The organism is Streptomyces sp. NPDC021562, assembly GCF_040640875.1.
Classification (GTDB): Bacteria; Actinomycetota; Actinomycetes; order Streptomycetales; family Streptomycetaceae; genus Streptomyces.
Map to the genome: position 1 here is coordinate 1 of NZ_JBFACN010000017.1, position 196,351 is coordinate 196,351.

The following is a 196,351-nucleotide window of genomic DNA, read 5'->3' on the forward strand; positions in this document are numbered from 1 at the left end:
GGCGTGTTGCGAAAGTCCCGTCGTCCGCCCGGAGGGCGGGCCGCGCGGCGTCAGGTGCGTGCTCTGGGGGTCCCCCCGGCCGAAGGCTGGGGGAGTGCCGGGCCCTGATCCACGTACTGGATGTACTTGGGTCAGGGCCCGGTGCGGCGAGTGGGGGTCCCCCCGGCCGAAGGCTGGGGGAGCGTGCATGGCGTCGCGCGGCAGGCGGGACTTTCGCAACACGCCCTAGCCGGTCGGCTCCTTGACCGTGATGGCGTTGACCGGGCAGGCGCGGGCCGCGTCCTTGACCAGTGGATCGCCGCCGCCGTCGGCCATGCCGGGCAGCAGGGCGCTGAAGCCGTCGTCGTCCTGGGTGAACACGTTGGGTGCCGTCAGGGCGCACTGCCCGGCGCCGATACAGACGTCCCTGTCGATCTCGATGTGCATGGCAGGAGCCTCCTACCAGGTCACGGGGAGTTCCAGCATCCCCTGGATCGTGTCGCCGGGTTTGAAGGGGATCGTCTCCGGGGGTGCGGCGAGCCGCAGGTCCGGCAGCCGCTCCCACAGGGAGGTGAGCGCGATCTCCAGCTCGGCGCGGGCGAGGTTCTGGCCCAGGCACTGGTGGATGCCGAAGCCGAAGCCCACGTGGTGCCGGGCCGGGCGGTGCCAGTCGAGGGTGTCGGGGTCGTCGTAGACGGACTCGTCGCGGTTGATGACCGAGGTCGCGAAGAGCACGCCGTCGCCCTCGCGGATGGTGGCGCCGGCCACCTGGATGTCCTCCAGGGCGACCCGGAGCAGGCCGTCGGTGATGGACAGCACCCGCATCAGTTCCTCGACGGCGGCGGGCATCAGCGTGGGGTCGGCGCGCAGTTCGGCCAGCCGCTCGGGGTTCCGGAGCAGGGTGAAGGTACCGAGCGAGATCATGTTGGCGGTGGTCTCGTGCCCGGCGACCAGCAGGATCATGGCCAGCGACAGGAGCTCGGCCCGCTCCAGCTCGCCACTGGCGAGCCGCTCGTGGACGAGTTCGTCGAGGACGCCGTCGCCGGGGACGGTGTCCTTTTCCCTGCTGTCGACCAGGGTGCCCAGGTAGTCCTCCAGCTCGGTGCGGGCCGCCATCGAGTCCTCGGCCGTCGGGCCGCGCAGCAGCCTCCGGGACTGCGCCTCGAAGAACTCGTGGTCGGCGTACGGCACGCCGAGCAGGTCGCAGATGACCATGGACGGCACGGGCAGGGCGAAGGAGCTCACCAGGTCGGCGGGCGGCCCCGCGGCGATCATCGCGTCGAGCAGTCCGTCGACGATCCGCTGGATGGACGGGCGCATCCGGGTGGCGCGCTTGACGGTGAAGGCCGGGATCATCATCCGGCGCTTGGTCTGGTGTTCGGGGTCGTCCGTGCCCAGCAGGGCGATCCTGCGGTCACGGATCCCGGCAGCCCGTTCCGTGGGCATGGGGAACTCGGGCCGTCGGCGGTCGCTGGAGAGCCGGGCGTCAGAGAGCAGCGCGCGGGCTGTGGCGTGTCCGGTGACCACCCAGACGGGGCGGCCGTCGAACAGGGTCGCGCGGGACAGCGGCCGCTCCTCGCGCAGGGGGTCGTAGGCGGACGGCGGGTGGTAGGGGCACGTGCGGTCCTGCGGCCAGGCCACGGCTGCGGCCGGCGCGGGGGGCGTGGCCGCCCTCAGATCCGTCAGTTCGTTCATGGAAGACCTCGCAGACGAGAGTCGTACGTCGTGCCGATCTTCATTAGATGCTTCAGGCACCTATGGGACGACCGCAAGTTCGGCCAGATCGGCGAATCGGCCGATCTGGCCGAACCACGTACGGTCGGCGGTCGGTTCCGCGCCGAAATTCGCTTGCCGGTACGACGGCGAGGACCACAGGATCTGCGCATGACCACTCCTGACGCCCGTGTGCCGCTGACCGCCACCGTCCGTACGGTGCCGGGCCGGCAGCAGCAGGAGCGCCCCTGGAGGCCCGAGCCCGCACGCCCGTGACGGCCGCGCTCGTCGCCGGCCTGCTCGCCGGGTACGGGATCGCCGTCCCGGTCGGCGCGGTCGGCACATACCTAGTGTCCCTCACGGCCCGCACGTCCCTGCGGACCGGCGTCTGCGCCGCGCTCGGCGTCGCCGGCGCGGACGGCCTGTACGCGCTGCTCGCCACGGTCGGCGGTGCGGCGCTCGCGGCCGCGCTGCTGCCGGTGCTGACGCCGCTGCGCCTGCTCTCGGCGCTGGTCCTGGTGGTCCTCGCGGCGCGCGGGGCGGCCCTCGCGGTGAGCCAGTACCGAAGGCGGCACCTGGCGACCCGGACCGAGCGGCCGGTACCCGGCCCCGGACGGGCGTTTCTCGGCCTCCTCGGGATCACTCTGCTCAACCCCACCACGGTGATCTACTTCGCGGCCCTGGTGGTCGGCACCCGTTCGGCCGCCGCCGTACCGGCGCCGGACCAGGCCGTGTTCGTGCTCGCGGCCTTCGCCGCGTCCGCGAGCTGGCAACTGCTGCTGGCGGGCGGCGGCGCGCTGCTCGGCCGGGCGCTGACCGGGCACCGGGGGCGGCTGGTCACGGCGCTCCTGTCGAGCTGCGTGATGCTGGGCCTCGCCGCGCGGGTGGCACTCGCGTCCGGCTGAGGCCGGCCACGCCCGGGGCCGGTGTCGTGCGGATGAAACCGGGGCACTCCCGGTGTTGAATCATGCTGTCAGTGACGGAAGAGACGAGGGGACGGACGTCATGCCTCTGGAGGGCGAGTACGAGCCCAGCCCGGCCGCGTGGGTGCGGGAGCAGGTCGAGTTGTACGAGAGCTCGGGCGGGACGCAGGGCAACACCCTGATGGACACCGGGCTGCCCGTCATCCTGCTGACCACCCTGGGTGCGAAGAGCGGCAAGATCCGCAAGACCCCGCTGATGCGGGTGGAGCACGACGGGAAGTACGCGGTGGTCGCCTCGCAGGGCGGCGCTCCCAAGCACCCTGTCTGGTATTTCAACGTGAAGTCCCAGCCGCATGTCGAGCTCCAGGACGGGACGGTCAAGCAGGACATGACCGCCCGTGAGGTCACCGGCGCGGAGAAGGCCGAGTGGTGGGAGCGCGCCGTCGCCGCGTACCCGCCGTACGCGGACTACCAGAAGAAGACGGACCGGGAGATCCCGGTCTTCGTCCTGGAGCCTCGGTAGCGGCCGGCGGGGCCGGGAGGGGGAGCCGACGGTTCCGGGAATCCTTTCAGGCCGGGGACCGTCGGAATTTAGAAAAATCTGTTTCCGGGAGGCATGAACCGTTTCGGGCCCGGGCAGCCGAATGTCAGGCCCCGCCGCGTTCCCCCGTCGCGGCGGGGCTTTCCCGTGCCTCCTGCGCGGAGCGGTCGGTGACGTCCAGGAAGATGTGGTCGGTCTCGGCGAAGGTCCCCGCGAGGGACCCCTTGATGCGCACCAGGACCTCCTCCACCCGTTCGCTGTCCAGCCCCGGCACCAGGTCGACCCGGGCCGCGACGAGTGTCGAGTCCAGCCCCAGTTTCATGGTGAACAGGGCTTCCACGGTGTCGATCTCCGGCTCCTCGGCCAGTCGTTCCCGGATCCTCTCGCTCAGCTCCGGGTCCGCGGCCTCCCCGATCAGCTGGGTGCGGGCCTCGGCGCCGAGCCGGTAGGCCACGTACACCAGCAGGACGCCGATGGCCAGCGAGGCCGACGCCTCCCAGACGACCTGTCCGGTGACCATGTGCAGGGCCATGCCGGCGATCGCGAGGAGGACGCCGACCACCGCGGTGCCGTCCTCGGCGACCACCGTGCGCAGCGCCGGGTCGCGCAGTCCGCGGTCCTCCCGGCGGGCCTGGAGCACCGCCCTCGCCAGGGACGCGCCCTCCGCGAGCAGGGCCACGCCGAGCACGATGAGGCCCGCCACATAGCCGCTCAGTGTCTCGTCCGCGCCGTCGCGCAGCGCCTCGACGCCCTGGAAGACGGAGAAGCAGCCGCCCATCACGAAGATGCCGACGGCCGCGAGCAGGGACCAGAAGAACCGCTCCTTGCCGTAGCCGAAGGGGTGCCGGGCGTCCGGGGGGCGGCGGCTGCGGCGCAGGGCGGCCAGCAGGAACACCTCGTTGAAGCTGTCGGCGACCGAGTGCGCGGCCTCGGAGAGCAGTGCGGGCGACCCGGCGACGACTCCGCCGACGGCCTTGGCGGCGGCGATCAGCAGGTTGGCCGCGAGTGCCACGAACACCGTCAGACGGGTCCTGCTGTCGGAGGTCGACTGGTTCGGATCTGGTTTCGATTCTTCTTTCGATGAAGTCCCACTCACGACCGCCGACTGCCCCGGCATGCGCTGATCACACCGTGCGGGCGGGGTGAATCGGGCAGCATCGGGGGCAAGGAGGAGACATGAGCGACGACGGCAACAGCGCACTCGGGCACAAGGCGTTCTCCCGGTCCCGCAGCCACTTCTCGGACCGGATCACCGCGGACGGGCGGGACGGCTGGCCGGTGGCGGCCGGACGCTACCGGCTGGTGGTGAGCCGTGCCTGCCCGTGGGCGAGCCGGGCACTGGTCGCGCGGCGGCTGCTCGGCCTGGAGGACGCCCTGTCGCTCGCGGTCGCCGACCCGATCCAGGACGACCGCAGCTGGCGCTTCACCCTCGACCCGGACGGCCGTGACCCGGTGCTCGGCATCCGCTACCTCAGCGAGGCCTACGACCGCCGTGAGACCGGATACCCGGGCGGGGTGAGCGTGCCGGCCGTGGTCGACGTGCCGAGCGGACGGCTGGTCACCAACGACTACCAGCAGCTGACCCTGGACCTGGCCACCGAGTGGACGGCGCTGCACCGGCCCGGGGCGCCCGACCTCTACCCGCAGCGGCACCGGGACGAGATCGACACGGTGATGGCGGAGGTGTACGAGGACCTCAACAACGGCGTCTACCGTGCCGGGTTCGCGCACACCCAGGAGGAGTACGAGCAGGCCTGCACCGGGGTGTTCCGGCGGCTCGAAGCGCTCGCCGGGCGGCTGGCCGGGCAGCGCTACCTGGTCGGGGACACCATCACGGAGGCCGACATCCGGCTGTTCACCACACTGGTGCGGTTCGACGCCGTCTACCACGGCCACTTCAAGTGCAACCGCTGGAAGCTGGCGGAGCAGCCGGTGCTGTGGGGGTACGTCAGGGACCTCTACCAGACACCGGGATTCGGTGACACCGTCGACTTCGACCACATCAAACGGCACTACTACCAGGTCCACACCGGGATCAACCCGACCGGGATCGTGCCCCTCGGCCCGGACACCGCGGGGTGGCTGACGCCCCATCACCGTGAGGAGCTCGGCGGCCGGCCGTTCGGGGACGGGACACCGCCCGGCCCGGTACCGGCGGGCGAGGAGATCCCGGCGTCCGGGCGCCCCTGAGAACGCCGCGGACGCCGGCGCCCGGCAGAGGTGGCCGTGACGAGCGGGTTCAGCCCTGCTTGGGGGCCGCGGTGGGTACCAGGCGCAAGGTGAAGGAGTGTCCGGCCGGGTCGGCGTAGCCCCGTTCCTCGTACGGCCCGGCCGGGTCCTTCGTCTCGATCGGCCGTCCGCCGAGGCCGACCACCCGGCGCTCCGCCTCGTCGAGGTCCTCGACCAGGAGCACGAGATGGGCCTGGAGGGAGTTCTCGGGGCGGGGCCAGCTGGGCGGGGTGGCGTTGACGTCACGCCGGAAGGCGATCCGGACACCGTCGGCGGCGCGGATCTCGACGAGGTTGGCGTTCGCGTCGCTCTCTTCGCCCTCCAGCAACTGCCGGTAGAAATGGGCGAGTTTCTCGGGTTCGGCGCAGTCGAGCACCACGACGGCCGCGGTCACCAGTGCCATGCTTCCTCCCTGGAAGGTCTCCCCGTGCGTCTGTCCCCGATGACCGCTTTCAGTCGGCCCCGGCCACGATGTGGCGTACGGCCGACCCGAGTTGAGACAGGACGCGGCCGCAGGAACCGGCCGGTGCATCTGCCACTCCCCCGCGCCGGGCGACCCGCGGTACGCGACACGCGGCGCCACCTGGCACATCTCCAGGACGGCTCCTGGACCGCGATCCGCGCGCACGCGGGAGGGCATCGCGGACGCGTCGCGCGCGTCGCGCGCACATACGCCGGGGGCGCGCGAGTGTACTCGGCTCAGGAGACGTGAGCAGTAACACACATCACGGCCGGGCCGCGCGTAGATCATTTACGCTCTGGGCAGCCTCGTAGCGCTTCACGGCTCAACTTTCGAGCCACGAAGGCCAGTTCGAGTGCACGGGTGGCCGACAGGCCACCCGTCCGCAGGGACGGGGGGACTCTGCGGCTCTGTCGCCCGGAAGGAAACACATGCCCCAGGACGTCACCTTCGACCTGCCCTTCGACACCCCCGTCAGCGAGCGGCCGGAGAACACGCGCAGCACGTCGGAGGAGCTGCCGCGGGCGGCCGTCCTGACGCGTCCGCACGCCTGGTCTGAGACGGCGACGCGGGTGCCCGTCCGGTAGCGCCAGCGCCGCGACGAGAACCGGCCGTTCGTGGACGGCCGGCGGTGTCGAGCCCGCGTCCGCCGCGTACGGGCGGTTCACCGCGTCCGGCGACCGGCCGGCACGAGGCGGTGCGGCCACGAACGGCCGGGCGGCCCGCTCCACTTCCCCGGCCTGCCACGCCGCGGCCCGTGCATCCGGCGCGCCCCGCGCGCCCGTTCGCTTCCCGGAATCGACCGGCCGACGACCACGGTCGGCCGATCCCGTTGCCATGACCACAGTTCGAAGGAGACAGGTGTGCATTCCCAGGGTGCAGGTGCAGTTCCCGAGACGTCCGCCGACAACTCGGTACCGGCGCGGCCGAGCACCGGGATCCAGCCCGCTCAGGCAGGGGAGATCCTGGCCGGCCTCTTGGCGCGACGCGTCAACGGGAGCACGGAGCAGTACCGGAGGTGCCAGAACGCCGCCCGGCGGCGGCTGGAAGCACTCGGCTCCCCGCACCCCGGCACCACCCTGCGGGTGGACGGGGCCCTCCACCTGGCGCAGCGCGCCTTCCTCCCGCCCGACGAGGAGGGCCACGCCAGGCTGCGGCACCTCGACGCCGGCCTGCGCCTGATCGAAGCGGCCTTCCCCCAGGTCGGCACCGACGCCGAACTCTGCCGGCTGACCTGCCTGATGCTGGAAGGGGCCTGGCGGACCCGCGCGCTCACCCCGCCGCCCGAGGAGGAGCAGACCACCGCCTGCGCCTGCCTCCTGTGCCGCCGGCTGCCCACACCCCCGGCCCGCACGCCGGCCGACTACCACTGGCGGCAGAGCGCCGGTCGCCCCCTCGCCGTCAAGAACTGGCCCTACCGCCGGGAACTCGACAGTGTCCTGACCGGTGGCTGGTCCTGGACGCGGCAGATGAACGACCTGGAACAGGACCTGGGCCACCGCCACCGCTTCGAGGACGACATCCTCGTCTTCCACGAGTACAAACGCGTCATCGACACCATCGACACCACCCGCCTCACCCAGCACGTCGAGGACCGCCTGGCCGAGAACTTCAGCACCAACAGCGCCCGGGCCCTGGTCTCCGGACTCTTCGCGGCCCACAAACGGTCCGTCGACGAGTACTGGCTGCGACAGCACCGCGCGGGCAGCGTGGTGCTCCCCCAGACCAACCCGCTCGACCAGAACACCTATTCGGTCCTGCAGATGCTGGACTGCCTGTTCTGGCACGTCGCGCCCGACACCGAACTCTGGCAGGAGGAGAACCTCGCCTCCCTGTTGCTGTGCCGCGTCATCGACGACATGGCCGACGTCCGGGCCGACGCCCTCACCGGCGAGATCAGCAACTTCTGGCTCGCCGGGATGCCCACCCACACCAAGGCCCTCTACGCCGCCTGCGCGATAGCCATCGTCAAGTACGGCTGCATGCCCGAGGCGCACCGCCCGATGTGGAACACCTGGCTGATGACCACCACCATCGTCTGGATGGGGCTCACGGGCCGCCACGCCCTGTGGTTCGACGGCATCACCCAGGGCCTCCCGCCGGCCGACGGATGCCCGCTGTGCGACCTGCAGCCCGACTCGTGCAGCGGTCTGCTGACCCACGGCACCACGCTCACCGTCTCCCCGCGGCCCACCGTGCCGGCCCTGAGCCCCCGGACCGCCGAGCTGTCCGCGCGCTGCCGCGCCCAGTACCCCGGGACCTGGGCCCTCTTCGATGCCGAACTGCACGCCTTCGAGGCGCTGCACGGCCCCTGGTACGGCGACACCGACAGCACCTGGGAGATCCTGCGCCGCACCTACGTCGCCGCCGTGGAGGCGTCGAGCGCCGCGGCGACCCCGGACCGCGCCCGGGAGATCCAGCAGGACGCCGGCGTGGTCGGGTCCGAGAGGTTCCACGCCCTGCACGACCCCGGGACCGGGCGGGAGGACACCGCGCTGCTGGCCTACATGTTCGCCTGCGCCCACCCGCACTTCCTCTGGAACGCCACGGGATACCGTCCCTCGGGCGTCCAGGGCGACTGGCTCGACGGCTGACACCTCGTCCCGGGTCGGGAAGACGCCGCTGCCCGGCCGGGTGACCGACCGGGCAGCGTGGCGACCGGGCCCGTACCCGCGGGCCCGGCGGGCCTATACCGGGAACTCGACCGGCAGGCTGTCGAGCAGGGACATCCAGGTGGACGCGGTCTCGGTGAGCTCCTCCGGCGGCACGGCGAGCCGCAGCCCCGGCAGCCGGTGCAGCAGCACGTCCACCGCGATCTCGATGATGGAGAGCCCGATGCTCTGCCCCGGGCACTCGTGCGGACCCGCGCTGAACGCCAGGTGCGACCCGTTGCCCTGGACCGAGACGTCCGGGTCGGGCCGGACCTCGGGGTCGAGGTTGCCCGGTGCGAGGCCGAGGAGGAGCAGGTCGCCCTCGGTGATGCGGTGGCCGCCCAGTTCGACGTCGCTGACGGCGAAGCGGCCGGGCAGCACGGACAGCGGCGGGGAGTTCCACATGACCTCCTCCACCAGCGCGGAGACGGTCAGCTGGCCGCTGGTCAGGCCGGAGAGCCGGGAGGCGTCCGTGAGGATCAGCTGCAGCACCCGGGACAGCAGGTTGCTGGTCGTGCTGTGCCCGGCCACCAGCACCAGGCGCAGATGGCTGACGACCTCGTCGTGGTCGAGGGCCGCGGGGTGCTCCAGCAGGCCGGTGGTGAAGTCGGAGCCGGGCTCGGCCCGCTTGCGCTCGACGAGGTCGCCGAGGATCTCCCTGATGATGCCGTCGTGCAGGATCGCCTCCTCGCCGCCCTGGAACACCATGGCGCTGGACTCGACCAGCCGGCGCCCCTCGCCCTCGGAGAGGCCGAGGATGCGGGTGAGGATCAGCATCGGCAGGTAGCCGGCGTAGTCCGCCACCAGATCGGCGTGGCCGTCCTGCGCGAAGGCGTCGATCTGCTTGTTGGCGAAGTGTGTGGCGTGCCGCCTGATCCCGCGGCCCACGGCGGCCTGCAGTCCGTCGTTGACGGCACCGCGCAGGCGGCGGTGGGCCTCCCCGTCCTGGGACACGCAGTCGGGGCGCCAGGCGACCATCGGGACCAGCGGATGGTTCTCCGCGATCCGGCCCTCCCGCCAGTCCCGCCAGATCCGCGCGTCGCGGGCGAACTGGCGGGGGTTGTCGAGGACCCGCCGGCTGTCCCGGTAGCCCAGCACCAGCCAGGCACCGATGTCGCCCTCCAGCAGCACCGGGGCGACGGAGCCGTGCTCCTTGCGCAGCCGCTCGTAGATGCCCAGCGGGTCGGTCGCCGCCTCCGCCCCGTACAGCCGGGTCAGTTCGGCCGAACCGTGCGCGACCGGGCAGCCGCGGGGGACGTCGGGACTGTCGTGGTTCTGGTCGTTCATCGGGGCTCCAGTGCGACGGCGGAGCGTTCCTTCAGATGACGTATCAGGGTGATCAGTACGTCACGGCTGGAGGCCCGGTCCCGGGCGTCGCAGGCCACGATCGGGGTGTGCGGGGAGATGTCCAGGGCGTCCCGGATCTCCTCGATGGGGTGCTCCTTGCAGTCCGGGAAGACGTTCAGGGCGATGACGAACGGCACGTTCTGCCGCTCCATCTCCTCGATCGCCCGGAAGCTGGAGGCCAGCCGCCGGGTGTCCACCAGGACCACGGCCCCGAGCGCGCCCTTGAACAGGCCGTTCCACAGGAACCAGAACCGTTCCTGCCCGGGCGTGCCGAACAGGTACAGCATCAGGCTCTCGTTGAGGCTGATCTTGCCGAAGTCGAGGCTGACCGTGGTCTCCGCCTTGTCCGCGACGCCGATGAGGTTGTCGACGCCGACGGTCGCCTGGGTGAGGGTCTCCTCGGTGGTGAGCGGCTTGATGTCGCTGACGGAGCGGACCATGGTGGTCTTCCCGGTGCCGAACCCCCCGGCGATCATCACCTTGACCGAGCGGGTCCCCCCGGCACCGGGGTCGCCGGGATGGTCAAAGCCTTTCAAGTCCACTGAGTACCTCCTGAAGGAGCGCGAGGTCAGGCCCGCGTCCGGCGTGGTGCGCCGGAATGGGATCACGGGCTTCAATACGGCCTGCGTCCAGCAGATCCGCCAACAGCACCGCGAGAATGTTGAAGGGCAATCCGAGATGGGCGGTGAGTTCGGCCACCGACAGCGGATCACGGCAGCGCCGGACTATCTCCTCGTACTCGTGCTGCATCCCCGGGACGGGGGCGGTGCGAGAGACGACGAGGGTGGCCACGTCGAGACTCGACGCCGCCCCGCCCGGTCCGCTGCGTCCCCCGGTGAGGACGTAATAACGCTCTAGACCGGACGGGTCCGTGGGCCGGCGGGGAGCACTCATCCAGAGTGCTCCTCCAGGCGCGGAGAGGTGCCGAGCAGCTCGCCCATCCGCCGGGAGAGGTCCCTCATCTGATGCCCGAGCAGCCCCTGGTCGAGTCCTTCGCGGGCGAGGACCCCGAGATACGTCTCCACACCGGCCCGTACGACGAAGAGGTGACCGCCGTCGACCTCGATCATCGCCAGCCGCAGTTGCCCCGCGTACTTGGGGAACTGCTCGGCGACCGGCTGGGCGAGCGCCTGCAGCCCGGCCACCACGGCCGCGAAGCGGTCCACGTCGTCGGGGTCCTCGGCGCCGAAGGAGGTGATCGCCTTGCCGTCGCTGGAGGCCACGAGGGCGAAGCGGATCTCCGGGATGCTCTCCACCAGATCACGGAGCGCCCAGCTCACGTCGGTTCCCTGTTGCGTCATGTGGACTAGTCGCTCTCTTCAGTGCGGTGCTCGGCGGACCCGCGTCCGTCGGCGGCGCCGTCGGCGCCGTCCGGGGTCACGAGTGCCACGTCGTCTTCGTCTCCGGTCAACTCGGCCTCGTTGTGGACCGCTTCGTCGGCCGCGGGCGCGCGGCCCGCGGTGGCGAAGGCGGCCAGGCCCGCGAAGGACTCCTCGGGCGGGACCGCGGGGAACGCGGCGCCCTGGGTGCGGGCGGTGCGCTCCTGCGGCTGCTCCTCCTCGCGGCGCCGGCTGCGCCGCCGGGGCAGTCCGCCCGGGGTGGTGTCCTGGATCTCGCCGGACTCCGGCTGGGTGACGGTTTCGACGGCGACCGGGCCGTGCGCCTGCACCGGGGACGCGGCGGCGGGGGCGGCCGTCGCGGGGGCCGGGGCGGCGGAGGCCGCGGGCAGCGGGCTGAAGTACTTGTGCGGGACCACGACGACCACCGAGGTGCCGAGCCAGGGCGAGTCCGCGAAGGTGACCCGGATGCCGTAGCGGCGGGCGAGGATGCCGACGACCCGCAGGCCGATATTGGCGTCCTCGGAGATGCCGCCGAGACCGGGTCCGGCCGCGGTGCCGGCCAGGGAGTGCTCGGCCTCGCGCTTCTTCTCCTCGCTCAGGCCCTTGCCGGAGTCCTGGATCTCGATGCCGACGCCGTTGGGCACCTCCTTGCCGGACACGACGACCGGCTCGGTGGGAGGCGAGTAGCGTGCCGCGTTGTCCAGGAGGTGGGAGAAGATCAGCGTCAGGTGGTCCACCAGACCGCCGTCGACGCCGAGTTCGGGCAGGTGCCGGACCTCCACGCGGTGGAAGTCCTTGATCCGGCCGATGCCGCCGCGCACCACGCTGAGCAGTCGCTGGGGCTCCTGCCACTGCCGGCCCGGGCGGTCCGAGCCGCCGAGCACACCGATGCTCGCGGCGAGCGAGTCGGCGGGGCCGAGTTCCTGGTCGAGCTCCATGAGTCCACGGGCCACGGCGGGCAGCCGGCCGTGTTCGCCCTGCATCTCGTGCAGGCGGCCGCGCAGCTTGCTGGTGAGGACGTGGATGCGGTTGCCGATGCTGATCACGGCCTGTTCGGCGGAGGTCGAGCGGTTGAACTCCTCCTCCACGCTGATCAGGGAGGTGCGCAGGATCCGGCGCAGGTCGGCCTGGAGGTCCTTGTCGACCTTGGCGCACTGGTCGGTCGCCGGCAGCAGGTCGTCGATGGCGTCGCCGTCGCGCAGCCGCTTCAGCGCGTCGGGCAGCTGCTGGTCGGCGAGCCGGGAGATCGCGCTGCGCTGGTGGGTGACCTGCTCCTGCCAGGCTTCGGCCTGTTCGGCGAGCTGTGCCTCGGCGGCCTTCACCTGTTCGGTGAGCCGTTCCTCGAAGGCCCGGGCCTGCTCGGCCAGTTGGGCGTCGTACTGGGCGGTCTGCTCGCCGAGCCGGGACTCGTAGGCGGACGCCTGCTCGCCGAGCTGGGCCTCGAAGGCGGACGCCTGCTCGTTCAGCCGGCTCTCCAGCGTGGCGCGCTCGGCCGCGAACTTCCGCTCCAGACCCGCGACATGCTGCTGCCACTGCTGGGAGTGCTCGGCCTGCGAGCTGCGGAACGAGCCCTCGGCGCTGCGCAGCCGGCGCTGCGAGCGGATCAGCAGTCGTACACACACGAAGCTGGCCGCGGTGGCCGCGGCGCCCGCGACGGCCGCGGTTATTCGCTCGGAGCTCATGAACGTGGCGGCGACCGTCCCTCCCCCTAAGGCCAGTGGCATCAACCACCAGCTGTACCAGGCGACAGGGGCCCGCGCCGCCGGCGGCGGAGTGGCGAGTTCCATCTGCATCCTTCGAAGCAACACAATCGAACAACAGCGAACAGGGGCAGTGTGCGAAGGCCGCACTCACGAGCACGCACGGCGGGACGGAACCCCGCGGGGTGCGTCAACTCGCTGTGACGGAGTGGAGCTTATCGGGTTTGAACCCCAAAGGATCAACTGCGGCAAGTAGAGGAAGTGAGGGTTCCGTCACGCTCCGCCAGTTGACGCGAAATCAACAAATGCCCATCCCGGCAAGGGACTTGTCGACATGTACATCACCGGCTGCCCGGCGGTGACCCCGAACACCACTGGACAGCTGTCCAGCTATAGTGGACACCTGTCCAAGAGTGGAGGAGGATCCGCCGATCATGGAAGTCCTGGCGAACGTGCTGGTCGGGCTGGTGGCCGCGCTGCACGCGTACATCCTGGTGATGGAGATGTTCCTGTGGCGGAGAACCCCGGGGATGCGCTTTCACGGCTTCGACGCCGAACTGGCCCGGCGGACCGCGCCGATGGCGGCCAACCAGGGGCTCTACAACGGCTTCCTCGCGGCCGGCCTGGTGTGGGGACTGGTCGCGGCCGACCCGACGGGCTTCGCGGCACAGGTGTTCTTCCTGTCCTGCGTGGTGGTCGCGGGGGTGTACGGCGCCGCCACGGCCAGTCGGCGGATCCTGTTCGCCCAGGCACTGCCCGGGGCGCTCGCCCTGGCCGCGGTGCTCGCCGCCCGGTGACCGGGCCGGCACCCCGTCCGGCGCCCGGGGACCCGCGCGCCGCCCGTACCAGGGCGCGGCTGCGGGCGGCCCTCCTGGCGGAGTGCGCCGAACGGCCGCTGGCGGAGGTGGGGGTGGCCGCGCTGGTCCGCCGCGCCGGGGTGGGCCGGGCCACGTTCTACGTGCACTACGACGGCCTGGAGGCGCTGGCCGTCGACGCCTGCGCGGACGTCGTACGGGAGGCCGTGGACGCCCTGCACGCGTGGCGCGGGCGGCCCGACCCGGTGCACGCGCCGCCGGCCCTGCGGGACTTCTTCGACGGTCTGGTTCCGCACGCGGCCCTGTACCGGGAACTGCTCGCGCCGGGCGGCGGCGGCCCGCTGGGCCGGGTGCTGCACCGGGATCTGCGGGCGCGCAGCCTGGCCGAGCGGGAGCTGGCGGGAGCGGCGGACGCCCCCCTGGTGGCCTCGGCGGTGGCCGCCACCTTCGCCGGGGTGCTGGCCGACTGGCTGCACGGCTTGCTGGACGCCGCCCCGGCCGAGGTGGCCGACCAGGTGTGGCAGTTGCTGGTCGCGCTGCACATGAGCCGCTGAGGCCCGGCGCGGGCGGCAGGCGAGCTTGGCACGATCCCATCGAAGGTTGGCCTTCGTGCCATTTCCCGAGCGGGCGCCTCCCGGCAGGCTGAGTGACCATGAACGATGTGAACACGATGCGTGCGGTCAGTCAGGACGTCCTCGGCGGTCCCGAGGTACTGAAGGTGGTCGAGGTGCCCCGGCCGAAGCCGCGCCCCAACGAGGTGCTGGTCCGGGTACGGGCAGCCGGGCTCAACCCCACCGACTGGAAGCACCGGGAGTTCGGCGCCTTCCTGGGCGAGCCGCCCTTCGTCCTCGGCTGGGACGTCTCCGGCACGGTCGAGGAGACCGGGGTCGGCGTCGCCGCCTTCGAGCCGGGTGACGAGGTCTTCGGCATGGTGCCCTACCCCTTCGGGCACGGCACGCACGCCGAGTACGCGATCGTGCCCGCCCGGGCCCTGGTGCCGAAGCCGGAGGCGATCGACCACGTGCAGGCGGGCGCGCTGCCCCTGGTGTCGCTGACGGCCTGGCAGGCGCTGGTGGAGTACGCCGACGTGCGGCCCGGACAGCGGGTGCTGGTCCACGCGGCGGCCGGCGGCGTCGGGCACGTGGCGGTGCAGATCGCCAAGGCGCGCGGCGCGTACGTGATCGGCACGGCCAGCGCGGGCAAGCACGACTTCCTGCGGGAGATCGGGGTGGACGAACCGGTCGACTACCGGTCCGTGGACGTCACGGAGGCGGTCCGGGACGTGGACGTGGTACTGGACACGCTCGGCGGCGACACCACGACGGACTCGCTGCGGGTCCTGCGCCGCGGCGGCACGCTGGTGTCGATCATCCCGGTCGGCTCGCCGGAGTTGTTCGAGGAGGCGGGGCGGCTGGGTGTGCGCGCGGTGCGAATGCTGGTGGACGCCGACCGCGCCGGTATGCGCGCGGTCGCGGAGCTGGTGGAGTCGGGGAAGCTGCGGGCCACCGTCGCGGGCACCTTCCCGCTGGCCGATGCCGCCAAGGCGCACGAGCTGGGCGGCACCGGCCGCACCACGGGCAAGCTGGTCCTCGTGGCCGACTGAACCGGACGGGTCAGAACGTGAGCACGGGCTTGATCGCCTTGCCCGTGCTCATGTCCCGTACGGCCCGGTCGATGTCGGCGAACGGGTAGGTGGTGATCAGCCGGTGCAGCGGCAGCCGCCCGTCGGCCACCAGCCGGACCAGGGCCGGGACGAACGCCTGCGTCTCGCTGTCGCCGAGGGTGAGGCCGACGATCCGCTTGCCGGCCAGCAGCCCGTTGACGTCCAGGGGGACCTCGGTGCCGAACGGCGGGGCGCCGACGACCGCCAGGGTGCCGCGGGCGGCGAGCGCGTCCACGCCCTGGCGCAGTACGCCGACGTTGCCGGTGGTCTCCACGACGCCGTCGGCGCCCGCTCCCCGCGAGATCCGCCGGACGGCCTCCACGATGTCCTGCCGGGTCGCGTCGACGGTGTGGGTGGCGCCCAGCTCCGCGGCGAGTGCGAGGCGTTCGGGGATCCGGTCGACGGCGACGACCGCGGTGGCGGGGGTGAGCGCGGCCGCCATGACCGCCGAGAGGCCCACCGCCCCGGCCCCCAGGACGACGACCGTGCTGCCGGTGGCCGGTTCCAGGACGTTCCACACGGCGCCGACCCCGGTCTGCACCCCGCAGCCGAGCGGGGCGATCGTCTCCAGCGGCAGGTCCGCGGCCACCTTGACCAGGCTGCGCTCGTCCACCAGAGCCCGCTCGGCGAAGGAGGACTGGCCGAAGAAGTGGCCGCCGAGCGGCTCGCCCGCCCGGCTGACGGTGTGGCTGCCGTCGGCGCGCCGGCCGCCGATCAGGTTGAGCGGCAGCCAGGTGGCGCAGTAGGCGGGATGGCCGCCGTGACAGTTGCGGCAGGCGCCGCAGGAGGTGAAGGACAGCACGACGTGGTCGCCCGGGGCGACCCCGGCGACGGCGGAACCCACGGCCTCGACGACCCCGGCGCCCTCGTGGCCGAGGACGCCCGGGAGCGGGAAGGGCAGCCCGCCGCTCGCCACCGAGAGGTCGGTGTGGCACAGACCGGTGGCCACCATGCGGACCAGCGCCTCGCGGGGGCCCGGCGCGTCGAGTTCGACGTCGGTGAGGGTGAAGGGCGCGCCGCCGGACTCGACCACGGCTGCTCGGGTGGTGGTGGACATCGCGTGATCTCCTGGTGTGCCGGGCTCAGTCGAGCGAGACGACGACGGACTTGACCTTGGTGTAGGCGTCGAGGGCCTCGGGGCCGTACTCGCGGCCGAAGCCGGACGCCTTGACGCCGCCGAAGGGCACGGCGGGGTCGAGCAGCGCCCAGTCGTTGACCCAGACGATCCCGGCCTGGAGGCGGGCCGCGACGCGGTGGGCGCGGGCGAGGTTGCCGGTCTGGATGCCGGCGGCCAGGCCGTACGGAGTGGAGTTGGCGAGGGCGACGGCCTCGTCCTCGGTGTCGAAGGGCTGCACGGTGAGCACGGGGCCGAAGATCTCGTCCTGGATCACCCGGGAGTCGTTCGGCAGGTCGGCGATGACGGTCGGCCGGTAGAAGAAGCCGCCGTTCAGGTCGAGGCGTTCGCCGCCGCAGAGGATCCGGCCGCCCTCCTTGCGGGCGATGCCGACGTACTCCTCGACCTTGCGCAGGTGCTTCTCCGCCGCCATCGGGCCGACCACGGTGGCCGCCTCGCGCGGGTCGCCGACCGGGACGCCGGGGACGGCCTCGGCGAGGATCCCGAGCAGCGTGGCGTAGACGGAGCGGGCGACCAGGAGCCGAGGGCCGCCCATGCAGAACTGGCCGGTGTTGAAGACGAAGGCCTTGATCACCGCGGCGACGGCCTTCTCCAGATCGGCGTCCTCGAAGACCAGGTGGGCGGCGTTGCCGCCGAGTTCCACGGTGACCGGCTTGAGGGCGTGGCCCGCCGTGGCCGCCACGTGCCGGCCGATGGCGGTGGAGCCGGTGAAGGCCACCTTGTCGACGCCCGGGTGGGTCAGCAGGGCCTCGCCCGCGACCGGTCCGGCCCCGGTGACGACGTTGACCACTCCGTCGGGGACGCCCGCCTCCTTGAACAGGCGGGCCATGTACAGGGCGCTGAGCGGGGTCTCGTCGGCGGGCTTGTGGACGAGCGTGTTGCCGGCGGCGAGGGCCGGGCCGATCTTGGAACCGGCGAGGATCAGCGGGAAGTTGAAGGGGGTGATGGCGGCCACCACGCCGACCGGTTCGCGCCGGGTGTAGGCGAGGGCGTTGAGCGGGACGTCGCGGACGGCGCCGTCCAGGGTGTGGGCGAGGGCGGCGAAGTGCTCGTAGTCGTCGGCCGCGTTGGTGACGTCGACGGCGGTGGCCAGGGTGATCGGCTTGCCGACGTCCAGGCTCTCCAGGGCCGCGATCTCCGCGGCGTTCTCCCGGATCAGCTCGGCGATCCGGTGCAGCACCCGGCCGCGCTCCCGGCCGCTGAGCCCCGGCCACTCCCCCGCGTCGAAGGCATCCCGCGCGGCCCGGACTGCGGCGTCCACGTCGGCGGCGCCCGCCTCCGCGACGGTGGTGACCACCTGGCCGGTGGCCGGGTCGGTGACGTCCGTCCGGGCCCCGTCGGCGGCCTCCCGCCACTGTCCGCCGATGAACAGCCGGCCGGGTCCGGCCTCGAAGGTGGTCGCCATTGCCCACTCCCAGCGTAGATAGCCAAGACTTCAACAAACAGGTTTCCTGTTGGTCCGCAGTCTGAATACAGACAGGATTCCTGTCAACGCTCTAGGGTGCACGCATGGTCGATACAAAGACTCGCCCCTCGCTGCTGTACATGGTCAAGCAGGTGGAGCTGGTGGTGCGCTCGCACCTCGACGAGCTGGTGAGGCCCGCGGGCGTCACGGCGCTGCAGTACACGGCCCTGACCGTGCTGGAGCGCCATGACGGCCTCTCGGCCGCCCAGCTGGCGCGCGACTCGTTCGTGACCGCCCAGTCCATGGCCGACCTCGTACGGTCCCTGGAGAGCCGGGGGCTCGTCCGCCGGGAGCGCAACCCGCGCAACCGGCGGGAGCTGCTGATCCTGCTCACCGACGCCGGGCGCGAGCTGCTCGCCGGGGTCGCCGGACAGGTGCGGGAGCTGGAGGAGCGGATGGTCCGGGAGCTCACCGCGCATCAGGAGGAGCAGTTCCGGCAGGCGCTGAGCAAGGCGTGGCAGGCGCTGTCCTGAGCAGTGCGAGCGCCGCGGCCCCGGGGGCGGTACCGCTCCCACGTGCCCGTTCCCGTACTGTCGCACACGCCACAGAAAATGGCGTGGCGAAGCAGCAGACATATGTCAATCGAACATGCTGGAATTCCCTCCATCGAGGGTAACTTGCAGGGCGGGGAACCGAATTGACCGGCCGGGGTGGGAGGTGATGCCGTCATGCGCGAGGAACCCCCAGGGGCTCCCGTACCGCTCACCCGGCACCTGCGCGTGCACCAGGACCGCGGCCACACGGTGCTGGAGTTACACGGCGAGATCGACATAGCCGCGGCGACGGAGATCGCCCCGCACCTGGACCGGGTGACCGCCCAGGACGGCTCCCGGGTGGTGATCGACCTGCGGTACGTCGAGTTCTTCGACTGCTCCGGGCTGCGGCTGCTGTACCGGGCACGCAGCCGGGTGCTCGAACACGGCGGCCGGCTGCGGCTGGTGTGCACCCACCCGCTGACCCTGCGGGTCCTGAAGGTGACGGGCCTGTCCCAGCTGCTGCCTCCGCTGGCGACGCTGGACGCGGCCGTGGGTCGGCCCGGCGCCACGTCCGGCACCCTGTGACGGGGGTCCGGAGGGTCTAGAGGTCGCGCGGCTCCTCGAACAGGGCGCTCACGGACTCACCGTTGTGGATCCGGCGGACGGCCTCCGCCAGCGCCGGGGCGATGGAGAGGATCCGCAGCTTGCCGGTGTGCTCCTCGACGGGCACCGGCACCGTGTTGGTGCAGACGATCTCCAGCACGTCGGGCTGCTCGCTCAGCCGCTTCAGGGCACCCGCCGCGAACAACCCGTGCGTGCAGGCGATCCGGATCGACCGCGGGGGACCCAGCTCCCTGAGCCGCTCCAGGAGTTCGACGACCGTGCTGCCCTTGGCGATCTCGTCGTCGAGGACGATGACGTCCCGGTCCGCGACCTCGCCGATGACCGAGCTGATGACGACCCGGTCGTCGGCGTAGCGCTGCTTGGCGCCGGCCGCCACCTGGGCGCCGATCAGCCGGGCGAAGGCCGCGGCCTCCTTGGCGTTGCCGAGGTCGGGCGAGACGACGGTGGTGCGGCTGAGGTCGTACCGCCTGAAGTGCGCCGCCAGCTCCCGCAACGCGTGCAGATGGTCGACCGGCACCGGGAAGAAGCCGTGGACCTGCGGGGCGTGCAGGGTCATGGCGAGCACCCGGCTCGCGCCCGCGGCCACCAGCAGGTCGGCGACCAGCCGGCCGCCGAGGGAGATGCGCGGGGCGTCCTTCTTGTCGGAGCGGGCGTAGGAGTAGTGCGGCATGACGACGGTGATCCGGCCGGCCGAGGCGCCCCGGGCGGCGTCGCACATCAGCAGCAGCTCCACCAGGTGCTCCTGCACCGGCCGGACCAGGGGCTGGATCAGGAAGACGTCCCGCTCCCGGCAGTTGGCCTGAAGCTGCACCTCCAGACAGTCGTTGGCGAACCTGCTCACCCTCGTCGGACTGAGCGGCACCCCGAGGTGCGCGCAGACCTCCTCCGCCAGCTCGGGGTGGGCGCTGCCGCTGAAGACCGCTATGTCGCGCACGATCCGCTCCTCGCATGACCGGTACGGGCTACGTCCTCATGCTACGGACCGAGCCGCTCTCACCACGGCACGGGTGAGCCGTCCCAGGAGAAGAACCCGCCGGTGGGACCGTCGTCGGGCAGCATCGCCAGGCGTACGGCCCCACGGGCGCCCTCCGCCGCGTCGCCGGCGCGGGCCGCGAGACCGGGGACCAGGTCGGTGGCCCGCGCTCCCGGGGCCAGGGCGTTGACCAGGATCCCGTCCGCGGCCAGTTCCTGCGCGTACAGCACGGTCAGCGCGTTCAGGGCGGCCTTGGACGAGCGGTAGGCGGCGGACCTGGGGCTGCCGTGGGCGAACTGCGGATTGGGGTGGGTACTCCAGGCGAGGGACGCCGTCCCGCTGGAGACGTTCACGACGCGCGGATGGGCGGAGCGGCGCAGGGCCGGCAGAAAGGCGTTGGTGGCCGCGACGACGCCGAAGACGTTGGTCTCGTAGGTCCGCCGGAAGTCCGCGACGCCGGTCTCGCCGGGCGGCCCGACCACCGGCTGGACGCCCGCGTTGTTGACCAGGACGTCGAGGCGCCCGACATCGGCGGCGGCGCGTTCGACGCTGCCGGGATCGGTGACGTCGAGGACGAGCAGCCGGGCCCCGGCGCCGATCTCGGCGACGGCCCGCTCACCGCGCCCGGCGTCCCGGGCACCGACGAGGACGTCGAAGCCCTCGGCGACGAGGAGCCGGGCCACATGGAAGCCGATGCCCTTGTTGGCACCGGTGACGAGTGCTGTGCGATCGTTCATGGCAGCCACGGTTCCCCGGCCGTGTCCGCCGTGCCAGGGACCACCTGTACCAGGCAGACCCGGGAGGCTGCGTCATGGCGAGGCAGGAACTGGCCCGCTTCCTGCGGGAGCGCCGGGCGGGGCTGCGCCCGCAGACGGTGGGGCTGCCGACGGGGACCGTCCTGCGCCGTACCCCCGGGCTGCGGCGCGAGGAGGTGGCCGGTCTGGCCCACATGTCGGTCGACTACTACACCCGCCTCGAACAGGCCCGCGGGCCGCGCCCCTCCCCGCGCGTCCTGGACGCCCTGGCCGGGGCCCTGCGGCTGACCCCCGCCGAGCGCAGCCACCTCTTCCGGCTGGCCGGGGCGACCGCGCCGCCACCGGGCACCATGGCGCCACGGCGGGTGCGCCCGCACGTCGGCCGGCTGCTGGAGCGGCTGCCCGGCACGGCGGCGATCGTCACCGACGCGGCCTACGGGGTGGTGGCCTGGAACCCCCTCGCCCAGCTGTTGCTCGGCGGGGACCTCGGACACGGCACCACCAACCTCGCCCGGCGCCGCTTCCTCGGCCAGGGGCGGATGCCCGTGACCAGCACCGCGCAGGAGTTCGGCCACGTGGTGGTGGCCCGGCTGCGGCGGGCCGCCGAGCGGTACCCCGACGACCCGCAACTCACCCTTCTGCTGCATGAGTTGCGCGCGGGCAGCGAGGAGTTCCGGGAGATCTGGGCGACCCATCCGGTGCACGCGCCTGGCCACCGCACGAAGACCCTGGACCATCCGGAGCTGGGGCTGCTGCGCCTGAACTGCGACGTCCTGCTGGTACCCGAGGACGACCAGGAGGTCGTCCTCGTCACGGCGGACCCGGGTTCCGCATCCGCCCGCCGGATCGCCGAACTGGCGGCGCGCGCCGGGGTGCGGTGAGGCCCGCCGGTCACTTCACGATCACGCGTGTACCAGTACGGCCTCAGCTGTCTCAAACGGCCGACAACACGGTCTGGCACGGCATTTGGCGGGCAAGCGTGTCCTTGGAAAGGAGGACCGTCACATGGCGAGTTCCACCAAGGAGAGCAAGGCGAGCTCCACGAAGGAGACTCCCGTCGGCGCCGGGCCCCGGCGCATGCCCGGCTGGGCGAAAGTGCTCACCGCGTTCGTGCTGGTGCTCGTGGTGCTGTTCGCCGGGATCAAACTGGCGGTACTGCCGGGCATCAAGGACCTGTTCGGCACGGAGACCCGCGACAACACGGGCCCGGCGCTCCTCAAGTCCATCCAGGACATGAGCCGTTACGACGCAGCCTCCGGGAACTTCCAGGTCGTCGTGGACCTGGAGAAGGACGCGAAGTACCTGCCCAGCGCGATCCGCGGCACCCGCACCCTGTACGTCGGCGCGGGCACCGTCGACGCCTACGTCGACCTCGGGAGGATCGGCCAGAAGGACGTGACGGTCAACGGCGACCGCACCGAGGCCACCATCCGGCTGCCGCACGCGCAGCTCGGCAAGGCCGCCCTGGACGCCGACCACTCCTACGCCGTCTCCAAGCAGCGCGGACTGCTGGACCGGCTCGGCGACCTGTTCTCGGACAACCCCAACAGCGAACAGGCGGTGCAGAAGCTCGCGGTGAAGCACATCTCGGCGGCGGCCGAGGACAGCGGGCTGACCAAGCGGGCCGAGACCAACACCACCGGCATGCTGGAGGGTCTGCTGCACTCGCTCGGGTTCACGGAGGTGCACGTGTCCTACGGGACGGTGTGACCGTGCCTCCGGTGCCGTCGGTTCAGCCGCCCAGCACCCCCGGCAGGGCCAGCGCGCCGAGGGCGGCCGCGCCGACGAGGAGCCAGGCCACGTAGTCCCCGATGTGCCCGGACTGCAGCCGGCGCAGCGGCAGCAGCCGGTCCGGGGCCGTGAGCAGGCCGGGGCGGGCGATCGCGACGGCGGCGAGGCCCACGGCGAGGAGGGCGGAGAGACAGCCCAGCAGGACCCCGGCCGTCGTCCAGTGGACGGCGGCCGGGGTCCCGCCCGTTCCGGCCGCGGCGACGGCACGGGAGACCACCCCGGGGAAGCCGGGGGCGACACCGACGGCGAGGCCACCGGCCAGGAGGACGGCGGGGACGAGGACCATGGTGGCCGGGATCCGGTCCAGTCTCCCGTCCGTCTCGGGTTCCTCCCCGGCCCCGCTGGTCTCGTACGCCGCGCTCTTGGGCGGCCGGGAACCGAGACCGAGGAAGACCCGGGCGGCGACCCGCAGCACCGCGCCCGCCGTCACCGCCGACGCGCACACGAACAGCACCGTGAGCGGTCCGCCGACCGCCTCCTCGGAGACCGCCTTGCCGATGCCGGTGCCGAACGGCGGCAGGCCCGCGAGCGCCAGCCCGCCGACCGTGAACAGGACACCCACCAGGCGCAGGTCACGGCCCCGCCCGTGCAGCGCGCGTTCGTCCACGTTGCCGTAGCGGTCCAGGAGGATGCCCGTACAGGCGAACAGGGCGGCCTTCACCCCCGCGTGGCCGAGAATGTAGAGCGCCGCCCCGTCGTCGCCCTCGGGGGTGAGGACGCCCAGGGCGACGAGGAACAGCCCGGTGTGGGCGATGGTGGAGTTGGCCAGCAGCCGTTTGATGTGCCGCTGGTGCCAGCACATGACCGCGCCGACCAGGGCCGTGAGCACCCCGAGGACGACCAGGGCGCGCTCCAGGTCGGCCGCCGGGATGCCGCCGGGTCCGGCGAAGACCGTGCCGTAGACCCGCCACACGCCGTAGGCGCCGAGTTCCACCATGACCCCGGAGAGCAGCATGCACACCGGGGTGGGGGCGACGGCGTGGGCGTCGGGGAGCCAGAGGTGGAAGGGGGCGGCGGCGGCCTTCGTCAGCAGCGCGGTCAGCACCAGGACGAACGCGGCGAGGACCAGCGCGTCGGGACGGCCGTGCGCGTCCAGGCCGCGGCCGATCCGCGCCAAGCCGAGTTCGCCGGTGCGGGCGTACAGCAGTCCGATGCCCGTCAGCATGGCGTACGCGCCGAGGGAGTTGACCACGCCGAAGGTCAGCGCGCCCTGCACCGCCTTCGCCTCGTCGATGCGGTAGCCGGTCAGCGCGTAGGCGACCACGCTCATCAGCTCGAAGAACACGAACATGTTGAACAGGTCGCCGGCGATGGCGAACCCGCACATGCCCGCCTGGAAGGCCAGCATCAGCGCCGGGTAGGAGCCCGCGTGGCCGCGTGGCGGTTCCTCGAAGTAGTGCCAGGAGTACACCAGCGCGGCGAGCGTCAGCAGGGAGACGAGCGCGGCCATGCCGAGGGACGGCCCGTCGCCGATCACCAGGATGCCGACGCTCTCCCCGTGCACCGGCCGCCAGCCGCCGACCCACTCGGTCAGCGGGGGCGAGGAGTTCAGGAGCAGGACCAGGGCGAGGGCGCAGGTGGCCGCGCAGACGGCGCAGGCGAAGCTCTCGGCGACGACCCTGGGCAGCCGTCGGCCGGCGGCCACCAGCAGGGTGGCGCCGAGCAGCGGGCCGGCCGCGAGCAGTGGGAGCAGGTGGTGCATCAGCCGCGCAGCTCCGTCAGTTCGTCGGGGTCGACCGTGCCGTGCCGCTTGGCGATCTGGAGGACGAGCGCGAGCAGCAGCGCGGTGACGGTCGCGCCCACGACCACGTCGGTGAGGGCGAGGGCCTGCACGACCGGGTCGACCAGTGGCCGGCTGCCCGGCTTCAGGTCGGAGAAGACGGGTGCGGTGCCGCCGTCGCGGTAGCCGACGGCGAGCAGCAGGACGTACGTCGAGGACTGGACGACGGCCAGGCAGCCGACGGCGTGGATCAGGTTCCGGCTGGTGGCCAGGCCGTAACAACCCGTCAGGAAGATCCAGACGGCGACCAGGTAGGGGAAGACGTGCATCGCGGAGTGGGTCACTGCGGGCTCACCTCCCGTTCTCCTCCTCGATCTCGACGGCCTGGTCGAGGAAGCGGGCGAGCAGCACCACGACCGCGCTCGCCACCTCCATGCCGATGGCCGCGTTCAGCAGGGGGACCGTGCCGCCGGAGGACAGCGTGTTGAAGGTGCCGTAGGGCAGCAGGGTGTTGGCGAGGAACGCCGTGCCGGCCAGCACCCCGGCGAGGCCGAGGACCAGGTAGGAACAGGCCGCCAGGGAGTCGGTGACCTCGAAGAGGCCGATGGGGCGGACGCGTTCCAGGGCGCCGTAGTCGGCGCCGAGGTACAGCAGGTGCAGCGCGGTCGCGGCGACCACCCCGCCCTGGAAGCCGCCGCCGGGGCTGAGCTGGCCGTGCGCGATGACGTACAGGCCGGTGACCAGGGCGACGGGCAGCACCAGCAGGGCGTACCGGCGCACCGGCGGGGCGACGTCGGTGGGCTCGGGGCGGGCTTGGTGCTCGTCCCGGTTCTGGCGCAGCAGGACCACGCAGCCGAGGACGGCGGCGAACAGGATGCTCATCTCGCCGAGGGTGTCGTAGGCGCGCTGGTCGAAGTTGACGGAGGAGACGACGTTGGCGGTGTGCCGGGCGAGGGCGGCACGCACGGCGCGGTCGCCGTAGGGGTGACGGGTGCCGCCGAAGCCGGGCAGGTCGAAGCAGGCGGCGACCAGCAGCGCCGCCAGGGCCGCCCCGCCGGTCGCCAGCACCCACAGCCGGAAGGAGCGGCTCACTTCCCGTCCTCCTTCCCGCGCCGTCGCACCTTGCGCACCGACAGCATGATCAGCAGCGGGGTCAGCGCCGAGCCGACGGCGAGCTGGGAGAGGCCGACGTCGGGGGCCTGGAGCACGGTGAAGACGACGCCGAGGAACAGTCCGAGCACGGACAGCACCAGGGCCTGACGGGCCGGGTCCCGGGTCGCCACGGCAGCGGTCGCCGCTCCCGCGGTGAGCAGCAGGGCCACGACGATGACCGCGTCAGCCACCGCGCACCCCCCGGAAGCCGCCGGACAGGGCCCGGGAGGCGACCACGTTCCCGCCGATCAGCAGCGCCCCGATCACCAGGAGTTTCACCATCGCCCGGCTCGGCCCGGTCGCCACGCACAGGGCGACCACGACGGCCGTGTCCACCGCGACCGTCGTCCAGGTCAGGCCCCAGGCGGCGGCCCGGTCGTCCGTCAGGTCGTCGGCGAGCAGCCGGGCGAAGACCAGGGTGCCGACCGGGCCCAGCAGGGCCAGCAGCAGGCCGAGATCGACGTAGGACGTACGCCCGTAGCCCTGGGCGAGCAGCAGCAGGCTCGCGCAGACGGCCGAGGTGGAGAGGTTCTGGGCGACCACGCGCCGGCTCAGCGGGCCGGTGGCCACGCCCCACAGGGCGGTGCCCGCGCCCCCGGCCAGCAGGACGGTCGCCGCCAGGATCCAGCCGTTCACCGCGGGCCCACCGCCCGTCGGCCGGCCCGTGCGACCAGCGCGCCGACCGCCGCCGCACTCGCGCCGACGATCCGCTCCAGGGTGTCGACGGTGCTGATGAGCACCAGCCAGAGCAGGGCGAGCACGACCCACCACGCCAGCACTTCGGCCGCGGCGACGAGAGCCGTACGCCTGGTCATACGCCGCCTCCTCGGTCGCCGCGCGGCTCGATGTCCGATTCGTCGCTTCTTCGCCGCTTGTGCATCCAAGCACCGCGGTCGTCGCCGGGAGCGGCGGCACGCGGGAACGCACTCGGAGTGCCCGGGAGGCGCATCCGGAAACCAGCGGTCTGCTCCGGCTGCCGCCCGGGGCCCGGCATCGCTCGGCGTTTCGGGGGTAACTGGGCTACCACGCCGAAAGGTTGGGGAGAGTGGAGGACTGAATGGCCAGCGCCGCCTCGCGCCTGCGCATCACCAAGGGCGACACCACCGAGGAGACGAAGAGGGACGGGGACACCGGTACGAGGACGAGGCTGTTCAGCAGGGCCGCACGCGTCGTCGGCGGCCGCGGCGACCGGCCGGCCGCCACCCCGAAGGGGGCCAGGTCCGCCGGGCCCGCCGATGCCGGGAGGAAGGGCCTCAGGGACAGGCTGCGCTTCTCCGGCGCGGCAGGCGGCACCACCGCGCCGGGCCGCCCGGCCGAGCCGGCGGAAACCGGCAGGAAGGGCCTCATCGGCAGGCTGCGCGGCTCCGGTGCGGCGGACGAGAAGGGTCCCGCCGGCAAGGCCGGCACCGAACGTCGTCCGCTCCCGCTCCCGCTGCGACTGCTGGCGATGGCCGTCGCCTTCGCCGCGATGGTGGCCTTCGCCGTCGTCCTCGCCGACCTGACCCTGGATCCGTCCCCGGCGTCCGTGTCGATCGCCCACACCAACCTGCATCCCGGGGCGACCCTCAAGCTCTACCTGGACCAGCCCGCGTTCCGTGACGCCGTCAAGCAGATCGGCGGGAACGTCCTGCTGGGTGTCCCGTTCGGGATCCTGGTACCGGTGCTCGCCCCCGGCGCCCGGGGCGTGCTGCGGGTGCTGCTGCTCACGGCGATCGTGATGCTGCTGGTGGAGCTGGCGCAGGGCGCGCTGGTCACCGGGCGGGCGTTCGACGTGGACGACGTCATCCTCAACACCACCGGCGCGCTGATCGGCTGGCTGCTGCTCGGCCGGCTGCTCGGCCGCGCGGTGCACGCCCGCAAGCGCAAGGCGTGACCGCGGCCCCTCCCTACCGGTACCGGCGGCCACGGCCGCCGGTACCGGTCTGTACCAAGGTATTGACGCCCACTTATCTCACTTCTTAAATCAAGAGGCGATGCCTTCACCCCCCACCTCGGAAGGACGATTTGTGGCCTCTCCCCGCCTGCTCCGCAGATGTCTGTTCGCCGCGCTGTCCGCGGCGCTGGTCGCGACGGCCGCCGTCGGGCCCGCACGGGCCGCGTCCGCCTCCGCCGGCGCCGGCGCGGCCGCTGTGACCTTCTCCGACACCTTCGACGGGCCCGCCGGTTCGGCGGTCGACTCCTCGAAGTGGACGACGGAGACCGGCGACAACGTCAACAACCACGAACGGGAGTACTACACCTCGGGCACCCACAACGCCGCTCTCGACGGCCAGGGGCACCTGGTCATCACGGCCAGGAAGGAGAATCCCGCCAACTACCAGTGCTGGTACGGCACCTGCCAGTACACCTCCGCCCGGCTGAACACCTCCGGGAAGTTCTCCGCCCGGTACGGGCACGTCGAGGCCCGGATGAAGATCCCGCGCGGGCAGGGCATGTGGCCCGCGTTCTGGATGCTCGGCGACGACATCGGCTCGGTCGGCTGGCCGAACTCCGGTGAGATCGACGTGATGGAGAACGTCGGCTTCGAGCCCTCGACCGTGCACGGCACCATCCACGGCCCGGGCTACTCGGGCTCGAACGGCATAGGCGCGGCCTACTCCCTCCCGAACGGGCAGGCCTTCGCGGACGGCTTCCACACCTTCGCGGTCGACTGGGCACCCGACTCGATCAAGTGGTCGGTCGACGGCACCGTCTACGAGACGCGCACACCGGCCGACGTGGGCGGCAACACCTGGGTCTTCGACAAGCCGTTCTTCCTGATCCTGAACCTCGCCGTGGGCGGCTACTGGCCGGGCGACCCGGACGGCTCCACGTCCTTCCCGGCCCAGCTGGTGGTGGACTCGGTGTCGGTGACCACCAGTGACACGGCGGCCGGCGTGGCGATCAGGGGCCTGGCCGGCAAGTGCGTGGACGTCGCCGGGGCGAACTCCGCCAACGGAACCCCCGTCCAGCTCTACGACTGCAACGGCACCGCCGCCCAGCAGTGGACCGTGGGCTCGGACGGCACGATCCGCGCGCTCGGCAAGTGCCTGGACGTGACCAGCGGCGGCACCACGGACGGCACCCCGGTCCAGCTCTACGACTGCAACGGCACCGCCGCCCAGACATGGGCCGTCAGCTCGGCGCACGACATCGTCAACCCGCAGGCGAACAAGTGCCTCGACGTCACCGGCAACACCTCGGCCAACGCCACCCGGCTGCAGATCTGGACCTGCACGGGCGCCGCCAACCAGAAGTGGACGCTCGGCTGATCCCGTACCTCAGCGGCGCGCCGGGCGGGGCGTCCAGGTGAACTTGTCCCCGCCCACCCAGCAGACCACGGCCGGGTCGTCCAGGTCGTGGACCGTGATGCCGTAGGCCGCGGCGACCGACAGCACCTCGGTGATGTCCCTCGCCTCGGCGACCACCTCGCCGTCGATCTCCACGATGCGGAAGGGCAAGGTCCCCGGCCTGCCGGTCATGACCCCGAGGACCAGGATCCGCGGCTGGGAGATGTAGGGGCTCGCTATCTCCGTCATGCATTCGAGGGTAGATCTCCCCGGGCGGAAGTGACCTGCCTGCGTCACGCTGGCGGTGGAGGTGGCCATGGACCCCGTCGAGGCGCTGGAACGGATCGCCTTCCTGCTGGAACGGGCGCTGGCCCCGACGTACCGGGTCCGCGCCTTCCGCACCGCCGCCCGGGTGCTGGCGGCGCTGCCCGCCGGGGAGGTCGCCGAGCGGGCGCGGGCCGGGACCCTGGAGACGCTCAAGGGCGTGGGCCCGAAGACGGCCCAGGTGGCGCGTGAGGCCCTGGCGGGGGATTTGCCCGGATATTTGCGCAAGCTTGAGGAAGGGACGGGAGAGCCGCCGACGGGTCCCGGTTCCGGGTTGCGGGCGCTGCTGCGCGGCGACTGCCATCTGCACTCGGACTGGTCCGACGGGGGCAGCCCGATCGAGGAGATGGGGCGCACCGCGGCCGCGCTCGGCCACGAGTGGGCGGTGCTCACCGACCACTCCCCCCGGCTCACGGTGGCGCGCGGGCTGTCCCCCGAGCGGCTGCGCGAGCAGCTGGCGGTGGTCGCGCGGCTGAACGCGGGCTGGGCGCCGTTCCGGCTGCTCACCGGCATCGAGTGCGACATCCTGGAGGACGGCTCGCTGGACCAGGAGCCGGAGCTGCTGGAGCGGCTGGACCTGGTCGTCGTCTCGGTCCACTCCAAGCTGCGGATGGACGCCCGCTCGATGACCCGGCGCATGGTGCGGGCCGTGCGGGATCCGCACGCCGACGTCCTCGGGCACTGCACGGGCCGGCTGGTCACCGGGCGGGGGCGGCCCGAATCGGAGTTCGACGCGGACGAGGTGTTCGCCGCGTGCGCCGAGTCCGGTACGGCCGTGGAGATCAACAGCCGCCCCGAACGCCTCGACCCGCCCCGGCGGTTGCTGCGCCGGGCGGTCGAGGCGGGGGTGCTGTTCTCCGTCGACACCGACGCCCACGCCCCGGGCCAGCTCGACTGGCAGATCCTCGGTTGTGCCCGGGCCGAGGAGTGCGGGGTGCCCGCCGACCGGGTGGTGACCACCTGGCCGGTGGGCGACCTGCTGGCCTGGACCCGGGAGGGACGCCTGCCGGCACGCGTGACCGGCGCCTGACGCGGTACCCGCGTCCGTGGGGCAGTACAGGAACCCGTGGGGCAGTACGACAGGAAGGAGCACCGCGCGATGGACCGGGCGGCTGTGTTCGACGTCGACGGGACCCTCGTCGACACCAACCACCTTCATGTGACGACCTGGTGGGAAGCTTTCAGACAGGCCGGCCACGACGTGACCATGCATGCCGTGCACCACAGTGTCGGGCTCGGCTCGGGGGATCTCGTCGCCCGGCTGCTGGGCGACGACCGCGACACGGGGCAGGACGACGACCTCGACGCCGCCCACAAGGCGCTGTACGGGCAGTTCTTCGACCGGCTGGCGCCGCTGCCGGGCGCCGGTGAGCTGCTGCGCCGGCTGCACCGGGACGGCTGGAAGGTCGTGCTGGCCACCTCGGCGAGCGGGCCCGAGCTGGCCGCGCTGCGCCGCGCGATCGACGCCGACGACGCGATCGACGCGACCGCGAGCGCCGAGGACGTGGCGCGCGGCAAGCCCGCGCCGGAGCCCGTGGAGCGCGCCCTGGAGCTGGCCGGGGTCCCGGCGGACCGGGCGGTGTTCGTCGGGGACACCGTCTGGGACATGCAGGCGGGCACCAAGGCGGGGGTGCGGTGCGTGGGACTGCTGTGCGGCGGGATCCCCCGTTCGGACCTGGTGGCGGCCGGGGCGGAGGAGATCTACGCCGACCCCGCCGACCTGCTCGCCTCCCTGGCGGACAGCCCGTTCTCCGATGGGTGAGGCGGATCACACGGGGCTCCGGAACAGCCAGAGGTGGTTGCCCGTTGAACAAGCCGTGGGTGCGGATGGGACAGTGTCCCCGGGCCTCATCTTCCGCCCACAGGGACGATCGTTCGGCTGAAGCCCTGTGGAGCGTCTCGCCGAGAGGCGACCGCCATCCGTGCCCACCCCCTGGCCGCCCCGGCCGCGAATCCCCCGTCGCGGCCGGGGCTTCTCCTTGTCCCACGCGGGCTCACCGGACGTTCGGAGCGGCCCCCGGCCCGGTCGCTTGACTTCGAGCGCACTCCAATTCGTAGCGTCGGGGTCATGAGCACTACGACTCCGCAGCACAAGATCGGTTCCGGCTTCGACGCGCAGAGCACCGCCGACGACGTCCTCGCGGGCCTGGACCTCCACGGCCGGCTCGCGATCGTCACCGGCGGCTACTCCGGGCTCGGCCTGGAGACCACCAAGGCCCTCACCAAGGCGGGCGCCCACGTCGTCGTGCCCGCGAGGCGCGCCGCGGCCGCCCGCGAGGCGCTGGCCGGCCTGGAGCGGGTCGAGGTGGACGAGCTGGACCTCGGCGACCTGGACAGCGTGCGCGGCTTCGCCGAGCGCTTCCTGACCTCCGGCCGGCCCGTCGACTTCATGATCGACAACGCCGGGATCATGGCCTGCCCCGAGACCCGGGTCGGGCCCGGCTGGGAGGCCCAGTTCGCCACCAACCACCTCGGGCACTTCGCGCTCGTCAACCGGCTCTGGCCGGCCCTCACACCCGGCGGCGCCCGGGTCGTGTCGGTGTCCTCACGCGCCCATCACTTCTCCGGGATCCGCTGGGACGACGTCCACTGGCAGCACGGCTACGACAAGTGGGAGGCGTACGGACAGGCCAAGACGGCGAACGTGCTGTTCGCCGTGCACCTCGACCGGCTCGGCCAGGACGTCGGCGTACGGGCCTTCGCCCTGCACCCCGGCGGCATCATGACCCCGCTCCAGCGGCACATCCCCCGCGAGGAGATGATCGAGCGCGGCTGGATCGACGAGCAGGGCACGGTGCTGAACCCGCAGGGGTTCAAGACGCCCGAGCAGGGTGCGGCCACCCAGACCTGGGCGGCCACCTCCCCGCAGCTGGAGGGCATGGGCGGGGTGTACCTGGAGGACTGCGACATCGCCGAACCCGCCGTCGCGGGCGGGTCGACCGGGGTGCAGCCCTGGGCCGTCGACCCGGACCAGGCCGCCCGGCTGTGGGACCTCTCGGCGGAGCTGACCGGCGTGAACGCGTTCGCCTGAGGCGGCGGACGGCCCGGCGGGCGTGGTGTGCCCGCCGGGCGCCCGGGTACCCGGCCAGTCACCGTCGGCGAGAGGAGCCGAAAGTGACCAGCACAGCGGGGCGTCAGATCGTCGTCACGGGGGCCACCGGAAACGTCGGCACGAGCGTCGTGAAGGCACTGGCCGAGGATCCCGGCATCGGATCGATCACCGGGCTGGCCCGGCGGACGCCGGACTGGACACCGCCGAAGACGCGGTGGGCGGCGGCCGACATCGGCGCCGGGCGGACCCAACTGGCCGACCTGTTCGCGGGCGCGGACGCGGTCGTCCATCTCGCCTGGGCGTTCCAGCCGACGCGCGATCCGGCCCGTACCTGGCGTACCAACGTCCTCGGCGGCATCCGGGTGTTCGAGGCGGTCGCGGCGGCCGGGGTGCCGGTGCTGGTGCACGCCTCCTCGGTCGGCGCGTACGCACCCGGCCCCAAGGACCGGCAGGTGGACGAGTCCTGGCCGACGCACGGCTGGCCGGACGCCGCCTACTGCCGGGAGAAGGCCTACCTGGAACGGACCCTGGACATCTTCGAACGCGACCACCCGGAAATCCGGGTGGTGCGGATGCGGCCGGCCTTCCTGTTCAAGCGGGAGTCGGCGAGCGAACAGCGCCGGATCTTCGGCGGCCGGCTGCTGCCCGGTCCGCTGGCCCGGCCCGAGCTGCTGCACTTCCTGCCGGACGTGCCCGGCCTGCGGGTGCAGGCGCTGCACACCGACGACGCGGCCGAGGCGTACCGGCTGGCCGTGACGACCGAGGTCCGGGGCGCCTTCAACCTGGCCGCGGATCCGCCGCTGGACGCGGGCGTGCTGGCCGAGCGGTTCGGTGCGCGTCCGGTCCGGATGCCGCGCACCGCGGCCCGGTCGGCGATCGCCGCGGCCTGGGGGCTGCACCTGCTGCCCGCCTCCCCGCACCTCTTCGACGCGGTGCTGCGGCTGCCCCTGATGGACTGCACCCGCGCCCATGAGGAACTGGGCTGGCGGCCGAGCCGTACGTCGACCGAGGTCCTAGACGAGTTCCTGGAGGGCATGCGCGAAGGCGCGGGGGCGGCGACGGAGCCGATGCGCGGGCGCAAGGTCGGCTGACCGGGGGTCGCGCGGGCCGCCCGGCGAACCGTGGGCCCGTGGCGCACCGTCGGGACGGCGGGCGTACTCGGCGCGACGGCACTCCCGGTCTGCGCCCCAGGCCTGGGGCCGACAGCCGTGGCGTGCGCACGACAGCCGTTGGTCCGTGCCGGACGGCTGGGTCGGCTAACCGAAGGGCTGGGTCGGCTTGCGTGCCCGGCTCGCTCGGATGCGGATGACTCCCCCTCGCCGGTTGCCCGCGCACCGGGTCCCCTCACGCCGGATCCCCTCGCGGCCGACCCCGCCACCGGCCCGGGCGCGGGCTTCCCGGTCGGGCCGGTCACGGGGTCGGTTGCCGGCGCACTCGGCGCTTGCGCGGGCGCGGGCGGGTGACGCTCAGGGGCTGGTCAGGCCGGGGGCTCGTCGGGGATCGGGGCCTCGGGGTGCACCGTTCCCGAGCGTGGTGCGCCCTGCGGGCCCGCGCCGGCCTCGTCGGGTTCGGGGACGTCCGTGTCCTCGCTGCGTTCGTCCGTTCGGCGCCCCTCGGCCGCGTCCCACGGGTCCTGGCCGGTGCCGGCCTGCTGGTCCTGCATGTCCCGGGGGACGGGCCTGCCCTGCTTCTCCCCCATGGCGTACCTCCCTCACGACGTGGTTCCGGGGTCCGGCGGGTACCTCGCAGGGCACCGGCGAAACGAGGGGAGTCCGTTCAACGGGGGGTGCGCTCCGCCAGGGCCGCGCGCCAGGCCGGGAGCCGGTCCTCGGCCGCACGTTGCGCGCGCCGGCCGCCGCGGCCGAAGAAGTCGGCCAGGGGCAGGATCGCCGCGCCGACGGTGACCGCGTCCGGGCCGAGCCGCCCCAGGTCGATGGTGACCTGCTCGGCCGGGTGGCGCAGCGCGTACCTGGTCGCGTAACGGCGTACGGCGGGCAGGAAGCGGGCGCCGAGCTGGAGGCCCGCCCAGCCGCCGATCAGGATCCGCTCGGGCTGGAAGAGGTTGATCAGGTCGGAGAGGCCGGCGCCCAGGTACTCGGCGGTCTCCTCCAGGACGGCCAGCGCGACCGGGTCGGGCTCGGTGCCCTCGGGCGGGTAGGCGGCGGCGAGCATGGCGGTGAGCGCGCTCTCCTCGTCGAGGGCCTCGGCGGGCCGGCCGCCCTCCTCGCGCCAGCGGGCCAGCAGCGACTCCGCGCCGGCGTAGGCCTCCAGGCAGCCGAGCGCGCCGCAACGGCAGCGGCGGCCCCGCACCCGTACCGTGAGGTGCCCCCACTCCACGGCCCGCCCGTGCTCCACCTCCGCGGTGACCAGGCACGCGCCGACACCGGAGCCGAACAGCACCACCACCGCGTTGTCCGCGCCCCGCCCGGCTCCGAACCACATCTCCGCCTGGCCCAGGGTCTTGGCGCCGTTGTCGATGAAGTACCGCACCGATTCCGGGAGTTGACTGCCGGAGCGGAGCAGCTCCTCCAGCGGCACGGCGTCCCAGCCGATGGTCTGGCCGTGCACGACGGCGCCCCGGTCACCGGTGTGCTCCACGATGCCCGGGACGCCCACGCCGACGCCGAGCAGCAGTTCGGGATGGGCCCCTTCGGTGGCGAGGACCTCGGCGATGCCGTCCCGGATGTGGCCGACGATCACCTCGACGTCGTAGCCCTGCTGCTCCAACGGGCGCTCGGCGCGGGCGAGTTCGGTGAGGGTGAGGTCGAACAGCTCGACGCGGACGCGGGTCTCGCCGACGTCCACGCCGATCATGTGGCCGCTGTGCGGGGCGACGCGCAGCAGGGTGCGCGGCCGGCCGCCGTCGGAGTCGACGCTGCCGGCCTCCTCCACCAGGCCGTCCCCGACCAGGTCGGCGACCACGTTGCTCACCGAGCCGGAGCTCAGGCCGGTGGCCGGACCGAGCTCGAAGCGGCTCAGAGGGCCGTCGAAGTAGAGCCGCTGCAGTACGGCCGTGCGGTTGGCCCGCCTGAGGTCGCGCACCGTGCGCCCGTTCCGCCCCGCCATGTGGCTACGCTCCCTTCACGAACCCTGCCCGACCTGCAACATACTCCTTCAGGGGGTCAGAAAGCGATATTTCCCCAACCCTTAGTTCACGATGTGAGCTAAGGGACACGGCAACCGTGGGCACAGGGGGGCGCGGTGAGCCGCCGGCCGGTCGGGGGCCGATCAGTTCGCCGCGTACACATCCTCCACGTAGCGACCCTCCGCCACCAGGGAGTTCAGCCACTGCTCGGCGTCCCCTCCCGGCGTACGGTCGCGGTACATCGTACGGAACGCCTCCCGGACGCCCGGCGCCATCCTGCCGCCGTCGCCGCAGACGTAAACCTTCGCGCCCGCTGCCAGCAGGGCCCACACCTCGTCGGCCTCGGCGGCGACGCGGTGCTGGACGAAGGTGCCCGCCGTGCTGAAGGCCGGACGCAGCGAGACGGCACCGGCGGCCTGCGCCGTGCGCAGCTCCTCGGCGTGCAGGAAGTCCGCGTCGGCCGCGTCACAGCCGAAGTAGCAGAGTGCGGGCGGGAGTTCGGCGCCCGCGGCGCGGGCTGCCGCGCGGTCGGCGACGGCGCCGCGGAACGGGGCCAGGCCGGTGCCCGCCGCGATCATGACCACCGGGGCGGTGTGGTCGACGCGAAAGGCCTCCCGGCAGGGCTGCACGCGGGCGAGCAGGGTGTCACCGGGGCGCAGCGACGCCAGGTGGCCGGAGCCGGTGCCCCGGTAGCGGCCCTTGCCGGACCTGGCGGGTGCCTCCAGGAGGGAGATCATCAGGTCGGCGTGGCGGGGGTCGGCGGCCGGGGACGACGAGATCGAGTAGTGGCGCGGCTTGAGCGGGGTCAGCAGCTCCAGCAGGCGGGGCCAGTCGAGGGCGCCGCGCAGTGCCGGGTGGTCCTCGACCAGCTCGACCAGGGTGCGCGGGTCGGCGGCCGGGGTGCGCGGGTCGTCGGCCAGCGCGGCGAGCGCGGCCCTCTCCGGCGGGCAGGGGTCGGCCTCGGCCAGCAGGGACAGTTGCCGGGCGTTCGGGCGCTCCTGCAACTCGACGTGGTGGGTGAGGAGTTCGCGCACCGTCAGCGGGCGGTCGACCGCGAGGCCGTCGCGCCGGGGCCGGGTGGCGCGGATGTCGAGCACGGCGTCGAGGTCCACGCCGAGGGCGGCGGCCGCGCGGGTGACGAGCGCCGGGGCGTTGACGGGGAGCACGGTCAGGTGGTCGGCGGTGCGGTAGGTGACGCCGTCCGGCAGCGCCACCCGCAGGAAGCGTTTGGTGCGGGGGTGGCCGGCGGCGGTCAGGTCGTACGCCTCGGTGACCGTCATCGGGACCAGACCGTGGCGTGCGGCGACGGCGTCGAGGGGCCCGCCGGTCAGGGCCCTGACCTGGTACGCCGCGGTGGGCTCCGGGTCCGTCGAGGGGGCCGCGCCGGGGTCGCCGTACCGCTCCAGCAGGGCGGTGCGCAGCCGCGCGGTGAAGTCGCGGACCGTGCCGGGCAGGTCGCCGGAGGCGTCGGCGGCGACGCGGTCGGTGAGGCGGCGGGCGCCCAGTTCGGCCAGGCGGTCGTCGATCCGGGTCGGGAAGTGCTGGTAGGTGGCGGCCCAGTTGCGGTCGCCGACGCCGAGCACCGCGTAGGTGACGCCGGTCAGGTCCGGGGCGCTGTCGAGCCAGGCCGCGAAGGCGGTGGCGTCGTCGGTGGGGCGGCCGTTGTAGGAGGCGGCGGTGATGACGACCGGGCGGTCCGTCGGAAGACCGGTGGCGTACGCGTCCAGCGCCGCCACCTCGGTGTCGCAGCCGAGGTCGGCGGCCTCGTCGGCGAGCCGGGCGGCGAGGTCCCGGCAGGTGCCGTAGTTGCTGCCGTGCAGCAGGAGGGCGCCGGTGCCGGTGCGGACGCGGGCCGGGAGAGCGGCCGTCTGCCGCGGGTTCCGGTCGGCCGTCGGCGCGGCGCCGGGCAGCGGCGGGTGGACGCGGTCGGCGGAGGTGCGCGGGACGAGGGTCAGGGTGAAGCCCTCCGGCTTGAGGGTGAGAGTCTCCTTGACGGTGAGGGCGTACCGCGCGTGGTCCTGGAGCCGGTAGCGGTGCACCAGCAGGGCCAGCAGCATGGTCGCCTCGTGCAGGGCGAACTGCCTGCCGATGCAGGCCCGTTCACCTGTGCCGAACGGCTTGAAGGCGTGCACCGGGCGGGCTGCCTCGGCCTCCGGGGTGAACCGGGAGGGGTCGAAGAGCTCGGGGTTGTCGCCCCAGACCGGCTGACGGTGCAGCATCGGGGCGAGCACGGTGACGGACTGCCCCGCCGTCAGCGGCACCCGTCCGCCGAGCAGGGTGTCGTCGAGGGCGTGCCGGCTGAACGCGGCGGCGGTCGGCCACAGTCGCAGTGCCTCGTTGAGCACCTGACGGGTGTAGGCGAGGCGGCCGACCTCGTCGTAGGTGGGCTCGGGGTCGGGCGTGTCACCCCACAGGGCGTCCGCCTCGCGCTGCACCAGCCGGAGCGCGGTGGGGTGCTTGGCCAGGTAGTACAGGGCGAAGGACATCGCGCCGGAGGTGGTCTCGTGCCCGGCGATGAGGAAGGTGATGACCTGGTTGCGGATGTTGGCCCGGTCCAGGGTGGCGCCGTCGGCGGGGTGCCGGGCGGAGAGCATGAGGCCGAGCAGGTCCTCGGCCGTGCCCTGGTCGGTGCCGGTGCGGGAGGCGATGACGTCGTCCACGACCTGGGCGAGGTAGCCGGCGTCGTCCCGGAAGGCGGCGTCGGCGGCCGAGTGGTCGGCGCCGGGCGTGCGGGCCAGGCGGGTCATGCTCCACTCCAGGCAGCGGACCATGGACTCGACGAAGGGGTGCGGTTCGGTGCGTTCGAAGGAGCCGAAGTCGTAGCCGAACCCGGCGAGGCCGATGGTGTCGAGGGTCATCCTGGTCATGTCGTCCGGCACGTCGACCGGCCGTCCTGCGTGGGCGGCCCGGTCCCAGGACTCGATCAGGCGGCGGGCGACCCCGAGCATCACCGGGTGGTAGGTGCGCATCGAGCCGAGCGCGAAGGCGGGCATGAGGATGTCGTGCGCCCTGGCCCAGTTGGGCTCGTCGTTGTAGGCGGTGAACAGCCCGTCGGCGGCGAAGGCGCGGACGTTCTCCAGGGCGGGCCCGATGTGCTTGGCGAACCGCTGCTCGTCGGCGAGGTCCTCGACCAGGTCGGTGTCGGCGACGAACAGGGTGTCCCGTCCGTGCAGCCGTCGTACCAGGATCGGGCCGTGCTCCCGCATCAGGTTCATGACCTGCTGGACGGGGGTGCGGCCGGGTCCGGTGGCGGTGATGTCCACGACGGGGACGCCGGGCAGGGTGTCGGTGGTGTCGGGGTGCGGCGCGGTGGGGGGCATGGCGCGACAACTGCCTTTCGCGGTACGGAAGTCCTGCGTTCCAGCGTGGTCCTCGGGGAGCGGGCCACGAGGCCGTGGCACTACACGAACGTGCAGTCGAAAACCGCCTTCGGTCCTTGCGTCGTGCCGATGGAGTTGCCTCTGACCTGGGTGGCCGCCTTGGATGAGGGTGAGAGGAGCGGTGGTGGCATGGCGACGGGCGGGCTCGACGGCGTGGTGTGGCGCAATCGCGCGCTGACGCTGTTCGACCGGGTGGCGGTGCCGGTGGCGGTGTGCGACGTGTACGGGCTGGTGGTGCTCGCCAACCCGGCTATGGCCGCCGAGTGCGGTACCACCCCGGGGCGGCTGCGCGGCCGGGACGTGCTGGAGCTGTTCCGGCCGCAGGAGGAGGCCCAGGTGGAGCGGATCGCCGAGGCGCTGCGGCTGCGGCACCGCTCGCGCTACCAGGTGTCGGTGCGCTGGCAGGCTCCCCACGGGGCCGAGCGGTACGGGGAGCTGACGGCGGACCCGGTGAGCGAGTCCGTGGGCGGGACACCGTCGCTGCTGGTGATGCTGCGGGTGGCCGGCGAGCAGGAGGCGCCCGGGACGGGGCCCGCGCGGGTCAGCCCGGTCGAGGGCCGGGTGCTGGCCCTGCTGGCCCGGGGTGCCACCACCGCCCAGGCCGCCCGTGAACTGGGTCTGACCAGGGACGGCGTCGCCTACCACCTGCGCCGCCTGTCGGCCCGCTGGGACGCGGCCAACCGCACCGAACTGGTCGCGCGCGCCTATGCCTTGGGCGTGCTCAGACCGGGCGTGTGGCCGCCGGACCCGGCCGGGTCGCGGGCCTCGGCCGGACCGCGGACCTCGGCCGAGTAGGCCGTGCCCGCGCCTTCCGGGGCGCCGAAGCGGGCCAGGGTGTGCCACACCATTTTCAGGTCCTGCACCTCGTACCTGCCGGTGCGGGCCGCGTCTCCGATGATCCGGGGGTCGACGACGCCCTTCTGTGCGATCCGGGCGCCCAGTTCGGCGTACTCGGCGCCCCGGTAGTCGGCATGGCGGCGCAGCTCCGGCACGCTGAGCCGGTAGCCGGGGTGCCACTCGACCGGGAACGGCAGCGACCGGGCGGCCCGCTCCACGGGGGTGCCCCGGTAGCAGGCGTCCAGGACGAGGGCCTCCACGTCCCGGTCGAGCCGTACCCCGCCGTGCACCTGGGTCTCGATGTAGTCGTTGAGGGCGTCCTGCTCGTCGGCCTCGGCCAGGGCGATGAGGTGGGTTCCGGCGGCCACTCCGAAATCCGTCGGCTCGGCCGCGCTGTCGGGGTAGCAGAAGGTGGCCCGGTGCAGTGCCGGACCGGTCAGCCGCAGGTGCGAGGAGCCGAACCGCGGGGCCGCGCCCACGACCTGGCGGCGGAAGTTCAGCGCCCCGTACACCGGACGCTCGGCGGGGTCGGCGTCGTCGTAGCTCCCGCCGAAGATCCGGCTCTCCCAGCGCCGGCGGTCGCCGCCGGGGTGCGCGGTGAGCCCGCCGTTGCTGGTGCCGGTGACGAACTGCGAGTGGTAGGCGCCGTCTCGGGCCAGCGAGCGCAGGATCGGCCGTCCGGCGGACAGCCGGTCGGGGTGGAAGTTGAGGGTGATCCGCAGACCGGGGTCGAGGGCCGGTCCGGAGGACAGCGCGGCCACATGACGCAGCGCCGCGACGGCCCGCACCGACCCGAGGTCCGCGAAGTCCGCGCGTCCCATCCGTCACCCCCTGCGCTCCGCCCGGCGCGCGCTGCCCGCGGCCCGCTCCCGGTGTCCGCCGACCGTATCCGATCACGCTCGTGCGGGGCGCGGCGATTTTCCACGCGCGCCTCACGGGGATCCGGCCGCCGGGCACCCTCCGTAATCGGCTGTGGTCACCCAGGCACTAGCGCGCGTGAGTGATCTGTGGACAATACGTTCGACGTGCCGCGCGAGTGGGAACAGGCCAAGGGATGCAAGACGTACGGAAGTGGGCCGAGAGCCTGCCGCGGCTGTTGCGGCGGCATCGGGACCCGGTGGTCGTCCAGACGCTGCGATCGGCCACAGCGGCCACGATCGCCTACGTCGTCGCGCTCCGCCTGAGCCCGGAACCGGCGCCCCTCACCGCCCCGCTGACCGCGCTGCTGGTCGTGCAGGTGACCCTGTACGCCACTTTGACCAACGGTTTCCGCCGGGTCAACGCGGTGGTGGCCGGTGTGCTGGTCGCCATCGCCTTCAGCCAGCTGGTGGGGCTGACCTGGTGGAGCCTGGCGCTGTTGATCGTGGCCTCGCTGGGGGTGGGGCACCTGGTGCGCGTCGACGAGTACATCCCCGAGGTGGCGATCAGCGCCATGCTGGTGCTCGGGGTCACCACGATCAGCAGTACGGCCTGGGCGCGGATCGTGGAGACCCTGATCGGCGCGGTGGTCGGCATGGCCTGCAATCTGCTGCTGCCGCCCCCGGTGTGGGTCGACGAGGCCGGGGAGTCCATCGAGGGGCTGGCCCGCCGGCTGCGCCAGCTGATGCTGCGCATGGGCGACGAGGCGGCGGAGCTCACCCCGTGGCAGCGGGCCGCCGAGCGGCTGCACGAGGCCCGACGGCTCGATCACGCGATCATCGAGGTGGACGCGGCGCTGCGGCAGGCCGAGGACAGCCTGCGGCTCAATCCCCGGGTCAGGGAGGGGCTGCTGCACCGCGTGGTGCTGCGCACCGGCCTGGACACGCTGGAGATCTGCACGGTCGTGCTGCGCGTGCTGGCCCGGACCTTCACTGACCTCGCCAAGGCCCGCGAACCCGAACCGATGTTCGCGTCCGACTCCGGGGCGGCCGTGGAGCAGCTGCTCTCCCAGATCGCCGACGCCGTGGTCAGCTTCGCGGTGCTGGTCACCACGAGCATCAGCGAGAACGCGGAGTCGGCCGAGGCCCGGCTGGCCGCCGAGCTGCACACCGCGACCGGCACCCGTGACAAGCTCGCCGAACTGCTCCAGGACGAGATCCGCCGCGACGACCGGAACTGGCAGCTGCTCGGTGCCGTGCTGACCGAGGTCAACCGGATGATCGACGAGCTGGACACCGAGCACCGCACCCGCCGGCTGCTGGAGGAGCTGGACCGGGTCTCCGGCGAACAGCGCGCCAAGCGGCCGCCGTGGCTGACCTGGCTGCGTGAGCGCGTCGGGGTGCCGGAGCAGCTGCGGCGGAACCGGACGGGTGGTCCGGGGCGTTCTCTGTGAGGGACGCGGACGGACCGTACGGCACGGTGCCGGACGGCGCTGCGGGACGGGGAAGGGGGCACGCCGGTGACGGACGCGGCGGTGCGGATCGACGGGAACACTCTGCGGCTGCCCGGCGGGGCGGCGGTGCGGTTCGTCCGCACGCTGCGGCTGCCGGAGACGGGCACGCACCCGCTGCCGCCGGGACTGGGCGAGTTCCCGGTCCGGCGGGTTGCCGACCATCCGGACACGGTCCCGCCCGAGTGGCGGGCCCGGGGCGGTGTGATGCTGCCGGTGTACCTGCGCGAGGCGATGTGGCTGAGCTTCGCGGGTTCGGCGCGGCCTGTGGCTCTCCAGGTCGGCGTGGGCAAGGTGTGCGCGGTGTCCGGCAAGCCGTGGAGCGACCGGCTCTCGCAGCGGCCGCAGAACTACCTGGTCCTGCCCCGGCAGCCGTGGCTGGACGGCATCAACTCCGGCAAGGGCACGGTCCGCCAGTTCGTGTCGGTGCCGCTCGGCCTGGGTGCGACGGTGGAGGGGCAGGTCACCGGCGAGGAGGTGTGGGGCGGGGTGCAGCTCCAGTCCTTCCCGCTGTCCGAGGAGGCGCTCGCCGCGTACCACCGTCAGGAGCGGCTGCGGCGGGAGCGGCTGGTCCGCAAGCGGACCCGCAACTCACGCTCGGCCGGGAGCTTCGGCGCGGCGATGCCCCTGGCGGCGGCCGCGCCCGGAGCGGCTCCGGCGGCGATGGGTCTGGGCGTCGGCGGGTCGATGCGCCAGGAGGTGTACACGGACGACCGGCCGCTGCGGGACTGGGCCGAAACCCCGGCGGGGCGCGTGTTCGTGCACCTGGTCACTCCCCCGCAGTGGCGCCGGATCACGGGAGAGGCGCCCCCGCCGTCCCCGGTGGACCGGTCCGCGTACACCCGTGCGGGCCTGCCCTGGTACGACTACTACGACGAGGACGCCCGGGATCTCGCCCCCACGGACACCCTGCGCGCGGTGAAACCGGTCGGTGACTGGCTCGGCGACGACCTGGAGCCGTGGCAGCAGCCGTCCCCGGAGCAGGTGGTCCCGCTCAAGGACGCGGCGGACAAGCCGGTGGAGGACGGCGACTGGTAATACCAGCGTTGCACCATGCGCAACGCGCGTTGCCTTTCTTGCGCTCGGCCGTGGCCGCACGCCAAGGTTGCCGTGACGACGGGGGTGACCGACGACCTGAGGTGCGGGCATGGGCAGTGGTACGGAGGCGGCGCGCGGCGGCTGGAGCAGGCGCCGGTTCGTCGGCGCGGTGGCGGGCGCCGCGGCGGTGGTGGCGGTCCCGGCCCCGGCGGCGTCGCCGGCCCAGGAGCCCCGCGCCGCGCCCCGCCCGGCGGCGAAGTCCTCGGAGCAGCCGGCCTCCGGCCCCCGCCCGCTCCATGTCGGCACCTACACCTCCGTGACCGGCGGGGGCGCCGGCATCGGCCTCGCCGAGTACGACCCGGCGACCGGCGAGATCACCGGAACCGGCACGCTCACCGGCGTCGCCGACCCGTCCTACCTGGCCGTGCACCCGGACGGCCGCACGCTGTACGCGGTGGACGAGCAGCCGGACGGGGGCGTGACCGCCGTACGCCTCGCGGACCGCAAGGTGCTCGGCCGCCGAAGCACGGGCGGGGCGGGACCGTGTCACCTCTCGGTGCACCCCACCGGCCGCTGGCTGCTGAGCGCCAACTACACCTCGGGCAGCGTGGCCGTGCACCCGATCGACGCCACGGGCGCCCTCGGCGAGCGCACGGCCCTGGTCACGCACACCAGTCCGGCGCCCGGACCCGGTCAGCAGGGCCCGCACGCCCACCAGGTCCTCACCAGCCCGGACGGCGGGCACGTCCTCGCCGTCGACCTGGGCACGGACACCGTCTACGGCTACCGTCTCGACCCCGCGACGGGCACGCTCACCGAGGTCTCACAGGCGCACACGAAGCCGGGGGCTGGCCCGCGGCATCTGACCTTCCACCCCGGCGGACGGTACGCGTACCTGGCCGACGAGGTGGCCGACACGGTCACGGTGTGCGGTTACGACCCGGCCGAGGGGCGGCTCACGGTCGGCGAGCCGCAGTCCTCCGGCAGCAGGGCGGGCGCCACCAACTACCCGGCCCAGATCCTGGTCACCGCGGACGGCGCCCACGCCTATCTCGCCAACCGGGGCGACAACACGCTGGCGCGGTACGCGGTCGAGGCCGACGGCGCCCGGTTGCGGCTGATCGGCACGGTGCCGGTGCACGGGGACTTCCCCCGCCAGATCGCCTTCTCGCCCGACGGCCGGCTGCTGTTCGCGGCCAACCAGCGGTCCGGCACGGTGAGCGTCTTCACCGTGGACGCGGGCAGCGGTGCGCTCCGGCTCGCGGGCGCGCCGTTCGCGTCACCGGTCGCCGTCTGCGCGCTGCCGCTGTAGCGTCCGCGGGCAGGACGCGGCGGCTGCCCGGGCCAGCAGGACGTGGACGCGTTCGGTGAGCTGCGCGACGTCGTCGGCGGACGCGTGGAAGGGGAGCCGTACGTCGCCGTGGGTCCGGGTGCGTTCGATGCGCAGGATCAGCCCGTGCCGGTCCACGGCGAGGGGCCGTACGCGGGTCGCGGCGTGCAGGCTCTCCGGCGCGACGAGCCGGGTGAGCCGTTCGACGGCGTCCGGGTGGGCGTCGGCGAGGTGGGTCAGCAGTCCCGCCTCGGCGGCGGCCAGCGGGTCGGGGCGCGCGGCGGCGAACTCGTCGAGGTCGACGACCACCGCGCCGGAGGGCCGGCGCAGCACCACGCGGGTGGGGCGGAGGACGAGGTGTCCGTCAGCGGGCACGAACCAGCCGGCCATCCAGAGCCGGGCACGGATCCGGTCCCGTACCGGGACGGGTGCCACGTCGGCGAACTCCAGCACCGCGGACGGCTCCCCGCGCGGCGCGCAGAGCGCCGCCGCGCGCAGGACGCCGTCCTCGGGCGCGCGCAGCAGCACCCGGCCGTCGTCGGCGACGGTGTGCGCGCCGCACAACTCCTCGCGTCCGCCGTCCGCGGTGACCCTGCACGACCACGCGACGGCCAGCAGGGAGCGGGCCTGCTCCGCCGCGCCGGGCCCGGCCGACCGGACCGCCTGTTCGCCACCCATCCAGAACCTCCATTAGGTAAGCCTCACCTAACCTAGCGGAGTCCGAGGGGTACGCCAACAGCGCCCCCGGGAGGCAGGGAGTGTCCGGCACGTCAGGAGATGACACCCAGCAGGGCCCGCGCACACAGGTCCCGCACCTGTTCGCGCGTCAGCTCCTCGGTGCGCAGCCACTCCAGGCAGACGTGCGTGGTGAAGGCGAGCCAGCCGCGCACCGCGAGGCGGGCGTCGGGGCGCCGCGCCAGAGCGGGACCGAACTCCGGGTCGGCGGCGAGGGCGGCGAGGATCTGACGCTCCTGGGCGGTCTGGGCCTGCCGGTACACCCGGCGCACCGCCTGGTCGCCGGAGGCCTCGGCGCGGTGGAAGGCACGGAAGCCGTGGGCGTGGGCACGGACGTAGTCGAGGTAGACGTCGAGGCCCGCGGCGAGCTGCTCCCGGGCGGGGACGCCGGGCTCGGCCGCCGTCATCCGCAGCATCCGCTCACTCTCCCGCTGCACCACCGCCGCGAAGAAATCCCGCTTGGTCGGAAAATAGTGGTACAGCAGACCGCGGGAGACCCCCGCGATCTCGGCGACCTGCTCGATCCACACGTCGTCGTACGGGCTCTCGGAGAAGAGCCGGGCCCCGACCGAGAGGAGTTGCTCACGGCGCTCCGCGGTGCTGAGTCTGCGGCGGCTGCGCTCACCCTGGTTCGCGACCATGTCGGCACTTTACTTGACGCGGGTTCAACAACGGGACGAGACTGGGCCGCCTATTGAACCCACGTACAACTGACTCAACGTGCCGCAGCATCAAGGGAGATCGCGTCATGGCGGAGACGGTCACGCAGCCGGGGACGGGCACCGGCGGCCCGCTGCCCAAGGGGTTCCGGGGCGCCGAGCAGGGCTGGCCCGAGCTGCACCGGATACCGCACCCGCCGCGCCGGCTGCCGTTCCTCGGTGACGTCCTCGGTGTCGACCGGCGCACCCCGGTCCAGGACTCGATGCGTCTCGCCGGGCAGCTGGGCCCGATCTTCCGCCGTAAGGCGTTCGGCAACGAGTTCGTGTTCGTGTGGGGCGCCCGGCTCGCCGCCGACATGGCCGACGAGTCACGGTTCGCCAAGCACGTCGGCCTGGGCGTCGCCAACCTTCGCCCGGTCGCCGGGGACGGCCTGTTCACGGCGTACAACCACGAGCCGAACTGGCAGCTCGCGCACGACGTCCTCGCTCCCGGTTTCAGCCGGGAGGCCATGGCGGGCTACCACGCCATGATGGTGTCGGTGGCGGGCCGGCTGACCGACCACTGGGACCGGGAGCAGGCCGCCGGGCACTGGGTCGACGTGCCCGGGGACATGACCAAGCTGACCCTGGAGACGATCGCGCGCACCGGGTTCGGACACGACTTCGGCTCGTTCGAACGGGACCGCCCGCACCCCTTCGTGACCGCGATGATCGGCACGCTCAGCTACGCGCAGCGCCTCAACAGCGTGCCCTCACCGCTGGCCCCGCTGCTGCTGCGGGAGGCGTCGCGGCGCAACGCGGCCGACATCGCCTTCCTCGACCGCACGGTCGACGACCTGGTCGCCGAGCGGCGGCGGACCGGCGGCGGGCAGGGCGACCTCCTGGACCGGATGCTGGAGACGGCCCACCCGGAGACGGGTGAGCGGCTGTCCGCCGAGAACGTGCGCCGCCAGGTGATCACCTTCCTGGTGGCCGGCCACGAGACCACCTCCGGCGCGCTCTCCTTCGCCCTGCACTACCTCGCCCTGCACCCCGAGATCGCCGCCCGGGCCGCCGCCGAGGTGGACCGGGTCTGGGGCGACACCCCCGCGCCGGGCTACGACCAGGTCGCCAAGCTGCGCTATCTGCGCCGGGTCCTCGACGAGTCGCTGCGGCTGTGGCCCACCGCCCCCGCCTTCGCCCGCGAGGCCCGCCGGGACACCGTGCTCGCCGGGGAACACCCGATGCGCCGGGGCGGCTGGGCGCTGGTCCTGACGCCGATGCTGCACCGGGACCCGGAGGTGTGGGGTCCGGACACCGAGCGCTTCGACCCGGACCGTTTCGAGCCGAAGGCCGCGCGGGGCCGCGCCCCGCACACCTTCAAGCCGTTCGGTACGGGCGCCCGCGCCTGCATCGGCCGCCAGTTCGCACTGCACGAGGCCACCCTGGTCCTCGGTCTGCTGCTGCGCCGCTACGAGCTGACGCCCGACCCCGGCTACCGGCTGAAGGTGACCGAGCGGCTGACGGTCATGCCGGAGCGGCTGCGACTGCGGCTCGAACGGCGCCGCCCCGCCCCGGCGCCGGCGCCCGTGCCGGACACGTCCGCCTCAGCGGGCGGCGGCTGCCCAGTGCACGGGGCGGGTGACTGACTCCGGCAGCCGGGTCCCGGCACTCCCCCGCGCCGCGTCGGCCTGCGGCTGGGTCAGGAAGAACGCACCCGTGAGGTCCGCGTCGGTGAGATCGGCGTCGCGCAGGTCGGCTCCGATCAGGTCCGTGTCGCGCAGATCCGCCCCGGTGAGGTCGGCCGCGATGAGGTAGGCCCCGCGCAGGCTCACGCCCCGCAGGTCGGCTCCCCTGAGCCGGGCGCCCATCAGATCCGCGCCCCGCCGGTCCTTCCGGCGCCCCCGGACCGCCGCGCGGGCCAGCTCACTGGCGCGCAGCAGCAGCACGTCGGCCTCCCGCCGGTGCGCGGCCACGTCCAGGGCGGCGAGTTCGCCGGGCGTCCCGAGGGCCAGTGCCTCGACGGTCCCCAGCAGCGTCCGCAGTTCGCCGTGGACGGGACGCGCGGCGGGCAGGTCGAGCGCGGCCGTGAGATACCAGAGCAGCTCGTGCAGCTGTCGTACGACCGGGAAGGCGTCGAACATCCAGCGGGCCTGCTGCGCGGAGCCGGTGCGCCAGTCCTGGCCGCCGAAGGTCACCTGGGACACCCGCTGACCCGCGCCGAAGCAGTCGTAGACGGTGCAGCCGGGGAAGCCCTGCTGCCGCAGCTCGGCATGGATGCCGCAGCGGTGGTCGCCGCCGAGGTTCCGGCAGGGCGTCCCGGCGGGCTTGGACACCGCGAAGTCGGCGGAGGCGGTGAACGGCAGGGCGACGCAGCACAGCCCGAAGCAGCGGGAGCAGTCCCCGCGCAGCCGCGACCGGTCGGACATCTGTTCTGGCATCGAACCAGTTTACTGACCTGCGCACACGCGGGGCGTCAGTCCTCCCTGGCGGTGAACTCCAGGCGGTCCAGCCGCTCGGGGTCGGCGAGGATGTACATCCCGGTGATCCGGCCGTCCTCGACGGTGACCGCCATGACCGACCGCGGGCCGCCCTCCGGCGCGTTGACCAGGCCCACCGCGCCGTTGACCAGAGCGAGCCGGGCGGTGCCGGCGAACTGCCGGAAGGTGAAGGCCCCTTCGGCCACCGGCCGGGCCCCGCGCACCGCCTTGGAGGCGGCCGCGCCGCGCACCAGGGCACCCGAGTCGACGCGCAGCACCACGTCCGGGTGGAGCAGGGCGAGCAGTGCCTCGAAGTCACCGCCACGGGAGGCGGCCAGGAAGGCCTCCAGGACCTGACGCTGCCGGCCCAGGTCGGGGTCGGCCGACGGGGCGGCGCCCTGCACCCGGCGGCGGGCCCGGCTGGCCAGCTGCCGGGTCGCCGCCGGGGTGCGTTCCACGATCGGCGCGATGTCGTCGAAGGGCACCGCGAACATGTCGTGCAGGACGAACGTCAGCCGCTCGGCGGGCTCCAGCGTCTCCAGGACGATCAGCAGGGCGAGCCCCACCGAGTCGGCCTGGAGCACCTCCTGTTCGGGGTCGATGCTCGTGAGCGGCCTGATCACCGGATCCGGGACGAAGGTGTCGTCCATCGGCTGCTCGCGGCGCGCCGTGCGGGAGCGCAGCAGGTCGAGGCAGACCCGGCCGACCACGGTGGTCAGCCAGCCGCCCAGGTTCCTGATCTCGTCCGTGTCGGTGCGTCCGAGCCTGAACCACGCCTCCTGGACCGCGTCCTCGGCCTCGGCGACCGAGCCCAGCATCCGGTAGGCCACCGCACGCAGGTGGTCGCGGTGCTCCTCGAAGCGCGCGGCGAGTCGTTCCGTGTCCGTGGTCATGTCCCCCGTGCCTCCCCTGTCGGCCGATCAGTCCATCCTGGCCCGTCGCGCCGTCATCCGCGTTCCTTCGGGGGCGTGTTTCACGCCTCGTCCCTTGCCAGGGCCAGCAGCCGGTCCAGTACCCGCGGCGCCCCGGTGCGCAGTCCGTCGTGCTCGAACTCGTCGGTGACCCAGGTGCGCAGACCCCGGACGGCCCGGGCGGTCCGCAGCGAGTGCCCGGCGTCGACGTACAGGTCGTCGTGGTAGACCGCGGCGGCGACCGGGACCTCGTTCACGGCGAGGCGGGCCGGGTCGTACAGCGGCTGCCAGTCGGTGCGGGCGGCGAGCAGTTCCGCGGCCTCCTTCAGCGGACGCAGTGCCGGGTCGGTGTCGAACACCCAGGGGTGCACGGTCTCGCCGGTGAAGAGCACCGGGGTGTCGCCCGCGAGCGACTTGGCCGCGTCGAACTGCGGGAACTCGGCGCGGACCCGCTCGGCCGCCCAGGCGGTGGGGCGCGTGTCCTGGCCGTAGAGGGGCTCGTGCAGGAGGGCGTAGAGCGGGTTGCCCGCGTACGACAGGAGGCCCTGGACCTGTTCCTGGAAGGCGTCGGAGAGTTCGGCGCCGGCCGGGGTGCGGACGAACGCGTCCTCCAGGAGGAAGTGCAGGCGGTGGCTGCCGTCGCTCATGCCGAGCATCAGGCCGAGGGACTGGAAGGCCTCGACGGTGAGCCGGTAGCCGTTCGGCAGCACCGTCTCGTGGTCGAGGAGGTGCTCGGCGATCCGGCGGGCCCGCTCGACGTCCATCGGATAGCGCGCGTAGTGCGCGGCGACCTTGCGCTCCATGCGCGGGTAGGCGGCCCGGTAGACGTCGTCGGCGTGCGCGTCGAGGGCGGGCAGACCGCCGGTGATCACGGAGGTGCTGAGCCCCTCGGGGAAGAACGACAGGTAGGTCAGGGTGCAGAAGCCGCCGAAGCTCTGGCCCAGGGTGGTCCAGGGTGCACCGCCGGTGATCCCCGGGCGGATCGCCTCGCAGTCCCGGACGATCGAGTCGGCACGGAACCGGGCCAGGTGGTCGGCCTGGGCGGCCGGGCCGCCGCGCAGCGGGAGGGTCTGCCGGTTGACCGGGGTGGAGCGGCCGGTGCCGCGCTGGTCGAGCAGGAGGACGCGGTACTCCTTCAGGGCCCGGTCAAGCCAGGCCTGCCGTCCGACGAAACGATTCGCTCCGAAACCGGGTCCCCCCTGGAGGTAGAGCAGCCAGGGCAGTTCCCGGTCCGCCTTGTCGCTCGCGACCGCCTCCCGCGCGTAGAGCTCGATGGTCTCGCCGCCGGGGTCGGCGTGGTCCAGCGGCACGGTGAAGTGGCGGTCGGTGAGGACGACGCCGGGCTGGCGGTAGCTGAGGCTCAACGGTTCTCCCGGGACGGTCGGACGGACGCGTCCCAGTTCAGCACATGTCAGACGGTGGTCTGCCCCCGGGATCACGCAATCGTTACTGAATCTCCGATCAGCGGGCGGCGAGGCTGGAGCGGCGGACCACGAGTTCCGGCTGGAGCACCACCCGGCGGTGCTCGTGGGGGCGCTGTCCGTCGTGTTCCTCGGTCTCCTCCAGGAGGAGGTCCGCGGCCATGGCGCCCATGGTGACGGCTGGCTGGCGCACGGAGGTGAGCGGGACGGCGGCGGCCGCGGCGAACTCGATGTCGTCGTAGCCCACGATGGCCAGGTCGTCGGGGACGACCACGCCGGCCGCGTACATCGCCTGGAGGACGCCGAGGGCGAGCAGGTCGTTGGCGCAGAAGACCGCGGTGGGCCGGTCGGAGAGGCCGAGCAGCCGGGCCCCCGCGTCCCGGCCCGCGGCCACGTCGAGCCGCTCGGTGGGCAGCTCGCGCAGCGCGTCGGGACTGAGCCCTGCCTCGGCCAGGGCGTTCAGCGCGCCGGTGCGGCGGTCGCGCACCTGGTTGAACCCCGGCGGTCCGCTGACGTACGCGAGGGAGCGGTGGCCGGCGTCCACGAGGTGCCGGACGGCCAGCGCGCCGCCCGCGACGTCGTCGACGCTGACCGAGCACTCGGTGGTGCCCTCCGCGACCCGGTCGACCAGCACGAAGGGGATGCCGTGCCGGCGGAACGCCTCGATGTTGCGGCCGGTGGCGTCCGCCGGGGTGAGCAGGACGCCGCGCACCCGCTGCTCGGCGAAGAGCGCGAGGTACTCGGCCTCCTCACCGGCGCTCTGCGCGCTGTTGCAGACCATCACGCCGAGTCCGGCGTCGCGTGCCGCCCGCTCGGCGCCCCGGGCGACGTCCACGAAGAACGGGTTGCCCATGTCGAGGACGAGCAGCCCCATGATCCGGCTGCGGCCCGCGCGCAGCTGCCGCGCGGACTCGCTGCGGACGTAGCCGAGCCGCTCTATCGCCGACTGCACCCGCGCCCGCGTCTCACTGGCGACCGTGTCCGGGCGGTTGATGACGTTGGAGACCGTACCCACCGACACTCCGGCGGCGCGGGCGACGTCCTTGATACCCACCGACTGGGCCATCGGGCGGAGACCTCCAGGAAAACGCGGGCGGCGGGAAGACCCTCACACCGGGCGGCGAATCCGTCCCGGGAAGGGCTTCACATTACGACATGACTCGCATACGGAGCCGGTCAGGCGGGCAGGGCGAAGTCGACGACATGGAGCGCCGAGGGGGTCGTACCGCTCGACGTCTCCTGGTACATGAACGACAGCACGCCGTCCGCCTCGACCCGCAGCTCGTCGATCACCACCTCGCCGAAGGCGTTCAGGTCGCTCCCGTCGTACAGCAGCGCCCAGTCGGTGTACCCGGAGGACCTGGAGGCGCCGGCGATCCGGCCGTGGGGAAAGACCGCGTAGGCGTTGTCGTACCGGTCCAGGACCAGCTTGGTGCGCTGGCTGGAGTTCAGGGCGACGGGAATCTCGGTCTTCTGCCAGGTGCCGGCGGAGTTCTTGCGGACGTGGAAGGCGCGTCCATGGGCGGTGCGGTCGGCGACGTAGTCCGTCGTGCACTGTCCGAAGCGGCCGGGGACGTAGCTGATGATCGCGTGCGGGAGGCCGGCGGAGTCCGTCCACTGGCTCTCCTGGTTCATCAGGGAGTGGTCGGGGTCGAGGGGGTCGACGACCAGACCGGAGTCGGTGACGGCGACGGTGTCCGAGGTGCCGGTGGTGGCGACCAGGGCGCCGGCGTCGTTGCGCCAGGTGCGGCCGCGGTCGGCGGAGTAGACGTAGCCGGTGTCGTGGTTGGTGATGCCACCGCTGTCGCACAGCACGGACGCCGACTGCTCACGCCAAGTGAAGAAGGCGTGCAGCCGCCCGTGGACGTCGTAGTCGATGCCGTGCAGGTACATGTTCCGGGCGGTGCTGGAGCCGTGCGCGCTGGTGTAGGTCCCGGTGGAGCCGCTCCACTCCCCCAGCGTGGTCCAGCGCGCACCGTCGTACTCCGCGAGGGCGTTGCGGCCGTTCCCGGAGATCCCCACCCGGTAGCTGAGCTGCAGCTTCCCCTCGGGTGTCGCGATGAACTGCGGATAGGTGAACTGCGAGGTCAGCGACACTCCGTCGAGGGAGGTCTGGACGGCGCCGAAGACGGCCGAGGTCCACGCCGTGGCGGCGGGGTCGTCGAGCAGCCCGGCGACCGACTTCACGTAGAAGAAGCCGTCGCTGTGGGAGTCCATGGTGATGTGGAGGCGGCCGTCGGCCTTCGAGACGCCCATCGAGATGACGTTGTGCGAGTCGCTGGACTTCAGCCGGTGGGCGAGGGTGACGGTCGCCCAGGAGGAGCCGTCGAGCACCCGGCGGCCGATCACCGCGGAGCCGGTCGAGGTGTACCAGGCGGCGTACTGGTGGCCCTTGTAGGTGAACAGGCCGTTCTTCTGGAAGGAGTTGTTGTTGACCAGCCCGTCGTAGGAGACGAAGAAGATCGCCTGGGCGTCGAGCAGCGTGCTCTGCTTCTTGTGCACCGACGGTCCGGGGTCGGCCGCGCGGGCCGGGCCGGCGGCGAGGGCGGGGGCGGCCGCGGTGCCGAGGAGGGCGGCACCGAGGACGGTACGTCTTTTCACGAGCGGCTCCTGGGGGGCGGACGTGCGTCAGGCGAGGTGGAACACTTCGGTGAGCGGTTTCATCGCCTCGTCGGGGCGGGCGCCGTCGAGGGACTCGAAGAAGGGGCCCATCTCGGCCTGCCAGCGGGCGTTGACCTCGGTGGCCTCCATGCCGGCGCGGGCGGCCTCGAAGTCCTCGGTCTCCAGGTAGCCCACGAGCAGGCCGTCGTCGCGCAGGAAGAGCGAGTAGTTGTGCCAGCCGGTGGCGGAGAGCGCCTCGCGCATCTCCGGCCACACGGCGGCGTGGCGTTCGCGGTACTCGGCGATGCGGTCCTGCCGGACCTTGAGGAGGAAACAGACACGCTGCATGAAGTACCGCTCCCGCCTCAGAAGTTGAACTGGTCGATGTTCTTCGCGTCGAACACGGTCGGCTTGCCGAGGTTGATCACGCCGTCCTTGCCGATGGTGTACGTGGTGTCGCCGGCCTTGAAGGTCTCGCCCTCCTTGCCGGTGATCTGCCCGGAGGCGAGCGCGACGGCGGTACGGGCGGCGAGGTCGCCGAGCTTGGCGGGGTCCCACAGCTCGAAGGCGTCGACGGTGCCGTTCTTGACGTACTGGCGCATGTCGTTGGGCGTGCCCAGACCGGTCAGCTTGACCTTGCCCTTGTACTTGGAGCCGGACAGGTACTGGGCGGCGGCCTTGATGCCGACGGTGGTCGGGGAGATGATCCCCTTCAGGTTCGGGTACTGCTGGAGCAGGCCCTGGGTCTGCTGGAAGGAGGCCTGGGCGTCGTCGTTGCCGTAGGCGATCTTGACGAGCTTGACGTCCTTGTACTTGGGGTCCTTCAGCTCGTCCTTCATGAACCCGATCCAGGTGTTCTGGTTCGTGGCGGTCTGCGCGGCGGACAGGATCGCGATCTCGCCCTTGTACCCGATCTGCTGGGCGAGCAGCTGCACCTCGGTACGGCCCAGGTCCTCGGCGCTGGCCTGCGAGACGAAGGCGTTGCGGCAGCCGGCGTTGGTGTCGGAGTCGTAGGTGACGACCTTGATGCCGTTGCTCATGGCCTGCTTGAGCGCCGTGCACAGGGCGCCGGGGTCCTGCGCCGACACCGCCATCGCGTTGACCTGCTGCTGGGTGAGGGTGTTGACGTACGACACCTGCCCGGAGGTGTCGGTGGCGCTGGACGGACCGACCTCCTTGTACTTGTTGCCCAGTTCGGTGAGCGCCTTCTCGCCGCCCTTGTCGGCGGAGGTGAAGTAGGGGTTGTTGACCTGCTTGGGCAGGAACCCGACGGTGAGCCCCTTCTTGAGCGCGGCGTTCGGGTCGGCCTTGGCGGTGGAGCCGGCCGCGGCCGACTCGTCACCGCCCGAGTTGTTCTTGGTGGTGCCGCCGCAGGCGGTGGCGGCGAGGGCGAGGGAGGACACGGCGGCGAGAGCCACGGCGGCACGCCGGAGGGAGGACTTACGCATGACGGGTTCCTTTGCAAGAAGGGTTCAGGAGAGCGCCCCGTCAGGGGCGCTGGGGGTACCCCGGCCGAAGGCTGGGGGAGGAACTGCGCGACCAGCCACAATCAGCCCGCAGCATTCAGACGGCCTTCGCAGCCCTCTGCCGAGCCGACGAGATCTGCCGGCCGACGCGAGGCCCCAGCACCGAGACGACGAGCAACACACCGGTCACGACGATCTGGGACTGCGCGGACACATTCAGCAGACTCATCACGTTCTGCAGCGCCCCGAGCAGGAACACCCCGGCGATCGCCCCACCGAGCGTCCCCTTGCCCCCGTCGAAGTCGATGCCTCCGAGCAGCACCGCGGCTATCACGCTCAGTTCGAGCCCGGTCGCGTTGTCGTACCGCGCGCTGGCGTAGTGCAGGGCCCAGAAGATCCCGGTGAGCGAGGCCATGAAGCCCGTGGCGACGAACAGGATCAGCTTGTTGCGCTTCACCCGGATCCCGGCGAACCGGGCCGCCTCCTCGCTCGCCCCGACGGCGAACAGCGACCGTCCGAACGGCGTGGCGTGCAGCACCACCACGGCGATCACCAGCAGCACCAGGAACGGGAGGAAGGCCTGCGGCAGGAAGGTGTCACCGAGGCGGCCCGCCGCGAAGTCCTGGTACTGCGCCGGGAAGTCGGTCACCGCGTCGGAGCCGAGCACGATCTGGGCGATGCCCCGGTAGGCCGCGAGCGTGCCGATGGTGACGGCCAGCGACGGCAGTCCGAGCCGGGTCACCAGCAGTCCGTTGACCAGCCCGCAGACCACCCCCAGCAGCAGGCACAGCGGGATGATCGTCTCGATCGCCATGCCCTCGTTCCAGAGCCTGCCCATGACCGCCCCCGACAGGCCGGCGGTCGAGGCGACCGAGAGGTCGATCTCCCCCGCGACCACCAGCAGGGTCATCGGCAGGGCGACCAGCGCGATCGGCAGCGTGTTGCCGATCAGGAAGGACAGGTTGAGGGAGTTCCCGAAGCCGTCCACGAAGCCGAAGGAGAACAGCAGCAGGAGGATCAGCAGCGCGCCGACCACGGTGTCCCAGCGGACCGCGCGCGTCAGGGACTCAGGCATGGCTGGGGTTCTCCTTGCTGGCCGCGGTCCTCTTCAGGGCCGACTTCTTCTTCAGCGCCGCCGCCACCCGCAGCGCGACGATCCGGTCCACGGCGATGGCGAGCAGCAGGAGCAGGCCGTTGATGGCGAGGACCCACACGGAGCTGACGCCGAGGGCGGGCAGGACGCTGTTGATGGAGGTGAGCAGGAGCGCGCCGAGGGCGGCGCCGTAGACGCTTCCGGAGCCGCCGGTGAAGACGACGCCACCGACGACGACGGCGCTGACGACGGTGAGTTCGTAGCCGCTGCCGGTGCTGGAGTCGACGTTTCCGAACCGGGCCAGGTACATCGCCCCGGCGAGACCGGTGAGGGCGCCGCAGACGGTGTAGGCGGCGATGATCCGCCTGCGCACCGGGATGCCGGCGAGGCGGGCCGCTTCGGGGTTCGAGCCGAGGGCGTACAGCTCCCGGCCGCTGCCGAAGTGCTTGAGGTAGTAGGCGGTGGCGACCAGGACCGCGAGGGCGATCAGGGCCAGCCAGGGGATGGCGGACAGCCCGCCGGAGCCGAAGTCGTTGAAGCCGCCGGGCAGGTCGGCCGCGGTGATCTGCCGGGAGCCGACCCAGATGGAGTCGACGCCCCGGATGATGTAGAGGGTGCCGAGGGTGACGACGAGGGCGGGGACCTGGCCGAAGCTGACCAGCGCGCCGTTGAGCAGCCCGCAGCCGATGCCGAGCAGTACGGCCAGCGCGATCGCGACGACCGCGTTGCCGCCGCCGTGCAGGTAGTCGCCGGCGGCGAAGGCGGTGATGCCGAGGGTGGAGCCGACGGACAGGTCGACGTTCCTGGTGATCACCACCAGGGACTGCCCGGTGGCGACCAGCACCAGGATGGTCGCGTTGAGCAGCAGGTCCTTGATGCCCTGCGTGGAGAGGAACTCGCTGTTGCCGGCCTGGGTGACGGCGATCATCACCAGGAAGACGACCAGGATGGCGAGTTCGCGCATCTTGAGGACGCGGTCGACGAGCCGGGTCCCGCCGGACCCGGGGGCCTCGGCGACGGGGGTGTGTTCGGAGGTGGTGGCGGTCATGCGGCCGCCCTCCCGGTGGCTGCGGCCATCACGGTTTCCTCGGTGGCGTCGGAGCGCGGGATCTCGGCGGTGATCCGGCCTTCGTGCATCACCAGCACGCGGTCGGCCATGCCGAGGATCTCGGGCAGGTCGGAGGAGATCATCAGCACGGCGACCCCGTCGGCGGCCAGCTCGCTGAGCAGCCGGTGCACCTCCGCCTTCGTGCCGACGTCGATGCCTCGGGTGGGCTCGTCCACGATCAGCACCTTGGGGCCGGTCGCCAGCCATTTGGCGAGGACGACCTTCTGCTGGTTGCCGCCGGACAGGGTGGAGACGGCGTCGGCGATCCGGGCGTACTTCACCTGGAGCTTCACCGCCCAGTCGAGGGAGCGGCTGCGTTCGGCGCCGCGGTCGACGAGGCCCGCCTTCACGGTCGTACGCAGTCCGGTGAGGCCGATGTTCCGCTCGATGGACATGTCCATCACCAGGCCCTGGGCGCGCCGGTCCTCGGGGACGAGGGCGAGACCCGCGGACATCGCGACGGACGGCGCGCCGCTGGTCAGTTTCCGTCCCCTGACCTCGACCTCGCCGGCGTCCCACCGGTCGACGCCGAACACGGCCCGGGCGACCTCGGTCCGTCCGGCGCCGACCAGCCCGGCCAGTCCGACGATCTCACCGGAGCGCACCTCGAAGGAGACGTCGGTGAAGACGCCCTCACGGGTCAGCCGCCGTACGCTGAGCGCGACCTCGCCGACGGGCACGTCCTGCTTGGGGTACAGCTCGTCCAGGTCGCGGCCGACCATCCGGCGTACGAGGTCGTCCTCGGTCATGCCGTCGACCGGCTCGCTGGCGATCCAGGCACCGTCCCTCAGGGTGGTGACCCGCCGGCAGATCTGGAAGATCTCCTCCAGACGGTGCGAGATGAACAGCACGGCGGCGCCCTGCTCGCGCAGCGCCCGGACGACCCCGAACAGACGGGCCACCTCGCTGCCGGTCAGGGCCGCGGTCGGCTCGTCCATGATCAGGACCCGGGCGTCGAAGGAGAGCGCCTTGGCGATCTCCACGATCTGCTGGTCCGCGATGGACAGGCCGCGGGCGGGTCGGTCGGGGTCGAGGGCGACGCCGAGCCGCTTCATCAGGGCGGCGGTGGCCGCGCGGGTGGCCTTGTGGTCGATCCTGCCGAGCGCGCGCCGGGGCTGCCGGCCCATGAAGATGTTCTCGGCGATCGACAGGTCGGGAAAGAGCGTGGGCTCCTGGTAGATCACGGCGATTCCGGCGTCGCGGGCGTCGCCGGGGCCGTGGAAGACGACGGGCCCGCCGTCGAGCAGCACCTGGCCGGCGTCCGGCCGGTGCACTCCGGCGAGGGTCTTGATCAGCGTCGACTTGCCCGCGCCGTTCTCCCCGGCGAGGGCGTGCACCTCGCCGGGGAACAGCTCCAGGGAGACGTCCCGCAGGGCGCGGACGGCGCCGAAGGACTTGGAGACGTCCTTCAGCGCCAGCACCGGGGCCGGTCCCGTGTCGGACGGGTGGGTCATGGAGGCTCCTCGACGACACCGGGCGGAAGGTGCTCCGACCGACCCCACGGCGTCGTGAAAGGTTTCAACTGGATTGCCGGGACCGTAGGCACCACAGGCATGTCACGTCAATGGGTCCGTGTCGAAAAAATTTCGATAGCCGAAGGTCACGGCGGAGTCACGGAGAACAGGGTCGGTCGGATCGCTTGACACCCCTGCTCAGGCCTCATACTTTGCCGTTCTGAATCGTTTCATCATTTCCATCCCACAGGAGCTCCGAAGTGACCGACTCCGCCGCGGTGAAGGCCGCGCTGAAGACCCAGGCCGTCGAGACGCCGTCGTGGGCGTACGGAAACTCGGGGACCCGCTTCAAGGTGTTCGCCCAGCAGGGCGTGCCGCGCTCGCCGAAGGAGAAGCTGGACGACGCGGCGCAGGTCCACGCGGTGACGGGGGTGGCGCCGACGGTGGCACTGCACATCCCGTGGGACAGGGTGGACGACTATGCCGACCTGGCCGAGCACGCCGAGGAGCGGGGGGTGAAGCTGGGCGCGATCAACTCCAACACCTTCCAGGACGACGACTACCGGCTGGGCAGCATCTGCCATCCGGACGCGGCGGTGCGCCGCAAGGCCGTGGACCATCTGCTGGAGTGCGTCGACATCATGGACGCGACGGGGTCCGGCGACCTGAAGCTCTGGTTCGCGGACGGGACGAACTACCCCGGCCAGGACGACATCCGGGGACGGCAGGACCGGCTCGCGGAAGGGCTGGCCGAGGTGTACGAGCGCCTCGGCGAGGGGCAGCGGATGCTGCTGGAGTACAAACTCTTCGAGCCGTCGTTCTACACCACCGACGTGCCGGACTGGGGGACGGCCTACGCCCACTGTCTGAAGCTGGGACCGAAGGCGCAGGTCGTGGTCGACACGGGCCACCATGCGCCGGGCACCAACATCGAGTTCATCGTCGCCACGCTGCTGCGCGAGGGGAAGCTCGGCGGGTTCGACTTCAACTCCCGGTTCTACGCGGACGACGACCTCATGGTCGGGGCCGCGGATCCGTTCCAGCTGTTCCGGATCATGTACGAGGTGATCCGGGGCGGCGGCTTCACCCCCGACGTGGCCTTCATGCTCGACCAGTGCCACAACATCGAGGCGAAGATCCCGGCGATCATCCGGTCCGTGATGAACGTGCAGGAGGCCACCGCCAAGGCGCTGCTCGTCGACCGTGACGCGCTGGCCGCGGCCCAGCGGGCCGGGGACGTGCTGGAGGCGAACGCGGTGCTGATGGACGCCTACAACACGGACGTGCGGCCGTTGCTGGCCGAGGTGCGGGAGGAGATGGGGTTGGACGCCGATCCCGTCGCGGCGTACCGGCGGTCTGGGTGGGCCGAGAAGATCGTCGCGGAGCGGGTGGGCGGGGAGCAGGCGGGGTGGGGTGCGTGAGCGTCTGCCTTGATCTGTTTCGTCGCGGGCTGCGGGCCGGGTGTGGCTGGTCGCGCCCGCGCGGCGGTAGCCGCATATCGAGTAAAGCCTCGCGCCCCTAAAAGGGCTCATTGCAGTCCCGCTCCTTCAATGAATTGGGAAGTCCGATGACCACGCATCCCGAAGCCGCCGACCTCCTCTCCCGGTCCCATCGACTCGGAGCCGATCCTCGTAACACCAACTACGCCGGCGGGAACACGTCCGCCAAGGGCACCGCGTCCGATCCCGTCACCGGTGGGGACGTCGAACTGCTGTGGGTGAAGGGGTCCGGCGGGGACCTCGGCACCCTCACCGAGGGCGGGCTGGCGGTGCTGCGGCTGGACCGGCTGCGGGCGCTCGCCGGGGTCTACCCGGGCGTCGAGCGCGAGGACGAGATGGTCGCCGCCTTCGACTACTGCCTGCACGGCAAGGGCGGCGCCGCGCCCTCCATCGACACCGCCATGCACGGGCTGGTGGACGCCGCGCACGTCGATCACCTGCACCCCGACTCCGGGATCGCGCTCGCCTGTGCCGCCGACGGGGAGAAGCTGACCGCGGAGTGCTTCGGGGACCGTGTGGTGTGGGTGCCCTGGCGGCGGCCGGGATTCCAGCTCGGCCTGGACATCGCCGCCGTCAAGGCCGCCCACCCGCAGGCGATCGGCTGCGTCCTCGGCGGCCACGGGATCACCGCCTGGGGCGACAGCTCCGAGGAATGCGAGGCCAACTCGCTGTACATCATCCGCACCGCCGAGGCCTTCCTCGCCGAGCACGGCAAGGCGGAGCCGTTCGGCCCGGCGATCGAGGGGTACGGCGCGCTCCCCGAGGCCGAGCGGCGCGAGCGGGCCGCGGCCCTGGCACCGCACATCCGCGGGCTCGCCTCGCGGGACCGGGCCCAGGTCGGGCACTTCACCGACGCGGAGGTGGTGCTCGACTTCCTGGCCCGCGCGGAGCATCCGCGGCTCGCGGCGCTGGGCACCTCCTGCCCCGACCACTTCCTGCGCACGAAGGTACGGCCGCTCCTGCTCGACCTCCCGCCGGACGTCCCGGTGGACGAGGCGGTCGCCCGGCTGACGGAACTGCACGCCGCCTACCGCGAGGAGTACGCCGCCTACTACGAGCGGCACGCCCTGCCCGACTCCCCCGCCATGCGCGGCGCCGACCCGGCGATCGTGCTGGTGCCCGGCGTCGGCATGTTCTCCTTCGGCAAGGACAAGCAGACCGCCCGGGTCGCGGGCGAGTTCTACGTCAACGCGATCAACGTGATGCGCGGGGCCGAAGCCGTCTCCAGGTACGCGCCGATCGAGGAGTCGGAGAAGTTCCGGATCGAGTACTGGGCCCTTGAGGAGGCCAAGCTCCAGCGGATGCCCAGGCCGAAGGCGCTGGCGACCCGGGTGGCGCTGGTGACCGGGGCCGGCAGCGGGATCGGCCGGGCCGTCGCCGAGCGGCTGGTGGCGGAGGGGGCCTGCGTGGTCGTCGCCGATCTGAACGCGGACGCCGCCGGTGCGGTCGCCGCGGAACTCGGCGGGCCGGACAGGGCGGTCGCCGTGACCGTCGACGTGACCTCCGAGGAGCAGATCACCGCCGCGTTCCGGGCAGCGGTGCTCGCCTTCGGCGGCGTCGACCTGGTCGTCAACAACGCCGGCATCTCCATCTCCAAGCCGCTCCTGGAGACCTCGGCGAAGGACTGGGACCTCCAGCACGACATCATGGCCCGTGGGTCCTTCCTGGTGTCGCGGGAGGCGGCCCGGGTGATGACCGCGCAGGGCATGGGCGGCGACATCGTCTACATCGCCTCGAAGAACGCCGTGTTCGCCGGGCCCAACAACATCGCCTATTCGGCGACCAAGGCGGATCAGGCCCACCAGGTGCGGTTGCTGGCCGCCGAGCTGGGTGAGCACGGCATCCGCGTCAACGGGGTCAACCCGGACGGTGTGGTGCGCGGGTCCGGGATCTTCGCCGGCGGATGGGGCGCCCAGCGGGCCGCGGTGTACGGGGTGGAGGAGTCGAAGCTGGGCGAGTTCTACGCGCAGCGGACCATCCTCAAGCGTGAGGTGCTGCCCGAGCACGTGGCCAACGCCGTGTTCGCGCTGACGGGCGGGGAGCTCACCCACACGACCGGACTGCACGTCCCCGTCGACGCGGGTGTGGCGGCCGCGTTCCTGCGATGAGCGGCCCGAGGTCCTACGCCGCGGTCGACCTGGGCGCGTCCAGCGGACGGGTCATGGTCGGCCGGGTGGGCCCGGACTCGCTGGAGCTGGTCGAGGCGCACCGGTTCGCCAACCGGCCGGTGCGGGTGCCCGAAGGGCTGCGGTGGGACGTGCTCGCCCTGTACGCGGGGGTGCTCGAGGGGCTCCGGGCGGCCGGTCAGGTCGATTCCGTCGGCCTGGACAGCTGGGCCGTGGACTACGGCCTGCTGGACGCCGACGGGGCACTGCTCGGGAACCCGGTGCACTACCGGGACGCCCGCACCGAGGGGGTCGCCGAGAAGGTGTGGGCGACCCTGCCGGCGGCGGAGCTGTACGGCCGCACCGGGCTCCAGTACGCGCCCTTCAACACCCTCTACCAGCTGGTGGCGGCGCGTTCGACCGCCCAGTTCCGGCACGCCGAGCGGCTGCTGCTGATCCCCGATCTGCTGTCGTACTGGCTGACCGGTGAGCAGGGCACCGAGCTGACCAACGCCTCCACCACCCAGCTGATCGACCCCCGCACCCGCGACTGGTCGTACGAGGTCGCGGACCGGCTGGGGATCGACCTCGGGCTGTTCGCACCGCTGCGGCGGCCCGGGGACCCGGCCGGGCTGCTGCGGCCCGAGGTGCTGGAGGAGGCCGGACTGACGGGACCGGTGCCGGTGACCACGGTCGGCTCGCACGACACCGCCTCCGCGGTGGCCGCCGTACCGGCGACCGGTGAACGGTTCGCCTACATCTGCACCGGTACCTGGTCGCTGGCCGGGCTCGAACTCGGCGCCCCGGTACGGACCGAGGAGAGCCGGGCCGCCAACTTCACCAACGAGCTGGGGCTCGACGGCACGGTCCGCTACCTGCGCAACATCATGGGCCTGTGGCTGCTCCAGGAGTGCGTACGGGCCTGGGGCGACCCGGACCTGGGCGGCCTGCTGCGGGCGGCGGCCACCGCGGAGGCCCTGCGGTCGGTGGTGGACGCGCAGGACGCCGCGTTCCTGGCGCCGGGCCGGATGCCGGAGCGGATCGCCGAGGCGTGCCGGGCGTCGGGGCAGCCGGTGCCCGGGACGCCGGGCGAGATCACCCGGTGCATCCTCGACTCCCTCGCGCTCGCCCACCGGCGGGCCGTCGCGGACGCCCAGCGGCTCGCCGACCACCCGGTGGACACGGTGTACGTCGTCGGCGGTGGCACCCGCAACGCACTGCTGTGCCAGCTGACCGCCGACGCCTGCGGGATGCCGGTGGTGGCGGGCCCGACGGAGGCGGCGGCCCTGGGGAACGTGCTGGTACAGGCCCGTGCCCACGGCCTCGTGGGCGATCTCGCCGATCTGCGGGGGCTGCTCACCCGCACCCAGCCTCTGACCCGGTACACGCCCCGCGGCGACACCGCGCGGTGGGCGGCGGCCGAGGCCCGACTCGCCACGGGGTGACCGGGGTCTCCCGCCGCACGGACCGGCCTACTACTCTGCACTCATCCGATGATCGACCTCTAGGAGCCGCGATGCGTGTCGCCCTGTTCCTGACCTGTGTCAACGACACGCTGTATCCGGACACCGGTCGCGCCGTGGTGAAACTCCTGACCAGGCTGGGCGTCGAGGTCGACTTCCCGATGGCGCAGACGTGCTGCGGGCAGGCCCACTACAACACCGGCTACCGCCATGAGGCGGAGCCACTGGCCCGGCATTTCTCCGATGTCTTCGGGGAGTACGAGGCGATCGTGACCCCGTCCGGGTCCTGCGGGGCGATGGTGCGGGAGCTGTATCCACGGATGGGCGAGCGGGCGCGGGCGGAGGGACGCGGCGGCGGCCTCGCGGCGGCGCTGGCGCCGGTGGTGCCGAAGACGTACGAGCTGACGGAGTTCCTGGTGGACGTGCTGGGGGTGACGGACGTGGGGGCCTCCTACCCGCACCGGGTCACGTACCACCCGACCTGCCACGGGCTGCGCGGGCTGGGGCTCGGCGACCGGCCGCGCCGGCTGCTGCACGCCGTGCGGGGCCTGGAGTTGGTGGAGCTGCCCGGCGCGGAGGAGTGCTGCGGTTTCGGCGGCACGTTCGCGCTGAAGAACTCCGGCGTGTCGGCGGCGATGGGCACCGACAAGGTGCGCAACGCCGAGTCCACCGGTGCCGAGGTGCTGTGCGCGGCCGACAACTCCTGCCTGATGCACATCGGCGGCACCATGACCCGACTCGGCACCGGGATGCGGCCCGTGCACATCGCGGAGATCCTGGCGAGCACCGAGGAGGAACCGGCCGCATGAGCGGAACATTCGTCGGCATGCCCGCCTTTCCGAAGGCCGCGCACGAGGCCGTCGGCAACCCGACCCTGCGCGGCAATCTGCGCCATGCCACACACACCATCCGCGCCAAGCGGGCCAGGGCCGTCGCCGAGGTGTCCGACTGGGCGGAGCTGCGCGAGGCGGGCAAACGGATCAAGGACCACACGCTCCGCCATCTCGACCGCTACCTGGTCCAGTTGGAGGAGTCGGTGACGGCCGCGGGCGGCACGGTCCACTGGGCCGCGGACGCCGACGAGGCCAACCGGATCGTCGCCGACCTGGTCAGGGCCACCGGCGAGACGGAGGTCGTGAAGGTCAAGTCGATGGCCACCCAGGAGATCGGGCTCAACGAGGCGCTGGAGGCCGAGGGCATCCGGGCCTACGAGACCGATCTGGCCGAGCTGATCGTCCAGTTGGGCAAGGACCGCCCCTCGCACATCCTGGTCCCGGCGATCCATCGCAACCGCGGCGAGATCCGCGACATCTTCCGCCGCGAGATGGGCGCCTGGGGACGCCCGGCGCCGGAAGGCCTGAGCGACACCCCCGCAGAGCTCGCCGAGGCGGCCCGACTGCACCTGCGGGAGAAGTTCCTGCGCGCCAAGGTCGGCGTCTCGGGCGCCAACTTCATGGTCGCCGAGACCGGCACCATGGTCGTGGTCGAGTCCGAGGGCAACGGGCGGATGTGCCTGACCCTCCCCGAGACCCTGATCTCCGTCGTCGGCATCGAGAAGATCGTGCCGACCTGGCAGGACCTGGAGGTCTTCCTCCAGACCCTGCCCCGCTCCTCGACCGCCGAACGCATGAACCCGTACACCTCGACCTGGACCGGCACCACCGACGGCGACGGCCCGGGGACCTTCCACCTGGTCCTCCTCGACAACGGCCGCACCGACACCCTCGCCGACGAGGTCGGCCGCCAGGCCCTGCGCTGCATCCGCTGCTCGGCCTGCCTGAACGTCTGCCCGGTGTACGAACGGGCCGGCGGCCACGCCTACGGCTCCGTCTACCCGGGCCCGATCGGCGCCATCCTCAGCCCCCAACTGCGGGGCACCGCCAGCGAGATCGACGCCTCGCTCCCCTACGCCTCCTCCCTGTGCGGGGCCTGCTACGAGGTATGCCCGGTCGCCATCGACATCCCCGAGGTGCTGGTGCACCTGCGGGAGCGGGTCGTCGAGGGCGGCGAGGCGGTCCGGAACGGCAACAAGGTGGTGCTCAAGCCGGCCAAGGGGCACGCGGCCGAACGGGCGGCGATGCGGGCGGCCCGCTGGGCGTTCTCGCACCCGGCCGCGCTGCGCACCGGGCAGCGGCTCGCCTCCCGCAGCCGCCGCCTGCATCCCCGGGCGCTGCCGGGTCCCGGCCGGGCCTGGAGCGAGACCCGGGACCTGCCCGCCGTACCGGCGGAGCCGTTCCGGGACTGGTGGCAGCGGACCGGCGGCGGAAAGGGTGACGCCAAGTGAGCAGCAGGGAACGGATCCTGGGCCGGGTACGGCGGGCGCTCGCCGACGTGCACGGCGAGGACACGCCCGTCGAGCGGTCGTACCTGCGCGAGCACGGTCAGCGGAGCGTCGAGGAGACGGTGGAGCTGCTCGCCGAGAACCTGGCGGACTACCGGGCCGTGGTGCACCGCTGCGCCCGGGGCGAACTGGCCGCCGTGCTCGGGCGGCTGGTGGCCGCGCGGGGTTCGACGCAGGTGGTGGTGCCGCCGGGGCTGGACCGGGGGTGGCTCGCGGCGACCGACGCCGAGCAGGTCACGGACCGCGCCGACAGCACCCCGTACGAGCTCGACCGGATCGGGAGCGTGGTCACCGGGTGCGCCGTGGCCGTCGCCGAGACCGGCACCCTCGTGCTGGACGGCGCCCCGGACCAGGGCCGCCGCCGGATCACGCTCGTCCCCGACCACCACATCTGCGTCGTGCGCGTCCCGGAGCAGGTCGTCTCCTCGGTGCCGCAGGCACTCGGGCGCCTCGACCCCACCCGCCCGCTGACCTGGATCTCCGGCCCGTCGGCGACCAGCGACATCGAGCTGGACCGGGTCGAGGGTGTGCACGGCCCCCGCACTCTGGAGGTGGTGCTGGTCACCGACGGCCGGCCGAGTGCCGAGCCCGGTCAGGGGACGGGCGCGCGCGGCCCGGACGGGTCGCGGCTAACGTGAGGGAATGATCCGGTTCGAGCAGGTCACCAAGCGGTATCCGGACGGCACGACCGCCGTGGACGGCCTCTCCTTCGAGGTGGCCGAGGGCGAGCTGGTGACGCTGGTCGGCCCGTCCGGCTGCGGCAAGACCACGACCATGATGATGGTCAACCGGCTCATCGAACCGACGTCGGGCCGGATCCTCGTCGACGGCCGGGACGTCGCCGAGGCCGATCCGGTGCGACTGCGGCGCCGGATCGGCTACGTCATCCAGCAGGTGGGCCTGTTCCCGCACCGCACGGTCCTCGACAACACCGCGACCGTCCCGGCTCTGCTCGGCTGGAAGCGGGCGAAGGCCCGGGCGCGCGCCGCGGAGTTGCTGGAGCTGGTGGGTCTGGACCCCGGCACCTACGGGCCGCGCTATCCGGACCAGCTCTCCGGCGGTCAGCGGCAGCGGGTCGGCGTGGCGCGGGCGCTGGCCGCCGACCCGCCGGTGCTGCTGATGGACGAGCCGTTCGGCGCCGTCGACCCGGTGGTGCGGGAGCAGTTGCAGGACGAGTTCCTGAGGATGCAGGCCGCCGTGCGCAAGACCGTGCTGCTGGTCACGCACGACATCGAGGAGGCGGTCCGGCTCGGCGACCGGATCGCGGTGTACGGGCAGGGGCGCATCGAGCAGTTCGACACGCCCGGCGCGGTGCTGGGTACGCCCGCCACCGCGTACGTCGCCGGGTTCGTGGGCGCCGACCGGGGGCTGAAACGGCTCTCCGTCACCGACGTCGAGGCGGACGACCTGGAGCAGCCGCCGGTCGTGCGGCTGGACGAGCCGGCCGAGGGTGCCGTCGCACGCATGCGGGCCGAGGGTGCCCGGTGGGCCGTGGTCCTCGACGCGCGGGGCGACCTGCACGGCTGGGTGGGTCTGGACGAGTTGGCGGCGGACGGGCGGGTCGGCGAGCGCGTCCACCGGATGACCGCCTGGGTACCGGTGGGCGCCCCGCTGAAGCAGGCGTTCGGGGTGATGCTCCAGTACGACGCCGGATGGGTCGCGGTGCTGGACGGCTCGCGCTTCCTCGGGGTGCTGACCCCGGCCGGGCTGCACGAGGCGCTGCGCCGCTCGGTGGACGCGGACGCGCGCGGGATCCCGCGGGGCCAGGTGCCGTTCGACTCGGTGTCCGACGCCTGACCGGCGGCGGACAGGAGTCAGCAGTACGTCATCGGGCAGCCGCGGCGCACGGAGTGCTGGGCGGCCCGCAGGTACAGCGCGACGTAGAAGGCGGTGTCCAGGTCCTCGGCCCACGGCCCGGGACGGGTGGTGGCCGCCTTCCGGGCCGCGCCGTCCAGGAACCACATGGTCAGGTCGAGGTTGTCGCAGGCCTCGGGTATCACGTCGACGGGAAGGCGGATCGCCGCGGCCAGCCGCTCGGCGAGCGCGAGCACCTGGGGTGCGCCGGCGACCGTCGTCTCGTCGGCGTAGGCGTTCTCCACGGGCAGCTGGATCTCCTCGTCGAGGGCGAACGGCACCAGCACCGACCAGCTCAGCAGCAGCCCCGCCGCCGGCTCCGACAGGTGCACACGGCACAGCTCCGCGAACCCGTCCATGGGCGGCACCAGCTTCTCCTCGAACGACTGCCCGGAGCCCCGGACGAAGGCGACCTGCTCGGGCACCGACGTGTACGGCGCGATACCGCGGCGCCGCAACTCCGCGTCGAGGGCCGCGGCGAGGGCACCGTGGCCGCCCTCGTCGTCCTCGTCGCCGTCGGCGCCGCCGAACCAGTCCTCCGCACCGATGCTCACCAGATAGATCCCCATGCCCGCAACGTACCGCCCGCCACTGACAACGGCCCCGGCCCTCACTTCACCAGGCCCTTGTCCCTGAGCCAGGTCCGGGCGACGTCCGAGGCGAGCCGCCGCCAGCTGTCGACCTGCTGGTTCATGGCGGCCAGATCGGCGGTCGTCAGGACGCCGTTGAGTCGGCCGAGCGCCCTGACCACCCGTTCGCCGCCCGCCCGCGACCGGTTGACGACCGGGACGACGTAGTCGGCGTTCTGCAGGTGCCGGTCGTCGGCGAGGAGGACCAGGCCGAACTGGCCGAGGGTGGCGTCGGTGGTCGTGGTCAGCACCATCTGGTCCTGACCGTTCTGCACGGCCCGTTTGGCCTGTGTGGTTCCGACGCCCTTGGGGTCGACGGCGGTGATGTCGATGCCGTAGACCTTCTTCAGGCCGGGCTCGCAGTACGGCCGTTGCACGCATTCGTCACCCGCGGCGAGCCGCACCGGCAGTCCCGAGGCACCGAGGTCGCTCAGGGTTCTGAGCCGGTGCCGGCGGGCGTAGGCGGCGGTCACCGCGAAGGCGTTCTGGTCGACGGCCCGGCCCGGGTCCAGGACGGTGAGGCCGCGGGGGGTCGCAAGGCGGCGCAGTGCCGTCATCGTGGTGGCGAGGTCCGGGGAGCCGGCGGGCGGGGCGCCGGGGCCGTTGGTCCTGGCGTCGAGCCAGTCGGCGAAGGTGGCCGCGTACTCGGGGACGACGTCGATCTGCCCGGACTCCAGGGCCGGTTCGTAGATCTCCCGGTTGGCGACGGTGAGGAGCGAGGTGCGGTAGCCGGCCTGCTCCAGCAACTGGGCGTACAGCTGGGCGAGCAGGTCGCTCTCGGTGAACCCGGCGGAGCCGATGGTCAGGTGCCGGCTGTCGCCCGGGGGTGCGGTGACCTCGCCGCGGTGCTCCAGGGACGGTCCGGTGGTGCAGGCGGCCAGGGCGAGCAGCAGCGCGGCCGCGCCCGCCGGGCGCCACCTCACCGCGAGCCCCGTGTCCACCCCGGGACGAGCCGTTCGGCGGCCTCGAAGACGCCCTCGACGACCAGCGCGAACGCGGCGACCAGGATCGCCCCAGCGACCACCATGGGCGTGCTGGCCAGGTTGAAGCCGGCCGTGATGATCCGGCCGAGCCCGCCGCCGCCCGCGAGCGCGGCGATGGTGGCGGTGGCGACGAGCTGGACGGCGGCGATCCGCACGCCGGTGAGGACCATGGGGAGCGCGAGGGGCAGTTCCACCCGGAAGAGCATCTGTCGCCCGGTCATGCCCATCCCCCGTGCGGCCCGCACGACGCTCCGGTCCACCTCGCGCATGCCGACGTAGGCGTTGGTGAGCAGGGGCGGCACGGCGAACAGCACGAGCGCCACCACCGTGGGGCCCTCGCCCCAGCGGCCGACCGGGGTGAGCAGCAGCAGGACCAGGACGGCGAAGGTGGGGACGGCCCGGCCGACGTTGGAGATGTTGACGGCGAGCGCGCCGCCCCTGCCGAGGTGGCCGAGGACCAGCGCGACCGGGAGGGCGACCAGGCAGCTGACGACCAGGCAGACGACGGTCAGGACGAGGTGCTGGAGCAGCCGGTTGCCGATGCCGTCGGCGCCCGCCCAGTGCGCGGTGTCGGTGAGCCAGGCCCAGGCGTCGGCGAGCGTCCTCATCCGCGGGCCGCCCGGATCCACGGGGTGATCAGCCACTGGACGCCGAGCAGCAGCAGGTCGGCCAGGACGGCGATGACCACGCACAGCACGGACGCGGTGAGCACCTGGGCCTTGAAGTAGGTGTTCATACCGGCGTAGATCAGGTTGCCGAGTCCGCCGAAGCCGACGATCGCCCCGATGGTGACCAGGGAGACCGCGGAGACGGTGGCGATGCGCAGCCCGGCCATCGCGGCGGGCAGGGCGAGGGGCAGTTCCACGGTGAGCAGGAGGCGGACGGGGCCGTAGCCGAGACCGCGGGCGGCCTGCCGGGTCTCCTCGGGGACGGCGCGCAGGCCCGCGAGGATGTTCCGGACCAGCAGCGTGAGCGAGTAGAGCACCAGACCGGCGACGACGAGGGTGGCCGAGAGTCCGTACAGGGGCAGGAGCAGGGAGAACATCGCCAGGGAGGGGATGGTGTAGAGGACCGTGGTCACCCCGAGGACGGGTGCGGACGCCCAGCGCCAGCGGCGGGCGAGCACGGCCAGCGGCACGGCGATGACGAGCCCGATGGCCACCGAGACGGCGGTGAGCCGGAGGTGCTGGCCGACCGCGTCGAGCAGGATCTGCCGGCGGCTGGAGAGGTAGGCGCCGCAGATCCACTCGTTGCGCGCGAGGCAGTCGTTCGGGGGCGCGGTCACGCGTCCATTGCACCGGAGGGGCGAGGTGCCCGGCGCGTTGGGGTGATCCGTCCGGGGTCACGGAGGGTGGCACGTGAGCTGAACAAGCGCTTAGATAGCTGGGTCAGAGATTACGCCCCCAGGTCGGAGGCCCCGTTGTTCACTTCCGTCGACGACGTCTCCGCGCGCCTCGCGGACACCGGCTACCTCGCCTCCCCCGCGGTCGCCACCACCGTCTTCCTGGCCGACCGGCTGGGCAAACCGCTGCTCGTCGAGGGGCCCGCCGGGGTCGGCAAGACCGAGCTGGCGAAGGCCGTCGCCGAGGTCGCCGGGGCCCGCCTGGTCCGGTTGCAGTGCTACGAGGGCGTGGACGAGTCCCGGGCGCTGTACGAGTGGAACCACGCCAAGCAGCTGCTGCGGATCAGCGCGGGCCGGGACGAGAGCTGGGACGAGGCCCGCACCGACATCTTCAGCGAGGAGTTCCTGCTCCCCCGTCCGCTGCTCACCGCGATCCGCGGCGACGACCCCAAGGTCCTGTTGATCGACGAGACCGACAAGGCCGACGTCGAGGTGGAGGGCCTGCTCCTGGAGGTGCTCAGCGACTTCCAGGTGACGGTCCCCGAGCTGGGCACGGTCACCGCGACCCGCCGCCCCTTCGTGGTGCTCACCTCCAACGCCAGCCGTGAGCTGTCCGAGGCGCTGCGCCGCCGCTGCCTGTTCCTGCACATCGGGTTCCCGGACGAGGAACTGGAGCGGCGGATCGTGCGGCTGAAGGTGCCGGGCCTGTCCGCGGCGCTGACCGAGTCCGTCGTCCGGGTGGTCGGGGCACTGCGCGCGATGGACCTGCGCAAGGTGCCGTCGGTAGCGGAGACGATCGACTGGGCGCGCACCCTGCTGGCGCTGGGCGCCGACACGCTGGACGAGCAGGTCGTACGGGACTCCCTCGGCGTGATCCTCAAGCACCAGGACGACATCCAGAAGGCCGCCGCCAAACTGGACCTGGACGCGTTGTGAGCGCGGGGGCGGACGCCCGGGCCGGCTCCGCCGACGCCGCCGACCTCGCCGACCGGCTCACGGGGCTGGTCGGGGCGCTGCGGGCGCACGGGGTACGGGTCGGGACCGGGGAGACCGTGGACGCGGGGCGGGCGGTCGAGGCGCTGGGCCTGGCCGAACGGGAGCTGCTGCGCGAGGGGCTGGCCGCGACGCTGCTGCACGGCACCGGGCAACGGGCCGTGTTCGACCAGGTCTTCGACCTCTATTTCCCGCGCGGGGTGGGCGGTCCCGGCGCCGAGGCCGCCGACCGGGACGAGCTGCGGGAGCGGCTCGCCGCCGCCCTCGCCGACGACGACACCGCCCGGCTCAGGCAGTTGGCGGCACGGGCCGTGGACGGCTTCGGCGGGTACGGGAGTTCACCGGGCTCGGACGGCTGGTCGTCGTACCAGACGCTGGACCGGGTGCGGCCCCAGACGCTGCTGGCGCGGGTGCGGGCGGACGTGCGGGCCCGGGACGGGAACGCCGCGGGGTTCGCGGACCGGCTGCTCGACGACGAGATCAGGCGGCGGATCGAGGCGTTCCGGGGCATGGTCGCGGCCGAGGCCAGGCGCCGGGTGGCGGAGCGGCGCGGCCGGGACGAGATCGCCCGGCGGGCGGTGCCGCCGAGCGCCGACCGGGTGGACTTCCTGTTCGCCGGACGGGACCAGCTGACCGAGTTGCGCAGGGCGGTCCAGCCGCTGGCGCGGAAGCTGGCGACCCGGCTGGCCGCGCGCCGCCGCCGGGCCGCACGGGGCACGATCGACCTGCGGCGCACCCTGCGCGGCTCACTGTCCACCGGCGGGGTGCCGATGCGGCCGGTGCTGCGCCGCCGCCGGCCGGTCCGCCCCGAGCTGGTCCTGCTGTGTGACGTCTCCGGCTCGGTGTCCGGCTTCTCCGACTTCACGATGCTGCTGGTGCAGGCGCTGCACGACCAGTTCAGCAAGGTGCGGGTGTTCGCCTTCGTCAACCGGATCGACGAGGTGACCGGGCTGCTGGAACACGGCCGGGCCGACCCGGAGGGGCTCGGCGCCCGGATCCGCGCCGAGGCGACGCTCACCGGCTGGCACGGCAGCAGCGACTACGGCATGGCGCTGGGCGAGTTCGCGGAGCGGTACGGCGCCGCGGTGGGGCCGCGCACCACCGTGTTCGTGCTGGGGGACGCGCGCACCAACAACCTCGACCCCAACCTGGGCGCCGTCCGCGAGATCGCCCGGCAGGCACGGCGCGTCTACTGGCTGAACCCGGAGCAGCGCTCGCTGTGGGGCACCGGTGACTCGGCGGCGCCCGAGTACGCGGCGCTGGTGGAGATGCACGAGTGCCGCACGGCCCGCCAGCTCAGCGGGCTGATCGGGCGGCTGCTGCCGGTGTAGCGGACAGGACAAGGGTGCGGACAGGACAAGGGTGCCGTCGCCCCAGGGGGTGACGGCACCCGTTCGCCGGCTCTCAGCCCTCCTTCGCCTTCGCGTAGTCGGTCGCCATACCGCCGGCGAAGTCGTAGAGGATGACCTGTTCGTCGCCCACGACCCAGGCCTCGTGCCCCGGCGGGCAGACGAAGACGTCGCCGGGGCCGATCTCGCCCTCGCCGCCGTCGTCCATGACCAGGTGCATCCGGCCCTGCACCACGTATCCGTTGTGGTGGACCATGCAGGTCCCGGTTCCCGCGAGCGGTCCCACCGACTCCGTCCAGCGCCAGCCCGGCTCGAAGGTGGCGACGGCGAAGTCCAGGCCGGTCATGTGCACGGCTTCGAGGTGGCCGCGGGGGAAGTCACGCCGCTCGTCCGGCTTGTCGACCGTCTTGATCTCCAGCATGCCGGTGTCCTCCCTTCCGGCCGCTCACCACGGCCGGGGCCGGTCTCCGCCGCCCGGAGGCCATGGCCCCACCACTCCATCGTCGTCCTGTCAAGCGGAGAGCGCCATTCGGGGGAGCGTCCTTCGGGGGAGCGCCATTCAGGGGCCCAGCCGTGCGGTGACCCGGGGTCGGGGTGTTCCCCCAGACAGTGCCATGTGACATATTACTGTCGTGAGCATGCGACTGACCTGCGATGTCGTGGTCGTCGGGGCCGGCATGGTGGGCGCGGCGTGCGCGCTGTACGCGTCCCGGGCGGGGCTCGACGTGGTCGTGGTGGACCGCGGCCCGGTGGCCGGCGGCACGACGGGTGCCGGTGAGGGCAATCTGCTCGTCTCCGACAAGGAACCGGGGCCCGAGCTCGAACTCGCCCTGCTGTCCGGTCGGTTGTGGGCCGACCTGGCCGCCGGGCCGGGCGACCGGATCGAGTACGAGGCCAAGGGCGGGGTGGTCGTCGCCGCGTCGCCCGCGGAACTGACCGCGCTGGAGCGGCTCGCGGCCGGGCAACGGGCCGCCGGGGTACGGGCCGAGACCGTCGGCGCGGACCGGCTGCACGACCTGGAACCGTACCTGGCACCCGGCCTGGCGGGCGCGGTCCACTACCCGCAGGACGCCCAGGTGATGCCGGCGCTGGCCGCCGCCCACCTGCTGCGGGCCTCGGGCGCCCGGCTGGCGGCCGGCCGGACCGTGACCGGGGTGCTGCGCGGCGCCGACGGCACCGTGCGCGGCGTCCGCACCGACCGCGGCGACCTGCACGCCCCGGCCGTGGTGAACGCGGCCGGGACCTGGGGCGGCGAACTGGCCGCGCTCGCCGGTGTCCACCTGCCCGTCCTGCCCCGACGCGGTTTCGTGCTGGTCACCGAGCCGCTGCCGCGCCGGGTGCGGCACAAGGTGTACGCCGCCGCCTACGTGGCCGACGTGGCCAGCGGCTCGGCGGGCCTGCACACCTCGCCGGTCGTCGAGGGCACCGCGGCCGGGCCGGTCCTGATCGGCGCGAGCCGCGAACGCGTCGGCTTCGACCGGTCGTTCGCCCTTCCCGTGCTCCGGGCGCTGGCGGCGGGCGCCACCCGGCTGTTCCCCTTCCTGTCGGACGTCCGGGCCGTGCGCGGCTACCTGGGATTCCGCCCGTACCTGCCGGACCATCTCCCCGCCATCGGCCCGGACCCCCGTGCCCCCGGCCTCTTCCACGCCTGCGGACACGAGGGCGCCGGCATCGGACTCGCCACCGGCACCGGGCAGGTGCTCGCCCAGGTCCTGAGCGGCACGTCTCCCGCGCTGGACCTGACCCCGTTCCGTCCCGAGCGTTTCGCCGAGGAGGCCGCGTGAACCCCCTGAAGCTGGTACGGGCCCGGCCGGGTCCCGCCTTCACCGTCACCTTCGACGGCCGGGAGATCGAGGCGCTGCCCGGCCAGACGGTCGCGGCGGCACTCTGGGCGTCGGGGGTCAGGTCCTGGCGGTCCACCCGCGGCGCGGGCCGGCCACGGGGCGTCTTCTGCGGGATCGGGGTCTGCTTCGACTGCCTGGTCGTCGTCAACGACCGCCCCAACCGGCGCGCTTGTCTGGTGCCGTTGCGTCCGGGCGATGTGATCCGCACCCAGCAGGGCACCGGGCACGATGACTGAGCGCCGGCACCTCGCCGTGATCGGGGCGGGCCCGGCCGGGCTCGCCGCCACCCTGGCCGCCGCGCGGCACGGTCTGCGCGTCACCCTGGTCGACGCGGCAGACGAGCCGGGCGGCCAGTTCCATCGGCAGCCCGCCGCCGGGCTCGGGGCGCGCCGTCCGCAGGCGCTGCACCACCGGTGGCGCGCATGGCGGCGCCTTCGCGAGGGGCTCGACCGGTACCTCGCGGCCGGACACGTGACCCATCTCCGGGAGCACCACGTGTGGTTCGTGGAGCGGCGGCAGCGGGGCTTCACGGTTCACGCGCTCCTCGGCCCGGCCCAGGAGCGGGCCGTCGAGGTGGGCGCCGACGCGGTACTGCTCGCCACCGGCGGCCACGAGCAGGTGCTGCCCTTCCCCGGCTGGACGCTCCCCGGGGTCGTCACGGCCGGCGGCGCGCAGGCCATGCTCAAGGGCGGCCTGGTGCTGCCCGGCCGTACCGTCGTCGTCGCCGGCACCGGGCCGCTGCTGCTGCCCGTCGCGACCGGACTCGCGGCGGCCGGCGCCCGGGTGGCGGCGCTGGTGGAGTCCGCGGACCCGCGGGCCGTGCTGCGACGGCCCGCGGTCCTGACCGCCCAGCCGGCGAAACTCGTCGAAGCCGCCGGGTACGCGGCCGGGTTGCTGCGGCACCGGGTCCGTGTCCTGGTCCGCGCCACCGTGGTCGAGGCGCACGGGGACGAGCGGCTGACCGCCGTGACCGTCGCGGCGCTGGACGCCGGGGGCCGGGTACGGCCGGGCACCCGGCGGCGCGTCGACTGCGACACCCTGGCCGTCGGGCACGGCATGCTGCCGGGCACCGACCTGGCCCAGGGCCTCGGCTGCCGCGTCGACGGCGTCGCCGTGCACGTGGACGACGAACAGCGCACCGACGTGCCGGGGGTGTGGGCGGCGGGTGAGGCGACCGGCATCGGCGGCGCGGCCCTCGCCCTCGCCGAGGGCCACATCGCGGGGCGGTCGGCCGCCGCACGGCTGTCGGGTGCGGTGCCCGACCCCCGCGGCTGGTCCGGGGCCGCCCGGAGCAGGGCGGGACTGCGCAGGTTCACGGCGGCGCTGGACGAGGTCTGCGCACCGCCCGCGCACTGGGCCGAACTGGTCACGGACGACACGGTGGTGTGCCGTTGCGAGGAGGTCACCGGCGGCGCGGTCCGGCGGGCCGTGACGGAGCTGGGCGCGGGGGACGTACGGACCGTCAAGCTGCTCACGCGGGCCGGGATGGGCTGGTGCCAGGGCCGCATGTGCGGGACGGCGGTCGCCGGGCTCGCCCGCTGCCCGCAGACGGCGTCCCGCGGACCGTTCGCCCGGCCGGTGCCGCTCGGCGTGCTCGCGCGAGCCGGTCAGGACGACGAACAGCACGACGAACGAGCCTACGAGCGACACGGCGAACAGATCACCGACCAGCACGACATGAAGTGACGTCACCAGTCCCCTGCCACCCGAGGAGCCCGATGACCCCCGCCCCGCGGACCCGCCCCTGGCGCGGCGTCCTCGTCGCCACCGCCCTCCCCTTCCGCGACGACCTCTCCGTCGACCACGACCGGTACGCCGAGCACTGCGCCTGGCTGGTCGGCAACGGCTGCGACGGTGTCGTGCCGAACGGCTCGCTCGGCGAGTACCAGGTGCTGACCCCCGAGGAGCGCGCGCAGGTCGTGGCGACCGCCGTGGCCGCGGTCGGCGGGGCGCGGGTCGTGCCCGGGGTCGCCGCCTACGGCTCCGCCGAGGCCCGGCGCTGGGCGGAGCAGGCCCGGGACGCCGGCTGCCACGCCGTGATGCTGCTGCCGCCCAACGCCTACCGGGCCGACGAGCGTTCGGTCCTCGCGCACTACGCGGAGGTCGCGCAGGCCGGCCTGCCGGTCGTGGCGTACAACAACCCCGTCGACACCAAGGTCGACCTCGTCCCGGAGCTCCTCGCCACGTTGCACGGCGAGGGGTACATCCACGCCGTCAAGGAGTTCTCCGGTGACGTCAGGCGCGCCTGGCGGCTCGCCGAACTCGCCCCGGAACTGGACCTGCTGGTCGGCGCCGACGACGTCCTGCTGGAGCTGGCGGTCGCGGGGGCCAAGGGCTGGGTGGCCGGCTACCCCAACGCGCTGCCGGCGGCGACGGTCGAGCTGTACCGGGCGGCCGTGGGCGGGGACCTGGACACGGCCAAGCGGCTGTACGGGCAGCTGCATCCGCTGTTGCGCTGGGATTCCCGGGTCGAGTTCGTGCAGGCCATCAAGGTGTCGATGGACATCGTCGGCCGCCACGGCGGTGCCTGCCGCCCGCCGCGCGTGCCGCTGCTGCCCGAGCAGGAGGCCGCCGTGCGCGCGGCCACCGAGAAGGCCGTGGCGGCCGGCCTGTCCTGACCCCCTCGAAACGGCCCGTAGCGTCCGCAGCGACCACCAGGAGCGTCATGCGCAGCACACTCGTCCTGCACGCCGTCGACTCGCACACCGAGGGCATGCCCACCCGCGTGATCACCGGCGGGATCGGGACCGTTCCCGGCGCGACCATGAACGAGCGGCGGCTGTACTTCCGGGAACACCGCGACGACGTCAAGCAGTTGCTGATGAACGAGCCGCGCGGGCACTCTGCGATGAGCGGGGCGATCCTGCAGCCGCCCACCCGGCCGGACTGCGACTGGGGCGTGCTCTACATCGAGGTCTCCGGCTACCTGCCGATGTGCGGGCACGGCACGATCGGGGTGGCGACCGTGCTCGTGGAGACCGGGATGGTGGAGGTGGTCGAGCCGGTCACCACCATCCGGCTCGACACCCCGGCCGGTCTCGTCGTCGCGGAGGTGGCGGTGACGGACGGCGCCGCGACGCACGTCACCCTCAGCAACGTGCCGTCCTTCGCCGTCGGACTCGACCGCAGGATCACCCTCCCGGACGGGCGGACGGTGACCTACGACCTCGCCTACGGCGGGAACTTCTACGCCATCCTCCCGCTGGACGAGTTCGGCCTGCCCTTCGACCGGTCCCGCAAGGACGACATCCTGGCCGCCGGGCTGTCGCTGATGGCGGCGATCAACGCCGAGGCGGAGCCGGTGCACCCCGAGGACCCGACGATCCGCGGCTGCCACCACGTCCATCTGACCGCCCCCGGGGCCACGGCCCGCCGCTCCCGGCACGCGATGGCCATCCACCCGGGCTGGTTCGACCGTTCCCCCTGCGGCACCGGCACCAGCGCGCGCATGGCCCAGCTGCACGCGCGCGGCGAACTCCCCCTGGACACCGAGTTCGTGAACGAGTCCTTCATCGGCACCAGGTTCACCGGCCGGCTCATCGGCACCACCCAGGTGGCCGGGATCCCCGCCGTCCTGCCCACCTTCACCGGCCGGGCCTGGATCACCGGCACCGCGCAGTACCTGCTGGACCCGACCGACCCGTTCCCGGCCGGCTTCGTACTCTGAAGTCCCCCGCACCGCCACCAGGAGTTCCACCATGACCGACCGGCCCGCCGACTCCGCCGCCCCCGCCCTGCCCTCCCTGGGCGGCCGGCGGCCCAACTACCGCGAACGGGTCGTGGACGTCCTGCGCGCCGCGCTGATCGCCGGTGAACTGCGGCCCGGCGAGGTGTACTCGGCGCCGGGCCTGGCCCCGCGGCTGGGCGTCTCGGCGACGCCGGTACGGGAGGCCATGCTGGAGCTGGTGAAGGAGGGCATGGTCGAGATCGTCCCCAACAAGGGGTTCCGGGTCACCGCCGTCTCCGAGAAGCAGCTGGACGAGTACACCCACGTCCGGTCCCTGATCGAGATCCCGACCACCGTGGGCCTGGCCGCCACCGCGGACCCCGCCGACCTGGAGGCGCTGCGCCCGGTCGCCCAGGAGATCGTCGGCTCGGCGCTGAAGGGCGACCTGATCGCGTACGTCGAGGCCGACCTGACGTTCCACCTGGGGCTGCTGGCCCTGGCGGGCAACGACCACCTGGTGGAGGTCGTACGGGACCTGCGGCGCCGCTCGCGGCTGTTCGGCCTGACGGCCCTGGTGCGGGCCGGCCGGCTGACCGCGTCCGCCGAGGAGCACCTGGAACTCCTCGACGCCCTGCTGGCCCGCGACGAGCAGGCCGTGCGCGAGGTGATGACCCGTCACCTCGGCCACGTCCGCGGGCTGTGGGCGGCCCGGCGGCCCACGGACGACTGACCGACGTCAGCTGGACTCCCGGACCACCAGCCGGCACGGCACCGTGTGCACGCCCGGCTCCGGTACGGCGTCGATGGCCTGGAGCAGCCGCAGCGCGGCGATCCGGCCGATCTCGGCCAGGTTCATGTCGACGGTGGTCAGCGGCGGACGGCAGGCGAGCGCCATGGTGTCCCAGTTGTCGTACCCCACGACGGCGATGTCCCCCGGCACGTCCCTGCCGCGCTCGCGCAGCGCGTCCGCGACCCCCCGGGCGATCTGGTCGTTCCCGCAGAAGACGGCGTCCACGTCGGGCGCCGTGCGCAGCACCGCGTCGGCGGCCCGCCGCCCCCAGGCCTCGCTCCACTCCCCGAAGTGCACCCGTCCGCCGGCGAGCGCGAGACCGGACCCGGCCAGGTGCGCCACGGCGTGCCGGGCGCGGTCGCGGGCGGCCTGGTGGTGCTCGGGGCCGGTGACATGGGCGATCCGGGTACGGCCGGTGGCGAGCAGGTGCCCCACGGCGAGATGGGCGCCGCCGCGGTCGTCGGTGACGACGGAGGTGTCCTCGGGGTCCGTCGACGGGGAGAGCGCGTAGACGACGGGGATCGCCGGGTCGATGCCGGTCAGCGGCGGCCGTGGGTCGGTACGGCGGCCGGTGACGATGACTCCGTCCACCCGCCGGTCGGTGAGGTTGCGCAGGTGGTGCTGCTCGCGGATGGCGTCGCCGCGGGTGTCGCACAGCAGCACCGAGATCTTCCCGGCGCCGAGCGCGTCCTCGGCGCCCAGCAGCACCGGGGTGCTGAAGCGGCCGATGCCGTCCGTCGTCATCAGGCCGACGGTCCAGCTGCGGCCGCTGTGCAGGCTCCGCGCGTGCTGGTTGGGCCGGAACCCGAGCGCCTCCACCGCGTCCAGCACCCGCTGCCGGGTCTCCGGGCGCATCCGGCCCGCGCCGTTCAGCGCCTTGGAGGCCGTGCCCACACTCACACCGGCGAGGGCGGCGACATCGGCGAGCCTGGCCCGGCCGGCGGCCGGGGAGTCGGGAGCAGAGGTCACGAGCAAACCTTTTCCTAGACGGTCTCTCGCTCATGCCGTCGAGCCGACGACGACAGAGTCGCCCACATGGTCGCAGCCGCCCATGACAAGCACCAGCCCTCCAGGGAAATGCGAAAAACCTCTGCCGGGCGTCTTGACCCCTCTCTTCGACTGCCCTGTACTTCTCGGCGAGAAAACGGTTGCGCACGATGGTTCAGCGCCGCGCCACGCCCCACGCACCGGACGACGTTCGACATATCGAAAAGAAGCACCTGCGTCCGGCCCCAGTCCCTCCCGACCTCGGAGAGCCATGCCCCGCACCGACACCGCCCCGTCCTCCCCCACCGGCCCGATCCGTCTGACGCCGGACGCCCGCACCGCGCTGCGCCCGGCGGCCGTCGTCATCGACGGCGGCTTCTGGCACGACCGGCGCGCGGTCAACGCCCGGGTCTCCCTTCCCCAGGGCCCGGACCTGCTGGAGGCCGCGGGAAACCTGCACAACCTGCGGCTGGCGGCGGGCCTGGCCGAGGGCGAGTTCCAGGGCGCGTACCCGTTCGTCGACACCGACATCTACAAGTGGCTGGAGGCGGCCGCCTGGCAGCTCGCCCAGGGCGCCGACGAAGCGCTGGCGGCCGACGTCGAGCGGGTCATCGCCCTGGTGGCCGCGGCGCAGCAGCCCGACGGGTACCTCAACACCTGGTTCCAGCTGGTCAAGGGCGGGGCGCGGTACGAGGACCTGCGCTGGGGCCACGAGCTGTACTGCGCGGGTCACCTGATCCAGGCGGCCGTGGCGCACCACCGTGCCACCGGCCGCCCGGAACTCCTCGACGTGGCACGGCGGTTCGCCGACCACATCGACTCGGTGTTCGGACCCCCCGGCAGCGGCAGGCCCGTCGACGGCATCGACGGCCACCCGGAGGTGGAGACCGCCCTGGTGGAGCTGTACCGGGAGACCGGCGAGCGCCGCTACCTGGACCTGGCCGGCTACTTCGTGGACCGGCACGGCCACGGCCTGCTCGGCGGCGCGGCCTACTGCCAGGACCGCGTCCCGCTGCGCCGGGCGACGAACGTCGAGGGGCACGCCGTACGGCAGTTGTACCTGCTGGCGGCCGCCGCGGACCTGGCGGCGGAGACCGGCGACGACGAACTCAGGTCGGCCGGCGAACGGTTGTGGCAGGCCATGACGGCCACCAAGACGCACCTCACCGGCGGTCTGGGCGCCCACCACGACCAGGAGGACTTCGGCGACCCGTACGAACTCCCCAACGAGCGCGCCTACTGCGAGACCTGTGCGGCGATCGCCTCGGTGCAGTGGAGCTGGCGGCTGGCCCTGCTCACCGGCGAGGCCCGCTACTCGGACCTGATCGAGCGCACCCTCTTCAACGGCTTCCTCGCCGGGGTCTCCCTGGACGGCGAGCAGTGGCTGTACGTCAACCCGCTCCAGGTCCGTGACGGCCACACCGACACCGGAGGCGACCAGTCGGCCCGCCGCACCCGCTGGTTCCGCTGCGCCTGCTGCCCGCCCAACGTGATGCGGCTGCTGGCGAGCCTGGAGCACTACCTGGCGTCCGGCGACGAACAGGGCCTGCAGATCCACCAGTTCGTCACCGGGACGTACGCGACCGGACAGGTCCGGGTACGCGCCGAGACCGACTACCCCTGGCACGGGACGGTCGCGTTCACCGTCGAGGAGACCCCCTCCGACGGCCCCTGGACGCTGTCGCTGCGCATCCCGCAGTGGTGCCGCGAGTTCCGGGTGCGCTGCGGTCCCGACTCCTGCGACCAGTCCGACGCCCCCGTCGAGCACGGCTGGTTGCGGCTCACCCGCGACTGGTCACCGGGCGACCGGGTCGTCCTCGAACTCGGTCTCGAACCCCGGCTCACCGCCGCAGACCCGCGCGTGGACGCGGTACGCGGCTGTGTGGCGATCGAGCGCGGGCCGCTGGTGCACTGCCTGGAGCAGGCCGACCACCCCGGCGGCGGCCTGGACGACATCGTCCTCGATCCCTCCCGTCCGCTCGCCGTCAAGCACCGCCCGGACCTGCTCGGCGGTGTCACCACCGTCGTCGCCGCGGGCCGCCGGCGCCGTGTCCCGGACCGCGGCTGGTGGCCGTACGCCGCCGTGACCGGCGCGGAGCCCGAAGGCGACGGCGAGCCGGTCGAGCTGACCGCGGTCCCGTACCACGTGTGGGCCAACCGCGAGGACGGCAGCATGCGCGTCTGGCTCCCCACCTCCTGAGACACCCCGTCCTACGACAACGAGGTCACCCCGTGATACCCACCCGCCGTACCCTCCTGGCCGTCACCGTGGCCGCCCTGCTCCCCCTCACCGCCTGCGGTGGCGGTTCCGGCTCCTCGGGATCGTCCGCCTCGGCCGGCGGCACGTACACCTTCTGGGACCCGTACCCGCAGTTCGACGCCTCCTCGGACTGGGGCAAGCGGGTCACCGCGTGCGGCACCGCGGCCGGGGTGAAGCTCAAGCGGACCGCGTACGACACCACCGACCTGGGCAACAAGGCACTCCTGGCGGCGCAGCAGGGCAACGCCCCGGACGTGATGCTGGTCGACAATCCGGTCGTCTCCACCCTGGTGGAGGCCGGGATCCTCACCAAGACCAGTGATCTCGGACTCGACACCGCGTCGATCCAGAAGAACATCATCGGTGCCGGCACCCTCGACGGCGCCTCCTACGGCGTCCCGATCGGCGCCAACACCCTCGCCCTCTACTACAACAAGAAGGTGCTCTCCGCCGCCGGCGTCGACCCGGCCTCGGTCAAGGACTGGGCGTCGCTGACGGCCGCGCTGACGAAGGTCAAGGCGGCCGGGAAGAAGGGGATCACCTTCTCCGCCATCAACACGGAGGAGGGCAGCTTCCAGTTCCTGCCCTGGTTCTGGGGCGCGGGCGGTGACCTGACGAAGCTCGACTCCGCCCAGGGGGTCGCGGCGCTGACGCTGTGGAAGCAGTGGGTGGACGCGGGGTACGCCCCCAAGGACGTGCTGCAGAACACCCAGACCACCAGCTGGCAGGAGTTCGCCACCGGGGACTACGCGTTCAGCGAGAACGGCACCTGGCAGCTCGGCAACGCCGACAAGGCCGGATTCCCGTACGGCGTCGTCAACATCCCCGGCCGGAACGGCGGTTCGGCGCCGGTGCCGACGGGCGGCGAGTTCGTCACCGTGCCCGTGCAGAAGGACACCTCGCGCTACGACGTCAGCAAGAAGATCGTCACCTGCCTCACCAGCCCCACCAACCTGCTGGCCACCGACACCGCGCTCATGTACGTGGCGCCCACCGCCGCCGTGCAGGCCGAACAGTCGCAGACGAACCCGGAGTTGAAGCCGTGGGTGACGGCGGTCGGGGCGGCCAGGGGCCGGACCAGCGGCGGGCTGGGCACCAAGTACCCGACGATCTCGCAGCCGATGTGGACCGCCGTGCAGGCGGCGCTGTCCGGCAGCAAGAGCCCGCAGGACGCCCTGGCCACGGCCCAGTCGAGCGCGCAGAAGGGCTAGGACCGGCATGACCATCGCCCGGGTCGACCGTCCGCGGCGGGCACCGGCCGCCGCGGCGGGGGCCGGTGACACCGGTGCCCGCTCCGTGCGGCGCAGGCGGCGGCTGACCGCACTCGCCTTCGTGACGCCCCTGCTCGCCTACCTCGCCGCCTTCTACGTCTATCCGCTCTACCGCAACCTCGACCTGAGCCTGCGCGACTACACCGTCCGCTCCTTCGTGGCCGGCGACGCACCCTTCTCCGGCTGGGACAACTTCCGTACCGTGCTGGACGACCCGACGTTCGGACCGGCGATGCGGCACACGCTGGTCTTCACCTTCGTGTCGATCGTCTTCCAGTACGTCATCGGCCTCGCGCTCGCGGTCTTCTTCAACCGGCACTTCAGGCTGTCGACCGTGCTGCGGGCACTGTTCCTGATCCCCTGGCTGCTGCCGCTGATCGTGTCGGCGTCGACCTGGTCGTGGATGTTCAACAGCGAGTCAGGAGTGGTCAACTACTTCCTGCACTTCGTCGGGGTCGACCCGGTCGGCTGGCTGACCTCGCCGGACTGGGCGCTGACGGCGGTGATCGTCGCCAACATCTGGATCGGCATCCCCTTCAACCTGGTCATCCTCTACAGCGGGCTGCAGAACGTCCCCGGTGAGCTGTACGAGGCGGCGGCCCTGGACGGGGCGGGCGCCTGGCAGCAGTTCCGCCGGATCACCTTCCCGCTGCTGCGCCCGGTGTCGGCGATCACCCTGCTGCTCGGGCTGGTCTACACCCTCAAGGTGTTCGACCTGATCTGGATCATGACCAAGGGCGGTCCGGGAGACGCCTCCTCGACCCTGGCCACCTGGTCGTACCAGCTGGGCTTCGGCACGCTGCTGCCGAAGTTCGGACCCGGCGCCGCCGTCGGCGACATCCTGATCCTCATCGCGCTCGTCTTCGGACTCCTGTACATCCGCGTCCAGAGGAGGCAGGAAGCGTGAAGTCACGCGGTCACACCCTGATCGGCCTCCTCCTCACCGCGCTGATGCTGTTCCCGGTGTACTGGATGGTCAACGTCTCCCTGACCCCGCAGCAGGACATGCGCAAGGACCCGCCGGACCTGTTCCCGCTGCACCCCACCTTCGAGGGCTACCGGGCCGTGCTCGACGACCAACTCCCCTACCTGGGCACCAGCTTGCTGATCGGCCTCGGCACGGTCGCCCTGACCCTGGTCATCGCCGCCCCGGCCGGCTACTCGCTGGCGAAGCTGCGCCCGCGCGGCGGCGGCGCGCTCGGCCTGGCCCTGCTCATCGCGCAGATGATCCCCGGGATCGTGATGGCGATGGGTTTCTACGGCGTCTTCCTCGACCTCGGCCTGCTCAACTCCTGGTGGGGGCTGATCGTCGCGGACTCCACCATCGCCGTGCCGTTCGGCGTCATGATCTTCACCGCGTTCATGTCGGGCATCCCCGGCGAACTGATCTCGGCCGCCCGGATCGACGGCGCCGGCACCTGGCGCACCTTCCGCTCGGTCGTCCTCCCGCTGAGCCGCAACGCGATCGTCACCGTCTCGCTGTTCGGCTTCCTGTGGGCCTGGTCCGACTTCGTCTTCGCCAACACCTTGGACGGCGGCGGCGGTTGGAAGCCGATCACGCTCGGCATCTACAAGTACATCGGCAACAACAACCAGGAGTGGAACGCGATCATGGCCACCGCCGTGGTCGCGTCCGTCCCCGCGGCCGTCCTCCTGGTCCTCGCCCAGCGCTACGTGGCCGCGGGCGTCACCGCGGGCGCGGTGAAGGACTGATCACCGACCCCCTCGTACTCCGTAAGGGAGACCCCTGTCATGAGCCGCACCTCCCGCAGAGCCGCACTCGGCGCGGTGGCCCTCGCCGCGGCCGCCCTCGGCACCACGGCCCCCGCCCAGGCGGCGCCGACGTCCTCGACCACCCTGGTGGTGAACGCCGACCAGACCCTGCGGCCCGTCACCCATGTGGCGTCGGGCGGCCTGTACGGCCTGGACACCGCGAGCGTCCCGGCCGACAGCCTGGTCGAACCGCTCAGGCCGAACACCTTCGTGCAGATGGCGCCCGGCGGCAGCCAGCTGCCCAACGGCGAGCCGGCCCCCGGCGGCGACGCCCTGACCGTCGCCCCCGAAGCCGCCAGGGCGGGTGCGAAGGTCGTCGTACGCATGCCGGACTGGTATCCGAACTTTCCCTACAGGTGGGTGAGTTGGAGCGACTGGCTGGCCGCCGTGGACAAGCAGGTGGCCTCGGTGAAGTCCTCCGGCGCCACGAACATCGCCGCCTACGAGCTGTGGAACGAGCCGGACTGGACCTGGGACACCTCGGCGGCCGGCAGCTTCGACTCCGGGTGGGCGAGGACCTACCGGGAGGTCCGGGCCAAGGACTCCACCGCCCCGATCCAGGGCCCGAGCTACTCGGCCTGGAACCAGAGCTCGATGACCACCTTCCTCACCGACGCGAAGGCCGCCGGCACGCTCCCCGACATCGTCTCCTGGCACGAGTTGCAGGGCTCGCAGAACATCGCCGCCCATGTCGCCGCCTACCGCGCGCTGGAGACCAGCCTCGGCATCAGCCCCCGCCCGATCGCCGTCGAGGAGTACGGCACCACGAGCGAGGTCGGCGTCCCCGGACCGCTCGCGGGCTACGTGGCCAAGTTCGAGCGGGCGGGAGTCCACGACGCCGAACTGGCCTTCTGGAACCACTACGGCACCCTCGGTGACACCCTCACCGACACCGGCGGCTCGCCGAACGGGTCGTACTGGCTCTACAAGTGGTACGGCGACATGTCCGGGAACATGCTGGTCACCACGCCCCCGGCACAGACGGGCATCGACGGCTTCGCGGCCCGCAACGCCGCGGGCGACCAGATCAGTGTCGTCACCGGTGGCTGCACCGGTGCGTGCGCCGTGACCGTCAACGGGCTGTCGTCCCTGTCGGCCTTCGGCAGCACGGTGCACGTGAAGCTGGAGTACACGCCGTCCAAGGGCCGTACCACCGCGGTCTCCGGGCCGATCACTGTCTCCGACACGGACTACCCGGTCAGCGGCGGCTCGATCACCGTCCCCGTGGCCATGAACGCCTCCGACGGCTACCACCTGACCATCACCCCGACCGGCACCGCCACCACGCTGGCCGGGCGCTACCAGATCACCAACAGGAACAGCGGTCTCGCCCTGGACACCAGCGGCGCGGGCACCGCCCAGGGCACCGCCGTCGTCCAGGCCACGCGCACGAGCGGCACCGACCAGAGCTGGACCCTGGTGGCCGCCGGCAACGGCCTCTACAAGATCCAGCAGCAGGCGAGCGGGCTGCTCCTCGGCATCACGAGCATGAGCACCTCCGCCGGGGGCACGGCCCTGATCTGGGGTGACAACGGCACCGCCGACCACCTCTGGCAGCTGGTCCCCTCCGGGGACGGCTACTACAAGATCGCGAACTACAACAGTGGGCTGCTGCTCGGCGTGAACGGCATGAGCACCTCGACCGGTGCGCAGGTCCTCCAGTGGGACGACAACGGCACCGCGGACCACCTGTGGAAACTCACGACGCGCTGACGCGCACCGCGGCGCACCGCACCGCATCGGTGACGGCGCCGACCGAAGGTGGACAGAGCCGGCGGAGGGCCGGGCAGTGACCGAGGGCCGACCGCCGGACGGGTTCCGTACGACCCGCTGGCGGCTCGGCAACACGGACCCGCGCCCGCTAAGTTTGGCGGCATGAGCAACCTTGACCGCGCTCCCGTGCCGAGCGTGTGCGGCGGCCGCGGATTCGTCGTCGCCGAACCCGTCCGCGAACTGCTGAGCCCCCGCCGCGTGCGGCTCGGGGAGTCCACCGAGGTGCGCCGGCTGCTGCCGAACCTCGGCCGCCGCATGATCGGCGCCTGGGCGTTCGTCGACCACTACGGGCCCGACGACATCGCCGACGAGCCCGGGATGCAGGTGCCGCCGCATCCGCACATCGGGCTGCAGACGGTCAGCTGGCTGCACCAGGGCGAGGTGCTGCACCGCGACTCCACCGGCAGCCTCCAGACGATCCGCCCACGCGAGCTGGGGCTGATGACCTCGGGACGGGCGATCAGCCACTCCGAGGAGAGCCCCCGGTCGCACGCGCGGTACCTGCACGGCGCTCAGCTGTGGGTGGCGCTCCCGGACGCCCACCGGCACACGGACCCGAGGTTCGAGCACCACCCCGACCTGCCCACGGTCACCGCGCCCGGCCTGACCGCCACGGTCATCCTCGGCGCGCTGGACGGGGCGGCGTCCCCCGGCACGACGTTCACCCCGATCGTCGGCGCGGACCTGTCCCTCACCCGGGGCGCGGACCTGCGCCTGCCCCTGGAACCGGACTTCGAGTACGGCGTCCTGGCGATGTCCGGCGAGGTACACGTCGACGGCGTACCGGTGCTCCCCGGTTCCATGCTCTACCTGGGCTGCGGCCGCACCGAACTCCCGCTCCGCGCCGAGTCGGACGCGGCGATCATGCTCCTGGGCGGCGAGCCGTTCGAGGAGGAGCTGATCATGTGGTGGAACTTCGTCGGACGCACCCAGGAGGAGATCGTGCAGGCCCGCGGGGACTGGATGAACGGGACGAGATTCGGCGAGGTGAAGGGTTACGACGGGGCACCCCTGCCCGCCCCCGAACTGCCGCCGGTGCCCCTGAAACCACGGGGTCGAGCACGCTGAGCAGGAACTTCACAGCCTGACGTGAGGCGTGTCGGGCGAGGCGCAACGCACTTCGCCCGGCACGCCCGGAAAGCTGGAGCAAACCTCCGTCACACCACTCGTTCCACTGCCCTCGAAGTGCAGGCTTCGCCAGCCGTAGTCAGCTTTGATCGGACTGATGCTGACCCAACGCTGACTTTACTGACAGAAAGTCAGATTTCATCAGACCTTCAGAGAGGGCTCCACTCTCGCTTCGCCCGCCACACTCACCTCGGCGTTCTCGGACTCGCACCGCGAGTCGCCTCCGGACGGCCCTTCCCGCGGGCAGTGAAAATCACCTCGCCCTGAAGGAACGATGCTGACCGCAGTCCCAGTTATGGGGTCTCCACAAACACAGCGCTTGGCACGCCCGGGCGCCGTAACACTGGGCAGCGCCTCCGAAGCGGTTCAAGCGACTGCGCTCCGAAGCTCGCCTCCAGCGCACAGCTCACGCGCTGGGGACCGTCCCTGCAGGTGCAAGAAGCAGGGTGCATACCCATCCAGGGTGATCGCGAAGTAGGAAGCGTTCCCGCGGGCGCGGGAAACAGCCAGCCACCAGCGCGTTCTGGCGCGCTGACGAGGAACCATCCCTGGAGGCGCTGGGAACAGTCCCTCTCGATGCCCAGGGCGCGTCCCGGGCCCATACACGCGGGGCGGGAAGCAGGTGGCCGGCGTGCGCGCTGCGCAGACGTTCGGTGCCCTGTCGGGCGATGGGACTATCGCCGCGGGCGTACGAAGCAGCACTGAACGGGGATGCCTAGTCGAGCCTTGAGCACCGTCGCCGGTTGCGCGCTACTGCTCGGTGCAGCCAACGGCATCGTCGCGTACTCCTCGGCGATGGGGGCGCAAGTTCACTATGTCGAAGACCCGTTCCCGCTGCGCGCAGTAACGCACTTACGGGTCCGCCTCCTCGGTACTGCGACATGTTCTGCTGGGCGGCCTCGTGCTCGCTGGCGCTACTGGCCGTCGCCGGCTTCCCCGCGTATCTGACCCGCGAGGAGCCCCGCCTCTACGACCGAGGGCAAGCGTGCGACCGTCGGAGCGCCGCTCAAGACGAGCCGCTTCCCACCACCGGCACCATCAATCCCGCGACGGACAGTTACGTGATGACCCTGGAGTGTGATACGGGTAGAGATCTTCACATCCGCTGGCGGAGCGGACATGGAAGGGTATGCGCTCTCATGCGGGGCCGAGGCGGGGGACGTTGATGGTCGAAGCGTCGGGCAGAGCCACCATGGCCGGGGCTCCTGAGACTGCCACAGGCCCAGACGGTTCGCGGCACGCGATCTTCAGGCTCCGGGCGAAGACAGCGGCTCGGAGACGTTGGGCCGTTACCGCTACCAAGCGGAAGTAGCCGCGCGGGACTGCATGGCCATGGTCACGGAAGACGGGATCGACTTCGTCGTCTGTGAAAGTGAAGGAACAGACGGCGGCCGACACCGCGCTGCGAGAGGAACTACAGGCCGCAATCCACGCTGCCAGGCACGCCGAGGAGGAAGTCTCCGCGGCCGCCGACCTTGTGGAGGCACCGCTTCACTGACTGCATGAACGCCGACACCACCTTCACCACACACGTCCTGCCCGTGCTGCAAGATGCGGAGACCTCGGGCACCATCGACGGCTGGTGGTACACCAGAAAGCACCCCTGCTGGCGCCTGCGCCTCCACCTACGACCAGACATCGGGACCACGCTCACCATCGGCAACGGATTCGACCACCTCGTCGCCGATGGGCACCTTCCAAGGTGGTGGCCGGGTGTCTACGAGCCGGAAACCGCAGCGTTCGGAGGTGCGGCCAGCATGACAGCCGCGCACGTCCTGTTCATCGCCGACAGCCGCGAGACACAGCAATTGCGGCAACGCACCGACCTGGCCGTGGGGTCTCGGGAACTGTCCGTCCTCCTCCGCACGATGCGCGCCGCCGGACTGGAGTGGTACGAGCAGGGGGACGTCTGGCACCGCGTCATCACGGACGAACACCGATCGGCCGTCGACGATGTCCCGGCAGACCACCTCGACGCCCGCGCCCAGGAGATCCGGCCCCTGCTCTTCGCCGACAGCGATGCCCTGCTGCGCCCCGGCGGGCCGCTGGAGCCCGTCGCCGAGTGGGCCGCGGCCTTCCGCGCAGCGGGCCAGGAACTCGGCCATGCGGTCCAGTCGGGGACGCTCGACCGAGGGCTGAGGCAGGCTGAGGCAGGTACTCAGCCACCACGTGATCTTCCACTGGAACCGGCTCGGGCTGTCCATGCGGGGACAGAGCATCTTGGCCTGGGCAGCCAGGGCGGCGATCCTCCACAACGAAGCCGATGGCGGTGAATCCGGCTGCCGGCGTCCCGTGTCGGCGATACGGGAATCGTGACCCACATCCGACGCTTGGGTTCCTCGCTGCTGGTCCACTTTTCAGCGGTCGCCGACATTGGCTGACGGGCGGGACAGGACCGACGCGATGCCGAGGTGGTCTCCATGGTCCGCACAGGGACGCTGTCCCCACGCCACGGATTCCGTCTCCTCGTGGTTCGACACGCGGGACGGTCGCGTGTGTTGAGGCAAAAGCGCTGCCCCAACGGCTCGTTCCTGTCTCTGCACAGCCGTTTCCGACCGTGCTGGCAGCAGGATGAGTTGCGGCGGGTTGTGGATGACTCGCAAGGAGGGGAACGCGGTAGCGCCCGTTCCCCTCCACTCCGCGACACAGGGTCATGCGGCCGCCTCGAAGCAGGCGTCTCGCACATGCTCAGCTACACACCCAGGCGAGGTCTGGGTGAGTTCACCCGTTTTCATCAGGTGAGAGGAATTCCATGACGTCCTTGGCCTATGCCGTACACATCAGTCCGCTTCAGCCGTTGGCGCCGACTGCCCTGCCTCCCCGGCCGGACGGCGGCCCGCTGCTGTGGTCTCCGTTGTCCACGACTCTCGTCTACGGTCCACGTGAGGCCGTCCTGGTCGACCCGGGGCTGACAACGGAACAGGGGTCCGCCGTCGCCACATGGGCCGCCGGTTTCAATCGCACGATCACCGGGGTCTACATCACGCATGCGCACGGCGACCACTGGTATGCGATGGCGCCCGTTCGTGAGCAGTTCCCGGACCTGAAGGTGTGGGCCACGGCCGAAACGATCGCGGAGATGGAGCGGACCACCCCCGGCGGTCTGCCGAACCCGTTCTGGGAAGCAGCGTTCCCCGGCCTGATCGGCGACACCCCTGTCATCGCCGAGGCCGTCCCGGAAGGCGGCCTCCAGGTGGACGGGCAGCCGCTCGTTCCCCATGCCGCCGGGCACACCGACACCGAGCACACGACGTTTCTGCACGTGCCGTCCTTGGACCTGGTCGTCAGTGGCGACGTCATCTACAACCAGGTGCACCAATACCTCGCCGAGGCCGGCGCCCACGGCATCGACAGTTGGCTCAGGGCGATCGACGCCGTGGCCGCCGTCAACCCGACCACCATCGTGGCCGGGCACAAGAATCCCGATCGTGATGATCCGGCGTCCATCATTGACGACACCCGCGATTACCTGCGTGCGGCCGCAGATGTTTTCGCCAGTGCCACCAGCCGTGGGGAATACTTCGAAGCGATGAAGCAGAGGTTCCCCGCATGGTTGAACCCGGGCATCGCGTGGCTGACCGCTGTCGGGCGCTGGGCCGAATGAGCCACGTGTGAGGCACCGCTTCGGACCCGCGTAACTACGACTTCCCGGTGTTTGCCCGGGGCCGGGGCCTTCCGGAATGCCCCGAGGGGGTTCAGCCACTCCGTCTCCGTCAGGGGCCCTTGCTCCCGGTCGGCCGACTGGCCCGTTCAGAAGCGTGACGGGTCCGCACTTGGCGCAGACACCTTGAGGTCGTAGGCGTCCGCCTCGACGGGTGCGCGGCGGCCGAGGGGGTGGGCGCGGACGGTGTGGGCGTCGCGGAAGGCTGCGGCACCGCGTCGTCACCACCGCTGCCGCGGCTGCACGCCGCTGTCAGAAGCACGATGCCGACAACGACGACCGCCGCTGTGCCACGAGCCCTTGTCACTGCTACCGCCCCTTGCACTCTCGCCCGGAAACACGCCGACCGCGCCGCCGTTCCCTCATCCCGGGTCAACCAACTCTTGATCTACGACACTTGTCGCGTCGCGGTCTTGCGCCTGGAGGAAACGGGCTTGGTGCTGGACGGTAGGAGTAAAGGTGTGCGCGATGACCTCGTGGGGTTCAGCAACCTGCCGACCGACCAGATCACCACCGAGATCGGCTTCGCCACCGAGCCGTCCAGGCATCGGTGTCCGCGGTCCAGGCGGCGGACGGCTGAGCCGCCGCTCCGCGACGAACGCTCAGGCGACATCGATGGCGGGGCCGTACTCGCGGATGAACTCCTCGTCCGACACACCGTTGGCCCGCGCTGCACGTCGTACGAGGTCAGGCGCAAGCAATGTCGCCGGATGCGCGACCATGAAGCTCACGTCGCGGAAGGCCTCGGCCACCTGGCTGTCGTGAACCGCCGCGGCCATGATGTGCCGCATCGCCCACGCGGTGCGGCGCTGCCGCTCGGTGGCCGGGCGCCCGGTCAGGCCCAGGCGCGCGGCATCCGCTGTCGTCGACGTCTGCCATGCGGCGGCGACCACCACACGTTGCAGCTCGAAGAAGTGCCGGGCAGGGATGTCGAGGTCCGGTTCACCGCACAAGTACTCCGACAGGCACGACGCGTGCAACATCGCGGAACTCATGCCCTGGCCGTAGACCGGGTTGAACGACGCCACAGCCTCCCCGGTCACGACCAGGCGCGTCGGGAAACGATCGAGGGCTGCGAAGTGGCGCCAGCGGTTGTCGGGGTGACGGAAGGGTGCGAGTTCCCCGATCAGCCGGCCCTTTACGGCTTCCTGGTAGACCGGTTGCAGCTCGGCGCACCGAGCCCGGAAGCTTTCGGCGTCCAACGCCTGCGGGTCGTCGCCGTAGGAGGCGAGCATGACGGCCCATCGCTGGTCTTCGACGGCGTTCACTGCGGCCCCGGCGAACCGGCCGGACGCGAATCGCGGACTGTAGCGCGTGATGCCGCTGAGCGGACCGGCCCAGTGGGGTGAGCGCTCGAAATGAGCCGTGACATAGCGAACATCGACGCTGAGCCGCTCCATTCGCGGCCGGGGCCACTCCCCCGCCTCCAGCCAGTCGGCCATACGGCTGCCGCGACCGGTGGCGTCCACGAAGAAGTCGCCGGCTTGGACAACCTCGCCCGCTTCGGTGGAGTACCTCACCGCCACGACGCGTTGACCGTCGAAGACCAGACCCGTGACGCGTCCGGCAACCAGCTCGACGTTCGGCAGGTCCAGGGTGCGTTCGTGTATCAGCCCCTCGAGGAGGGGCCGGGTACAGATGAGGAAGTCCACGTTGGGGGTGGTGACCTGCTGGACCCCGTCCACGTACGACGCGCTCCGGTCCGGACCCGGCAGTACCGCTCCCCGGGCCTCGGCCTGGCGCACGGCTCCGGGGTACCACCGCTCCAACTGCCGGAGGCCTCCGGGGCTCAGGGTGTGGACCTGGGACCCCTGAGGTACGCCGGGGCGTGGGGTACTGCTGATGTCCCCCTTTCCCGCTTCGGGGTCGATCACGACGACACGCTCCGCGTGGTCGGAGAGGACCCTGGCGGCGAACAGTCCCCCGATTCCCGCGCCCAGGACATACACGGTGCCGCACAGGGCGGGGGTCTCGGCGGGCGCTCGGGAAACACTGAGTCGCTGGAACACGGCAATGGGTGAGGCTGGCACGCGCTTCTCCAGGTCGTTTCGGGGCTCCGCGACGGGATACGTATCACGAGAGTCACATGTGATATCGAGACATGTATCACATATGTTGATCCGGCACGACGGCGGCAACCTGGGTCCCGGCCACGTTCGGTGAGTCCGACCGGAGCCGCGACGGGGCAGTCAGCGCGGCTTGGTGAGAAGCGTTGTCAGGTTGCCCCGGGCCGGTGCTCACTCGAAGCGGTAGTCGGACAGGTCGACGGAGACGATCAGCGGTTCCGGCGCCGGGGTGTTGTCCGGCTGACGGGGGTAGATGCGCAGCTTGGACGGCAGCGTGATCCCCTGGACCTGCACCGGGTCGATGAGGTAGCGGGCCGCGGGATTGCTGCCCTGGATGTCCACCTCGTAGTCGTGCCGGACGAGAAGTCCGCTCTCGTTGAAGTAGTACGTCTGGACCTCGCTGTGCGTCGCGATGGTGTCCGGGAAGACGACCCGCAGACGCCGCCACTCCTCACCGTTCTCCTGCCACGGTTCGATCTCCTCGGCCGTCACGCCCGGCTGCTTGAGGATGAAGGGTGACGTGAGGTAGGTCCACATCGTGTACCCGCTGAAGTACGCGACCTGCGCGTCACTCCAGGGCGTCTCCATCTCGTAGCCCGCGAACGACTTGCGGGGCTCGTTCAGTTCCTCGACCGCCTCGCCGTCCGGGGTCTCGATCGTGACCCGGTCCGGAGTGAAGACGGAGTGGTTCGGGGTCGGCGCGAACGGCCAGTGGGACACCCGCTCGCGTGTGAGGTCGACCCGCACGTGGCAGTCCTCCAGGACCGTGGGCTTGCCCTTGAGGCCCCACAGGACACCGCCCTGATGCAGCTTGGCAGTCAGCGAGGAGAAGCGGCTGAACTGCTCCAGCCCTCCATGTGCCTTGATCGCCAGTTCGACGAGATCACTCATGCTCGCACTCCTTCATGGTTCTTGTTGCTCGGCAGGGAGCGGTTCGGCACACGTGGTCCGACGCATGCGCCGTCGCCCGGCCTTTCACCCCACTGTGCGGGCGCCCGACGTCGTCGGCATCGGCCACATGACCTAGTCGATGTGTGCGGGCGGCCGGATCCGCACCGGGTCGCCGAGGCGGCCCGGCTCGTGCGCAGGGTAGCCGCTCCGCCTAAATGACCAGCTGGTCATTACGGAACGGGAGTCGTAACATCCTAATGACCGGCTGGCCATTAGGACCGGACGGCGCATCTAGCGGGAGATGAGACGGCATGTCCGAAGACAGGAAGCCCACGCGTCACCCGGTGGTCATCGTCGGCGGCGGCCCCGTCGGCCTGTGGACCGCTCACGAACTTGCCCTCGCGGGCGTACGCCCCCTCGTCCTGGAGCAGGACGAACACCGCAGCCCGCATTCCAAGGCCCTGGGCGTGCATCCCCGCACAATCGAAGTACTCGCCATGCGCGGACGTCACGAGGAGATCCTGGCAGGCGGCCGGCCTGTGCCGAACTGGCATTTCGGCATGCTGGACAACCGTCTGGACTTCCGGGCGCTGCCCACACCCTTCCCGTTCATGCTGGCCTTCCCCCAGTCGGCCACCGAGGAACTGCTGGAGCGGTACGCGGTCGAGTTGGGCGCGGAGGTCCGGCGGGGTCACGAGGTGGTCTCCCTGACACAGGACGACGCGGCCGTCACGCTCCAGGTCCGGGGCCCCGCAGGCACCTACGAGGTGACCGCTCAGTACGCCGTCGGCGCCGACGGCACCCGCAGCACCGTGCGACGGCAAGCGGGCGTCGCCTTCCCCGGGACCGAGACCTCTGCATACGGATACCTCGGCGAGGTCGTGCTGGACAGTCCGCCGCCGGCCGGGTTCCAGGCCCTGAACGAGGCCGGTCGCCTCCTGGTGGTACCACTCCCGCACGGCAGGTACCGCGTCACCGGGTATGACCCGCTCAACCAGCACCGCGAGCCGCTCACGCTGGACGAACTCCGGGACGCCGCACGGCGCATCGCCGGCACCGACTTCGGCATGCGCGCCCCGTCCTGGCTGACCCGCTTCGGCAACGCGACGCGCCTGGCAGCGTCCTACCGCGCCGGCCGTGTACTACTGGCCGGGGACGCCGCGCACAGCCACTTCCCCGCGGGCGGGGTCGGTCTCAACGTCGGGCTCCAGGACGCCATGAACCTCGGCTGGAAACTGGCCGCCGTCGCCCAAGGCAGGGCCGGCTCGGAGTTGCTCGACACCTATCACTCGGAACGGCACACGGTGGGCGAGGAACTCGCGGAGCACACGCTGGCGCAGAGCGCGCTGATCACAGGTCTCACCCCGGACGTGACCGCACTGCGGTCCCTGCTGAGCAACGCGATCGCCGACGAGCCGCACTTCTCCAGGATGCTGGCCGGCAAGCTCTCGGGACTCGACACGGCCTACCCGCCGACTGAGGCGGACGCCCACCCCCTCACCGGCGTCCGGGCCTACGACCCCGAAGGCCAGGGCGTCCTCCCGCTGCTGCGCGACGGACGTCCGGTGCTGCTGACCATGGGTGACACCCCGGTCTCCGGCGAGGTGGCCGAACGGGCGGCGACGGCCGGCGTCGCGGTCCACCACAGCCGGCTGTCCGCCACGGGCGGGGACCACTGGACCGGCGTGACCGCGGCACTGCTGCGACCTGACGGGCACGTGTGGTGGGCGACCGAACAGCCCGCAGCCACGGCCGACTTCACCAGTGAGGCGGTCAAGGCCCTGGACACCGTGCCCGCCCGGTTCTGAGCGCCAGGGCGTGCGGACGTGTGCGCTGACGTTCGTCCGGCTTCCTCGATCGAGGCGAGCCGCACGCGTCACTTGCGCCGGCTCGTCGGCCTGTTCCTGGCCGGCGGCGTCCACTGGGGAGGCCCTGGGGTGCGCCGGAGTACCTACGCATGCTCGCGCCGGAACACTGGGCTGGCCCTGGTGCACCACCTCGCCCCAGTCGGATCCGGCGCCAGGGACCCGCTGCCGGACGGCGACTACACGGTGAACCCCTACGCGCGCTTCACCGAAGCCGTACGCGACGACGTCGGCGCACCGACTGCGTATGTCCTCGGCCACTCGCACGGCGGCTTCATCACCCTGAACATCACCATCGAACACCGCGACCGCCTCGACGGGCTGGTCCTGTACGACACCGCTCCCGTCTTCGGGGCGGAACCCAGAGAGACGGCCACCTCGAAGATGGCGGCCTTCGACCAGCGCCGGCCGGTCCGGCCGGAGGCGGTCGAGGCGGCCCACGGGTCTTGCTGCGGTCAGAGTGGACGCCCCGCGGCCGCTACCGTCCCCGGCCCCGCTCGGCGGGCGGGGTCTCGGTTCCGGAATTCCCGTGGAGCAGGGCTTCGAGCGAAGTGGTGAGGTCCGCGGTCAGGTTTTCCGCGCTCATCTCCGCCAGGGCTCCGGCTCGTACGACGTACCGGCTGAACGTGACGCCGACGAGCAACGCGGCGACAAACGGAAGCCGGTGCCGCAGGTCGTACTCGTCCAGGAGCCGGCGGTACACCTCGTCCGTACGCTCCTGCATCGCCACGTACAGGGCGGCGGCGCTGCCGGTGTCGTCGGCGGCACTGCGCAGCAGCGCAACGAACGTGTCGTTGCCGTCGGTGCTCTCCATGCGACGTACGTAGCCGCGGGCGATACGAGCGGCGAGTGGCTCTCGGGTGTCCTCGGCCAGGGCGTCGACGTCCCGGGTGCCCGGGACAGCCGCCAGGAACAGGCTCTCCTTGCTGCCGAAGTGACGCAGCACCGATCCATGGGTGACACCGGCGCGCCGGGCGATGTCCCGCAGCGTGGCCCGGTGGTATCCGCGCTCGGCGAAGGCCTGTGAGGCGGCCTCCAGAATGGCTCGGCGGTGCAGTTCCGGGTTGCGTGTGCGGCGGGGCGGCGCGGGCGGGTCGGTGTCGGGTGCGGCCATGGGCGGAGCCTACAGTCGTGGGTCGTTTCCGTCGCCGTCGCCGACCGCCTCCCAGGCCGGTTGAGCGCAGCTGCGTGAGGGTCCCCAGGCGGACGACCGGTGCGCTGCCGGGTGGCAAGATGCGCGAGTGCACCCGCCCGCGTTCGAAGTCCTCCAGGTGGAGGACCCTGGTACCGCGCTGCCCCCGCCAGGAGGTGAGGTACACGTGGGGGCGGACCTCCGCCACCGTGGTGGTCACGGTTTCGGTGTGCCCGTCGGGCAGTATGCCCCCTCCTTCGACGACGGTGAGCGCCATCGTCGAATCGGTGACACAGTGCATCTCGAAGGTGAGGATGCCGAGGTCCACGAAGTAGCGGTGGCCGTTCTGCCGGTATGACATGTCGCGCCCTTCGGCTGCGTTCGCTTCGTTACGGCCAACGCTCCCGCCTCTTTGCCGCGTGGGCATCGGTAATCGGTATCGATCAGGTTCTGTGGGGAACGGCGCGCGCGAGGCCGGGGAAGCGATCGACCGGCACCCGGAACCCTTCGAGATGCCGGGGGCGAAGACCGTGGACACCATGCGCCTGATACGTGCGCGGTCCGGCGGGGCCGTGTTGAGGGTGAGCCCATGAACCCGGCCAGACGGCCCCGGCCTCCGCGGGGTTGGCTCCAGCTGCCGGTATACCCAAAGCCGGCGAGAGAATATTGTCGCATTTATCCCATTCGGGCCGAAGCGGCAAGAGGGGCCGGTTTGACAGAATGAAAATGACCGACCATATTGAACTTGTCGCCACACGCATGGCGTTCATCAACGGGGCTCGGTGGTGCCGTGATCAAGAGGCCCAGCCGAGCCCACCTGCACGGATCCGGCCGCCCGGGAACCCAGCGGATGGTCGGAGCTGTGGACATGTCCCCGAAGCCGTCGGTACCCGGCCAGTCGGCGGCGGGTCTCCCTCGTCACGATGCGGAGAGCTCTATGACCGAGTACATCCCGGCTGATCCGGTCGAACCGCCCGAGGCGGACACCTCGCTCCGCAGACCGTCCCGCGTCCTGCACCGCGGACCGTCTCACGCCCCGCGGAGAAGCGGCGGGCCGTCTTTCGCGTTGCGGAGAGGTCCAGGGTCTTCTCCGGCCGTCCGCGACGAGCCGCTTCGCGCAGGACAGCGCCGCCGACGGCAACACCTTGACCATCGGCCTGGCCTCCGTCAGCGCCGACCTGCAGCGGGACCTCGGAGCGAAACGCCATGTGGATCCGCCGGCCCGGTCACGGCCGGCCTCGTGGCCAGGTTATGCGCCTTCCGTCACCCGGGCCTTCTCGCCTGCCGGTACCCGTGCAGGGGCGAAGTGGCCGCCGCCACCGGACCCGACGCGCGGTCCTCCGGCTGACGTCGATGCCCCCCCCCGTCGGATGTTCCTGAGGTCCGCACCGATATTCGCGCCGACCACGGTCCGGGAGCAGTCGGCCGTAGGGAACCCGGGATACGCGCCTCGTCGCGGCGGGCAGAGCGTCCTGTCGCGAGCAAGCGCGCACGCGTCGGAACCGGCTCGGCCGCCGCCGACGGCCGGCGGAGGCTGGCGTCAGCGCGACGGCTCACCGGTCGGGCAACCTCCTGGACGGCCACGTACACGGGCGGGGATGTCCGCCGTCCGTACGGCCTGTATGAGCAGCACATCGAAGACACGAACCGACCGTGACTGGACGGCGCCGCTTACCGGTGCGTGACGCGGTAGCCGGCGCGGGATCGGCGGCAGGGAGAGATGCACGATGACAGGGATATCGCGAGAGTCGGGTGGCGGCGCCATCCAGTTCTCGGTCCTGGGACCGGTGCGGGTCTGGCGGGGCGGCAGCGAGCTGCTGCTCGGTCCGAAGCAGCAGCGGCTCATCCTCGCCGTGCTCCTGGCGCGTGCCGGGCGGCCTGTGTCGATGCACGAGTTCATCGAGCTGCTGTGGGACGGTGATCCGCCGTCGAGTGCGACCAACGCGGTGCACCGGTACGTCGGAGCACTACGCCGGCTCCTGGAACCGGACCTGCCCGCAAGGTCGCCCGGGCGGTGGCTTGCCCGGCAGGCGGGTGGATACCTGCTGCGCGTCGATGCTGACCGCCTCGACCTGCTGAACTTTCGCGCCTTGGTCGATCAGGCGCGGCAGGCGGACGCAGCGGGCGACCCGGCAGGCTCCGTGGGACTCTTCACCACCGCTTTGGGCCTCTGGCAGGGGCGGTGCGCGGCAGATCTGGAACCGGTCAGCGGCAGCCACCCCGCCTTCCTCATGCTGGAGCACGAATACGTGTCGGTGGTGTGCGAGGCAGCGGACACGGCGCTGCGCTGCCGTCGTGCCGAGGCGGTGTTGTTGCCGTTGCGTCAGGCCGCTGAGCGCAATCCGTTGGACGAGGCGCTGCTGGCGCGCCTGCTGCTGGTGCTCGCTTCGGACGGCAAGCAGGCCGAGGCCCTGGCGATGTACGAGGAGATCCGGCTGCGATTGCAGGAGGAACTGAGTGTGGACCCCGGCGCGGAGCTGCGGGCCGCCCACGAGAGGATTCTGCGGCAGCGCGTCGACACCGTCACACCCGCTGAGGCAGAGAGGGACGGGGGTGCCGGCGCCTACGGCCCACCGGTTCCAGCCGGTTCCGGACCGTTCGCCGCGCCTTCGGTGAGAACGGCGCGGCCGGCCCAGCTGCCTCCCGGCCTGCCGGGATTCACGGGACGTGAGGACGCGCTCGCGCAGGCCCGAGCCCTTGCCGCGCGGGGTGGGGATGCTTTGCGTGTGTTGGCCGTCGACGGCATTCCCGGCATCGGAAAGACTGCCCTGGCCGTGCACTTCGCCCACCAGGTCGCCTCCGACTTCCCCGACGGACAGCTCTACGCCGACCTGCGCGGTTTCGCCGCCGACGGCAAGCCCACCGACCCCGCCGACATCCTCCAGGGCTTCCTCGACGCCTTGGGCGTCGCCCCCCAGCACGTCCCCGCCCCGCCCGACACCCGCTCCGCTCTTTATCGCAGCGTCCTGGCCGACCGCCGCGTCCTCGTCGTCCTCGACAACGCACGTGACCTCGCCCAGATCAGACCCTTGCTGCCCGGGACCGGCAACTGCATGGTCATCGTCACCAGCCGCAGCCGCCTGACCGCGCTGGCCGCCGCCCACGGCGCACACCTGCTCACACTCGACGTCCTCTCCCCCACCGAAGCGACCACCGCCTTCCTCGAACGCGTCCGCACCAGCCGCCCGCACGCCGGCGCCCACGAGATCCGCCCCCTCGTCGAACGCTGCGGCCGCCTCCCCCTCGCCGTCGCCACCGTGGCGGCCCGAGCCGCCGCCTACCCCGAACGCACCCTCCACGACATCGACCTCGAACTGTCCGCCACCGCGCACAACCTCGACGGCTTCAGCGACGACAACCTCGACAACGACGTGCGAGGCGTCTTCTCCTGGTCCTACCGAGCCCTCGGCTCCCAGGCCGCACGCCTCTTCCGCCTCCTCCCCCTGCACCCCGGCCCCGACGTCACCATCGCCGCCCTCGCCAGCATGGCCGGCATCAGCCCACCCGAAGCGGCCCAGGCCGTGGGCGAACTCGTACGGGCCAGGCTGCTGACCGTGCGCGGGCGCCACCGTTACTGGGCCCACGACTTGATCCTCGCGTACGCCGCCGAACTGGCCGTCCAGTACGAGACGGACCGGCCGACCGTCCGGTCCCGTATGTACGACCACTATCGTCAGACCGCCCACGCCGCGAACCTCCTGCTGCGGCCCGGACCTCAACCGGCCGCTCCCGCGTCGCCCCTGCCGTCCGTGACACCGGAGCCGCTGCCGGACGCCGCCGCGGCGGCAGCCTGGTACACGCGGGAGCGTGCGGTGCTGCGTTCGGTGGTGGAAACCACAGCTGCGCACGGCGACAGCCGGATGGCCTGGGAACTGGCAGTGACCCTGCAGGTGTGCCAGCAGCGCATGGGATGGTGGTACGACCGGGCCGCCACCATGCGGGCCGCCCTGCGAGCGGCGCGCAAGGCAGAGGACCCGGTGGGCATGGCGCGGACCCACCACGGCCTGGCCGGCGCGCTGCACCACCTCGGTGACCTACCCGGAGCGCTGGGCCATCCGGAACACGCACGTCATTACGTCGGACAGCTGCACTCCACCGCCGACCTGGCACACATCCTGTGGAACACCGGCCTCGTGTATCACACCCAGGGAGACCACCTTCGTGCCCTGCGCCATCTGGAAGCGTCCTTGGATCTTGTGAGCGGGCCCGAGCCGGGCCGGCTCAAGGCCACCATTCTGTCCGGGGCCGGAATGGCTCGCATGCAACTCGGTGATCCAGAGGTGGCCCTGCGGCTCCTGCGCACCTCTGCCTCGATGTTCCGCGACTTGCACGACCTCAACGGTGAGGGACTGGCCCTGACAGTGATCGGACAGGTGTTCCGCCGGCGACGCGACTACGCCCAGTCGGCCTCGTACTACGAACGGGGCATCGAAATGATGCGGCTGGCGGGCAGCCGGGGCAACGTGGCGGAGGAACTGACGGCACTCCGCGACGTACGGCTGGATTCCCGGGACGTGGCGGGCGCACAGCGGGCTTGGACCGAAGCCCTCAGAACCCTTGACGATCCGGACCTGCCGCCTGCCGTCCAGGCCAGAGAGAAACTGGCCGAGTCGGACACGGCGAAGCAGGAGCGCCGAACAGCATCGGTCATTTGACTGCACGACAGGTTCCAGGGCCGTGGCAGGGCTCGCCGCCCTGATGCCGGGAACGCGTTGACGGACCCGGGTCGGTCCTCGTCATCGGGAAACACCCATAGAACCGCGAGGATCGGACCATGTGTGCCGGCCTGCCGCGCAGGTTGCGTTGTGGGTCGGGGTTCAAGAGATAAGTCGTTAGACAGATTCGGTCGTGCTCGCTGTCGAGAGACGCTGGGTCCGTCGCCCGGCGGTGCGGATCCGCCGCACCGCCCCACACCTGAAAGGCCACCACCATGCCGTACATCACCGTGGGCCAGGAGAACACCACCGACATCGAGCTGTACTACGAGGACCACGGCACAGGCCGACCCGTCGTCCTCATCCACGGCTACCCCCTCGACGGCCACTCCTGGGAGAAGCAGACCACCGCCCTCCTCGCCGCCGGGTACCGCGTCATCACCTACGACCGCCGCGGCTTCGGCCAGTCCAGCCAGCCCACCACCGGCTACGACTACGACACCTTCGCCGCCGACCTCAACACCCTCGTCGAGACACTCGACCTCCACGGCGCCACCCTCGTCGGTTTCTCCATGGGCACCGGCGAAGTCGCCCGCTACCTCTCCACCTACGGCTCCTCCCGCATCGCCAAGGCCGCCTTCCTCGCCTCCCTGGAGCCCTTCCTCCTCAAGACCGACGACAACCCCACCGGCGCCAACGACCAGGCCTTCTTCCAGGGCGTCTCCGACACCGCCAAGAACGACCGCTACGCCTACTTCACCACCTTCTACAACGACTTCTACAACCTCGACGAAAACCTCGGCACCCGCATCAGCGAAGAGGCCGTCCGCAACAGCTGGAACGTCGCCGCCGGTGGCGGCGCCCACGCCGCCTGGGCCGCCCCGCTGACCTGGCCCACCGACTTCCGCAACGACATCCCCAAGATCGACGTCCCCGCGCTCATCCTCCACGGCACCGCCGACAACATCCTCCCCATCGACTCCACCGGCCGCCCCTTCCACAAGGCCCTCCCCCACGCCGACTACATCGAGATCGACGGCGCCCCCCACGGCCTGCTCTGGACCCACGCCGAGGAAGTCAACAACGCCCTCCTCACCTTCCTCGCCAAGTAGTAACTGCCCATGTCACGGTGGCCCACTCCGCGACCCAGCGGTGCGGGCCACCAAGGCACACCATCGAGTACCACTCGGAGCAGTGCGCCCGTGAACCCCCTGGCGCGAGGATCTCGCGCGGTCACGTCCGGAGCCGACGGGGACGGTCACCGGAACCACGGCCTGATCTGTCGCCGACCACGTCGAATGACAGATGTCAGGGGTGCAGCACCTGTCTCATTTGGAATGGTCTGGCTGCCCGGGCCTTCGATCTGCCTGGTCGTGCGGCCCGTTGGCGGTCCGGCGGCCTCCGTGCCGGGCGGGAAGGCCATCGAACGAACCGGAGATGCGGCATGAAGCCGGAGGCCCACCTCTACGGCACACGCCCCCTCGACCCGGCGGAGAAGGCGGGGCTGATCCGCGGTGACCGCACCTGCGCTTCACTCGCCGTTCTCCCAGGCTCTGGCGTATTCCACCCCTGGCCGCGCGACGGCGGGCCCACACGCCTGGACGAACCTCGGTCCGGCGCGGTGGGCGACGTCGCCGAGTGGCGGAGCGCATGGCGCCCGGGGCACCGCCCTGACCGGTCAGGGACGGCGCATCGTCCGGACGGCCGCGCGTGGAATGTCGCCTCACAAGATCGCGGACCGGCGGTCCATCTCGCGCCGGGCATCAGCTCCCGACGAACACTCGACAGCGCATCGCAGGAACTCGGTGATCACACATGACACGAAGTGCCGTCAAGGCACCGGTGCCGGAGCGTCCGGGGCCGGTCGGCCGGTTCCGTCTGGCGTCCGTGCCGGACGAGCCGGCGATGAGAGCCGTGGGCAGAGGTGAGGACCGGGACGCCCTCCCGGTGACGCTCACCGTGACGGCGAGCGACGTGCTCACGGAGGAGGGCGCGCAGGCCTATCTCCGCGGAGCTTCGGGGGTGCGCGTGGTGCCCTGGGAGGATCGGCACGGTGCCGACGTGGCGCTGGTGCTGGCACAGAAGCTCACCCCGTCGACGCTCAAACGTGTCGACGAGGTCGCCGGGCCTGACCGGGGACGGGGACTGCCGGTGCTGCTGGTGGTGGACTCGATCAGTGAGCGGCATCTGTTGTACGCGGTCGACCGGGGAGTCGTGGGTGTGCTGCTGCGCGGGGAGGTCGGTTACGCCGACATCGTGCGGGCGAGCCGCAGGGCTCTGCAAGGGGAGTCGCCGCTGCCGCCCACCTTGGTGCGCGCGCTGGTCGAGCGCCTGCGCTCACTGCCGGGGCACCAACCGGGTTCGTCCGACCTGTCCACCCGGGAGGTGGACGTCCTGCGGCTGCTGGCCGAGGGATTGAGCACCGCGGAGGTGGCGGGGCGCCTCAACTACTCGGAACGCACGATCAAGAACGTCCTGCACGACGTCATCACCCGGCTGGGCCTGCGCAACCGGACGCAGGCGGTGGCCTACGCCATCCGCAACGGTGCGTTGTGAGAGCGGCATTGCGAGCCGCCGGCCGTCGTGGCGTGTTGTCGAGCGCAGCGCGCCCCCGTCGAGGCCGAGAACATTCTCGCCGGACGACGCGCTGGTAGGACGTGATGCCTCCGGTATCGGCTAGGCGGCGCCGCTGGAGAGACCGCGCGACGCTCGTCGGATCCGCACCCCACTGCCCAGCGGCACCACCCGAACATGCCCCCGGACATGTGGAGCCTTTCGTGCACGAAAACTGTCCTCATGTGCACATGTGCGCCGCCGGAGCCCTACCGACAGGGCGATCAGTGGCCCGGAGGTGTGAGCCGGTGGCATTCTTCGGGCATGGCAACCTCATTCCCCGAGATCGGTGATCGTCCCGACGATCTCGCCACCGCCGCCGAAGTGCGGCTGGACGACGGTCAGCTCGCCCGCGCCGCTCGTTACGCAAGCCGCGAGGAGGTCCGGGCAGGAGACGTCCTCTACCAGGTCGAGGACGATTCGGTCGACCTCTTCCTGTGCGAGACAGCGACGCTGGAGGCGATCATCCCGTCCTCCGAAGGCGGCGACGGGCACCTCTTCATGACGCACGGCCCCGGCCAGTTCGCGGGTGAACTCAACCTGCTCACCGGGCAGCGGCGGGGGCTGACCGTACGCGTCGCGGCCGGTGGCACGCTCCACCGGGTAGAACCGGCCGCCTTCCGCCGGCTGATGGCCCAGGAGACCGAGCTCTCCGATCTGCTCCTGCGCGCGATCCTCGCCCGGCGCCGGCTGCTGCGCCAGGCGACGGAGCAGACGCTGCGGATCGTCGGCGACTCCGGCTCGGCGGCGGGCCTGGCCATGCGCACCTTCCTGGACCGTCAGGGGGTGCCGCACCGGTGGCTCGACAGCGGTTCCCCGCAGGGCGCGGACGCGATGCGTTCGTCCGGTCTCACCGAGGAGGACCTGCCCGCGGCACTGTCGTCGTCCGTGGCGACGCCGCGTGTGACGCCGGGCGTGCTGAGCCAGCAGCTCAACCTCGCCTACCGCCGTACCGGACGCGGCTCGGCCGACCTCACCGTCGTGGGCGCCGGTCCGGCGGGACTGGCGGCCGCGGTGTACGGCGCCTCGGAGGGCCTGGAGACGGTGCTGCTGGACGGGGTGGCCGTCGGCGGGCAGGCCGCCACGAGCGCGCGCATCGAGAACTACCTCGGCTTCCCCTTCGGGCTCAGCGGAGCTGATCTGACCGCGCGGGCCGCCATACAGGCGCTGAAGTTCGGTGTGCACCTCGCCAGTCCGTGCGGTGTCGTCGGGCTGAGTACCGAGGGCCGTGACCACGTCGTGATCCTGATGGACGGAACCCGCGTCGAGACGCGTGCGGTGATCGTCGCCACCGGAGCGGAATACCGGGCGCTCCCCCTCGACGGTTGGACCGAGCTGACCGGGTGCGGCATCTACTACGCGGCCACCGACCTGGAGGCCCAGGCGGTGGCCGGCCGGCCGGTCGCGGTGGTGGGCGGCGCCAACTCCGCCGGGCAGGCCGCCTTGCATTTGGCCCGGTACGCCTCAGAGGTCACCCTGGTGCTACGGGGACCCGATCTCGGCGCTCGCATGTCCGCGTACCTCGTGGAACGCATCCTGAACGATCCGCGGATCACCGTGCTCACGGGCACCGAGGTGACGGAGCTGCACGGCAGGCCGCATCTGGAAGGTGTGTCCCTGACCACCCGGGCCGAGGGCACCGGGGCACGCCGTGTCGACTGCGCGGGCCTGTTCTGCTTCATCGGGGCCCGGCCGGCGACAACATGGCTCGGCGGGGTGGTCCTGGATCCGGACGGGTTCGTGCCGACGGACCGGCAGTTGTCGTCGGCGGACCTCGGACCGCGCTGGAAGGAACTGGGGCGCGAGCCGCTGCCGTACGAGACCAGCGTGCCCGGTGTGTTCGCCGCCGGTGACGTGCGTCTGGCCTCGATGAAGCGCGTCGCCGCCGCCGTGGGCGACGGCGCCAGCGCCGTCCGTTCGGTCCACCAGTACCTCGCGACGGTCTGAGACGTGAACGCTCATGAGCAGGCAACTGCGCGCTGACGACATCGTGCACGTCGGCGACTACGTCCATCTGGTGTCGGGCAGCAACACCAACTGGTTGATCGTGGAAGACGGTGCCGACGCCACACTGGTGGACAGCGGATATCCGAACGACCACGCCTGCTGCGGGCCTCGCTGGACGCGCTGGGTCTGAAGCCGCAAGCCGTGCGCGCGATCCTGGTGACGCATGCCCGCAACGACCCCATCGGTGTTGCGGAGCGCATGCGGCTCGCGTACGGCACACCGGTCCTGATGCACGAGGAGGAGGTCGCCCAGCTTTTGGGCATAGACGACCAGAGCGGCGCGGTACCGGCTCACCAGGGTCTGGACGTGGAGGTGGTGCCCTTGCTGCGGCGGCGTCCCGTGGGGCGCGGTTGTCGTCATGGTCGTCACGCAATGCCGCCGTGGCATGGGTCGTTCGGTGGGGGGCGGGCGTCGAGCGGGTGCGCACCTCACCACACGTATCGTGACGAGAGATTCGCCCCGCTCTCAGCGGGACAGCGCGTAGGCGGCGCGGACCGCGGTGTTCTCCACCCCGTCAACCCATCCACGTCGGTAAAGGCATCGGTTCCGAAGCGCTGCGGAACGTCGTCGTCGGCGTGCCGTCGATGCCGTCGATGCCGTCGGGACCCATACCGAGGAACATGCTGTCGTTGTCCATGAGCGTGGACGTCCCGTCGGTGGCCGTGTGCCAGTTGCCCAGCGCATGGCCGATCTCGTGCGAGACCAGGTTGGAGACGACCGTGCTGATGAACGTGATCCTGTCGCTGGACGGCTTCATGTAGTGGTTCAGTGAGACGGTGTCGTCCGCCGGTCCGTTGAGCAGGTCCAGCAGCACGATCGACGTGTCCGAGGTGTCGAAGTTGCCCGGGTCGATGGAACTGGTGACGCCCAGCGTGGGCAGGCCCGTCTCCTCGATGGTCCCGCCGATGACGACACGGTCGACGTTCTTCGCGTCGCCGGGGTCGGCGCCGTGCTCACTGCTGAGCACGCGAACGCCGAACCGCTTGTTGATGCCGCTGCCCGCCAGATCGGTCTGGAGTCGTCGGCGCACGTCGGCGGTGATCGCGTCGGCCAGGGGCTTCTCCGCACTGGCCGGCAGGAGCCGCGGGTGTCGCCGGTGACCGCGATGCAGTACCACCCGTCCTCGGCCGCCACGTCGTCGAGGGAGACCTTGCCCGAGGGAAGAGGGCTGGACGCGGGGTGGTTGTGGGTGACGTCGCCGGTGGAGCCCTCGTCCTCGGTCCCGTCCGGCCTGTAGATCGCGACCTTGTCCGGGGTGCCGTCCACCGCCGCGCCGACGACGTCTCCGGGCCCGCAGGTGGACGGCCTGGTACCGCGTGTGGGGGACGGCCGCGCTCAGGCTGAGCGTGTACGTACCCTCGCTCGTGACGCCATTACCGCTGCCGGAGTCGGACGGGTCGTGCGGCCGCGTGCCCGAGCCCGCGACCATCAGGTAGTACGTGCCCGTCCTGGTGACCTTGCTGATGAAGGTCGGGGCGAGGGTACCCGCGGAATCGTCGGCCCCGGCGAGGACCTGTCCGGCGGCGTAGTACAGGGTGAGCGCGGCGTCCACGGAGTCCGTGGTGATCTTCGCCGTGATCGTCTGACCGGCACGCGCGGAGGCGCGACCGAGATCAATGGACAGCATACCCAAGACGGCGGCACAGATACGTGTGTCACGGCCGGCATCAGTGGACGTGTGCGAGGCGAAGTCCGAGGCCGGTGTTCCGCCGGCTCCGGGCCAAGTCAGCTCTGCAGCAGTTCGCGCGGTACGTCGGTACCGAGGAAGTCGAGGAGGGCGGCGACCTTCCGGTCGAGTTCGACACCGACCTCGGTCACCTCAGGGATACCGAGCCCGGCGAAGTGAGTACTGGGCTGGTCCACACTGAACCAGGCCGCTCCGGCCTCGTCCTGCCAGATCGCGGTGCGCAGCGGCGCGTAGAGCATGGTCCGCGGGTCGTGGCGGTACATGCGCTCGGCGATGGTGTGATTGCCCATCAGGTACCAGAAGCAGATCGCCCGGTCTCCGGCAGGGCGGAAGAGGAGGTGCGCCGCGTTCTTCTCGAAGATCATGAAACCGTGCGGGGCCGCCGAGTCGATGAGCCCGGTGATCTCCGACCAGGAGGCATCGCGGCGGATCAGGGACTCCAGCTCCTCCTCCGGAACCCGCGGTACGGCGGCCTCGTAGCTCTGCCGGAAGTCGGACACGGACGGCACGGCCACGTCCAGACGCCGCACGGGGAACGTACTCATTTCGCCTCCTGGCGGGTGCGCGGTGCAATCGGGATCGACCATAACGTCGCGGTCGTTGACGCGTGGCGCACACGTATCCAAACGGGCAGTCCGGTGAGCCGTTACTGCACCATCGGGCAAGCACCCCACAAACAATCCATAAGTGCCCCTCATCCTGGGGCAGTCCACCACTCGTCAGCGATCGTCGTGCGGAGGGGGCCGATATGTTCATGCGGAGGTTCATCGGGTCGACGTACCGGGCCGCCGTGCTCGCTCGTGCGACGGCGGACGCGGGCTCGATCTGCGCGGCGCTGCCGACGGTTCTCGGCCCCGGGCGTCACCGCTTCGATGTGGTGGTCGAGTGGAGCGACGGCACACTCGAATGGGCCGAGGGTGCCGCCGGCCCGGAGACGGTGGAAGAGCTGGCGGATGTGCGGGATCTGCTCGCGTCGGCGCTGTCGGGCAGGGGGGTCAGCTCCGCCGTTCTGGTGGGCCAGGAACGCCGCAGTCGCCACCCGGGTGTGCGGCTGGAGCGTGCGACACGGCTGGGTGGAAGCCCTGGACCCGCGCTCACTGAGTTCCGCGGTGACGCCCTGCCCGGGCGTACCCGTGGTCCCGACCACGGTGTCCCGCGCCCCCGCCCTGGTCCACGACCGCCGACGGCGCCGCCGTCACGTACCGTTGGCTTCGTCGAAGGCCTTCAGTGCGTCGCGCAGAGCGGCGCGGGAGGTGATGCCCAGCTTGGGGAACACCCGGTAGAGGTGCGCGCCTGCGGTGCGGGGCGAGATGTTGAGCTGCCGGCCGATCTCCTTGTTGGACAGCCCGCTCGCCGCGAGTTCCGCGATGCGACGCTCCTGTGCGCTCATCTTCACCCCGGTTCTGGCGTCCGCCACACCCACTCCCACGCCGGCCGCGCGCAGTTCGTCCCTAGCACGCTGCGCCCAGAGCGGAGCCTTCAGCTGCTGCTCGAACAGTTCAAGCGCCGCACTCAGCTGGACGCGCGCAGCCGTGTACTCCCGGCGCCGACGGAGCCACTCGCCGTACCAGAGCCGGATACGAGCGTATTCGTAGGTCCACAGGGAGGCGTCCGGCACCGCCAGGGCCGCCTCGTACAGCGGGCCCGCTTCGTCGTCGGGGGCGACGACCGCGACAGCCGCGGCGAGGATGACCGCGTGGTGCGGTGATATGGCGTCCAGACGCGCCTGCCGGCCCGCCTCGACGTGTGCGCGCGCCGCCGCCGTCCTGCCGGTGCGCAGCGCGGACTCCACGAGTTCCAGGAACACACGCGAGAAATGGGGGAAGTGCGAGGGCAGTTCTCCCGGTGGGGTCAACGCGGAGGCCAGCAGGTAGGCCTCCTCGAAGTCCCCCCGGCCGACCGCGGCGCGGGCCCAGGTCTCGTTCACCGTGGACATCAGCAGTTGCATGCGGCGCGGCTGGGCCCACGCGGTGATCGTGTCGCAGTGCCGGCGCAGGGCTTCCTCGTCCCCGCGGCCGGACGCGACCATGGCCAGTCCGTAGGTGAAGATGACGTGAATGAGGTTGTACTCGTGTTCAGTGGCGTCCGCGATGCCCTGGGACGCGATCGCCTGAATCCTGTCCCATTCACCCCGCATGAACGCCTCGTGGGCCCTGGCCACCAAGCCGAAGCGTAGGCTGTCGTACGCGCTGTGCCCGACGGCCTCCCGCCACACGCCGTCGTAGAACGTGAAGCAGTCGAGATACATGGCCGTGTAGATCAGCCAGTTGACGCGCCACAACGGCGTGTCGGGAGACAGCGCGGCCGTCGCCCTGTCCAGTCGCTCCCGCACGTCATGAGCGGTCCGCGCCGGGTCGGCGACGCAGTCGAAACACATGCGCGCGGACTCGGAGATCCGGTCGAGCGCGCGGTAGACGGCAGGCCACAGTTCCGCACGGCCTCCCCACACCGCCGCGTTGAGCAGGACGTAGAACGCGTCGTCGAACGCCTCCACGTCCTCCGGGGCGGTGCTTTCGTGTGCCGCTTCCATGGCCGGAGGAAGGATGCGGTAGACCGCGTCGATGTCTCCCTCCCGGTGGAACTGCACGTAGCCCGCGGCTGCCGCGCCCCGTAGTGATTCCGTGGTCTGGCCGGCCAGTTCCTGGGCGGTGCCCAGGAGACCGGCGATGCCGGCGGCGAACGCGGCCTGCTCCAGGCGGCGGGCGCGTTCGGTGGAGTCCTGGCTGAGTTCGACAGCCCGGCGGTACGCCGTGGCGGCCTCCGCGGCTCCGCCTCGGGTCATGGCCCGCTCCGCGGCGCGGGTGAGTTCGACGGCGACCGCCTCGTCCGGGTCGTCCGCGGCGTGGGCGAGGTGCAGGGCACGTCGCTCCGGCTCCGCCTTCAGGGCCTCGGCCAGCGCACGGTGCGCGGCTCTGCGACGGCCGACCGGGGACATGTGCACCACGCAGGATCGGACCAGGGGATGACGGAAGGTGACGTGCTCCTCGACGTGGTCGATACGGACCAGTCCAGTGCGCTCGCTCATGTCCAGCAGGCCGTCGTCCCACTCTTCGCCCGCTGCGCCGAAGGCCGTCCGGATGTCCCCCAGATTACCGGCACGCTCACCATCCAACGCTGTCAGCAACAGGACGAAACGTGGCACGGAGCCGAGCTGCCGGATGCGGTCGGCGAACACGCTCTCCAGCCGGCTGCTGAGCGGCAGGTTCGTCGGTAGGGCTTCGGCGCCGTCCCGCTGGGCGTCGGTGAGCTGGCTCGGCAGCTCCACCAGGGCGAGCGGGTTGCCTTCGGACTCGTCCAGCAGGCGCCGCCTGGTCGATTCGGCCAGCCCCGGGTGACTGCTGTCGAGCAGCACCAGCGCATCGGGGGCCGGCAGCGGACCGACGTCGAGCACCTGCAGACCCGTGGGATCGAGAAAGCCGTGCGCCCCGCTGCGCGCGGCCATGATGAAGGCTGCCCGGCAACTGCTGAGCCTGCGGGTGATGAAGGTCAGCACCTCGGCGCTGGAACGGTCGATCCAGTGCACGTCGTCCACCACCACGCACAGTGGCTGCCGCTTGGCCGCGGCCTGGAGGAGCGCCAGGGCCGCCGCCGAGATGGCGAAACGTCCCGGCGCCGAGCCCTCACGGATGGAGAGCGCCTGTTCCAGCACGCCACCCTGGAAGGCCGGCAGTCCCGCGAGGTGATCGAACAGCGGATGGAGAAGCTGGTGCAGCGCGGAGAACGCGAGTTCCTGCTCGCTCTCGACTCCGACGACCTGGAGCACACGCAGTCCGCCCGCCCGGGCACGGGCGGTCACTGCGTCCAGCAGCGCGGTCTTCCCTACCCCCGGGTCGCCCTGCAGCAGCAGCGCTGCTCCTTCGTTCTCCGCCTCGACCAGCAGAGCTTCCAGAGCATGCAACTCGGACGTACGGCCCACCAACGACAACGTTCCTCCCAAGCCGGAGGACGGTTGCCCCTGCCAGCACTCACATGGTGGCTGATGGCGGGCAGGTGCCGCATCTGTCGGTCGACTGGGTTCGGCCGGTTTTCAGCACCCTTCGGCCAGGAAGTCCAGCACTTCCCGCGCCACCTCGTCGTGGTGCTGGAACAGGAAGCCGTGACCGGAGTCGGGATACGTTTTCACCCGCGCGTCGGGGAGCAGGCCCGCGAGCAGACGGGACGCGCTGGGAGGTGTGACGAGGTCGTTGTCCCCGTGCACCACGAGCGCGGGTTGCCTGATTTCCGCGAGCCGTTCCAAGGCACCGTGATCCGGTACGCCCCACTCGGTCATCGCCTCGTACTGCGCCTGCCTGGCCGTTCGGCCGGCCGGCAGGTCCCGGCTACGCTCCCGCTCGATGTACCTCCCCAGAAACTCCAGCCCACTGCGCTGACTGGCCTCGGTGTGATTGAAGAAGGTGTACAAGTAGTCCTCCAGGCTCGGCTGGTCGACATCGGCGCGGGCGAAGATGTCGTCCGGCCAGCCGGAAATGGCCGGGCCACCGCGAGGGGCGGTGGCCGCCAGCACCAGGCGGCGAAAGGCGGCGGGGCGCAGCAGTGCCAGTTCCTGGGCCGTGTAGCCCCCCATCGAGAATCCCAGCAGGTCCGCCTTCGGCACTCCGACGGCGGTCATGAAAGCGAGGGTGTCCATCGCTGTCTCTGCAATGGTGCGGGGGGTGCGGCCGGTACTCAGGCCGACCCCGGCGTGGTCGAAGACGATGACATCGCGTTCCGCCGCCAGGGCGTTGATCAGGGCCGGGTCCCAGCTGTCCAGGGTGCCCCGGAAATGGTGGAGCATGAGCAGAGGCGGCTGTGCGCCGGAGGGACCGCAGCGTCGATAGGCGTATCTGACGCCGTTGGCGGCGTCGACGACGTGGTTCGGTGCATCGCTGTACATGTCGGATCCTTCGCCGGAGACTTGCTTCCCGCCCAGTGAGGAGCACTGCTGGCGTCGAGTGTGTCGGCGGGCCGGGGCCGGAGCATCGGACATATGACCATGGGCCCTCACCTGCAGGCATCGTCCTGCTGGGGGAAACCACATACGAACCAGAAGCGGAGATCCAGGATTCAGACGGGCGGCAGCAGGCTTCCGGCGAGGGTGGCCCAGTTGCATGCCCGTACGGGCCCTCCAGTCTCAGGTGGAGCAACGGTCTGTCGTGCGGCCCCGCGCTGGGCCACACCTTGCAGTCGCCCTCGCCGCTGAGCCGGTCGGTGCCGCCCCACAGCAGGTCCCGGCCGACCACCCAGATGACGCGCGTCTCCGCGGTCACGAAGAGGTCCATGCGCACCGCGAAGGGATCTCAACGCTGTAGCTGAATCTGCAGCCGATGCTGCGTGCTCTGGGGACACAGGCCGGAACTGAAAGGTCGTGACGAGTTCGAGGGTACCCGGACGGTTGCCGTGAGGGTGATCTGAAGGGTGCGCATGCTCAGTCATCTGGTCAGCGTCCTCGCTGTCGGTCTCGGGTTCTGTCGACGGCCGCCGGCCGGAGGCCAGGCGTCGAGGTGCTCCGCGGGCCGAGCGCTTCCTGACGGCCCGCCGTTTCTCCTCGTTGAGGCCGCCGCCTCCTCGTGGTGGTCGAGGGTCCAGTCCCGGCACGGCTGGATGACCGGGCATCGCAGGAAGACGGCCTTCGCCGCGTCGAGATGCCCGAGCGCCGGTCCTGGCTCGCCGGCACGGGAAGAGCAGCTCCGGATCCTCGAACCGGCACATCGGACAACGCCGCCAGGCCTGAACGGGCGGCGCCGAGGACGTCGCCCGGCCGAGAACGGAGAGGCACAGTGGCTCGGCGGCAGGCGGACGTGCCAGTGGGAGTGCCGGAGGGGTGGGGCAGAACCGTGTCCCGTCAGACGCTTTCATCCCTACCTCCGCACCGAGCCTGTGTCCGCACCAGCCTTTCGGACCCGCGCGTGTTCGCCATCCGTCGTGTGACTGACCTCTTGGGGGGAGCAACGGGTGAGGACACCGGGTGCCGGCGCACCAACCGGCGCCGGGAACTCGGGACCTGTGAGGCGCCTTGCGTTTCGGACGTCGGCGTGCCGCCTCCTGTGAGCACGGTCGGTCGACTGATGCAGCGCCGCGTGAGGGCTCCTGGCCTGAACAAAGCCGCGGCCAGTCACCGTCCGACGACCGCTCTTGAGCGCATCCGTGTGCCCCGTGGTTCCGTACGAGAGACCGAGGCAGGTCAGCAACGACAGGCCTGACAGACTCCTCTCCCGTCGCCCTGGCGGATCTTCCGGTGAAGCGTTCCGAGCCCGCGCACACCGTGGCGGTGGGCCCGCGCGGGTTGTGGAATGAATCTGGAATTCTTCCTCTTTCCCGCGGGAATTCTTGATTATCTCTGGAAATACGGCCTCCAGACCGCGTTCTGGACTTCCCATTGAAAAGAAGAAACCGGACCTCCAGCATTCCCGTGATAGCTTCCGATTAATTCCGAGGAGCCGGGGAGGAACAATGATCCGTGGAGGCGTGGAAGAGGACCCACTGAACGGGATCACCGGGCGTGAGCCTGAGATGTCGCGTGTCCTGCGAGGCCTTTTCCCTGAGCGGGCCGAAGAGGCGGGTGCCCTTCTCCTCGTAGGTGAGCCCGGCGCCGGCAAGACCACCCTGCTGCGCGCCGCGACGGCGGAAGCGGCCCGCCGCGGCACCAGTGTTCTCAGCTGCGCCGGCAGCCGGACAGAGCGCACGCTGGAATACGGCGCCCTGCACCAGTTGCTGAGGCCCACCCTGGATCACCTCCCCCGGCTGCCGGCTCCGCAGCGCGCGGCCCTCGACCGTGCCCTCGGCATGCAGCACGCGCCTGCCCGTGCCGGCAACACGGAAGGCGATGGCCACCGACTGCTCGTCGGACTCGCGTCCCTGAACCTGCTGCTGGCTTCGGCGAGCCACCGCCCTGTCACGCTCGTCATGGACGACGTGCAGTGGCTCGACGACTTCTCCCTGGAGACCGTACTGTTCGTTGCGCACCGCATAGCCGGCGAACCAGTGGGCCTGCTGGCCGCTCTACGCGGCGACAGCGCGTCCCCGCCCAAGTGGTCCGCTTTCGAGCCGGTGCCGGTCGGGCCCTTGTCGGGCGAAGCGGCTGGGCGCTTGCTGGACGCGCAGCCCGTGGTCCCGCGGGGCAGGGTGCGCGGGCAGATACTGCGGCTCGCGGCGGGTAATCCGTTGGCCCTGGTTGAGCTGGCGCGGGAGGCCGCAGAGCGGGGCTCTTCGAGGTGGGACCCAGCACTGGGGGCGGGATTTTCGCTGCCGGCCCGGTTGGAGCACGCCTTCGCGGAACGGTTGGACGGATTGCCGGAAGCGACCCGCCGGGTGCTCTTGTTCGCGGCGGCGGCGGACGGGCCGGACATGAGGGCGGCCTTGTCGGCGGCATCATCGGTGCCCGGCGGGGGCGCCGCGGCCTGGTCGGCCGCGGAGGACGCGGGACTGGTGCGTGTGGTGAGCGGGACGGTCGAGTTCCGGCATCCGCTGATGCGGTCCGTAGTGTACGGGACCGCATCGTTCGCGGAGCGTCGTGAGGTTCATCTGCGCTTGGCCGACGGGCTGGCGGGAGACCCCGACCGGCGGGCGTGGCATCTGGCCGCGGCGTCCCTGGCTCCGGACGAGTCGGTCGCGGGCGCGCTGGTGGAGACGGCGGGACGGGCACGCAGGCGTGGGGGCTATCGCGTGGCGGCCGCGGCGTTGGAGCGCGCGGCGCAGTTGAGCCAACCGGGATGGTCGCGGGCACGGCGATTGCTGGACGCGTGTGATCTCGCTGTGCATGCGGGTGAGCCGTGGTGGGTCGAGGCGCTGGCCGGCGAGGTGGCCTCGGCGACCGACGACACCGGGATGCTGGCCGAGGCGGCGTTGCGCAGAGGCTGGGCGCTGGTGGCGAGAGGCCGGCAGAAGGCCGCGCTCTCGCATCTGCTGCCACTGGCCGCCGACATGGCGGACGCCTCGCCGGTGACGGCGCTGGACGCGGTCAGTCACAGCGCGGTGGTGCTGTACTGCAGCGGTGACGAGACTTTCCGCCGACAGGCGCTGGGGTTGCTGACGCGTATCCCGGGCGATGTGGGCAGCGTGTACGAACAGGTGTGGGCACGCGCCTGCTGTGATCCCTTCGGTGACCGTCGCGGTGCGCTGGCAGCGCTGAGACACGCCGCGGCCGAGGCGGACGACGTGCCGGGACGGTTGAGCGTGCTGGGAAGCGCGGCGTGGATCCTGGACGAGACGGCGTTGGGGGTGCAACTGCTCAGTGCGGTGATGGAGCGTCTCCGGACGGCGCCGACCCCGGGCTCCAACGCCATGGTGGGACAGGCGCTGGCGTTGGCACAGTTCGATGCCGGTGCGTGGGACGCTGCGTGGGAGTCCGCCGAGGACGCACGGCGGATGGCACAGGAGAACGGACTGGAGGCGGCTGCGTGGGTGGCCGTGTACGTGAACGCGATGGTGCTGGCGTTGCGCGGGGCGGATGCCCGGGAGCTGATGGCGAAGGCCGTGCAGGGGCTGGACGTGTCGGAGAGCCGGGCGCTGCGCGTGCGTATGGCCTTGGTGCGTGCGGCGGTGGCGGCCGCCGAGGGTGATCACGCGGTGGAGTTCGAGTCGCTGCGCGGGTTGTTCACGGCGGGGCCCGATCCGCGACCGGTGCACTACCACTGCTCTCTGTACGGGGTGGGGGACCTGGCCGCAGCTGCCGTCCGGGTGGGGCGGCCGGAGGAGGCGGTCGCGGTGGTGGACGCGGTCGAGCGGTGGGTGGCCGAGGGCATGTCGCCCCGCCTGCGGCTGATCGTGGGACGGGCTCGGGCGTTGCTGTGCGAGGGGGAGGAAGCGGAAGGGCTGTTCCGTGCGGTCGTGGGGGATCCGGTGGGAGAGCAGTGGCCGTTCGAGCGGGCGGTGGTGTCGCTGGAGTTCGGCGAGTGGCTGCGCCGTAGGCGTCGGATGAGCGAGGCGCGAGCCGAACTCGCGCGGGCCTTGACGGTGTTCGAGCGGTTGAAAGCGAAGCCGTGGGTGGAGCGGACGGCGGGAGAACTGCGGGCCTGTGGGGTGCCCGTGCGGGACGTGGAGGGGAACCAGGGTTCGGTGGAGCGTCTGACTCCGCAGCAGTTGCAGATCGCGCGGCTGGCCGCAGCAGGGCTCACCAATCGGCAGATCGGCGAACGATTGCTGCTGTCCGCCCGTACCGTGGGCTTCCACCTGTACCAGGCGTTCCCCAAGCTGGGGGTCAGCAGCCGGACCCAGCTCCACGGCGCGCTCAGCCGCGCCGGGAAGCCGCAGTAGCGGACTCCGGAACAGCGTCCAACACCGGGACCATACCGGTGAGGCGCCCCGTCGACGAGCCCGGCGAGACGTCGTCGCGGTTGGTGAGCCGGGAGTGGCCGGAACCATACCCGGACCTGTTTACGACCGGGTCGGGGACGGGCCGGTGAGAATCAGCATCGTGGGTGAGGGCGAAGCAGGCCTGACTCGACCGTGCTAAGCAACCGGGAAAGCTGGGGCCGGAAGCGATCACCGCGCCAGCCGCGGAGTACGGGGGTCCCCTGCCCTCCGACGAGGCCGAGAAGATCTCGCGCGGCTGCAAGGAGCTGACTGAAGCAGACGTGGCCCAGATCAACAGCCTTCCGGCATGGACGGTCACGGGCCGCATGACCGACGGCTTCCGTCCGAGCCGGTAAGTCAAACAACGGATCACCCCGGACCGCGCAAACGGAAGGATCGGGGGTCGAGGGCGTCCCGCAACCCACGTCGAGCCTCCGTCAGGTGACACGTCGTCACCCGGTAGTCGTGGGGGTCCGACCGTCTGCCACGGCCGATGGGCTCGCCCGGAAAGGGATCAGACGTCATCATGACCATCATCACGAGTCCAATCGCCGAGCAGGACCGCGACCACACCGGTGCCGTGCTGCAGAGGACCCTGGTGGATCTGCTGGACCTGTCCCTGCTGGCCAAGCAGGCGCACTGGAACGTCTACGGCCCCCGCTTCCGGGCCGTCCACCAGCAGCTCGACGAAGTGGTGACCACGGCCCGGGACTACGCCGACCAGGTAGCCGAGAGGGCGGCCGCACTCGGAATCAGCCCGGACGGCCGTGCCGGCACCGTCGCGGACAGCAGCAGGCTGCCTGCCTTCCAGGCCGGCTGGATCGCCGACCGGAAGGTGGTGGAGGACATCGTGCAGGTATTCTCCACCCTCATCGGCCTCATGCGCACCCGCATCGAGGAGGCCGGACGGTCGGACGCCGTGACCCAGGACCTGCTCATCTCCTTGACGGCCGCGCTGGAGAAGCAGAGCTGGATGTTCCAGGCGGAGAACCGGGCCTGAAGCGAGACGTCCAGGCCGCCATACCCTCGATGAATCAGGAGACCACACCGATGGATACCGACCAGCGAATCCTGCACCGGATCACAGAGATGGCGGAAGAGGAACGCAGACTGCGGGACGCTCTCACCGCGGATGACGCGGACCACGCTGCGGATCGAGCCCGACTCGGCGCACTCGAAAGGGAGTTGGATCAGTGCTGGGACCTACTGCGGCAGCGGCGGGCCAGGGCCGAGTTCGGGGAAGACCCCGACGAGGCCCGTGTGCGGCCACAGTCCCAGGTGGAGAACTACCGGTCCTGACTGGCGAACAGCGCGACGAAGCCTCTGACGTGCACGGTTGTCCGGTATGCCGACAGCGACCGAAGAGTTTTCGGTCGCTGTCGGCGATGTGAGGCGGCGGCCATGGGGCAGCCGCCAGCAGGGCGCCGGACGGCGAGCGGCACGGTCTCTCATTCCACCCAGGAGGCGAACAGCGCGTTGAGCCCCTCCGCCATGGTCGGATGCGCGATCATCCCGTCCCGCAGGCGAGTGAACGGCATCTGGGCCCACATGGCCGTCTGCACCGCGGACAGCACCTCCGCCGATTCCGGGCCGAGCAGGGCCACACCCAGGATCTGCTCGCTGTCCCGGTCGACGACCGCCTTCCACAGACCCCGCGTGTCCCGCAATGTGCGTGCCCGCGGGATGGCCTTGACCGGCAGCTTCGCGACCCTGATGGAACGGCCCGTGGCGCGGGCCTGCTCCTCGGTGAGACCGACGCGGGCGAGTTCCGGATCGGTGAACAGGTTCCAGGGCACCAGCCGGCCGGCCGTACTGCGCCTACCGCCGTTGATGTTGGCCTTGACGATGCGGTAGTCGTCCAGCGACACGTGGGTGAACTGCGGGCTGCCGGCCACGTCGCCCACCGCCCAGGTGTGCGGGGCGTCGGTCGCCAGCCTGTCATCCACCCGTACGAACCCGCGGTCGTCGGTCCGCACCCCCGCCGCCTCCAGGTCGAGGTCGCGCGTGACAGGGTCCCGGCCGGTCGCCGCGAGGACGTCGTCGGCGGTCAGGGACCGCCCGTCCCCCAGCAACACCCGCACCGTCTGCCGCTCTCGGACCACTTCCTTCACCGTCACGCCGGTGATCAGTTCGACGCCGTCCTCCCTGAGGTATGCCGCAAGGGCCGTGGCGATGTCCCGGTCCTCGCTCCGCAGCAGGTGGAGGCCGCGTTCGAGGACCGTCACCCGACTGCCGAACGCGGCGAACATGTGAGCGAACTCCAGGCCGACATAGCCACCGCCGAGGACCACGAGCCTGTCCGGGATGCGGCGCAGGTCCATGATGCTCTCGCTGGTCAGCGGTTCCGCCTCGGCAAGCCCGGGAATCGCCGCGATGCGCGGCTCCGTCCCCGTGTTGATCACCACGTCGGTACCGCGTACGACACGGCGTCCTCCGTCGTTGAGGTCGATCTCAACCGTCCGCTCCGCCACGAAACGTGCCGTGCCCAGGACGAAGTCCATGCCGCTGTCCAGGAACTGCCGGTGGTTGAGCTCGACCATGTCGGAAACGACGCCCTCCTTGTGCGCACGCAGCAGCTCCAGGTCCACGTGCGGCGTTCCCAGCCGGAGCCCCAGCGACTCGGCCCTGCGGGCCCTGCGGGCGAGCCGGGCACTGGTCACCAGCGTCTTCGTGGGGATACAGGCGACATTGATGCAAGTGCCGCCGATCATGCCCCGCTCCACCATGACCACCCTGCCGCCGGCCCGCGCAGTGTCCATGGCCAGCGTCTTGCCGGCCTTGCCGCCACCCACCACCAGCAGGTCCACATCCTCCGCGATGTCATCCGTAACGCTCATTCCCTCTTCGTCCTCCTCGGCCTGAACCAGTGGCGGGGTGGGACAGCCGGCGCCTGGCGCACCGGCTCCCCGGTCAAGGTTCGCCGTTCTCACGGGCAGGCCCATCAGTCGAATGACCAGCCATCTCTCGGCACGATGCAAAAAACATTTCTTTCCTGGCCGTGGCGGCCTGCCGAACGACGAAGACCGAAGGCCGAGCGACCTGTGCGCCGGGCCGCCCGGGGCACAGGCAGCCGGGTCGTCACGGGTGTTCCGGCCGCCCCGACGGTGCGAAGTCGGGTGTCGTTCACCGCGGTGAGTCAACCGACTGATGCCCGTCGAGCGGCCCGGACCTACCTTTTCGGCGTGGCCGCCGGACGGGCACCACGTCGGTGGAGGGGTACGGCGGTGCACAGCGCGCGGCGGACCCGCTGCCGGATCGCCGTCCGGACAGTGAAAGGAGGACACCTCGATGCCCGTGGCACCGCGCCGGCACTCCGGCGAAGAACCGAAGCCGGTACAAGGGGTACGTTTCACGCTGCTGGGGCCCGTGCGGGCTTGGCGGGGCGAGGCGGAGCTCCCGCTCGGCCCGCGCCAGCAACGCCTGATCCTGGCCGCGCTGCTGGCGGGCGCGGGACAGCCCGTCCCGCTGACGGAACTCATCGGCCTGCTGTGGGACGGTGATCCACCGGTCAGCGCGGTGAACGCGGTCCACCGGTGTGTCGGTTCACTGCGGCGGCTTCTCGAACCGGGCCTGCCGATCAGGTCGTCGGGCCGGTGGCTGGTCGGGCAGGCGGGGAGCTACCTGCTGCGTGTGGACGCGGACGGTCTGGACCTGCTGAGGTTCCGCGACCTCGTCCGGCAGGCCCGCGTCACGGCCGCCACGGGCGACCTCCCGGCGGCCGTCGACACGTATCTGGAGGCACTGGGCCTCTGGCACGGCCATTGCGCGGAGGATCTGGGCGCTGTCGCCGCGGTGCACCCGGCCTTCGCCATGGTGGAACACGAATACGCTCCGGTCGTGTGCGAGGCGGCCACCGCGGCCCTGAGCTGCGGCCGGGCCGGCTCCGTCCTGCTGCCCGTACGACAGGCAGCCGACCGCTGCCCCCTCGACGAAGCGCTCCAGGCGTCCTTGCTGCTCGTACTGGCCGCGGACGGCAAGCAGGCGGAAGCGCTCCAGCTGTACCAGCGCGTCAGGGCCCGGTTGTCGGACGAACTCGGGGTCGATCCCGGGGCGGAGCTGCGGGCCGCTCACCAGAGCGTGCTGCGTGGCAGCCCGGCCGAGCCCCGGGTACCGGCGTCCGTCGGGTCCACAGCACCGCCCGCGGCACCCCTCTCGCGGTCCGGAACGCCGTGGATCGAGCCCGCCCAGCTGCCGCCGGATCTGCCCTCCTTCACCGGACGCGAGCGAGCCCTCGACCAGGCGCTGGACACCGCGTACCGGGTCGGCGACGGGCTGCGTGTGCTGGCCATCGACGGCATTCCCGGGGTCGGCAAGTCCGCGCTGGCGGTCCACTTCGCCCACCGCGTGGCAGCGGACTTCCCCGACGGGCAGCTCTACACGGATCTGGGCGCCTTCGCGGCACACGGTGACCCCGCCGATGCGGGTGAGGTGCTGCACGGTTTCCTTGAAGCCCTGGGCGTGGACCGGCACCGTATCCCCGCCTCGGTGGAGGCCAGATCGGCTCTCTTCCGCAGCGTCCTGTCCGGGCGTCGCGTACTCGTGGTGCTCGACAACGCGCTCGACGCGAACCAGGTACGGCCGCTGCTCCCCGGAACCCCCGAGTGCATGGTCGTGGTGACCAGCCGGAGCCGGCTGATCGGTCTGGCGACCGCGCACGGAGCACGGCTGCTCTCCCTGGACGTGCCCTCGGTGGCCGAGGCGACGGCGTGCTTTCTCCGACGTGTCGGCCCCGCGCGGACCGACGTCGGCGTGGCCGTCGTCGAGGAGATCGTGGCGCGCTGCGGCCGACTGCCTCTCGCTGTGGCCCTCGTGGCCGCCCGGGCGGCGAGCCGACCCGAGCAGCCGCTGACCCGGTTGGCCGCCGAACTGGCCGCAGCGCGAGGCAGCCTTGAAGGCTTCGACGAGGATGACAGCGCGAACACTCTGCGCGGTGTCTTCTCCTGGTCCCATCGGACGCTCGGTGCCGAGGCCAAGCGGGTCTTCCGTCTGCTGCCCCGACACCGGGCCTCTGACATCAGCACGGCCGCGCTGGCGAGTGCGGCCGGGATCTCGCAGGACGCGGCGGCCGCGGCTGCCGGGGAACTGGTGCGTGCCCGTCTGCTGGACGTCCGGGGACGTGACCGGTACGGCGCGCACGACCTGGTACTGGCCTACGCCGCCGAACTCGACTTTGCCGGGAGAGCAGACCGTTCGGCCACTCCGCGGCGCTCGTACGTGCACTCGCGTCGGTCCGCGCGGGCCGCGACGCGGCCACTGCCCGGCCGAGCCGACGCACACCTGGAGGAATGGGCCCTCTGAACGCGCCCCACGCGGCGCACGCCTGTCGGGTTCACCGCTGAGCGATGTGGATCACACCTGTCGGACGGTCCTGCACACCTGGTGCCCGGTGTGAGCACGAGGATCGATTGTCGTGTGGCGCTCTGTCGGCCGTACGACATGGCGGACGGCCGGAGACGGCTCACGCGCCCCCGCGGCTCGTCAGCACGGGCGACGAGCCGTGGGCGTCCGTGGGAAAGCGCCTGGCGTGAGCCGTCTCGCTGCCGGCCCGCGCCGCCTTCACGCGTTCAAGCTGGTACCGTCCAGGCGACCTTCGCCGTGGGGAGGAACCGCGGACTCACCCGCCGTGGCAGACTGCTCTGTCGTTTCCCGGCTGACACGACACCTATTGGATCAGAGCCTGACCGGCCGCGTCCAAGACGGATCCGTCATCGGACGATGCCGGTACGGCATACCTCCCCGGCACTCCGGACCTCCCGCGGCGACACCAGGCACGTCGGTCGCCGAGCCCGTGGCCCCCGTCTGAAAGGGCAGCCCACTGTGAACATGTATGAGGCGGACACGTTCCCGACCTCCACTGAGCCGGACATCGACCCGAGGCTGCTACGCGCCTTTCTCGCCGTGGCCCGAGAAGGGCACTTCGGGCATGCCGCCGCCGGCCTGGGCATCGCCCAGCCCGCGCTCAGCCGGCAGGTGCGCCAGCTGGAACGTCTTCTGGGAGCCGACCTGCTCGTCCGCACACCGCGGGGTGCCGAACTCACCGAGGCCGGAAGGACGGTGGTACCGGAGGCGGAGCGCGCTCTGGCGCACAACCGGCGCCTCGTACGGGCCGCCCGGTCCGTGGCCGAGGCCGGAACCGGTGTCCTGACGGTCTCGGCCCCGATGCCCAGCCCACCGGGCGGACTGCTCGCCGAAGCGGTACGCCGTCTGTGGTCCGGCCGCGCGCGCTCGCGCGTGTCGGTCGTGGAGCTACGGGACGGACAGCAGGCGGCCGCTCTCGCCGACGGGCGCATCGACGCCGTCCTCACCTGGGATCCTCCGGTGACGGACGGACTGGCCATCGAAGTCCTGGTAGAGGAGCGCACCTACGCGCTCCTGAGCCAGGGGCATCCTCGTGCCGGAGCGGAGTTGATGTCGCTCGCAGCACTGGGAGCGCAGCCCGTTCTCTTTCCCGTGCGCGAACGCAGTCACTGCTGGGCGCAGTTGGACGCAGCGGCAGCGGCTGAGGGGGTGGGCATCACTCCGGTGCCCACGGCGCCCTCGGCGGTGGCCGACCTGGTGGCGGCCGGCCTCGGTGTCTCCGCCGTACCAGGATCGTTTCGGTTCGCCGGGTATCCGGGCGTGACGTTCGTGCCGCTCGAGAGTCTCTCCGGCACGATGAGCGTGGTCTGGCGGCGCGACGACGACTCCCGTGCCGTGGCCGGCTTCGTGGCAGCCTGTCGCAACGCCGCCCGGTCCCTGGCCACCGCGCACGGAGACATCTGGCGGCTCCCGGAAGCGAGCAGCCCCCGTGTCCCGCGGGACGGCACGGAACCGGCCCCCGTCGCGTGACACGCTCACCGCAGCGTGCCCGGACCACCGAGCGACCGCCCACCGCGGAGAGGGCCACCCTCGGTACGTCCGCCCTGTGAGCGGTCCTCGGGGCGTCCTCCCCGGCGAGCGTGAACGCCCGCGTGCCGACTCCGACTTGTCCCCCGGGACCGCCGCACACCGCCGGTCCCCGGCTGCCGCTGCCGGCGCAGCCAGCTACGCCCCCGTACCCGCGTCTGCACCACACCCTGCCCGGCCGGGTCGACCCGCACTCTCCGTCAAGACCCTCACCACAAAGTTTCCACTCCCCGCTCTGCATGCTGTTCAGGAGGCAGCGCGTGGCCCGCAACGACCGGACCACCGACCGCCGCCGGCACAGGCCGTTCTGGAACGGCCGGCGAGCCCACGGAAAGCCGCTCGGCTTCACATCTCTCAGGATTCCGATCCCGTTCCGCAGGGAGAAACATGTCCGCTGTCACCCACCACACCGCCCCAACGCAATTCGTAGCGGCCGACGGTGTCCGCTACGCCTATCGCCGGCTCGGCTCCGGTGGCGAGGTCCCCCTCGTCATGCTCCAGCACTTCACCGGCAACCTCGACAACTGGGACCCCGCCCTCGTCGACGCTCTCGCCGCCGAACGCGAGGTCATCCTGGTCGACTACCCGGGCGTCGCCTCCTCCACCGGTGCCTTCGCCACCACCATCACGCAGATGGCCCAGCAGATCATCACCTTCACCGCCGCCCTCGGCCTGGACCGGATCGACCTGCTCGGCTTCTCCATCGGCGGCTTCGCCGCCCAGGACATCGCACTGATCAGGCCCCGCCTGGTCCGCCGCCTCGTCCTCGCCGGCACCGGCCCCAAGGGCGCCCCCGGCATGCACGGCTGGCGCAAGGACATCGAGACGCACGCCCGCGCCGAGGTGCCCACCGGCGAGGACCTGCTGTACATCTTCTTCGCCCACACCGAGACCAGCCAGGCGAAGGGTGTGGAATTCCTCGGCCGGTTCATGGCCCGCACCGAGGGCCGGGACGTGCCCAGCAGCCTCGCCTCACGTGACGCCCAGTACGACGCCGTACTGGAGTGGGGCATCCCCGACCATTCCGCACTGCAGCGCCTCACCGGCATCCAGTGCCCCACGCTCATCATCCAGGGCGACGACGACCTGATGATCCCCACCAAGAACAGCTACCTGATGGCCGGCCTGATCCCGGACGCGCAGATCCGGATCTACCCCGACGCCGCCCACGCCTCGCTGTTCCAGTACCCCACCGATGCCGCCAAGGACGTCAACGCCTTCCTCGGCTGATCCCTGCCACACCATCAGGAGAACACCATGTCCGACCTCCTCAGCACCATCTTCGACGCCTACGGCGGACGCACCCGCTGGGAAGAAGCCACCCGGATCACCGCCCGGCAGTTCTTCGGCGGCGCCCTGTGGGGCATGAAGGGCCACCCCGGCGCCCTCAACGACGTCGACGTCACCGTCGACCTGCGCCGCGAGTACGTCACCCAGAAGCCGTTCTTCCACCCCGACCACCACACGGCGTTCTCCGCCGACCGCGTGGCGGTGGAGGACTCCGACGGCAACGTGATCGAGGAACTGACCGATCCGCGCGCCTCCTTCGCCGGCCACGACCTGATGACGCCGTGGACCAGGCTCCAGCTCGCCTACTTCTCCGGCAGCGCCATGTGGACGTACCTCGCCGAACCGCTCTCGCTGACCTATCCCGGCGTGCGGACGGAAGAGATCGATCCGTGGACCGAGGACGGGGAGAAGTTCCGGCGCCTGCACATCACCTTCCCCGACAGCATCGCCACCCTCAGCACCGAACAGACTGTCTACGTCGACTCGCAGGGTCTGATCCGCCGACGCGACTACAGCGTGGAGATCGCGGGCAACACTCCCGCCGCGCACTACATCTCCGGCCACCAGGAAGTATCCGGCCTGGTCATCCCCACCACGCGGATGATCTACAGCCGCGACGAGAACGGCCACAAGATCCCCGAGCCGCTCGTCGTCTCCGTCCGCCTCGAAAACGTCGCAGTCTCCTGACGCGCCCGGGGTATCCGCGCCGCGGTGGGCCCGGTCGAGACCGGCGCCATCGCGGCGGCCCCGGTGGACGGCGGCGCGACCCGGTATCGAGCCGGAAGCCGGGGCCGTCCGCGTATCCGCCTGCCACTGCTCGAACGAAACCTCGTTCTCACCCCTGACCCACCTGCCAGGAGAACCCTGCGACATGACCACCACCATGCGCGCCGTCGCCTACCGCGCGTCCCTGCCGGTGACCGACGACGAGTGCCTCCTCGACGTCAAACTGCCCGTGCCCGAACCCGGCCCCCGGGACCTTCTCGTCCAGGTCGAGGCCATCGCCGTCAATCCGGTCGACTACAAGATCCGGAAGAACCAGGATCCGAAGGGCCGTGAGCGGGTACTGGGCTGGGACGCCGCCGGCACGGTCGTCGCCACCGGTTCCCAAGTGGAGAACTTCAAGCCTGGCGACGAAGTGTTCTACGCCGGGGCCCTGGACCGGCCGGGCGCCAACTCCGAGTACCACACCGTCGACGAGCGCATCGTCGCACTGAAACCGACCACGCTGACGTTCACCGAGGCGGCGTCGCTGCCGCTGACCTCGCTCACCGCGTGGGAAGGCCTGTTCGAGCGGCTCGGGCTGCACCACGATCTGATCGACGAGACGGGCTCGCTCCTGGTGACGGCGGCCGCCGGCGGTGTCGGAGCCGTGGTCAGCCAGCTGGCCCACGCGCTCACCGACCTGACGGTGATCGGGACGGCGTCCCGCCCGGAGACGGTCGACTTCGCCCGCCGGATGGGCGCTCACCACATCGTGGACCACCACCAGGCGTTGCTGCCGCAGCTCGCGGAGGTGGCCCCGAACGGCATCGACCATGTCTTCAGTACCGCAGGGACCGACCGTAACCTGGCCGCCTACGCCGAGGCCCTCAACCCGTTCGGGCAGATCGTAGCGATCGACGACTTCGAGGCCCTGCGCATCGGCCTGCTGAAGCCGAAGAGCATCGGCTTCCACTGGGAGTTCATGTTCACCCGCTCTCTGTTCCGGACCGCGGACATGGACCGGCAGGGCAAGATCCTCACCCAAGTGGCCCGCCTCGTGGACGCCGGCATCATGGTCAGCACCGCGACCAAGGATCTGGGCCCCGTCAACGCGGCGAATCTGCGGGAGGCCCACAGCATCATGGAGTCGGGCACCGCCATCGGCAAGATCACCCTCACCGGCTTCTGAAACGCCCCGAAGTCTTACGAGGCTGCCCGCGACCTGTGCCGTCGACGAAATCTCCGGCCCGTGGCGGCGCGCGCCTTGAGCGGAGGGCGCTCCCGCCGCGGGCCGGTACCACGGGCGGACGGGTCGCGGCGTACCCGGTCCCGACAGCTCGGGCAGGAGAGCTGCACGTCGGTGACTCCTCCACGGCGGACGCAGGCGTCTTCGAGCTCATATGGGGGAACGTGAGCGAAGCGGCTTTGAACACACGGCTCAACCCGGCGGAGCGTCGATGTCCCGGAGCGCGGCCAGGACCCCGGTGACCATGCGAGCCTTGGTGGTGCCCAGGGCGTCACCGGCCTTGGCTGCGTGCGCTGCGGCGATCTCCAACGCTGTGCCGCAGACGGCGTCCTCGGGGACCGCGCGGTCGACGATGTGAGCGGTCTCGGCCTCCGGGCCGCCGTACCGGCGGCTGGTGAGCATGGCCTCTTGAGCGATGTGCGGGGTCAGACGGGCCTGGACCAGGGCGGCCATGCCGCGGGGGAAGGGCATGCCCATGTGTGCTTCGGGAAGACACCAGTAACCGCGGTCGGCGCGCATCACGCGGAAGTCGTGTGCGAGGGAGAAGATCGCTCCGGCGCCGAAGGCGTGGCCCTGTACGGCGGCCACGGTGATCACCGGCAGGCAGAGCAGGCGCGCGAAGAGCTCATGGACGCGCACGGTGAAGTCGTGGCGTTCGTCGTCATGGGCGGACAGCCAGTCGAGGTCCAGGCCGTTGCTGTAGAACTTGCCCGTGCCGGTGGTGACGAGGGCCCGCGGCCCTTCAGCCTCTTCCATCTCCTTCAGGGCGGTCTCCGCGGCGGCAACCCAGTCACTGTCGATGCGGTTCTCGCCGTCACCGAGATCGAGGACGAACACGTCTTTCTGCCGAGCGAGTACGGGCATGTCAGCTCCTTGGAAAAAGACTGGTCACATGACTGATGGCCGAGCCGGTCCGATCGGAAAGGGTCGGTCCGGACACCGATGGCAGGACCGAGCAGGGTGCCCAGCCCCCCTTTCCGGTCCGCACACGTATATGGAGCGGGTATGTCTACATGGACTTCCGATCGGTTCGGCCCTGTGGCCGTCCTGACGTTCATCAGGGAACCAGGCAACTTCATGGACTTCAGCTCCATGGTGCAACTCGGATCCCTGCTGGAGGAGTTGGCCCAGCAGACCGATGAGGTGAAGGTCGTCATGCTGGCGAGCGGTCTGGACGACAGGTTCATCGACCACGCCGAGTTGTCCGACCTGGCCCGGGCGGGTGCGGGCCGGGCGAGCGAGGAGGAACTCGGCTCGTGGTCGCGTGCGCTGCGCCTGCTGGAGGAGATTCCGCAGCCCACCATCGCGGCCGTCGACGGTCTCGCCTCGGGCGGAGGCAATGAGATCGCCCTGGCGTGCACCCTGCGGGTCGCTTCCCCGCGCTCCCGCTTCCAGCAACCGGAAGTCGCCGTCGGAATCATTCCGGGCGGCGGAGGAAGTGTCCGGCTGCCTCGGCTGATAGGCCCGAGCCGCGCGGCCGAGGCGATCCTCACGGGACGGCTCGTCTTCGCCGAGGAGGCACTGCGTGTCGGATGGGTCAACACCATCCTCACGGGGGCCGATTTCCCGCAGGAGGCGTTGCGCTGGGCCGAGGCCATCGCCAGGAACTCCGGGCCCGCGCTGCACGCGGCGAAGCACTCCGTCGTGGCCGGTTCACGTCTTGCGTTCGGCGAGGCGATCGCGACGGAGAGGCGCCTCTTCGGAGAGCTCACCGCGGGGAACGAAGCCCTCACGTCCGGGGCCTAGCCCGCGCTCAGGGCACGGTGACGACCTGCCCCGCCCAGGACAGGCCGCCCCCGAAGGCGAAGAGCAGGACCGGTGCGCCGGAAGGCAGTTCGCCACGGTCGACCAGTTTCGACAACGCTAGGGGGACGGACGCGGAGGACGTGTTGCCGGAGTCGACGACGTCGCGGGCGAGTACGACGTCCTCGCGCAGGCCGAGCTGCCGGGCCAGCGACTCGATGATCCGCAGGTTGGCCTGGTGGGTGACCACGCCGGCGAGGTCCCTGGTGGCGATCCCGGCCCGGTCGCAGGCTTCCCGGGCGAGGGCGGGCAGTTCGGTGGTGGCCCAGCGGAAGACGGTCTGGCCTTCCTGGGCGAACCGGGGCTGCCAGGAGCCCACCAGCCGCACCGCGTCACCGCGCCCGGGATCGGACCCCCAGGCGACCGGACCGATACCGGCGCCGGCCTGGTCCGTCCGGCTGATCACGGCGGCGCCCGCACCGTCACCCAGCAGGATGCAGGTGCTGCGGTCGGTCCAGTCCACGAGGTCCGACATCTTCTCGGCGCCGATGACGAGGGCGTGACGGGCGGCGCCGGCCCGGATCGCGTGGTCGGCGCAGGCGAGGCCGGTGCAGAAGCCCGCGCAGGCGTTGTTGAGGTCGAAGCAGACGGGCGCCGGGATGCCCAGGCGGGCGGCGACCTGCGCGGCGATGGACGGGCTGCGGTCGACGGCCGAGCAGGTCGCGACCGTGACCATGCCGATCTCGGCCGGGTCGAGACCGGAGGCGACGAGCGCCTTGCCCGCCGCCACTGCCGCCATGTCGGTGACGGACTCGTCCTCGGCCGCGATCCTGCGGGTGACGATCCCGGTGCGCTGCCGTATCCAGGCATCGCTCGTATCGACGATGCCTTCCATATCGGTGTTGGTGAGCACCCGGGACGGCTGGTGGTGCCCCAGAGCGACGACACGGGATCCGGGCAAGAGGCTCTCCCTCGTTCAGGCTGTGCGTGGGTCCGGCGGACCGGGTCGGATATTCCTACGGTGGAGCCGACGCCCAGCCCCGCCGGATTCGGCCGGCGGGGGCTGGGTGACCGTCGCTGGTGTCAGGACACCGCGAGGACGGTCTTGCCCGCGCCGGGCTTGCTCGCATGTGCCTTGGCCACGTCCTCCAGGGCGAACGTGGCGCCGATGTGGGGGGTGATACGGCCGTCGGCCGCGAGCGAGGCCAGTTCCCGCATGCCGAGCCGGTCGGCCTCGACGAACAGTCCCGCCAGGCGCACCCCGCGCTCGGCGGCAGCCCCCGCCGCCGCAGCGAGGGACGGAGGCAGCGTCGAGACCAGGATCCCGCCAGGCCTGAGGACCTGCACGGCCTGGACCGGGTACTCTCCGCCGATGCTCTCCAAGACCACGTCCAGATCGCCGGTGGCCTCGGTGATGGCGGTGGTCTTGTAGTCGATCACCTCGTCGGCGCCCAGTCCCCGCACGAAGTCGGCGTTGGCCGTGGCCGCCACCGCCACCACGTACGCGCCGCGCGCCTTCGCTATCTGCACCGCCAGGTGACCGACCCCGCCGGCCGCGCCGTTGATCAGCACGCGGCTGCCTTCGCCGATCCCGGCGGTCTCCACGAGCGCCTGCCAGGCCGTCAGGCCTGCCATGGGCAACGCCGCGGCCTGCGTGTGGTCCAGGTTCTCCGGCTTGCGCACGAAAGGCCGGGCGGGAGCCACCACGTACTCGGCATAGGAGCCCAGGCCGTGCGGGAACGGCAGCATGCCGAACACCTCGTCACCGACCCCATGCACGGTCACTCCCGGGCCGACCGCCGCGACCGTGCCCGAGACGTCGTAGCCCAGCACGAGCGGCGGCTTGCCGACGAACACACCCGACGCCCGGTTCATGACATCGACAGGGTTCACACTCGTGGCGTGGACCCGCACAAGAATCTGCCCCAGCCCCGGAGTGGGACGAGATACGTTCACGGGCTTGAGGACCTCGGGACCGCCGAGCGTGTCCTGACTGAAGGCGCGCATGGTCAGGGGCGCCTGCGTGGTGTCGTTCATGCACACATGTTTGCACCCGCCGACGCAGGCGTCCACGGCGGACAGGCCATTCAGCGGTAGAAACGTGCCACACCCACTAAGTGGTGCACCCACACCACTTATGACTATGCTGGCTCGCACCGGAACGGCGAACGGCCGGCCGGAAGTCACCAAGAGAGGCAGACAGCCATGAGTGACGAACTCGCCTTCTTCCTGGGGGTCTGGGAAGCGCCGGGGCAGTTCCACGCCACCCCCTTCGGCCCGCAGAGGCCGATCGAGATGAAGGTGACCGGCTCCGGGGAACTCGCCCCGCACTATCTGCGGATCAGCACCGAGGAGCAGCCCACGGCGGACAATCCGAACCCGCTGCGTGCCACATACGTGTGGGGCTTCGACGCCGCTTCGAACGAGTTCGTCGCGGACTGGTTCGACAGCAACGGCGGCCGGGCCCAGCAGCGGTCCTCGGGCTGGCAGGGCGACACCCTGGCGTTCGAGGGCACCATCACGATGAGCGGTGCGACCGTACCTCTGCGCGACACCTTCACTCGGCTGTCGTCCGACACGTATCACCACATCGGCGAGATCGATCTCGGCCAGGGCTGGATACCGGTGGACGAGGAGACGGCGACCAGGCTCACCTCGTCCACCTCCTGAACGGTCGGACACCGCTTCGGAAGGAGAAGCATGAGCGCTCAGGACCCGGGGATGGACGTCGGCATCGCGTCACTGGCCGACTTCCAGGCTCGTACGGTCGACGGCCGTACCCGGACCGTCGGCGACCGGCACACCCATCTGATCGACCTCGGAGTGACCGCCGATCGGCTCGGACTGGATCACATCGGCATCGGCGAACACCACAGCGTGGACTTCGCCGTCTCCTCACCGGCCGTGGTGCTGGCCGCCATCGCCGCTCGGACCTCGCGCATCCGGCTCACCAGTTCGGTCAGCACCCTCAGCGCCCTCGATCCCGTGCGACTGTACGAAGACTTCGCCACGCTCGACCTCGTCAGCGCGGGCCGTGCGGAGATCACCGTAGGGCGTAGTGCGCATCCCGAGCCGTTCGACCTGTTCGGCGTACCCCTGAGCCATTACGACCAGGTCTTCGCGGAGAAACTGGGACTCCTGCTGCGTATCCGGGGTGAGCCGCGGGTGACCTGGCACGGACGGTTCCGTTCCGCGCTGACCGAGGCCGCCGTCGTACCCAGGGCACGGCAGGATCCCCTGCCGGTGTGGATCGGAGTCGGGGGCACCCCGGCGAGCGCCGAACGCGCGGGACGCCTCGGGCTGCCCATGATGCTCGGGTACATCGGCGGCCCTCTGGAGCGCCTGGCCCACCTCTCCGCCGTTTATCGTGCGGCAGGCGAAGAGGAGGGGCACGGCGACAGGCTCCGCCTAGGTGTGGGAGTGCACTTCTTCAGTTCCGACGACGCCGCCACCGCCCGCGAAACCTACCCGTACTACCGGGACTTCCTGCGGCCCAAGCGGCCTGGAGGAAGTGGCTTCACCGTCTCACCAGAACAGTTCCGGGCGGGCCTGGATCCGGCCGGGCATCTCCTGATCGGCACACCCGAACACATCACCGAGAAGGCGATCGCCCTCTACGAGGCGGTGCGTTTCGACCGCCTGCAGGCCCTGGTGGACTGGGGCGGCCTGCCCACCGACGCGGTCGCCTCGTCCGTCGAGCAACTAGCCAGCGCGGTCGCACCCGCGCTGCGCCAGCTCGCTGCTGCGGCAGTCCGGTACCAGCGTGGTGCGTCCCGAGGCTGATGCCGTGCACGGAGCCCGGCGGGCCGGACTCGTTCCCCGCCGGACGGACAACCGTAAGCTGTCGGACCGTGCCACCCACCGACAGCACCTCACCACTCCGGCAGCGTCGCGCCGACGCACAGGCCAACCGTGCCAAGATCCTCACAGCCGCAGCCGAGCTGTACACGACGCGCGGCCTGGACGTTTCGCTCAACGAGATCGCGCGGCGTGCCGCAGTGGGCATCGCCACACTGCAACGCAACTTCGCCGGGCGCGAGGAACTCGTCGCCGCGGTGTTCACGCCCCGGGTCCGCGCATACGCCGACGCCGTCGACCGAGCCCTCGAAGAGCCCGACCCGTGGGTGGGCTTCTGCGGTTGCATCGAGCACGTCGCCGCTCTGCAGTGCGAGGACCAGGGGCTGGCCGTCGTACTGAACACAACGTTCCCGACCTCGGCCGAACTCGAAGCCCACCGGCGCCGTGCCATGCGCGGCTTCACCCGTCTGGTCCGGCGCGCCAAGGACGCCGGGGCCCTGCGCCCCGACTTCTCCCCGCACGATCTTCCGCTGCTGCTGCTTGCCAACGCCGGCGTCGTCATGGGCAGCGGGTCCAACGCGGACAGGGCGTCCCGCCGGCTGATCGCCTTCGTCCTGCGTGCCTGCGCCGTGACGGACGACAAACCGCTGCCGGCGGGGCCCCCTGCTCGCAGTCTGCTACGCACCCTCGACCCGCCCCTGCCGCCGACTTCCCGTCACTGACGCACCACCCCGGCACGGTGACCGGCGGCCGGGACGATCCCCGGCCGCCGGCCGACGACGTGTGATGCCCTACCGGAGGCGGGTAAACGCTCCGCCATGAGCACCGTGCGCCCCTCGACGGCCGCCAGGTTCTCAGAGGTGCTCTGGGGCCCGGGCAACGGTCCAGCCCCGACCAGCAGGCCAACCGGTCGCGGCGTCACATGTTGATCATGTGACCGGACAGGCCGTGAATGGCCTCCTTGACCGACTCGCCGAGCGTGGGGTGCGCGTGTACGTTGCGAGCGACCTCATGGACGGTCAGGTCCCACTGCTGAGCCAGCGTCAGCTCCGGCAGCAGCTCGGCCACTTCCCCGCCGATGAGATGCGCACCCAGCAGCTCGCCGTACCGTCCATCACTGATGATCTTCACGAAGCCCGTCGGGTCACCCAGGCCCTGCGCCTTGCCGTTCGCGGTGAACGGGAACTTCGCCACCCGCACGTCGAAGCCGCGCTCCCGCGCCTGCGCCTCCGTCCACCCGAAGCTCGCGATCTGGGGCTTGCAGAACGTGACACGCGGGATCATGACGTAGTCGAGTTCCATGGTCTCCGCCCCGCCGATGGTCTCCGCCGCCACGACGCCCATCGACTCGGCGGCATGCGCCAGCATCAGCTTGGCCGTGACATCGCCGATGGCGAAAATGTGGGGGACATTGGTACGCAGCCGGCCGTCCACGTCGATGGCGCCCCGCTCGGTGAGGCGTACCCCTGTGTTCTCCAGACCGTAGCCGGTCACGTTCGGTTGGAAGCCAAGGGCCTGGAGCACCTTGTCGGCCTCCAGAACCTGCTGCTGCCCACCGCGGGAGACGGTGACCCGTACCTTGTCGGCCTCCTCCGAGACGGCGTCCACTCTGGTGGAGGTCAGCACCTCGATGCCGAGCCGCCGGTACCACCGGGCCAGCTCCGCGGAGATCTCCTCGTCCTCCAGCGGAGCCGGCCTGTCCGCGAACTCCACCATGGTCACGCGGACGCCGTAGTTGTGCAGCACGTACGCGAACTCGACGCCGATCGCGCCGGCGCCCGCGATGATGACGCTGTTCGGTAGTTCCTCGGCGAGGATCTGCGCCTCGAAGGTCACCACCCGCTCACTGAGCCGGGTGCCGGGCAGCAGCTTCGCGGCAGCGCCGGTGGCGATGATGCAGTGTTCGAAGGTCACCGTCTCCGCACTGCCGTCGGCGCTCGTCACCCTCAGGGTGTGGGCGTCGGTGAAGAGTCCGCGCCCGTCGTACTGCGTGATCTTGTTCTTCCGCATGAGGAAGTTGACGCCCTTGGCCCGGCCCTCGGCGACCCGTCGGCTCCTCCGGAACGCCTCGCCGTAGTCGAACCGCACCTGGCCTTCGACCTCGATGCCGAAAGTCTTGGCCTCCCGTGTGAAGATGTGTGCGAGTTCGGCGTTCCGCAGCAGCGCCTTCGCCGGGATGCAGCCCACGTTCAGGCACACCCCGCCCCAGTAGCGTTCCTCCACGACCGCGGTACGCAGCCCGAGCTGGGCCGACCGGACCGCGGCCGTGTATCCGCCCGGACCGGCCCCCAGGACGACGACGTCGTAGTGTGCGCCCATGGTCAGCCGATCCTCCTGCTCGATACGGCCGACGGCATGGAGGTGGCGGCGGAGGATGTCGTGTGCTCACCCTGGCCGGTGGCGATGCCACTGCTGAGACGGGCGTGAGGCTGGCTGCGCATGGAGGTGTTCCCGATCTTGACTACAGTGCGATACGGATGGGTCGCGGGGCGAGCGCGGGCCTGGATCGCTCGCTGAGCGAGGGGCGTCAGCTGCCGAGGAAGGCGTTCACCTCTTCGGCGAACTCGGCCGGGTACTGGAAGAGGAATCCGTGGCCGGCGTCCGGGTAGATGCTCAGCTTCGCGTTGGGCAGGTGTTCGGCCAGCAGATAGGTGTTCTTGGTGGGGACCATCTCGTCGTTGTCGCCGTTGGCCACCAGAACCGGCTGCTGAATGGACTCCAGACGCTGCAGGCGCGAGTCGTCCCGCACCCCCCACGCGGAGATGGCGGTCAGCTGCGCGTCACGAACGGCCAGGTCCGTCGCGGTGTCCCGCTCTGCGGTGCGCAGACCCAGGCGCTTGAGGAACTCCACACCCTTGGCCTGGCTGGACGCGCTCTTCTCGAAGAAGAGGGTGAGCAGATTCCCGGCGGACGGGGCGTCGTCGAAGGCCGCCTCGCGAATGGCGCCCGCCGTGTACTGATGGATGTCCCGGCCGCCCCGGGGTGCCGTACCGGCCAGGACCAGTCGGCGTACCTGCCAGGGGCGGAAGAGGGTGATCTCCTGGGCGATGAAACCGCCGAGGGAGAAGCCGAGCAGGTCGAAGCGGCCCAGCTTGATGGCGTCCAGGAAGGCGATCGCGTCGTGCGCCATCTCCTCGACGGTGTTCGGAGTGGTCCCGGTGGAGCCGCCGACGCCGGCGAGATCCACCAGGATGACCTCCCGCTCGGCAGCGAGCGCGTCGACGAGCTCGGGATCCCAGTTGTCGAGGTTGGCACGGAAGTGCACCAGGCAGACCACCGGCAGATCGCTCGCGTTGGGGCGGCCGAAGCGGCGGTAGCGGTAGGTTACGCCGTCGGCGGCCTCGACATGGAGGTTGGGCGTAGTGATCTGGCTGTGGGTGGATTCGGTGGCCACGGTAGGCGCCTTTCAGTACTGATGAGCGGAAACAGGGAGGACAGACGGGAGCGTGCGGGCCGGCCGTGGAACCGACGTCCGGGCGACCCGGCCGTGCCCGCTGGTTGGCGAGGCTCCGCGTGCCGCGCCAGGGCATGCGGCCCTACGGCGCGCAGCCCTGCGGCGTGGCGGAGTAGGTGCCCGGACTAGTCGCGGGGGCCGAGGCGCTCGCCCATGTTCAGTTCCAGGTCGTAGATGACCTCCGGGCTCGCCTTCGCCGACAGCTGCAGGCGCTGCTGGACGAAGTCCCGGGCGAGCAGACCGGCAAAGCGCTGGTGGGTGGCCGCCAGATCGTCGGGGCTGTGCAACGGGGCCTCTTCGTTGATGATCTCCTTGACCGCACGCAGGGCGTCGGTGTCGAAGGAGGCGATCCGCCGCGCGAAACGGTCGACGACCGCGTCCAGTTCGGCGTCAGGGACGGCACGGTTGACCCAGCCGTACAGTGCGGCCGTGTCGGCGTCGTAGTCCTCACCGGAGGTGATGATCTCCAGGGCCCGTGACCGCCCGGTGAGCTGCACCAGGCGCTGGATGCCACCGCAGCCGGGGATGATCCCCGTACCGATCTCCAGCTGGCCGAGCACAGCCTTCTCCCGGCTGGCGAACCGCACGTCGAGCGTGGTCAGGAACTCGTTGCCGATACCACGCGCACGGCCTCGCAGAGAACCCACCGTGATGAAGCGGGCGTTGCCGAGACGGCCGATGATGTCGAACCAGGCCGGCATCCCCTCCCCGAACTCCGCGACCCTGCCCAGGTTCAGGTGTGCCATGAAGAAGTCGGGAACAGCGCTGTCGAAGACGACCACCTTGACGTCGGGGTCCGTCTCCAGTTGTTCGACGATCTTCTGGAGGGCGGACTCCACCTCGGGCTCGTAGAGGTTGAGGGGCGGATTGTCGAAGGTGACCTTCCAGTACCCAGGGCTCTGCTGTTCGGCACGCACAGGGGCATGCGTGGAAGCGGTTGTGGTGTTCGACATGGGGATATCCCGGTTCGTAGGGTGCACGCAAGAAGTGCCACACCGGCCCCGTCTGAGAAGACCGGTCGACTGACCACGACACTAAGGCCGCCAACATGCCGTGCGCCGGTGCAGGACACCAACGGTGCCCGATCGGGCACACTTCACTCACACACGTGTCGTGAACCAACGTGTGGTGCCATGTGCTCTCCGGGGACCGCCCACGACGGCTCACCCGCTGGGGTAACACCGGCCGAAGGTCAGTCATTCTTCGTCCATCGTCAGTCGTTCGACGGAAGCGGGAAGCGCTTTTCCACGGTGAACTGTCCTCACATGCCGTCGACCACAGCGCGGACCGTCGCACCCTCACCCGGTCGCCCCGCCCGTTCGCTCGACTGTCACAAGCCGAACCGACGTGCCGGCCGCATCCGCCACAGAGCGGATCTCGCGCTTCTGCCCCTGCGCCCGAAACAGGACTTCGCCGTGATACCTGATGCACTGACAGCCCCTTTGGCCGGTACGGCCGAATCCGTGGGCCACCGGATCCGCACCCGGTCGGGACGGGTGACCGTGACCCGGCGAGCCGAGGCGGCGGATCTCGCGGCGGTGAACGCCATGCACGGCCGCTGTTCCCCCCAGACGCTCTTCAGCCGCTACCAGACCGGGCGTTTCCGACAGGGTATGAGCTGGGTGACGAGCCCCGAGAACCGTCCCGACGTGGTCGTCGCCATCACCCACCTCTTGCAGACCGGCGTCGACGGCCGCGGTGAGCTCGCCTTACTCGTGGAGGACGGCTGGCAGGACGTAGGCCTCGGCACAGCGCTGGCGCGCTGGGCGCTGTCGCAGGCGCCGTTGTCCGGAGTCCGGCAAGCGATGGTCGTGACGACGCGTGACAACCGCCGCATGACTGCCATCTGCAACTCGCTCAGCGCACACGTCGAGCCGGCTGAAGCCCTGGACGGCACGCGGGACGGCGGCAACGTCGTCCACTTCGTGTTGGTCGTACCCGGAGGCCACGCCTCGTGTGCGCGGCACGCGAGGCGAGGCTCCGGCCTGACGACGCACATCCGATGCGTCACGGACGCGTGCGCCACGCGTACGGGCGGTGGCGCATGCACCAGGGCCGTCGCGGAGGTCACTGCGGCGGGGAGGTCCGTACCCCCTGCGCGCGGGTGATCAGGTACTGGAGCGGTGCTTCGGCGTACGGGCCGTCACCGGCGATCAGACGGGCCGCATGCCGACCGATGTCCTCGGCACTGAACCATCCGGGGTTGTCCGCTCCGATGGCCGCCCGTGGACGCGTGCGAATGGGACCGATGACGAGTTCGTGGACCCTCGGGCCCGAGCCGTCCAACTCGGCGCTGAGGGAGCGCACCAGGGACTTCTTCGCCGCGTTGGTGGCTCCGACGAGCGCGGAGAACGGATAGGGGATTTCGGCGCTGAAGCCACTGAGATGCACCAACGCCCCGTCCTCCTTCAGCAACGGAGTAAGAGTGCGCAGCGCGTGGAAGTGACTCGTCAGGTTGGCAGCGATCATCCGCTCCCACTCCCCCGACGACGTGTCCAGAATCCCCGTGCGCTCCGGACTCCCCCACTCGCCGATCGTGATCACCACGCCGTCCAGGGCCCCGAAGACCGCCAGCCGGTCCCGCACGGCCGAGCCATCGGCGTCACCGACGTCCATCACCTCGGTCACCAAGGTGCCAGGACCGGTGTCCCCAACGTATGCGGACAGGCGGGCCAGCCGCTCCTCGTCGCGGCCCGCGGCCACCACCCTCGCACCATGACGGAGCAGGGCCCGTGTCACACCTTCGCCGATCCCGCCCGTGGCTCCGGCGACCAGGACGGTGCGGCCCACCAGGACCCGCTCTTCAGAGGTCGCGCTCATCGGACACGCTCTCCTCTCCGCGAGGGACGTAACCGGGAAAAGGTTCGCCCGCGTTCATGACTCACCGCTTGCCTCACGACAGGATCGACAACGGCATGCGCGCGCAGTTGCTCAGCAGGTGTGCCGAGCAGCCGGGTGCCCCTGTCCGCCCCCGCGTGGACGCCGCGCTGACCTCGGGAGGGAGACCCCCGGCAGGCCGACGTGATCAGCGAACTGCTGATCGAGGAACCGCGCTCCGGACCGGTGAGGCTGTCGCGTGGACAGTCGTGCCGCGGCACGACCGAAGCGGAGTTCGTCAGGGGGCCGGGCGGGGCGGAGTGTCCCCCGCCCGGCAGTACCAGGGTTCAGGCGGACAGGAAGCGGTTGACTTCGTGGGCGAAGTCGTCGGGGTGCTGGAAGAGGAAGCCGTGTCCGGCGTCGCTGTAGAGGATCACCTTCGCGTTAGGGAGCTTCTGCGACATCATGTAGGTGGCGTAGGCGTGGATCATGACGTCGTGGGCTCCGTTCGCGACCAGAACCGGCAGGGTCAGCTCCTCCTGACGGGGCCAGTAGCCCTTGAACGAGCTGATGGCACCCAACTGGCCACGCACCGCCTCGGGGCCGACGACCGCCTGGGAGTCCTTCAGCCGGTGCTCCAGGCGCTCCAGGGACGCCCGGCCCGCGGCGGTCGCCTCCTTGGTCTCGGGGAAGAACAGGGAGAGGAAGTCCTCGGCAGCGTTGACCGGCTTGGCCATGATCTGCTGGATGCGGGCCGAGGGCGGCGGCAGGTCCGGTACACCGCCGGCCGAGCTGCCCGCCACCACCAGGTTGCGGACGATCTCCGGAGCCGCCAGCGCCACCCCCTGGGCAACCATGCCGCCCATGGACCAGCCCAGCACGTCGATGTCCGTCAGACCGAGCGCGTGGATGAAGGCCAGGGAGCCCTCCACCATGTCCTCGATGGAGGCGGGCGGGTTGCCGGTGGACAGGCTGACGCCCCGGTTGTCGAAGACGATGATCTCGCGTTCGGCAGCCAGCGGCTCGAGGAAGGCGGGGTCCCAGTGGTCGATGGTGCCACGGAACCGCATGTGCATCAGCAGCGGACGGCCGCCCGCCCGGCCGAACCTGCGGTACGCGAAACACTCCCCCAGCGGCCCCTCGATGTAACGGGTCTCGGCCGCATCGGCCACATAAGCTGACATACAACGACTCCTGTTCGTGAAAGACGGTGCCCCGTTCCAGGGGTACCGGTGAGATTGCGGCAAGGCGGAAGTACGTGCGCCGCCGTCAGATGCCGATGACCATGCGGAACCGTGCCTCGCCGAGCAGCATCCGGTCGTAGGCCGCCTGCACGTCGGTCAGCGACACCTGCTCCACCATCGGCGCCACGTCATGCGCCTGGGCGAAGGCCAGGTTCTGCTCGTTCTCCGCCGAGGTTCCGGTGAGGGAGCCGGACACCTGCACCGCGTCGAAGATCAGTTGACGCGGCGCGACACGGACCGGCTCCGGCGACACCCCCACTAGGACCAGCCGGCCCCGGCGGGCCAGGCCACCCAGCAGCGGGCTCACGTCCCCGCCTGCCGCCGTCCCCAGCACCATCCGGGCACCCCCGAGCTTGGTCAGCTGCTCGGCGGCGTCCGTCGCCTTGCTGTCAAGATAGTGGTGCGCGCCCAGCCGGAGGGCCAGTTGCTCCTTGTCGGCCCCGCGCGCGATGGCGACCACCCGCAGTGCCAGCGCACGCGCGTACTGCAGGGCCAGGTGTCCAAGGCCGCCGATGCCCTGCACGGCCACCAGGTCACCGGCCACCAGACCGCCTGACTGCCGTACGTTGTCGACCAGGGCGTTGTACACGGTGAACCCGGCGCACAGCAGCGGCGCCACCCGGGTGGCGCTCATCTCCTCCGGCACGGCCACCAGGCCGGTCTGCCGGGCGTACATGTACTCCGCGTAGCCGCCGTCGACATGCACACCCGTGTAGGGCTGGTCGGTGCAGCCGACGAAGTCACCCAGTCGGCATGCCGCGCACACCCCGCAGTGGCCGCCCAGGAATCCCACACCCACCCGGTCGCCCACGCTCCACCCCGTGACGCCCTCACCGAGAGCGTCGACGCGGCCGACGGCTTCATGCCCGGGAACCCGCCCGGTCTCCCCATCGTCATGCGGATGCACGACGATCGAGTCACTGTGGCAGATGCCGCACGCTTCCACCCGGATACGCACCTGCCCCGGCCCCGGCGGGACCAGCTCCCGCTCAGTGAGACGAAGGCTCCCGTCCGGGGCGACCTCGACTGCGCGATACGTGGTCATGAGCAACTCCGTGTGAGGGAAGACGAAATGTGTGCGGGAAACGGATGGTCCGGGTGTGTCCCACCCGGCCATCGGTCCCAGCATCGCGAGCGGTAGTGGAATCTTTGTGGCCCCACTCTTGACCGCAGGTCGGCACTCGTACCGAAGGACAGCTCGCCGTGCGGAGTTGACTTGACTTTCCCAAGACGACCGGACACATTCATGGCGTGTGCGACCAGGACCAGACCGCGAGGCCGTCCGGAGCGGTGAGCGACCCAAGACGAAGAGGGGATGAGAGATGTCCGGGGACACGTCGACGTGTCTCGCCCCACCGGTCCCCTCCGTTCCGGCCGCAGCCGGCCGAACCTCGTGGCGGAGGGCATACACCGCACCGTCGGCGGGGGCCGAGCACGGCGGCGACGCCACGCTCACCGACACCGGTCACACCGTGACTGTCGTGAGGACGCCCGTCGACTGTCGTGAGGACGCCCGTCCCGCGCCTGTCGTCGAAACAGTGACCGGTGACATGGGAGCAGGTTCGTCGCGGGCGTACCCCGCACAGAGCCTCACGGCGCCGACGTCACTCGTCCGACCGCGACCGCCGGCCGGGCACTGCTTCGCGGGCGCGCCAGCCGTACCGCCACGTACCGCCGAGGAGTGGGGAACATGCCACAGATCAGTGTTCGGGAACGACTGGTTGACAAGGCTGAGGACGTCTTCCGCCGCAAGGGGTTCAGTGGTGCGAGCATCCAGGACGTCACCGAGGCGGCAGGCGTGCCGAAGGGGTCCTTCTACAACCATTTCCGCAGCAAGCAGGACCTCGCCGTCGTGATCGTCCTGCGCTACGCGCGGGCCACCGACTACTCGGTGCTTGAAGGTCACGGCCCTGCTCTGGAGCGCCTGCAAAGACACCTGACCGCGCAGGTCGAGCGTATCCGTAGCTCCGGGATCGAGTTCGGATGTCTGCTCGGCACCTTGGCCAGTGATGGCGTCAATGCCGGCGAGAAAGTCCGTGCGGCGGTTCGGGAGGCCCTGGAAAGCTGGACCGATGCGATGACCGCCACCATCGTGGACGGTCAGGCGTCCGGCGAGATCACCACGGCCTGGCCCGCCGCCGCCTTGGCCGCCTTCTTGCTCGACCTCTTCGAAGGTGTCACGCTACGGGCCAGGACCGCGGCCGATCACGCGCACTTGGCCGAGGAGATGAGCATCGCCCTCGAGGCTCTGCGCCCCTGACGGTCGAGAGGGCGCCGGTACGCCCCTCGGGCACGGTACGGCGCACACGGAGAGAGAACAGCGTGGGGCTGATCACGCCACTCGCAGAAGGAATGCCGGGGTCAAGCCTTGATGGCGTTGAGGGCCAGGTTCAGGGAGCGCATGGCGGCGGCCTCGTTCTGTGTCGCCTTGCCGCGCAGGCCCGCGCCCTCGAAAGCGTCGATCAGGAAAGCAGCGAGGTCGCTCGCGGTCTCCTCTGAGGTGATCTCACCCGACCGCTGCCCCTCCTCGATCACCGGGGCCAGTACGCCGATCCACGCGGCGATGCTGCGGCGAACGACCGTCCCGACCTCGTCACCGACCACAGGTCCCTCGCTCGCCATGGTCATCAGCAGGCATCCGTACTCGACACCGGTGGAGTTGGTACGCGAGGCCTGTGCGGTGAAGTGCGCGCGCAACCGCTCCATCGCCGAGACACCCTCGGTTCCGAGCATGCTCACATCCGTCCCGCGGCTGTAGCGGCGGACTATCTCGGCGGCGAGTTCTTCCTTGCTCTTGAAGTGGTTGTAGAAGGAGCCCTTCGGCACATTCGCCGCATTGGTGATGTCCGCGACGCTGGCGCCGTTGAAGCCCTGACGACGGAACACGGTCTCCGCGTGTTCGACCAGCTTTCCCCTGACGCTCACCTGAGGCATACGGCCAATATGGCCGGTCTGCTTGAGATTGTCAAAAGTCCATGAACACCAGATTTCCGTCCGATCCGACGGTACCGCCGCCGTGATCTTGGCGCACGGATGTGAGTCGGCGCATGCCGATTCGGCATGAAGCGATGACGCATCCGTCTTGGACGGCTCGCTCCGCTCTCTGCCCGAATGTCCACCCGAACCGAACGGAAGCGAGGAGAGCAGTGACTTCCCTGTCCGGCAACATCACATCCCCCGTCCTGACAGACCCCGACACTCAGCAGGCGGTACGGTTCCTCGGCGGTCTCGTACGGATGCGGGCGCGGGCCGCCGATACCGCGGGCGCCTACGCACTGCTGGAGCACACCGGTGAACGCGGCTACATGTCGCCGCTTCACCTGCACGAGTCCGACGAGGAAACATTCCTCATCCTGGACGGCACCCTGCGGGTGGAGGTCGGCAACGAGGTACGAAGCGTAGGGGCGGGCGGACTGGCGCTGCTGCCGCGCGGACTGGCGCACGGCTTCGTCGTGACCTCCCCGACGGCCCGCTTTCTGACGCTGCACTCTCCGGGCGGAGGTTTCGACGCGTTCGTGGCGGACGTGGGCGTGCCGTTCGACGGCACCGTGTCCACGGAGGCCGGACCGGGCCCCGACCCGGAGGAACTGACCCGGCTCGCCGCCGCACACGGCATCCAGATCGTCGGGCCGCCACTGCTGCCCTGACCCGGCTTCGCCGGGAGGCCACAGCCGCCGTTGACTTCTAAGATGACCAGTCATATTGTTCTGCAGGGGTAACCGCCTTCCCGCATACGTCCCCACACCGCCACGCCCCGGCTGCGGCGGTCGCAGAGAGGAAGAACGCCGTGTTCGATCGCATCCTGGTGGCCATCGATCCCAGTGCCGCCCGGAAGACGGCGCTCCTGATGGCCGGCGAGTTGGCCCGCTCGGCGAACGCCACGGTCCACGTCCTTCACGTCGTGACGTCCATGGTCGCCGGCGACACCGTCGTGAAGCTGGAGGAGGAAGGCCGGGGCGAGGCGATTCTGGAGGAGGCTCTGACCACACTCCGGGGCCTTGGTCTGGAGCCAGAAGGGCACCTGGCCCACAGCCTGACGAACCTGGTGCCCTCCGTCATCTCCGCTGCGGCGGAGGACTTCAAGGCGGACCTGCTGGTCGTCAGCCCCCACCACCGTGGCGCGGTCGCGGCCCTCTTCAACCCGCGGGTCAGTGACGCGGTCGCGCACACCAACGGAATCGCCGTTCTACTGGCTCCCGAAGTGACGCTTCCCCGCCAGTAGATCCGAACGGTTCCCGTCTCTGCGTCACAGCAGATGCCGGAGCCGCCCAAGTCCGCTGCCGGTGGGCTCGGGCGGCCCCGGTGGGGCCGGAGTCATCTGACACAAAGGGCACCGTGCGCATGACTGACAGACTCGACCGCAGCAACGGCGCGCGGACGCCGCTCTCGGAGCTGAGCACCAGCCTCCACCTCCTGTCGGCGCCGCCAGAAGACAGCACGGTCGAATGTACGTTCCGGTACGGCGCCGACGATCCACTCGCCGTGCACCTTGAGCTTCGCGTGTCCGCGGGCACCCCCGTCACCTGGGTGGTGGGGCGCGATGTCCTCAGCGCCGGCGTCAAAGGCCTCAGCGGAGACGGCGACTTCAGGGTCTGGCCCTCACGCGCACAGTCCGCCACTCCCCTGCTGTACCTGAGACTGGAGCGCCCACGGGGAAGGGCGACCCTTGCGGCCGACCTGACCGAAGTGCACCGGTGGCTGGAACACACCTATGAACTCGTGCCCGCCGGTGAGGAGGACGCGCTGCTGGACTGGGACACTCTCACCAGGGTCCCCCTTCCGCCCGCCTGACGAGGTGCGCCGGTCCCGGACCCGCCACGTGTCACCCGCGGTCGCAGTCGCATGTCTTCCTCCCGCTCGTCACATGTGGGCATTCCTGAGTACTATGCCCAGGTCATCCACATGCAAGGGAGTGAAGGCTGTGCCCACCAAGTCAGCCGCCGCCACGGTTCGGTCGCGATACATGGAGCAGGCCGCGTCCGACCTGGAGGACAACCACCGGCAGCAGAAAGAGCTGCAGCGTCAGCTCGACGCTCTGCGCCAGGAGGAGAAGCTCCTCCTGGACATCCTGAACCTCGCGGAGCACTCCACCACTGTGCCGGAGCAGGCTCGGGCCACTGAGCCGGAGAAGGCACCGAGCACGGACGCCAAGGAGAAGTCCACGTCGCATCCGCGCGCGGCCGGAGCCGCCGTGCGTGGGTCATCGCGCAAGGACAAGGCACCCCGGGGACGTGCCGCGCGGCGCCCTCTCCTCGGAGACCTTCTGCTGGACCTGGTCAAGAAGCACGACAGGCCGCGCCTGGCGCAGGAGCTGCGCGAAGAGCTGATCAAGGCACATCCCGACAGGGTCCCCACCCCCCAGGTCGTGCGCAACACTCTGGAGGGACTCGTCGCGAAGGGCCTCGTCCAGCGTCACAAGCAGGACCGGTCGGTCATGTACACCCCGGTCACATCGCGCGGTGCCGTTCCGGGCGAGCGCTGACCCCGGCCGGGCAGAGACCTGCAGAGCGGCCGGGGCGCACCTTCGTCGTCGGCGGCCGGCCAGTCTTGGCCCTTTCCGGTCCTGCCCGTACGGCGCGGAGACTCGGCACGCCCGGAGGGCCGACACGCCCGCTCCGAAACCGTGACTGCGTAAAATCGCCCGCGCTCCACCGCCTGCAAGAGCCGCGTACAGTCAATTGGCTGATGGCCGGCGCCCGGGACGGCGTCAGACTCGACGTGGTCCATGTGCTCACCGCTTGCCCCTGAGCACTTCACCGGCGCAGGAGCCCACATGTACATAGAGACGCCGAACCGCAAGGTCGGAGCGGCCCACGGCATCACCTATGCCTACCGCCGGTGCGGTCCCAGGGACGCACAGCCTCCGCTGCTTCTTCTCCAGCACTTCCGCGGCACACTGGACAGCTGGGATCCCGCTCTGGTGGACGCACTGGCCACGGAACGCGATGTCATCGCCTTCGACAACGCCGGCGTCGGGCTGAGCAACGGCAGCACTCCCCGGACCATCCGGAACACCGCCCTCGACACCATGGATTTCCTCCAGGCCCTCGGAGTGCGGCACATGGACGTGCTCGGGTTCTCCATGGGCGGCTACACAGCCCAGGAGCTGGCCCTGATCCAGCCGACCGCCGTACGTCGGCTCGTCCTCGCGGCAACCGCCCCTCGCGGCGCCCCGGGCATCCACGGACTGCGGGACGACGTCCTCGCCCACGTCAACTTCGACCAGCCAGGGGCCCAGGACTATCTGTACACCTTCTTCAACCACACCGAGTCCAGTCAGCGCAGCGGCTTGGAACTCCTCGGACGCTCCATGGAACGGGAGCACGACCGAGATCTGCCGGTGAGTGCGGACGCCCGGGAAGCCCAGTACGAGGCCATACTCGAATGGGGCGTGCCCGATCAGGACGCGCTGCACAGACTCGACGCGATCGAGCAGCCGGCACTCGTCGCGGGCGGCGACAACGACCTGGTCATCCCGCCCCCCGCACTCCAACTCCTCGGAAACTCACTGCCCAACGCCCGCGTGCGCATATACCCGGACTCCGGACACGGCTTCCTGTTCCAGCACCACGAAGAGTTTGCGCGGGAGGTCCTGGACTTTCTGCGCTGAGGGCATCTCGCACCCGTGTGGCGCCGCCAGACCTCGCACGTCGCACGGAAGGGACGCGGCCTGCCCGCAGATGCCTATATACGTATGCGGTAGCTTGACGAACCTGCCAAGCACATGTCTCATGACGTGTGCGTCGCCTCTACGTATCAGTGTCATACGTGTGCCACCATGACGGTCGGTTGGGATTTCGGGGACGACGAGTTCTCCTGAGGAGCTGGACATGACATCGCTCGAAAAGGCAGTGGTACTTGTCACCGGCGGCGGCCGCGGACTGGGACGCTCGCTGGTCGAAGAAGTACTGGCGCGTGGCGCGGCCAAGGTGTACGCCACGGCACGGGACCCTCGCTCGGTGACCAACCCGGACGTCGTGCCGCTGGCGTTGGAGGTCACCGATCCCGCATCGGTGGCCGCAGCAGCCCAGCAGGCGCGGGACGTCACCGTACTCATCAACAACGCGGGCGTCTCGGTGCAGGCGTCGTTCCTCACCTCGCCGATCGAGGACATCCGGCGCGAGTTCGAGACGAACTTCTACGGCCCCTTGCAGGTCGCCCGTGCCTTCGTTCCGATCATCGAGGCCAACGGCGGCGGCCACGTTCTCAACGTCCATTCCGTCCTCTCCTGGATCGGTGTCGCCGGTTCCTACAGTGCGTCCAAGGCGGCCCTGTGGTCGCAGACGAACTCCCTGCGGCTGGAGCTGAAGCCGCGCGGTATCGATGTGACAGGTCTGCACGTCGGTTACGTCGACACCGACATGGCAGCAGGCGTCGACGCGGCGAAGTCCAGCCCGAAGGACGTCGCCGCGCTCGCCATCGACGGGGTCGAGTCCGGAGTGTACGAAGTGCTCGCCGACGACCTGTCCCGGCGCGTCAAGGCGGGGCTGGCCGCGGACATCGAGACCCTTTACCCGCAACTCGTGAAGTGACGCCCGCGGGCGCCGGGCCCAGAGGTGCGTTCGCTGACGCATCAGCAGAGGGTAATCCGCCTGATATGGCAGGTGGATTGCCGGAGCAGCAGCCGCCGGATGCGGGAACCTCAGCGTCCGCCGAGGCGCTGAACTACTTCGCCGCCCCCACCGCCGGCCCTCCTCCCGCCTCCTCAACCCGCCCAGTAAGGCATCCACCATGCTCGACATCGTCCGCCCCGGCGACCCGCGCCATGCGGATCTGAGGCACGTCTACACCGCCACCGGTGCCCCGGCGGCGGTGGTGCTGCCGCGGTCGACGGCAGAAGTGGCGGAGGCGCTCGATTTTGCCCGTGATTCGGAAGGTCCCTTGTCCATCCGCAGTGGTGGGCACGGGATCAGCAGCATTTCCACCAATGAGCACGGCACCGTCATCGATCTGAGCAGGCTCGACACCGTAGAGCGGGTCAGCCCCGGCAGCGATCTCGTCCGCATCGGTCCCGGCGCCCGCTGGGGCGAGGTCGCCGCGGCACTGTATCCCTGGGGACTGGCCATCAGCTCGGGCGACTCCGGGGATGTCGGCGTCGGCGGCCTGGCGACCGCCGGCGGCATCGGGCTGATGGGCCGAGCACACGGACTGACCATCGACCGCGTCACGGCAGTGGAGATCGTCACCGCCGACGGCAGCGTCCTCACGCTCGACGGTGAACGGCAACCGGATCTCTTCTGGGCCGTTCGCGGGGCCGGTGCCAATCTTGGCATCGTCACCTCCCTGGAGTTCCGCGCCTCCCGTACACCTGTCGTCGCCCGGGCGACTCTTCAGTACCGAACTGACCGCCTCGCGCCCTTCTTGCGTGCCTGGGGAGAGGCGGTGGAAGCCGCCCCCCGGCAGATCTCCGCCTTCCTCTACATCATGGATGGCGGGTTCGCCCTGGCAACCGTGGTCCATGCCGGGGACGATCCGACAGCGGCCGGACGTGACCTGGCCCCCTTCCTGAGTGTCGCGCCGGTAGTCGGACGCCACGCGGAACTCCTGCCGTATGCCGACGTGGTGGCCGCGACACGGACTCCCCACCGGGGACAGCAGAGTGGCCGCACACACAGCGGCCTGGCCGTCCACCTCGACGGAGAACTCAGCGAGCGGCTCGAAGGGCTGGCCCGTGCCGGGTTCGGCGAGCTGCTGCAGATCCGTTCCGTGGGAGGCGCCATCAACGATGTGCCGGCCGACGCCACGGCCTATGCCCATCGGCACCAGAATTTCTCGATCACGGCCGTGGCACCGTACGCGTCTCGGGAATTCGACGACGCCTGGGCAGCGGTGCACCCTTCGCTCGACGGTCTGTACCTCAGCTTCGAGTCGGCCTTCACGCCGGAACGACTCGCCGAGGCTTTCCCCGGCACGACGCTCCAACGGCTCCGTGACATCAAGAAGCAGATCGACCCCGACAACGTGTTCCACCAGAACTTCCCCGTCGCCGATGTTCCGGCCGAGAAGAATATGGGTGAGTGAGCGCATTCTCCGCGCGGGGGTTGGTCCCCCTCCCGTCATCGGGGCATGGGGAACCGTACCGGCAGTGGGCCTCTGCGGATCGGCGTGCCCGACTCCGCGGAGTTCCACCGCCGCGACGAGCACACGGAAGGCAGCTTCAGGGTTTCGTGGCCTCCGCCCGGACACGACGCATCGGAGCAGGAGACTCGGATGCGGTGGCCCGGCCGCCTCCGATGCAGAGGCGTCCGCCGCCCTCCGGCGCCTGTCCTCGGGTGACACCGGCAGTCTCCAGGCCGCGGTGTGGCGGAGGCGGAACCGGGCGGGGAGAACGTACTACCGGGCAGATACCCGTCACCGTGTACGACCACGAAGTACGGCCAGAGCCTGGTTTCGCACCGTAGGGTGAGGGTCAACTCGCAGGCGCTGCCGCGCTGACGGCGAAAGCGATGTAGGCGATCGGCCGATCGCCCCCATCCACGCCGAACGGTGGTGCTGGCCATGTCGGCGCCGATCACCGGGGCATCGCGCTCACCCGGCCGACGCGGTCGCTGCCAGCTTCACCTGGTACTTGTACGCGGGCCGGAAGCCTGTCCCGCGTACTGCATTCGACTGGCCGTCCACGGACAGAGCAGAGTACGACGAGCCGTCGGTGTGAAGGATGTGGGGAGGCCGTCGCTTTCTCCCGGGATTCCTCTGTCCAACTTCTCATGGCACCTCACATTGACAGACGTCCTTCCGGAGGATGCCACCACTACAAGAGACGGCTCCAGCTCCCATGTCTCGCATGACCGCCTTCGCCAGGAACCACGCTTCAGTGCACACCATCTGGGGTCGACTTCAGCCAGTGCAAGCCGATAAGAAGCCAGCTTGCAGCCCGACTCATCTGCCGCTGAGTCTCGATCCGTGCGCGCCCTCCGGGGTCGAATCGAGGGTGGGCGCAAGTGACGTCACCGTGCGCGAGCGCGAGCGCGAAAAAGGGGCGGCCAGCGATTGGCCGACCGAAGACAGCCGGCAAGAGGACCCCGTTGAGTACCTCGCTCCACGCGGCGCCCGGGCACTGCTGCACACCCAAGACCGGAACTTCTGGCGCCTGAGCTCAGATGCTTGCGCTCGCAAGGGCGTGTTTACCTACCACTCGATGCACTGCCTCGGCAAACCGTGGTTCGCAGCAGAGGCTCGGGCCTTCTCGCCCATGTGACCTTGAGGATCTTGCATGCCCACCCAGTTCATGAACGCCAAGCAGACCGCCGAGTTTCTGAACTACTCCTCGGTCAGCAGCGGTGACTCGATTGCCGCGGCCACGCGCGGATCGCCCTGGATCCGCGGCAGTTGCGCGTTGGCGACGAGCTCGGACTGTACGGCCACCGTGGTCGGTCCGTCGACCGGCTCCACTTCGTAGACCACTGCGGCCACCGAGCGCTGCGTGAAGGACACGAGCCGCCGCGAGGAGATCCGCACCGTACGACCGCCGGGTGAAGTCCATCGCGCGGTGCGGCTGAGGATGCCCGAGCGGAAGTCCAGCACCCGCTCGTGCGCGACCAGTCGGCCGTAGCGCAGATCGTACGGGTGATCGTCGACCAGTAGACGGAAGATCTTGCCGTCGGTGACGTTGATCATCGTTTGGCCGGACTCGGGATATCCGTAGCCCGCTTCGGCGTAGGGGAGCGGATGCCGTTCGTGGACGCCGTTGAGGTATGCGCCGGGCAGTCCGTGGGGCTCTCCCTCCTCGAGGTTGCCGCGCCACCCGACGTGCCCGTTGGAGAGGGCGAAGACCGATTCGCTCTGCGCGAGCACGTCCAGGTTCAGCTCGGTCTCACGCAGACACCACGGCTCGACCGTGAAGCTGGGATGGGTGATCACCGTTCCTCCAGGAGCTCCGCCAGGTCACGGACCACCACATCGGCACCATGGGCTCGCAGTTGCTCCGCCTGGCCGACCCGGTCGACACCCACGACCACGCCGAACCGTCCCGCCCGCCCGGCCTCGACGCCGGCGAGGGCGTCTTCGAACACCGCGGCCTGCCCAGGATCCGTCTCCAGCCCTCGGGCGGCCTCCAGGTAGGTGTCCGGGGCGGGCTTGCCCCGCAGCCGGCGTTCGTGGGCGACCACCCCGTCGATCCGCTCGTCGAACAGGTCCTCGATGCCGGCCGCTCGCAGGACATCCCGCGTGTTCGCGCTCGACGACACCACCGCGCAGCGCAAGCCCGCCGCCCGCGCCGCGTGCACGAAGCGGACCGAGCCGTCGTAGGGTGCCACGCCTTCCTCGCGGATGCGCCGCAGGACCAGCTCATTTTTCCGGTGGCCCAGGCCGTTCACCGTCTCCGCGTCCGGCGGGTCGTCCTGCGATCCCTCGGGCAGGTGCACCCCGCGTGCGGCGAGGAACGTACGCACGCCGTCCTCCCGGGGACGGCCGTCCACATACTCGTCGTAGTCGCCAGCCGCGTCGAACGGCACGAACCCGGTCCCCTCGCGCGTCGCGCGTTCGCGGAGATACCCGTCGAACATCTCCTTCCAGGCAGCCGCGTGCACCTTCGCGGTCTGGGTGAGCACCCCGTCGAGATCGAACAGGCAGGCACGGACATGTGCAGGAAGCCCCAGCATGCCGACGAGGCTAGAAGGCACCTGCGGACGGACGCGACAGGTCACTCTCCGGCACGCCGCAAGGCACCCGCTCGGTCGAGGCCCTGTGGGCGCACTCCATGCCGTGGCTCCGATGGGCACCAGTGCGCCGGAAGCAGCGACTCACAGGCGTGCTCGGCGACCGGTCGCTGTGCACCCGTTCTGGCGAGATCGAGCGGGCCATCCACCGGTCGCCGATATTGAGGGAGCGGTTTGCTGAGCGTGTGGCCTCGCAGAGCATGCAGTGGTCGTCCTGACAAGGAGCAGGGCGCCAGCGCCGTCACAGCCGTCAGTACCACCACGGTGCTCGGTTCCCGGGACCACGCCTGAATCGCGGAGACCGCCGAGGAGGCCGAGATCTCCGGACGGCCTTGCGAGTGGTCGGTGCGTGTACGCCCGGTACGGCAGGGTCACGCGGCAGGCGAATCCTGTCTTCCTGCAGGCGGGGGTCTCTCGCCCCTCCCCGCTGCGGAATGGGGGATCACTCAAATCTGGTTCAGTCCACCGTCGACGTAGAGCTCGGCACCGGTGACGAAGCTGCTCTGGTCGGATGCGAGGAAGAGTGCGGCGGCGGCTGCTTCGGCGGGCTCGCCCATGCGACCGAGGGGAACCTGCTGCGCGAAGAAGGCGCGGAGCGACTTGGCTTCTTCCTCGTTGGGCGCGAGGCCGGTGATTCCCGGGGTCTTGATCGGTCCGGGCACCAGGGTGTTGACACGGATGCCGCGGCCGCGCAGTTCGTTGGCCCAGGTGCGGGAGAAGGAGCGGATCGCGGCTTTGGAGGCGGCGTAGACGCCGAACGCCTCTCCGCCGGTGGTGGCGGCGGTGGATCCGGTCAGGATCACCGAGGCGCCGTCGTTGAGAAGCGGGAGTGCCTTCTGGACGGTGAAGAGCGTCCCGCGGACGTTGATGTTGAAGGTGTCGTCGAAGTGCTGCTCCGTCACCTGCTCCAGCGTTGCGAATTCTCCGCCCCCCGCGTTCGCGAAGAGCACGTCGATACGGCGGCCCTGCTCGGCGATGACCGAGAACAGCCGGTCGAGGTCGGCCGGGCTGGCTACGTCTCCGCGGACGGCGGTGACGTTGGGTCCGATCTCGGCGGCGGCCGCGTCCAGCGCGTCCTGGCGCCGGCCGGTGATGATCACATGGGCGCCTTCGGCGGCGAACCGCCGCGCCGTGGCCAGTCCGATGCCGCTGTTCGCCCCGGTGACCACGGCCACCTTGCCTGCGAGTACTTCCGTCATGACGCGCGACTCCTCGATAGTTCTTGACCGCTTCGTCCATAACACTAACCGTTATGGACGAAGCGGTCAAGAAAGCGTAGAGTGACGTTCATGGCGCGCCCTCGGAAATTCGACGAACAGCAGGTACTGGCGACCGTGCGAGAGCGGTTCTGGGCCGGCGGGTACGCGGGCACGAGCATGGACGACATCGCCGCCGCGACCGGCCTCGGCAAAGGCAGCCTGTACGGCGCGTTCGGCGGCAAGCAGGACCTCTTCCACCGTGTGTTCGACGACTACTGCACCTCGGTCGTCGAGGCCACGGCCCAGCAGTTGCACTGCGACGACGACGAGAACGCGTACACACGCCTGTCCGCCCACATACACGCGGTGTCCGCGGCCACCGCAGCGGACACCGCCCAGCGCGGATGCCTGCTGGCCAAGGGCACCGCCGAGCTGGCCGAACACGACAAGACCGTGGCCGACCGTGCGCATACGGCCATCGAAGCGCTCCACGCACTGCTGAAGGACGACATCGCCGCCTGTCAGCGCCATGGCGACCTCGACGCGAACGCGGACCCCGGACAGCTGGCCGCGCTGGTACTCGCCGTTCTGCGCGGCATCGAAGCACTGGGCAAGGCCGGAGCCGACGAGGAGATGCTGACGGACATCGCCAGCACCGCACTCGCCGTGCTGCCACGCCCCGCGAAGTGACGGACCCATTCGGACCACGTCGTCAAGGTTGCGAGAAGGGGCAGGAGGGGTCTTGCTATGCGGCAGGACGGCGGGACTGCCATCGAACACACCCTGGCCACCTTCGATAAGGCCGCGTCCCTGGACGACTCATCCCAGCCTTGCAGCCGTTGCGGTTGCCGGGCACCGGCCGGCCGACGGCGACGACCAAAGTGCTGTTGCGTCGGGCACGATCTGGTGTTTGGCGGAGTAGAGGTGGTCTTCCGTCCATGATTACGAGGGTGCCCCGGCGGAAACGTTGGTGCTGCTTGAGCGTTCGGCCGGCCCCGAGGACGTGGCCGCAACAGTTCCGGTCGTGACCTCAGTGCGGTGAGGAGGCTGCGGAGCCGGTGCCTTGTGGGCCGCACCATTCGGTCAATGCTCTGCGGGCCGCGTCGATGCGATGTTCGGGTGACTCGTCCGAGGTGGCCCATGCGATATAGGCGTCTGGTCTGACCAGAACGCTCTTTTTGGTGGCGTCCTTCGGGGATACGATCTCCACCTCTCCGGCCCACTCCGTGATCAGTGAGGGGAAGTGCTCCGTGTCGTGCGGTGTGACAAGGACGAGCCGTCGCTTGCGGAGGGCTTCGTAGAGTCTGCGTCCGTCGCTGAGGGGGACGTCAGGTGCCCGCTTCCCGACAAGGGGATGCGCGCCGACCGGGGCGGCGTAGGAAATGTCGATTCCCGAGATTGCCATGGCCAGTCGTCGGGCCACTGGTGGGGTTTGCAGCACCGTACGCGCTGACAGGTCACGAAGGCCGCACAGTGCCCGTGGTGTGGTGAGGACGCCGCGGAGCAGTGCCCCGCTCATCCGCAGGACCCGTCGTCCCACCGGGTGCCGTTCGTTCTGACAGCTGTCGAGCAGGGTGTCTGGTGCGCGCCCACGCTGAACGGCTGCGAGTTTCCAGCTCAGGTTCGCGGAGTCCTGGATGCTGGTGTTGAGGCCCATGCCACCGGCCGGGGAATGGACGTGGGCGGCGTCGCCGACGAGGAATACCCGGCCTACCCGGTAGCGGGGTGACTGGCGTTCGTCGCTGTGGAATCTGGAGAGCCAGCGGGGGTCGTGCATGCCGAAGTCGCTGCCGAGCGCCTGGCGGGCGACGTCTTTGATTTCTTCCAGACCGACCGATGCGTTGGACGCCGGTCACTTCGTGGGCCCGCATGATGTTCACGCCGTGTGTCAGGGCGCGGGACAGGAGGAGTCGCTCGGTGTTGTACTGGGGCGTCACGAGCACGTGGGGGTAACGGGTCGGCAGGTGCGACAGATCGATCCGCAGAAATTGCAAGATCGGGTTGCGCAGGCCGGTCAGAAGCACGTCGTCGGCCAGGCCGCGGGCGTCCAGTTGCTCCATCGTTCGGACGTGAACGGCGAATGCGCGGGTCAGCTGGGATTCCCCTGCTCGCCGTTCCACCACGGTGCAGCGCACTCCGGCCTCGGCCAGGTCACCTGCGAGCAGCAACCCCGCTGGACCAGCGCCGACGACCAGCACGTCAACGTCGGATCCCATGTCCTGCCCTCCACGTGTCACAGAACGAGCAGCAACGACCCGTGACCACCTGGCTGCCTCCCGCCACCGGTGGTGAGGTCCAGGGCGGGTGGGTGACTGTGCCCGGAGTTCCCTCGGGTGGCGTAACCGGCGAATTCTCCTGACCGCAAGGACCACCGTACGAGACAGACCACTTCCTCGCCTGTCAGGCAGAGACCGTCCCACCCGTACCGAAGCGGTGGTTCCGGACGCGCTGAATCGCTGCCCTGCACTTAACGTTGACCTCATGCCTCGCCGCTTTCGCGTCAACCCCGAATGGGCGTGACGTCAGGGGCCCGCGAGCGGACATCGAGAGGAGTGCATCCATGCCCTTCGCCACCGCCAAGGACGGCACGCAGATCTTCTACAAGGACTGGGGCTCGGGCCAGCCCGTGCTCTTCTCCCACGGCTGGCCGCTCACCGCCGACGCCTGGGACCCCCAGATGAAGCTCATGGTGGACAACGGATTCCGCGCCATCGCTCACGACCGGCGCGGTGGCGGCCGCTCCGGTCAGCCCTGGGACGGCAACAACCTCGACACGTACGCCGACGACCTGGCCGCGGTCATCGAAGCCGAGGACCTGCACGACGTCATTCTGGTCGGGCACTCCACCGGCGGCGGCGAAGTCACCCGTTACATCGGCCGGCACGGCACGTCACGGGTCGCCAAGCTGGTCCTGCTGGGCGCGATCCCGCCGCTGATGCTGAAGACGGAAGCCAACCCTGAGGGCCTGCCGATCGAGGTGTTCGACGAGATCCGCCAGGGTGTGCTCACGGACCGTTCGCAGTACTACAAGGACCTCAGTGCCCCGTTCTACGGTGCCAACCGTGAGGGCTCGACCGTCTCCCAGGGAACGCGTGACGAGTTCTGGCTCTGGAGCATGACGGTCGGCATCAAGGGCGCCTACGACTGCATCAAGGCGTTCTCCGAGACGGACACGACCGAGGATCTGAAGAAGGTCGATGTGCCGACACTGATCGTGCATGGCGACGACGACCAGATCGTGCCCATCGTCTCCGCGGGCGCCAAATCATCCAAGATCGTCGAGGACGCGCAGTACAAGGTCTACGAGGGCGCGCCTCACGGCCTCGCGATGGTGCCCAAGTACGCCGAGATCTTCAACAAGGACCTGCTTGAGTTCGCGCGGAGTTAGCGACGGCGCGGAGTTGGCGACGGCTCGCACTCCGGTGAACGGCAGCACTGCCACGGAAACTGCGGGGAACCGGCGCTGCGAATCGGCAGCACGAGAGGGCCGGCTCATCGCCTACGTCCGGAGCGGCTGAATCTGGCTCGGCGGCCAGGTTGACCGGTTCGCCGTGTCAGCCGACCGGGCTCGCCCCTTGCTGGAAGACGTTGATGAGATTTCCGTCGTTGTCACGGATCGCGGTCGAGATACTGCCGTCGTCGAGGTCCATCTGCTCCCAGACGGTCGTCACCTCCAGATCACGGAAGGTGCGGGTCACGCTGTCGAGTAGTGATCACCGATGCGATGCGGGACCGGATCGAGCCGCTGGTGCCTGCCGATCCGGTCCGCGGGCGGCGATGGGCCGACCACCGCCGCACTTCTGAGGCCATCGCGTGGAAGTACCGCACCCACTCGCCCTGGCGAGACCTGCCCGACGAGCTCGGCTCGTTCCAGACCGCTCGCAAGCGGCTGATCAGGTGGGCCCTCGATGGCACCTGGGAGAGGATCCTCGCAGCGGTCCTGGCGGCGGCGGACGCCGACGACGACCTCGCCTGGACGGTGTCTGTGGACTCCACGGTCGTCCGGGCCCACCAACACGCTTGCGGAGCAAGCAAAAAGGGGCTTCCCACTCCGGCGAGCCCGCCGATCACGCGCCCGGACGCTCCCGCGGCGGACTGAGCACCAAGGTCCACCTGGCCGCAGACGGCCGCGCACGACCCCTCCCAGAGCCCGGTAGCCGCCACAACCCATCCCGGTCTCGATGAGAAAGGCGGCAGCTTGGGACAGCGCAAGCGGCAGATACTCAAGCACCCCGCCTCTCACGCATGAGGCCGACCAGCGTGGTGCCGCCGGCAAGGGCCTGCCCACGGCCACGACAACCGATCCGTCCGGTCTCGCGCTGAAGACCACCACGTCGTACGACTCGCAGGGCCGGGTCACCAAGTCCACCCTGCCCAAGTCGTCCGGCTCGGACGCCGGCGCCACGGTGACCACCTACTACTCCGCCACCGGCACCGGTGCCTGCAACGGCAAGCCGGAATGGGCCGACCTGGTCTGCTCCACCGGCCCGGCCGCCACCGTCACCGGCGGCGGATCCAACCCGACGGATCTGCCCACCAAGACCATCGAGTACGACCGGTGGGGCAACACCGCCAAGACGACCGAGATCGCGAACTCGGTCACCCGCACCACCACCGACACCTACGACAGCGCAGGGCGGCTCAAGACCACCTCCGTCAGCGGCGGCGTGGGCACCGCGGTACCCGACACCACCACCACGTACGACGCCGACAGCGGTGACGTGGCCACGGTCACCTCCCACGGGCAGACCATCACCCACACCTACGACCAACTCGGCAGGGAGCTCACCTACAACGATGGCACCGGCAACACGGCGAGCACGCAGTACGACGCACTCGGCCGCGTGGTGAAGACCACCGACTCCGCCCCCTCCAGCACTACCTACACCTACGACACGTCCAAGGACCCGCGCGGTGTGGAGACCTCACGCACCGACTCGGTCGCCGGCACCTTCGCCGCCACCTACAACGCGGACGGCGACCTGCCCACCGAGGCCCTGCCGGGCGGCTACACGCTGACCATCGGGCAGGACGAGACCGGAGTCACGACCTCCCGGGTCTACATCCAGGACAGCGACGGCACCGTCGTGGCCTCCGACGAGGTGGACCACTCGGTGCAGGACCAGACAGTCACGGACGCGGACACAAACGGGCAGACCCGCAGCCGTAGTTACAGCTACGACGCGGCCGGACGCCTCACGCGGGCGGACGACACCGACCCGACCGGCGCCTGCACGCGCCGCGACTACTCCTTCGACAACAACAGCAACCGCACGCACTGGCCACGGTGACCGCCGACGTGGGCGCGGCCTGCACATCGACCGGCGAGACGACGACGTCGTACACGTACGACAGCGCAGACCGCCTGGAGACCACGGGCACGGTGTACGACGCCTTCGGCCGCACCACCACCCAGGCATCCGGCGCCGTCATCGGCTGTGAACGACACGGACCGTGAGGTGCGCGTGGTGGCTTGCTCGCAGAATCGCCCCGACTTTCCGGGACCTTTCGACATCTAGCCGCACGGTTCCGTCCTCATGGGCGGGGACTGGCTACCGGCCGACGACCCGGGTTCCGCATGCTTCATCTCCGGTCCCACGACCGCGGGAGACGCCGGCTTCCACGGTTGCCTGAAAATGCCGACCCGGGATGACACTCGCGATAAGTTCAACGCCTCCGAAGCCGACCAATCGATGAGTAAGCGACAGTGTCTTGACTTGTCGAATCCCGGAGTCCCGTAACTAAAGGAGTAAAAATATGCCGCCCGGCATTCTCAGGCGGGGCAGGCAGTAACAGGCCTCCCAGACAGGAGTGGACCGGAGCCAGGTCCCCGGGCCACCCCTGCCTCCCGACCGACGCGGTGCTTGCATGGAGCTAGTAGTGCTTCGTTAGGTTCTGGTTCTGCTGGTCGGCAGGGGTCGGCCGCAGGTGGTGCAGGACCTGGTAGAGGGTCAGGCCGGCATCTGGGCTTTTGGGGTCGAGCCGCCGCAGGGTGAGGAAGGCCCGGGCGGCGGTGACGAGGGGGACGTGGTGGTGCCAGCCGCGCCAGGGTGCTCGATCCGCCAGCGCATCTTCGCCCAGCGCACCAGATCGGCGACCGGGGTGGTGGCAGGCAGGTTGCTCATCCAGTAGCCGGTCGGCTCGGTCGCCGTGCCGGGCACCGCCCACGCGGCCTTCCCGTACGCGCCGCAGGCAACACCGCGCTGATGGAGGCCATCACAGACCTGCCGCCGATCGTCGTCGCCGATCTCTTCGGGATCAGCCCCGCGACGACCCACCGCTGGTCCCAGCTCGCTGCCCGCGGTCAGCTCATCGCGTCGAGGGCGGCGAGGATGTCGGCCGGTTCGGCGCGGGTGGTGTAGTCGGCGTCGACGAAGGCCCAGCGGATCACTCCGTCGCGGTCGATGACGTAGGTGGCGGGCAGCGGGAGGGTGCGCGGGTGGCCATGGTTGACGCGCTGGAGGTCGAAGCCGAGTTTGTCGTAGACGGTGGCGAGGTCGTCGGGGAGGTCGAAGGCGAGGCCGTACTGCTTGGCGGTGTCGGAGCCGATGTCGCTGAGGACGTCGAAGGCGAGGTCGTGCTTCTCGGACAGGGTGAGGGACTCGTCGGGGATCTGCGGGGAGACGGCCACCAGGCGGGCGCCGCGGGTGGTGATGGCCTCGTGGTGCCGCTGGAGGGCGCGCAGGGCGATGTTGCAGTACGGGCACCAGGCACCGCGGTAGAAAGTCAGGATGACCGGGCCGTCGGCGAGTAGGCCGTCCAGGGTCAGGGTGTGGCCGGTCGCGGAGGGGAGGCTGAAGCGCGGGGCCTGCGCACCGACGGTCAGAGCGCGGTCGGCCTGGCCGGAGTCGGCGAGTTCCTGGCCGGCGCGCTGCATGATCTCCCTGATCTCGGCGGGGATTTGCTGCTGACGGGCTTCGTAGAAGGTGCGCAGTTCGGCGTTCAGGGTGGTCATAGCGCTGGTTCCTCCCGGTTGGCGGCTGGAGCGGGGCTTATCTTGAAACGATTGTTCCAAGATAGGGGTATGCAGGGTCCCGCGCCAGCCGTGCGGAGGCGCCCATCGGTCAGAGGCTGGTGAACGGACGGTGGTCGGCCAGGGCGAGGGCGCGGGCGAAGGCGGCGAGGTGCACCGCGCGTCGGGCGAGGAAGCGGAGGAGGCGGGGTGTGCGCGAGCCGTAGGCGGCGCCCCAGAGGGCTGGTATGCGATTCATGGGGGCATGGTCGCGGCGCTGGACGCTGTCGCGGGTGAATCGTGGACGAACCTGGACGCCTCGCGCAGGTGAGCGGCCTGTCCCAGTCTGTTCCCGTCAGTACCTTTGCGGCGTACTGAACGGGGAGTATCTTGGAATCCTTATTTCAGGATGGCGGGGTGAAACATGCCGGACATCAAGCACTTCGATCCGGACGCCACCTTGGAGACCGTGGTGCGACTGTTCTGGCGGCAGGGCGTGGCCTCGACCGGGATCCAGGACGTGGTGACCGCGACCGGGCTCAACCGTTCCAGCCTGTACGCCACGTTCGGCGGCAAGCAGGAGCTCTATCTGGCCGCGCTGCGCCGGTACCTGGAGCTGCGGTCCCAGCCGATGTTCCGGCGCCTGGCGGAGGACGAGCGGGGTCTGCCGGCCGTTGCCGAGTTCTTCGACGGCCTGATCGAGGCCCGCTGCTCGGGTGAGTACGCCCGCTGGGGCTGCATGGTCTCCAACGCGTACGCGGGGGCGGAGAACAGCGACCCGGACGTACGCGCGGTCCTGGACCAGCACCACCGTGAGCTGCGCGACGCCATGTACGCGGCGCTCGTCATCGCCGAGCGTCGGGGGCAGCTTGCGGCCGGCGCCGCTCCCGACGCCTCGGCCGATCTGCTGGCGCTTCTGGCCTACGGCGTCAATTTGCGCTCGCGTGCCGGTGCCGACGCCGCGACGCTGCGCAAGACGGTGGCCGCCGCCCTGGAGTCGATCGGTGTCAGGGCGGCGGCGTAGATGTCCGTGGATCACGCGCTCAGCTGGGGTGGGGCGCAGGTGAAGTGCCCGGCCGGAGGGGGGCGGGCACGGCTTCTGCTTCTGACGCACCCGCTGTGTAGTCCCCAGGGGACGTGGCATCCATGCCCTCGGCTGCCGTGGCCGCCTTGAGGACCAAGGTGAGGAGCACTGTCACGACCGCATTGAGCACGAAGGCGGTCGGACCGATGTAGCCGGTCTGGCCGATGCCGGGGATCGCCGCGGGCACGGCGACGAAGGTGTAGGCCGTGTGGACGTCACCGCCGAGCAGGAACCAGGTGATCCTGGTCCAACGAGCGGCCGCCCAGGCCCCAGTCGTCCAGGGTGTGCTCGTCGGCGGCCTTGCGCCGGCGTGCGGCGAGGAGGCCCATGACCGTGTCGGCCAGGAAGAAGAGGGCGAAGACGGCGAGTGCGATCCCGTTGACGCCCCCGGTCATTGCGCCGCACCTCCCTTGCCGGCACCGGGCGTTGAGGCCGTCGCCTGGGCGGCAACAGTCTCGCTGCTGACCAGCTGGTCGAGTTCGGTGTCGAGCGTGGGGGTGCCCTCACGGGTCTGGGCGGCCGCTTGCGGGCTGCTCCCGCGGACGGCAAGGGCGAGTCCTGCCAGGGCCATGGGGAGCGCGACGGACACCGCGGCGGTACGGATGCCGCCCGGTGCCGAAAGAATCAGTGCGATGAGGGGCGGGCCGAAGGCTCCGCCGGACTTGCCGATGGCCGCGGCCCATCCGCCGGCGGTGCCCCGGATGGCCATGGGGTAGATCTCGGCCGTGTAGGGGCCGATGAGCGCGATGACACCGGCGGTGCCGGCGAACAGCAGCATCACGGTGGCCAGCAGGAGGGGCCGGCTGCCGTCCAGCCCGACGGCGGCCAGCGTCAGCAGCGCGCCGACGGTGAGGGCCGCGTAGACGACCATGGTGCCCCTGGCCGACCAGCGCATGTAGAGCCAGGCGCCGATCGCGCAGGTGGGGATGGCGAGCAGCGATGAGAGGAACAGCAGGGGGGCGGCGGACATGCCGTGCCGGCCGGAGGATTCCAGCTGGCCGGGCAGGAAGGTGATGAAGCCCCAGTAGACCAGACCCCAGGCCAGTGCGTAGGCGCTGACCACCAGCGTCTTGGCCCGCTGCGGGCCCTTGAACAAGGTTGAGGCGGGCACCTGCTTGGCTCGTGTCTGCCGGGCCGTGAACGCGGCGGATTCAGGGATCCAGCGGTTCAGGGCGATCAGGATGAGGACCAGCGGGAGCTGGGCGAACCAGGTCACGCGCCAGCCCGCCAGCGGAATGAGGAGGGCGGCCAGTCCGGAGGCGGCCATGTAGCCGCCGGTGGTGGTGAGTCCGGCCTGCAGGACCATGATGCCCGCGCGGCGGCCGGGCGGCAGGCTCTCGGTCATCAGGGCGTAGACGACGGGCAGCATGCCGCCGGCAGCCATGCCCATCAGGGCGCACATGACGAGGGTGCCGCCGTAGGTCGGCATGGCGCCGCACACCGTGGTGCCGAGGAAGAGCAGGGAGGCGACGAGGATGGTGGCCCGACGTCCGATGCGGTCGGCCGCACGGCCCCAGAGGAGGGATCCGAGCACGGTGCCGGTCAGCGCCACCGTGGGCAGCCACGCGACGTCGGCCGCGCTGAGGCCGTATTCCGCCCGCAGGCCCGGCGAGATGAACGCCAGGGTGGCCGGCTTCATCTGGTCCACCAGGAGGGCGAAGGTCAGGATCACGATGAGGCGGCGCCGGCTCGCCGCCGTGATCTGGGGCGGAGCGGGGGCGGCAGCGGGCCGTGCCGTCCGCGGTCGCATGACCGCGATGCCGGAGAACACCACGCCGGCGACGATGGCGGCCATGGCCGCCCACATGATCGCCGGTGACATGTTCATCATGGACATGTGGAAGTGCATGGATGCGGAGTCGATGAACATCCACAGGTGCTCGGCGACGCCGGCGCAGGTGAGGGCGACACCGGTCCAGAACAGTAACGGCCGGGGTATCAGCGAAGCGGGTGGTGCGGACAAGGTCAACTCCTCGCGGAAAGCCGGACGTCGGGGTCTTCAAGGGCGCGGACGGGGGCGGTGGCCTGCTGCTCGGCCGACGGACGGTCCTTGAGGCCAAGTACGTCGGGCCAGCGCGGGTCGTCGGGGGCGACGACGAGGTGGCGGGCGTAGAAGCTGTCGAAGAACGACAGGAGGAACATCGGCAGCAGGGTCCAGATCGCCACCTGCTCCAGCGGTCCGTTGTGGGTCAGCGCGGCGATGATGACCACGACGAACACGTTCGGATAGGTCATGGCGGTGTAGTCGTCGAGCGTCTGGACGTGGCGTCGGCGCTTGAGCAGGGCGGCGACCAGGCGCAGGCCAAGAGCAATGCCTGCGGCGGTGGGCGCGTAGGTGGTGAAGCCGTCCAGGTCGAGCTTGAGGCAGACCAGCACGATGAACGCGGTCAGCAGCAGCACCGCCACATATCCGTTGCGCTCGCCGTATTTGGCCGTGCGGATGGGTGAGCGTTCCCGCAGGCGTTTGACCAGGAGGTAGACCGCGGTGACGACGCCGGTGGAGGTGGCGGCGCTGATGGCGACGGCCGGGGCGACGTTTCCATGCAGGGTCAGGGCGAGCACGGTGGAGAACGACACGGTCGCGGCCAGCGAGGAGAGCAGGACCTGCGCGAACGTCGGCATGATCATCCCGCCGAGGCAGCGGCTGACGGTCATCGCCACCACGGAGCTGGGGGTGGCGAGGAACACGGCGGCGATCGCCGCCGTACTCGTGCTGCCCACAGCCGACCAGCGCACCAGGGCCGCGAAGGCCATCGGCAGGGCGAGATAGCGCAGGGCGACGGACCTCAGCGTGCCGCGGTCGGTGACGAACGTGCGCGCGTTCTCCAGCTCGATGCGGCACATGGTGACAATGCTGGCCAGCACCAGGAGCAGGAGCAGCACATAGGGCGAGGCGGAGATCCGCGCACCCGCCAGGTTGGCGAGCAGGCCCGCCGCCAGGCCCGCGCAGAAGACCATAGGATGGTTGACGACGATCCAGTCGTAGACCATGTTCATGGTCTCGTTCTCGTTCTTCACATAGCTGTGGATCCGGTCGCCCTGCAGCATCTGCGAGTTGGGCAGCCGCAGGTCGTAGGAGTCCTCGGCCGGCCGGTCCAGGATGAACCGGCAGATCAGTTCCACGACGTACTTGTGCGAGACCACACACACCGTCTCCCCACGCCGCAGCGCGGGCAGCAGCTCCTGTTCGTAGAAGGCGTGCACGCGGTCCTTGAACTCCTGGAACGTCTCGCCGCCGTGCATGGTCGGGCTGTCGGCGTTCATGGCCCGCTCGTACTCGGCGATGCCGTGGCGGCGCTGGAGGATGGACTTGCTCTCCAGCGTGTAGCTGCCGAAGTCGCGCTCCATCAGGCGTTCGTCGACCACGACCTCGGGGAGGTCCGTGCCGGGGGCGTCGAGACGGAAGACGGTGCCTGCGGTCTCGAAGGCGCGGGTGAGCGGGGAGACGTAGACGCGGTCGAAGCGCTGACCGCGGTGGCGTTGGGCGACCTTCTCGGCCTGGATCCGGCCGAGGAAGGTCAGGGGCGCGTCGCGCTGCCCGGCGATGCGGTGGACGGAATTGCAGGTCGATTCGCCGTGCCGGACCATGAACAGCCGGCTCAGCAGCTCCTGTTCGTTGTGCTCTGTCATCACGCGCCCTTCTTCGGGGCGTGCTTGACCTGCTCGGCGTACTGGGAATCCCAGCCCGCCAGCTTGGTGATGTCGCACAGATTGTGGACCGCGTGCTTTTGCACGAGCGTGGCCAGCAGGGAGACAGTCCGCCGGGCCTGCGGCGCGGTGAGGCCGAACTCGCGGGTCAGAGCGGCGCCGAAGTCGGCCAGGTCGTCGTCCAGGATGGCGCGGTACTTGCGGCGTTCGGTGCGGTCCTGGGCCTGCAGGTAGTTGACGGCGTTGGGGTAGGCGTTGTCCTGTGCGTAACTCTGCAGGCGCTTGCGCAGGCGGGTGGCCTGCGGTTCCTCGGCAGTGAGGTCGGCGGCGATCCAGTCGCTGCTGCGGATCAGGCAGTGGTGGATGCCGTCAGGGATGTCCATCTGCTCCTCGTCGCTGGCGGATTCGAGGCGGCGCAGCACCTCCATCGCCGTGTCGAAGCACTGGTTGCGCAGGGTGCCGATGCTGAACACGAACGCGCCGAGGCGGCCACGGCGGGTGGTCTCATCGCCTTGGCGCATCGGGCCGACACCGAACAGGCCCGTGGCCGCCGTGCCGTCGGCGCAGATGAGCTCGCCGTGGGTGCCGACCTCGATGCCCCGGTGGGTCTTGGTCTGCGGCTGCGCGTAGCCGTGTGCGTTGACCAGGCCGTGCCACAGGGGGTGGTCGGGGCGCTCGTAGTCGGTCTGGTTGCCCAGGCAGTTGACGACGCGGTCGACGACGATGTCCGGCTGGTCGGCGAAGACCACCCGGATCTTCGTGCCGTCCTCGACGAGGCGCATGTCCTGGATCCCGGCGGACAGGACGTCGACGGTCTTCGGCGCGCCGTGGTAGCCGCGCATCCGGCTGCGCACCACGCCGCCGATCTCCCGCACGGTGCTGGTGCGGTTGGTGACGATCAGGCTCTTGTACCGGTCGAGCAGCATCCGTACGTCGCGGGCGTCCATGCGGGAGATCAGCTCGATGACGTACGGCTCCCATGCCTTCATGACACGCTCGGGGAAGACGGCGTCGAGGGCGCTGCCCGGTTCCACTGCGTGCTCGTCCCGCAGGTGCGCGTACTCCGCCTTGATCCCCTCGACCACCGCTTCGGGGGTGAGCTTCTTGGCGTCGAGGAAGGGCGGCCGGCGGGCCTGCCAGATGTCGTGCTCGTGGTCGACGGGGTAGGTGCCGTGCAGGTGGCCGCCGCGCGAGCAGATCAGGATCTGTCCTCGGTGGCCGGCGTGGATGAGGGAGATCACCGTGTCGAAGGCCGACAGCGCGGAGCCCGTGACAAGGACGCTCTCCTCGGCCCCGACGGACCGGAACCACTCCTGCGCACCGGGGGCGTAGGGGTCGGCAAGGAAGCGCTCGCAGTCCCGGATGCGGTGGTAGAACGGCGCCTGCACCGGCGAGAGATGACCGGTCGCCAGGATCACCTGGTCCGACCACAGGTCGTGCACACCGCCCTGCTCTGCGGCGTCGGCGTACTTGACGACGTAGCCGTCGCCCTGCCGACGCACGTCGATGACCTCACCGGAAAGCTCGTGCAGGCTCACCTCGGCGTGGGCGTCGGCGGCCGCGTCGCGCAGCCGCTCGGCCAGGTACTGCCGGAAGATCCGCCGCGGCACGACGCAGGCCACGCCGAAGGTGTGGTACTGCCACTTCTGCGGCCAATCTGAGCGGTCCGCCTCCTCGTTGGCCCACTCCAGGAAGTCCTCCGGGCGTTCGCGGCGCAGGGTGATGCGGCCGGCCTGGATGTTGAGCATGTGCTCCCAGTTGGTGGACGCCAGGCCGAACGCGATACCGCCGTAGCGGTAGCCTTCCTCCCGCTCTATCAGGCATATCTCAAGGGGCGCATCGGCGAAGTGGAGCAGGCGGATGGCGCTGAGCGTGCCGGAGAAGCCGGCGCCGACGATCGTCACGCGCCGCGTGCCCGGCGCCGCCCCTCCCATGGGCTCGTGCCGCATGCTGCCGGCCCGCATCGCCATGTCCGCTACGCCTCCCTCGCGGCTCGGGCTGTCCTGCATCGTGGTGTGCATCATTTCCACGGTCTTGTCTCCTTCGGTGGGGGGAAGAGTCAGCGCCACTCGTGGGTGAAGCGGACCGTTACGGCGTCACGGATCGAGTTGTGGACGATGCAGCCCCGCTCGGCCTTGAGCAGAGGCTTGGAGATCAGGTCCTCAAGGGCGGCGGGGACCGACATCCGCACGACGACGCTGCCGTCGGCGGGACGTAGGGACACGCCGATGTCGGGCATGGCGGTACACGCACTCCTGTCCTGGAACGAGGGCACCCGGGACTCACGTCCGTGGCGAGCGGGATGCCCCGGGGTGCCGAAGAGCGGGACGGGCCCCAGCATCAGGACGGAACATGGGCTTCCGTGCAGATCGTGGATGATCCTGGATGCGCTCCGTGGCGGGACATCAGCAGTCGGAAATTGCTTGACACTCACGGCCCCGCATCGTCTAACTTGAAACGAGTGTTCCAAGTTTTTGGTGGCCCAGGTGTCCGACGGGGGGATGTTCGTGCCGCAGGTTCTGGATCCAGGGAAAGCCCGCACGATGGACGAATTCATCGCGGAACTGAGACTGCTGAAGGCGTGGGTGGGCAACCCGTCGATCACCGAGATCACGCGGCGTGTCCACCGGGACTGGCAGCGGGCGGGATGCCCGCGCGGCGAATGGCCGGCCCGGTCCACGGTGGGCAACTGCTTCCAGGTGGGCCGCCGCCGCCCCAACTCCGACCTGCTGCTGGCGGTGGTACAGGCCCTTGTCGGCGGCGACGAGGCCATCGTCTCCGTCTGGCGGCAGTCGCTTCGCGCGGTGCTCGGCGAGGCCGAGGCCGCCGCCCGGGTCAGCGCCTACGACCGGCTGCCCGCGGGACCCACCGCATTCGTCGGCAGGACCGGCCTGACCTCCCAGGCAGAGGCTCTGCTGACCCCCGACGGTCAGATGCCGGCGCTGGTACTGGAGGGCATGGCGGGTATGGGCAAGACGTCGCTCGCCTTGCACGTCGCGCACCGACTGCTCGCCCGCGAACGCCCCGAGGTCCCCGTCCTGTTCGCGAACCTGCGAGGCTCCGTCAGGCAGGGGCCGCCCGTCGATCCCGCTGCCGTACTGGAGACGTTTCTGCGGCTGCTCGGCACACCCGGCGACCGCCTCCCGTACGACATCAACGCGCGAGCAGTGCTCTACCGCCAACTACTGTCGGGGACAGGCGCGTTGATCGTGCTGGACGACGCGGCGGACGAGGAACAGCTGCGGCCGCTCCTGCCCGGGATCCCTGGATGTCACACGCTGATCACCAGCCGGCGCACGCTGTGCAGTCTGACCGAAGCCGTCCGCCTGCCGATACCGCCGCTCGACCCGGCCGACTCCGTCGAACTGCTGCGGGCAACGGCCGGAGCCGAACGCCTCGCCCCGGAAGACACCCCGGCCATTCAGAAGATCGCGGACTTACTGGGCCACCTCCCGCTGGCGCTGTCGGTCATCGGCCGCCACATGCGTGACCACCCTGCGTGGACGCTCGGCGACTACTGCCGCGAGCCCCTGGTCACCCTGGCTCTGGAAGACGGAGTACGGACCGCGCTGGCCGCCTCCGACGCCCAGCTGCCGCAGGGCGCCCGGCGACTCCTGCGCCTCCTGCCGCTCCATCCGCAGACGGAGGTGGAGATCGCGGGGGCCGCCGCGCTCCTGGGCGAACCGCCCGCCGCAGCCGAACACCACCTCGCCGCGCTTGCGGCAGCACATCTGGTCGAACGCACCGCACCCGACCGCTTCCGAGTCCACCCGCTCGCCCAGGCCTACGCGGAGGAACGTCTCTGCATCGACGAACCGGCAACCCACATCCATCAGGCCCTGGCCCGCCTGGCGGCACGGGGCAGCAGCCGCGAGGCCGGCATACGGCTTGAGCCCCGTACCCTCCGGGGTTTCCGCCTGCCCCTGCCGCGGCAGCATTCCGCACGAGACGGAGAAATGGCCAGGCTGCTGCAGCAACTGCACTCAGGACGGGTACTCGCAGCCTGAAGGCGCGGCGTCCGGCAGCCGGATACGGACGTCGGGAGGAGACAGCATGCCCGCCGACCAGCACCAGGTCCTCGTCTTCGACGTCAATGAGACGCTCAGCGACCTCGTGCCGCTGCGCGGTCGCTTCAAGGACGTCGGTGCTCCGGTCCGTCTGCTGCCGACCTGGTTCGCCGGCGTACTGCGGGACGGATTCGCCCTGACCGTCGCCGGCGGGTACGCGGACTTCATGTCCGTCGCCCACGACGGACTGCGGGTGCTGCTCTCCGGACTGGAGGGCTGGGCGGGAGATGAAGAGGCCGCCGCCCGGCACATCCTCGACGGCTTTTCCGAACTGGACGTCCACCCCGACGTGCCGGCCGGCGTCAGGAAGTTGAGCGCTGCGGGGTACCGGCTGACGGCGATGACCAACGGCAGCACCGCCCTGACCGAGCGGCTACTGGACAAAGCAGGGGTGCTGCACTGCTTCGAGGCCCTGTCGGACGTACGGGGCCCGCGGTGCTGGAAACCAGCGTCGGCCGCCTACCACTACGCCGTCGAGCAGGTCGGCGTACGGCCCGACCAGGCGCTGATGGTCGCGGTGCACCCCTGGGACATCGACGGGGCGCGGAGAGCCGGACTGCACGCTGCATGGCTGCGGCGCGGAGCCTGCGTGTACCCGCGCACCATGACCCCGCCCAGTTTCAGCGCGCAGGATCTGAATGACCTTGTGAAGACGCTCGTTGCCGACCACTGACCACCGCCAAGGATCCTCGCGAGTCAGTGGCGTGGTCGCTGATCAGCTCCATGGCCCGCATGAACGCAGGCAGGCTCCGTGCCACGTTTCAGAGGAAGTTGAGAGCTTCCGAGCGCTGGCGCGTACCCGTTTCCCGAGCTACACGTGAAGTGTCATGTCCATGAGGAAACCGTGAACCGCCGCCAGGTTTCCTGAACTGAGGAGTAACCCCCATGAGCTTCTCGTCGAGGGCCACGTTACGCAGCGCGGGCCCGATCGTGCAGGCGGCGTTCCGCCTGGTGACCGGTTTCCTCTTCGCCTGTCACGGCGCGGCGTCCCTGTTCGGCGTCCTGGGCGGCGCCCACGGCGGCGGTACGGTACCCACACTGCAGTGGCCTGGATGGTGGGCCGCGGTCATCGAGCTGGTCGGCGGCACCCTGGTGGCCCTCGGCCTGTTCACGCGGACGGCGGCCGTCGTCTGCTCCGGGTCGATGGCCTACGCCTACTTCAGCGTTCACCAGTCGAACGCTCTGTTCCCGATCGAGAACGGGGGTGAGCCGGCCGTCATGTTCTGCTGGACGTTCCTGCTCATCGCCTGCTTGGGTCCCGGCGCCTACGCGACCGAGACACTGCTGTTCTGATCGCGCACGTCTTCGCCCTGCGGCTCCGTCATCGGTCAGCATTCCGACCAGCGGCGGAGCCGTCGACGATGACCGACATGCGTCGTCGTTGAGCGCCCCAGCACGGCCCAGAGACGGCCCGAGCGAGGGTCCTGCGGCGTGCGCAGGGTGATGGCGAGCCGGCACGGCCGGACGACGGGTCGGCAAGGTCCCGTGGCCGGCGGCGCGGTACAGGAGCGTTGCGGCGGTATCGGGGGCGGGCCGGTGGCGCGGGTGAGCCTGCTCACGCCGCTTTGCGCATCTACTAGGCACGGTCGTGGGCCACATTTCGCCACCCGGGCTGCGGGACGCGGGCTTCATCAGAGCGGTCACTACGGTCCTGGGCCGTAGCAGAGCTGTTGGCACGGGGCTGGGCTCCGAGCTAAGGATGTGCTCTGCCCTGCAGTGCAGGCCGGTGCCACGATCGGCGGTCCCCTCGGACCTGTGCATCGGAAAACCCGATCCGGTCCGGTCCCTCCGCGGGCCGGCTGCACGACCCGAGCCCAAGAAAGAAGGTGCCCATGTCCAGCGTCGCCCTGCTCGCCCGACCTGGGCTCGGCGCCGAGTCGGCCCTGGCGGTCGGCCGGGTGATGGCCTTCCTGGACTATTTCGCCGGCGTCTTCACCCTGGTCTCGCTGACCGCCGTGGTGGCATGCGGGCTCGCCGCCACCGACCGGCTGGTGCTGACTCCCCGGCTGCGGGTGGCCGGGCAGTCCGTTCACCGGGCGAGCGCCGTCGCGGCGCTCGGCTTCCTGGCCACCCACATCACGGTCAAGGTCATCGAGCGGCACGCCGCTGCGCAGGCCGCGGTAATCCCCTTCGCCGCCGGGACCGCCCTCGCGGTGAGCCTGGGCACCATCGCCGCGGACCTGCTCGTCCTGATCACGGCCACCGGCGTGCTCCGCGGTCGGTTCGCCGGCCGCCGCCCCTGGCTGTGGCGGGTGCTGCACTGCTTGGCGTACGTCTGCTGGCCGGTCTCCCTGGCGCACGGACTGACGGCGGGACGCAAGGCACACGCATGGGTGCTGTGGGGCTACGGCCTGTGCGCGGCCCTTGTGGCGCTCGCACTGATGGTCCGCGCCCTTTCTTACCTGGGGCGCCACCGTGACGTGAGCGGGAGTCGGCGTGACGCCAAGGCCTATCGGCCCGCTGCCGTCCGCCCGTCCGCGCTGGCCGCCCTGTCCGCACGGTCCGTTCGGCCCACCACGGGCGCCCGCCCGATCGCCCGGCCCGCAGGACCGACGACGACGGCACGGCGGTCCGCGCCGATCGCCGACGTCCCCAGACAGCCCAAGCACGCCGTGAGACCGGTGCCCCAGCCGCTCCGCCTCGCCCGGCCCGGGAGCAGCGAATGAAGAACACCACCTCGCTGACGCTGCCCGAGGTGCGCTGGCTGGATCAGGGCCGGCTGACGGCCGGCCTGGACCGCCATCATCGCCTTGACCTCGCCGCCCACGCCCGTGTCCACCCACCGCTCCCCCAGCCGGGTCGGGACGATCTGCTCGCCCTGGCCGAGGCCGTGGCCCTGTCCGGCCGTGGCGGCGCAGGCTTTCCGTTCGCCCGCAAAGCCCGGGCCGCGCTCGCCACCGCCGAACGCGCGGACGCGTCACCGGTCATCGTGGTGAACGGCGCCGAGGGCGAACCGGCCAGCGCCAAGGACAAGATGCTGCTCGCCCGGGTGCCTCATCTGGTACTGGACGGCGCCTGCCTGGCCGCAGCCGCGTTCGGCGCCGAGGAGATCGTGGTCGGGGTCGCCGCGGGCAGCCCCGGAGAGATATCGGTCCCGGCCGCCCTCGCCGAGCGTGAACTTCCCTGCCCAGCCCGGACCTTGTCCCTGCCCGAACGCTTCCTCTCGGGCGAGTCCGGGGCCCTGATCCGTGGCATCAACGGTCTGCCGGTGAAGCCGGCGCCGCGGAGCGCCCGCGCGGCCGACGGCGCAGCAGGCGGGGTGCGCCGCCGTGCGACGCTGCTCTCCAACGCCGAGACCTGGGCCCAACTCGCCGTCGCGGCCCGGCTCGGACCCGACGCCTACGCCTCCGTCGGCGCCGCTGACGAACCCGGTACGATCCTGCTCACCGTCAACCGGCCAGGCGCCGATCCGCTGGTGGTCGAGGTTCCGACCGGCACTCGGCTGGGCCCGGTACTGAACGCCTGTGGACTCCAGCCAGGGGCCGGAGTGCTGGTGGGCGGCTACCACGGCGCCTGGCTGAACTCGTCGGACGCCGTCGACGCGCCGCTCTCCCGCGCCGGGCTCCTCGCCCTCGGGGGTACGCTCGGCGCGGGCGCGATCGTCGCGCTCCCTGACGACACCTGCCCCCTCGGCGAGAGCGCCCAGGTCGCGGCCTGGATGGCGGCCGAGTCATCCGGCCAGTGCGGACCATGTAAACGTGGCCTGCCCGAGGCCGCCGAGGCTCTGGCCATGCTGGCCGCCTGTGCTGCCGAGCCCGCGGTACTGGAGGACGCCCGACGTGCGCTCGGTGCGGCCCAGGCCGGTGGGGCCTGCTCGCACCCGGACGGCACGGCCCGATTCCTGTTCACCGCCCTGGACGTCTTCTCCGACGACGTCGACGCCCACCTGTCCGGCCCGGGCTGCGGCCGCCCCGTACGCGGAGTACTGCCCCTCCCGCCCGCGAAGGGCGCCCGGCTGGAAGTGGACTGGTCCCGCTGCGCCGGCCACGGACTGTGCGCCGTGCTGGCCCCCGGCCTCATTCGCCTCGGTCCGCACGGCTACCCCACCTCCGCCACGATCCCGGTCGCCCCGTGGCAGGAGCACGACGCCCGCCGCGTCGTCAACCAGTGCCCGGCCCTGGCGGTGCGTCTCCAGCGACGCGCGTGACTCCTGAAGTGGCCACAGCCGACGAAGGTCCGGCGAGGCAAAGCCGTTCTTCCGTTCACCCGCCTCTTGGTCAATGTGCGCCTTCTCTGCTCGGTTCTTCCCCGGGGTGGCGCCACCGGGCAACCGCCATCGCGGGCCTGTCCCGAGACGGCGGTTGCACTGTGTTCAACTCAGCCGGGTGGCGGCGTAGACCTCGATGGCGTCGCGCTGGTACGCGGCCAGACCGGGGGCGATCGCTTCGTACGCCGCGCGCCATGCTTCGTTGTCCACGCAGGAGCGGCCCATGGCCCGGTACTCGTCGACGGTCACGGTGCGCAGCCCGGTCAGGGTGCGGTACTGGGCGTCGATCTCGGACTGCACCGGTTCGGCGTCCACACGGTGCCCGGCGGCCATGAGCTCGGCCAGCCGGACCATCTGTGCCGTGCGCTCGCGTTGCCCGGCCTCTACGTCATGGGGGCTCATCTCGGCGACCCGGTGGGCTACCGCTTGGGCGTGCTCGGGGAAGTCGCGCAGGGTCTCCTGGTACTGGGCGGGCGTCACGCCCTCGAACAGGTTCTCCGGTCGGTTGATGGTCACGGGTGTGCCGTCCTTCCTGGACTGTTCCAGTTCGGCGATCGTGCGCGAGACGGTGCCGGCCAGGGCGTCGAGGCGGTCGCGTTCGGCGAGCAGCCGCCGGTGGTGGCCGCGCAGCGCTTCCACCTCGTCGACCTGCTCGGCCAAGACCCGGCCGATCTCGGGCAGCCCCAGGCCCAGGGCCCGCAGGACGAGGATCTGCTGCAGCCGCAGCAGCTGGTACTCCTCGTAGTAGCGGTGGCCGTTGGTCCCGATTCGGGCTGGCGGGAGCAGGCCGATCTCGTCGTAGTGCCGCAGGGTTCGGGCAGTCACGCCGGACATCCGTGCGACCTCCGCGATCGGCCAGTCCATCACCGTCTCCCTCGCACATGTGTCGCGGGCCGGTCTCTCCGGCCCTGTCCAGGACGGTAGAAGCTGCCGCAACGGCAACTTCAACCCCCGAGACCGATGTTCCTCGCGGTCGAACAGGCACGGGTCACGCAGTTCGTGGGTGTACCGCGACGCACCGAACTGTTGCCGCCCGTCACGAATCCGCGTCCGTCATGCTGGGCCCGTGATAGGTCGGGCCTCCCAGGACGGAGAACGCCGGTAGTGGCGCGGTTTCGGGTGGCAGTCGCACAGTGGGTGGGGTGGCGGGCCGGCCCGCCACCCCACAGAGCGGAGCAGGACCATGCGAGAGTTCCTCGTCGAGATCACCACCACCGTCCCGGAAGGCACCAGCCAGGACGAGGTCGAGCGGCGGCGGGCCGCCGAGGCGGTACGCGCGAAGGAGCTGGCCGCCACCGGCAACCTGGCCCGGTTGTGGCGCCCGGTGGGCGAGCTGCGCAGCATCGGCATCTGGCGGGCCGAGGACGAGAAGGAACTGCACGAAAAGGTGCTCGGCACACTGCCGCTGCGCCCTTGGATGACCCTCACCGTCACCCCGCTGCAGTCCCATCCCAACGATCCCGGCCGGGCCGACGCGTAACCCGACCGCAAGGTCGACGTGAGCGAACGCGACCGCAGCGCGTCTTCTCGACCGTGGAGAGCGCCCCGTTCCACTCTCCTGAGAGGCAAGTCGCGACAGGCCGCCGCGGCTCTCGCAGCATGCATGGGAGAAGGCCGGTTCTCCTGATGCCGGCGGGCCGGACTGTCCGCGGGGGCGGGCGCCGACGTGGCCACCGCGCATCACCTCGGCTGTCTCATCGGCGCGCTCGCGGGCATCCTCGCGCCCGCGCCGGTGCGCTCCCCCATACGGGACGGAGCACGCTGCGGTGGCAGGCCGGCATGGCCAGCGCCCCGATCTTCGTCAGCGCCGTCGGTTTTCTCTACGGCCGCCTGCCTGAGCAGCCCGGTCACCTGCCTGGACGGGCCTTCGGCGGAGTGGGCGGGGGAATCGCCGGAAGACGCCGATCAGACCTCCTCGACAGTCCGCCCCGGCATCGGCTCGGCGAGCGCGGCCCTCCACGCGGGCGTGCCGAACGGACCGGCGAAGTACTGCGTCTCGTGCACGACCTGCTGGTCGGCGAATTCCATGATGCTCACCGAGTACGAAGGCGCACCGTCGTAGGTGATGACGCATTCGCTCACCCATACATTCGCGTGGCCGGTGATGCGCAGGATGGCGAAGTGCCGGTCGGCCGGGTGCGCGCCGCGTTGTGCCGCGATCGTCTCCCTGCCCCGGAAACGTTCGCCCGACTGCGGATAGTCCAGCATCGCGTCCGCAGCGTAGATCGCATGTTCCGCCTCGAAGTCTCCTCGTTCCGAAGCCAGCCAATGCTCCTCGATCGCGGCCCTGATCTTGCGCTCGGCATCCATGGCGCCGCTCCCTCCGTCGCAGTCTCAGCCTAGGGCCCGTCGGCGGACGGTGAGCGATCAGGCGCTCGTACGCCCTGGCCTTGATCGGCTGTACCGCCAGGCGGGGGGCACAAGCTCAGTCGGCCGCCGTGACCGCGTCCCTGATGAGGCGGCGGGCGGCCGCATCGGTCCGTGCGACGTCATGGGTCACCAAGCGGTCCTGGCACAAACCGCGCAGGCCGGAGACGAGGAGCGTGGCCGCTGTCCGCGCCTGCTGTGGCGGGTGCCCCAGCCGGACGTAGGCCGCCGCGATGGGGCCGATCATGGCTTCGACCGTCTCGGCCGCGGTGCTGCCGTACTGCTCGGGATCGGTGGTGGCCAGACTGAGCAACTGCAGCAGCATCCGGATCGGCCCGGCCTGCTCCCCGACGGTCATCGCTTCCCAGAGGGTGTGGGCCGCGTTGCGCAGGCCCTCGGTGTCGCGGACGTCGTCGAACATCGCGTGGGCGTCGGGACGGCTGAAGGCCAGCGCCTGGGCCAACAGGTTCTCGCGGCTGCCGAAGTAGTACAGAAGCATGCGCTTGGTGGTGCCGATCGACTCGGCGAGCGGACTCAGCGACATCTGCGCGACGCCGTGGCGCTGGAGGTGGTGGACCACTTGCCGCAGCAGCTCGGCGCGCTTCTCGGCATTGACGGGACGCGGCACGCTTTGACTGTACCGATCGGTACGCGTAAGGTCCAGCAGACGTAGATGTGCCGATCGGTACATTAATCGAGTGGCGCCCTGGCGGGGGTCGGGCGCGGCACAGCCGGGAGAGGCGCCGTGAAACTGTTCGAACCGCGCATAGTGCAGGGCCACTGCGGTGGCCGAGGGGTGGTCCTGTGAAACACCGGATCGAGCGGCCCCACACCGTGTCCGTGGCCAGAATCCTCGTCGAGACCCTCACCATCCCGGCAGTGCTCTTCCTCGGCCTGCTGTTCAGCTTCCCCATGGCCTTTCACCAGCCTCAGCCCCACCACACCAGGCTCGTGATCGCCGGCCCCGCGGTGGAACGCACCGTCGCCACCGCCCTGCAGGGGCAGCGTCCCGGCGGGTTCGACGTCACCGCCGTCCCGGACGCCCGAGCAGCCCGCCGGGCGGTGCTGGACCGGGACGCCGTGGCAGGCTTCGCCGCCGAGGGCAGACATGCCGTGCTGTACGTGGCCAAGGCCAACGGCGCGGCCCTGGAGCAGGCGCTGACCAAGGGGTTCACCCAGCTCGGGGCGCACAACCACCAGAAGCTCACCATCACCGACCTGGCCCCCACGGTCAGCAAGGACGGGTCCGGTACGACCCTGGTCTACTTCGGGATCGCCTGGAACGTCCCCGGCTACATACTCGCCACGACCCTGCTGCGGGCGGTGACCTTCAACCGGCGCAAGAAGCTGATCACGATCGCGGGCGGCGCCGGCCTCTTCAGCGCCGTGGGTTTCCTCGTCGGCGCGGGACTGGACTTCTTCCCCGACGATCCCAGGGCCCTGGCGATCGCCTTCCTGCTCACCACGGCCGTGGCCACGTTCTCCCTCGGCATGGCGCCCTTCGTCAAGCACTTCTTCCCCCTGGCGGGTCTGGGCCTGTTCGTCGTGCTGAGCGTTCCCTCCAGCGGCCTGGTCCCCGTCCAGCTGCTGCCGGGGTTCTTCCAGGCCCTGCACGCCGTCATGCCGCTGGGCAACGCGGTCGACGCCCTGAGCGGAGTGCTGTACTTCGACGGTGCCGGGGTACTGAAGCCGGTTCTCGTGCTGTGCGGGTGGATCAGCGCGGGTTGGGCGCTGCTGGGCCTGGACGCCTGGCATCACCACCGCATGGCCGTACGGCCGGGAGCGCAGGACGAGCCGGAGGACGTTCCCGAACCGCCGGTGGAGGACCCCTCCCTGGAGGCGCCCGCACCGACCGCGCTGGCGGTCCACCCGCACCATTTCGGCGAGCCGTTGCCGATGCTGGAGGGCATCGTCCACGACGGTGAACAGCAGCCCGTCCGCCATGCCGCGGTGACTGTCATGGACACCGGCGGCCGGCAGTTGGTGCGGACCACGACGAACGCGCGGGGCGAGTACGCCGTGACCGGTCTGCCCGAGGGATACGTCAGCGTCGTCGTATCGCACCCCGGCCGGGGCCCCCTGGTCCACCAGAAGCTGCTGCAGTCCGGTGTGGCCGTCCGGGCCGACTTCACCTTGCACGACCGGCGCAACGGCACGTCAGTCCGCACGGACGCGCACCCCCTCGACTTCGAACACGCGGGACACGGATCCTGAGAACGCACGGATCGCCGTCCGGGACCGACGTGGTTGCTGCGCCCCGCTCGACACACACCGCGGCCGTCTTGGTTTCCGGGCCACCGCCGCGCCCGCGTGGCGGTGGCCCCGGCGCCATCGCACGGCCGGAGGATGCGGCCGAGACCATCGCTCTATTTCCTGGACGTCAGCGGAGAACAAGGCCGCCGGGATCGACAGCGGCCCGGGCTGGAGGGAAACACATGTCCGACACGAAGCACGCCACGGTGGCCGTCACCGGGGTGACCGGTGCGCTCGGCAGCCGGATCGCGGCCCGACTCGCCGACCACGGCGTCCCGCAACTCCTCGTCGGACGCAGTCCCGACCGGATGCCCGAACTGCCGGGCGCCCGGCGACGCGGTCCGGCCGCCTACGCCGACGCCGCAGCCATGCGCAGGGCACTCGAGGGCGCGTCGACCCTCATCCTGGTCTCCGGACACCGCACGGGCCGCCGGCTGGAAGAACACGCCACCGCGGTCGAGGCCGCGATCGCGGTCGGCGTGGGGCGGGTCCTGTATGTGTCCCTCGTCAGCGCGGCGCCCACCGCCACCTACCTCAACGCCCGCGACCAGTGGCTGACCGAACGGTTCCTGGCGGAGACCGGGATCCGCCACACCGTGCTCCGGGCGGGCTTCTACGCGGCGACGCCTGCCGCCCTGGCCAACGAGGAACTCGTCGTGAGCGGCCCTGCGACGACAGGCCGGGCCGCCTTCGTCACCCACGACGACATCGCCGATGTGATCACGGCCGTCGCCATCGAGGACGGTCCCCGCTCCGAGCACGACGGCACGACCCTGGAGATCACCGGGCCCGAGGCCCTGACTCTCGACGAGGCTGTCACCCGGATCGCCGCGGCCACCAATCGGCCCTACCGCTACGAACCCGAGACCCTGGAGGAAGCCTTCGCGCGGCGATGGCGCATGGGCATGAGCGGGGAACAGATCGAGACCTGGATCTCGTGGTATCAGGCGATCGAGAGAGGCGAGGTTTCCGTGGTCACCGACGTGGTTCCCCGACTCACCGGCTCACCGGCCACCCCGATCTCGAACGCAGCCTGGTGGCCCGCGCCGAACAGCGCCCGGGGGACCGCTGGGTCGAGGGCTGGAACGGTTCCGGGCTGCGTTTGATGTGCGCGGATACCCACTCGCCCGGGTGAGGTCAGCGATTACGCCGGCCAATCACTCGATCGTGCGATGCTCCCCGCCCTCGTCCGATCCACAGTGGTTCCTGTTGGCGATCGTGAAGCAGGGAGAAATGGCCATGAAAAAGCTCGCACATCGCATCGGGATCGCGACTGCGTCTCTGGCAGTCGCCACAGGTGCTCTCTTCACCGCCGGCGGTTCCGCGAGTGCGGCCGCCTTCCCGGCGGACATGCCCACCGTCGCCCAAGGTGTGGTGGCGGAGACGGGAGCGACCGGTTGGAACCACGGCGGGTACGACGGAGTCAGGAGTGAGGGCTACCGCCACCACGGGAGCCCCTCGGACCGGCACCACGGCTGCCACACATATGACCGCTTCGACCGCTTCTACCCCTGGGTCCGGGACCAACTCCACCTCTTCGACCGCTTCTACCCCTGGGTCTGGGACCAGCTCACGGAGCTCGCACACGTCACCTGACCCGGAAGTCCGTGCCGGCGCAGCACACGCTGCGCCGGCGTGTGTGTCGCGTGGTTCCTGCGAGGAGTCGGGGGTTATTACACGATGAGCGGTACTGACAGTGCCCTGAGCTCTACGCCGGCAGGGTCCCGGGCTTCCTCGTCCTGTCCCACGCCCGCCCCGGAGTGCGCCACCACCGATCTCGGCCCTCCGGCGTATGAGGAAGACCCGGCATTCGCAGACGGACTGGAGCCCTGGCTTTCAGCGTGGCTGGCAGTCGGCCAGGAGGATCACTGAGTGCGGGCCCTGGGCTGCTCCGCCGGCATCGGGCGTGGCCTCATCGACGACTCGAAGTACTCGTAGCCCTCGGCGTAGACATTCCGCTCGGTGCCGAACGCCTGCTCCGCCTCCAGGCCTTTGGCGCGCTGATATACGAGGCTGCGCACATCCCGGTCGTAGGGACGGCCGTCGTCATTGCGCTCAATGAAATACTGCTGCAACTCCGACCGGATCGGTTCCAGCATGAAGCGCACATGTCCCAGCACTGGGTAGTTGCGCAGCACCGAGTGGCGCTTTTGGTCACGGTCGCCGCGAAGGATCCGAATGCGGCTGAGAGGACTCCGATAAATGCGATCGCTGCAATTAGGCGATATGCGGCACACTCGGCGCACGGAAGTCCTCCTGGGCTCCGCGAACGCCCGAGGGATTCGGGGGCGCACCGCGGGAATATCTGGAACGACCTGCACGGCTGTGCCCATGTGGAATCCGGGAAATCTGCCGGTGTCGGAGGAAGTGCGCGAGGACGGACCGCAAGTGACCAAGGAACACACCAGCCGCCGCGGCCTCACGCCGGACCGCCGCAGGAGGCACACCGCTGAGCTGCTCGCGACGTGCGCCGCCTGTCTCATACCGTGGACCGTGATGCTGGGAATGACACTGCCGTCGTCCCACCACGTGCACGAGTGGCGCCTGACCTGGGTCGGATTCGACGTGCTGCTCATCATGGCGTTGGCGTCCACGGCGTTGCTGGCCTGGCGCCGCAGCCGTCTGGTCATTCTGTACGCGCACGCCACAGCAATCCTGTTGATCTGCGACACCTGGTTCGACATCTCGCTCGACGTCGGAACTGAGGACGTCTGGATGGCAGGGGGCCTTGCCCTGGCCACCGAACTGCCGCTCGCCGCCTTCCTCATCCATCGGGCACACTCGCTGATCGCTCTGCTGTCCTGGCCGCCCGCGGACACCGCCCTCGGCGACACCGCCGGGAGCCGGAAATGAAACCGGTCCCGCGGCCAGGCCGGCTGCGCGGACGCCCATGACGAAGCAGCAGCCCACCTGCATTCGTGACCGGTTCGTGGATGCGGAAGGCCCTGGGCCGCGGGGTCGAGTGCGGGGGACAGCGAGCGGACGGACAGCCGTCGTGGTCGTCCCGACGAGCCCCGAGTGCCAGCACTTCGGCCGTCTCTGCGGCGCCCCGGCACCGTGCCGGTGGCGGTGTCGCGAACCGGATCATCCTCACGTCAGCCGCCTGCATCCCCCATTCTCGGGATCCTCGCCGCCGCAGGCGTCGCCAGTGCTCCGCGACAAGTACCGGCGCCTGCTGTGGCAGCGTGGCACTCGCCCGGTGAGATCGGGATCCGGGGATTCCTTCCAGGACTTGGTGCGCCGGAAGGCGATGCCGCGCCATCACCGGTACGCGGTCGGCCACCGCGCCTCCAGCGGTCAGAGCGGTCAGAGCACCAGGTCGGTGATGCCGCCCCGTTCGATCGCCAGCCGGGTCAGGTCGACTCGTGTGTTGATGCCGAGCTTGCTGAAGATGTGCTTCATATGCGTGTTGACGGTGTGCACGGACACGTAGAGCCGGTCGGCGATGGCCCGGTTGGTGAGGCCCTCCACGACGAGCGGGATCAGCTTCCGCTCGGATTCGGTCAGGCTCTCCCATCCCGCTGCGCCGGTCGTGTGGTGCCGTGGGGCAGCTGCACGAACGCCGAACGCTCTGAGGCGCCGCATGATCCGTTCGTGATCGCGCAGGGCTCCGGATGCCGACGCCAGCTCACCCGCCTCTTCGAAATACGCGATCGCCGACGTGCTGTCGCCCGACGCGGCCACGAGGTCCCCGAGGTCCTCGCAGACCGCGGCCAGAGCCAGCCGCCTGCCGGTGCTCCGGTAACCGGTGCCGGCGGACGCCAGCGCGCCCCGGTCGTGGTGGAGCAAACCGTCCACATGGGCACGGACCGCCCCGACGATCTGCTGCCCGCCGTCCTCCGCGGCCAGGGTGCGCAATGCGCCGGACACCGCCTGCGCGAGCGAGTGGTCCTCACCGCGGAGCGCCATGCGCACGATCCCGGGCCAGTGGGACGGCGGCACCGCAAGCAGGCGTGCCGGCTCGGCGTCCCTGAAGCTGCCGCCCAGCGCCGCTGCCGCTGCGGCGTCCCGGCCCTCCGCGTCGGCCAGGCAGGCGCGCGCGAGCGACACCCACGGGCCGTACCGCTGCGTGCCGGCACCGGCTTCGGCGGCACGGAGATGGTCCCTGGCTTTGGCGAGGTCACCACGTCTGGTCTCCACCAATGCCAGGACGGAGCGGGCCTGCGGATTCGGCTGGGTGATCTCGAGTTCGTCGGCCACCATCACACTGGACTCGGCCTCCACGGCCGCGTCGTCCAGCGCGCCGTGTTCGTACAGCGCGCAGGCACGGCTCGCGTGCCAGTGGGGAAGTGACCAGCCCAGGCCCAGCGCCTCCGCTTCGCGCTGTCCCTCCCGCAGCACCCGCTCGGTGTCCGCGAGCCGGTCGGTGGCGGTGAGCACCGTGGCCAGCCACAGCGCGGGAATCCGCGGGGGCCGCAGGTGGAGTACGCCGGACTCCGTGCCGGCGGCGCGTGCCGTGGCCTCCTCGGCGAGCTCGAGGGCGCGGGCCAGGCGCCCGCGGTAGAAGAACGTCTGCGACTGGAACACCATGGCGCTGACGACGACGGCCGGGTCCTCACTGCGGTACGAGGCCTCGACCAGTCCGATGTCGGTCTGCTCGGCAGCGGTGATGTCCCCGAGGTACACGTGCCCTGTCGCCTTGGTCTTCAGCAGCCGGTTCCGCAGGTCGGTCGGCAGCCCGGGAAGGACCAGAGCCTGCTGGAGGTGTGTCATCGCTGCGGCGTCGTCGCCCGCGGCCTGGTGGATCTCGGCAGCCACCAGACGCAGACGCGCCTCCTGCACCGGCTCCAGCCGGTCCGACAGGGTCGCGTCGACCAGGTCGAGCGCCTGGTGCACGCGGCGGGTCCGGCCGAGGTACTCCGCGGCGTCGGTCAGCAGGGCGATGCGCCGCCGGTCGTGCTGGGGCAGCGGTACGGCGATCTGCTGAGCCAGGTCCGCGGCCGCGTCGGGGGCCGACGAGGACAGTTCCCGTACGGTGGTGGTCAAGGTGGTCACGGCGTCGTCGTCGACCGGACCGCCCGACAGGACGACGTGCCAGGCCACCTCGGCCGACCGTGCCCCGATGCCCCGCAGAATGTCGGCGGCCTCCCGGTGCAGAGCGGTCCGTACGGCCGGCGCCAGATTCTCGTGGACCGCCTGCCGGATGAGGTCGTGGCGGAACGCGAGTCGCGGGCCGTCGCCCGCGAGCAGACCGGCGTTCAGGGCGGCCTCGACGCCGGACAGCAGGCTGCCGGCCTGCCTGCCGAGCATGCGGGCCGCCGTGCCGAGGTCGAACTCCCGGCCGAGGACGGACCCGATCTGGAGCAGGCGCAGGCCGTCCTCCGGGAGCCGGTCCAGACGGGCGGCGACGCTCCGCCGGAAACCGACGGGAATGCCGTCGTGCAGCAGACTCGCCACGCCCGCCTCCACTTTGACGGCGTCCGTGTCGGCGAAGGCGCGCACCAGTTCGATCGCCAGGAACGGACTGCCCGAGACGCCCCGCAGGAGCCTGGCCAGCCCGGGTGACGGTTTCGCCCCGAGGACGTCGGCAGCGATGTGCTCCAGCTCCTGCTGCGGCAGGGGGCCGAGGGTCAGCCACCGGGCTCCGAGGTGTTCGAGGTCCTCCCGCACCCTGGCGACGGTCGGCCGCTCGGTCTCCGACCGTACCGCCAGGACCCACAGGATCCTCGAAGCCGCCAGTCGCCGGGGCAGGGTGCGCAGGACCAGGAGCGTGGCTGGATCCGCCCACTGCGCATCGTCCACCAGCACGGCCACCGGGGCGCGCTGGGCACGGTCCTCCAGGGCGTCCGTGATGCTGTCCAGCAGCCACAGCCGCTGGTCGTCGGTGGCCCTGGCCGCTCGTTCGGAACCGTCGGAGGAGTGCAGGGCGGACTGCAGGGCGGCCCCGGCGGCGTACTGGTCGAGCTCGTCGGCGCGTACGGACACCACGTCGAATCCGGATCGCCGTGCCATGTCGTCGAGCTCCGCCAGCAGCCGGCTTTTGCCGACGCCGGGTGCGCCTTCCACGACGACGCAGGCACCGCGCCCGGTGCGCACCGCGTCCAGGGCCTCACGGACAGCCGCCATCTCGCGGCCCCTTCCCCTGAGGCGCAGGCCGTTCACGGTCCGGTGCCCACGCCCACCGGGCCGGTCGCCCCCGGGGTCTGTGCTGCGCATGGGGCCAGCATGCCGCACGGCCACACCGCCCTCAACGTCGGTTCGTGGGTGCCCGGCGCTTTCACCCGGGTGATTGCCGGTTCCGCGCCGCCCGCTCACCCCCCCACGGCACATCCTTCGGGGCGTCCAGATCTCTTGTCCCCGAGAGGAGCACGACGTGCGTACAGGCAAGGAATACCTCGCGGCGCTGAACGACGGCCGCACGGTGTGGGTGGGTGACGAACTCGTCGACGACGTGTCCACGCATCCCAAGACCAGGGCGTACGCCCGGAGCATCGCGGACTTCTACGACCTGCACCACCGGCGCGACCTCCAGGACGTCATGACGTTCCTGGACGAGGACGGTGTCCGGCGGTCCATGACATGGTTCCAGCACCGCTCCAAGGAGGACCTGCTGCGCAAGCGGCTCTACCTGGAGACGGTGCAGCGGGAACTGGGCGGCGGCGCGATCCCGCGGACGCCGGACGTCAACAACTACGTCCTGCTGACCTACGTCGACGACCCCGAGCCCTGGAGCAGCCAGTCCGTCGGAACCGACGGTCGGGACCTCACCGGAGGGATCCTCGACTTCTGGAACGTGATGCGGGACGGCGACCTCAACGCGACGCCGGCCTTCGTCGACCCGCAGACCGACCGCTCGCGCGATTCCGCCCAGGCCGTCTCCCCCGCACTGCGGGTGGTCGCGACCTCGGACGAGGGCATCACCGTGCGAGGCGTGAAGTCGATCAGCACGGGCGCGGCCTTCGGGGACTGGATCCACATCGGCGTCTTCTACCGCCCCGGCATCGTGTCGGAGCAGATCATCTACGGGGCGGTGAAGCCCAACGCCCCCGGGGTCACCATCATCTGCCGCGAGAGCAACGTCCGCGACGGCGAGGAGGTGGAGCACCCGCTCGCCTCGCAGGGTGACGAGCTGGACAGCATCATCGTGTTCGAGGACGTGCTCATCCCCTGGAACCGGGTCTTCCACATCGGCAACCCCCAGCACGCCTCGCTGTACCCGCAGCGCGTTTTCGACTGGCTGCACTACCACTCGCTGGTGCGTGCCATGGTCAAGGCCGAGCTGATGCTCGGTCTGGCCCTGCTGATCACGGAGCACATCGGCACCTATCAACTACCGCCCGTCCAGGCGCGGATCGCCCGGTTCGCCGGCTTCCTCCAGACGCTCAAGGCGCATGTGATCGCCTCGGAGGACGAGGGGTTCTTCACTCCCGGCGGCATCTACAAGCCGAACGTCCTGATGTTCGACTTCGGGCGGGCGTACTACATCGAGCACATCACCGACCTGACCCACGAGCTCATCGACCTGTCCGGTCGTGCCGCGCTCATCTATCCCACCGAGGGGCAGTGGGAACGGCCCGAACTGCGGCCGTGGCTGTCGGCGCTGCAGACCGGACCGGTCGGCAGGCCGCACGACCGGCTGAAGATCAGCCGGGTGATCCGCGACATGTTCCTGTCCGACTGGGGCGACCGCATCAGCACCTTCGAGAACTTCAACGGCACGCCCCTGCTGGCCATCCGAAGCCTCACGATGAAACGTGCCGAGATGTCCCCCACCGGCAGCATGGCGGACCTCGCGCGCAAGGTCTGCGGCATCGACAGCGTGGGCGACGACGGGGAGCACGAGACCGCGTACCTGGCCCAGGCGGACTACGCCCGACGCCAGGACGGCACTCGCCGGAACGCCTCGTAGCGGGTGCAGGGGCCCGGGTCAGAGCATGCCGCACTCCCGGGCCCTGGCGACCGCTGCGCTCCGGTCATGCGCACCGAGTTTGCGGAAGACGGCCCGTACCTGTGTCTTGACGGTGTTGTGGGACACATAGAACTCGGCGGCGATCTCACGCAGTGTCAGCGGACCGCACAGGGCGCGGAGCACCCGGCGCTCCCCGAGCGACAGCTCCTCGGGGCCGGACACGAGTGGCGGCACGACGGCGTCCTCGGGCACTCGCCCGAGCAGATCCGTGAGCACTCCTGGTGACTCGCACCGGGCCGCAGCCCGCTCGGCCGCCTCACGGGCCTCCCTCGCGGCGTCGGCGTTGCGTCGCGCACCGGCAAGTCGTGCCCGTGTGCCGTGATACAGGGCGTGCATCTGGGGTTCGCCGCCTGTCCTGGACGAGTCCGCCAGCGCCGCTTCCGCGTCGGCCAGGGTCCGTTCGGCCTCGTCGGCCCTTCCCTCGTCGAGGAGCAGGCCGGCCCTGCCGAGGTAGGCGGGCGCCGCGACGAAGTGCCGCTCCAGCCCGGCCGTCCCAGCCGCGTCCAGGGCTTCGTCGCTCAGCGTGCGTGCCGGCTCATGGCGTCCGGCGAGCAGGGCGCACAGCGCCCGCAGCCCCAGCGCCCGGACGAGCGTCAGGGCGTGCCCGGCGGCATGCGCGTCACGGGTCGCCTCGCCGAGCAGCGCCTCGGCCTCCTTGTACCGGGAGGTCCACAGCAGAGCAGTACCGCGGGCCGTACAGGCCAGGGCACGCCAGGAAGTCAACGGGAGAGTGCCGGCGAAGACGGTTTCGGCGAGACGGTCGCCGGTCAGGACCTCCCCCTGCAGCCAGCAGGCCACGGCCTGGGCGACGGCCGCCGCGTCCGACACCGTGACGCCTTCGCCGACCGTCTCCGCTCCCGGCCCCCTGAGCCGGACCACGTCCAGCCAGCGCCGGGCCGTTTCCGGGGCACCCCCCGACAGGGCCGCCATCGCCGCCACCACGCACAGTCGTGCATCGGCGGCGACCGTACGGTGCGGCAAGAGCTCCAGCCATTGCCCGACCTCCGGACCACGGCCTGCCGAGATCGCCTGTTCCCAGTCCTGGAGTATCCGTGCGACCGCGGCGGCCTCGTCTCCGCCGCGCACCCAGTGTCGTACGGCCGCGGTCGTCTCGGCCTGCCGTGCGTACCACCGAGCCGCCGTCCGGTGCAACGACACGGCGCTCTCCCGTCCTTCCGATCCGAGGAGCTCGCGGAGCAGCGCGGACAGGGCGCGGTGCCGCCGGTACGCCGAGGGATCGGCGGCTGCGGGCACGAGCAGTTGGACGGTCCGTGCGAGCTCGCGCAGCAGTACGCCCGCCCGGTCACCGGCGAGGGCCCGGCACGGCCCGGCGCTCAACTCGTCGAGCACACTGGTACGGAGCAGGAACTCGCGCTGCTCGGTGGTGAGCCGGTGAATCACCTCGGTGGCCAGGTACTCGGTGACCGCTCGCCTGCCGCGGGTCAGGTCAGCCGCCGTTTCGGCGGCGTCCGACGAGCGAGCGAGGCTACGGCCCATGATGCACGTCGCCGCCGCCCACCCCTCGGTGGCTTCGTACACCGCGCTCAACGTGTCCGGGGCCGGAGCGGACCCGAGCAGATCGGTGAGCACGGCTCGTGCCTCCTCGGGGGTGAAGGCAAGGTCGTGCCGGTCGAGTTCGGCGACGGCGCCGCGGGCGCGCAGGGCCGGTACGGGTCCACCCGGAACATGACGGGTCGACAGAACGACGCGAAATCCCTGCGGAAGTCTTGTCAGGAGATCCGAAAGGCTGCGGACCGCGTCGACGTCGGTGATCGATTCCAACCCGTCGAGGATCAGCGCGAGCGGTCCCTGTCCGTCCAGTCCGGTGACGAGGCTCGGCAGGATCTCCTCGAGCCACGCGTCGCGTGTCCACTCGCCGCTGTGGGGGCGGACGGGCAGGTCCGGCCGTACGTGCCGCAACGCCCGCAGGATGCCGGCCCAGAGCCGGCCCGGGGCGTTGTCGTACGCGTCCAGGCTGAGCCAGGCACACGCGCCACGAGCAGTGAGGCTTCGCGACCACTCGGTCAGGAGCACCGTCTTTCCGGCACCGGCGGGCGCGGAGACCACCACCACGGGCTCGGTCGCCGCGTCCAGCCGGCGCAGCAGCCGGGGGCGGGTCAGCAGGTGCGGGGGCTGGTCCGCGGGACGCAGTTTGAAGGTCGGCACGGAACTGGTCATGGCACCTTCGGTGGAGTCGTCGGGACTGGTGCGGCCCCCGGCGTCCGTGGCTCGCCTGCGGGAGCCGGTCGCCGGGGGCCGTAGCGGACCGGGCAGGGACACGACAGCCCTCACCGGGCCGCTGTCACCGGCGCTAGCAGGGCGGCCTGAGCGTGCCGAAGTCTCCGCCGAAGTGGAGCAGCGGCCGGCCTTCCGTCCGGTGTTCGAAGTGGCGGACGTCCCCCACGAATATGGTGTGATCGCCGCCGGGCAGTGCCGTGGCCACGTCGCAGACGACAGCCGCGATGGCGTCCTTCAGGACCGGCACGCCGTGGTCGTCGAAGGTCTCCACACCCGCGAACTTGTCCGGCTTGGAAACGGCGAAGTTCCGCGCGAGGTGCTCACTGTCCTCGCCGAGGACGTTGACGGCGAAGCGACCGTGCTCCGCGATCGCGGTCCGCGTGTACAGCTGGTTTCCGATGCACACGAGCACTTGGAGCGGCTCCAGCGACAGCGCGGAGACGGCGCTCGCCGTCATGCCGATGGGCGTGCTGCCCGAGCGTGTGGTGATCACGCTGACACCCGTGGCGAGCCGGCTCATCGTGGCTCGGAACCCGAAGACGACATCAAGGGTTTCACTCATCTGAGGACCTCCGTGCATTCGGGGCTGGACCCCGCGGTGTGATGAAGGGTTCGACGTCGGCCGTCCTTGCCGATGACCGGCTCCCGTCGTGGTGGCGCCGTGAGGATCAGTCCGTGACGCAGGGTTCGAGGACGAAGGTGTGGCGCAGCAGGGTGTACGGCACGTCGGTCGTGCCCCGGCAGGGCCCGGCGTCGGCCGGGTAGGTGTCGTAGCGGTCGACCAGCGACTCCTTGACGCCGAACACCGGATCGGTGTCCAGGTGCGGGTCGTCCGAGGGGAAGAGCATGGTGGTCACGCGCTGGAACCCCGGCGCCTCGATCAGCAGGTGCACATGGGCGGGACGCATGAGCGACCTGCTGGTCGCGCTCATGAGTTCGCCGACCGGACCGTCACCGGGTATCGGGTAACTGGACGGGCGAATGGAACGGAAAGCGAAGTGCCCCGTCGCGTCGGTGCGGAACAGAGCGCGCATGGCCGGCTCGTCCAGGCCGGGGACCTCCATGTCGTAGTGGCCGTCCGAGTCGCTGTGCCAGACGTCCACCGCCGCACCGGCCACCGGCGCTCCCTCATGGTCCACGACCCGTCCCTCGAAGAACAGCGGGGTACCGGGCAGACCTCCGGAGATGTCGGCGGCGTCGGCCTGCCGCGGCCGGTCGTCCCTGAAGTACGGGCCCAGCACGCTGTTCTGCGTGGCCTGGCCGGGGCGTCGATTGGTCAGGGCGTCGACCAGCATGGTGACGCCGAGTACGTCGGACAGCAGGATGAACTCCTGACGCGTCGGAGTGCACATCTGCCCGGTGCGGGTCAGGAAGTCCACTCCCCGGGCCCATTCCTGCTCCGTCAGTTCGACGTCGCGGACGAAGGCGTGCAGGTGCCGCACCAGTGATTCCAGGATTTCGGCGACGCGGGAGTCCTTGGTGTCCCGCATGGTCGAGATCACGGCCTCGGTGATGGTGTCGCTGGTCAGATCACGCATGACGCGCTCCCGTGGTGGTGGAGTGGTGGACCGCGGACTCGGTCCGGGGATGTCCGTCGCCGGATGACGTGCACGGCGGCTGTCCGGCCCAGGCGCGGGCCAAGAGGGCGCGTACCGCCGTCCGTTCGACTGGCCGCGGGTTCCAGTGGCCGTCCCGCACGATGAGTTCGGCCGCCTGCTCGATGCCCGGTTCAGGCATGCCGAGGTCCCGAAGTGCCCTGGGGGCCCCGAGCCTCCCCGCGAACTCGAAGAGCCCCCTTGCGGCGTCGGCCGCCGACAGCGCCCTCGCGATGCGTGCCATGGCCTCGGGCGCCGCCGGGGCGTTGTACGCGACGACGTGCGGCAGGACGACCGTGTGGGTCTCGGCGTGTGGAAGCCCGAACATGCCGCCCAGGACGTGGCACACCTTGTGGTGCAGGGCCATGCCGACCGTGCCGAGGCACGTGCCCGCCAGCCACGCCCCGTACAGGGCGTCGGCCCGCGCATCGCCGTCGTCCGGGCGTTGCGCGACGACCGGGAGGGAGCGGACGAGGGATTCGAGTGCCTCACCGGCCATCAGGAAGGCGAGCGGGTCCCGGTCCTGTGCGTAGAGGGCCTCCACCGCGTGCGCCATCGCGTTGATGCCGCTGACCACCGATGCCGCCGCGGGAAACGTCAACGTCAGGTCGACGTCGTACACCACGGTCTTCGGCAGCACTTCCGGCAGCCGGCGGGTCGTCTTCCGGCGCCCTTCGGTCTCACCGAGGATCGGCGTCATCTCCGAGCCGGCGTAGGTGGTCGGCAACGCCAGCTGGGGCAGCCCGGTCCGCAGGGCGATCGCCTTGCCGAGACCGATCGTCGAGCCACCTCCGATGGCGAGCACCGAGTCCGCTCCCACGGTTCTCGCATACGCGACCGCCTTCTCCGTGACCTCGACGGGGGTGTGCGGAGCCGCTTCCGTGAAGGTTCCCACCGCCGCCGCGCCCAGGACGTCGTGCATCTCCACTGCCTGGTCCGCCTGGCCAGGTGTGCACAGGACGAGCACCCGACGACATCCGAGGCCCTCAGCCTCTTCGGGGATTCGGCTGCGCGAGCCGCTGCCGAAGACCACCCTGGTGGTCTGTGCCTGGTGCACGAATGTCTTCATGAGAATTCCCCGGATCCGCCGTCTGCTTGGAACCAAGACCTTCGATGCCCGAATGGCGGGGGTCAACGTAATCCGCGGGGGATAACGGGCGCCGGCGTCGAAATACCTCGTTCGTGCGACAGGCTCCGCGCCCTGGGCCTCCGGCTCTCGACGGACATCACTCGTCTGCGCGATGCGGCGGGTGTCCAGGGGGTGGATCGTGTGGGCGGCGTCCGTGACCGGGAGCGGCAGCGGCTTCCGAGCGGGAGCGGCAGGTGCGGACGTACGGTACTGGTATGTGCGCCATGCGGGAAGGCGGCGCGGCGCAGCCCTACGGGTCCCGCCCCCCTTCGCCCAGCGCCGGGTCGCTGGGCCGGGCCGGGCTGGACCGGCTGCTGGAGTTCGGAGTGCGTGACACGGGCGTGCACGCGGGCGCGGTCTTCCTGCTGGCGGCCGACGGGCAGACCCTGCGGCTGGAGGTGACCGCAGGCATGCCGGCGGAGTACCTCGCGCCCTGGTTCGGGGTGGCGCTGTCGAGCCGCTTTCCCGCGACCGATGCGGTGCGCGAGCGGCGACTTGTCTGGCTCGGCGACCCCGAGGATCTCGCCCGCCGCTACCCCCGCACGGCGATCGCCCTGCCGTACCACCACGCGGTGGCCGCGACACCGCTCCTCACCGGCACCACGGTCTGGGGCGCGCTGCTGCTGTTCTGGCCCGGCGCCGGCTCCACCCGTGCCGACGGCCCGAGCCCCGAACGGGTCCGTGCCGCCGGCCGGCGCCTGGGACGGTTCCTGCGTGACGCCGCCGGTTCCGGGCACGCCCTCGGTCCGGGGCCCGCACCCCGCACCCTGGTGCAGCCGCCCGCACGCGAGCGGGGGCCGGCCGAGGCACTCGCCGCGGCCGACCTCGTCGAACGGCTGCCCTGGGGCAGCTGCTCCCTCGACCTCGAGGGCAGGTTCACCTACGTCAGCGCCACCGCCGCCGTCCTGCTGGGCGCCGACAGCCCCGACGAGCTGATCGGCACGCGTCCCTGGGAGTCCTTGCCGTGGTGCGCCGACCCGGCCTTCGAGGACTACTTCCGCGCCACCGTGGTCAGCCGGAAGTCCGGCCACTACACCGCCATACACCCGCCGGACCAATGGCTCGCGTTCGAGCTCTACCCCGACGACTCGGGGGTGAGCGTCCGCATGGCGCCCGCCGGTCCGGGCGGGGACGGGCAGACGGCGCCCACGAGGACGGAGACGTTCCAGGGCGAGCCGATCCGCCTGGGCGAGGTCTACCAGGTACTGCACCTGGCCGCCGCCCTCTCCGAGACCGTGGGCGTCGGAGACGTGGTCGATCTGGTCACCGAGGAGATGCTGCCGGCGTTCGGAGCCCGGACCGTCGCCCTGCTCGCGGCCGAGGACGGCAGAATGCGGGTCATCGGCCGCAGCGGCTACAACCCCTCGCTGCTCGAACACTTCGACGGCGTGCCGCTGACCCATCCGGCACCCGCGGTCCGGGTCCTCGCCACGGGCGTGCCCAACTTCTTCGCCTCCTTCGACGAGCTGGCCCGGGCCTACCCGCCCGCCCCGCACCAGAAGGGTCTGCACGCCTGGGCGTTTCTGCCGCTGATCGCCTCCGGGCGCCCGGTGGGCTCGTGCGTGTTCGCCTTCGACCGGCCCCACCCCTTTCCCGACCAGCAGCGGGTCGTCTTCATCGCGCTGGCGGGACTGATCGCGCAGGCGCTGGAACGAGCCCGTCTGTACGACACCAGCAACGACCTCGCGAAGACGTTGCAGGCGGCCCTGCTCCCCGACTCGCTGCCCGACCTTCCCGGACTGGAGGTGGCGGCCCGCTATCTGCCCAGCGTCCGCGGCATGGACGTCGGCGGCGACTTCTACGACCTGGTCCGGATCGACGACACCACCGCCGCCGCGGTCATCGGAGACGTCCAGGGCCACAACGTCAAGGCCGCCGCGCTCATGGGCCGGGTGCGCCCCGCCATCCGCTCGCGCGCCGCCTCGGGGGCCACGCCGTCGCAGGCCCTCGCGCAGGCCAACCGCCAGCTGGCCGCCATGGATCCTGGCCGTTTCGTCAGCTGCCTGTACGCCCATCTCGACCTCGCCCGCCGACGAGCCGTCCTCGCCACCGCCGGCCATCCCCCGCCCGTTCTGCGTCACCCGGACGGCCACGCCGAGGTCCTTCCGCTCCGCCCCGGCGTGCTGCTCGGCATCGACCCCGACGCGGACTACCCCTCCACCGAGATCCCGCTGGCCCCCGGCACGGTCCTGGCCCTGTACACCGACGGTCTCGTCGAGACTCCCGGGGTCGACATGGACGACGCCATGTCCGGGCTCGCCGTCCAGCTCGCCCGAGCCTCGGCCCAGCCCCTGGACCGGCTCGCCGCGGCCCTCATCGACCATGCGCGTCGGACCGCGCCCAGGACGGACGACATCGCCCTGCTGCTCATCGGGCTCGGCACCGCCGCGGGTGGTGCGGCTTGTCTTGACAGCTCAGGGACGGAAGGCAACGATGGAAACCATGGAAACTAAATCAGTTTCAACAGTTTCCGAGGAGGGCGGACAGCGCGCCGAGGCGATCGTGGAGGCAGCCGGCCGGTTGTTCTTCGCGCCGGGCTTCGCGCGGGTGAGCATGGACGATCTCGCTCGTGAGCTCGGGATGAGCAAGAAGTCGATCTACCGTCACTTCCCGGACAGGCGCGGCCTGCTGACCGCGGTACTGGACCGCCAGTTCACCGCGGTGGAACGGACGCTGGCCGCGGCGGCCGAGGACGCGGAAGGAGAGCCGTTCGATGTGCGGGTCCAGCGGTTCCTGATCGCGGCGGGCACCGAGCTCGGACGGATCGGCGCGGCCCAGCTCGCCACGGGGCGCGGCGGCGATGCGATGCTCCGCCAGTACGTGGAACAACGTGTGGACGCGGTGATCTATCAGCGCATCGACGAGTTGTTCCGGGACGGGCACCGGCGGGGACTGCTCCTGGCGCCGCCCGAGCTGCTCGGGGAGATCACCCGCGGCGCGTTGGAGCGGCTGTTCCTGTCCCGGTTGCCGCACGAACTGGAGTGGACCGCGGCGGACCTGCTGCGGGCGACCGTCGACACCGTGCTCTACGGAGCGATCCGCCCCACACGCGCACGCAGTGACGGCGAACGGCTCGCGACCGCCACTTCGGCGGCCCGCGACGACGAGGAGGAGGTGAGCCCATGACCGGGAGAACCGGCAGGGTGGCCCTGGTGACCGGCGCCAGCAGCGGGATCGGTGCGGCCACCGCACGCGTTCTGGCCGAGCGAGGGATGCGCGTGGTGGTCAACTACCTCAGCAGCAGCGAGGCGGCCGGGCAGGTGGTGGCGGACATCGAGGCCGCCGGCGGCCAGGCCATGGCCGTGCAGGCCGACGTACGCGAGGCAGAGGCCGTCGAGAGCATGGTCGAACAGGTCCGAGCGGTGTGGGGCGGCGTCGACGTGCTCGTGCACAACGCCCTGATCCCCTATGCGGTCAAGTCGTTTCAGGACATGACGTGGGAAGAGCTGGGCGGCAAACTCGACGCCGAGATGCACGCGGCGTTCGCGGTCACCAAAGCCGTCCTGCCCACGATGACCGAACAGGGGTGGGGACGCATCATCTATCTCGGTACCGGCCTCAGCCGCCTGCCCCGTGAGGGCATGATCGCACTGGGCACGTCCAAGGCCGCACTGGAGCAGTTCGCCCGGTACCTCGCCCAGGAACTGGGTCCGCAGGGCATCACGGTCAACGTCGTCGCGCCCGGACCGGTGGAGTCCCGTATCGCCAAGGACGTGCTGGACGACGCGACAAGGAAGCGGCAGCTGGCCGCCACCCCGCTGGGCCGCCTGGCGCACCCGGCCGACGTCGCCCAGGCGGTCGCCTTCTACGCCGGCGAGGACAACGCCTTCATGACCGGCACCACCGCCGCGGTCAACGGCGGCATGGCCATGTACTGACCGCCTCGACGGCCCCCACACCCCGTCCGCAGCGCCCGTGACCGTCACGGACGCATGATGATGAAACGATCAAGGGATCGCATCCATGCATACCATCGATCTTGCCTACGTCGGGCGGGGCCTGCACGAGGAACTGGCCGCCTACATCGCCGACCAGGAGGACTATTACGCCGACGAGGGCGTCCACGTCGCGCTGCGCGACGGCTGCACCTGGGACGACGAGCGGCTGCGCCGCTGCGCCACCATCGGGCTGGGCCGGGCCCTGCTGTCCCGCCTCACCGACGGCACTCCCTGGGTCGGACTCAACGTCAACACCCACCGCCCGCTGTTCTGGTTCCTCGCCCGCCCCGGCCTGAGCTCGCTGGCCGACCTCGCCGGCCGACGGCTGGCGGTGCACGCCCCGCACACCGCTCCTGGGTGCTTCACCCGCATCGTGCTGCGCAAGGCCGGCCTCGACCCGGACCGTGACATCCAGACTGTCGTCCGGCCGCCCGGCGACTACGGCATGGACCTGCGCCGACTGCGTGACGGCGAGATCGACGCCGCGCTGGTCGGCAGCACCATGGCGCCTGAGGCGGTGGCCGCCGAGTACGGCTGGCGGGTGCTGGCGTGGATGGGCGACCACTTCCAGATTCCCACCGTGGGCCTGGCGGTGGACACCACCTACACGGACCCTGACGACCCCGCGGTCCAAGCCGTCCTGAGAGCGCACCGGCGCGCCCTGAAGGTGATCCACGACGACCCCGACACCACGGTGCGCTACATCCAGACCTTCCTCGGCGGACACACCGCTGACGAAGCCCGAGCGCACTACGACACCTTCATAGCACCGTACTTCAGCACCGACGGCCGGGCCGACCTCGCCATCGGCGACGCCGCGATCACGGCAGTCGCGGCCGAACTCGGCGTCCCCGCCACCGTCACCGCGGCCGAGTTCTGCCGCACCGCGCCCTAGAGCGTGTCTCCTTGGACCAGCGCCGGTGACAGGCGGCCCCGGCTGGTGGAGAAGTCAGGCGACCTGAGAAAGCTGCTCGGATACTGTCGCT

The 196,351-nt window shown here is 70.9% G+C and carries 173 protein-coding genes and 8 pseudogenes; 96 read left to right on the forward strand and 85 right to left on the reverse strand.

Going from position 1 to position 196,351, the window contains the following annotated elements; all coding sequences use genetic code 11:
* Positions 1-225: 225 nt before the first annotated feature.
* Both AB0G52_RS25580 and AB0G52_RS25585 read right to left on the reverse strand, forming a co-directional pair.
* Positions 226-426, reverse strand: a complete 201-nt coding sequence (locus tag AB0G52_RS25580; RefSeq protein WP_132892391.1) for a ferredoxin — start codon at positions 424-426, stop codon at positions 226-228.
* 12 nt (positions 427-438) lie between these two features.
* On the reverse strand, positions 439-1,674 hold the full coding sequence (locus AB0G52_RS25585; protein WP_361338939.1) for a cytochrome P450: 1,236 nt from the start codon (positions 1,672-1,674) through the stop codon (positions 439-441).
* Between the two features lie 290 nt (positions 1,675-1,964).
* On the opposite strand from AB0G52_RS25585, the gene AB0G52_RS25590 reads away from it, so the two are divergent.
* Together AB0G52_RS25590 and AB0G52_RS25595 are read left to right on the forward strand one after the other, a co-directional pair.
* Positions 1,965-2,597, forward strand: a complete 633-nt coding sequence (locus tag AB0G52_RS25590) for a LysE family transporter (RefSeq protein ID WP_361338942.1) — start codon at positions 1,965-1,967, stop codon at positions 2,595-2,597.
* Between the two features lie 100 nt (positions 2,598-2,697).
* The gene (locus AB0G52_RS25595; protein WP_132892396.1) at positions 2,698-3,138 is read left to right on the forward strand and encodes a nitroreductase family deazaflavin-dependent oxidoreductase; all 441 of its coding nucleotides are present in this window, start codon (positions 2,698-2,700) and stop codon (positions 3,136-3,138) included.
* A 124-nt stretch (positions 3,139-3,262) separates the two neighbouring features.
* Here AB0G52_RS25595 and AB0G52_RS25600 read toward each other — a convergent pair whose 3' ends face one another.
* On the reverse strand, positions 3,263-4,273 hold the full coding sequence (locus AB0G52_RS25600) for a cation diffusion facilitator family transporter (RefSeq protein WP_361338945.1): 1,011 nt from the start codon (positions 4,271-4,273) through the stop codon (positions 3,263-3,265).
* Between the two features lie 59 nt (positions 4,274-4,332).
* Here AB0G52_RS25600 and AB0G52_RS25605 point away from each other — a divergent pair, with 59 nt between their 5' ends.
* Entirely contained in the window at positions 4,333-5,346 is a 1,014-nt protein-coding gene (locus tag AB0G52_RS25605; protein WP_132892399.1) for a glutathione S-transferase C-terminal domain-containing protein, read from the forward strand.
* Between the two features lie 49 nt (positions 5,347-5,395).
* Here the strand turns inward: AB0G52_RS25605 and AB0G52_RS25610 are convergent, their stop codons facing one another.
* A complete protein-coding gene (locus AB0G52_RS25610; protein WP_132892401.1) occupies positions 5,396-5,788 on the reverse strand; it encodes a VOC family protein in 393 nt (130 codons plus the stop codon).
* Between the two features lie 488 nt (positions 5,789-6,276).
* On the opposite strand from AB0G52_RS25610, the gene AB0G52_RS25615 reads away from it, so the two are divergent.
* Together AB0G52_RS25615 and AB0G52_RS25620 are read left to right on the forward strand one after the other, a co-directional pair.
* Entirely contained in the window at positions 6,277-6,432 is a 156-nt protein-coding gene (locus tag AB0G52_RS25615) for a hypothetical protein (RefSeq protein ID WP_165939520.1), read from the forward strand.
* A 276-nt stretch (positions 6,433-6,708) separates the two neighbouring features.
* Positions 6,709-8,439: a hypothetical protein gene (locus tag AB0G52_RS25620; RefSeq protein ID WP_361338950.1), complete on the forward strand. Its 1,731-nt coding sequence runs from the start codon at positions 6,709-6,711 to the stop codon at positions 8,437-8,439.
* A gap of 93 nt (positions 8,440-8,532) precedes the next feature.
* On the opposite strand, the gene AB0G52_RS25625 is transcribed toward AB0G52_RS25620, so the two are convergent.
* The 5 genes from AB0G52_RS25625 to AB0G52_RS25645 are packed head-to-tail and all read right to left on the reverse strand — an operon-like array spanning position 8,533 to position 12,970.
* On the reverse strand, positions 8,533-9,783 hold the full coding sequence (locus tag AB0G52_RS25625; RefSeq protein ID WP_132892403.1) for a cytochrome P450: 1,251 nt from the start codon (positions 9,781-9,783) through the stop codon (positions 8,533-8,535).
* Complete coding sequence (locus tag AB0G52_RS25630) at positions 9,780-10,385, reverse strand: ATP/GTP-binding protein (RefSeq protein ID WP_132892405.1); 606 nt, start codon at positions 10,383-10,385, stop codon at positions 9,780-9,782. The genes AB0G52_RS25625 and AB0G52_RS25630 overlap by 4 nt, the downstream gene beginning before the upstream one ends.
* Positions 10,366-10,737: a DUF742 domain-containing protein gene (locus AB0G52_RS25635; protein ID WP_132892406.1), complete on the reverse strand. Its 372-nt coding sequence runs from the start codon at positions 10,735-10,737 to the stop codon at positions 10,366-10,368. Before AB0G52_RS25635 ends, AB0G52_RS25630 begins: the two co-directional genes overlap by 20 nt.
* Positions 10,734-11,144: a roadblock/LC7 domain-containing protein gene (locus AB0G52_RS25640; RefSeq protein ID WP_046733906.1), complete on the reverse strand. Its 411-nt coding sequence runs from the start codon at positions 11,142-11,144 to the stop codon at positions 10,734-10,736. Before AB0G52_RS25640 ends, AB0G52_RS25635 begins: the two co-directional genes overlap by 4 nt.
* Positions 11,145-11,149: 5 nt before the next feature.
* Positions 11,150-12,970 (reverse strand): ATP-binding protein, encoded by a 1,821-nt coding sequence (locus AB0G52_RS25645; RefSeq protein WP_361339240.1) that lies wholly within the window; start codon positions 12,968-12,970, stop codon positions 11,150-11,152.
* A gap of 347 nt (positions 12,971-13,317) precedes the next feature.
* On the opposite strand from AB0G52_RS25645, the gene AB0G52_RS25650 reads away from it, so the two are divergent.
* From AB0G52_RS25650 to AB0G52_RS25660, 3 genes are all read left to right on the forward strand, one after another.
* On the forward strand, positions 13,318-13,680 hold the full coding sequence (locus tag AB0G52_RS25650) for a DUF1304 domain-containing protein (RefSeq protein ID WP_132892410.1): 363 nt from the start codon (positions 13,318-13,320) through the stop codon (positions 13,678-13,680).
* Positions 13,677-14,252 (forward strand): TetR/AcrR family transcriptional regulator, encoded by a 576-nt coding sequence (locus tag AB0G52_RS25655; RefSeq protein ID WP_132892412.1) that lies wholly within the window; start codon positions 13,677-13,679, stop codon positions 14,250-14,252. The genes AB0G52_RS25650 and AB0G52_RS25655 overlap by 4 nt, the downstream gene beginning before the upstream one ends.
* 98 nt (positions 14,253-14,350) lie before the next feature.
* Positions 14,351-15,301 (forward strand): NADP-dependent oxidoreductase, encoded by a 951-nt coding sequence (locus tag AB0G52_RS25660; protein ID WP_207921886.1) that lies wholly within the window; start codon positions 14,351-14,353, stop codon positions 15,299-15,301.
* A 10-nt stretch (positions 15,302-15,311) separates the two neighbouring features.
* On the opposite strand, the gene AB0G52_RS25665 is transcribed toward AB0G52_RS25660, so the two are convergent.
* Together AB0G52_RS25665 and AB0G52_RS25670 are read right to left on the reverse strand one after the other, a co-directional pair.
* Complete coding sequence (locus tag AB0G52_RS25665; RefSeq protein ID WP_132892415.1) at positions 15,312-16,418, reverse strand: NAD(P)-dependent alcohol dehydrogenase; 1,107 nt, start codon at positions 16,416-16,418, stop codon at positions 15,312-15,314.
* Between the two features lie 25 nt (positions 16,419-16,443).
* A complete protein-coding gene (locus tag AB0G52_RS25670; protein WP_361338959.1) occupies positions 16,444-17,901 on the reverse strand; it encodes an aldehyde dehydrogenase family protein in 1,458 nt (485 codons plus the stop codon).
* A gap of 104 nt (positions 17,902-18,005) precedes the next feature.
* Here AB0G52_RS25670 and AB0G52_RS25675 point away from each other — a divergent pair, with 104 nt between their 5' ends.
* Positions 18,006-18,434: a MarR family transcriptional regulator gene (locus AB0G52_RS25675; protein WP_132892419.1), complete on the forward strand. Its 429-nt coding sequence runs from the start codon at positions 18,006-18,008 to the stop codon at positions 18,432-18,434.
* A gap of 195 nt (positions 18,435-18,629) precedes the next feature.
* Positions 18,630-19,022, forward strand: coding sequence for an anti-sigma factor antagonist (locus AB0G52_RS25680; RefSeq protein ID WP_132892421.1), 393 nt, complete (start codon positions 18,630-18,632; stop codon positions 19,020-19,022).
* A 16-nt stretch (positions 19,023-19,038) separates the two neighbouring features.
* Here the strand turns inward: AB0G52_RS25680 and AB0G52_RS25685 are convergent, their stop codons facing one another.
* Both AB0G52_RS25685 and AB0G52_RS25690 read right to left on the reverse strand, forming a co-directional pair.
* Positions 19,039-19,995, reverse strand: a complete 957-nt coding sequence (locus AB0G52_RS25685; protein WP_132892422.1) for a ribose-phosphate pyrophosphokinase — start codon at positions 19,993-19,995, stop codon at positions 19,039-19,041.
* Between the two features lie 59 nt (positions 19,996-20,054).
* Positions 20,055-20,771: an SDR family oxidoreductase gene (locus AB0G52_RS25690; protein ID WP_361338964.1), complete on the reverse strand. Its 717-nt coding sequence runs from the start codon at positions 20,769-20,771 to the stop codon at positions 20,055-20,057.
* Between the two features lie 74 nt (positions 20,772-20,845).
* Between AB0G52_RS25690 and AB0G52_RS25695 the strand changes: the two genes are divergently transcribed.
* Together AB0G52_RS25695 and AB0G52_RS25700 are read left to right on the forward strand one after the other, a co-directional pair.
* The gene (locus AB0G52_RS25695; RefSeq protein ID WP_361338967.1) at positions 20,846-21,670 is read left to right on the forward strand and encodes a helix-turn-helix transcriptional regulator; all 825 of its coding nucleotides are present in this window, start codon (positions 20,846-20,848) and stop codon (positions 21,668-21,670) included.
* A gap of 196 nt (positions 21,671-21,866) precedes the next feature.
* Positions 21,867-22,499, forward strand: a complete 633-nt coding sequence (locus tag AB0G52_RS25700; protein ID WP_358979408.1) for a DUF4230 domain-containing protein — start codon at positions 21,867-21,869, stop codon at positions 22,497-22,499.
* Between the two features lie 22 nt (positions 22,500-22,521).
* On the opposite strand, the gene AB0G52_RS25705 is transcribed toward AB0G52_RS25700, so the two are convergent.
* From AB0G52_RS25705 to AB0G52_RS25730, 6 genes are read right to left on the reverse strand one after another with little or no spacing between them, the layout of a single operon-like run.
* A complete protein-coding gene (locus AB0G52_RS25705; RefSeq protein ID WP_132892430.1) occupies positions 22,522-24,282 on the reverse strand; it encodes a complex I subunit 5 family protein in 1,761 nt (586 codons plus the stop codon).
* On the reverse strand, positions 24,282-24,629 hold the full coding sequence (locus AB0G52_RS25710) for a sodium:proton antiporter (protein WP_132892608.1): 348 nt from the start codon (positions 24,627-24,629) through the stop codon (positions 24,282-24,284). Before AB0G52_RS25710 ends, AB0G52_RS25705 begins: the two co-directional genes overlap by 1 nt.
* A 22-nt stretch (positions 24,630-24,651) precedes the next feature.
* On the reverse strand, positions 24,652-25,392 hold the full coding sequence (locus tag AB0G52_RS25715; protein WP_132892432.1) for an MnhB domain-containing protein: 741 nt from the start codon (positions 25,390-25,392) through the stop codon (positions 24,652-24,654).
* Positions 25,389-25,643, reverse strand: coding sequence for a hydrogenase subunit MbhD domain-containing protein (locus tag AB0G52_RS25720; RefSeq protein ID WP_132892434.1), 255 nt, complete (start codon positions 25,641-25,643; stop codon positions 25,389-25,391). Before AB0G52_RS25720 ends, AB0G52_RS25715 begins: the two co-directional genes overlap by 4 nt.
* A complete protein-coding gene (locus AB0G52_RS25725) occupies positions 25,636-26,088 on the reverse strand; it encodes a monovalent cation/H+ antiporter complex subunit F (protein WP_132892436.1) in 453 nt (150 codons plus the stop codon). Before AB0G52_RS25725 ends, AB0G52_RS25720 begins: the two co-directional genes overlap by 8 nt.
* Positions 26,085-26,267 (reverse strand): hypothetical protein, encoded by a 183-nt coding sequence (locus AB0G52_RS25730; protein ID WP_132892437.1) that lies wholly within the window; start codon positions 26,265-26,267, stop codon positions 26,085-26,087. Before AB0G52_RS25730 ends, AB0G52_RS25725 begins: the two co-directional genes overlap by 4 nt.
* A gap of 539 nt (positions 26,268-26,806) precedes the next feature.
* On the opposite strand from AB0G52_RS25730, the gene AB0G52_RS25735 reads away from it, so the two are divergent.
* Together AB0G52_RS25735 and AB0G52_RS25740 are read left to right on the forward strand one after the other, a co-directional pair.
* Entirely contained in the window at positions 26,807-27,325 is a 519-nt protein-coding gene (locus AB0G52_RS25735; protein WP_361339244.1) for a VanZ family protein, read from the forward strand.
* Positions 27,326-27,458: 133 nt separating this feature from the next.
* Positions 27,459-28,703 (forward strand): family 16 glycosylhydrolase, encoded by a 1,245-nt coding sequence (locus AB0G52_RS25740; protein WP_361338974.1) that lies wholly within the window; start codon positions 27,459-27,461, stop codon positions 28,701-28,703.
* Positions 28,704-28,712: 9 nt separating this feature from the next.
* On the opposite strand, the gene AB0G52_RS25745 is transcribed toward AB0G52_RS25740, so the two are convergent.
* Entirely contained in the window at positions 28,713-28,970 is a 258-nt protein-coding gene (locus AB0G52_RS25745; RefSeq protein WP_132892442.1) for a hypothetical protein, read from the reverse strand.
* Positions 28,971-29,037: 67 nt separating this feature from the next.
* Here AB0G52_RS25745 and AB0G52_RS25750 point away from each other — a divergent pair, with 67 nt between their 5' ends.
* The 4 genes from AB0G52_RS25750 to AB0G52_RS25765 all read left to right on the forward strand — a co-directional run bounded on the left by AB0G52_RS25750 (position 29,038) and on the right by AB0G52_RS25765 (position 33,188).
* A complete protein-coding gene (locus AB0G52_RS25750; protein ID WP_361338979.1) occupies positions 29,038-30,075 on the forward strand; it encodes a PHP domain-containing protein in 1,038 nt (345 codons plus the stop codon).
* A gap of 69 nt (positions 30,076-30,144) precedes the next feature.
* Entirely contained in the window at positions 30,145-30,807 is a 663-nt protein-coding gene (locus tag AB0G52_RS25755; RefSeq protein ID WP_361338983.1) for an HAD family hydrolase, read from the forward strand.
* 306 nt (positions 30,808-31,113) lie between these two features.
* Positions 31,114-32,076: an SDR family NAD(P)-dependent oxidoreductase gene (locus AB0G52_RS25760; protein WP_132892447.1), complete on the forward strand. Its 963-nt coding sequence runs from the start codon at positions 31,114-31,116 to the stop codon at positions 32,074-32,076.
* 83 nt (positions 32,077-32,159) lie between these two features.
* A complete protein-coding gene (locus AB0G52_RS25765; RefSeq protein WP_132892449.1) occupies positions 32,160-33,188 on the forward strand; it encodes an SDR family oxidoreductase in 1,029 nt (342 codons plus the stop codon).
* Positions 33,189-33,574: 386 nt separating this feature from the next.
* Here AB0G52_RS25765 and AB0G52_RS25770 read toward each other — a convergent pair whose 3' ends face one another.
* The 3 genes from AB0G52_RS25770 to AB0G52_RS25780 form a co-directional block, all read right to left on the reverse strand.
* The gene (locus AB0G52_RS25770; RefSeq protein WP_132892451.1) at positions 33,575-33,796 is read right to left on the reverse strand and encodes a hypothetical protein; all 222 of its coding nucleotides are present in this window, start codon (positions 33,794-33,796) and stop codon (positions 33,575-33,577) included.
* A gap of 77 nt (positions 33,797-33,873) precedes the next feature.
* The gene (locus tag AB0G52_RS25775) at positions 33,874-35,163 is read right to left on the reverse strand and encodes an ROK family transcriptional regulator (RefSeq protein ID WP_132892453.1); all 1,290 of its coding nucleotides are present in this window, start codon (positions 35,161-35,163) and stop codon (positions 33,874-33,876) included.
* 162 nt (positions 35,164-35,325) lie between these two features.
* Positions 35,326-38,502 (reverse strand): cytochrome P450, encoded by a 3,177-nt coding sequence (locus AB0G52_RS25780; RefSeq protein ID WP_361338990.1) that lies wholly within the window; start codon positions 38,500-38,502, stop codon positions 35,326-35,328.
* A 189-nt stretch (positions 38,503-38,691) separates the two neighbouring features.
* Here AB0G52_RS25780 and AB0G52_RS25785 point away from each other — a divergent pair, with 189 nt between their 5' ends.
* Positions 38,692-39,357: a PAS domain S-box protein gene (locus AB0G52_RS25785; protein ID WP_132892456.1), complete on the forward strand. Its 666-nt coding sequence runs from the start codon at positions 38,692-38,694 to the stop codon at positions 39,355-39,357.
* Here the strand turns inward: AB0G52_RS25785 and AB0G52_RS25790 are convergent.
* The gene (locus AB0G52_RS25790; protein WP_132892458.1) at positions 39,267-40,220 is read right to left on the reverse strand and encodes a DUF3626 domain-containing protein; all 954 of its coding nucleotides are present in this window, start codon (positions 40,218-40,220) and stop codon (positions 39,267-39,269) included. The genes AB0G52_RS25785 and AB0G52_RS25790 overlap by 91 nt on opposite strands.
* Positions 40,221-40,453: 233 nt before the next feature.
* Here AB0G52_RS25790 and AB0G52_RS25795 point away from each other — a divergent pair, with 233 nt between their 5' ends.
* The 3 genes from AB0G52_RS25795 to AB0G52_RS25805 all read left to right on the forward strand — a co-directional run bounded on the left by AB0G52_RS25795 (position 40,454) and on the right by AB0G52_RS25805 (position 44,117).
* Positions 40,454-41,710 carry an FUSC family protein gene (locus tag AB0G52_RS25795; RefSeq protein WP_361338995.1) on the forward strand — a complete coding sequence of 419 codons (1,257 nt, stop codon included), beginning with the start codon at positions 40,454-40,456 and terminating at the stop codon, positions 41,708-41,710.
* A gap of 66 nt (positions 41,711-41,776) precedes the next feature.
* Positions 41,777-42,805 (forward strand): hypothetical protein, encoded by a 1,029-nt coding sequence (locus tag AB0G52_RS25800; RefSeq protein ID WP_132892459.1) that lies wholly within the window; start codon positions 41,777-41,779, stop codon positions 42,803-42,805.
* Positions 42,806-42,914: 109 nt separating this feature from the next.
* Positions 42,915-44,117, forward strand: coding sequence for a lactonase family protein (locus AB0G52_RS25805; protein WP_361338999.1), 1,203 nt, complete (start codon positions 42,915-42,917; stop codon positions 44,115-44,117).
* Here the strand turns inward: AB0G52_RS25805 and AB0G52_RS25810 are convergent.
* Positions 44,085-44,813, reverse strand: a complete 729-nt coding sequence (locus AB0G52_RS25810; RefSeq protein ID WP_361339002.1) for a DUF2470 domain-containing protein — start codon at positions 44,811-44,813, stop codon at positions 44,085-44,087. The two genes, AB0G52_RS25805 and AB0G52_RS25810, sit on opposite strands and share 33 nt — an antisense overlap.
* Before the next feature lie 92 nt (positions 44,814-44,905).
* A complete protein-coding gene (locus AB0G52_RS25815; RefSeq protein WP_132892463.1) occupies positions 44,906-45,511 on the reverse strand; it encodes a TetR/AcrR family transcriptional regulator in 606 nt (201 codons plus the stop codon).
* Between the two features lie 107 nt (positions 45,512-45,618).
* On the opposite strand from AB0G52_RS25815, the gene AB0G52_RS25820 reads away from it, so the two are divergent.
* Positions 45,619-47,157, forward strand: coding sequence for a cytochrome P450 (locus AB0G52_RS25820; protein WP_361339005.1), 1,539 nt, complete (start codon positions 45,619-45,621; stop codon positions 47,155-47,157).
* Here AB0G52_RS25820 and AB0G52_RS25825 read toward each other — a convergent pair.
* The 10 genes from AB0G52_RS25825 to AB0G52_RS25870 all read right to left on the reverse strand — a co-directional run bounded on the left by AB0G52_RS25825 (position 47,116) and on the right by AB0G52_RS25870 (position 58,042).
* Positions 47,116-47,949: a pentapeptide repeat-containing protein gene (locus AB0G52_RS25825; RefSeq protein ID WP_361339008.1), complete on the reverse strand. Its 834-nt coding sequence runs from the start codon at positions 47,947-47,949 to the stop codon at positions 47,116-47,118. The genes AB0G52_RS25820 and AB0G52_RS25825 overlap by 42 nt on opposite strands.
* Before the next feature lie 35 nt (positions 47,950-47,984).
* On the reverse strand, positions 47,985-48,881 hold the full coding sequence (sigJ, locus tag AB0G52_RS25830; protein WP_132892469.1) for an RNA polymerase sigma factor SigJ: 897 nt from the start codon (positions 48,879-48,881) through the stop codon (positions 47,985-47,987).
* An 80-nt stretch (positions 48,882-48,961) separates the two neighbouring features.
* Positions 48,962-50,263 carry an alpha/beta fold hydrolase gene (locus AB0G52_RS25835; RefSeq protein ID WP_361339011.1) on the reverse strand — a complete coding sequence of 434 codons (1,302 nt, stop codon included), beginning with the start codon at positions 50,261-50,263 and terminating at the stop codon, positions 48,962-48,964.
* A gap of 97 nt (positions 50,264-50,360) precedes the next feature.
* Positions 50,361-51,386: a LacI family DNA-binding transcriptional regulator gene (locus AB0G52_RS25840; RefSeq protein WP_132892472.1), complete on the reverse strand. Its 1,026-nt coding sequence runs from the start codon at positions 51,384-51,386 to the stop codon at positions 50,361-50,363.
* Between the two features lie 110 nt (positions 51,387-51,496).
* A complete protein-coding gene (locus tag AB0G52_RS25845; protein ID WP_361339015.1) occupies positions 51,497-52,921 on the reverse strand; it encodes a BNR repeat-containing protein in 1,425 nt (474 codons plus the stop codon).
* Between the two features lie 27 nt (positions 52,922-52,948).
* Positions 52,949-53,269: an L-rhamnose mutarotase gene (locus AB0G52_RS25850; RefSeq protein WP_361339018.1), complete on the reverse strand. Its 321-nt coding sequence runs from the start codon at positions 53,267-53,269 to the stop codon at positions 52,949-52,951.
* A gap of 17 nt (positions 53,270-53,286) precedes the next feature.
* Complete coding sequence (rhaS, locus tag AB0G52_RS25855; protein WP_132892478.1) at positions 53,287-54,369, reverse strand: rhamnose ABC transporter substrate-binding protein; 1,083 nt, start codon at positions 54,367-54,369, stop codon at positions 53,287-53,289.
* Positions 54,370-54,484: 115 nt separating this feature from the next.
* Positions 54,485-55,462, reverse strand: a complete 978-nt coding sequence (locus AB0G52_RS25860; RefSeq protein WP_361339022.1) for an ABC transporter permease — start codon at positions 55,460-55,462, stop codon at positions 54,485-54,487.
* Complete coding sequence (locus AB0G52_RS25865) at positions 55,455-56,528, reverse strand: ABC transporter permease (RefSeq protein ID WP_361339025.1); 1,074 nt, start codon at positions 56,526-56,528, stop codon at positions 55,455-55,457. The genes AB0G52_RS25860 and AB0G52_RS25865 overlap by 8 nt, the downstream gene beginning before the upstream one ends.
* Positions 56,525-58,042: a sugar ABC transporter ATP-binding protein gene (locus tag AB0G52_RS25870; protein ID WP_361339028.1), complete on the reverse strand. Its 1,518-nt coding sequence runs from the start codon at positions 58,040-58,042 to the stop codon at positions 56,525-56,527. Before AB0G52_RS25870 ends, AB0G52_RS25865 begins: the two co-directional genes overlap by 4 nt.
* 260 nt (positions 58,043-58,302) lie before the next feature.
* On the opposite strand from AB0G52_RS25870, the gene rhaI reads away from it, so the two are divergent.
* From rhaI to AB0G52_RS25905, 7 genes are all read left to right on the forward strand, one after another.
* The gene (rhaI, locus tag AB0G52_RS25875; protein WP_361339031.1) at positions 58,303-59,463 is read left to right on the forward strand and encodes an L-rhamnose isomerase; all 1,161 of its coding nucleotides are present in this window, start codon (positions 58,303-58,305) and stop codon (positions 59,461-59,463) included.
* Positions 59,464-59,609: 146 nt separating this feature from the next.
* Positions 59,610-61,649: a bifunctional aldolase/short-chain dehydrogenase gene (locus AB0G52_RS25880; RefSeq protein ID WP_361339035.1), complete on the forward strand. Its 2,040-nt coding sequence runs from the start codon at positions 59,610-59,612 to the stop codon at positions 61,647-61,649.
* The gene (locus AB0G52_RS25885; protein ID WP_132892489.1) at positions 61,646-63,091 is read left to right on the forward strand and encodes a rhamnulokinase family protein; all 1,446 of its coding nucleotides are present in this window, start codon (positions 61,646-61,648) and stop codon (positions 63,089-63,091) included. Before AB0G52_RS25880 ends, AB0G52_RS25885 begins: the two co-directional genes overlap by 4 nt.
* A 71-nt stretch (positions 63,092-63,162) precedes the next feature.
* A complete protein-coding gene (locus AB0G52_RS25890) occupies positions 63,163-63,918 on the forward strand; it encodes a (Fe-S)-binding protein (protein ID WP_132892491.1) in 756 nt (251 codons plus the stop codon).
* On the forward strand, positions 63,915-65,393 hold the full coding sequence (locus AB0G52_RS25895; RefSeq protein ID WP_132892493.1) for a LutB/LldF family L-lactate oxidation iron-sulfur protein: 1,479 nt from the start codon (positions 63,915-63,917) through the stop codon (positions 65,391-65,393). Before AB0G52_RS25890 ends, AB0G52_RS25895 begins: the two co-directional genes overlap by 4 nt.
* Positions 65,390-66,088, forward strand: a complete 699-nt coding sequence (locus AB0G52_RS25900; protein ID WP_132892494.1) for an LUD domain-containing protein — start codon at positions 65,390-65,392, stop codon at positions 66,086-66,088. The genes AB0G52_RS25895 and AB0G52_RS25900 overlap by 4 nt, the downstream gene beginning before the upstream one ends.
* Before the next feature lie 4 nt (positions 66,089-66,092).
* Positions 66,093-67,247 carry a betaine/proline/choline family ABC transporter ATP-binding protein gene (locus tag AB0G52_RS25905; RefSeq protein WP_132892496.1) on the forward strand — a complete coding sequence of 385 codons (1,155 nt, stop codon included), beginning with the start codon at positions 66,093-66,095 and terminating at the stop codon, positions 67,245-67,247.
* 17 nt (positions 67,248-67,264) lie between these two features.
* Here AB0G52_RS25905 and AB0G52_RS25910 read toward each other — a convergent pair whose 3' ends face one another.
* Genes AB0G52_RS25910 through AB0G52_RS25925 form a run of 4 tightly spaced genes read right to left on the reverse strand, consistent with a single transcriptional unit; the run spans position 67,265 to position 70,201 of the window.
* Entirely contained in the window at positions 67,265-67,873 is a 609-nt protein-coding gene (locus AB0G52_RS25910; RefSeq protein ID WP_361339041.1) for a hypothetical protein, read from the reverse strand.
* A 41-nt stretch (positions 67,874-67,914) separates the two neighbouring features.
* A complete protein-coding gene (locus AB0G52_RS25915) occupies positions 67,915-68,856 on the reverse strand; it encodes an ABC transporter substrate-binding protein (protein ID WP_132892500.1) in 942 nt (313 codons plus the stop codon).
* Positions 68,853-69,524, reverse strand: a complete 672-nt coding sequence (locus tag AB0G52_RS25920; protein ID WP_132892502.1) for an ABC transporter permease — start codon at positions 69,522-69,524, stop codon at positions 68,853-68,855. Before AB0G52_RS25920 ends, AB0G52_RS25915 begins: the two co-directional genes overlap by 4 nt.
* The gene (locus AB0G52_RS25925) at positions 69,521-70,201 is read right to left on the reverse strand and encodes an ABC transporter permease (RefSeq protein WP_132892504.1); all 681 of its coding nucleotides are present in this window, start codon (positions 70,199-70,201) and stop codon (positions 69,521-69,523) included. The genes AB0G52_RS25920 and AB0G52_RS25925 overlap by 4 nt, the downstream gene beginning before the upstream one ends.
* Positions 70,202-70,336: 135 nt before the next feature.
* Between AB0G52_RS25925 and AB0G52_RS25930 the strand changes: the two genes are divergently transcribed.
* A complete protein-coding gene (locus AB0G52_RS25930) occupies positions 70,337-71,194 on the forward strand; it encodes a MoxR family ATPase (protein WP_132892505.1) in 858 nt (285 codons plus the stop codon).
* Positions 71,191-72,582: a VWA domain-containing protein gene (locus tag AB0G52_RS25935; protein ID WP_132892507.1), complete on the forward strand. Its 1,392-nt coding sequence runs from the start codon at positions 71,191-71,193 to the stop codon at positions 72,580-72,582. Before AB0G52_RS25930 ends, AB0G52_RS25935 begins: the two co-directional genes overlap by 4 nt.
* A 73-nt stretch (positions 72,583-72,655) precedes the next feature.
* Here the strand turns inward: AB0G52_RS25935 and AB0G52_RS25940 are convergent, their stop codons facing one another.
* Positions 72,656-73,021: a cupin domain-containing protein gene (locus tag AB0G52_RS25940; RefSeq protein ID WP_132892509.1), complete on the reverse strand. Its 366-nt coding sequence runs from the start codon at positions 73,019-73,021 to the stop codon at positions 72,656-72,658.
* A 211-nt stretch (positions 73,022-73,232) separates the two neighbouring features.
* Here AB0G52_RS25940 and AB0G52_RS25945 point away from each other — a divergent pair, with 211 nt between their 5' ends.
* From AB0G52_RS25945 to AB0G52_RS25970, 6 genes are read left to right on the forward strand one after another with little or no spacing between them, the layout of a single operon-like run.
* Entirely contained in the window at positions 73,233-74,384 is a 1,152-nt protein-coding gene (locus AB0G52_RS25945; RefSeq protein ID WP_132892511.1) for an FAD-binding oxidoreductase, read from the forward strand.
* Entirely contained in the window at positions 74,381-74,680 is a 300-nt protein-coding gene (locus tag AB0G52_RS25950) for a (2Fe-2S)-binding protein (RefSeq protein ID WP_132892513.1), read from the forward strand. The genes AB0G52_RS25945 and AB0G52_RS25950 overlap by 4 nt, the downstream gene beginning before the upstream one ends.
* Positions 74,673-76,130, forward strand: a complete 1,458-nt coding sequence (locus tag AB0G52_RS25955) for an NAD(P)/FAD-dependent oxidoreductase (protein ID WP_361339050.1) — start codon at positions 74,673-74,675, stop codon at positions 76,128-76,130. Before AB0G52_RS25950 ends, AB0G52_RS25955 begins: the two co-directional genes overlap by 8 nt.
* Positions 76,131-76,162: 32 nt before the next feature.
* Positions 76,163-77,062: a dihydrodipicolinate synthase family protein gene (locus AB0G52_RS25960; protein WP_132892517.1), complete on the forward strand. Its 900-nt coding sequence runs from the start codon at positions 76,163-76,165 to the stop codon at positions 77,060-77,062.
* A gap of 47 nt (positions 77,063-77,109) precedes the next feature.
* On the forward strand, positions 77,110-78,111 hold the full coding sequence (locus AB0G52_RS25965) for a proline racemase family protein (protein ID WP_132892518.1): 1,002 nt from the start codon (positions 77,110-77,112) through the stop codon (positions 78,109-78,111).
* A gap of 31 nt (positions 78,112-78,142) precedes the next feature.
* Positions 78,143-78,841 (forward strand): GntR family transcriptional regulator, encoded by a 699-nt coding sequence (locus AB0G52_RS25970; protein ID WP_132892520.1) that lies wholly within the window; start codon positions 78,143-78,145, stop codon positions 78,839-78,841.
* Positions 78,842-78,847: 6 nt separating this feature from the next.
* Here the strand turns inward: AB0G52_RS25970 and AB0G52_RS25975 are convergent, their stop codons facing one another.
* Positions 78,848-79,870: a LacI family DNA-binding transcriptional regulator gene (locus tag AB0G52_RS25975; RefSeq protein WP_132892522.1), complete on the reverse strand. Its 1,023-nt coding sequence runs from the start codon at positions 79,868-79,870 to the stop codon at positions 78,848-78,850.
* 289 nt (positions 79,871-80,159) lie between these two features.
* Here AB0G52_RS25975 and AB0G52_RS25980 point away from each other — a divergent pair, with 289 nt between their 5' ends.
* The 8 genes from AB0G52_RS25980 to AB0G52_RS26015 all read left to right on the forward strand — a co-directional run bounded on the left by AB0G52_RS25980 (position 80,160) and on the right by AB0G52_RS26015 (position 91,697).
* Positions 80,160-82,088, forward strand: coding sequence for a beta-L-arabinofuranosidase domain-containing protein (locus AB0G52_RS25980; RefSeq protein WP_361339055.1), 1,929 nt, complete (start codon positions 80,160-80,162; stop codon positions 82,086-82,088).
* Between the two features lie 32 nt (positions 82,089-82,120).
* Entirely contained in the window at positions 82,121-83,359 is a 1,239-nt protein-coding gene (locus AB0G52_RS25985; RefSeq protein ID WP_361339058.1) for an extracellular solute-binding protein, read from the forward strand.
* Positions 83,360-83,366: 7 nt separating this feature from the next.
* On the forward strand, positions 83,367-84,326 hold the full coding sequence (locus AB0G52_RS25990) for a sugar ABC transporter permease (protein WP_361339061.1): 960 nt from the start codon (positions 83,367-83,369) through the stop codon (positions 84,324-84,326).
* A gap of 44 nt (positions 84,327-84,370) precedes the next feature.
* Positions 84,371-85,132, forward strand: coding sequence for a carbohydrate ABC transporter permease (locus AB0G52_RS25995; protein WP_132892616.1), 762 nt, complete (start codon positions 84,371-84,373; stop codon positions 85,130-85,132).
* Between the two features lie 39 nt (positions 85,133-85,171).
* Positions 85,172-86,905 (forward strand): RICIN domain-containing protein, encoded by a 1,734-nt coding sequence (locus tag AB0G52_RS26000; RefSeq protein WP_361339064.1) that lies wholly within the window; start codon positions 85,172-85,174, stop codon positions 86,903-86,905.
* A gap of 162 nt (positions 86,906-87,067) precedes the next feature.
* Entirely contained in the window at positions 87,068-88,033 is a 966-nt protein-coding gene (locus tag AB0G52_RS26005; RefSeq protein WP_361339067.1) for a pirin family protein, read from the forward strand.
* A gap of 1,562 nt (positions 88,034-89,595) precedes the next feature.
* Positions 89,596-90,366, forward strand: a complete 771-nt coding sequence (locus AB0G52_RS26010) for a thiopeptide-type bacteriocin biosynthesis protein (RefSeq protein ID WP_361339070.1) — start codon at positions 89,596-89,598, stop codon at positions 90,364-90,366.
* 479 nt (positions 90,367-90,845) lie between these two features.
* Positions 90,846-91,697: an MBL fold metallo-hydrolase gene (locus AB0G52_RS26015; RefSeq protein WP_132892533.1), complete on the forward strand. Its 852-nt coding sequence runs from the start codon at positions 90,846-90,848 to the stop codon at positions 91,695-91,697.
* A 659-nt stretch (positions 91,698-92,356) separates the two neighbouring features.
* On the opposite strand, the gene AB0G52_RS26020 is transcribed toward AB0G52_RS26015, so the two are convergent.
* A complete protein-coding gene (locus AB0G52_RS26020; RefSeq protein WP_361339073.1) occupies positions 92,357-93,499 on the reverse strand; it encodes an FAD-binding monooxygenase in 1,143 nt (380 codons plus the stop codon).
* A gap of 492 nt (positions 93,500-93,991) precedes the next feature.
* Complete coding sequence (locus AB0G52_RS26025; RefSeq protein WP_132892538.1) at positions 93,992-94,711, reverse strand: hypothetical protein; 720 nt, start codon at positions 94,709-94,711, stop codon at positions 93,992-93,994.
* Between the two features lie 311 nt (positions 94,712-95,022).
* On the opposite strand from AB0G52_RS26025, the gene AB0G52_RS26030 reads away from it, so the two are divergent.
* Together AB0G52_RS26030 and AB0G52_RS26035 are read left to right on the forward strand one after the other, a co-directional pair.
* Positions 95,023-96,519 carry an FAD-dependent monooxygenase gene (locus tag AB0G52_RS26030; RefSeq protein WP_132892540.1) on the forward strand — a complete coding sequence of 499 codons (1,497 nt, stop codon included), beginning with the start codon at positions 95,023-95,025 and terminating at the stop codon, positions 96,517-96,519.
* 180 nt (positions 96,520-96,699) lie between these two features.
* The gene (locus AB0G52_RS26035) at positions 96,700-97,134 is read left to right on the forward strand and encodes an alpha/beta fold hydrolase (RefSeq protein WP_361339076.1); all 435 of its coding nucleotides are present in this window, start codon (positions 96,700-96,702) and stop codon (positions 97,132-97,134) included.
* On the opposite strand, the gene AB0G52_RS26040 is transcribed toward AB0G52_RS26035, so the two are convergent.
* Complete coding sequence (locus tag AB0G52_RS26040; protein WP_132892543.1) at positions 97,055-97,690, reverse strand: TetR family transcriptional regulator; 636 nt, start codon at positions 97,688-97,690, stop codon at positions 97,055-97,057. The two genes, AB0G52_RS26035 and AB0G52_RS26040, sit on opposite strands and share 80 nt — an antisense overlap.
* 1,745 nt (positions 97,691-99,435) lie before the next feature.
* Between AB0G52_RS26040 and AB0G52_RS26045 the strand changes: the two genes are divergently transcribed.
* The 5 genes from AB0G52_RS26045 (at position 99,436) to AB0G52_RS26065 (ending at position 107,113) form a co-directional block, all read left to right on the forward strand.
* Entirely contained in the window at positions 99,436-102,363 is a 2,928-nt protein-coding gene (locus tag AB0G52_RS26045) for a BTAD domain-containing putative transcriptional regulator (RefSeq protein ID WP_361339079.1), read from the forward strand.
* A gap of 275 nt (positions 102,364-102,638) precedes the next feature.
* Positions 102,639-103,475 (forward strand): alpha/beta hydrolase, encoded by an 837-nt coding sequence (locus AB0G52_RS26050; RefSeq protein WP_132892549.1) that lies wholly within the window; start codon positions 102,639-102,641, stop codon positions 103,473-103,475.
* A gap of 703 nt (positions 103,476-104,178) precedes the next feature.
* The gene (locus tag AB0G52_RS26055) at positions 104,179-104,919 is read left to right on the forward strand and encodes a response regulator transcription factor (RefSeq protein WP_132892551.1); all 741 of its coding nucleotides are present in this window, start codon (positions 104,179-104,181) and stop codon (positions 104,917-104,919) included.
* Between the two features lie 321 nt (positions 104,920-105,240).
* A complete protein-coding gene (locus AB0G52_RS26060) occupies positions 105,241-106,923 on the forward strand; it encodes a cyclic nucleotide-binding domain-containing thioredoxin-disulfide reductase (protein ID WP_132892553.1) in 1,683 nt (560 codons plus the stop codon).
* A gap of 13 nt (positions 106,924-106,936) precedes the next feature.
* Entirely contained in the window at positions 106,937-107,113 is a 177-nt protein-coding gene (locus AB0G52_RS26065; RefSeq protein ID WP_165939522.1) for a hypothetical protein, read from the forward strand.
* 384 nt (positions 107,114-107,497) lie between these two features.
* On the opposite strand, the gene AB0G52_RS26070 is transcribed toward AB0G52_RS26065, so the two are convergent.
* From AB0G52_RS26070 to AB0G52_RS26095, 6 genes and pseudogenes are all read right to left on the reverse strand, one after another.
* On the reverse strand, positions 107,498-108,610 hold the full coding sequence (locus tag AB0G52_RS26070; RefSeq protein WP_361339084.1) for a PPC domain-containing protein: 1,113 nt from the start codon (positions 108,608-108,610) through the stop codon (positions 107,498-107,500).
* Positions 108,611-108,708: 98 nt separating this feature from the next.
* On the reverse strand, positions 108,709-109,215 hold the full coding sequence (locus tag AB0G52_RS26075; RefSeq protein ID WP_361339087.1) for a DUF302 domain-containing protein: 507 nt from the start codon (positions 109,213-109,215) through the stop codon (positions 108,709-108,711).
* Positions 109,216-109,865: 650 nt separating this feature from the next.
* Positions 109,866-112,586: an AAA family ATPase gene (locus AB0G52_RS26080; RefSeq protein WP_361339090.1), complete on the reverse strand. Its 2,721-nt coding sequence runs from the start codon at positions 112,584-112,586 to the stop codon at positions 109,866-109,868.
* A gap of 111 nt (positions 112,587-112,697) precedes the next feature.
* Positions 112,698-113,543, reverse strand: a complete 846-nt coding sequence (locus AB0G52_RS26085; RefSeq protein WP_132892559.1) for an alpha/beta hydrolase — start codon at positions 113,541-113,543, stop codon at positions 112,698-112,700.
* A 268-nt stretch (positions 113,544-113,811) separates the two neighbouring features.
* Positions 113,812-113,928: pseudogene (locus AB0G52_RS26090) on the reverse strand (SsgA family sporulation/cell division regulator); the annotation flags it as partial.
* A 229-nt stretch (positions 113,929-114,157) separates the two neighbouring features.
* Positions 114,158-114,358: pseudogene (locus AB0G52_RS26095) on the reverse strand (WhiB family transcriptional regulator); the annotation flags it as partial.
* Positions 114,359-115,099: 741 nt separating this feature from the next.
* On the opposite strand from AB0G52_RS26095, the gene AB0G52_RS26100 reads away from it, so the two are divergent.
* The 3 genes from AB0G52_RS26100 (at position 115,100) to AB0G52_RS26110 (ending at position 119,239) form a co-directional block, all read left to right on the forward strand.
* A complete protein-coding gene (locus AB0G52_RS26100; RefSeq protein ID WP_361339093.1) occupies positions 115,100-117,901 on the forward strand; it encodes an AAA family ATPase in 2,802 nt (933 codons plus the stop codon).
* Between the two features lie 565 nt (positions 117,902-118,466).
* Positions 118,467-118,940: a DNA starvation/stationary phase protection protein gene (locus AB0G52_RS26105; RefSeq protein WP_132892561.1), complete on the forward strand. Its 474-nt coding sequence runs from the start codon at positions 118,467-118,469 to the stop codon at positions 118,938-118,940.
* Between the two features lie 50 nt (positions 118,941-118,990).
* Positions 118,991-119,239, forward strand: coding sequence for a DUF2630 family protein (locus AB0G52_RS26110; protein ID WP_132892620.1), 249 nt, complete (start codon positions 118,991-118,993; stop codon positions 119,237-119,239).
* Between the two features lie 149 nt (positions 119,240-119,388).
* On the opposite strand, the gene AB0G52_RS26115 is transcribed toward AB0G52_RS26110, so the two are convergent.
* Positions 119,389-120,777: an FAD-dependent oxidoreductase gene (locus AB0G52_RS26115; RefSeq protein WP_132892563.1), complete on the reverse strand. Its 1,389-nt coding sequence runs from the start codon at positions 120,775-120,777 to the stop codon at positions 119,389-119,391.
* Positions 120,778-121,228: 451 nt separating this feature from the next.
* On the opposite strand from AB0G52_RS26115, the gene AB0G52_RS26120 reads away from it, so the two are divergent.
* The 5 genes from AB0G52_RS26120 to AB0G52_RS26140 all read left to right on the forward strand — a co-directional run bounded on the left by AB0G52_RS26120 (position 121,229) and on the right by AB0G52_RS26140 (position 128,009).
* Positions 121,229-123,238: a BTAD domain-containing putative transcriptional regulator gene (locus tag AB0G52_RS26120; protein WP_361339098.1), complete on the forward strand. Its 2,010-nt coding sequence runs from the start codon at positions 121,229-121,231 to the stop codon at positions 123,236-123,238.
* A 525-nt stretch (positions 123,239-123,763) separates the two neighbouring features.
* A complete protein-coding gene (locus tag AB0G52_RS26125; protein ID WP_361339101.1) occupies positions 123,764-124,768 on the forward strand; it encodes a LysR substrate-binding domain-containing protein in 1,005 nt (334 codons plus the stop codon).
* Between the two features lie 444 nt (positions 124,769-125,212).
* A complete protein-coding gene (locus tag AB0G52_RS26130; RefSeq protein WP_132892568.1) occupies positions 125,213-126,055 on the forward strand; it encodes an alpha/beta hydrolase in 843 nt (280 codons plus the stop codon).
* Between the two features lie 27 nt (positions 126,056-126,082).
* Positions 126,083-126,802 (forward strand): hypothetical protein, encoded by a 720-nt coding sequence (locus AB0G52_RS26135; RefSeq protein WP_361339105.1) that lies wholly within the window; start codon positions 126,083-126,085, stop codon positions 126,800-126,802.
* 184 nt (positions 126,803-126,986) lie between these two features.
* Positions 126,987-128,009, forward strand: a complete 1,023-nt coding sequence (locus AB0G52_RS26140; protein ID WP_361339108.1) for a zinc-binding alcohol dehydrogenase family protein — start codon at positions 126,987-126,989, stop codon at positions 128,007-128,009.
* A gap of 249 nt (positions 128,010-128,258) precedes the next feature.
* Here AB0G52_RS26140 and AB0G52_RS26145 read toward each other — a convergent pair whose 3' ends face one another.
* Entirely contained in the window at positions 128,259-128,930 is a 672-nt protein-coding gene (locus AB0G52_RS26145; RefSeq protein ID WP_361339111.1) for an enoyl-CoA hydratase/isomerase family protein, read from the reverse strand.
* A 141-nt stretch (positions 128,931-129,071) separates the two neighbouring features.
* Here AB0G52_RS26145 and AB0G52_RS26150 point away from each other — a divergent pair, with 141 nt between their 5' ends.
* Positions 129,072-129,812 carry an enoyl-CoA hydratase/isomerase family protein gene (locus tag AB0G52_RS26150; protein ID WP_361339114.1) on the forward strand — a complete coding sequence of 247 codons (741 nt, stop codon included), beginning with the start codon at positions 129,072-129,074 and terminating at the stop codon, positions 129,810-129,812.
* A gap of 7 nt (positions 129,813-129,819) precedes the next feature.
* On the opposite strand, the gene AB0G52_RS26155 is transcribed toward AB0G52_RS26150, so the two are convergent.
* Entirely contained in the window at positions 129,820-130,770 is a 951-nt protein-coding gene (locus AB0G52_RS26155; protein WP_361339117.1) for a beta-ketoacyl-ACP synthase III, read from the reverse strand.
* 122 nt (positions 130,771-130,892) lie between these two features.
* Complete coding sequence (locus AB0G52_RS26160; protein WP_361339120.1) at positions 130,893-131,846, reverse strand: NADP-dependent oxidoreductase; 954 nt, start codon at positions 131,844-131,846, stop codon at positions 130,893-130,895.
* A gap of 168 nt (positions 131,847-132,014) precedes the next feature.
* Between AB0G52_RS26160 and AB0G52_RS26165 the strand changes: the two genes are divergently transcribed.
* The 3 genes from AB0G52_RS26165 to AB0G52_RS26175 all read left to right on the forward strand — a co-directional run bounded on the left by AB0G52_RS26165 (position 132,015) and on the right by AB0G52_RS26175 (position 134,329).
* On the forward strand, positions 132,015-132,479 hold the full coding sequence (locus AB0G52_RS26165; protein ID WP_132892579.1) for a hypothetical protein: 465 nt from the start codon (positions 132,015-132,017) through the stop codon (positions 132,477-132,479).
* Positions 132,480-132,509: 30 nt separating this feature from the next.
* Positions 132,510-133,592, forward strand: a complete 1,083-nt coding sequence (locus tag AB0G52_RS26170) for an LLM class flavin-dependent oxidoreductase (RefSeq protein WP_361339123.1) — start codon at positions 132,510-132,512, stop codon at positions 133,590-133,592.
* 68 nt (positions 133,593-133,660) lie between these two features.
* Entirely contained in the window at positions 133,661-134,329 is a 669-nt protein-coding gene (locus tag AB0G52_RS26175; RefSeq protein WP_132892581.1) for a TetR/AcrR family transcriptional regulator, read from the forward strand.
* Positions 134,330-134,525: 196 nt separating this feature from the next.
* Here AB0G52_RS26175 and lpdA read toward each other — a convergent pair whose 3' ends face one another.
* The 3 genes from lpdA to AB0G52_RS26190 all read right to left on the reverse strand — a co-directional run bounded on the left by lpdA (position 134,526) and on the right by AB0G52_RS26190 (position 138,014).
* A complete protein-coding gene (gene lpdA / locus AB0G52_RS26180; RefSeq protein WP_361339126.1) occupies positions 134,526-135,926 on the reverse strand; it encodes a dihydrolipoyl dehydrogenase in 1,401 nt (466 codons plus the stop codon).
* Between the two features lie 208 nt (positions 135,927-136,134).
* Entirely contained in the window at positions 136,135-137,001 is an 867-nt protein-coding gene (locus AB0G52_RS26185) for an alpha/beta hydrolase (protein WP_132892585.1), read from the reverse strand.
* A 185-nt stretch (positions 137,002-137,186) separates the two neighbouring features.
* The gene (locus tag AB0G52_RS26190) at positions 137,187-138,014 is read right to left on the reverse strand and encodes an enoyl-CoA hydratase/isomerase family protein (protein ID WP_132892586.1); all 828 of its coding nucleotides are present in this window, start codon (positions 138,012-138,014) and stop codon (positions 137,187-137,189) included.
* A gap of 312 nt (positions 138,015-138,326) precedes the next feature.
* Between AB0G52_RS26190 and AB0G52_RS26195 the strand changes: the two genes are divergently transcribed.
* A complete protein-coding gene (locus AB0G52_RS26195; RefSeq protein ID WP_361339130.1) occupies positions 138,327-139,169 on the forward strand; it encodes a hypothetical protein in 843 nt (280 codons plus the stop codon).
* Here the strand turns inward: AB0G52_RS26195 and AB0G52_RS26200 are convergent.
* The 3 genes from AB0G52_RS26200 to AB0G52_RS26210 form a co-directional block, all read right to left on the reverse strand.
* On the reverse strand, positions 139,129-139,881 hold the full coding sequence (locus AB0G52_RS26200) for an SDR family oxidoreductase (RefSeq protein ID WP_361339133.1): 753 nt from the start codon (positions 139,879-139,881) through the stop codon (positions 139,129-139,131). The two genes, AB0G52_RS26195 and AB0G52_RS26200, sit on opposite strands and share 41 nt — an antisense overlap.
* Before the next feature lie 344 nt (positions 139,882-140,225).
* Positions 140,226-141,062, reverse strand: a complete 837-nt coding sequence (locus AB0G52_RS26205; protein WP_132892590.1) for an alpha/beta hydrolase — start codon at positions 141,060-141,062, stop codon at positions 140,226-140,228.
* A gap of 85 nt (positions 141,063-141,147) precedes the next feature.
* The gene (locus tag AB0G52_RS26210; RefSeq protein ID WP_361339138.1) at positions 141,148-142,167 is read right to left on the reverse strand and encodes an alcohol dehydrogenase catalytic domain-containing protein; all 1,020 of its coding nucleotides are present in this window, start codon (positions 142,165-142,167) and stop codon (positions 141,148-141,150) included.
* A gap of 645 nt (positions 142,168-142,812) precedes the next feature.
* Between AB0G52_RS26210 and AB0G52_RS26215 the strand changes: the two genes are divergently transcribed.
* Positions 142,813-143,382: a TetR/AcrR family transcriptional regulator gene (locus AB0G52_RS26215; RefSeq protein WP_361339141.1), complete on the forward strand. Its 570-nt coding sequence runs from the start codon at positions 142,813-142,815 to the stop codon at positions 143,380-143,382.
* A gap of 101 nt (positions 143,383-143,483) precedes the next feature.
* On the opposite strand, the gene AB0G52_RS26220 is transcribed toward AB0G52_RS26215, so the two are convergent.
* On the reverse strand, positions 143,484-144,056 hold the full coding sequence (locus AB0G52_RS26220; RefSeq protein ID WP_361339144.1) for a TetR/AcrR family transcriptional regulator: 573 nt from the start codon (positions 144,054-144,056) through the stop codon (positions 143,484-143,486).
* A 212-nt stretch (positions 144,057-144,268) separates the two neighbouring features.
* On the opposite strand from AB0G52_RS26220, the gene AB0G52_RS26225 reads away from it, so the two are divergent.
* The 8 genes from AB0G52_RS26225 (at position 144,269) to AB0G52_RS26260 (ending at position 151,320) form a co-directional block, all read left to right on the forward strand.
* Entirely contained in the window at positions 144,269-144,769 is a 501-nt protein-coding gene (locus tag AB0G52_RS26225; RefSeq protein WP_361339147.1) for a cupin domain-containing protein, read from the forward strand.
* A 140-nt stretch (positions 144,770-144,909) separates the two neighbouring features.
* Positions 144,910-145,344, forward strand: a complete 435-nt coding sequence (locus AB0G52_RS26230) for a universal stress protein (protein WP_132892595.1) — start codon at positions 144,910-144,912, stop codon at positions 145,342-145,344.
* Positions 145,345-145,463: 119 nt separating this feature from the next.
* Positions 145,464-145,913: an SsgA family sporulation/cell division regulator gene (locus AB0G52_RS26235; RefSeq protein WP_132892596.1), complete on the forward strand. Its 450-nt coding sequence runs from the start codon at positions 145,464-145,466 to the stop codon at positions 145,911-145,913.
* 172 nt (positions 145,914-146,085) lie between these two features.
* On the forward strand, positions 146,086-146,604 hold the full coding sequence (locus tag AB0G52_RS26240) for a BlaI/MecI/CopY family transcriptional regulator (RefSeq protein ID WP_132892629.1): 519 nt from the start codon (positions 146,086-146,088) through the stop codon (positions 146,602-146,604).
* Positions 146,605-146,895: 291 nt separating this feature from the next.
* On the forward strand, positions 146,896-147,732 hold the full coding sequence (locus AB0G52_RS26245) for an alpha/beta hydrolase (RefSeq protein WP_361339151.1): 837 nt from the start codon (positions 146,896-146,898) through the stop codon (positions 147,730-147,732).
* 220 nt (positions 147,733-147,952) lie between these two features.
* Positions 147,953-148,654, forward strand: coding sequence for an SDR family oxidoreductase (locus AB0G52_RS26250; RefSeq protein ID WP_132892600.1), 702 nt, complete (start codon positions 147,953-147,955; stop codon positions 148,652-148,654).
* A gap of 199 nt (positions 148,655-148,853) precedes the next feature.
* Positions 148,854-150,143: an FAD-binding oxidoreductase gene (locus tag AB0G52_RS26255; RefSeq protein WP_361339155.1), complete on the forward strand. Its 1,290-nt coding sequence runs from the start codon at positions 148,854-148,856 to the stop codon at positions 150,141-150,143.
* Positions 150,144-150,906: 763 nt separating this feature from the next.
* A complete protein-coding gene (locus AB0G52_RS26260; protein ID WP_361339158.1) occupies positions 150,907-151,320 on the forward strand; it encodes a hypothetical protein in 414 nt (137 codons plus the stop codon).
* 65 nt (positions 151,321-151,385) lie between these two features.
* On the opposite strand, the pseudogene AB0G52_RS26265 reads toward AB0G52_RS26260, so the two are convergent.
* The 3 genes and pseudogenes from AB0G52_RS26265 to AB0G52_RS26275 all read right to left on the reverse strand — a co-directional run.
* A pseudogene (locus AB0G52_RS26265) lies at positions 151,386-151,982 on the reverse strand (family 65 glycosyl hydrolase); the annotation flags it as partial.
* Positions 151,979-152,722 carry a beta-phosphoglucomutase family hydrolase gene (locus AB0G52_RS26270; protein WP_361339161.1) on the reverse strand — a complete coding sequence of 248 codons (744 nt, stop codon included), beginning with the start codon at positions 152,720-152,722 and terminating at the stop codon, positions 151,979-151,981. The pseudogene AB0G52_RS26265 and the gene AB0G52_RS26270, both read right to left, overlap by 4 nt.
* A gap of 503 nt (positions 152,723-153,225) precedes the next feature.
* Positions 153,226-153,978: an SDR family oxidoreductase gene (locus AB0G52_RS26275; protein WP_361339164.1), complete on the reverse strand. Its 753-nt coding sequence runs from the start codon at positions 153,976-153,978 to the stop codon at positions 153,226-153,228.
* A 90-nt stretch (positions 153,979-154,068) separates the two neighbouring features.
* Between AB0G52_RS26275 and AB0G52_RS26280 the strand changes: the two genes are divergently transcribed.
* A complete protein-coding gene (locus tag AB0G52_RS26280; protein ID WP_361339167.1) occupies positions 154,069-154,668 on the forward strand; it encodes a TetR/AcrR family transcriptional regulator in 600 nt (199 codons plus the stop codon).
* A 340-nt stretch (positions 154,669-155,008) separates the two neighbouring features.
* On the opposite strand, the gene AB0G52_RS26285 is transcribed toward AB0G52_RS26280, so the two are convergent.
* Together AB0G52_RS26285 and AB0G52_RS26290 are read right to left on the reverse strand one after the other, a co-directional pair.
* A complete protein-coding gene (locus tag AB0G52_RS26285; RefSeq protein WP_361339170.1) occupies positions 155,009-155,755 on the reverse strand; it encodes an FAD-dependent monooxygenase in 747 nt (248 codons plus the stop codon).
* A 109-nt stretch (positions 155,756-155,864) separates the two neighbouring features.
* A pseudogene (locus AB0G52_RS26290) lies at positions 155,865-156,461 on the reverse strand (FAD-dependent monooxygenase); the annotation flags it as partial.
* Positions 156,462-156,538: 77 nt separating this feature from the next.
* On the opposite strand from AB0G52_RS26290, the gene AB0G52_RS26295 reads away from it, so the two are divergent.
* Complete coding sequence (locus AB0G52_RS26295) at positions 156,539-157,366, forward strand: alpha/beta hydrolase (RefSeq protein ID WP_361339173.1); 828 nt, start codon at positions 156,539-156,541, stop codon at positions 157,364-157,366.
* Positions 157,367-157,532: 166 nt separating this feature from the next.
* Here the strand turns inward: AB0G52_RS26295 and AB0G52_RS26300 are convergent, their stop codons facing one another.
* Positions 157,533-157,676 carry a hypothetical protein gene (locus AB0G52_RS26300; RefSeq protein WP_361339176.1) on the reverse strand — a complete coding sequence of 48 codons (144 nt, stop codon included), beginning with the start codon at positions 157,674-157,676 and terminating at the stop codon, positions 157,533-157,535.
* Positions 157,677-157,702: 26 nt separating this feature from the next.
* On the opposite strand from AB0G52_RS26300, the pseudogene AB0G52_RS26305 reads away from it, so the two are divergent.
* The 3 genes and pseudogenes from AB0G52_RS26305 to AB0G52_RS26315 form a co-directional block, all read left to right on the forward strand.
* Positions 157,703-158,121: pseudogene (locus tag AB0G52_RS26305) on the forward strand (IS5 family transposase); the annotation flags it as partial.
* A 38-nt stretch (positions 158,122-158,159) separates the two neighbouring features.
* A complete protein-coding gene (locus AB0G52_RS26310; protein WP_361339179.1) occupies positions 158,160-159,269 on the forward strand; it encodes a hypothetical protein in 1,110 nt (369 codons plus the stop codon).
* Positions 159,266-159,436, forward strand: coding sequence for a hypothetical protein (locus AB0G52_RS26315; RefSeq protein ID WP_165939303.1), 171 nt, complete (start codon positions 159,266-159,268; stop codon positions 159,434-159,436). The genes AB0G52_RS26310 and AB0G52_RS26315 overlap by 4 nt, the downstream gene beginning before the upstream one ends.
* 430 nt (positions 159,437-159,866) lie before the next feature.
* Here the strand turns inward: AB0G52_RS26315 and AB0G52_RS26320 are convergent.
* From AB0G52_RS26320 to AB0G52_RS26330, 3 genes and pseudogenes are all read right to left on the reverse strand, one after another.
* Positions 159,867-160,118, reverse strand: a pseudogene (locus AB0G52_RS26320) (hypothetical protein); the annotation flags it as partial.
* Between the two features lie 164 nt (positions 160,119-160,282).
* Positions 160,283-160,933, reverse strand: a complete 651-nt coding sequence (locus AB0G52_RS26325; RefSeq protein ID WP_361339182.1) for a peroxiredoxin-like family protein — start codon at positions 160,931-160,933, stop codon at positions 160,283-160,285.
* A gap of 109 nt (positions 160,934-161,042) precedes the next feature.
* The gene (locus AB0G52_RS26330; protein WP_361339185.1) at positions 161,043-161,189 is read right to left on the reverse strand and encodes a hypothetical protein; all 147 of its coding nucleotides are present in this window, start codon (positions 161,187-161,189) and stop codon (positions 161,043-161,045) included.
* Between the two features lie 165 nt (positions 161,190-161,354).
* Between AB0G52_RS26330 and AB0G52_RS26335 the strand changes: the two genes are divergently transcribed.
* Positions 161,355-161,954, forward strand: a complete 600-nt coding sequence (locus tag AB0G52_RS26335; RefSeq protein WP_361339188.1) for a TetR/AcrR family transcriptional regulator — start codon at positions 161,355-161,357, stop codon at positions 161,952-161,954.
* Between the two features lie 232 nt (positions 161,955-162,186).
* Here AB0G52_RS26335 and AB0G52_RS26340 read toward each other — a convergent pair.
* From AB0G52_RS26340 to AB0G52_RS26360, 5 genes and pseudogenes are all read right to left on the reverse strand, one after another.
* A pseudogene (locus tag AB0G52_RS26340) lies at positions 162,187-162,409 on the reverse strand (sodium:solute symporter); the annotation flags it as partial.
* Entirely contained in the window at positions 162,406-163,977 is a 1,572-nt protein-coding gene (locus AB0G52_RS26345; protein ID WP_361339191.1) for an MFS transporter, read from the reverse strand. The gene AB0G52_RS26345 and the pseudogene AB0G52_RS26340, both read right to left, overlap by 4 nt.
* Before the next feature lie 2 nt (positions 163,978-163,979).
* On the reverse strand, positions 163,980-165,644 hold the full coding sequence (locus AB0G52_RS26350; protein WP_361339194.1) for a histidine phosphatase family protein: 1,665 nt from the start codon (positions 165,642-165,644) through the stop codon (positions 163,980-163,982).
* On the reverse strand, positions 165,644-167,686 hold the full coding sequence (locus AB0G52_RS26355) for an FAD/NAD(P)-binding protein (protein ID WP_361339247.1): 2,043 nt from the start codon (positions 167,684-167,686) through the stop codon (positions 165,644-165,646). Before AB0G52_RS26355 ends, AB0G52_RS26350 begins: the two co-directional genes overlap by 1 nt.
* Before the next feature lie 35 nt (positions 167,687-167,721).
* Positions 167,722-167,901, reverse strand: coding sequence for a hypothetical protein (locus AB0G52_RS26360; protein WP_361339197.1), 180 nt, complete (start codon positions 167,899-167,901; stop codon positions 167,722-167,724).
* A 304-nt stretch (positions 167,902-168,205) separates the two neighbouring features.
* On the opposite strand from AB0G52_RS26360, the gene AB0G52_RS26365 reads away from it, so the two are divergent.
* From AB0G52_RS26365 to AB0G52_RS26385, 5 genes are all read left to right on the forward strand, one after another.
* Positions 168,206-169,669, forward strand: a complete 1,464-nt coding sequence (locus tag AB0G52_RS26365) for an NB-ARC domain-containing protein (protein ID WP_361339200.1) — start codon at positions 168,206-168,208, stop codon at positions 169,667-169,669.
* Between the two features lie 46 nt (positions 169,670-169,715).
* Entirely contained in the window at positions 169,716-170,402 is a 687-nt protein-coding gene (locus tag AB0G52_RS26370; RefSeq protein WP_132888125.1) for a haloacid dehalogenase type II, read from the forward strand.
* A 212-nt stretch (positions 170,403-170,614) separates the two neighbouring features.
* On the forward strand, positions 170,615-171,022 hold the full coding sequence (locus tag AB0G52_RS26375) for a DoxX family protein (protein ID WP_132888124.1): 408 nt from the start codon (positions 170,615-170,617) through the stop codon (positions 171,020-171,022).
* A gap of 539 nt (positions 171,023-171,561) precedes the next feature.
* Positions 171,562-172,395 carry a hypothetical protein gene (locus tag AB0G52_RS26380; protein WP_132888123.1) on the forward strand — a complete coding sequence of 278 codons (834 nt, stop codon included), beginning with the start codon at positions 171,562-171,564 and terminating at the stop codon, positions 172,393-172,395.
* The gene (locus AB0G52_RS26385) at positions 172,392-173,876 is read left to right on the forward strand and encodes an NADH-ubiquinone oxidoreductase-F iron-sulfur binding region domain-containing protein (protein WP_361339204.1); all 1,485 of its coding nucleotides are present in this window, start codon (positions 172,392-172,394) and stop codon (positions 173,874-173,876) included. Before AB0G52_RS26380 ends, AB0G52_RS26385 begins: the two co-directional genes overlap by 4 nt.
* A 165-nt stretch (positions 173,877-174,041) precedes the next feature.
* Here the strand turns inward: AB0G52_RS26385 and AB0G52_RS26390 are convergent, their stop codons facing one another.
* Positions 174,042-174,800, reverse strand: a complete 759-nt coding sequence (locus tag AB0G52_RS26390; protein WP_361339207.1) for a MerR family transcriptional regulator — start codon at positions 174,798-174,800, stop codon at positions 174,042-174,044.
* A gap of 319 nt (positions 174,801-175,119) precedes the next feature.
* On the opposite strand from AB0G52_RS26390, the gene AB0G52_RS26395 reads away from it, so the two are divergent.
* Positions 175,120-175,416, forward strand: coding sequence for a muconolactone Delta-isomerase family protein (locus AB0G52_RS26395; protein WP_132888120.1), 297 nt, complete (start codon positions 175,120-175,122; stop codon positions 175,414-175,416).
* 425 nt (positions 175,417-175,841) lie between these two features.
* Here the strand turns inward: AB0G52_RS26395 and AB0G52_RS26400 are convergent, their stop codons facing one another.
* A complete protein-coding gene (locus AB0G52_RS26400; RefSeq protein ID WP_132888119.1) occupies positions 175,842-176,246 on the reverse strand; it encodes a nuclear transport factor 2 family protein in 405 nt (134 codons plus the stop codon).
* Between the two features lie 115 nt (positions 176,247-176,361).
* Positions 176,362-176,931: a TetR family transcriptional regulator gene (locus tag AB0G52_RS26405; protein ID WP_361339211.1), complete on the reverse strand. Its 570-nt coding sequence runs from the start codon at positions 176,929-176,931 to the stop codon at positions 176,362-176,364.
* 212 nt (positions 176,932-177,143) lie between these two features.
* On the opposite strand from AB0G52_RS26405, the gene AB0G52_RS26410 reads away from it, so the two are divergent.
* The 3 genes from AB0G52_RS26410 (at position 177,144) to AB0G52_RS26420 (ending at position 180,152) form a co-directional block, all read left to right on the forward strand.
* Positions 177,144-178,517, forward strand: coding sequence for a carboxypeptidase regulatory-like domain-containing protein (locus tag AB0G52_RS26410; RefSeq protein ID WP_361339214.1), 1,374 nt, complete (start codon positions 177,144-177,146; stop codon positions 178,515-178,517).
* A 221-nt stretch (positions 178,518-178,738) separates the two neighbouring features.
* Positions 178,739-179,662: an NAD(P)H-binding protein gene (locus AB0G52_RS26415; protein WP_361339217.1), complete on the forward strand. Its 924-nt coding sequence runs from the start codon at positions 178,739-178,741 to the stop codon at positions 179,660-179,662.
* A gap of 133 nt (positions 179,663-179,795) precedes the next feature.
* The gene (locus AB0G52_RS26420) at positions 179,796-180,152 is read left to right on the forward strand and encodes a hypothetical protein (RefSeq protein ID WP_132888117.1); all 357 of its coding nucleotides are present in this window, start codon (positions 179,796-179,798) and stop codon (positions 180,150-180,152) included.
* A gap of 332 nt (positions 180,153-180,484) precedes the next feature.
* Here the strand turns inward: AB0G52_RS26420 and AB0G52_RS26425 are convergent.
* Positions 180,485-180,709, reverse strand: a pseudogene (locus tag AB0G52_RS26425) (FMN-binding glutamate synthase family protein); the annotation flags it as partial.
* A 235-nt stretch (positions 180,710-180,944) separates the two neighbouring features.
* Here AB0G52_RS26425 and AB0G52_RS26430 point away from each other — a divergent pair.
* The gene (locus AB0G52_RS26430; protein ID WP_361339220.1) at positions 180,945-181,409 is read left to right on the forward strand and encodes a hypothetical protein; all 465 of its coding nucleotides are present in this window, start codon (positions 180,945-180,947) and stop codon (positions 181,407-181,409) included.
* A gap of 453 nt (positions 181,410-181,862) precedes the next feature.
* On the opposite strand, the gene AB0G52_RS26435 is transcribed toward AB0G52_RS26430, so the two are convergent.
* On the reverse strand, positions 181,863-184,988 hold the full coding sequence (locus tag AB0G52_RS26435) for a LuxR family transcriptional regulator (RefSeq protein WP_132888115.1): 3,126 nt from the start codon (positions 184,986-184,988) through the stop codon (positions 181,863-181,865).
* Here AB0G52_RS26435 and AB0G52_RS26440 point away from each other — a divergent pair.
* Positions 184,870-186,405, forward strand: a complete 1,536-nt coding sequence (locus AB0G52_RS26440; RefSeq protein WP_132888114.1) for a 4-hydroxyphenylacetate 3-hydroxylase N-terminal domain-containing protein — start codon at positions 184,870-184,872, stop codon at positions 186,403-186,405. The genes AB0G52_RS26435 and AB0G52_RS26440 overlap by 119 nt on opposite strands.
* 18 nt (positions 186,406-186,423) lie before the next feature.
* On the opposite strand, the gene AB0G52_RS26445 is transcribed toward AB0G52_RS26440, so the two are convergent.
* The 4 genes from AB0G52_RS26445 to AB0G52_RS26460 form a co-directional block, all read right to left on the reverse strand.
* On the reverse strand, positions 186,424-188,643 hold the full coding sequence (locus AB0G52_RS26445) for a LuxR C-terminal-related transcriptional regulator (RefSeq protein WP_361339224.1): 2,220 nt from the start codon (positions 188,641-188,643) through the stop codon (positions 186,424-186,426).
* Positions 188,644-188,776: 133 nt separating this feature from the next.
* Complete coding sequence (locus AB0G52_RS26450; protein ID WP_132888112.1) at positions 188,777-189,265, reverse strand: flavin reductase family protein; 489 nt, start codon at positions 189,263-189,265, stop codon at positions 188,777-188,779.
* Between the two features lie 106 nt (positions 189,266-189,371).
* The gene (locus AB0G52_RS26455; RefSeq protein ID WP_132888111.1) at positions 189,372-190,241 is read right to left on the reverse strand and encodes a dioxygenase; all 870 of its coding nucleotides are present in this window, start codon (positions 190,239-190,241) and stop codon (positions 189,372-189,374) included.
* The gene (locus AB0G52_RS26460; protein WP_361339229.1) at positions 190,234-191,367 is read right to left on the reverse strand and encodes a maleylacetate reductase; all 1,134 of its coding nucleotides are present in this window, start codon (positions 191,365-191,367) and stop codon (positions 190,234-190,236) included. The genes AB0G52_RS26455 and AB0G52_RS26460 overlap by 8 nt, the downstream gene beginning before the upstream one ends.
* 275 nt (positions 191,368-191,642) lie before the next feature.
* Here AB0G52_RS26460 and AB0G52_RS26465 point away from each other — a divergent pair, with 275 nt between their 5' ends.
* The 4 genes from AB0G52_RS26465 to AB0G52_RS26480 all read left to right on the forward strand — a co-directional run bounded on the left by AB0G52_RS26465 (position 191,643) and on the right by AB0G52_RS26480 (position 196,260).
* Positions 191,643-193,880 carry a SpoIIE family protein phosphatase gene (locus AB0G52_RS26465; protein WP_361339232.1) on the forward strand — a complete coding sequence of 746 codons (2,238 nt, stop codon included), beginning with the start codon at positions 191,643-191,645 and terminating at the stop codon, positions 193,878-193,880.
* A complete protein-coding gene (locus AB0G52_RS26470; RefSeq protein WP_361339235.1) occupies positions 193,861-194,553 on the forward strand; it encodes a TetR/AcrR family transcriptional regulator in 693 nt (230 codons plus the stop codon). Before AB0G52_RS26465 ends, AB0G52_RS26470 begins: the two co-directional genes overlap by 20 nt.
* Positions 194,550-195,305 carry an SDR family oxidoreductase gene (locus AB0G52_RS26475; protein ID WP_132888108.1) on the forward strand — a complete coding sequence of 252 codons (756 nt, stop codon included), beginning with the start codon at positions 194,550-194,552 and terminating at the stop codon, positions 195,303-195,305. Before AB0G52_RS26470 ends, AB0G52_RS26475 begins: the two co-directional genes overlap by 4 nt.
* A gap of 85 nt (positions 195,306-195,390) precedes the next feature.
* On the forward strand, positions 195,391-196,260 hold the full coding sequence (locus AB0G52_RS26480) for an ABC transporter substrate-binding protein (RefSeq protein WP_361339237.1): 870 nt from the start codon (positions 195,391-195,393) through the stop codon (positions 196,258-196,260).
* The last annotated feature ends 91 nt before the right edge of the window (positions 196,261-196,351 follow it).

Excerpts from the sequence above, each read along its gene's own strand:
- AB0G52_RS25750 (WP_361338979.1), top strand. The coding sequence starts at position 29,038 with ATGGACCCCGTCGAGGCGCTGGAACGGATCGCCTTCCTGCTGGAACGG.
- AB0G52_RS25710 (WP_132892608.1), bottom strand. The coding sequence starts at position 24,629 with ATGCACGTCTTCCCCTACCTGGTCGCCGTCTGGATCTTCCTGACGGGT.
- AB0G52_RS25810 (WP_361339002.1), bottom strand. The coding sequence starts at position 44,813 with ATGGGTGGCGAACAGGCGGTCCGGTCGGCCGGGCCCGGCGCGGCGGAG.
- AB0G52_RS25795 (WP_361338995.1), top strand. The coding sequence starts at position 40,454 with ATGCAAGACGTACGGAAGTGGGCCGAGAGCCTGCCGCGGCTGTTGCGG.
- AB0G52_RS25615 (WP_165939520.1), top strand. The coding sequence starts at position 6,277 with ATGCCCCAGGACGTCACCTTCGACCTGCCCTTCGACACCCCCGTCAGC.
- AB0G52_RS26215 (WP_361339141.1), top strand. The coding sequence starts at position 142,813 with ATGCCACAGATCAGTGTTCGGGAACGACTGGTTGACAAGGCTGAGGAC.
- AB0G52_RS26170 (WP_361339123.1), top strand. The coding sequence starts at position 132,510 with ATGAGCGCTCAGGACCCGGGGATGGACGTCGGCATCGCGTCACTGGCC.
- AB0G52_RS26140 (WP_361339108.1), top strand. The coding sequence starts at position 126,987 with ATGACCACCACCATGCGCGCCGTCGCCTACCGCGCGTCCCTGCCGGTG.
- AB0G52_RS26065 (WP_165939522.1), top strand. The coding sequence starts at position 106,937 with ATGAGCAGGCAACTGCGCGCTGACGACATCGTGCACGTCGGCGACTAC.
- AB0G52_RS26460 (WP_361339229.1), bottom strand. The coding sequence starts at position 191,367 with ATGAAGACATTCGTGCACCAGGCACAGACCACCAGGGTGGTCTTCGGC.
- AB0G52_RS25825 (WP_361339008.1), bottom strand. The coding sequence starts at position 47,949 with ATGCCAGAACAGATGTCCGACCGGTCGCGGCTGCGCGGGGACTGCTCC.
- AB0G52_RS26055 (WP_132892551.1), top strand. The coding sequence starts at position 104,179 with ATGACACGAAGTGCCGTCAAGGCACCGGTGCCGGAGCGTCCGGGGCCG.
- AB0G52_RS26010 (WP_361339070.1), top strand. The coding sequence starts at position 89,596 with ATGAACGCCGACACCACCTTCACCACACACGTCCTGCCCGTGCTGCAA.
- AB0G52_RS26295 (WP_361339173.1), top strand. The coding sequence starts at position 156,539 with ATGCCCTTCGCCACCGCCAAGGACGGCACGCAGATCTTCTACAAGGAC.
- AB0G52_RS25670 (WP_361338959.1), bottom strand. The coding sequence starts at position 17,901 with ATGGCGACCACCTTCGAGGCCGGACCCGGCCGGCTGTTCATCGGCGGA.
- AB0G52_RS25675 (WP_132892419.1), top strand. The coding sequence starts at position 18,006 with ATGGTCGATACAAAGACTCGCCCCTCGCTGCTGTACATGGTCAAGCAG.
- AB0G52_RS26395 (WP_132888120.1), top strand. The coding sequence starts at position 175,120 with ATGCGAGAGTTCCTCGTCGAGATCACCACCACCGTCCCGGAAGGCACC.
- AB0G52_RS26145 (WP_361339111.1), bottom strand. The coding sequence starts at position 128,930 with ATGCCCGTACTCGCTCGGCAGAAAGACGTGTTCGTCCTCGATCTCGGT.
- AB0G52_RS25660 (WP_207921886.1), top strand. The coding sequence starts at position 14,351 with ATGAACGATGTGAACACGATGCGTGCGGTCAGTCAGGACGTCCTCGGC.
- AB0G52_RS26240 (WP_132892629.1), top strand. The coding sequence starts at position 146,086 with ATGGAGCAGGCCGCGTCCGACCTGGAGGACAACCACCGGCAGCAGAAA.
- AB0G52_RS25910 (WP_361339041.1), bottom strand. The coding sequence starts at position 67,873 with ATGGGGATCTATCTGGTGAGCATCGGTGCGGAGGACTGGTTCGGCGGC.
- AB0G52_RS26245 (WP_361339151.1), top strand. The coding sequence starts at position 146,896 with ATGTACATAGAGACGCCGAACCGCAAGGTCGGAGCGGCCCACGGCATC.
- AB0G52_RS26070 (WP_361339084.1), bottom strand. The coding sequence starts at position 108,610 with ATGCTGTCCATTGATCTCGGTCGCGCCTCCGCGCGTGCCGGTCAGACG.
- AB0G52_RS25790 (WP_132892458.1), bottom strand. The coding sequence starts at position 40,220 with ATGGGACGCGCGGACTTCGCGGACCTCGGGTCGGTGCGGGCCGTCGCG.
- AB0G52_RS26335 (WP_361339188.1), top strand. The coding sequence starts at position 161,355 with ATGCCGGACATCAAGCACTTCGATCCGGACGCCACCTTGGAGACCGTG.
- AB0G52_RS26465 (WP_361339232.1), top strand. The coding sequence starts at position 191,643 with ATGTGCGCCATGCGGGAAGGCGGCGCGGCGCAGCCCTACGGGTCCCGC.
- AB0G52_RS26075 (WP_361339087.1), bottom strand. The coding sequence starts at position 109,215 with ATGAGTACGTTCCCCGTGCGGCGTCTGGACGTGGCCGTGCCGTCCGTG.
- AB0G52_RS26115 (WP_132892563.1), bottom strand. The coding sequence starts at position 120,777 with ATGAGCGTTACGGATGACATCGCGGAGGATGTGGACCTGCTGGTGGTG.
- AB0G52_RS25665 (WP_132892415.1), bottom strand. The coding sequence starts at position 16,418 with ATGTCCACCACCACCCGAGCAGCCGTGGTCGAGTCCGGCGGCGCGCCC.
- AB0G52_RS26355 (WP_361339247.1), bottom strand. The coding sequence starts at position 167,686 with ATGATGCACACCACGATGCAGGACAGCCCGAGCCGCGAGGGAGGCGTA.
- AB0G52_RS26445 (WP_361339224.1), bottom strand. The coding sequence starts at position 188,643 with ATGACCAGTTCCGTGCCGACCTTCAAACTGCGTCCCGCGGACCAGCCC.
- AB0G52_RS26200 (WP_361339133.1), bottom strand. The coding sequence starts at position 139,881 with ATGAGCGCGACCTCTGAAGAGCGGGTCCTGGTGGGCCGCACCGTCCTG.
- AB0G52_RS26390 (WP_361339207.1), bottom strand. The coding sequence starts at position 174,800 with ATGGACTGGCCGATCGCGGAGGTCGCACGGATGTCCGGCGTGACTGCC.
- AB0G52_RS26330 (WP_361339185.1), bottom strand. The coding sequence starts at position 161,189 with ATGAATCGCATACCAGCCCTCTGGGGCGCCGCCTACGGCTCGCGCACA.
- AB0G52_RS25890 (WP_132892491.1), top strand. The coding sequence starts at position 63,163 with ATGCGTGTCGCCCTGTTCCTGACCTGTGTCAACGACACGCTGTATCCG.
- sigJ (WP_132892469.1), bottom strand. The coding sequence starts at position 48,881 with ATGACCACGGACACGGAACGACTCGCCGCGCGCTTCGAGGAGCACCGC.
- AB0G52_RS25690 (WP_361338964.1), bottom strand. The coding sequence starts at position 20,771 with ATGAACGATCGCACAGCACTCGTCACCGGTGCCAACAAGGGCATCGGC.
- AB0G52_RS26255 (WP_361339155.1), top strand. The coding sequence starts at position 148,854 with ATGCTCGACATCGTCCGCCCCGGCGACCCGCGCCATGCGGATCTGAGG.
- AB0G52_RS25955 (WP_361339050.1), top strand. The coding sequence starts at position 74,673 with ATGACTGAGCGCCGGCACCTCGCCGTGATCGGGGCGGGCCCGGCCGGG.
- AB0G52_RS26000 (WP_361339064.1), top strand. The coding sequence starts at position 85,172 with ATGAGCCGCACCTCCCGCAGAGCCGCACTCGGCGCGGTGGCCCTCGCC.
- AB0G52_RS26450 (WP_132888112.1), bottom strand. The coding sequence starts at position 189,265 with ATGAGTGAAACCCTTGATGTCGTCTTCGGGTTCCGAGCCACGATGAGC.
- AB0G52_RS25600 (WP_361338945.1), bottom strand. The coding sequence starts at position 4,273 with ATGCCGGGGCAGTCGGCGGTCGTGAGTGGGACTTCATCGAAAGAAGAA.
- AB0G52_RS26015 (WP_132892533.1), top strand. The coding sequence starts at position 90,846 with ATGACGTCCTTGGCCTATGCCGTACACATCAGTCCGCTTCAGCCGTTG.
- AB0G52_RS25865 (WP_361339025.1), bottom strand. The coding sequence starts at position 56,528 with ATGACCGCCACCACCTCCGAACACACCCCCGTCGCCGAGGCCCCCGGG.
- AB0G52_RS26045 (WP_361339079.1), top strand. The coding sequence starts at position 99,436 with ATGACAGGGATATCGCGAGAGTCGGGTGGCGGCGCCATCCAGTTCTCG.
- AB0G52_RS26085 (WP_132892559.1), bottom strand. The coding sequence starts at position 113,543 with ATGTACAGCGATGCACCGAACCACGTCGTCGACGCCGCCAACGGCGTC.
- AB0G52_RS25920 (WP_132892502.1), bottom strand. The coding sequence starts at position 69,524 with ATGAGGACGCTCGCCGACGCCTGGGCCTGGCTCACCGACACCGCGCAC.
- AB0G52_RS26135 (WP_361339105.1), top strand. The coding sequence starts at position 126,083 with ATGTCCGACCTCCTCAGCACCATCTTCGACGCCTACGGCGGACGCACC.
- AB0G52_RS25840 (WP_132892472.1), bottom strand. The coding sequence starts at position 51,386 with ATGGCCCAGTCGGTGGGTATCAAGGACGTCGCCCGCGCCGCCGGAGTG.
- AB0G52_RS26270 (WP_361339161.1), bottom strand. The coding sequence starts at position 152,722 with ATGCTGGGGCTTCCTGCACATGTCCGTGCCTGCCTGTTCGATCTCGAC.
- AB0G52_RS25585 (WP_361338939.1), bottom strand. The coding sequence starts at position 1,674 with ATGAACGAACTGACGGATCTGAGGGCGGCCACGCCCCCCGCGCCGGCC.
- AB0G52_RS26190 (WP_132892586.1), bottom strand. The coding sequence starts at position 138,014 with ATGTCGAACACCACAACCGCTTCCACGCATGCCCCTGTGCGTGCCGAA.
- AB0G52_RS26475 (WP_132888108.1), top strand. The coding sequence starts at position 194,550 with ATGACCGGGAGAACCGGCAGGGTGGCCCTGGTGACCGGCGCCAGCAGC.
- AB0G52_RS26120 (WP_361339098.1), top strand. The coding sequence starts at position 121,229 with ATGCCCGTGGCACCGCGCCGGCACTCCGGCGAAGAACCGAAGCCGGTA.
- AB0G52_RS26310 (WP_361339179.1), top strand. The coding sequence starts at position 158,160 with ATGAGAAAGGCGGCAGCTTGGGACAGCGCAAGCGGCAGATACTCAAGC.
- AB0G52_RS26235 (WP_132892596.1), top strand. The coding sequence starts at position 145,464 with ATGACTGACAGACTCGACCGCAGCAACGGCGCGCGGACGCCGCTCTCG.
- AB0G52_RS26280 (WP_361339167.1), top strand. The coding sequence starts at position 154,069 with ATGGCGCGCCCTCGGAAATTCGACGAACAGCAGGTACTGGCGACCGTG.
- AB0G52_RS25610 (WP_132892401.1), bottom strand. The coding sequence starts at position 5,788 with ATGGCACTGGTGACCGCGGCCGTCGTGGTGCTCGACTGCGCCGAACCC.
- AB0G52_RS25650 (WP_132892410.1), top strand. The coding sequence starts at position 13,318 with ATGGAAGTCCTGGCGAACGTGCTGGTCGGGCTGGTGGCCGCGCTGCAC.
- AB0G52_RS26250 (WP_132892600.1), top strand. The coding sequence starts at position 147,953 with ATGACATCGCTCGAAAAGGCAGTGGTACTTGTCACCGGCGGCGGCCGC.
- AB0G52_RS26220 (WP_361339144.1), bottom strand. The coding sequence starts at position 144,056 with ATGCCTCAGGTGAGCGTCAGGGGAAAGCTGGTCGAACACGCGGAGACC.
- AB0G52_RS26005 (WP_361339067.1), top strand. The coding sequence starts at position 87,068 with ATGAGCAACCTTGACCGCGCTCCCGTGCCGAGCGTGTGCGGCGGCCGC.
- AB0G52_RS25635 (WP_132892406.1), bottom strand. The coding sequence starts at position 10,737 with ATGAGTGCTCCCCGCCGGCCCACGGACCCGTCCGGTCTAGAGCGTTAT.
- AB0G52_RS26100 (WP_361339093.1), top strand. The coding sequence starts at position 115,100 with ATGATCCGTGGAGGCGTGGAAGAGGACCCACTGAACGGGATCACCGGG.
- AB0G52_RS25805 (WP_361338999.1), top strand. The coding sequence starts at position 42,915 with ATGGGCAGTGGTACGGAGGCGGCGCGCGGCGGCTGGAGCAGGCGCCGG.
- AB0G52_RS25705 (WP_132892430.1), bottom strand. The coding sequence starts at position 24,282 with ATGCACCACCTGCTCCCACTGCTCGCGGCCGGCCCGCTGCTCGGCGCC.
- AB0G52_RS26420 (WP_132888117.1), top strand. The coding sequence starts at position 179,796 with ATGAAAAAGCTCGCACATCGCATCGGGATCGCGACTGCGTCTCTGGCA.
- lpdA (WP_361339126.1), bottom strand. The coding sequence starts at position 135,926 with ATGGGCGCACACTACGACGTCGTCGTCCTGGGGGCCGGTCCGGGCGGA.
- AB0G52_RS26160 (WP_361339120.1), bottom strand. The coding sequence starts at position 131,846 with ATGAACGACACCACGCAGGCGCCCCTGACCATGCGCGCCTTCAGTCAG.
- AB0G52_RS25640 (WP_046733906.1), bottom strand. The coding sequence starts at position 11,144 with ATGACGCAACAGGGAACCGACGTGAGCTGGGCGCTCCGTGATCTGGTG.
- AB0G52_RS26480 (WP_361339237.1), top strand. The coding sequence starts at position 195,391 with ATGCATACCATCGATCTTGCCTACGTCGGGCGGGGCCTGCACGAGGAA.
- AB0G52_RS25870 (WP_361339028.1), bottom strand. The coding sequence starts at position 58,042 with ATGACCCACCCGTCCGACACGGGACCGGCCCCGGTGCTGGCGCTGAAG.
- AB0G52_RS26275 (WP_361339164.1), bottom strand. The coding sequence starts at position 153,978 with ATGACGGAAGTACTCGCAGGCAAGGTGGCCGTGGTCACCGGGGCGAAC.
- AB0G52_RS25745 (WP_132892442.1), bottom strand. The coding sequence starts at position 28,970 with ATGACGGAGATAGCGAGCCCCTACATCTCCCAGCCGCGGATCCTGGTC.
- AB0G52_RS26435 (WP_132888115.1), bottom strand. The coding sequence starts at position 184,988 with ATGCTCCGGGCGTACGCCCTGGTCTTGGGATGCGTGGACACGTCGTCG.
- AB0G52_RS25895 (WP_132892493.1), top strand. The coding sequence starts at position 63,915 with ATGAGCGGAACATTCGTCGGCATGCCCGCCTTTCCGAAGGCCGCGCAC.
- AB0G52_RS25595 (WP_132892396.1), top strand. The coding sequence starts at position 2,698 with ATGCCTCTGGAGGGCGAGTACGAGCCCAGCCCGGCCGCGTGGGTGCGG.
- AB0G52_RS25970 (WP_132892520.1), top strand. The coding sequence starts at position 78,143 with ATGACCGACCGGCCCGCCGACTCCGCCGCCCCCGCCCTGCCCTCCCTG.
- AB0G52_RS26285 (WP_361339170.1), bottom strand. The coding sequence starts at position 155,755 with ATGCACGACCCCCGCTGGCTCTCCAGATTCCACAGCGACGAACGCCAG.
- AB0G52_RS26105 (WP_132892561.1), top strand. The coding sequence starts at position 118,467 with ATGACCATCATCACGAGTCCAATCGCCGAGCAGGACCGCGACCACACC.
- AB0G52_RS26050 (WP_132892549.1), top strand. The coding sequence starts at position 102,639 with ATGCCGTACATCACCGTGGGCCAGGAGAACACCACCGACATCGAGCTG.
- AB0G52_RS25820 (WP_361339005.1), top strand. The coding sequence starts at position 45,619 with ATGGCGGAGACGGTCACGCAGCCGGGGACGGGCACCGGCGGCCCGCTG.
- AB0G52_RS26415 (WP_361339217.1), top strand. The coding sequence starts at position 178,739 with ATGTCCGACACGAAGCACGCCACGGTGGCCGTCACCGGGGTGACCGGT.
- AB0G52_RS25960 (WP_132892517.1), top strand. The coding sequence starts at position 76,163 with ATGACCCCCGCCCCGCGGACCCGCCCCTGGCGCGGCGTCCTCGTCGCC.
- AB0G52_RS26400 (WP_132888119.1), bottom strand. The coding sequence starts at position 176,246 with ATGGATGCCGAGCGCAAGATCAGGGCCGCGATCGAGGAGCATTGGCTG.
- AB0G52_RS25905 (WP_132892496.1), top strand. The coding sequence starts at position 66,093 with ATGATCCGGTTCGAGCAGGTCACCAAGCGGTATCCGGACGGCACGACC.
- AB0G52_RS25850 (WP_361339018.1), bottom strand. The coding sequence starts at position 53,269 with ATGCAGCGTGTCTGTTTCCTCCTCAAGGTCCGGCAGGACCGCATCGCC.
- AB0G52_RS25940 (WP_132892509.1), bottom strand. The coding sequence starts at position 73,021 with ATGCTGGAGATCAAGACGGTCGACAAGCCGGACGAGCGGCGTGACTTC.
- AB0G52_RS25605 (WP_132892399.1), top strand. The coding sequence starts at position 4,333 with ATGAGCGACGACGGCAACAGCGCACTCGGGCACAAGGCGTTCTCCCGG.
- AB0G52_RS25995 (WP_132892616.1), top strand. The coding sequence starts at position 84,371 with ATGCTGTTCCCGGTGTACTGGATGGTCAACGTCTCCCTGACCCCGCAG.
- AB0G52_RS25645 (WP_361339240.1), bottom strand. The coding sequence starts at position 12,970 with ATGGAACTCGCCACTCCGCCGCCGGCGGCGCGGGCCCCTGTCGCCTGG.
- AB0G52_RS25965 (WP_132892518.1), top strand. The coding sequence starts at position 77,110 with ATGCGCAGCACACTCGTCCTGCACGCCGTCGACTCGCACACCGAGGGC.
- AB0G52_RS26455 (WP_132888111.1), bottom strand. The coding sequence starts at position 190,241 with ATGCGTGATCTGACCAGCGACACCATCACCGAGGCCGTGATCTCGACC.
- rhaS (WP_132892478.1), bottom strand. The coding sequence starts at position 54,369 with ATGCGTAAGTCCTCCCTCCGGCGTGCCGCCGTGGCTCTCGCCGCCGTG.
- AB0G52_RS26360 (WP_361339197.1), bottom strand. The coding sequence starts at position 167,901 with ATGCCCGACATCGGCGTGTCCCTACGTCCCGCCGACGGCAGCGTCGTC.
- AB0G52_RS25680 (WP_132892421.1), top strand. The coding sequence starts at position 18,630 with ATGCGCGAGGAACCCCCAGGGGCTCCCGTACCGCTCACCCGGCACCTG.
- AB0G52_RS26040 (WP_132892543.1), bottom strand. The coding sequence starts at position 97,690 with ATGGCCGCACCCGACACCGACCCGCCCGCGCCGCCCCGCCGCACACGC.
- AB0G52_RS25760 (WP_132892447.1), top strand. The coding sequence starts at position 31,114 with ATGAGCACTACGACTCCGCAGCACAAGATCGGTTCCGGCTTCGACGCG.
- AB0G52_RS25695 (WP_361338967.1), top strand. The coding sequence starts at position 20,846 with ATGGCGAGGCAGGAACTGGCCCGCTTCCTGCGGGAGCGCCGGGCGGGG.
- AB0G52_RS25580 (WP_132892391.1), bottom strand. The coding sequence starts at position 426 with ATGCACATCGAGATCGACAGGGACGTCTGTATCGGCGCCGGGCAGTGC.
- AB0G52_RS25700 (WP_358979408.1), top strand. The coding sequence starts at position 21,867 with ATGCCCGGCTGGGCGAAAGTGCTCACCGCGTTCGTGCTGGTGCTCGTG.
- AB0G52_RS26380 (WP_132888123.1), top strand. The coding sequence starts at position 171,562 with ATGTCCAGCGTCGCCCTGCTCGCCCGACCTGGGCTCGGCGCCGAGTCG.
- AB0G52_RS26150 (WP_361339114.1), top strand. The coding sequence starts at position 129,072 with ATGTCTACATGGACTTCCGATCGGTTCGGCCCTGTGGCCGTCCTGACG.
- AB0G52_RS26195 (WP_361339130.1), top strand. The coding sequence starts at position 138,327 with ATGCCGTCGACCACAGCGCGGACCGTCGCACCCTCACCCGGTCGCCCC.
- AB0G52_RS26375 (WP_132888124.1), top strand. The coding sequence starts at position 170,615 with ATGAGCTTCTCGTCGAGGGCCACGTTACGCAGCGCGGGCCCGATCGTG.
- AB0G52_RS26350 (WP_361339194.1), bottom strand. The coding sequence starts at position 165,644 with ATGACAGAGCACAACGAACAGGAGCTGCTGAGCCGGCTGTTCATGGTC.
- AB0G52_RS26125 (WP_361339101.1), top strand. The coding sequence starts at position 123,764 with ATGTATGAGGCGGACACGTTCCCGACCTCCACTGAGCCGGACATCGAC.
- AB0G52_RS26385 (WP_361339204.1), top strand. The coding sequence starts at position 172,392 with ATGAAGAACACCACCTCGCTGACGCTGCCCGAGGTGCGCTGGCTGGAT.
- AB0G52_RS25990 (WP_361339061.1), top strand. The coding sequence starts at position 83,367 with ATGACCATCGCCCGGGTCGACCGTCCGCGGCGGGCACCGGCCGCCGCG.
- AB0G52_RS26025 (WP_132892538.1), bottom strand. The coding sequence starts at position 94,711 with ATGAGTGATCTCGTCGAACTGGCGATCAAGGCACATGGAGGGCTGGAG.
- AB0G52_RS26470 (WP_361339235.1), top strand. The coding sequence starts at position 193,861 with ATGGAAACCATGGAAACTAAATCAGTTTCAACAGTTTCCGAGGAGGGC.
- AB0G52_RS26130 (WP_132892568.1), top strand. The coding sequence starts at position 125,213 with ATGTCCGCTGTCACCCACCACACCGCCCCAACGCAATTCGTAGCGGCC.
- AB0G52_RS26325 (WP_361339182.1), bottom strand. The coding sequence starts at position 160,933 with ATGACCACCCTGAACGCCGAACTGCGCACCTTCTACGAAGCCCGTCAG.
- AB0G52_RS25815 (WP_132892463.1), bottom strand. The coding sequence starts at position 45,511 with ATGGTCGCGAACCAGGGTGAGCGCAGCCGCCGCAGACTCAGCACCGCG.
- AB0G52_RS25770 (WP_132892451.1), bottom strand. The coding sequence starts at position 33,796 with ATGGGGGAGAAGCAGGGCAGGCCCGTCCCCCGGGACATGCAGGACCAG.
- AB0G52_RS26210 (WP_361339138.1), bottom strand. The coding sequence starts at position 142,167 with ATGACCACGTATCGCGCAGTCGAGGTCGCCCCGGACGGGAGCCTTCGT.
- AB0G52_RS25625 (WP_132892403.1), bottom strand. The coding sequence starts at position 9,783 with ATGAACGACCAGAACCACGACAGTCCCGACGTCCCCCGCGGCTGCCCG.
- AB0G52_RS25755 (WP_361338983.1), top strand. The coding sequence starts at position 30,145 with ATGGACCGGGCGGCTGTGTTCGACGTCGACGGGACCCTCGTCGACACC.
- AB0G52_RS26030 (WP_132892540.1), top strand. The coding sequence starts at position 95,023 with ATGTCCGAAGACAGGAAGCCCACGCGTCACCCGGTGGTCATCGTCGGC.
- AB0G52_RS26370 (WP_132888125.1), top strand. The coding sequence starts at position 169,716 with ATGCCCGCCGACCAGCACCAGGTCCTCGTCTTCGACGTCAATGAGACG.
- AB0G52_RS26165 (WP_132892579.1), top strand. The coding sequence starts at position 132,015 with ATGAGTGACGAACTCGCCTTCTTCCTGGGGGTCTGGGAAGCGCCGGGG.
- AB0G52_RS25980 (WP_361339055.1), top strand. The coding sequence starts at position 80,160 with ATGCCCCGCACCGACACCGCCCCGTCCTCCCCCACCGGCCCGATCCGT.
- AB0G52_RS26060 (WP_132892553.1), top strand. The coding sequence starts at position 105,241 with ATGGCAACCTCATTCCCCGAGATCGGTGATCGTCCCGACGATCTCGCC.
- AB0G52_RS26205 (WP_132892590.1), bottom strand. The coding sequence starts at position 141,062 with ATGTCAGCTTATGTGGCCGATGCGGCCGAGACCCGTTACATCGAGGGG.
- AB0G52_RS25880 (WP_361339035.1), top strand. The coding sequence starts at position 59,610 with ATGACCACGCATCCCGAAGCCGCCGACCTCCTCTCCCGGTCCCATCGA.
- AB0G52_RS26110 (WP_132892620.1), top strand. The coding sequence starts at position 118,991 with ATGGATACCGACCAGCGAATCCTGCACCGGATCACAGAGATGGCGGAA.
- AB0G52_RS25885 (WP_132892489.1), top strand. The coding sequence starts at position 61,646 with ATGAGCGGCCCGAGGTCCTACGCCGCGGTCGACCTGGGCGCGTCCAGC.
- AB0G52_RS25775 (WP_132892453.1), bottom strand. The coding sequence starts at position 35,163 with ATGGCGGGGCGGAACGGGCGCACGGTGCGCGACCTCAGGCGGGCCAAC.
- AB0G52_RS25860 (WP_361339022.1), bottom strand. The coding sequence starts at position 55,462 with ATGCCTGAGTCCCTGACGCGCGCGGTCCGCTGGGACACCGTGGTCGGC.
- AB0G52_RS26365 (WP_361339200.1), top strand. The coding sequence starts at position 168,206 with ATGGACGAATTCATCGCGGAACTGAGACTGCTGAAGGCGTGGGTGGGC.
- AB0G52_RS25780 (WP_361338990.1), bottom strand. The coding sequence starts at position 38,502 with ATGCCCCCCACCGCGCCGCACCCCGACACCACCGACACCCTGCCCGGC.
- AB0G52_RS25785 (WP_132892456.1), top strand. The coding sequence starts at position 38,692 with ATGGCGACGGGCGGGCTCGACGGCGTGGTGTGGCGCAATCGCGCGCTG.
- AB0G52_RS25730 (WP_132892437.1), bottom strand. The coding sequence starts at position 26,267 with ATGACCAGGCGTACGGCTCTCGTCGCCGCGGCCGAAGTGCTGGCGTGG.
- AB0G52_RS26260 (WP_361339158.1), top strand. The coding sequence starts at position 150,907 with ATGACCGCCTTCGCCAGGAACCACGCTTCAGTGCACACCATCTGGGGT.